This window comes from Bacteroides sp. 14(A), assembly GCF_000526555.1.
Lineage (GTDB): Bacteria > Bacteroidota > Bacteroidia > Bacteroidales > Bacteroidaceae > Bacteroides > Bacteroides cellulosilyticus.
The window spans coordinates 2,595,216-2,825,901 of record NZ_JAGH01000002.1 but is presented as its reverse complement, the minus strand read 5'-3'; the positions used below and the strand labels follow the sequence as shown (position 1 = coordinate 2,825,901).

The 230,686-nt window shown below is 41.7% G+C and carries 167 protein-coding genes, 2 tRNA genes and 1 pseudogene (2 of these 170 only partly in view); 101 read left to right on the top strand and 69 right to left on the bottom strand.

Features of this window, described 5'->3' with window-relative positions:
* The 3 genes in view from K429_RS0118245 to K429_RS0118235 are tightly spaced (at most 56 nt apart) and all read right to left on the bottom strand, a layout consistent with a single transcriptional unit that may run on beyond the window.
* Positions 1-901 carry the 5' end (the start) of a carbohydrate-binding protein gene (locus K429_RS0118245; protein WP_026367834.1) on the bottom strand. It extends 1,946 nt beyond the left edge of the window, so the window shows 901 of its 2,847 coding nt (coding positions 1-901); the start codon lies at positions 899-901; the stop codon falls past the left edge of the window.
* Positions 902-957: 56 nt separating this feature from the next.
* Positions 958-3,606 carry a TIM-barrel domain-containing protein gene (locus tag K429_RS0118240; RefSeq protein ID WP_007215422.1) on the bottom strand — a complete coding sequence of 883 codons (2,649 nt, stop codon included), beginning with the start codon at positions 3,604-3,606 and terminating at the stop codon, positions 958-960.
* Between the two features lie 22 nt (positions 3,607-3,628).
* Positions 3,629-5,014 (bottom strand): glycoside hydrolase family 28 protein, encoded by a 1,386-nt coding sequence (locus K429_RS0118235; RefSeq protein ID WP_007215421.1) that lies wholly within the window; start codon positions 5,012-5,014, stop codon positions 3,629-3,631.
* A 173-nt stretch (positions 5,015-5,187) separates the two neighbouring features.
* Here K429_RS0118235 and K429_RS0118230 point away from each other — a divergent pair, with 173 nt between their 5' ends.
* Positions 5,188-9,468, top strand: coding sequence for a hybrid sensor histidine kinase/response regulator transcription factor (locus K429_RS0118230; protein ID WP_026367833.1), 4,281 nt, complete (start codon positions 5,188-5,190; stop codon positions 9,466-9,468).
* Positions 9,469-10,056: 588 nt separating this feature from the next.
* Here K429_RS0118230 and K429_RS0118220 read toward each other — a convergent pair.
* The 4 genes from K429_RS0118220 to K429_RS0118205 all read right to left on the bottom strand — a co-directional run bounded on the left by K429_RS0118220 (position 10,057) and on the right by K429_RS0118205 (position 19,730).
* Positions 10,057-11,667: a DUF5123 domain-containing protein gene (locus K429_RS0118220; protein ID WP_026367832.1), complete on the bottom strand. Its 1,611-nt coding sequence runs from the start codon at positions 11,665-11,667 to the stop codon at positions 10,057-10,059.
* Between the two features lie 15 nt (positions 11,668-11,682).
* Entirely contained in the window at positions 11,683-13,734 is a 2,052-nt protein-coding gene (locus K429_RS0118215) for a RagB/SusD family nutrient uptake outer membrane protein (protein WP_026367831.1), read from the bottom strand.
* 17 nt (positions 13,735-13,751) lie between these two features.
* Positions 13,752-16,982 (bottom strand): TonB-dependent receptor, encoded by a 3,231-nt coding sequence (locus tag K429_RS0118210; RefSeq protein WP_026367830.1) that lies wholly within the window; start codon positions 16,980-16,982, stop codon positions 13,752-13,754.
* A gap of 261 nt (positions 16,983-17,243) precedes the next feature.
* Positions 17,244-19,730 carry a glycoside hydrolase N-terminal domain-containing protein gene (locus K429_RS0118205; protein WP_044096735.1) on the bottom strand — a complete coding sequence of 829 codons (2,487 nt, stop codon included), beginning with the start codon at positions 19,728-19,730 and terminating at the stop codon, positions 17,244-17,246.
* A 342-nt stretch (positions 19,731-20,072) separates the two neighbouring features.
* Between K429_RS0118205 and K429_RS0118200 the strand changes: the two genes are divergently transcribed.
* Entirely contained in the window at positions 20,073-22,433 is a 2,361-nt protein-coding gene (locus K429_RS0118200; RefSeq protein ID WP_007212672.1) for a glycoside hydrolase family 3 N-terminal domain-containing protein, read from the top strand.
* Between the two features lie 128 nt (positions 22,434-22,561).
* Here the strand turns inward: K429_RS0118200 and K429_RS0118195 are convergent, their stop codons facing one another.
* The 4 genes from K429_RS0118195 to mscL form a co-directional block, all read right to left on the bottom strand.
* A complete protein-coding gene (locus K429_RS0118195) occupies positions 22,562-24,586 on the bottom strand; it encodes a RagB/SusD family nutrient uptake outer membrane protein (protein WP_026367828.1) in 2,025 nt (674 codons plus the stop codon).
* Positions 24,587-24,610: 24 nt separating this feature from the next.
* Entirely contained in the window at positions 24,611-27,949 is a 3,339-nt protein-coding gene (locus K429_RS0118190; protein ID WP_026367827.1) for a TonB-dependent receptor, read from the bottom strand.
* Positions 27,950-28,249: 300 nt separating this feature from the next.
* Complete coding sequence (gene guaA / locus K429_RS0118185; protein WP_007212669.1) at positions 28,250-29,803, bottom strand: glutamine-hydrolyzing GMP synthase; 1,554 nt, start codon at positions 29,801-29,803, stop codon at positions 28,250-28,252.
* 394 nt (positions 29,804-30,197) lie between these two features.
* Positions 30,198-30,635 carry a large-conductance mechanosensitive channel protein MscL gene (mscL, locus tag K429_RS0118180; protein ID WP_007215416.1) on the bottom strand — a complete coding sequence of 146 codons (438 nt, stop codon included), beginning with the start codon at positions 30,633-30,635 and terminating at the stop codon, positions 30,198-30,200.
* A 139-nt stretch (positions 30,636-30,774) separates the two neighbouring features.
* Between mscL and gap the strand changes: the two genes are divergently transcribed.
* The 7 genes from gap (at position 30,775) to K429_RS0118145 (ending at position 38,075) form a co-directional block, all read left to right on the top strand.
* A complete protein-coding gene (gap, locus tag K429_RS0118175) occupies positions 30,775-31,785 on the top strand; it encodes a type I glyceraldehyde-3-phosphate dehydrogenase (protein ID WP_007215415.1) in 1,011 nt (336 codons plus the stop codon).
* 184 nt (positions 31,786-31,969) lie between these two features.
* On the top strand, positions 31,970-34,027 hold the full coding sequence (locus tag K429_RS0118170) for a M3 family metallopeptidase (protein WP_026367826.1): 2,058 nt from the start codon (positions 31,970-31,972) through the stop codon (positions 34,025-34,027).
* Entirely contained in the window at positions 34,024-34,545 is a 522-nt protein-coding gene (locus K429_RS0118165) for a DUF4847 family protein (RefSeq protein ID WP_007212663.1), read from the top strand. The genes K429_RS0118170 and K429_RS0118165 overlap by 4 nt, the downstream gene beginning before the upstream one ends.
* 4 nt (positions 34,546-34,549) lie before the next feature.
* Entirely contained in the window at positions 34,550-35,011 is a 462-nt protein-coding gene (locus K429_RS0118160) for a dCMP deaminase family protein (protein ID WP_007212662.1), read from the top strand.
* Positions 35,012-35,096: 85 nt separating this feature from the next.
* The gene (locus tag K429_RS0118155) at positions 35,097-36,839 is read left to right on the top strand and encodes a S41 family peptidase (protein WP_007215412.1); all 1,743 of its coding nucleotides are present in this window, start codon (positions 35,097-35,099) and stop codon (positions 36,837-36,839) included.
* A complete protein-coding gene (locus tag K429_RS0118150) occupies positions 36,781-37,287 on the top strand; it encodes a 5-formyltetrahydrofolate cyclo-ligase (protein ID WP_007212660.1) in 507 nt (168 codons plus the stop codon). Before K429_RS0118155 ends, K429_RS0118150 begins: the two co-directional genes overlap by 59 nt.
* Positions 37,284-38,075 (top strand): histidinol-phosphatase, encoded by a 792-nt coding sequence (locus K429_RS0118145; protein WP_026367824.1) that lies wholly within the window; start codon positions 37,284-37,286, stop codon positions 38,073-38,075. Before K429_RS0118150 ends, K429_RS0118145 begins: the two co-directional genes overlap by 4 nt.
* Positions 38,076-38,078: 3 nt before the next feature.
* Here the strand turns inward: K429_RS0118145 and K429_RS0118140 are convergent, their stop codons facing one another.
* Both K429_RS0118140 and K429_RS0118135 read right to left on the bottom strand, forming a co-directional pair.
* The gene (locus K429_RS0118140) at positions 38,079-38,369 is read right to left on the bottom strand and encodes a DciA family protein (RefSeq protein ID WP_007212658.1); all 291 of its coding nucleotides are present in this window, start codon (positions 38,367-38,369) and stop codon (positions 38,079-38,081) included.
* Positions 38,366-39,478, bottom strand: coding sequence for a DNA replication/repair protein RecF (locus tag K429_RS0118135; RefSeq protein WP_026367823.1), 1,113 nt, complete (start codon positions 39,476-39,478; stop codon positions 38,366-38,368). Before K429_RS0118135 ends, K429_RS0118140 begins: the two co-directional genes overlap by 4 nt.
* A 299-nt stretch (positions 39,479-39,777) precedes the next feature.
* Between K429_RS0118135 and K429_RS0118130 the strand changes: the two genes are divergently transcribed.
* The 8 genes from K429_RS0118130 to K429_RS0118095 all read left to right on the top strand — a co-directional run bounded on the left by K429_RS0118130 (position 39,778) and on the right by K429_RS0118095 (position 45,803).
* Positions 39,778-40,461, top strand: coding sequence for a tetratricopeptide repeat protein (locus K429_RS0118130; protein ID WP_007212655.1), 684 nt, complete (start codon positions 39,778-39,780; stop codon positions 40,459-40,461).
* 136 nt (positions 40,462-40,597) lie between these two features.
* On the top strand, positions 40,598-41,092 hold the full coding sequence (gene ribH / locus K429_RS0118125; RefSeq protein ID WP_007212654.1) for a 6,7-dimethyl-8-ribityllumazine synthase: 495 nt from the start codon (positions 40,598-40,600) through the stop codon (positions 41,090-41,092).
* Positions 41,093-41,165: 73 nt separating this feature from the next.
* Positions 41,166-41,248 (top strand) — tRNA-Tyr (locus K429_RS0118120).
* Between the two features lie 8 nt (positions 41,249-41,256).
* A tRNA-Gly gene (locus K429_RS0118115) sits at positions 41,257-41,329 on the top strand.
* 128 nt (positions 41,330-41,457) lie between these two features.
* Complete coding sequence (locus tag K429_RS0118110) at positions 41,458-42,675, top strand: site-specific integrase (RefSeq protein WP_026367822.1); 1,218 nt, start codon at positions 41,458-41,460, stop codon at positions 42,673-42,675.
* A gap of 65 nt (positions 42,676-42,740) precedes the next feature.
* Positions 42,741-43,739 (top strand): hypothetical protein, encoded by a 999-nt coding sequence (locus K429_RS28920; protein ID WP_044096733.1) that lies wholly within the window; start codon positions 42,741-42,743, stop codon positions 43,737-43,739.
* A gap of 260 nt (positions 43,740-43,999) precedes the next feature.
* A complete protein-coding gene (locus K429_RS0118100; RefSeq protein ID WP_026367821.1) occupies positions 44,000-45,091 on the top strand; it encodes a hypothetical protein in 1,092 nt (363 codons plus the stop codon).
* A gap of 82 nt (positions 45,092-45,173) precedes the next feature.
* Positions 45,174-45,803, top strand: a complete 630-nt coding sequence (locus tag K429_RS0118095) for a hypothetical protein (RefSeq protein ID WP_026367820.1) — start codon at positions 45,174-45,176, stop codon at positions 45,801-45,803.
* 490 nt (positions 45,804-46,293) lie between these two features.
* On the opposite strand, the gene K429_RS0118090 is transcribed toward K429_RS0118095, so the two are convergent.
* A complete protein-coding gene (locus K429_RS0118090; protein ID WP_025725822.1) occupies positions 46,294-46,518 on the bottom strand; it encodes a hypothetical protein in 225 nt (74 codons plus the stop codon).
* A gap of 787 nt (positions 46,519-47,305) precedes the next feature.
* Between K429_RS0118090 and K429_RS0118085 the strand changes: the two genes are divergently transcribed.
* The 6 genes from K429_RS0118085 (at position 47,306) to K429_RS0118050 (ending at position 54,935) form a co-directional block, all read left to right on the top strand.
* A complete protein-coding gene (locus K429_RS0118085) occupies positions 47,306-48,328 on the top strand; it encodes a DUF3871 family protein (RefSeq protein WP_026367819.1) in 1,023 nt (340 codons plus the stop codon).
* 339 nt (positions 48,329-48,667) lie between these two features.
* Positions 48,668-49,306, top strand: coding sequence for a recombinase family protein (locus K429_RS0118075; protein ID WP_026367818.1), 639 nt, complete (start codon positions 48,668-48,670; stop codon positions 49,304-49,306).
* Positions 49,307-49,805: 499 nt separating this feature from the next.
* A complete protein-coding gene (locus K429_RS0118070; RefSeq protein ID WP_026367817.1) occupies positions 49,806-50,273 on the top strand; it encodes a lipocalin family protein in 468 nt (155 codons plus the stop codon).
* 228 nt (positions 50,274-50,501) lie between these two features.
* Positions 50,502-50,711, top strand: coding sequence for a hypothetical protein (locus K429_RS0118065; protein ID WP_026367816.1), 210 nt, complete (start codon positions 50,502-50,504; stop codon positions 50,709-50,711).
* A complete protein-coding gene (locus K429_RS29490; protein WP_026367815.1) occupies positions 50,711-52,756 on the top strand; it encodes a leucine-rich repeat protein in 2,046 nt (681 codons plus the stop codon). Before K429_RS0118065 ends, K429_RS29490 begins: the two co-directional genes overlap by 1 nt.
* A 964-nt stretch (positions 52,757-53,720) precedes the next feature.
* On the top strand, positions 53,721-54,935 hold the full coding sequence (locus K429_RS0118050; protein ID WP_026367813.1) for an IS256 family transposase: 1,215 nt from the start codon (positions 53,721-53,723) through the stop codon (positions 54,933-54,935).
* Positions 54,936-55,287: 352 nt separating this feature from the next.
* Here K429_RS0118050 and K429_RS28905 read toward each other — a convergent pair whose 3' ends face one another.
* The 3 genes from K429_RS28905 to K429_RS0118035 form a co-directional block, all read right to left on the bottom strand.
* Entirely contained in the window at positions 55,288-55,899 is a 612-nt protein-coding gene (locus K429_RS28905; RefSeq protein WP_231501876.1) for a hypothetical protein, read from the bottom strand.
* A 2-nt stretch (positions 55,900-55,901) separates the two neighbouring features.
* A complete protein-coding gene (locus K429_RS0118040; protein WP_026367812.1) occupies positions 55,902-56,282 on the bottom strand; it encodes a hypothetical protein in 381 nt (126 codons plus the stop codon).
* 756 nt (positions 56,283-57,038) lie between these two features.
* Entirely contained in the window at positions 57,039-58,010 is a 972-nt protein-coding gene (locus tag K429_RS0118035; RefSeq protein WP_026367811.1) for an AraC family transcriptional regulator, read from the bottom strand.
* Positions 58,011-58,080: 70 nt separating this feature from the next.
* Between K429_RS0118035 and uxuA the strand changes: the two genes are divergently transcribed.
* The 7 genes from uxuA (at position 58,081) to K429_RS0118000 (ending at position 65,872) form a co-directional block, all read left to right on the top strand.
* Positions 58,081-59,253, top strand: a complete 1,173-nt coding sequence (gene uxuA / locus K429_RS0118030; protein ID WP_026367810.1) for a mannonate dehydratase — start codon at positions 58,081-58,083, stop codon at positions 59,251-59,253.
* 25 nt (positions 59,254-59,278) lie between these two features.
* Positions 59,279-60,094 (top strand): SDR family oxidoreductase, encoded by an 816-nt coding sequence (locus K429_RS0118025; protein ID WP_007215389.1) that lies wholly within the window; start codon positions 59,279-59,281, stop codon positions 60,092-60,094.
* A 123-nt stretch (positions 60,095-60,217) separates the two neighbouring features.
* Complete coding sequence (locus K429_RS0118020) at positions 60,218-61,486, top strand: Gfo/Idh/MocA family protein (RefSeq protein WP_026367809.1); 1,269 nt, start codon at positions 60,218-60,220, stop codon at positions 61,484-61,486.
* 519 nt (positions 61,487-62,005) lie between these two features.
* The gene (locus tag K429_RS0118015) at positions 62,006-63,403 is read left to right on the top strand and encodes an RtcB family protein (RefSeq protein ID WP_026367808.1); all 1,398 of its coding nucleotides are present in this window, start codon (positions 62,006-62,008) and stop codon (positions 63,401-63,403) included.
* Positions 63,404-63,409: 6 nt separating this feature from the next.
* Complete coding sequence (prfH, locus tag K429_RS0118010; protein ID WP_026367807.1) at positions 63,410-64,027, top strand: peptide chain release factor H; 618 nt, start codon at positions 63,410-63,412, stop codon at positions 64,025-64,027.
* 35 nt (positions 64,028-64,062) lie between these two features.
* Complete coding sequence (locus K429_RS0118005) at positions 64,063-64,764, top strand: RNA ligase family protein (protein WP_026367806.1); 702 nt, start codon at positions 64,063-64,065, stop codon at positions 64,762-64,764.
* Between the two features lies 1 nt (position 64,765).
* Positions 64,766-65,872 carry an AAA family ATPase gene (locus K429_RS0118000; protein ID WP_026367805.1) on the top strand — a complete coding sequence of 369 codons (1,107 nt, stop codon included), beginning with the start codon at positions 64,766-64,768 and terminating at the stop codon, positions 65,870-65,872.
* A gap of 16 nt (positions 65,873-65,888) precedes the next feature.
* Here K429_RS0118000 and K429_RS0117995 read toward each other — a convergent pair whose 3' ends face one another.
* The 3 genes from K429_RS0117995 to K429_RS0117985 form a co-directional block, all read right to left on the bottom strand.
* Entirely contained in the window at positions 65,889-66,296 is a 408-nt protein-coding gene (locus K429_RS0117995; RefSeq protein WP_026367804.1) for a HEPN domain-containing protein, read from the bottom strand.
* A complete protein-coding gene (locus K429_RS0117990) occupies positions 66,293-66,601 on the bottom strand; it encodes a nucleotidyltransferase domain-containing protein (protein WP_007666625.1) in 309 nt (102 codons plus the stop codon). Before K429_RS0117990 ends, K429_RS0117995 begins: the two co-directional genes overlap by 4 nt.
* A gap of 61 nt (positions 66,602-66,662) precedes the next feature.
* Positions 66,663-67,568: a DUF6268 family outer membrane beta-barrel protein gene (locus K429_RS0117985; RefSeq protein WP_026367803.1), complete on the bottom strand. Its 906-nt coding sequence runs from the start codon at positions 67,566-67,568 to the stop codon at positions 66,663-66,665.
* Between the two features lie 92 nt (positions 67,569-67,660).
* Between K429_RS0117985 and K429_RS0117980 the strand changes: the two genes are divergently transcribed.
* The 3 genes from K429_RS0117980 (at position 67,661) to K429_RS0117970 (ending at position 70,512) form a co-directional block, all read left to right on the top strand.
* A complete protein-coding gene (locus K429_RS0117980) occupies positions 67,661-68,731 on the top strand; it encodes a sensor histidine kinase (protein WP_052340663.1) in 1,071 nt (356 codons plus the stop codon).
* A gap of 3 nt (positions 68,732-68,734) precedes the next feature.
* Positions 68,735-69,478: a LytTR family DNA-binding domain-containing protein gene (locus tag K429_RS0117975; RefSeq protein ID WP_022209232.1), complete on the top strand. Its 744-nt coding sequence runs from the start codon at positions 68,735-68,737 to the stop codon at positions 69,476-69,478.
* A gap of 143 nt (positions 69,479-69,621) precedes the next feature.
* On the top strand, positions 69,622-70,512 hold the full coding sequence (locus K429_RS0117970) for a YitT family protein (protein ID WP_026367800.1): 891 nt from the start codon (positions 69,622-69,624) through the stop codon (positions 70,510-70,512).
* 56 nt (positions 70,513-70,568) lie between these two features.
* Here K429_RS0117970 and K429_RS0117965 read toward each other — a convergent pair whose 3' ends face one another.
* The 4 genes from K429_RS0117965 to truA form a co-directional block, all read right to left on the bottom strand.
* Positions 70,569-71,225: a DUF3256 family protein gene (locus tag K429_RS0117965; RefSeq protein ID WP_026367799.1), complete on the bottom strand. Its 657-nt coding sequence runs from the start codon at positions 71,223-71,225 to the stop codon at positions 70,569-70,571.
* A 50-nt stretch (positions 71,226-71,275) separates the two neighbouring features.
* Entirely contained in the window at positions 71,276-71,746 is a 471-nt protein-coding gene (locus tag K429_RS0117960; protein WP_026367798.1) for a GAF domain-containing protein, read from the bottom strand.
* Positions 71,747-71,763: 17 nt separating this feature from the next.
* Positions 71,764-72,660 carry a DMT family transporter gene (locus K429_RS0117955; RefSeq protein ID WP_026367797.1) on the bottom strand — a complete coding sequence of 299 codons (897 nt, stop codon included), beginning with the start codon at positions 72,658-72,660 and terminating at the stop codon, positions 71,764-71,766.
* Positions 72,661-72,740: 80 nt separating this feature from the next.
* A complete protein-coding gene (truA, locus tag K429_RS0117950; protein ID WP_026367796.1) occupies positions 72,741-73,496 on the bottom strand; it encodes a tRNA pseudouridine(38-40) synthase TruA in 756 nt (251 codons plus the stop codon).
* Between the two features lie 154 nt (positions 73,497-73,650).
* On the opposite strand from truA, the gene K429_RS0117945 reads away from it, so the two are divergent.
* Both K429_RS0117945 and K429_RS0117940 read left to right on the top strand, forming a co-directional pair.
* A complete protein-coding gene (locus tag K429_RS0117945) occupies positions 73,651-74,493 on the top strand; it encodes a hypothetical protein (protein ID WP_026367795.1) in 843 nt (280 codons plus the stop codon).
* 97 nt (positions 74,494-74,590) lie between these two features.
* Positions 74,591-75,274, top strand: a complete 684-nt coding sequence (locus K429_RS0117940) for a DUF5715 family protein (protein ID WP_007212609.1) — start codon at positions 74,591-74,593, stop codon at positions 75,272-75,274.
* Between the two features lie 83 nt (positions 75,275-75,357).
* Here the strand turns inward: K429_RS0117940 and K429_RS0117935 are convergent, their stop codons facing one another.
* The 4 genes from K429_RS0117935 to K429_RS0117915 form a co-directional block, all read right to left on the bottom strand.
* On the bottom strand, positions 75,358-76,869 hold the full coding sequence (locus K429_RS0117935; RefSeq protein ID WP_026367794.1) for an NAD(P)H-hydrate dehydratase: 1,512 nt from the start codon (positions 76,867-76,869) through the stop codon (positions 75,358-75,360).
* Positions 76,870-77,297: 428 nt separating this feature from the next.
* Positions 77,298-78,248 carry a helix-turn-helix domain-containing GNAT family N-acetyltransferase gene (locus K429_RS0117925; protein WP_044096910.1) on the bottom strand — a complete coding sequence of 317 codons (951 nt, stop codon included), beginning with the start codon at positions 78,246-78,248 and terminating at the stop codon, positions 77,298-77,300.
* Positions 78,249-78,368: 120 nt separating this feature from the next.
* A complete protein-coding gene (locus tag K429_RS0117920; protein ID WP_026367791.1) occupies positions 78,369-78,884 on the bottom strand; it encodes an HXXEE domain-containing protein in 516 nt (171 codons plus the stop codon).
* A gap of 31 nt (positions 78,885-78,915) precedes the next feature.
* Positions 78,916-79,401: an HU family DNA-binding protein gene (locus K429_RS0117915; RefSeq protein ID WP_007215371.1), complete on the bottom strand. Its 486-nt coding sequence runs from the start codon at positions 79,399-79,401 to the stop codon at positions 78,916-78,918.
* A 361-nt stretch (positions 79,402-79,762) separates the two neighbouring features.
* On the opposite strand from K429_RS0117915, the gene K429_RS0117910 reads away from it, so the two are divergent.
* The 3 genes from K429_RS0117910 to K429_RS0117900 all read left to right on the top strand — a co-directional run bounded on the left by K429_RS0117910 (position 79,763) and on the right by K429_RS0117900 (position 81,716).
* The gene (locus K429_RS0117910) at positions 79,763-80,341 is read left to right on the top strand and encodes a Crp/Fnr family transcriptional regulator (RefSeq protein ID WP_007215370.1); all 579 of its coding nucleotides are present in this window, start codon (positions 79,763-79,765) and stop codon (positions 80,339-80,341) included.
* Between the two features lie 167 nt (positions 80,342-80,508).
* Positions 80,509-81,258, top strand: a complete 750-nt coding sequence (locus K429_RS0117905) for a hypothetical protein (protein WP_026367790.1) — start codon at positions 80,509-80,511, stop codon at positions 81,256-81,258.
* Positions 81,255-81,716 (top strand): hypothetical protein, encoded by a 462-nt coding sequence (locus K429_RS0117900; RefSeq protein WP_044096728.1) that lies wholly within the window; start codon positions 81,255-81,257, stop codon positions 81,714-81,716. Before K429_RS0117905 ends, K429_RS0117900 begins: the two co-directional genes overlap by 4 nt.
* A gap of 102 nt (positions 81,717-81,818) precedes the next feature.
* On the opposite strand, the gene K429_RS29485 is transcribed toward K429_RS0117900, so the two are convergent.
* Positions 81,819-82,697: an AraC family transcriptional regulator gene (locus K429_RS29485; protein WP_157133914.1), complete on the bottom strand. Its 879-nt coding sequence runs from the start codon at positions 82,695-82,697 to the stop codon at positions 81,819-81,821.
* A 386-nt stretch (positions 82,698-83,083) separates the two neighbouring features.
* On the opposite strand from K429_RS29485, the gene K429_RS0117890 reads away from it, so the two are divergent.
* Genes K429_RS0117890 through K429_RS0117880 form a run of 3 tightly spaced genes read left to right on the top strand, consistent with a single transcriptional unit; the run spans position 83,084 to position 88,721 of the window.
* Positions 83,084-84,187: an efflux RND transporter periplasmic adaptor subunit gene (locus K429_RS0117890; protein WP_026367788.1), complete on the top strand. Its 1,104-nt coding sequence runs from the start codon at positions 83,084-83,086 to the stop codon at positions 84,185-84,187.
* 11 nt (positions 84,188-84,198) lie between these two features.
* Positions 84,199-87,348, top strand: coding sequence for an efflux RND transporter permease subunit (locus K429_RS0117885; protein WP_026367787.1), 3,150 nt, complete (start codon positions 84,199-84,201; stop codon positions 87,346-87,348).
* A 2-nt stretch (positions 87,349-87,350) separates the two neighbouring features.
* Positions 87,351-88,721, top strand: coding sequence for an efflux transporter outer membrane subunit (locus tag K429_RS0117880; RefSeq protein ID WP_044096726.1), 1,371 nt, complete (start codon positions 87,351-87,353; stop codon positions 88,719-88,721).
* A gap of 95 nt (positions 88,722-88,816) precedes the next feature.
* On the opposite strand, the gene K429_RS0117875 is transcribed toward K429_RS0117880, so the two are convergent.
* Complete coding sequence (locus K429_RS0117875) at positions 88,817-89,587, bottom strand: AraC family transcriptional regulator (protein ID WP_026367785.1); 771 nt, start codon at positions 89,585-89,587, stop codon at positions 88,817-88,819.
* A gap of 166 nt (positions 89,588-89,753) precedes the next feature.
* On the opposite strand from K429_RS0117875, the gene def reads away from it, so the two are divergent.
* From def to K429_RS0117855, 4 genes are read left to right on the top strand one after another with little or no spacing between them, the layout of a single operon-like run.
* Positions 89,754-90,326: a peptide deformylase gene (gene def, locus K429_RS0117870; RefSeq protein ID WP_026367784.1), complete on the top strand. Its 573-nt coding sequence runs from the start codon at positions 89,754-89,756 to the stop codon at positions 90,324-90,326.
* 17 nt (positions 90,327-90,343) lie between these two features.
* The gene (gene rhuM, locus K429_RS0117865) at positions 90,344-91,732 is read left to right on the top strand and encodes a RhuM family protein (protein WP_026367783.1); all 1,389 of its coding nucleotides are present in this window, start codon (positions 90,344-90,346) and stop codon (positions 91,730-91,732) included.
* Positions 91,733-91,771: 39 nt separating this feature from the next.
* On the top strand, positions 91,772-92,578 hold the full coding sequence (locus K429_RS0117860; protein ID WP_026367782.1) for an MBL fold metallo-hydrolase: 807 nt from the start codon (positions 91,772-91,774) through the stop codon (positions 92,576-92,578).
* A gap of 19 nt (positions 92,579-92,597) precedes the next feature.
* On the top strand, positions 92,598-93,452 hold the full coding sequence (locus K429_RS0117855; RefSeq protein ID WP_026367781.1) for a hypothetical protein: 855 nt from the start codon (positions 92,598-92,600) through the stop codon (positions 93,450-93,452).
* On the opposite strand, the gene K429_RS0117850 is transcribed toward K429_RS0117855, so the two are convergent.
* A complete protein-coding gene (locus K429_RS0117850) occupies positions 93,449-94,570 on the bottom strand; it encodes a retron St85 family RNA-directed DNA polymerase (protein WP_026367780.1) in 1,122 nt (373 codons plus the stop codon). The two genes, K429_RS0117855 and K429_RS0117850, sit on opposite strands and share 4 nt — an antisense overlap.
* Before the next feature lie 271 nt (positions 94,571-94,841).
* On the opposite strand from K429_RS0117850, the gene K429_RS0117845 reads away from it, so the two are divergent.
* The 3 genes from K429_RS0117845 to K429_RS0117835 all read left to right on the top strand — a co-directional run bounded on the left by K429_RS0117845 (position 94,842) and on the right by K429_RS0117835 (position 97,778).
* Entirely contained in the window at positions 94,842-96,380 is a 1,539-nt protein-coding gene (locus tag K429_RS0117845) for a peptide MFS transporter (protein WP_026367779.1), read from the top strand.
* Positions 96,381-96,419: 39 nt separating this feature from the next.
* Complete coding sequence (gene hpt, locus K429_RS0117840; protein ID WP_022209252.1) at positions 96,420-96,956, top strand: hypoxanthine phosphoribosyltransferase; 537 nt, start codon at positions 96,420-96,422, stop codon at positions 96,954-96,956.
* Positions 96,957-97,205: 249 nt separating this feature from the next.
* On the top strand, positions 97,206-97,778 hold the full coding sequence (locus K429_RS0117835) for an adenylate kinase (protein WP_026367778.1): 573 nt from the start codon (positions 97,206-97,208) through the stop codon (positions 97,776-97,778).
* Positions 97,779-97,873: 95 nt separating this feature from the next.
* Here the strand turns inward: K429_RS0117835 and K429_RS0117830 are convergent, their stop codons facing one another.
* Complete coding sequence (locus tag K429_RS0117830; protein WP_007212588.1) at positions 97,874-98,350, bottom strand: AraC family transcriptional regulator; 477 nt, start codon at positions 98,348-98,350, stop codon at positions 97,874-97,876.
* A 74-nt stretch (positions 98,351-98,424) separates the two neighbouring features.
* Between K429_RS0117830 and K429_RS0117825 the strand changes: the two genes are divergently transcribed.
* From K429_RS0117825 to K429_RS0117765, 13 genes are all read left to right on the top strand, one after another.
* Positions 98,425-99,759 (top strand): DUF1593 domain-containing protein, encoded by a 1,335-nt coding sequence (locus tag K429_RS0117825; RefSeq protein WP_026367777.1) that lies wholly within the window; start codon positions 98,425-98,427, stop codon positions 99,757-99,759.
* A gap of 124 nt (positions 99,760-99,883) precedes the next feature.
* Positions 99,884-101,056, top strand: coding sequence for a GTPase ObgE (gene obgE / locus K429_RS0117820; RefSeq protein WP_022209255.1), 1,173 nt, complete (start codon positions 99,884-99,886; stop codon positions 101,054-101,056).
* A complete protein-coding gene (pgeF, locus tag K429_RS0117815) occupies positions 101,053-101,874 on the top strand; it encodes a peptidoglycan editing factor PgeF (RefSeq protein WP_026367776.1) in 822 nt (273 codons plus the stop codon). The genes obgE and pgeF overlap by 4 nt, the downstream gene beginning before the upstream one ends.
* A gap of 10 nt (positions 101,875-101,884) precedes the next feature.
* Positions 101,885-102,553: a lipoprotein signal peptidase gene (locus K429_RS0117810; RefSeq protein ID WP_026367775.1), complete on the top strand. Its 669-nt coding sequence runs from the start codon at positions 101,885-101,887 to the stop codon at positions 102,551-102,553.
* A gap of 15 nt (positions 102,554-102,568) precedes the next feature.
* Positions 102,569-103,234, top strand: coding sequence for a B3/4 domain-containing protein (locus tag K429_RS0117805; protein ID WP_026367774.1), 666 nt, complete (start codon positions 102,569-102,571; stop codon positions 103,232-103,234).
* An 18-nt stretch (positions 103,235-103,252) separates the two neighbouring features.
* On the top strand, positions 103,253-103,879 hold the full coding sequence (locus K429_RS0117800; protein WP_044096723.1) for a M23 family metallopeptidase: 627 nt from the start codon (positions 103,253-103,255) through the stop codon (positions 103,877-103,879).
* A gap of 69 nt (positions 103,880-103,948) precedes the next feature.
* Positions 103,949-104,926, top strand: a complete 978-nt coding sequence (locus tag K429_RS0117795) for a PhoH family protein (RefSeq protein ID WP_026367772.1) — start codon at positions 103,949-103,951, stop codon at positions 104,924-104,926.
* A 96-nt stretch (positions 104,927-105,022) separates the two neighbouring features.
* Complete coding sequence (locus K429_RS0117790) at positions 105,023-105,967, top strand: phosphoribosylaminoimidazolesuccinocarboxamide synthase (protein ID WP_007215353.1); 945 nt, start codon at positions 105,023-105,025, stop codon at positions 105,965-105,967.
* A 70-nt stretch (positions 105,968-106,037) separates the two neighbouring features.
* Positions 106,038-106,775 (top strand): bifunctional demethylmenaquinone methyltransferase/2-methoxy-6-polyprenyl-1,4-benzoquinol methylase UbiE, encoded by a 738-nt coding sequence (gene ubiE, locus K429_RS0117785; RefSeq protein WP_026367771.1) that lies wholly within the window; start codon positions 106,038-106,040, stop codon positions 106,773-106,775.
* 58 nt (positions 106,776-106,833) lie between these two features.
* Positions 106,834-107,580, top strand: a complete 747-nt coding sequence (locus tag K429_RS0117780; protein WP_007212567.1) for a shikimate dehydrogenase — start codon at positions 106,834-106,836, stop codon at positions 107,578-107,580.
* Between the two features lie 17 nt (positions 107,581-107,597).
* On the top strand, positions 107,598-108,548 hold the full coding sequence (locus K429_RS0117775; protein ID WP_026367770.1) for an alpha/beta hydrolase: 951 nt from the start codon (positions 107,598-107,600) through the stop codon (positions 108,546-108,548).
* A 38-nt stretch (positions 108,549-108,586) separates the two neighbouring features.
* Positions 108,587-109,492 (top strand): YgcG family protein, encoded by a 906-nt coding sequence (locus K429_RS0117770; RefSeq protein ID WP_026367769.1) that lies wholly within the window; start codon positions 108,587-108,589, stop codon positions 109,490-109,492.
* A gap of 49 nt (positions 109,493-109,541) precedes the next feature.
* On the top strand, positions 109,542-110,123 hold the full coding sequence (locus K429_RS0117765) for a LemA family protein (RefSeq protein ID WP_007215350.1): 582 nt from the start codon (positions 109,542-109,544) through the stop codon (positions 110,121-110,123).
* Between the two features lie 121 nt (positions 110,124-110,244).
* Here K429_RS0117765 and K429_RS0117760 read toward each other — a convergent pair whose 3' ends face one another.
* Both K429_RS0117760 and K429_RS0117755 read right to left on the bottom strand, forming a co-directional pair.
* Positions 110,245-110,805 (bottom strand): hypothetical protein, encoded by a 561-nt coding sequence (locus tag K429_RS0117760; RefSeq protein WP_026367768.1) that lies wholly within the window; start codon positions 110,803-110,805, stop codon positions 110,245-110,247.
* 13 nt (positions 110,806-110,818) lie between these two features.
* Entirely contained in the window at positions 110,819-111,307 is a 489-nt protein-coding gene (locus tag K429_RS0117755) for an RNA polymerase sigma factor (RefSeq protein ID WP_007215348.1), read from the bottom strand.
* 699 nt (positions 111,308-112,006) lie between these two features.
* Between K429_RS0117755 and K429_RS0117745 the strand changes: the two genes are divergently transcribed.
* The 11 genes from K429_RS0117745 to miaA all read left to right on the top strand — a co-directional run bounded on the left by K429_RS0117745 (position 112,007) and on the right by miaA (position 123,839).
* The gene (locus K429_RS0117745; RefSeq protein WP_007215346.1) at positions 112,007-112,246 is read left to right on the top strand and encodes a hypothetical protein; all 240 of its coding nucleotides are present in this window, start codon (positions 112,007-112,009) and stop codon (positions 112,244-112,246) included.
* A 427-nt stretch (positions 112,247-112,673) separates the two neighbouring features.
* Complete coding sequence (locus K429_RS0117740; RefSeq protein ID WP_007215345.1) at positions 112,674-113,843, top strand: AIR synthase-related protein; 1,170 nt, start codon at positions 112,674-112,676, stop codon at positions 113,841-113,843.
* Between the two features lie 4 nt (positions 113,844-113,847).
* Positions 113,848-114,960: a peptide chain release factor 1 gene (gene prfA / locus K429_RS0117735; RefSeq protein ID WP_026367767.1), complete on the top strand. Its 1,113-nt coding sequence runs from the start codon at positions 113,848-113,850 to the stop codon at positions 114,958-114,960.
* Between the two features lie 25 nt (positions 114,961-114,985).
* A complete protein-coding gene (locus K429_RS0117730; protein WP_026367766.1) occupies positions 114,986-116,737 on the top strand; it encodes a DUF4153 domain-containing protein in 1,752 nt (583 codons plus the stop codon).
* Positions 116,738-116,773: 36 nt separating this feature from the next.
* Positions 116,774-117,604, top strand: a complete 831-nt coding sequence (pyrF, locus tag K429_RS0117725) for an orotidine-5'-phosphate decarboxylase (RefSeq protein ID WP_026367765.1) — start codon at positions 116,774-116,776, stop codon at positions 117,602-117,604.
* A gap of 32 nt (positions 117,605-117,636) precedes the next feature.
* On the top strand, positions 117,637-118,863 hold the full coding sequence (locus K429_RS0117720) for an HD domain-containing protein (RefSeq protein WP_026367764.1): 1,227 nt from the start codon (positions 117,637-117,639) through the stop codon (positions 118,861-118,863).
* Between the two features lie 85 nt (positions 118,864-118,948).
* Complete coding sequence (gene lpxD, locus K429_RS0117715; RefSeq protein ID WP_026367763.1) at positions 118,949-119,989, top strand: UDP-3-O-(3-hydroxymyristoyl)glucosamine N-acyltransferase; 1,041 nt, start codon at positions 118,949-118,951, stop codon at positions 119,987-119,989.
* Between the two features lie 3 nt (positions 119,990-119,992).
* Entirely contained in the window at positions 119,993-121,378 is a 1,386-nt protein-coding gene (locus tag K429_RS0117710) for a bifunctional UDP-3-O-[3-hydroxymyristoyl] N-acetylglucosamine deacetylase/3-hydroxyacyl-ACP dehydratase (protein WP_007212552.1), read from the top strand.
* A gap of 84 nt (positions 121,379-121,462) precedes the next feature.
* Positions 121,463-122,230 (top strand): acyl-ACP--UDP-N-acetylglucosamine O-acyltransferase, encoded by a 768-nt coding sequence (gene lpxA / locus K429_RS0117705; protein WP_007215340.1) that lies wholly within the window; start codon positions 121,463-121,465, stop codon positions 122,228-122,230.
* Positions 122,231-122,253: 23 nt separating this feature from the next.
* On the top strand, positions 122,254-122,814 hold the full coding sequence (locus tag K429_RS0117700) for a hypothetical protein (RefSeq protein ID WP_007212550.1): 561 nt from the start codon (positions 122,254-122,256) through the stop codon (positions 122,812-122,814).
* A gap of 128 nt (positions 122,815-122,942) precedes the next feature.
* On the top strand, positions 122,943-123,839 hold the full coding sequence (gene miaA / locus K429_RS0117695; protein ID WP_007212549.1) for a tRNA (adenosine(37)-N6)-dimethylallyltransferase MiaA: 897 nt from the start codon (positions 122,943-122,945) through the stop codon (positions 123,837-123,839).
* A 3-nt stretch (positions 123,840-123,842) separates the two neighbouring features.
* Here the strand turns inward: miaA and K429_RS0117690 are convergent, their stop codons facing one another.
* The 6 genes from K429_RS0117690 to K429_RS0117665 all read right to left on the bottom strand — a co-directional run bounded on the left by K429_RS0117690 (position 123,843) and on the right by K429_RS0117665 (position 131,129).
* Positions 123,843-125,090 (bottom strand): carcinine hydrolase/isopenicillin-N N-acyltransferase family protein, encoded by a 1,248-nt coding sequence (locus tag K429_RS0117690; RefSeq protein WP_026367762.1) that lies wholly within the window; start codon positions 125,088-125,090, stop codon positions 123,843-123,845.
* Positions 125,091-125,149: 59 nt separating this feature from the next.
* Positions 125,150-125,755 carry a TonB-dependent receptor plug domain-containing protein gene (locus K429_RS0117685; RefSeq protein WP_007212547.1) on the bottom strand — a complete coding sequence of 202 codons (606 nt, stop codon included), beginning with the start codon at positions 125,753-125,755 and terminating at the stop codon, positions 125,150-125,152.
* A gap of 93 nt (positions 125,756-125,848) precedes the next feature.
* Positions 125,849-126,616 carry a TlpA disulfide reductase family protein gene (locus K429_RS0117680; RefSeq protein WP_026367761.1) on the bottom strand — a complete coding sequence of 256 codons (768 nt, stop codon included), beginning with the start codon at positions 126,614-126,616 and terminating at the stop codon, positions 125,849-125,851.
* Positions 126,617-126,631: 15 nt separating this feature from the next.
* Positions 126,632-128,863: a M56 family metallopeptidase gene (locus K429_RS0117675; RefSeq protein ID WP_026367760.1), complete on the bottom strand. Its 2,232-nt coding sequence runs from the start codon at positions 128,861-128,863 to the stop codon at positions 126,632-126,634.
* A gap of 30 nt (positions 128,864-128,893) precedes the next feature.
* Positions 128,894-130,744 carry a TlpA disulfide reductase family protein gene (locus tag K429_RS0117670; protein ID WP_026367759.1) on the bottom strand — a complete coding sequence of 617 codons (1,851 nt, stop codon included), beginning with the start codon at positions 130,742-130,744 and terminating at the stop codon, positions 128,894-128,896.
* Positions 130,745-130,766: 22 nt separating this feature from the next.
* Positions 130,767-131,129 carry a BlaI/MecI/CopY family transcriptional regulator gene (locus K429_RS0117665; protein ID WP_007212543.1) on the bottom strand — a complete coding sequence of 121 codons (363 nt, stop codon included), beginning with the start codon at positions 131,127-131,129 and terminating at the stop codon, positions 130,767-130,769.
* 166 nt (positions 131,130-131,295) lie between these two features.
* Here K429_RS0117665 and K429_RS0117660 point away from each other — a divergent pair, with 166 nt between their 5' ends.
* Together K429_RS0117660 and K429_RS0117655 are read left to right on the top strand one after the other, a co-directional pair.
* Positions 131,296-132,000 carry a hemerythrin domain-containing protein gene (locus tag K429_RS0117660; RefSeq protein ID WP_007212542.1) on the top strand — a complete coding sequence of 235 codons (705 nt, stop codon included), beginning with the start codon at positions 131,296-131,298 and terminating at the stop codon, positions 131,998-132,000.
* Positions 131,990-132,604: a response regulator transcription factor gene (locus K429_RS0117655; RefSeq protein ID WP_007212541.1), complete on the top strand. Its 615-nt coding sequence runs from the start codon at positions 131,990-131,992 to the stop codon at positions 132,602-132,604. The genes K429_RS0117660 and K429_RS0117655 overlap by 11 nt, the downstream gene beginning before the upstream one ends.
* A gap of 456 nt (positions 132,605-133,060) precedes the next feature.
* On the opposite strand, the gene K429_RS0117650 is transcribed toward K429_RS0117655, so the two are convergent.
* The 4 genes from K429_RS0117650 to K429_RS0117635 form a co-directional block, all read right to left on the bottom strand.
* Entirely contained in the window at positions 133,061-133,543 is a 483-nt protein-coding gene (locus K429_RS0117650) for a hypothetical protein (RefSeq protein ID WP_007212540.1), read from the bottom strand.
* A 62-nt stretch (positions 133,544-133,605) separates the two neighbouring features.
* The gene (locus K429_RS0117645; RefSeq protein ID WP_007215334.1) at positions 133,606-133,806 is read right to left on the bottom strand and encodes a hypothetical protein; all 201 of its coding nucleotides are present in this window, start codon (positions 133,804-133,806) and stop codon (positions 133,606-133,608) included.
* 40 nt (positions 133,807-133,846) lie between these two features.
* Positions 133,847-135,187 (bottom strand): alpha/beta fold hydrolase, encoded by a 1,341-nt coding sequence (locus K429_RS0117640; RefSeq protein ID WP_007212538.1) that lies wholly within the window; start codon positions 135,185-135,187, stop codon positions 133,847-133,849.
* A 10-nt stretch (positions 135,188-135,197) separates the two neighbouring features.
* Positions 135,198-136,154 carry an SPFH domain-containing protein gene (locus K429_RS0117635; RefSeq protein WP_007212537.1) on the bottom strand — a complete coding sequence of 319 codons (957 nt, stop codon included), beginning with the start codon at positions 136,152-136,154 and terminating at the stop codon, positions 135,198-135,200.
* A gap of 150 nt (positions 136,155-136,304) precedes the next feature.
* Here K429_RS0117635 and K429_RS28895 point away from each other — a divergent pair.
* Positions 136,305-140,683: pseudogene (locus K429_RS28895) on the top strand (two-component regulator propeller domain-containing protein).
* A 118-nt stretch (positions 140,684-140,801) separates the two neighbouring features.
* Here K429_RS28895 and K429_RS0117625 read toward each other — a convergent pair.
* The 4 genes from K429_RS0117625 to K429_RS0117610 all read right to left on the bottom strand — a co-directional run bounded on the left by K429_RS0117625 (position 140,802) and on the right by K429_RS0117610 (position 149,071).
* The gene (locus K429_RS0117625; RefSeq protein ID WP_007212535.1) at positions 140,802-143,006 is read right to left on the bottom strand and encodes a hypothetical protein; all 2,205 of its coding nucleotides are present in this window, start codon (positions 143,004-143,006) and stop codon (positions 140,802-140,804) included.
* A 21-nt stretch (positions 143,007-143,027) separates the two neighbouring features.
* Positions 143,028-145,037 carry a RagB/SusD family nutrient uptake outer membrane protein gene (locus K429_RS0117620; protein WP_007212534.1) on the bottom strand — a complete coding sequence of 670 codons (2,010 nt, stop codon included), beginning with the start codon at positions 145,035-145,037 and terminating at the stop codon, positions 143,028-143,030.
* 20 nt (positions 145,038-145,057) lie between these two features.
* Positions 145,058-148,300 carry a TonB-dependent receptor gene (locus K429_RS0117615; protein ID WP_229097817.1) on the bottom strand — a complete coding sequence of 1,081 codons (3,243 nt, stop codon included), beginning with the start codon at positions 148,298-148,300 and terminating at the stop codon, positions 145,058-145,060.
* Positions 148,301-148,363: 63 nt separating this feature from the next.
* Entirely contained in the window at positions 148,364-149,071 is a 708-nt protein-coding gene (locus K429_RS0117610) for a hypothetical protein (protein WP_007212532.1), read from the bottom strand.
* Positions 149,072-149,491: 420 nt separating this feature from the next.
* On the opposite strand from K429_RS0117610, the gene K429_RS0117605 reads away from it, so the two are divergent.
* On the top strand, positions 149,492-153,907 hold the full coding sequence (locus tag K429_RS0117605; RefSeq protein ID WP_026367757.1) for a two-component regulator propeller domain-containing protein: 4,416 nt from the start codon (positions 149,492-149,494) through the stop codon (positions 153,905-153,907).
* A 28-nt stretch (positions 153,908-153,935) separates the two neighbouring features.
* Here the strand turns inward: K429_RS0117605 and xyl3A are convergent, their stop codons facing one another.
* From xyl3A to K429_RS0117550, 11 genes are all read right to left on the bottom strand, one after another.
* Complete coding sequence (gene xyl3A / locus K429_RS0117600; protein WP_026367756.1) at positions 153,936-156,530, bottom strand: xylan 1,4-beta-xylosidase; 2,595 nt, start codon at positions 156,528-156,530, stop codon at positions 153,936-153,938.
* A gap of 205 nt (positions 156,531-156,735) precedes the next feature.
* Positions 156,736-158,382 carry a DUF5123 domain-containing protein gene (locus tag K429_RS0117595; RefSeq protein ID WP_007212528.1) on the bottom strand — a complete coding sequence of 549 codons (1,647 nt, stop codon included), beginning with the start codon at positions 158,380-158,382 and terminating at the stop codon, positions 156,736-156,738.
* A 27-nt stretch (positions 158,383-158,409) separates the two neighbouring features.
* A complete protein-coding gene (locus K429_RS0117590) occupies positions 158,410-160,485 on the bottom strand; it encodes a RagB/SusD family nutrient uptake outer membrane protein (protein WP_007212527.1) in 2,076 nt (691 codons plus the stop codon).
* Between the two features lie 12 nt (positions 160,486-160,497).
* Positions 160,498-163,752 (bottom strand): TonB-dependent receptor, encoded by a 3,255-nt coding sequence (locus K429_RS0117585; RefSeq protein ID WP_026367755.1) that lies wholly within the window; start codon positions 163,750-163,752, stop codon positions 160,498-160,500.
* A gap of 261 nt (positions 163,753-164,013) precedes the next feature.
* Positions 164,014-165,315: a pectinesterase family protein gene (locus K429_RS0117580; protein WP_007212525.1), complete on the bottom strand. Its 1,302-nt coding sequence runs from the start codon at positions 165,313-165,315 to the stop codon at positions 164,014-164,016.
* A gap of 29 nt (positions 165,316-165,344) precedes the next feature.
* Positions 165,345-166,895 (bottom strand): hypothetical protein, encoded by a 1,551-nt coding sequence (locus tag K429_RS0117575; protein WP_026367754.1) that lies wholly within the window; start codon positions 166,893-166,895, stop codon positions 165,345-165,347.
* Between the two features lie 216 nt (positions 166,896-167,111).
* The gene (locus K429_RS0117570) at positions 167,112-169,517 is read right to left on the bottom strand and encodes a TonB-dependent receptor domain-containing protein (RefSeq protein WP_026367753.1); all 2,406 of its coding nucleotides are present in this window, start codon (positions 169,515-169,517) and stop codon (positions 167,112-167,114) included.
* 388 nt (positions 169,518-169,905) lie between these two features.
* Entirely contained in the window at positions 169,906-171,567 is a 1,662-nt protein-coding gene (locus K429_RS0117565) for a hypothetical protein (RefSeq protein WP_007215318.1), read from the bottom strand.
* 48 nt (positions 171,568-171,615) lie between these two features.
* Complete coding sequence (locus K429_RS0117560) at positions 171,616-172,782, bottom strand: MalY/PatB family protein (RefSeq protein WP_007215317.1); 1,167 nt, start codon at positions 172,780-172,782, stop codon at positions 171,616-171,618.
* A gap of 113 nt (positions 172,783-172,895) precedes the next feature.
* Positions 172,896-173,513: a CPBP family intramembrane glutamic endopeptidase gene (locus K429_RS0117555; protein ID WP_026367752.1), complete on the bottom strand. Its 618-nt coding sequence runs from the start codon at positions 173,511-173,513 to the stop codon at positions 172,896-172,898.
* 1 nt (position 173,514) lies between these two features.
* Positions 173,515-174,393: a prenyltransferase gene (locus K429_RS0117550; RefSeq protein WP_026367751.1), complete on the bottom strand. Its 879-nt coding sequence runs from the start codon at positions 174,391-174,393 to the stop codon at positions 173,515-173,517.
* Positions 174,394-174,531: 138 nt separating this feature from the next.
* Here K429_RS0117550 and K429_RS0117545 point away from each other — a divergent pair, with 138 nt between their 5' ends.
* From K429_RS0117545 to K429_RS0117530, 4 genes are all read left to right on the top strand, one after another.
* Positions 174,532-175,317: a Cof-type HAD-IIB family hydrolase gene (locus K429_RS0117545; RefSeq protein ID WP_007212517.1), complete on the top strand. Its 786-nt coding sequence runs from the start codon at positions 174,532-174,534 to the stop codon at positions 175,315-175,317.
* Positions 175,318-175,360: 43 nt separating this feature from the next.
* Positions 175,361-177,370, top strand: coding sequence for a tetratricopeptide repeat protein (locus K429_RS0117540; RefSeq protein ID WP_026367750.1), 2,010 nt, complete (start codon positions 175,361-175,363; stop codon positions 177,368-177,370).
* 73 nt (positions 177,371-177,443) lie between these two features.
* The gene (locus tag K429_RS0117535; protein ID WP_007212515.1) at positions 177,444-178,058 is read left to right on the top strand and encodes an L-threonylcarbamoyladenylate synthase; all 615 of its coding nucleotides are present in this window, start codon (positions 177,444-177,446) and stop codon (positions 178,056-178,058) included.
* 51 nt (positions 178,059-178,109) lie between these two features.
* Positions 178,110-179,120 carry an AI-2E family transporter gene (locus K429_RS0117530; RefSeq protein ID WP_026367749.1) on the top strand — a complete coding sequence of 337 codons (1,011 nt, stop codon included), beginning with the start codon at positions 178,110-178,112 and terminating at the stop codon, positions 179,118-179,120.
* Between the two features lie 16 nt (positions 179,121-179,136).
* On the opposite strand, the gene K429_RS0117525 is transcribed toward K429_RS0117530, so the two are convergent.
* The 7 genes from K429_RS0117525 to K429_RS0117495 form a co-directional block, all read right to left on the bottom strand.
* A complete protein-coding gene (locus K429_RS0117525) occupies positions 179,137-180,474 on the bottom strand; it encodes a carboxypeptidase-like regulatory domain-containing protein (protein WP_044096900.1) in 1,338 nt (445 codons plus the stop codon).
* A gap of 386 nt (positions 180,475-180,860) precedes the next feature.
* Positions 180,861-182,540, bottom strand: coding sequence for a lipopolysaccharide assembly protein LapB (locus K429_RS0117520; RefSeq protein ID WP_026367747.1), 1,680 nt, complete (start codon positions 182,538-182,540; stop codon positions 180,861-180,863).
* A gap of 64 nt (positions 182,541-182,604) precedes the next feature.
* Positions 182,605-184,236 (bottom strand): sialidase family protein, encoded by a 1,632-nt coding sequence (locus K429_RS0117515; RefSeq protein WP_026367746.1) that lies wholly within the window; start codon positions 184,234-184,236, stop codon positions 182,605-182,607.
* Positions 184,237-184,269: 33 nt separating this feature from the next.
* Positions 184,270-184,908, bottom strand: a complete 639-nt coding sequence (locus K429_RS0117510) for a hypothetical protein (RefSeq protein WP_007215314.1) — start codon at positions 184,906-184,908, stop codon at positions 184,270-184,272.
* A gap of 158 nt (positions 184,909-185,066) precedes the next feature.
* Positions 185,067-185,879, bottom strand: a complete 813-nt coding sequence (gene nagB / locus K429_RS0117505) for a glucosamine-6-phosphate deaminase (RefSeq protein ID WP_007212512.1) — start codon at positions 185,877-185,879, stop codon at positions 185,067-185,069.
* A 52-nt stretch (positions 185,880-185,931) separates the two neighbouring features.
* Positions 185,932-187,131, bottom strand: coding sequence for an FprA family A-type flavoprotein (locus K429_RS0117500; protein ID WP_007212511.1), 1,200 nt, complete (start codon positions 187,129-187,131; stop codon positions 185,932-185,934).
* A 60-nt stretch (positions 187,132-187,191) separates the two neighbouring features.
* Positions 187,192-188,121 (bottom strand): TIGR01212 family radical SAM protein, encoded by a 930-nt coding sequence (locus K429_RS0117495; RefSeq protein ID WP_026367745.1) that lies wholly within the window; start codon positions 188,119-188,121, stop codon positions 187,192-187,194.
* A 273-nt stretch (positions 188,122-188,394) separates the two neighbouring features.
* On the opposite strand from K429_RS0117495, the gene K429_RS0117490 reads away from it, so the two are divergent.
* The 10 genes from K429_RS0117490 to K429_RS0117440 all read left to right on the top strand — a co-directional run bounded on the left by K429_RS0117490 (position 188,395) and on the right by K429_RS0117440 (position 203,617).
* Positions 188,395-190,539 (top strand): hypothetical protein, encoded by a 2,145-nt coding sequence (locus tag K429_RS0117490; RefSeq protein WP_026367744.1) that lies wholly within the window; start codon positions 188,395-188,397, stop codon positions 190,537-190,539.
* Between the two features lie 23 nt (positions 190,540-190,562).
* On the top strand, positions 190,563-192,047 hold the full coding sequence (locus K429_RS0117485; RefSeq protein ID WP_081679812.1) for an O-antigen ligase family protein: 1,485 nt from the start codon (positions 190,563-190,565) through the stop codon (positions 192,045-192,047).
* A 186-nt stretch (positions 192,048-192,233) separates the two neighbouring features.
* Positions 192,234-194,177 (top strand): hypothetical protein, encoded by a 1,944-nt coding sequence (locus K429_RS30340; RefSeq protein ID WP_144430754.1) that lies wholly within the window; start codon positions 192,234-192,236, stop codon positions 194,175-194,177.
* A gap of 7 nt (positions 194,178-194,184) precedes the next feature.
* On the top strand, positions 194,185-194,751 hold the full coding sequence (locus tag K429_RS0117470) for a DUF6705 family protein (protein WP_007215308.1): 567 nt from the start codon (positions 194,185-194,187) through the stop codon (positions 194,749-194,751).
* Positions 194,752-196,159: 1,408 nt separating this feature from the next.
* Entirely contained in the window at positions 196,160-197,119 is a 960-nt protein-coding gene (locus tag K429_RS0117465; RefSeq protein WP_007212507.1) for an ROK family protein, read from the top strand.
* 33 nt (positions 197,120-197,152) lie between these two features.
* On the top strand, positions 197,153-198,298 hold the full coding sequence (locus K429_RS0117460; RefSeq protein ID WP_026367740.1) for a sugar MFS transporter: 1,146 nt from the start codon (positions 197,153-197,155) through the stop codon (positions 198,296-198,298).
* A 35-nt stretch (positions 198,299-198,333) separates the two neighbouring features.
* Positions 198,334-199,095, top strand: coding sequence for a sugar isomerase domain-containing protein (locus K429_RS0117455; protein WP_007212505.1), 762 nt, complete (start codon positions 198,334-198,336; stop codon positions 199,093-199,095).
* 159 nt (positions 199,096-199,254) lie between these two features.
* Positions 199,255-201,465 carry a S9 family peptidase gene (locus K429_RS0117450; RefSeq protein ID WP_026367739.1) on the top strand — a complete coding sequence of 737 codons (2,211 nt, stop codon included), beginning with the start codon at positions 199,255-199,257 and terminating at the stop codon, positions 201,463-201,465.
* 106 nt (positions 201,466-201,571) lie between these two features.
* The gene (gene lipA / locus K429_RS0117445; RefSeq protein WP_026367738.1) at positions 201,572-202,441 is read left to right on the top strand and encodes a lipoyl synthase; all 870 of its coding nucleotides are present in this window, start codon (positions 201,572-201,574) and stop codon (positions 202,439-202,441) included.
* 57 nt (positions 202,442-202,498) lie between these two features.
* Entirely contained in the window at positions 202,499-203,617 is a 1,119-nt protein-coding gene (locus tag K429_RS0117440) for a hypothetical protein (RefSeq protein ID WP_022208786.1), read from the top strand.
* On the opposite strand, the gene K429_RS0117435 is transcribed toward K429_RS0117440, so the two are convergent.
* Positions 203,583-204,287: an SAM-dependent methyltransferase gene (locus K429_RS0117435; protein WP_007212501.1), complete on the bottom strand. Its 705-nt coding sequence runs from the start codon at positions 204,285-204,287 to the stop codon at positions 203,583-203,585. The genes K429_RS0117440 and K429_RS0117435 overlap by 35 nt on opposite strands.
* Before the next feature lie 128 nt (positions 204,288-204,415).
* Positions 204,416-205,273, bottom strand: a complete 858-nt coding sequence (locus K429_RS0117430) for an enoyl-ACP reductase (protein WP_007212500.1) — start codon at positions 205,271-205,273, stop codon at positions 204,416-204,418.
* 526 nt (positions 205,274-205,799) lie between these two features.
* On the opposite strand from K429_RS0117430, the gene K429_RS0117425 reads away from it, so the two are divergent.
* The 11 genes from K429_RS0117425 to K429_RS0117375 all read left to right on the top strand — a co-directional run bounded on the left by K429_RS0117425 (position 205,800) and on the right by K429_RS0117375 (position 227,828).
* The gene (locus K429_RS0117425) at positions 205,800-207,404 is read left to right on the top strand and encodes a glycoside hydrolase family 28 protein (RefSeq protein ID WP_026367737.1); all 1,605 of its coding nucleotides are present in this window, start codon (positions 205,800-205,802) and stop codon (positions 207,402-207,404) included.
* 21 nt (positions 207,405-207,425) lie between these two features.
* Complete coding sequence (locus K429_RS0117420) at positions 207,426-211,295, top strand: family 78 glycoside hydrolase catalytic domain (protein WP_026367736.1); 3,870 nt, start codon at positions 207,426-207,428, stop codon at positions 211,293-211,295.
* A gap of 93 nt (positions 211,296-211,388) precedes the next feature.
* Complete coding sequence (locus K429_RS0117415; RefSeq protein WP_007212495.1) at positions 211,389-212,609, top strand: DUF4861 domain-containing protein; 1,221 nt, start codon at positions 211,389-211,391, stop codon at positions 212,607-212,609.
* Between the two features lie 66 nt (positions 212,610-212,675).
* Positions 212,676-214,358 (top strand): glycoside hydrolase 43 family protein, encoded by a 1,683-nt coding sequence (locus K429_RS0117410; protein ID WP_026367735.1) that lies wholly within the window; start codon positions 212,676-212,678, stop codon positions 214,356-214,358.
* Between the two features lie 293 nt (positions 214,359-214,651).
* Positions 214,652-215,308 (top strand): HAD family hydrolase, encoded by a 657-nt coding sequence (locus tag K429_RS0117405; RefSeq protein ID WP_026367734.1) that lies wholly within the window; start codon positions 214,652-214,654, stop codon positions 215,306-215,308.
* Positions 215,309-215,470: 162 nt separating this feature from the next.
* Complete coding sequence (locus K429_RS0117400; RefSeq protein ID WP_026367733.1) at positions 215,471-217,954, top strand: glycoside hydrolase N-terminal domain-containing protein; 2,484 nt, start codon at positions 215,471-215,473, stop codon at positions 217,952-217,954.
* Between the two features lie 282 nt (positions 217,955-218,236).
* Positions 218,237-221,461 carry a TonB-dependent receptor gene (locus K429_RS0117395; protein ID WP_026367732.1) on the top strand — a complete coding sequence of 1,075 codons (3,225 nt, stop codon included), beginning with the start codon at positions 218,237-218,239 and terminating at the stop codon, positions 221,459-221,461.
* Positions 221,462-221,482: 21 nt separating this feature from the next.
* Entirely contained in the window at positions 221,483-223,303 is a 1,821-nt protein-coding gene (locus K429_RS0117390) for a RagB/SusD family nutrient uptake outer membrane protein (protein ID WP_026367731.1), read from the top strand.
* A gap of 20 nt (positions 223,304-223,323) precedes the next feature.
* On the top strand, positions 223,324-224,895 hold the full coding sequence (locus K429_RS0117385; protein ID WP_026367730.1) for a fibronectin type III domain-containing protein: 1,572 nt from the start codon (positions 223,324-223,326) through the stop codon (positions 224,893-224,895).
* 224 nt (positions 224,896-225,119) lie between these two features.
* A complete protein-coding gene (locus tag K429_RS0117380; RefSeq protein WP_026367729.1) occupies positions 225,120-226,394 on the top strand; it encodes a nucleoside hydrolase-like domain-containing protein in 1,275 nt (424 codons plus the stop codon).
* A gap of 24 nt (positions 226,395-226,418) precedes the next feature.
* A complete protein-coding gene (locus K429_RS0117375; protein ID WP_007212487.1) occupies positions 226,419-227,828 on the top strand; it encodes a glycoside hydrolase family 140 protein in 1,410 nt (469 codons plus the stop codon).
* A 227-nt stretch (positions 227,829-228,055) separates the two neighbouring features.
* Here the strand turns inward: K429_RS0117375 and K429_RS0117370 are convergent, their stop codons facing one another.
* Positions 228,056-230,686: the 3' portion of a hybrid sensor histidine kinase/response regulator transcription factor gene (locus tag K429_RS0117370; RefSeq protein ID WP_026367728.1), read on the bottom strand. 1,842 nt of this gene lie beyond the right edge of the window; 2,631 of the gene's 4,473 nt are visible here — the last part of the coding sequence; its start codon lies off the right edge, out of view; the stop codon is at positions 228,056-228,058.

The following is a 230,686-nucleotide window of genomic DNA, read 5'->3' as shown; positions in this document are numbered from 1 at the left end:
TTACCAGCTTTTCTGCATTATATTTCAATTTAGAAAATACCTTTAAACCATGTTCAGCAATCGCTCTCGGAGTTTTGTACAAATTCTTATAATAACCAATTTCAGGGTCAGTACGATCATACCAAGCCACCACAAAATATATTTTCTGAGTTTCATGTGGCAACAGGTTCATTTTTACAGCAACCTTGCCTGTATGTGCCTGTTCTTGCGAGGAAGAACAAACACCGCTCCTCAAAAAACGGTTTTCCTTGTCATCGCCTACTGATACACCTGCCTTGGAATGACTAGTTTTCACCAAGATACTCCATTCATCACTATAGATTCCTTTTGCCGGTAAAGAGAAAAATGGAGCACTTTCACTATTCCATTTGAGAGCAAAAGCAGAAATAACTTCCGAACTTTCCATATTGGTAAGGCTAATCTCATATAAAGCATAAGGAAGATGCATATTCGTATAATCCTTATTATCTAAAGGTGAGATTCCTGTTAATTCGATTCTCACTCCATTAACAGAGCCGAAATCAACTTTATGCAAAGGCCAAATAGCATCATCATTTGGTCTTCCATGGGTAAGAATTGCTTTTAAAATATTCCTCGTCTCTATTTGCCCATTCCGGTTTGTAAAAAGTTGGAATTGTGCGTCTGCTACATTCTTGAAATCGTAGGCATCAGCTGGTGGAACAGTCATCGCTGAGAATGTTCCGGTATTCGCATCAAACTTAATAGCCCCGCACCCAAACCCTCCAAGCGGTGTTCCTGTAGTACCATTTACGATTTGTTCATCAAATGAAAAAAAAGAGTTATTATTGACATTAATACTATCACTAGCCAAAGCATTAATGGAATTAATTAAAAAGAGTTGTATTAGAAGTAATACCGAGTAATAACATTTTATATTCATATCATCGATCTATATTAAGTAATTAAAAATTTATAGCAAAACGATTCAGAGCCACCTTATTTTATCTTGAGCTTTGTAGCCTTGCCATTGTACGAGACAGTCACTCCAGAAGAAGAGGTAGAGATTCCAACTCCTGATTGTGGAGAAACCAGAACGATGTTAAAGGTTCTTTTTCCCTTCATGCCAGGAAATACTCCTTTTCTTTTGCCTATCTCCAATTCTTTTTTCGCATCATTCCAGTTTAATTCAATTGTACTGAATTGTCCCTTCTCATAATTATAGTTATTGCCTTCATCTTCATAAATCATAAATGAGGCATCCGCTCCGGGATAAATACGAATTTCTAATGATTCATTTTCTCCCTCCTCCTGAGAGGTATATTGCTTTACCGGACCAAATGGAATAATCGAGCCAGCCTTAACAAACAAAGGTATTTTTTCCATATCAACATCTATATCAACACTTTGTCCTCCTTGGTATTTCCCTCCACGCCAAAAATCAATCCAACCAGCAGCATAATCAGGAAGATATGTATTCCATTTACTTACATTTGCTTTAGTAACCGGAGCAACTAACAATGAAGGCCCAAACATAAACTGATGATTTTGTTCCAAAGCTTTCCTATCATTTGAAAAATCCATCACTAGCGGACGCATCAAAGTAGAACCCGAGAAAAAAATTTCTGCATTTTGAGAATAAATATACGGAAGCATACGGTATCTCAAATCCAAGTATTGAGCAACAATACCTTCTACCTTGTCCCCATAACGCCAAGGTTCCGTGTTGCTTTTATAGCCATGTACTCGCATCAATGGGAAGAAAGTTCCCGCTTGGACCCAACGAATAAACATCTCATGATATTCAGGACTGGTATACTGGTTACGAGGTCGGAAAAATCCACCGGCATCATAGGTCCACCAAGGTAATCCACTTGCCATTTGCCCCAATCCTCCAGTAATTTGACGGCGCAAAGTTTCCCAATCGTATCCAACATCACCCGACCAAGTAGCTGCAGCATAGCGCTGCATTCCTGAAAATCCACTTCGAGTAAAAATCATGGCTCTTCTTTTCGAATCATCCCGACGTAAGCCTTCATAGATAGTTTTACTAACATATAAAGGATAAACATTTCGGTAAACTTCCCCTGGAATCTGGCCTTTATTGACTCGACGATTCTTTAAATCATCGTTTTCCGGCTCCGTAGCATCTTGCCACCATGCGTCAATACGATAAGGTTTTAATAATTTTTCATTAAAATTCTTCCAATAAAATGCAGCTGCATTGGGATTAAAGAAATCAAGCCACTCGGTACCAGAAATATAATATCCCTTTTCCTCTATTTGCTTACCAAGTGTAGACTTTCTACTCACTTTTGACCATACAGAAAGCATTAATCGCATATTCATGTCATGAAGTTCTTTCACCATTGCAGCTGGATCAGGATATCGGTCCTCATCAAACTGCATAGCATTCCAACCATACTTTCCCCAATATTGCCAATCTTGTACAATCATATCAATTGGTAATTTCCGTTTACGAAACTCTCTGGCATTTTCCAAAAGATCTTCTTGGGTATTATATCTTTCCCGACAGTGGATATACCCTATTGCCCACAATGGCATTAAGGGTGCAGCTCCTGTCAATTCTCGATAACTGGCTATAACTTCATCCCCAACTCCTGCAAATACTGTATAATCTAATGTTTGAGCTACTGGAGAGCGAAATATTGTTTCATCCGTCACTTTACGCCAATATAATAAAGGTTTATCGTTTCGTTCACCTTGTACTTCAATTTCATGTTTTCCTTTCTCTAACTTCACAATCAACGATGTAGTGGGAGGCAGCCAAGTATTGTTAACGTCTATAAGATTTCGGCCGTCTATAGACAGAAAATATTTGCGTGCCATACGTTGCCCAACATCTAATAATAAAGAATAATTTCCCGTTTCCGGCACTGTTAATGAAGCTGTAAACAGGTTTATACGTCTCACTTCCTTTTTATTTCCACTAGTACTTGTAGCATCCACCGTGATTTCTTCCCCATTTTCTGTCCCAGGAATCAGTTTTACATAATCTTCTGCCGGATTAAAATCCGTCAATCCATAATTATTCCATAGCAAACCATATCCTTTACTTGACAAGATAAACGGAATCGAAATCTGGGTATTAACCTGTGTCATGCGCCGGGTCAATCCACGAATGTTAAGATATCCATCCTGAAACTGTCCCGTACCGTAAATATATTCATCCACAGGAGATATGAATTTCTGTTCAGCAACAAAAGTTGGTTCCCCTTGTACAGTTGAGTTAACCATTGACCTCCCCCCAGCTTTCTCCTGTAAAATAACCCGTCCATTTCGATCCTTAAAAGTTAATGCCTCAGTTTGCTTATCAAACATAACCGAAATTCCGTCAAGGGTGAATGATACCTGTTGATCATTTTCCTTTATCTGAGGCTTAGGAGCCTTAACGCTTTCAGTATAAATCAGTTCCTCCACCGGCTCAGAATCTGGTTGACTAAACTGTACACGAATGGAATTTTGATTCAAAGGAATAAGCGTTAACTTCCCTGTTTTCAGTTCCAATTCAATTTTACCAGAAGCAATACGCTTAGCATTTGAGATTATTGTTCCTCCCGCAAAAATATTCTCTACACCCAATATTAAAAGTGCAAAAACAATCAAAAAAACTTTTTCTTTACTCATATTTCCTATTTTTAGTTTATTTTCATTTGTACATTTTTCCATTCACTTTCACATTCTCAAAACGAATGTTATCGGCTCCAATTATTCTATTAATCGTTGATTCCCCAACACCATCAAACACACAATCTTTTATAAAAATGTCCTGTATCTGCGTTTTGTCTTCAAAACCATCCAAATGCAACACGTACTGACTTTTCTTACTTATAATATTTTCCAAATAAATATTATGGAAATAAGGGAGATAGGGGCCTTTCTCTACTCGCCAATATTTCATTTCGATCCCTAAAATAGACTCTTTACATTCACCAACAAAAATATTTCTGACAAATAAGTTCTCTACTTCACCACCTCGTATCGCATTCGATTTGATACGAATAATACGATCCAACTCCGGACTGTCCATCCGGCAATTCTCTACCCACACATTACGGCATCCTCCAGTCACCTCACTACCTATAGCTACTCCCGCATGCCCATCCTTCATACGGCAATTACGCACTATTATATTCTCACTTGGGATATTCCAAAAGCGCCCATCTTCATCGCGCCCTGATTTAATAGCAATACAATCATCACCTGTATCAAAATCACAATCTTCAATCAACACATTATTGCATGACTCCGGATCACAGCCATCATTATTATAACCATGACTTTGCATCTTCACCTTCCTTATTGTTACATTTTCTGACAACAAAGGATGGATCAGCCAAAATGGAGCACGATTAATCGTAAATCCTTCCAGAAGAATATTTTTGCACTTATAGAGATTGATAAATTGAGGTCGTATGCTACTCTTTCCACTAAACACACGTTTGTCAAAAGGAACAGAATCCTCTTTCATTTCATAAAGCAATGTCTTTTCGTTTGTATGCTTACCATCTTTCTGCACCACACCTCGAATTCTCTCATCACAGAACCAATTTGATCTATCAGCTTGCCCATCCATTATACCATTACCGGTAATTGCAATATTTACTTCCTCATAGGCATATATTAGTGGAGAAATATTATAACAGTCAATTCCCTCAAGACGTGTCCGTACCGTATCAAACAGATTATAATCCGTAGTAAACTTAAGCACCGCACTGTCAGCCAAATGTAAATTCACGTTTGATTTTAATCGGATGGGAGCTGTCGGATATATTCCTTTAGGAATAATGACTTTTCCCCCTCCTTGAACTGAGCACTCAGTAATAGCCTGATTTATCGCTTTCGTATATAACGAATCCTTTCCATCATAATAATCTGTAATCACATAATTTTTATCAGGAAACGTAGGAGGTACTATCTGCTCATAAACCTCGATCATTTTATCCCATGGATCCACCTTTTTATAGTAACAGGAAGATAAGGATACAGTAAATACTAATAAGGACACTGACATTTTAATTTTATCCAATCGCATAGCTTTATTTTTAGAATTTAGTGCAAATGTAGGCGGCTACCTCAAGACGTTCTTATACTATTTGTGCGATTGATTACACAAATTGACCATCAACCAATTTCTTGGTTAATTTATATTCAATTAGATTTTTAAATGTATAACTTTGTATCATATTCACCTTTGATTTAATCGATATGAGAGTAAAAATACACCTATTGGTAATATTGTTTTTTTGTATATGGAATACGAAGCTAGTGTCCGCTCAAGGTTTAATCAGTGTTAAACACTATTCTATTGAAGACGGTTTATCGCAAAGTAAGATTCAAAGCATTCTACAAGATAAAGAAGGGTATATCTGGCTGGGCACTTGGAACGGATTGGAGAAATTCGATGGGTATACTTTCAAAAACTATAAATCTTACCCCACAGATAAAGTTAGACTACAACATAATCGATTACAGGATGCTAAAATGGGACATAATAATACTATTTGGTGTGAAACTTATGACTATAAAATATATTTATTTGATATCGCAGCCGAAAGTTATATCGATGTTTTTTCATATCACCCAGATATAAAGCAATGCGAATCAATAAACAAAATGATCCCTCTAGAAAATGGTATACTCTGGGTGATAGGAAATGATGGTAGTCTTTGGCGCATTGACGAAAAAAGATACAAAGAGAAAGAAGGCCTAATATATATTCCTCCATTTTCTGTTCCAGAGCATGGAAATCAAATATATTCAATCGCCCTTGATCAGTATAACAACGAATGGGTATTAACCAATAGAGGACACTGGATTTATGGAAAGAATAAATTGTCTGGTAAAAGAAAATTCAAACATGCTGTCAGAACAGACAAACTTTTTTTTCTGGCGGAAGACACTGGAAAACTAGCTGTTTATAACTCCGATCATCAAATACAAGACATCGAAATTCCACATCCCATCCAATCTTTTTATGAATTATCTCTTTTGCAAGACAAGAAATTAGTACTCACAACCGAACGCGGTATTCTTATTTTTGATTATCTGACAAAATCCTTCCAGTATATAACTATTGATGAAAAAGCAGAACCTGTAAGACCTGAACAAGTATTTCAAGCACGCAATGGAACTTTATGGATGTTCAATGGTCGAGAAAAAGTAATGCAATGCAATATGAATGACGGCGTTATTCATTTTATTGATTATCCTACCACTACTCAACATATAAACAACAGTTTTATTCACGAAGACGACCATGGAACTATCTGGATATTACCTCCCCTTGGCGAACTCTCTTTTTACAATTCCCAAACTCAACGTTTCGAACAAGCTTACTCATACGACAAAGGAAATAAAATTTACTACCAAGCTGTAGGAATGAACTATATGATAAATTCTCATCACAACCTCTGGGCCCGGTGTGGATCAGGATTTGATAAAATATCCTTTTCGAACGGAAGTTCTCAATATATATCCAATACAGATGGTATAGAAGTACGAGGTTTATTCATTGATAGTAATGGGTACTTATGGGTAGCCTCTAAAAATCAAAAAGTAGAAATTTATGATGACAACCAAAACTATTTGGGTAATCTAAGTGCATCCGGAAATATAGCCAAAGACAAACAGCTTTCTCTAGGTGCAGATATCTATTGTTTCTTTGAAGATAAGCAACATAGAATATGGATGGGGAGCAGGAGAAATGGTTTATATGTAGCTACCCAAGGAATAAACGGATATAAATTAACTCAATTCACACATCAACCAAATGACTCAACCAGCATTAATTCCAATTCCATTTACTCCATCTGTGAAGACTTACAAGGGCGTATTTGGATTGGAACATACGGTGGCGGCGTCAATCTTGTTGAAGGAACTTTTCCAAATCTACATTTCATTCACAAAGGAAACAGGTTAAAACTCTACCCAGAAGTTCAATGTTCAAAAGTAAGAACAATGAGATGTACCTCTGATGGCATTATAATGGCAGGAACAATGGATGGTTTATTAACATTCTCTACAAATTTTGAAGAATTAGAGAAGATAATATTTTATCACAATAAAAGTGAAGAGTCACGTTCAGAGAGTTTAAGCAATAATGATGTATTCTATACACTCGAAACCAAATCGAAAGAAATATACGTCATTACATATAGTGGTGGACTTAGTAAAATGATCTCTGATAATTTATTATCAGAACAAATTCAATTCTTTCACTATAATAAAAAGAACGGATTACCTTCGGATATGACCTATTCTATAACAGAAGATAAAAAAGGATATTTATGGATTAGCTTTGAAAACTCTATTTGCAAATTTGATCCAAAGAAGCACCAGTTTGAAAACTATGACCGATTCAACCTTCACACATATTTACCTATTACCGAAGTGCCTTCTGTGTTAGACAATGATGATAAAATGTATATCGGAACCTATGAAGGAACTCTACAGTTAGATTTAAAAAAACTCCAAAAAAGTTCCTTTATTCCACCAATAGTCTTCACAAAAGCTGATATTCGCAAAAACGATAAACTCTCTATCTCATCATCTATTTTAGACAATACGTTAAAGTTAAAAGCCGACGAACGTAATGTATCTATCTCCTTTGCTGCCTTAGATTTTACCAATAAAGAAAAATTAGAATACGCCTATCGACTGAGAGGGGTTAGCGAAAAATGGACCTATATCAACCAAAACCATACAGCCAGTTTTGTCAACTTACCGGCTGGAAACTTTATCTTAGAAGTCAAATCAACCAATGGAGATGGAGTCTGGGTAGAGAATATAACCGCACTCGCCATACACGTAGAACCCACTTTCTGGGAAACTAAATGGGCATGGATGGTTTACGCTTTTCTTATACTGGTAACCATATTTATAGTGTCGGGAATTCTGGTATACACTCTAAATTTAAGAAGAAAAGTAGATTTTGAGCAACAACTTACTAATCTTAAATTACGCTTCTTCACCGATATCTCACATGAACTTCGTACACCGCTCACTCTGATAGCTAATCCTATCGAAGAGGTAATCAATAATGAATCTTTGAGCCAAGAGGGACATGAGAATATGATAACTGCTAAGCGGAATACTGACCGGATGTTAAAGCTTATCAATCAAATACTTGACTTCAGAAAAATACAAAATAACAAAATGAAGTTATATATCGAACAAGTAGATGTTTTACCACTGTTTAAGCAAACATTCGAAAATTTCTCCAGCATAGCACATCAAAAAGATATTCATTTTGAACTAAACTGTCCACAAGAATATCAAACCATTTATACAGATATTGATAAGCTTGAAAAGATACTATTTAATCTGCTATCCAATGCATTCAAATATACACCGAACGGAAAAAATATTCTCATAACAGTTACTTTCGATAAGAATGCCTTGAACTTTAGTATAAAAGATGAGGGGAAAGGATTCGATTTATATCAAATCGATACTCTTTTTAAACGATTTGAGACACTAGGCCAAAAAGATAATAATTTATCAAGTGGCATCGGACTTTCATTAGTGAAAGAATTGGTGCACCTACTACATGGATCTATAAAAGTAGATAGTACTTTAGGTAAAGGAAGTGTTTTCGAAGTATCCCTTCCTATAAACTACGATGCTTTTAAGTCTGATGAAAATATTGAATTTATCATGAATGATAGCCAGCAGACCACTACTTCTTATAAAATTCCAGAAAACACAAGTCCGACAGAAGGTGCAGATAAAAACATTGATATTCTGATAGTTGAAGATAATGAAGAATTAAGGCATTTCCTAGTGAATATGTTGCAAAAGGATTATCGGATACTAGAAGCCGCAGATGGTAAATCCGGACTTGACTTAACAGTTTCAGCGATGCCAGATCTCATTATCAGTGACATTATGATGCCTGTAATGGATGGAATCGAATTATTGGAAGCTGTGAAGAAAAACCATAATATCAGTCACATCCCTTTTATTCTTTTATCCGCTAAAGCATCATTAGATGACCGGATTCAAGGATTAGAATACGGTGCTGACGATTACATAACTAAACCTTTCAGCTCAAGTTATCTGAAAGCAAGAATCAGTTCGCTTTTGAAACAGCGGGATGCACTTAGGAGTCATTTTACAAGAAAATCCGGAGATATTTCTCCTTCAATACCTCAAATAACTCATTTTGATGAAACTTTTATCAACCAGATAGTACAAGCCGTAGAAGAAGGTTTGCAAAATCCTGATTTTAAGATTGAAGACCTTGCCGATAGTATGAATCTAAGTCGGACAGTGTTCTATCGGAAAATCAGGTCATTATTGGGGGTATCTCCCATCGACTTTGTTAGAGATATGAGAATAAAAAGAGCCGTTCAACTATTAGATTCTGAAGCATACACAATATCAGAAGTGGCTTATATGAGCGGATTCTCATCACCTCAATATTTTAATAGAGTATTTAAAAACATAATGAATTGTACCCCCACAGAATATAAGACGAACAAATAATACAAAGAATGAGGTTAAAAACATTATTTGGTCAAATAATACACGTTAGTAAACTAGAAGTGCAAAGTTCCTTTTATACTTTTCTGTAAATTTGCATTAAACATTTAGCGAGATAGTATGCTAAATTTAGTTTTACAACAATAAGTATTATGGAATAGGCTGCTTGTGATAAGTAGCCTATTTCTTTATAGATTTTTCTTTGTTTTCAAATATAAATAGGTTCATAATCAATCCCTAGTTATGAATTCACTATGTCTATTTCTTCTATAAATGGTTCATTTCAACAGTAACTATTTCTTTATTGGGAGTATTATACATATTCTTCATATTGACTGTAAACTCCTTCTTGTCCCTATAAACCATATATTTACAAAAGTCCCAGATTTGATACATTATTCATATTTGAGTAGAGGATTGGGAGAAAACGGAACAGATGGTATCTGTAAACTCCTTCAGGTTATTTACTTTATTACGTGCTGACACGATCTTTGGCTTTTGTAAAAAGCCAATAAAAAAAATACGGGACTCACAATGAGTCCCGTATTTCCTAATTTATACAATATTTTGTATAGAGTACAAATTTCAAAGCTACCACCATCTAGGATCACCAACTTCGCCTTTTCCGGCAAATTTCACATCGCTTTTGAAATGAAAATCATCTTGACGAGGATTAACAAACAACTCTTCAGAAGTCAAACCTACAATAACAGCATTCGTAAACTTATTTTTATTTACTTCAAAATCAGAAGTGAGATAGCATGAGGAGAAATTCAAATAACTTGAATAATCCCCATTACCAGAATTTACTTTATTGCCCTTATTGTCTCCAGTAAAGATTGAGTTCTTTACAGTAATAGCCTTAGGCTGCTTATTTAAAAGAAAAATCTTCGGAATACCAATAGTATAATTACAGAAAGTCATATTATTAATACTAATCTTATCAACATCTACCCGTATATCCATTAACTGATCACCAATATCTATCATTGTTGTGTTTGTGATAGATATTGTACTTATCGAGGAAGCTTTTCCTACATTTATAAGTCCATAGCCGTTAGCTCCAACATTCTTAATTATACAATTATTAATTTTGATATTACCTATTTTCGCATCTGCATCATCAATTCGAATAAGGCTCCGCGGAATATTTCGAATAATACAACCGTCAAATTCAACATCTCTGAAAGTTTTTCCACCATTTACATTGATTTGGAAATTCTCTTTCATGGTATTGTCTATTTCTATATTCTGACATAAAATTCCCCTGATAGAGCCAGACAAACTTATGCTATACAATTTTAATAAAGGTTGCGATCCTCCTCTACCACCTCCTATTAAATAAAGGCGATTAATATTTTTCGGTATTGTTATCTTACCAATCTCATATGTCTGCTCTTTATCAAAAATTAGAGATACGGTACTATCAGCACTAGATTTCAGCAAATTATCAATATCATCACCTGCATTCACTTTAATCATGCCACCTGTATTAGATCCCAATGTTCTCAAGTTTAAGCTTCCTCTGCGTACCAGTTCATTATAAATCACAAACACATAATTGGTACCAGGCTTTAAACCATCAACAGAGAGACTTCCTTCTTTTTTTTCAATATCTGTAATGATCCGTTTCGGTGCCCATATTGTGTCATTTTTTTCATTCTGGTATTTCAGTTCACCGTAAGATATATGTGTAACAGCTATATTCGGTTCCCAATACAGCATGATATTATCCAATCCTAAAATATTATTTGTAAATACCTGCTCACTAGGAGTTTTAAAATAAGCTTGTACATATTTTGATTCCTTACCATTATTTTGATTGACCGCCCTTAACCGAACTGAGTATTTACTTGTTCCATTCAACTCCTTAAATAGAGTACGGTAGGTAGTGGCAGACACTGTTGCCTCTTTGGTATATGGAGTCAATGTATCAGCCAATATCTCCACAGTACGAATAACATTGGTAAATAATAAACTGTCCCCTTCACTGAATTCAAATACATACTTGGTAGCCTCTTCTACACCTTTATATTCTATTAATACAGAAGTTGCTTTGCTTTCTTTAATCTCGAATTTAATTGGACGAAATAGTATATCATAGTTCGGATCATATTCCCAATCATTGGGCTGATCGCTACATCCAATCGCAATAAATGCTAAAAAGTATACTAGTATACAATATAGGTCTTTGTTTTTCATAAATGTACATTCTAATTATTTATAATCATATCCGTATGAATTTTCTAAATATCCTTTGGATTTATATATATCATCATAATAAATGGGATATAAATGACGATAGTTGCAAACTCCGTTTCCAGCTGTCATGGTAATAAACTTCTTTTTAATTAAATCACCATATTTCAATTTAGAAAATAATTCGTCATAGTTATATGAAGCTCGTAGTCCGGAAGCGTAGAGCAATATTTTCACTGAATTATTAACTAAATCATTCACTCGCCTTTCATCTTCCAGATTCCAATTATTAACAGGAAACCAATTCACTTCCGTATAAACATTCTGATCAGGATTAAACGCCAGCCTTTCATAGAAATTGACGGATTCCCAATCAATAAACTCATTATTCTTGTCATATTTAAAATATAACTTATCAGGGAAATCTGAAGGTTCATACACTCTATCAAAAATCTTAATCGTTTGAGTACCATCAAGCATTAATAGCATTGCCTCTTTCATCTCTTCTATCTTTTGATCTAATAATCCCCAACGAATCAAATCTAATTTACGAATGGCTTCACCTCCAAACTCCCAAGCTCTCTCATTGACAATAGCATTAAAGAAATCTGCATCATACTTCTTTATTTCAGGTGAACCTGTTCCAAATGCTCTTTCACGTACTTTCTCTAAAGCTTGGCGCGCACTTATACCGGCTTTCTCATTCACTGTATCTTCACCTTTACCCAATCCATAGCGCGCCTCTGCAAACATCAAAAAGATATCAGGATAACGCATTAGAATCCAGTTAATTCCAGTCGGTACACGCGAAGTTGCTGTCAAAAGCAAATTTCTATATGCATCGCATGTCCAGAAATACCCCCATTTTCCATAACTTACTCCCATAATGTTATTCCCCATAACTTCCCTAACATATGTATTATCCTTTTTATAAGTAGCCCAATAGCACGCATAATCACGACGTTTGTCTTGAGGGAGAAAAGAGTAAAAATAAAAGGCATTTGAGCATGCATATGAACCACCAAAATTTTCAGGCTTATTATCCATACGCCTCCCCATCAATGAACCAATATCACCACTATATCCCAGACCATTAGCAACTTCAAACATATTTTCATTATAAGGATTATAATCTAAATGGCATACAGTTTTCCAAATATTGCCATAATCAGGATCCAATTGATGAGGGTTTTGTGGATCCCCAATAATTTCAGCACACTGTTCCTCTGCTATTTCATAGTATTTCCTCCAATCCTTAGTACGCCCCACATAGTAGTTATTCATTTCTTTCATACCCGGATTGTTTTCCAAATTAGGATAATGCTCTACATTTGCATCAGAAAACTGATTACCATCACGAATAGACCAACCGCCTGCAAACAAAGCAATACGAGCTAATAAGCCTTTTGCAAACCCTTTAGTTACACGTTCGCAATTATAATCACCGACTTCACCCACCCATGGCAAACATTCAACAGCTTCTTGCATATCTCTGATAAGAAACGGATAAATACTATCTCGATTAATTTTTCCCATATATACATTTGACAAGTCAGAATTGGCAATACCATCTTTAAAAGGAACATCTCCCCAACGACGCACCAATTCAAGATAAGCCAATGAACGTAACGTTAGCGCTTCGCCTAGTAAATATTTCATTGTGATGGAACCTTCTTCATACAACTTTGAATTACGAATACCATCAACAGCAGTACTTGCCAATTCTGTTAATTTAAAGATATTTCCCCACTGAGTTGTCTTGTTGTACCAATCCGCCCAAAAATTCGCAGGCCCGCTATCTCCATTTTTATCACTACTGGGATTTTCCATAAAGCCATTGGACATATCCGTATCCGAATTCCCTTGCCAGTTAACAGACATTTTCTGACCATAAACATAAGTATCGCCTAAATATGAATAGACTCCCATAACAGCAGCTTTAGCCATTCCTTCATTTTCAAATATAGCTTGAGCAGATTGTTCTGAAGGAGATGCCGTATCCAAAAAATCGCTGCAAGCAGTGAACAGTAATTGCACTGTAACAACTGCATATAATAATTTATATTTCATGATATGTATTATAAATATTAAAAAGTTAGATTAGCACCAAATAGATAATTCTTATTCTTTGGATAAGAAGATTTATCAACTCCCGGAGTCATATTACTTGAACTGGTATTTACTTCAGGATCTTGACCGCTATATCCTGTCAAACAGAATAAATTAGAAGCTGTAGCATATAATCGCAATTTTTTCACTCCAAACTTCTTAGTTAAATTTTTCGGTAGTGTATAACCTAAAGTCAACGTTCCCAAACGTAAAAAAGAGCCATCTTCAACTACCCAGTCAGTAGTAATATTATTGTTTATAATCGGATGCCACATTGTTTTATTCTGATTAACTTCCCGCAATCGCTCAGGATCTGCATTACCACCATTATAAATATTAAGCCCCGTAACCGGATCAATAGTAGTGAAGCGGTTTTCCTTCTTCATGAGCGTACTCATATTCTGATATTTTCTACTACCAGCATAAGTTACATAATCTACTTTACTAAGATTCAAAATATCATTACCATATGACCAATTGAACATCGCCACCAAATCAAAACCTTTCCAGCCTGCATTAATATTAAAGCCACCAGTATGTTTTGGGAGTGCATGTCCTATAACTTTACGGTCATTATCCGGATCAATTTTTCCATCACCGTTCAAGTCCTTCAATTTCATGTGACCTGGTCCATAATAATTACCAGATAAACTAAGTACACCTGAGCAATCAACAACACCCTCGTTTAAATCCCATCTTTGAGTTTCTTTATTAAATGTAAAATCATCAAAATCATATAGCCCATCATATATATAGCCATACATCAATCCTACCTCCTGACCTACAAAAATACGATAATTGTCACTTCCGACACTAGTACCCCCGGCTGACAAAATCATTACATCCTGATTAGCACCATACAGAGCATCTACTTTATTTTTATTAAACGAGATATTAAAACCAAAATCTAAATAAGCGTCTTTTTTCTGTATCAAATTAGCATTTAACGATATTTCCAATCCTTGATTAGTAGTCTGTCCCAAATTTTGATACTGATCTCTGTATCCGGCATTGGATGGTAATTGTACTGACATGATCAGATTCTTCGTGATATCTTTATATAAATCAACATTAATTTTCAGACGATTCTTAAATAAACTCATATCCAATCCTATATTGGCAGAATATTTTGATTCCCAAGTTAAATCTTCATTACGCAGTGTGGTTGATGTCTGTAAAGAAGACATTCCCGTTTCATTCTGATAATATAAATATCTTGTGTCTGACACTGCTTTATACGTTTGACGCCATCTAGAACCTACTCGTGCATTTCCAGCCTTACCATAGCTTAAACGCAATTTCAAGTCGGAGAGCCAGTTTTTAGCCGTTTTCATAAACTTCTCATCAGAAATACGCCATGCTACCGATCCAGCTGGAAAAACTCCCCATTTATTACCAGGAGCAAAAACATTGGTACCATCAGCACGCAAAGTAAAATTTGCATAATAGCGATTGTTCAGATTATATCCCATACGTCCGAAATAAGACTGACTGCGATTAGGTTCATCAATAGTAGTGTAAGTGGGTTCCGCTTTACCATTGTTCCACATAGACAAAATATCATTTGCTGTATAATCTATAGGATAGTAGTCTGAATTGATGCGCATATTATCTTTTTCACTACTACTCAATTCTAATCCTGCCGTAATATCAAATCGGTGTTTTTTTATTTGTTTATTGTAACTCAACTGAGTTCTACCTGTCCAACGTTTACCATTCCAATAAGTCCGATAAGATACTGGTTGACCGGCTTTATTATTAGCTTCTCCCGTATTTTCCAGATAAATTTGATCTGTACGGTCAAAATCAAAGACATAAGTTCCTTCTGCACGAAAATTCAATCCTTTGATTATATCCCAAATCAATGCAGCGTTATAAGAGTTTGAGAATTTTTGCTGTTTTTTATATTCGTTCGCAATGTTATAAAAAGGATCATTCAGACCACTGATATTCTCCGGAATGTATTCGCTTCCCTGTAAATCCTCTGCCGTCAAATCTTTCAAAGTACCCACAGGTGGATATTTGACACAATCCCGCAGTTTCCCCCCAGAAGAAACACTTGTACCATCAATGACAGTACTGGTCATACGAGAATTAAAATCAATCTTCAGCTTATCATTAAACTTTTTACTAATTTTTACATTCAAATTATCGCGATTAAATTCAGAAGTTTTCATAATATATTCTTCATTATCACGCGTATAACTTAAACTATACACTAAATCTTTACTCCCACCATTGATATTCAAATTGTAGTTCTGTTTTACACCAGTCCGATCAAACAATTTAGCTTGCCAATTAGTCCCCTTTCTTCCTCTATATATCTCTAGATCATCCCATCTACCATAGCGTTCAAAAAAACCCGCATTAGTCGAAGGATCTAATTCTCTTTGTAAATATACATATTCATAAGGAGAAAGTACATCCGTTTCATTATACATATGATTAAAACCAACTGAAGCATTTAAGGAGACCTCCATTTTGCCTACACGTCCACTTTTCGTGGTAACAAGAACTACACCATTAGCACCTTTTGCTCCATAAATAGCTGTAGATGAAGCATCTTTCAATACATCAATACTTTCGATATCAGTAGGAGGAATATCTCCAATACCATTTACCTGAAAACCATCGACAATAAATAATGGATCATTACTTTGGGTGATAGATCCTCCTCCACGTACACGAATACTAACTTCAGCGTCAGGAGAACCTTGAGTAGTAACTACACTAACTCCAGCTATACGCCCCGTAATAGCACTTGCAGCGGAAGTGGTAGTAATATCTTTTAAAGTATTCTCGCCAACAGAAGATATTGCTCCTGTAAGATCTTTCCGTCGTGCATTACCGTAACCGATAGCCACAACCTCTACTTCGTCAAGCTGCTGCGCATCATCCTCAAGCACAATTTGAACCTTTTTTCCAGGAGTAACACTTACCTCTTCAGTACGCATACCTATAAAGGTCACAATGATTTTTTTCTCTGTCCCTGATAACGTCAAGGTAAAGTCTCCATCCAAATTGGTAATAGCACCATTCCCCTTTCGCCCTTTCTCCGTTACAGTAGCCCCGATAACAGGTTCACCTTCCGAATCGACCACAGTACCTTTCACTGTACCGTTTTGAGTAAACCCTGCTATCGGCACCAGCAATAGCAATACCATTAGCAGAGTTCCTACGTTCCACACATAATCAAATTTTTGTTTCATGATAGTATTATTTAATTAACAAAAAATAGTTCTTCATATATTGATCTTATAAGTATTGGCTGCCAATAATGGCAGCCAAATTTTCCTGAAAACATCTAACCAGTTCAATTACTTTCTTAAACGATAATCGCAAAACTAATAGCTTATCAAAAATATACTTTGTACTTTTTATCCTTTTGCGTGCACTTTTTGACACATATAAAAATCAACTGATTATCAACATTATAAAGGCTGGAATATTAAGATTAATTATAATCATAGTCAAAGATTAGTGAAGGTATAAGTATGATTAGCTTCCGTTGGAATGTCATACAGAAAATATTCTTTAAACTCTATTCCTTTCAATGGAGCTTTTTCACTGATTAAAGGGCGAGTGACATCTTGTTTAGCAAATAATAAATTAGGATTGAGACTATTTGTTTCAGCTAAGTTCTTATTATTTATGTTCAATCGATTGTGAACTCTCAAACGTAAGTTTCCCCCGATAGTAGATTTAATGGTTGCAGACTCTATTCTACCATTTTTCCATTTTAATGAAATAATTTCGAACCCTCCACGCGCGCGAAGTCCAGCTATCTCCCCATCTTTCCAAACGTCAGGTAAAGCCGGAAGCAAATGAACGGCTCCATCATGGCTTTGCATTAGCATTTCTGCAATACCTGCAACACAACCAAAGTTACCATCAATTTGGAAAGGTGGATGAGCATCAAACAAATTCGGATATGTACCACCTCCTTGTCCTTTTTGTATTTCAGGAGAAACCAAATTTAATTGATTGGTAATAAGTTTAAAGGCATGATTTCCATCTAAACATCTTGCCCAGAAACAAACTTTCCAGCCCATAGACCAACCAGTAGAAGGATCACCACGTTGTATCAACGTATTGCGAGCAGCTTCAAAAAGCACTGGTGAAGAGTAAGGAGATATCTGATAACCTGGAAAAAGTCCCCACAAATGGGAAATATGCCGATGATGATCTTTAGGATTATCCCAATCTTCAAACCATTCTTGTAGCTGTCCGTATTGCCCTACTTGCATAGGCGGCAATCGTTTCTTCAAAGAAAGAATTGTATCACAGAACTGTTTATCTCTGTTCAGAATTTGAGCCGCAGCATTAGTGTTTGAGAATAAATCAAATACTAGCTGATTATCCATCGTGACTCCCGCAAATAGATTCGACTTTCCTTTCCACAATTTAGGAGAATTTTCAGGAGAATTACTAGGCGTTACTACCATATAGCCAGTATTTGGATCCTTTACCAAAAAGTCTACAAAAAATTCGGAAGCACTTTTCATAATGGGATATATACTATTAAGATATTCTTTATCGCCAGAATAGAGATAACGATCCCACAAATGCTGACATAACCAAGCATTACAGGTAGGCCATGGACCACAATAAGGCCTGTCAACTGCACCGTTCATACGCCATAAGTCTGTATTATGATGCAGCATCCATCCACGACAGCCATACATTTCACGGGCGGCTTCCTGTCCATTTTCATAAAGTTCTCTAATCATTTGCAGGAAAGGTTCATGCATTTCACATAAATTCGTAACCTCAGCAGGCCAATAATTCATCTCTGCATTTATGTTAGTAGTATAACGACATCTCCATGCCGGATTTGTTTTATGATTCCAAATACCCTGTAGATTCGCAGGTTGCCCACCTGGTTGCGAACAAGAAATGAGTAAATAACGTCCATATTGAAAGTATAACGCTACTAAATGGGGATCATTAGAGGTTGCAAATTCTTTCACCCTAATGTCCGTCGGCTTATCTGCTTGAGGAGTATATCCCAAATCTAAGGCCACCCGTCGATAATATTTCTGATACATATTAACATGAGCCTGTAATGCCTTAGTATAAGGTTTTCTAGCATTTTTCAGATAAACTTTATTACGTTCAACAGGATTACCAGAAATATCCTTGTAATTAATAAAATTGGTTGCCATAGCAATATAAATAGTTGCACTAGTTGCATTTGTTATAGATAAAAGAGTATCATTAGCAACTGACTTTCCGCCTTGTAAATCCAATTCAACATCTGCACGGAAGCGTACAGCCCCCGGAGTAAATCCATCCCCTTTAGTAGTTCCTTCCATTATCAATCTATTCTTTCCTAAAGTACTTACATCTACCTTTTGCGGACAAGTCAATGCAGCTGAGAAAGTTAACTTTCCAGCCTGAGAGGCTGTCAGGCGAATTATAATGAGCTGATCGGTTAATGAAGCAAACACTTCACGTTTATATTTCACCCCATCTACAGAATAAGTGGTTGTAGTCACCGCTCTCTCCAAATCGAGTTCTCGACGAAAATTGGAATAGTTTTCTTGTCCCTGAAAATCCAAGCGTAAACTTCCAACAGTTTGATAAGGCATTCCAAATCCATTCTTTGAAAGAATTTTGGTTTCTGCCAAGGCCTGTGCTTCCGGATATTTACCGTCGAATATCAGTTGACGGATAGTCGATAATGCATTTTTAGCTTCTGGATTATAATTATTATAAGGAGAACCGGCAGAAACCGTTTCTTCATTCAACTGAATCTCTTCATGAACCGGATTTCCATAAACCATTGCCCCTAACCGTCCGTTACCGAGAGGTAAAGCTTCTTCCCAATATTGTGCAGGCTTATCATACCATAATATGGGATGTTTTTGAGCGTACACATTGACATTGCCCATTGACACTAATCCTAAAAGTAGTATTTTTACGAAATTCAAAAATCTTAGTTTTTCTATTTGCATAATATTCCGTTTTATTGTTCAATGCAAATGTAGACTGCTATCTTTAGACAGGTTTACACTATTCATGCGATTTACTGCACTTTTTGACCAAGGCTCAATCTTTTCTTTTGACTAACCATTACTAATAAGCTTCCAAATAAATGATAAAAAATCCAGTAATCACATCATTAGCTCTCTATACAATCTTATCATAATTCACTAATTATCAAACAAATAAATCCAAACAAGAATATTTACGCCCAATATAACTAGTCAAATAGTACACTCAAATGAAAAAAGAGTGCAAGACCTATTTCAGTATCTTTCGTATGTTTGTATCTGAAAAATTAGTAAAAAAGAACCATGAAGAAAAAGAAAAAATTACTCGTTGCAGGAATAGCATTGTCAGTGCTATTCAGTACAAATTTACAGGCGCAAACTGTAAATTATACGCCTTTTGAAACAAAGGAATCACAGAAGATTGTAAATGAGCTCTACAATCGTATGACCCTTGAAGAGAAAGTTGCTCAATTGCATGGGATAGTTCCCGGATCATTGGTAGATAAAAATGGAAAACTATCTGATGAAAAATGCCGTAAGAATATACCTAATGGCATAGGGCACGTTTGCCAATTCGCATGTGCACAGGAATTAGATCCTGACAAACTGCGAGATTTTGTAGCCGACCTTCAAGAATGGTTACGCAAAAACACACCTTCGGGTATTCCAGCAATTTGCCATGAAGAAGCTATCAGTGGATTTGCCGCAAAAGGAGCTACCGTATATCCTCAACAGTTAGGATTGGCTTGCACATGGAATCCCGATTTAATGATTGAAAAATCAAGGCAAACAGCCGAAGCTATGCGCAAAGTAGGTAGCACAATGGCATTGTCACCAATGGTAGATGTTGTACGTACTTCTACATTCAACCGCATCGAAGAAAGTTATGGAGAAGATAGTTATTTATCCGGTGCTATGGGAGTAGCTTTCGTTCAGGGTTTGCAAGGCAATGATTTAGCCAAAGGAGTTGCTGCCTGTAGTAAACACTTTCTTGGTTATGGTGGAGGTAGTGAGTCTCCGGAGAAAGAATTAACCGAAGAGATCCTTTTCCCTCATGAAGCTATCATTCGCTGTGCAGGCAGCAAATGCACAATGACGGGATATCATTCCTATAAAGGTAAACTGGTGGTAGCAAGTGCACCTTTGATTCAAGACTATCTCCGCGGGAGAACAGGTTTTGACGGTATAGTGGTTAGTGACTACGGTGCTATCGGCCGTCTATACAAAGGAGATGATATGTTGGCTAAGTGTGCAGCAGAAGCTATGAATGCAGGTAATGATCTTGAGTTCAGCAATGGTAAATGTTATCCTCATTTACCGGAAGCAATGGCATCGGGAATAGTGAGTGAAGCACGATTTGAAGAGGCGGTTAAACGTGCTTTAACCCTAAAAGTAAGATTAGGAATGTTAACTCCTAATGCTAAGTTATTTGAAAAAGGTCACTTAAACTTAGACACTCCGGATTATCGTCAAACAGCCTACGAACTGGCATGCCAGTCTGTAGTATTGCTAAAGAACAACGGTGTGTTACCGCTTAAACCGACAGCCAAGATAGCATTAGTTGGTCCTAATGCAAACTCTTTTTGGAGCTTGATTGGTGATTATGCTTATCCTTCCATGCTTGCTTTCTGGAGAAGAAAAAAACCGGATGGACAAAATCCTTACTTGATCCCATTGTATGATGGCTTAAAAAACAAAAAACCAGCCTCTATGATAGTAGGCTACGAACGTGGCTGCGAATGGAGTCTACCGGGAGAAGCCACTATTAAATCATCAGGCGATGTAGATCCTCGTACCAGTCAATTAACCGCAATGATGGTAGAATCAGCCGATCATACAGACTGGAATGCAGCAATCAAATTGGCTAAAGAGAGTGATATTATAGTAGCAGCCGTAGGAGAAAATCCAGCTCTTTGTGGAGAGGCTCGTGTAAGAAAAGGCATCGATTTACCCGGTGACCAGGAGAAATTCGTAAAAGAGTTAATAGCAACAGGAAAGCCTGTCGTATTGGTGATAATGGGAGGACGCCCACAAGTTATCGATGAAATAGAAAAAGGCTGTGCTGCTATCATGCATGCATGGTATCCCGGCGAAGAGGGTGGTAACGCTGTAGCTGATATATTATTAGGCAATGTCAACCCCTCGGGAAAATTATGTGTCAGTTACCCCAAAACAGAATCAGAAGAGAATATATGTTATAACAACCAACCGGAGTTACTTAGTAAAGTTGCCTACCCCTTTGGATATGGTCTGTCGTATACAACATATACTTATAGCAATTTGAAAATACAGAAATCAACAGTCTGCACCACAGATAAAAGTATCAAGTTCTCTTTTGATATAACCAATAGTGGAAAGATGGAGGGTACCGAAATCATTCAACTATACCTATCACCAGTTGATGGACAACCTCTAAAGCCAATTCAGCTAAAAGGCTTTAAACGAATCTCACTGAAACCCGGAGAAACCCAGAAAGTAAAAGCTGAATTAATGTTAGACCAATTGGCATATTATTTTGAAAAGCAATGGCACATAATGCCTGGAAAATATGAAATAAAAATAGGAGCTTCTTCCATTGACATTCGCTTAAACAGCTTTTTTTCTGTAACGGGCAATGCCAAGAGCATGAAACAGCGTGAATTCCTTTTCTCTGAAATTCATTAAATCATAAAATACTATTTACCCTGTATTATTCAAAACACCTTTACTGATGAGTATGAATAATACAGGGTAAAAAAACTATTCTGAAATTTTCTGACACCTATTGACGATTATTATAATAGTCCTTTTCTTTATTGTTGCGGTAATCCATAACCATTCGTTACTTTTCCTTTAGATTGACTAATCGTTTCGTACGGAATAGCCCAATAATAACAAGGAACACTTTCTTTGGATGTGATTCCCGGAAGAATATTACTCAAATAAATATCAATATTCTCTGCAAGAGTACTACCCCAGGCGGTCTTCACATACCCTTCCTGTTCCAATTGAGCAGCAATTGTACCATTAGGATCAATATATTCAAATAAGCCCTTAATTGCTGTGTTATGGGTCGTTCCATTAACAGTTAATCCCAATTTTGCAAAATCCAACACACCGCGCCATCCCGGAAATTGTACAGGATCTGTTTTATCCGTACAATCATAAGTCAAAGTAGCACCCTCAACCTGTTTTGTCCATATATAGGCTGGTAATACATTACCATTTCCAAATTCATAATAGCCTTTAGTCTTCAAATCAATAGCAAGAGCCTCCATCTCATTACGTACCTCCAACGCTTCCTCAGAGAATTTGGCACTTCTAACCATATCGTAGCGAGTATGTCCTTCACCAAAAAGTTCTAATTTCCTTTCCATAAGAACTGCATCTTTCAACGCATCTCCGGATAAACCTGCAATATTATGGTCGGTATTACCAAAAGCCCTTTCCCGAATCTGATTGACTAAATTTATGGCTTCAGCATTTGCACCCAGTTCGGCTTTCACTTCTGCCAACATAAGAATCGCATCCGCAACACGCATAATCGGTGCACTAAAGCCCGCGCTACCCTGTCCACCTACAAAGTAAGGATTCTGACGGCAAATATCCCACTTATTCAAGCAAATACCTCCATCTGTCTTAGCACCGGCCTTAAAAGTAAAAACTATTTCATTTCCTTTGCCATCCAATCCGGTGACCACTGCACTGACATCTCTACGCTTGTCGGCATTGTCATAACCGCCATAATAAAAAGTAGGTACCATTCGTACTGCCGCAAAGACCTTATTAGGAGCCGTATTGTTACCTCCATTACAGCCACGACCAATATCATAACTATAAAATCGACCGCCCACTCTATTTTGTACACTGCCCAATTCAAAAATAGTTTCAGGACTCTGCTCTAAATCCATACAAAATTGGAAATGGCGTTGGAAAGGATTGTCGGTATAAGTGCGTTCATCCGTAGTAACTAATTTAGTTGTTCCGGCATTCGTTGAAATAGCCATCTCCAAGTATTGTTGAGCTATCATATAATAGTTTTTGTAATCTGCACGACGAGCGTAAGCACACTTACGTTTTGCATCAGTTCTAAGGACTTCAAACTGTACTTCTCCATAAAGTTCAGGCATATCCGTACGGATAGTTTGATAGCCACCGGCATAAAGAGCCATCTTACCAATGAGTGCATTTGCAAATGTTCTGGAGATACGTTGACCATTAATACCTCCTTCCCCGACTTTATACATATAAGGTTCGACTGCTTTTACAGCTTCTATCAGTTTATCGTAGATTGCAAAACGAGAAGTAATTTCGTAATCATCCACATAGCTATTCTCATAGCCATACGGAACATCGCCAAAGTGCTTGATCAAATCAAAATAGCACATAGCACGAAATGTTTCAGCTTCACCTTTGAGATGTGTCCAATCGGTAGTTCTACCGGCAGCAATATCCTCTTTATATTGAGTTTTTTCAGAGATCAGATTTATAGCTTTCGTTGTATAAGCAATAACACTGTATAAAGAATTAAAAGGATCTTTCATATAGTCACAAGGAATCTGTTCCGGAACTAATTTAGCATTGATATTGTTGGATGAATTATTTTCAGGAAAATATTCAATATCAGAACCAAAATGATCATTCCAATTATACGCGCCAAAACATGACTCACGATAAAGGGCATATCCTCTTGATAAAATCTTCAATGTTTCCGTAGGGCTGGAAGAAACAAATTCATCATCAATATTGGATGGAGAAGAGGTGTCTAAAAAATCACTACATTGTGTAAATGCCAAACAAGAGATAGCGGCAAATGCCATTTTTATTAACTTATTCATAAATTCTTCTTTTAAATAAAATGATTAGAAACTTATATTTACACCCAAGACGAATGAACGGGCACGCGGATATGTCCCCCAATCCAACCCCCATTTAGGATAATCACTTGTTGAAGTGTTGGTATTAACTTCTGCGTCAAGACCCGAATACCCCGTAATGGTAAAGACATTATAAATACTTCCGTAAACACGCAGGTTGCTGATACCAGCTTTCTTGATAAATTGTTTAGGCAATGTATAACCCAATGTCAATGTATTCAGGCGCAAATAAGAACCATCTTCAATACCTAACGTAGAAACATAACCATTCTCGCTATAAGCCAATGGCAATTTAGCATTGACATTAGCAGCATCCAACTGTTCAGGAGTTGTTAAAGCTACCAGCTGGCCGCCAACTACATCATAAATTTTATAGCAATCCTTCACCAAAGAAAGTTTGTTTTCGTAAACACCACTTTCCTTGTATCCATAAAGTGCCCCCAATTTATTGGCATTGTATATTTCATTACCATAACTCCAGTTAAAATATAATCCCAAGTCAAAATTCTTATATGAAGTGTTTATATTGAAACCACCGGTATGTACCGGTGTCATATCACCAATAACCTCTACATCATCGTCATTGATAATCCCATTATTATCCCGATCTTTAAATTTGGGCATACCCGGATAAGCTGATTGTCCGGCAGGGCGCTCATTCATACCACTATGCAGGTGATAATTAGGGAACACTACAGAAGAAATATCCGGAATTCCCTCTTTCAGTGTGTATATGCCATTCGCATATGTAAAATCACTGGTTGTATAGAATCCGTCAGCAATCAGACCACGCACTAATCCCACCGGCTTTCCTTCCATCAGGATATAGTCAGAAGAAGGAAAAGTGGATCCACTAGCCCATTGAGTTCCATAAAGTCCGGTCACATTATCGGCCAGTTCATCTACATTACCACGGTTGAAGTTTATGTTGAAACCTGCGGTTACATTCCAATCCTTTGTCTGTACAAGCACCCCTTGAAGAGCTATTTCAATGCCTTTGTTGCTGGTCTGACCGACATTGGCATAAGTTGCAGTGAAACCTGTTATACCGGGAATAGTTGTTTTCATCAGCAAATCTTTGGTAGTATTCCAATATGCATCAATCGTACCTGTCAGACGATTGTTAAAAAAGCCAAAGTCAAAACCAATATTACGAGTTATTGTGGTTTCCCATTTCAAATCTTTATTCGCCAATTCTGTAGCCAGTGAATAAGAAGGCAGAAGCGTATTGTTTACTGCATCTTGTTGCCTCACGTCCGTTGTAGCTGACCAAGTCTGCGACCAAAGACTGGAACTTATACCGTCATTTCCAACCTGCCCATAAGAAACACGAAGTTTAAGATTATCCAGCCACTCTATATCCTTCAGGAATGACTCTTCTGACATACGCCAGCCCAAAGCTGCAGCAGGAAAATACCCCCAACGATTATTAGGAGAAAATTTAGAAGATCCATCAGCACGAAATGTTACCGTCAACAAATAACGGTCCAATAAATTATAGTTCAAACGGCTGAAAAAAGAAAGAATACGTCCCGGAATAGAAACACTTGAAGAAAACTGTCCCACCCCTTGTGTACCATCATACTGATTAATCATAGCAAATGCATTCTCCTTGGTAAAATTTGCAGGATAGTAAGTTCCTGAAGCTTTTAAACCATCACCACCCGAATCAGAAACTTCGTGACCGGCCAAAATGCTAAATCGATGCGCCTTGCCTAAACTAAAATCATAATTTAATGTATTGCTCCAACGAAGCCCCCATTTATTGCTTTTCTCCAGTTCCGCATTTCCGGCATAAAGGATTTCTCCTGTATTATCATCCATGTAACTGTTGACAATAGCTCCTGTCCACGTTTTATTTTGATTCCATGACTGATTGAGTGACAAGTCCGAATGATACGTCAATCCTTTCACTATCTCCCAATTCAATGATAGAATTCCGCGCAATGCCTGGTAATCTTTTGGTGAATAATTATCATTAATGCGATTTACCGGATTGTACCTGTCCCATTGACTTTGCTTTGCATAGTTTTCTATCATACCCTCATTCATAGCATTCAGATCGCCCAAAATATTTTCAGTTGCAATAGGACGAAAACGGTAGGAAGATGACAAAACGGAACCACTGCCATTTCTAACTCCTTCATCCCCCATTTTTTTAGTATTTGTATAGCGGGTATCCAGGCTAATATCTACATTCTTAGCTATTTTTTGATTTACCTTTAATGAAACATTGGCACGTTTGTAATAAGAAGCCAGTTTCATACCATCCTCATCTGTATAATTCACCGCAAACAAGACTTTTGTTTTCTCAGTACCGCCCGTTATAGAAAGATCATGATTGTGAGAGAACGAATCATCATATACTTTTTTCTGAATATTATCAGCTTTCATGTTACGGTAACTTTCTATTCCATTGGGATTAGTGGTTGTGTAACGACCAATGCCATACAATTTTTCAAAAGGCTCTGTGTAACTATTGCCTCCTACAGAAGCCCCGCTTGCCCACGTATAAGCCAGATAATCATAAGGATCCAGAGCATCCAGATATTTAGTTGGTGTATTGTACTTCATATAACCATTATAACTCACAACAACGCGCCCTTCTTTAGCTCCCTTGGTAGTGACAAGAATTACCCCATTGGCACCTCGGGCGCCATAAATGGCAGTTGATGAAGCATCTTTCAACACATCAATCGATTCTATTAAATCAGCTGAAATATCATTCAATGAACCGCTTACACCATCAATCAGAATCAGAGGGTCATTACTTTGGCTGATGGATCCACCTCCGCGAACACGAATTGAGACTGTGGCGTCAGGACGCCCATCTTGTGTCGTGACATTCACTCCCGATAACTTTCCTTGTAAGGCCTGTGCAGCATTTGCAACAGGCATTGCCGCAATCTGTTTTCCCGAAACAGATGCAACAGAACCGGTAAGATCCTTACGTTTTACTGTCTGATAACCGATAACAACGACCTCTTCCAGCGCACGGCTATCTTCTTCGAGTGTAATGATAAAATTTGTTTGATTTTTCACTGCAATCTCTTTAGAGACGTAACCTATGTAGGTTACTACTAATGTACCATTAGTGCTGACTCCAGAAATCGTGAACTTGCCATTCAAATCAGTAATCGCTCCGTTAGCCGTTCCTTTCACTAGTACGTTTGCACCGATAATCGTCTCACCCGATTTGTCCTGAACAACTCCACTCACAGTGGCTACCTGTGCATAGGTATTCCAAATACTCGTCATTAAGAATGAGAGTACAAGCAGGATAATTTTGTTTTTACTCATTGCTTTTAGTTTTCTTGTTTTCATTAATATTACGATTGGTTTACATTCTCTTCTTTATTGAAATTTAAGGCCTATCAATTCCATTCTAAAAAATGTCTGAAAGTAATTTCTCGCAAAATAAAAACCTTTAAAAGAATAAGCTTTGCACTATTTATCCACTTACATATACTTTTTGACCAAAATATCAAACTGCGATATTTGGTCAAATAATACATCTAAACCAACTAAAAGTGCAAAGTTTATTTGTTTCTTTGCCACCAATAAAAATAGCCCCAACTCTATACAAGTTGAGGCTATTCAAATATAGTATTAAAACGTACTACCCTATTCCCACTCTATCGTTGCAGGCGGTTTTGACGAAATATCATAGGTTACACGGTTCACTCCTTTCACCTTATTAATAATATCATTGGAAACCTTACCCAAGAATTCATAAGGCAAATGTGCCCAGTCTGCCGTCATAGCATCCGTAGAAGTCACAGCACGCAGCGCAATGGCACGTTCATACGTACGTTCATCTCCCATCACACCAACTGATTGCACGGGAAGCAAGATAACACCCGCCTGCCAAACCTGATGATAAAGAGAAGTTTCGCTACCATCAGCTTCTTTCACTTTCCAGTCACGCAAGCCCTGAATAAAGATATCATCCGCATTTTGCAGAATAGCCACTTTCTCCGGAGTAATATCACCCAAAATACGCACAGCCAGACCGGGTCCGGGGAAAGGATGACGAGTAATCAGATGTTCAGGCATACCCAATCCGCGACCTACACGGCGAACCTCATCTTTAAACAATAAGCGAAGCGGCTCACAAAGTTTCAGGTGCATCTTTTCAGGTAAACCACCTACATTATGATGACTCTTAATAACCGTACCGGTAATAGAAAGGGACTCGATACAGTCAGGATAAATCGTACCCTGTGCCAGCCATTTCACATCTTTAATCTTATGGGCCTCCTCATCAAATACTTCGATAAACCCCTTGCCTATAATCTTACGCTTTTCCTCAGGCTCCGTTACACCTGCCAGTTCTGCAAAGAACTTGGCACTGGCATCCACACCGATAACATTCAGACCGAGACATTCATAATCGTGTAGTACATTCTTGAACTCATTCTTACGGAGCATACCGTGATCTACGAAGATACAAGTCAGGTTCTTACCGATAGCACGATTCAACAATACAGCAGCTACGGAAGAATCCACACCACCGCTCAAACCAAGAACCACCTTATCATCACCCAACTGTTCCTTCAATTCGGCAACCGTCGTTTCAATAAAGGAAGCAGCACTCCAGTCCTGTTTGCAACCGCAAACATCCACCACGAAATTCTTCAGCATCTGCGTGCCATCTTCGCTGTGAAATACTTCCGGATGGAACTGTACTCCCCACACCTTTTCGTTCTCTATCTGATAAGCAGCAATCGCCACCTTATCCGTCGAAGCTATTTTTTTGAAATTGGAAGGGATAACCGTAATTGTGTCTCCGTGACTCATCCACACCTGTGTATTTTCCTTCACGTCCTTGAACAGCACATTATCCTTGTCAAAAGAGCTCAAGTGTGCACGTCCGTACTCACGACTTCCGGCAGGTTCCACCTTGCCGCCATTGGTATAAGCGATAAACTGCGCACCGTAGCAGATACCCAGAATAGGATACTTTCCACGAATTTCACTCAGATCAGCTTTAAATGCACTTTCATCGTATACAGAGAACGGGCTTCCCGAAAGAATAACCCCCTTTACACTCTCATCCCCCTCCGGGAACTTATTATAAGGTAAAATTTCGCAATACGTATTCAATTCACGGACACGACGGGCTATAAGCTGCGTAGTCTGCGAACCAAAATCAAGAATGACAATCTTTTCTTGCATATAATCTGTATGGATTTAATTAAAATGTTCCGCAAAAGTAGAAAAAAGTAAGAAAATAACGGGAATAATAGCCAGAAAATCTATATTTCATAACATAATTAATGAATTTGGTAGCCGGAAAGACACATAGAACACAGTAAAATCAGCTTTAAAAACATTACTGATAATCAAGATATTACAAGGAGTTAACTTCCTGTCAACAAAGAGTTAATTTCTTGTCGACAGGAAGTTAACTCCTTGCTGACAGGGAATGAATTGTCCCATTTTTCCTACCGCCTATTACCCGAACCGTATCAGATCCGTATTTGCTCCGTACCTAAGCGTTTGGACCGGATACGGACCAGGTACGGGCCAGACACGGACCGGGTACAGTGAGGATTATTTTTTGTTCTTTTTATCGTTTTTCTTTCAAGATATCCCTGATTTCCGTCAGTAAGACTTCTTCTTTACTAGGTGCAGGAGGAGCAGGAGGTGCTGCGGGAACTTCCGCCTCCTTCTTAGCCGTCAGCCTGGTCAGCAATTTGATGAACAGGAAAATAGAAAAAGCAATAATGAGAAAGTCAAACGTCACTTGCAGGAAATTTCCATAATTCAAGGTTACAGCGGCAATCTCTTTACCGTCCACAACTTCGGCAGGTTTCATCACCCACTTCAGGTCCGTAAAGTTCACACCTCCCACCAATAAACCGAGAGGCGGCATGATAATATCTGCCACCACAGAAGATACAATTTTACCAAACGCGCCACCGATGATTACACCGACAGCCATGTCTATCACATTGCCTTTCATGGCAAATGATTTAAAATCTTGTAAAAATGAACTTTTTCCCATCACTTCCATTATTTAATTATAAAATTAAGTGCGAATATAAAAACATTTTCTTACTTTTGCACCGCATTTCAGAAATAAATGCGCAAGAGAAGAGAGATATTTGAACAAATATTATAAAACCCTTAAAAGTTTAAACAAAATGATTAAAGTAGGTATTAATGGATTCGGACGTATTGGACGTTTCGTATTCCGCGCTGCAATGGAAAGAAACGATATTCAAATCGTTGGTATTAACGACCTTTGCCCGGTAGATTACTTGGCTTACATGCTGAAGTATGACACTATGCACGGTCAGTTTAACGGCTCTATCGAAGCAGATGTTGAAAACAGCAAGCTGATCGTTAACGGCCAAGCTATCCGCATCACTGCAGAAAGAAACCCGGCTGACTTGAAATGGGATGCTGTAGGTGCAGAATACGTAGTTGAATCTACTGGTTTGTTCCTGAGCAAAGACAAAGCTCAAGCTCACATCGAAGCTGGTGCAAAATATGTAGTAATGTCTGCTCCTTCTAAAGATGACACCCCGATGTTCGTTTGCGGTGTAAACGAAAAAACATACGTGAAAGGTACTCAATTCGTATCTAACGCTTCTTGTACTACTAACTGTTTGGCTCCTATCGCTAAAGTATTGAACGACAAGTTCGGTATCTTGGATGGTTTGATGACTACAGTTCACTCTACAACTGCTACTCAGAAGACAGTTGACGGTCCTTCTATGAAAGACTGGAGAGGTGGTCGTGCTGCTTCTGGCAACATCATCCCGTCTTCTACTGGTGCTGCTAAGGCTGTAGGTAAAGTAATCCCTGCTTTGAACGGCAAATTGACTGGTATGTCTATGCGTGTTCCGACTTTGGACGTATCTGTAGTTGACTTGACAGTTAACTTGGCAAAACCGGCTACTTACGCTGAAATCTGTGCTGCTATGAAAGAAGCTTCAGAAGGCGAATTGAAGGGTATTCTGGGTTACACTGAAGATGCAGTAGTTTCTTCTGACTTCTTGGGTGACGCTCGTACTTCTATCTTCGATGCAAAAGCTGGTATCGCTTTGACTGATACTTTCGTAAAAGTTGTATCTTGGTATGACAACGAAATCGGTTACTCTAACAAGGTTCTTGACCTGATCGCTCACATGGCTTCAGTTAACAACTAATAAGCAGAGTACAAAATAATATTTAAAACAGGCAATCTCGACGAGGTTGCCTGTTTTTTGTTAAAATACAACGGGTTATTCATTAAATCAGCTATTTTTTTTGCACTTTTGCGGTTAGATTATTTTTTACCGAACCTAAGTAAGTATGATAAAATTAAAACTAACGCTAACATTACTCTGCTTTATGAATATAATACAGGCTCAAAACCCTTTTTTTGAAAAGTATTCTACGCCTCACGGTACTATCCCGTTTGAAAAGATAAAGACCGAACATTATGAACCCGCCATTCGTGAAGGTATCAACCGTCACAATGCGGAGATTGATGCTATCACCAATAATCCGGAAGCGGCTACATTCGCCAACACGGTCGCTGCTTACGAGAAATCCGGCGAACTGTTGAACCAAGTCAGCACTGTATTCGGCAATCTGCTGAGTGCGGAAACCAACGATGACATGCAGGAACTGGCAAAATCCATCATGCCGTTGCTGAGCGAACATGGCAATAACATCACTCTGAATGAGAAGTTATTTGCACGCATTAAGGCAGTGTATGACCAGAAAGACCAGGCTTATCTTACTCCCGAGCAAAACAAGCTGCTGGAGAAAGTATACAATAGCTTTGTTCGCAGTGGAGCTAATCTCGAAGGAGAAGCCAAAGAGCAATACCGTGCTCTGAGCAAAGAGCTTAGCTTACTAACCCTGCAATTCGGAGAAAACAACCTGAAAGAAACCAACGACTATAAACTGGTACTGACAGACCCTGCACAACTTGCCGGCCTGCCACAAAGCGCCATTGATGCAGCCGCAGAAACTGCCAAAGAAAAAGGCGTGGAAGGATGGGTATTCACCTTGCAGGCCCCCAGTTATAGCCCGTTTATGACGTATGCCAGTAACCGCGATTTACGTTGCAAGCTTTATATGGCATATAATACCAAATGTACCCATGACAATGAAACCAACAATCTGGAGATTGTAAAGAAGCTTGTTAATACCCGCCTGGCTATTGCGCAACTTTTGGGATACAGCAGTTTTGCTGAATATAACCTGCAAGAGCGAATGGCAGAAAACAGCGGCAATGTATATAAACTGCTGGATCAGCTACTGGATGCTTACACTCCCACCGCCAAGCAAGAATATGCAGAGGTAGAGGCTTTGGCACGCCAACTGGAAGGCAGTGACTTCACAGTGATGCCTTGGGACTGGTCTTATTATTCCCATAAACTGAAAGACCAGAAATTCCAGATAGATGATGAAATGCTCCGTCCCTATTTTGAACTGAGCAAGGTAAAAGAAGGGGTATTCGGTCTGGCTACCCGCTTGTATGGCATTACTTTCAAGAAAAACAGTGATATCCCGGTATACCATAAGGATGTGGATGCATATGAGGTATTTGACAAAGACGGTAAATTCCTGTCCGTCCTCTATACAGACTTCCATCCCAGAGAGGGTAAACGTGCAGGTGCATGGATGACTTCTTATAAAGAACAATGGATTGACGAGGCAACCGGTGAAAACAGTCGTCCGCACATATCTATCGTGATGAACTTCACCAAGCCGACAAAAGACAAACCCGCCTTACTGACATTTGGTGAACTGGAGACATTCCTGCATGAATTTGGGCATAGCCTGCATGGTATGTTCGCGAATTCCACCTATGAAAACCTGAGCGGTACAAATGTATATTGGGACTTTGTGGAACTTCCCTCTCAATTCATGGAGAACTTCGCTATTGAAAAGGAGTTCCTCCACACATTTGCCAGACATTATCAGACCGGAGAACTCATCCCGGACGAACTGGTACAGCGCATTGTAGATTCGTCTAATTTCGATGCCGCTTATGCCTGCCTGCGTCAGGTTAGCTTTGGATTACTGGATATGGCATGGTACACCCGTACTACCCCATTTGATGGCGACGTGAAGGTTTATGAAAAAGAAGCATGGAAGAAAGCACAGATTCTTCCTATGGTAGAAGATGCCTGTATGAGTACACAGTTCTCGCATATCTTTGCCGGAGGTTATTCTGCCGGATATTACAGTTATAAATGGGCGGAAGTTCTGGATGCAGATGCTTTCTCACTGTTTAAACAAAAAGGAATCTTCAATCCGGAAGTAGCCACTTCCTTCCGGGAAAACATTCTTTCCAAAGGAGGAACAGAACATCCGATGACACTATACAAACGCTTTCGCGGACAAGAACCAACTATTGATGCATTATTAATCAGAAATGGAATAAAGAAATGAAAAAGATGAAGACCTATATACAGTTACTGTTAGTCACTCTCTTCTTACCCGCATTGAGCGCTTGTGATCAGGAAGACGATGTCATTGACATCTTCACCGGAAAAACCTGGTACATGACTTACATTGCAGTGGAAGGACAAAACAAAATGTACGACTTCTGGCAAAACGATCAAGATGCCAGAGAAAAAAGTTTTAAGACGATTACAGGAGATAATTACACTTTAGTGTTTGAAGGTGCTAACGTAAACGATGTAGCAATCGGGACTTTTAGCGGGAAAGCCACCAGTGCCTCTGTCAATGGTGACTGGAGTGCAAATGGGGATAATCGGGAATTAAAGATTACCATAAAAAACGGAGGAGGCACCGATGGAGATAAGTATTTAGGTAAGGCTTTTATGGATGGACTAAAGAGTGCATTCAAATATGGAGGAGATAATAAGAATTTATATATTTATTACAAAGAAGGACAGACTGTAAAGTTCATCTCTTTCGCTCCACAACGTAACTCAGGTAATTAAGACTATGGAAGGTTCTGCTAAAGAAAAACAAGAAGCGCTGGACAAGCGTTATATACGTATGGCAAGTATCTGGGCGGAAAATTCATATTGTAAACGCCGCCAGGTAGGTGCACTCATCGTCAAAGATAAAATGATTATTTCTGACGGGTATAACGGAACGCCTGCCGGTTTTGAAAATGTATGTGAAGACGATAATAACGTTACCAAACCTTACGTGTTGCATGCCGAGGCGAACGCAATCACGAAGATAGCACGCTCTAACAATAGCAGCGACGGTGCAACTATGTATGTCACCGCTTCGCCATGCATCGAATGTTCAAAACTGATTATCCAAGCAGGTATCAAACGAGTGGTATACTCCGAAAAATACCGTTTGGAAGACGGTATCGAACTTTTGAAGCGTGCAGGTATCGAGGTAGTATATGTAGCTACAAGTGACGAGCTACAGGCTACAAGCAAAGAATAAAGACCTTAAACAAACAATAAACTAAAATCTACGAACCACCAGCTACCGCTCGTAGCTTGTAGCTCGTAGCTAACAACTAAAAGATATGAGTACAAAAAACTCTTCCCGCTTTACCCCGCTCGTCATTGCAATCAGCGTGGTAATGGGAATTCTGATCGGAACATTTTATGCCAGGCATTTCGCCGGAAATACGCTGGGCATTATTAATGGCTCATCCAACAAGCTGAATGCTTTGTTGCGGGTTGTTGAAGACCAGTATGTAGACACCGTCAACATGACGGACCTTGTGGAAAAAGCAATGCCACAGATATTGGCTGAGTTAGACCCCCACTCTACTTACATTCCTGCCCAGAATCTGGAGGAAGTTAATTCAGAGTTGGAAGGCAGTTTCAGCGGTATCGGTATTCAATTCACCATTCAGGATGATACGATTCATGTGAATAGTGTCATTCAAGGTGGTCCGTCCGAGAAAGTAGGACTGATGGCAGGCGACCGCATCGTCATGGTAGACGACAGCTTGTTCGCCGGAATAAAACTGACCAATGAGAAAGCCATGCGCACTTTGAAAGGTCCGAAAGGAACCAAAGTGAAATTGGGTGTCAAACGTGCTACAGAAAAGAATTTGCTGGACTTTGTCATCACCCGCGGTGATATTCCACAGAATACAATTGATGCAGCTTATATGCTCAGCAATGATTATGGATACATTCAAATCAGTAAGTTTGGACGTACCACTCATGTAGAACTGCTGAATGCTATTGCTCAACTCAGTCATCAGAATTGTAAGGGAATTATTATTGACTTGCGCGACAACACCGGTGGTTACATGGAGGCTGCCGTGCGTATGGTGAATGAATTCCTGCCGGAAGGACAACTTATTGTCTATGCCCAGGGACGCAAATACCCCCGCATGGAAGATTATGCCAACGGAACAGGCAGCTGCCAGAAAATGCCTTTGGTTGTGCTGACCAATGAAAGTTCAGCATCCGCCAGTGAGATCTTTGCAGGAGCTATTCAGGATAATGACCGTGGTACAATCGTAGGACGCCGTTCCTTCGGAAAAGGATTAGTACAACAACCGATTGACTTCAGCGATGGCTCTGCTATTCGCCTGACAATTGCCCGCTACTATACTCCATCCGGTCGTTGCATACAACGTCCGTATAAGAATGGTAAGGACGCCAAGTACGAAATGGATTGGCTGACCCGCTACGAGCATGGTGAATTCTTCTCTAAGGATAGCATCAAGCTGGACGAGAATTTGCGCTACTCCACCCGTCTGGGACGTCCCGTTTACGGTGGTGGTGGTATTATGCCGGACGTATTCGTACCGCAGGATACCACAGGAACTTCTTCTTATCTGATTGAAGTGCTCAATAAAGGACTGACTTTACAGTTCAGCTTCCAGTATTCCGACCGCAACCGGGCTAAACTGAATGAGTTCGAAAATGAAGAAGACATGCTGAAATATCTTCGTCAACAAGGCATCGTAGAACAGTTTATCCGTTTTGCAGACAGCAAGGGAGTGAAGAGACGCAATATCCTTATTCACAAGTCCTACAAGCTGATGGAAAGAAACCTTTATGGAAACATTATCTATAATATATTAGGTAGGGAACCTTATATAAGGTATATCAACCAGGGCGATCCTACCGTACAAAAGGCATTGGAAATTCTGGAGAACGGTGAAGCATTTCCCAAAGCTCCGGAAGACGTTGTGAAAGAAGAAACGAAAGATGAAGGAAAGAAAAAAAGAACTGCGGAAGCGTATGGCATTGTTAAAGACCCGGCACGGGCTTACCACTACGCATCAATCCCAGTCTGCTGAAATACTTGCCGCTCTGGAAGCCCACCCGGCTTTCAGGGCGGCACATATCGTCCTGCTCTATTATTCACTGAAGGACGAAGTCGATACGCATGAATTTGTCCGGAAGTGGAGCCGTGAAAAGCGGATATTGCTTCCGGTTGTCGTAGGTGACGATTTGGAATTGCGTGTCTATACCGGTCCCGAAGACCTGGCAACAGGAAGTTATAGTATTGAAGAACCTACCGGAGAACTCTTCACCGACTATGCAGCTATCGACTTTGTTGCCGTTCCCGGCGTAGCTTTCGATAATGCAGGTAACCGTCTGGGCAGAGGCAAAGGTTATTATGACCGACTGCTCCCCCGCCTCACGGCTTTCAAAGCCGGCATCTGTTTTCCTTTTCAATTAGTGAAAGAAGTGCCTGCGGAGCCATTCGACATCCGCATGGATACGATTATAACAATTCAATGAAAACAAATTATCACACTCATACTACCCGTTGCATGCACGCTACGGGTAGCGACGAAGACTACGTGCTCAGCGCCATCAAAGGCGGCTATCAAGAACTGGGATTTTCAGACCACACTCCGTGGAAGTATCACACCGATTATGTGGCTGACATGCGTATGCTCCCCGAAGAATTACCCGGATACGTAGAAAGCCTACGCTCGCTCCGCGAGAAATACCGGGATCAGATCAGTATCAAAATCGGATTGGAATGCGAGTATTTTCCCGCTTATATTCATTGGCTGAAAGAAAAAATCAAAGAGTATCAACTGGATTATATCCTGTTCGGCAATCACCATTACCATACAGATGAGAAGTTCCCTTACTTCGGACATCATACCGAGAACCTCGATATGCTGGAACTCTATGAAGAAAGCGCCATCGAGGGAATGGAGAGTGGTTTGTTCTGCTGTCTGGCTCACCCGGATTTATTCATGCGCTCATATCCTCAGTTCGACCGTCATTGTAAGTTAATCAGCCGCCATATCTGCCGCACAGCCGCACGCCTCCATATTCCGCTGGAATATAATATCGGTTATGTAGCTTATAATGAGGCACACAATTTGCAGACTTATCCCTGCCCGGACTTCTGGCACATTGCCGCCAATGAAGGTTGTACTGCTATCATCGGGTTAGATGCACATAACAATAAAGACCTGGAAACGCCTGTATATTACAATCGTGCCATAGAAGAATTGAAAGCATTGAAGATACAGAGAGTGGATAGCTTATCACTAATCACTAACCACTAATCCCTATCTGAATATGATATTCGTGATTACCTGCGCACCTACGTGGCGATTCAGGTTGCGTACTAGCAAGTCACGTCCCATCATCAGTTCCTGACGCAGGGCGGCAGAGGTCAGATGGACATATAAAATCTGATTGCGGATATAGAGTTCGCGGGTATAAGAGGCAATAGTAGGGCCAAGGATTTCTGCCCATGAGTTAATGAGCCGCTGCTCATTGAGTGGCGACTCCAGACTCTCCTGCCGAAGGAAAGTACGTATCAGTTTACCTATTTGTTCGGCATCGTTACGCTTCATGCTTCATCCTCCTCCCGTTCTGTTATGACTCCTTGATCTACCTGGAACATTTTGTAATCGCTGCCTACCTTATGAAGAATGCGATCCAGATGTTCCCGGTTCGTATCTGTTATGAATATCTGCCCGAAGTTATCACCGGCTACCAACTTGATGATCTGCTCTACGCGAGAAGCATCCAGTTTATCGAAGATATCATCCAGCAGAAGCAAAGGTACTGTGGTGCCGGTCCTTTTCAGGAAATCAAATTGTGCCAATTTCAAGGCAACAAGATAGGTTTTGTTTTGCCCTTGCGAACCTTCCCGCTTGATAGGAAAATCACCCAGAAGCATATTCAGTTCATCTTTGTGAATGCCATGCAGAGAGTATCCCATAATCTGGTCACGTACACGACTTGCTTTTATTACATCCAACAGGGATGCATCACGGGCATGCGAATCATAAGTCAACCCGACCTGCTCCTTATCTTGTGAAATAAAAGAATAAAATGACTGGAAAATAGGAATGAATTCACTGATAAAAGCCTCCCGCTTACGGAAAACAATCTCGCCGGCCTGTGCCATCATCTCTTCCCAAATGAGAAACAGCTCTTCTTCTACCGGCACTTCACTTTTCAACAACGTATTTCGTTGAGCCAACGCTTTATTATAGCGTATCAGAGCTTCCAGATACTCTTTATCATACTGCGAAATTACGACATCCATAAAGCGCCGACGCTCGTCACTGCCTCCGGCAATCAATTCCGAATCGGCAGGAGAAACCATGACCAAAGGCAAGAATCCGATATGATCGGACAAGCGGGTATATTCCTTTTTATTCCGCTTGAATTGTTTCTTTTGCCTGCGCTTCATACCGCAATAAATCTCTTCCGGCGTACCGTCGGGAGCCTCATAAAAGCCTTGAATGACAAAGAATTCCTGATCATGGAGGATGTTTTGCGAGTCGATGGGATTGCCCGAACTCTTACAAAACGAAAGGAAATAAATGGCATCGAGCAAATTCGTTTTCCCCATGCCGTTCTGTCCGAAAAAACAGTTCAACTTGGGTGAGAACGAGAGCTCAACTTGTTCCAGATTCTTATAATTAAGTATAGATATACGTTTCAGTATCATATTACAGCAGTAAATTCAGTTACAAAGATAATGCAAAATCTCGATTTAGTGAGCGAAAAGAGAATTCATTCTTTTTTTCCGAATGTGAGAGATTTATCTAAACCGAATGCAGTACAAAATAAGCATGCTTATTTTTAATAGCGGAAGTGAAGCTTAGCTCATCAAAAAGTAGGAAGAATTTCGGGTTTTCAAGTGTAAAAGAAAAAAAGATGCCGCTAAATTTCGTTGATACCTATAAAAAAGTTACTTTTGCGGGTCGAAATGGCTAAATAAGAATAATAACAAAAAGAATATATAAAATGGCAGAACAAAAGAAAGCTAACGAAGCCCTGAATGTGGAAGAAGCATTGTCACAATCGGAGGCATTTCTCATTAAAAACAAAAAAGCAATTATCGGCGCTGTAGTAGCAGTAATCATCATCGTAGCCGGTATAGTAATGTACAAGAACCTTTATGCTGAACCGCGCGAAGAAAAAGCACAGGCTGCATTGTTCAAAGGACAGGAATACTTTGAGGCCGACCTTTACGAACAGGCCTTGAATGGCGACAGTATCGGATTCGCAGGTTTCGCTAAAATTGCTGATGAATACAGCGGAACCAAAGCTGCCAACCTGGCAAAAGCATATATGGGTATCTGCTACGCTCACCTGGGACAATACGAAGCCGCAGTGAAAGCACTGGATAGCTTCAGCGGAAAAGACCAGATGATAGCTCCTGCAATGAAAGGTGCAATGGGTAACTGCTATGCACAATTAGGTCAGCTGGACAAAGCTGCTTCTATGTTGCTGAGCGCTGCTGACGAAGCTGATAACAATTCACTCAGCCCTATCTACTTGCAACAAGCCGGAGAAATCCTCGTTAAGCAAGGCAAGTATGACGACGCTATCAAAGCATATACCAAGATTAAAGACAAATATTTCCGTTCTTACCAGTCAATGGATATCGATAAGTACATCGAACAAGCCAAACTGCTGAAGAAGTAATATACCTTATTATATAGTATATCAGACACGGGTTACACAGATTTTACACGGATAAAAAAGAAACAACCGTGAAATCCGTGTAATCCGTTTCTTTTTTTATCCCCTTTTATTTTTAATTATTAATTTTAGAATAACTATGGCAACAGCTTATCATAACCTTTCAGACTACGACTTCAACTCTGTTCCTGACGCTAAAGAAATGAAGTTCGGCATTGTTGTTTCTGAGTGGAACTTCAATATCACCGGAAAACTTTTAGAGGGCGCAATGAATACTTTAAAAAAACATGGTGCCAGAGACGAAAATATTTTGGTGAAAACTGTTCCGGGTAGCTTTGAATTAATTTTTGGAGCCAACCAATTCATTGAATATAGTAATGTGGATGCAGTTATTGCAATTGGTTGCGTAGTTAGAGGAGATACTCCACATTTTGACTATGTTTGTATGGGAAGTACCAACGGAATTGCTCAACTGAACGCAACTGGCAACGTACCAGTTATTTACGGATTAATTACTACCAATACAATGGAGCAAGCCGAGGACCGTGCCGGTGGCAAACTGGGTAACAAAGGTGACGAATGTGCAATTACTGCAATAAAAATGATCGATTTTGCTTGGAGTTTACAAAAATAGTTGTATCTTTGCACCGCAATTGAGAAACAAAGCTACTCAATGAGAGAATTGAGATAGATTTCAAAGTGCAAAAGGGCAAATACCAGAGTGGCCAAATGGGGCAGACTGTAAATCTGCTGTCTTTCGACTTCGGTGGTTCGAATCCATCTTTGCCCACAAAAATTGCGGAAGTAGCTCAGTTGATAGAGCATTAGCCTTCCAAGCTGAGGGTCGCGGGTTTGAGCCCCGTCTTCCGCTCTTAGAGAGAATCCTGATAGTCAAGCAATTAGCTATCAGGATTTCTCTTTTTTTATAGTCCATAAAACTACAAATTTAGGCGGTTTCAGAGGTTGCATGTAAACCAAGATGTAAACCAGAAAACGCGTATGAATGCCTCTGTATCAGTGGTTTGTTACAAATCAAAGACATTATCTAATGGTGAAAGTCCATTAATGCTTCAAGTTTCTAAAAGTGGAAAGCGTAAATATCAAAGTTTAGGCATATCTATTAAGCCTCGCTATTGGGACTTTACGAGAAATAAGCCAAAGCCTAATTGCCCCAATAAAGATTATATTCAGAAGATAATTCTCGATAAGCAGACTGAACTTCAACAACGAATGTTAGAATTGAACTCTGAGCAGAAGGAATACACTACTACTACCCTATTAAATGACGAGAACAAGAAGTTTGAACTTAAAACGGTCAGCGAATTCTACCAAGAATTAATAGAGGAATACAGAGTTAATAATAAGTGTGGAAATCGACTTATTTATAAAAGCTCTTATAACTCACTTAAAGTTTTCACGAATGATAAATTAGATATTCCATTCAGTGCAATAGATATTACATGGTTGAATAAATACGAGAGATGGCTACGTTCTAAAGGCAATGAGGAAACAACAATGAGTTTAATGTTCCGTACTCTACGCAGCACATATAATAAAGCTATCAAAGCGAAATGTGCTCGTAAATCTGAATATCCATTTGATGAATTCAAAATTAATAAATTTGATGTCAGCACACAAAAGAGAGCTATCGCCAAAACTGAAGTATTGAAATTCACTAAAGATGTACGTCCTATTGGTAAACGACAATATATTCAACTGAGTAAAGACATATTCATGTTCAGTTATCTATGTGGTGGAATCAACTTCACAGATATAGCTAATCTAACAAAAGCCAATATCATAGAAGGAAAGAGACTACATTACATCCGTCAGAAAACAGGCAAGTTAATAAAAATAGGGCTATCAGAAGAAGCAATGAAGATTATCGAACGATATGCAACGGAGAGCAAAGGATACCTGTTTCCTATCCTAAATGCTAATCTTCATAAAACACCCTTGCAGAAACAAAACAGAATTCATAAGATATTGGGTAAGGTCAATATCAATTTGAAGCTGATTGCAGCACAATTAGGTGTTGAAGGAAATCTTACCACTTATGTAGCCCGCCATTCATTTGCCAGCGTTCTAAAAAAATCAGGGGTAAACATAGCACTAATCAGTGAAGCATTGGGACATTCTGATATAGCGACAACTCAAATATACCTTGATAGTTTTGATAATGAACAGATAGATGCAGCTATGAAGAACCTTCTCTAAAAAAAATGCCACTTTATTTTTACGGTAAGGTGGCATTTCTTTATCTTTACACTCAAAAATAAAACATGGAATATCAGATAATACCTATCTCTTCATTAAAAAGAATAGAATCATGGCTGACTGACGAAACAGGTTTCAGCCTTTCAATGCTCCATAATGAATTGGATTACATTTCAGATGTATATCTTCTTGGCAAGCAATTCCCTGTAGAAGTGCAAGACCTGTATCTATCAATAAAAAAAGAAGAGCAGGACATCCCATATCCAAACAGGGGAACAGACGAAGACAAATATAAATTCAGTCTGACCGTTGGAAAGAATCTCGTTCTCGAAAGTGGCGATTTCGAAGCTGACTATATTTTGAATCTGTGGAACTTGTACGACACAAACGAAGACTCAGCTTGTGAAGAACAAGACCAAGACGTATTTAATGGCATCCTTCTTATTGTAGCCATCTATTATAAATATACGCAGACAAATGGCTATTTCGACTTTGGAGACTACGTTGCAGCCCCTGAACAGATACAATACACATACTCCGTCCGCCCTGATATGCTGAACTTATACAAGATGTTCCATGAGAAGAAAAAGACGAAGAATAACACGATTACGATTGAGTATAACAAACAGAAGATAGAGCTAACCAATGATGATAACTGGTTTCTCAATATGATAACTCCTTATCTTGATAAATATTTAGGCATACCTTCTTTGGAGGAAGCAGAAGCGGAGCTTAATAAGGATTACCCCACTACAGGTAAAAGAGGCAGGAAACGTGAAAATGCAATTCTTGATACAGTAACCCTGAGTATATATAATCTATTGCGTCATTCTTCCTTCGCAGCTAAAGGCAAAGGGCTTACAGATAATGAAGGGAAGTTCATACTATCACTTCTTGTGTACCTTCGACTGATTGACAAGAACAGTTCTAAAAATGACATACTGAATCTACGTGCCACAATCAGGAATCTACAGAAAAATGAAGTTCGCCCCAACTGGTGGAGAATTCCCATGTGTAAAACGTCTCCCAATAACCCAGTTGAACATCTGAAATCCTATTGGTAAAACACATAAAATAAAAAAAGAAAATAGCCTTGCATTAATTTGTGAGGCTATTTTTTGTATCTATATATAGCTAATAAACAAGGTATTATGTCTTTATTTCCCACATAAAGAATTAAACATAAAAAAAGGGAATTCTTTATGTTTTTTTCTTCTTTTCATAGGCTTATCCCTCCATATATCTTTGCACCGTAATCAAAAACGATAAGGCGCCCAGTTAATGATTACATCAACAAATTGTATAACATTAAAATTTAGAAATTATGAACTCAAATCAAAACTTTACAATGGTAGAAAACAAAGAAATGAAATCTAATAACTTAATCGTGGTAAATATGGAAGAATTAACAAAAAGACTCAAAAAGGAAGAAAAGGTATTGCAGCAGCTTGAAAAGAACAAGGCTGACGCATCAGTTATCACAGTACAAGAACAAATCGTCAGCCAGTTAAGAACACAGCATGAAGAAGCAACTGCAAAAGAGGTACAGGCAAAAGAGTATATCGGTGACAGCTTTATGACATTCTCCGTTGTGGATGATGAAACGGGAACACGCAGCGAAATACAGAAAAAAATTGCTTTCGTAAAGCATAACCGTCCTATTAATAACAAGAAAGTAGACGGCTTCATCTCAATCATCGCCAATAATAAATATGATACAGCCTATCCCATTATTGTTATTGAAGCTCAAAGGCTCTTTGCAAAAGGTTATGAGGTGACAAATCTTAAAGGTGAGAAGCTGACAGAAGAAGAAGCAAAAGAGTATTTCTGTATCTTGGACGGACAGCACAGGAGCAAGGCTTTCGCCAAACTAAATATCACAAGCGGAACTTCCTATACAATGCCCAATGTACATGTAAGAGAAGTGGAGAATATCGGTGAGTATTTGGTGAACATAAATAATATTGGTACAAGCTGGACTCAAAAAGATAGAGTTACAGTAGCTGCACTGACAACTAAAGACGAACTGTTTATAAACATGGCAGACCTGTTGAATGAGGGTTTCAACCAATCTACCGCAATGCTAATCTTTACTGGAAAGAAATTATCAAACGGTCAGATAAACCATGCCTTGAAAGGCGAAGAAATCAAACTTCCCAAAGATGCCAAAATAAATATTGAAAGAGGAAACAAGTTTGTCACCCTTTGTAAAGCTGCCAATATCAAAGTACAGTTCATCACCAAAAGATATTTTATAGACGGCTTCAATTCCTATGCGACCGCAACAAGTGAGGAGGATGCATTTGAAGCGTTGGCAAAACTGAAAAAACTGAAACTGACAGAAGAAATACTGAAAGAGATTAAGGGTAACGATGACTTTATCAATCTACTGAAAAAAACATTGCAAACGGCATAACACTAACAGAGCCTGTGTGACAGGCAGGCTCTTTCATTTTTCCCTTATTTAACAACCAATAATAATCAAATATTTACTTCTTATGAAAGTACCTTTATTATTAAATTACCAACAGACAGCAACGGTCAATTATTCCATACTTACAAAATTCAAATCTGCCAACATTTACAGATTTTTCTGCCTTTCGCTTTGCAGGGATGAATGGTACAATGTGAGAGTTACTTTGGACGATATTAAGAAGTTGACAGGTGACAAAAGCCTCAGTAAATTCAATAATGATTTCAGAGAGTATTTGGATATAAAACCTTATTATATTGAATGTGGTTTCATTCATAAATCAAAACGCAATATCTATCATATTCCTGCAATGGAAGAGAAGTGCATCACAATATCGAGAGACCTACTCAGCTATGAACAACCAGTGGCAGTAAAAGGCTTTTTTATCCAGCTCATTTTACTATCTCTGTTTAGTGATATAATCTTAGAGAAGAAGAGCATCATATCAGCTTTAAATATAGATAAGAAGACCTATGATAAATACCTATCCGCTTTAATAGTTGCAGGCTTAGTTACAGATGGTAAGGTATTGGTATTACATACTGATAGCATTTTATTAAAGAATAACTTTAGTATGCAGAAAATATTATCAAAAAGTAGACTACTCAAAAAGGATATGCTTAATGTTGATATAAAGTCTGAAAATGCCAAGTAATGGGGAAAATGTTCTCTTTATTATATATATAATATAACTAACTTTTTCCCCTGTACCTACTTTTTTATAAGTAAAGAGTGCAATAAAATTGTTTTATCCATTATAAAGTTTGGAGAAACAGCTATTAAAGAATCAGAGATATATCTTAACTTTATAAAGGCTTGGTAGTGGGGAAAATCTTATCTTTATTAATTATATAATATAGCATACATTTTCCCCTATCACTAAAGATTATACGCTTTAGATGCAAATAAAACTCATATCTTTGGGTGACAGGTTAACCATTTTCATTTTTAAAGATTAAGAGTTACTTATGGCAAACCTTCATTTGGGAAATACGGTAGTAAGAGATGCCCAATAAAATAAAATGAGACGACTGTAGAGACTTTAACAGGTGTGAAGTAGTACTTTATCAAGTGGATATAAATAAGCCGCCAGTGGACACATTTGTGTATGTACCCGCTTGCGGCTTTTTCTGTATAGGGATGAATCACTTCGATGTATGGTTGTATTTATACCTTTTTACAAGCCGTCTTTTGGGAGTAAGGTCAAGTTCTGAAGCGGCTTTTATCAATCGGGCAAGCAATTCAGGTGAAATCTTCAATGGTGCTTTATCTATCTGAATTGTTGTCTTATAACGGATGCAGTGCTCTTCTGTTTCATCCGTAAAGGTAGTAATGGCATTGGGTACGATTGGTATTCTGATAGTGGTCATTGTGTTTTTAAATAAAATGTCTTTCTAATATGATTAATCTGTCTTCTTTGTTTGCGATAACCCTGTGTCTGTATCCATACGCCAATATGGACTTTATTATCTCTGATGTTATTCTTCAAGGCTAATTCACGTAAATCCTGATAAGTGTATATTGTTGGCATAGATGGGATAAATATAAAAAATGAAAAGTGGCAAGCGACGGAGTAGACGCCGAATACCCCGTTTTTTTGCCACTATCCTACAAAATGAAAAAGTCGCTCTAAATACAATGCTTATAGAGGACTACCATTAAATCTATTTAGCTGAATTTTATCTATGGAAGATTGAAAGGTGAAAGATTATAATTCCTGAAAATGAGCATAATTAGGAGATATGAGCTATTCAGGAACATGTATATTTTTCTTTCTTGTGTACTACAAATTTACAAATAAGAAATCAGGTAAAAAAACGAACGGTGCATATTCTTGAAACATTGCCACTATGTTGATACCACTTTCTGTAGTGGTCGTGACTACTTCCACCCCTATGAAATTATACATTTATGCGTACGATAAAGTACGGGTACTTATATAAAGATACCCCTCCCCATCATTGCTAAAGCTGAAATATATATAGAGCTATTTCTCATAGGTTTATGAACTGAAAAGTTACAAGAAAGAGCGTGTAGAGTTAGTTATAAGCACAAATGTCGAGTACGCTCTAACACCGCCCTAGGGTATTTGAAGAAAAATGAAAATATTCATTGCTTCATCCTATCAATTTATAAACCATTTAAAATTAATTCATTATGAGAAATTTAGTTATTGGCAATTTGCCACAGAACAGAAGAAGTTTAAATTTAGGTGAGTATGCAGAAGACGCTACTTTAGTAATGGAAGAACAACCCACAAAGGAAAAGAGACCGTTATTCATAGAAGCCAATACTATGGAAGCTACTTTGGATCATCTAAAGAGTGACTGCATTATCCCTGTATTCGCAAAGGATAATGAGGCTACCTTATCACATGTGGCTTTCATTGAAACTGTGCAAGACGCTGCAAGGACATTCTTTCAAGGTGAACAAATAGAATTGCCTGACATTCGTGTCTCTCATGTTATTAAAGGCAGAATACCCGAAGCAATTCATAAGCCTGCCAATCAATTACTGGAAAGTGATAAGACTATCTATTACGAAAGGTGTGCTTTTGTGATTGAAATACCTACTATCTATGAGACAGTAAACGGTAACAGGTTGAATCTTACTATTGGTGGAGTTCGTGCGTATAACCACACGAACTTATACAGTAAGAAGACAGCAGAACGATTTAAAGTATTCATAGGCTTTACCTGTAAGGTGTGTACGAACTTGTGTATATCAACTGATGGGTATCTTTCATGTTTGGAAGTCACTAATACAAATGAATTATATCGTGCCATCTTGGAATTGTTCAATCGTTATGATCCAGCCAAGCACATACATTTGATGCAGACTTTAGGCAATACTTACTTAACGGAACATCAATTTTGCCAATTACTTGGAAGAATGAGACTTTATCAATCATTACCACAGAGCCTACAGAAAGCCATACCAAGAATGTTACTAACTGACAGTCAGATTAATAATGTGGCAAAGTCTTATATTCAAGATGAGAATTTTGGCAGCTTGGGAAGTGACTTATCAATGTGGAAATTCTACAATTTACTGACAGGTGCAAATAAAAACAGCTATATAGACAGTTTCTTGGATAGGGCTTATAATGCTACAGAGATGGCAATAGGCATAAATGCCGCTCTGCATGGAGACGATAAATATAGATGGTTTATTGATTGATTGAAACGGGGAATATTCTGAAATACGGGTATTCCCCTTTTTATTAACTACTTAAAATTGAGAATCATGTTTTATAAGAAACTATTCATTTGGCTATTTTGGCTGATAATCGCATTGTTCACTGGTTGCCTACCGCTTATTTTGATAATCCTATGTATTCCAAGCTTTATAAAGCAGGAAGCAGAAAAGCCACCTGTAAAGTGGATGAATAACAGTAGACCAGTGAAAAGGAGATATGAACGGTATGAGAATGAAATCAAAAAATGAATGTGTTCAAATAAGTCTGTACAGGTGGTTTGAACACGCTTCTTTCTGTTATCTATTTAATCTTTGAATAATATGAAAACAAAAGCAGTGATATATGCCCGTGTCAGTTCGTCAAATGACAGACAGGACACAACAAGGCAAATAGAGGATTTAAGGAAGTATGCCGTTTCTCAGAATATAGAAATCGTGAACGTATTCCAGGAACATATAAGCGGTGCAAAGAAGAATGAGGAAAGGCAAGTTCTTACAGATTGCTTGAATTATTGCACTACTCATTCAGTCAACTATCTGTTATTATCAGAGCTTTCGAGACTTGGAAGAAGTACATTGCAGGTTCTTCGCTCTTTAGAAGTGCTGCATGAGGCAAAGGTATCTGTTTATATACAGAACTTGGGACTTTACACATTACAAGCTGATGGTAAGGTCAATCCCATTGTTTCAGTATTGACTACTATGTTGGCAGAGATGGGAAACATAGAACGGTCAAACATACAATACCGCTTAAATAGTGGAAGGGCTAACTATGTCGCCAAAGGTGGAAAGCTGGGAAGAAAGAAAGGCAGTGTGAAGACAGAAGAAAAGAAATTGGAAGAATACAGAGATACCATAGCTTTACTAAAGAAAGGCTATTCAATCAGAAACATAGCCAAACTACAAGGTATTGGTATTTCTACAGTTCAGAGAATTAAGAATCAATTTATCAGAACATGAACTTTTAATAAACAATAGTTCTTGCCATTATAAACACTTTTCGTAACTTTGCAGCAATTTCAGAGGTCTAATGAGTTAGCACTGAAAGGACTTATTAGTTAACGAAGAGCGTTTGATATATTATCCTTGTTCAGAAAATCGCCAATTTAATGAACAACTCAAGGATAGTAGGCAAGGACGCTCACGTCAATGTTATATACTCATCTTTATGGATGAACTATATATCGTTTGGCGTGGGCATTGTTTATTATTTGAGTTGTGGGTGTTTGGCGATACCTCTGAACAGATAATATTCAATGTTCCCACGCTTCTTTTTTGTATAACAGTCAGTAGGGAACACTGACTATAATACATACAAGTCAAGAAACAGATATTCTATTCTCTAATGTAGCAAACTATTAAAACAGTGTGCAGCTATCGCTGTGTTCCTCACACTTATTCAGAACTTACTTATTAACAGCATCTATAGGGAACATGGAGGCATAAACTATTTATAAAGATGAAAACATTAAGATTTATTGGAATGGCAGTAATTGCCGTAATTATGAGTGTGAATTTTATGGCTTGCAGTGACGATGATGATGAAGAAGACAATAGACCTGACTCTGAAAAAATTGTGGGGCAATGGGTATTAACTTATGAAGAAGGTTATGAGAAAGAACCTTCTGAACCTGAATATGACAGAGAATGGAGTCATGCGCCAAAAGATGAATGTGAATACTTTGGTAATTTCTTATTCAGAGCAGACGGTACATTTGTTGAATCTGACTTGGATGACTCTGAGCTTCAACGTGGTAAATGGGCATTAAGCAATAATCTGTTAACATTAAGAGAGGAAGGATACGAATATTATGCAGATGATTTAAAAGTAGTAGAACTTTCTTCAAACAAGTTAGTGCTTGAATACTACTATGAAGAAGAAGATGGTGGAGTAGAATACGCTAAAATGACTTATAAGAGAAAGTAATTATGACTAAAGTAACAGGATAGTATTTGAATCATCTATCTATACTCTTTTAATAATAGGCATTACGGTAACTTTTTGGTTCTGTGGTGCCTATTACTTTATTTAACAACAATAGGGACTTTTCTTTATATAGAGTGAATCTTATCTAAATATTGCAAGCTAAAAAATTATTTTCTTTATGCTGAATTATTATATCTGAATGAAAAGTATTAATCAAATATTATAAACATGATACAGAAAGAAAAGTATTTAGCTCCCCAGATTGAGATTATTAAGATGGAGAATGAAGGTGTTATTGCAACAAGTGGTAATTTGCCAAGTGTTGGTAATGGTGGAAATGCATACAGTAGTCGTGCTCGTTCCACAAGAGGTTATAATGGCGCTAGCAGTAGTGATCTGGAAGACATGATTAATGACATTCTAACTATCGAGCAATAATGAAGACATGGAAATGGGTAAACACGCTTTTAATGTGTACGCTGGCAAGTACAATTATAAGTTGTTCTGGTAATGAAGAATTGACAGATGAAATAACCAATACTGGTAAAGATGAACTGATAACGATAACGGTAGGAACAGGAGCAAATACGAATACTCGTGTATCTTACGATGATGACAAGGTAGGTTCGTCAAATGAGGATGCTTTGAAATGGGAAGAAGGAGATAAACTACTTGTTGCTGGTTATGTTAATGGGACATTAAAAGGTAAGGAGATCTACGTTATTAGTGAAGGAGTGGGTAAGGCCAAAGCTTCATTTACTGGCACTGCCATTGAGGGAGCTACTACTTATAATGTGTACTATCCCAGTAGTATAACAGTTGACGAGCCCACAGGTGGAGCTACCTTCTCTCCAAGTGCCCAAACACAGAATGGTAACAATAACACTGTTCATCTTAGAGATAATATCTTTTTGCAAGCAACCAATGTAACAGATTTGAATAATATTACATTGGAGATGAAAAGCAGCATTATGAAATTTGAACTCAGCAATATTCCTACTGACATAGGTTCACTTAAATCTTTAATTTGGATAGTGGAAACAGATAATGGCAGTAAGAACATGGTACTGAACTTGTCAAGTATAGCAGACAATCAAGCACTCACCGCTTATTTGAGTTTTATTTCAGAAGAGATGTCTGTAAAAACTAATGGTAAATTTACTGTAATTCTGCAAGGAGATAAGCTTTATAAGGCTGAAAGAGAAATCATAAGCGGAAAGAAATATGAGGCTGGCAATAGATATACAGCTGAAATAGATAATAGTTCTGAGACTATGCAATGGGAAGAGTTAGCCAATATGAGTTTTACAGTAAAGGTAGATGAGAATTTAGGCTTCAACATTCCTTTTCCAACGAGTGGTGAAACTCCTGCAAATATTATGGTGGATTGGGGAGATGGTAGTGCACTCACAATAGTTAATAAAGGTACTACGTTAAGCGATGGTGATGGTTTTAATTATGAATATGCAGAAACAGGAGAATATGCTATAGCTATATATTCAGACCAAGTTGATGAAACAGAGCTACAAATTCCAAAGATAAAATTCTGGAACAACAGAGATAACAACAGTAATTCAAGTAAATTACGGCTAATAGGTACTCCCCTTTTAAATACCGGAACAGAGGATTTTAGCTATTGCTTCTATCAGTGTTCTAACTTGACAAGTATTCCAAAGGGATTGTTTGATAAGAATACAAACGTGACAAGCTTTAAATCTTGCTTTGAGGATTGCTCCAAATTGGAAAGTATTCCTACTGGATTATTTGATAAGAATACAAACGTGACAAGTTTTTGGGGTTGCTTTCAGGGTTGCTCTACACTGGAAAGTATTCCAGGGGGATTGTTTGATAAGAATATAGAAGTGACAAGTTTTGGCTATTGCTTTCAAGGCTGCAAAAAATTATCAAACATTCCTATTGGATTATTTGAAAGGAACACAAAAGTGACAGACTTTGAATATTGCTTTGAAGTTTGTTCTAACTTAACAAGTATTCCTACTAGATTATTTGATAAAAATATAAACGTGACAAGTTTTTTTGGTTGCTTTCAAAACTGCTCTACATTGGAAAGTATTCCAAAGGAATTGTTTGATAAGAATATAGAAGTGGAAGTTTTTAGAGGTTGCTTCAGTAACTGCACAAATTTGAAAGAAGTTCCAGAAGGATTGTTTAATAACAACAAAAAAGCAACAAACTTTATGTCCTGCTTCAGCTTTTGTTCTAATGTTACACTGAATAAGAATATATTTAGCAATGAAGGCAATACAGATCGTTTTTCTGGCATGAACATGCTTTTTAATTACTGTTTCCAGAATGCAGGTGAACAGAATGAAAACCCAGGTGAAGCTCCTGAATTATGGAAGTATAAAAGAGGTAGTTCAACTTGGAATACAACAGGCTGTTTCTATAATGCTAAAGCAACGAATTTAACATCAAATAATGAATATAACACGGAATGGGGTACTCCTTTAAATTGGAATTAATCTCCTTTTATTATAGTAAACAGAAGTGCTGATTTTCATCTAAATTATAGCATCTCTGTTTCACGATGAAGCTACTATAAAAAGTGTATGATAGCCTTGGATTTGATTAAAAATCTGGGGCTATCTTTATTTCACAGAATGAATAAGTTTGAGAGATACAATATTTGCAGCAATTTATTTGCTGTTTTTTTATATACAGCAATAGTGTTGTCTAAAACAAATAAATTCACTATTTTTGCAATACAGTATTATACTGTAAAAGAGATTATTAACTTATTGAATAATTTATCTTGTTTTACCTGATTGATGTAAACCAATATGTAAACCAAGCCTAAAAAGCGAATAAAGAGGATTTTCTTTAAGAGTAGCTAAGCGGCTGTAGCTCAGTTGGTAGCTGACGAAAGCGAAGCTTTTGGCAGCCGCAGAAGAGCATTAGCCTTCCAAGCTGAGGGTCGCGGGTTTGAGCCCCGTCTTCCGCTCTTCTGAAAATCAGATAGTTATCGTAAGATTTCTATCTGATTTTTGCTTTTAGAGGGTGCTGAATTTAGCGTGGTTTAACCGAGTGAGTTAAACCAAAATCTTATGAACACAACAATCAACGTAGCGTGCTACAAATGGAAAACTCTAGCAAAAGAAAATGATTACCTACATCTGAAACTCATAATCATAAGGTTTATGGAATATATTAATGAATTTCACAAGTAATAGATAGAGTTCACTCATCAATCAATACCCTCATTGGGCAAGCTACCGCATCGTTAGAAGAGAAAAGGAAGCAGCAGGAACGTTTGAACGAACAGAGACTTATAAGAGAAGACAGACAGAAGGACTGATAAGATTTGCCAATTCCAATAACCTATGAATTTCTCTCCGAGCTAAATAGATTGAAATTAAGAGGCTGTAATTTAAACTGTGTCAGCAAAGCAAACAAAAAAAGTATTAACTTTGCTAACACAGTTTTTTTATGAGTGAAGAATTTGATTTTGAAAGGATCAAGAACAAGGCAATCGAGCAGCTCAAGGCTGGCAAGCCCTTGTTGGGTAAGGACGGAGCTTTTGCCCCGTTATTGGAGAGCATTTTAAATGCAGCCTTAGAAGGTGAGATGGATGCCCATCTTTCCGAGGATGAACGCATGAGTGGCAACCGTCGTAATGGCAAGATGCAGAAGCAGGTGCAAACTTCTATGGGTGAGGTGACCGTTTCTACACCCCGTGATCGTAATTCCAGCTTCGATCCTCAGTTTATAAAGAAGCGGGAGACCATTCTTGCGGAAAGTGTTGCTGACCGCATAATCGGCCTTTATGCCCTTGGTAATAGTACACGTGAAATAAGCGACTGGATGGAAGAGAATCTTGGTAACCGTGTGTCTGCCGAAACAATCAGTTCCATCACTGACCGGGTACTTCCGGAAATAAAAGCGTGGCGTTCGCGTAGCCTGGACTATATTTATCCGATAGTTTGGATGGATGCCATTCATTATAAAGTCATGGATGAGAGAGGCTGTGCCATTACCCGTGCAATCTACAACGTATTGGCTATAGATAAGGACGGTCGTAAAGATTTGCTTGGGATGTACATCTCTAAGAATGAGGGGGCAAACTTCTGGTTGAATGTGCTGACCGATTTACAGAACCGTGGTGTACACGACATTCTCATAGCTTGTGTCGATGGTCTGAAGGGCTTCCCGGATGCCATCCAAAGCGTATTCCCTGATACCATAGTGCAACTTTGTATCGTCCATCAGATACGTAACTCCATCAAATATATCGGCAGTAAACACCAGAAGGAGTTTCTTAAAGATCTGAAACGGGTTTACGGTGCAGTCAGCAAGGATGCCGCTGAAACGGAGCTTCTTGATTTAGATCAGAAATGGGGAGAGAAATATCCTATCGTCATCAAGTCGTGGCAGGACAACTGGGAAAAGCTCACTGAATACTTCCAGTTCACATCCGATATACGTCGTATGATTTATACGACGAATACCGTTGAAGGCTACCACCGGCAAATACGGAAAGTTACAAAAAACAAGGGCGTGTTCCCTAATGACACCGCCCTTGAGAAGCTTGTCTACCTCGCTTATCGCAACATACGCAAGAAATGGACTATGCCACTGGCTAATTGGGGCACCATTGCCCAACAACTGGCGATAAAGTTTGGAGATAGATTTAAGTTGTTGTAATTTTACGCTCGTCGGGAGTGCTGGTGCACCCCCCTTGGCGCTGGCCGATCCCCGACCGATGAGCTTGAAAGAAAAACAGCGCATGACACAGTTTACTTTACGCCACCGAAATTAATAATTCAAGCTCTCTTTTACAACAATTCAAGTATCTGCTTCTTATAATTAAGTATAAAGGAATGGCCTTGTAAGAATTCGATATTTAAGAGCCCAATATTGCCATCACCTATTATAAAATCCAACGTATACTCATCCTTTCCTATCTTGAATGTTACATTTCTACATAATTCAGCCGTCTTAATTGATAATTTATTTACGATATTAGCTGTTTCCTTTTGGATTAGCTCAGGTTTTCCTACATATAAACCACATTGAAGCTTATTGCTTCTACATCCCGTATCAAAAGCAAATCGTGTTTTTTTCCATTGACTTTACTATCTAAAATGATATAATCTATTGCCACATCAGGATAGTCTTCATGGTTTTTCCATTTATAAATAATTCCTTTCGCTTTATTATTAGAATCGTAGGGTTCAACAATATTCTTTTCCATATCAAATTTCCAAGCTCCTGATCTAAGGATATTAGCCCCGACGATAAATTTTGGTGCATATTTTTGATAATGCCCAGTAAGATCTGCAACTAAGCAATACACTTTATGATATGTCTTTCCACAAAAAAAGATAGAATCTATAAAAGCACTTGAAATCTTATCTTTAGTTTGGTTAACAGGAATTGTTTGTAATTCATCTTCTTTTATTCCGCATGAATCAATAGCAAAAATAGAATCAATTATACATAACGAACAACCCGTATCAATAAGAGAGGGTATTGAGTGCCTTTTTGTCTCATTGAACACCTGTACATCCGTATACATAAACTTATCTTTAAAAATAAGCTTTGATTGTGCTTTAGCAGCAAAACTGACAGCAAGCATTATACATAAGGATAAAAAATATAACTTCATAATTATTCAAAAAATATATCTCTTAAAACATCTCCTATCCACGGTTCTCTCATTTTTTCTCGAAAATAATCATCCTTAAATTTAAAGGCATCTTTATTGTATATTCTTTTAAGATTGTGATTCACACTGTCTCGGTAGTGTAAGATTAGACGATAATACAATGCAGAATCATTAATTTCATCTTGTTTTGCAGTTATTGAATCTTTAACAGCAGGTATAGTAGCAAGGGTATCTTGAATTGTACTCGTTACCAACGTGTCTTTTACAAATTTTAGATCTAACGTATCTCTATTTAAATTGAGAGATCTATTCGTCTGTGCAAATAAAGCCCCGTTGCTAAGTGCAAGAATTAGTAAGATTGATATTTTAAGTACATCTTTCATACACCGTTTTTTGCAAAGATACAACATTCTAAAAATAGATGTTCCTTTTACCAGAAAAATAAAGGTATATCTGTAAGTTCCAAGTTTTGAGATTTCAATAGAAGCATATCTAAGTCCAACTGTCCTAACAAAGAGTAGATGTTATATGCAATGGTAGGAGAAGAATGCAAGAAGCTAAAAAAACAAATATGCCAACCGGAAATAATTAGCGAAACACTTGACATCGCCTTCTCAATATCGTATCTTTGTATCATCCTTTTATAGATAATCTTTATTCAACTTTACATTAAACTACATTTCACGGCATATAGGAACGGAGAAGCAACTGCTTCCCCGTTTTTTATTCCCTCAACACAGCAGGTTCCGATAGCTCACGGTTATATAAGCGTGGGCTTACACTTATATAAGCGTGAGCCCACACTTGTACAACCGTAATGCCACACTCCGTCGTCTCCAATGCCACACATCAACAGTTTAAACATGTGGCATTCAGCGGACTAAGATGTGACATAGAGGAGAATAAAGTGTGGCATTTGCCTCGCTAACCACAGGCAAAAGATATCAGAAATTCACAATCACAAGACATTCGAGTCATGACACTCATCTTGGCAGTATTCCCGTTAATAATACATAAATCTGCTATTGACAGAAGGCAACGATTATCTGCCGGAATCAGTAAACATTATTTTTAATTTGAAGCAAATCACAATAAAGAATGTTTCATTGCGAGCAGAATAATTTCAAAAATATTCCCTCTTATTTCATAATATTACTCCTATACTGCGTCGGCGTCAGATTAACCAACTGCTTAAACGTGCGATTGAAATGAGTGATCGAATCGAAGCCGCATTCCACAGCTATCTGCGAAATATCCATTTCTCCCAATGCTAACAACTTACAAGCATATCCCACACGCATTTCCATCACATACTGCAAAAGCGTCTTCCCTGTATTCTCCTTAAAGTAACGACAGAAGGCGCTGGAGTTCATGCTCGCCATTCCGGCAATTTCATTCAATTTGAGGTTACGGGTGTAGTTATTGTTTATAAAAGAAATGATTTTATCAATCCGCTTGTTTCCCAGCGTAGGAAACTTTTCGTAATAATGCAGACTTGCCAGTGTCTTCCTTTGCGGACTGACTGCCAGCTCCTGCAACAAATCCAGCAACCCGCTTATCTGGTGAAAACCACTTAATGAAAGAAAGCCGGAAAGCAACTCCCCTACCCGGGTTGCATCCTGTTTCGGAAAGATGATACCTCTCTTCGATTCCTCCAACAGCATTTTTATTTGCAGAAACTGAGGATAATAATCAAAGGAATATTGCATAAAATTCTGCTCAAACTGAATAATAGTCCCTTGCACACGTGAAGTGACGTTCTCCGAACCATAAATATCATTACTCCGCATGTAATGGGGCAGATTAGTACCGAACAGAATCACATCACCCGCAGAGAACTTCTCAATGCAATCGCCTACAAAGCACAGACCATGACTCTCCTTTACGTAAATGATTTCATACTGACTGTGGAAATGCCACGGATAAGTGAAACGATCATAATCGTAATTCCGAGCCTTGATCGGATTCGACTCCGATATAGGCAACTTTTCATTTATAATCGGTCGGCGCATATATTCTGCAAAGTTTAATTCACACACAAAGATAAGGAAAGACAATAGAAATGCCACCGCATATATGCAAAAATCCGCATATATTCTGCAAAAATCCATTTATCGCAGCATTATTTTTGCACGTATATTTGCAGTCAATAATCAGTTAAACTATTAATATATAAATGTTATGGAAAAAACCTGGAGATGGTTTGGCAAGCAAGACAAGATCACGCTCGACATGCTGCGGCAAATCGGCGTGGAAGGAATTGTGACTGCCTTGCACGATGTACCCAATGGTGAAATATGGACCGAAGAGGCTATCAACGATCTGAAAACCTATATCGAGTCGTACGGCTTACGCTGGTCTGTAGTAGAAAGCCTACCTGTTTGCGAGGCGATCAAGTATGCCGGACCGGAACGTGAACAGTTAATAGAAAACTATAAAGTCAGTCTGGCAAACCTGGGCAAGTGCGGTGTGAAAACCGTATGCTATAACTTTATGCCCGTTATCGACTGGATACGCACGGATTTGCAACATCCTTGGGCAGACGGCACTTCGTCACTCTACTTCGACCGTGTTCGCTTCGCTTACTTCGACCTTCGAATCCTCGGACGCGAAGGAGCCGAAAAGGACTACTCCGCCGAAGAACTGGCAAAGGTTGCAGAACTGGACAAGACCATTACCGAAGCAGAAAAGGATGATCTCATCGACACAATCATCGTAAAAACGCAAGGCTTCGTCAACGGAAATATCAAAGAAGGAGATAAGAATCCGGTGAACATCTTCAAGAAGCTGTTGGCACTCTATAAAGGTATCGACCGTGATATGCTACGCGAAAACATGCGTTATTTCCTTTCCGCCATCATGCCTGTCTGCGAAGAATATGGTGTAAATATGTGTGTGCATCCCGATGATCCTCCGTTCCAGGTATTAGGTTTACCGCGTATTGTCACCAACGAAGCAGACATCGCCTGGTTCCTGAATGCAGTGGATAACCCGCATAACGGACTGACCTTCTGCGCCGGTTCCCTCAGTGCAGGCGAGCATAACGATACCCGTGAATTGGCAAAGAAATTCGCTAAACGTACTCACTTTGTCCACCTGCGCAGCACGGCTGCCATGCCCGGAGGCAATTTTATAGAAAGCTCGCACCTGACCGGACGCGGACATCTGATTGACCTCATCCGCATCTTTGAGAAAGAAAATCCGGGACTGCCTATGCGTGTAGACCACGGACGAATGATGCTGGGTGACGAAGACAAAGGATATAACCCCGGATATTCATTCCATGGCCGTATGCTGGCATTGGCACAGGTAGAAGGAATGATGGCAGTGGTGCAAGACGAAATAAACAATTAAAAACTAATAATTAAATAAGGAGATTATGAACGAACAATTCAGTATTGCAGGTAAAGTAGCCGTTATCACCGGTGCAGGTGGTGTATTGGGTGGCAGCATTGCCAAATGTTTCATGGAGCAAGGCGCCAAGGTAGTAGCCGTTGACATCCGTCAGGAACAACTGGACAAACGTGTAGAAGAACTGAAAGCTTATGGTGAAGATGTGATCGGCATCGTAGGTAATGTATTAGACATCGCCAGCCTTGAAAAATTGGCTGATGACATCGTTGCCAAATGGGGACGTATCGACATCCTGCTCAACATTGCCGGTGGCAATATGCCGGGTGCTACGCTGGCTCCCGACCAGAACTTCTTCGACATGGACGTTACCTGCTGGGAGAAAGTGACTAACCTGAATATGAACGGAACCGTTTATCCTTCTATGGTATTCAGCAAAGTGATGGCTAAGCAAGGTAAAGGTTGTATCGTAAACGTATCTTCCATGGCTGCTTACAGCGCTATCACCCGCGTTCCGGGTTACTCGGCAGCTAAGACAGCCGTTGCTAACTTCACTCAATGGCTGGCAAGCGAACTCGCACTGAAGTACGGAGACGGCATCCGTGTAAATGCTATCGCTCCAGGTTTCTTCATCGGCGACCAGAACCGTGCCGTGCTTATCAATCCTGACGGTTCGCTGACAGACCGCAGCAAGAAAGTTTTAGCCAAAACTCCAATGAAACGTTTTGGAGATATCAACGAACTGAACGGCGCCGTACAATTCCTGTGCAGCGATGCGGCAAGTTTCGTGACGGGTGCATTGCTGCCGATAGATGGCGGATTTAGTGCATTCAGCGGAGTATAATTATCCTTGCTATTCAAAAAGCATTTTCAATTTTATTCTAAAAAGCTGCTTCTAAGAGGCAGCTTTTTTTATTGAGAATAAATATCTTTGTAGCAATTTCAATTTAACCTATACACTATTTCAATGAAAAACGAACCTCCTACTCATGTCCTGGGCCTGGCTCATCCTCCTATTCCCGTTGTACGCATCGGATTCATAGGCTTAGGTAATCGCGGATTACTCACATTGGAGCGTTATATGCTCATAGAACACGTAGAGATCAAAGCTTTGTGTGAGATACGCCCCGGAAACCTGGCAAAAGGACAGGCCCTACTGACAAAAGGCGGACATCCCGCTGCAATCGGTTATGCCGGAGAAAACGGCTGGCAACAAATGTGTTGCAACCCTGATATCGACCTCATCATTATATGTACGGACTGGCTGACGCATACCCCTATGGCCACCTACGCCATGGAGCAAGGCAAGCATGTTGCCATCGAAGTGCCCGCCGCCATGACCGTAGCCGAATGCTGGCAACTGGTAGATACCGCCGAACGTACCCGCCGCCACTGCATCATGCTGGAAAACTGTTGCTATGATGCCTTTGCCCTGACCACGCTGAACATGGCAAGACAAGGCCTGTTCGGTGAAATCATGCATGTGGAAGGTGCTTATATACACGACCTGCGCTCCATGTACTTCAGCGATGAAAACCAAGGCGGTTTCCATAACCACTGGAACAAGGCTTACTGCATGGAACACACCGGAAACCCCTATCCCACTCACGGTTTAGGCCCCGTATGCCAGATCCTAAACATTCACCGAGGCGACCGTTTGAATTACCTTGTATCCATGTCCACCCACCAGGCGGGAATGACGGAATATGCCCGCCGCACTTTCGGCAAAGAATCTCCCGAAGCACAACAGGCTTACCTGTTGGGAGACATGAACACCACCCTCATCCATACCGTCAAGGGAAAGACCATCCAACTGCAATACTGCACCGTTCATCCACGCCCTTACAGCCGTTCGCACACCATCTGCGGCACGCGAGGGTTTGCACAGAAATATCCGGTAGCCACAATCAGTCTGGAAGATGTGTGTAGCGGAGAGGCAGACAGTGTAACTACCGAAGAGCTCTTACAACGCTATCAACATCCTTTTACAGCTACCATCGGCAAAGAAGGAGCCCGCAAAGGTGTTCCGAACGAGATGAACTATATCATGGATTACCGTCTCATCTACTGTCTGCACCACGGGCTTCCCTTGGATATGGACGTCTACGATGCCGCCGAATGGTCGTGCATCACCGAGCTTAGTGAACAATCGGTATTGAATGGTAGTCGCCCGATAGAAATACCCGACTTCACGCGGGGTGCATGGGAGATTTTTCCCTGTGTTGCAAAAAACTAATCTTGTGATACAGGGATCAGTCTAATAATGATACAAAGAAATACCCGCTACTCCCATATCCGACGAATGCCGGGAATGGTGGGATAAAGACGATTGACCTGTTCAGTCCGGACGACCTCACATGGACTTCAAGAATTGATATTGTAAAAAGCCCTAAACTGTTTACATCTGCAAAAAAACGTTCTTTTTCCTTGCGTACTTTAAAAAGATACATTACTTTTGCTACCGTTAAACACAGTATTCACCCCTTTAAAACTGAAAGAAAGGGACTAATTTATGTTGGAACTATAATATCTCAGCCAGGACTAAGTTGACTCATCGGGATGATGGGGCTTTGCAATTTTCTTGATTAGTCCTACAATCACATTTATAATTTTATTATTATTCACTTCAATGCAGTGGACGGATAGCGTTGTATCTATCATCATCCCTCATGCATTGGATACAAAACGCATATTGCACTGACTCGTCGCGAAGCGGGCAGCCCATGCCGTATGCGTACACATGAAAAAAGAAAATATGGGAATACGATTAAAAGATTTAAGTAAGCTGGGATATAGAGACAATGTAGCACGCAGTCTGGCAGTAGCCATCGTCGGTAAACATTGCAAGCACCAAAGCAAAGAACAGATTATCAAGACACTGAGCGACGTACTGGAAAATCCCGATACTTATAAAGAGAATGAGACATGGGGCAAACTGGCCGAACACCTGTCCCCCACCCTCATCGAAAAGAAGTTCACAGCATACGACTTGCTCGACGAGACGTTGCCCTATAAAACCTATGGCGGCAAGTTCATAGAAACCCTCGCCAAACAGCAGATGAACCTGGCCATGAGACTCCCCGTCAGCGTAGCCGGAGCACTGATGCCCGATGCACATGCCGGATACGGTCTGCCCATCGGCGGTGTACTCGCCACGGACAATGCCGTCATCCCCTATGCCGTAGGGGTGGATATCGGTTGCCGGATGAGCCTGACGGTGTTCGATGCCAAAGCGGATTATCTGAAAAGATACTCGCATCAGATCAAAGAGGCACTGAAAGACTATACCCACTTCGGCATGGAGGGTGGCCTGACCTTTGCACAGGAGCATGAAGTGACAGAACGGGAAGAATTCCGGTTGACACCTCTTCTGAGGGACTTACGCGGAAAGGCCATTCGTCAATTGGGCAGTTCCGGCGGTAGAAATCATTTCGTGGAGTTCGGAGAGCTTCTTCTGCAAGAAGAAAATGTGCTGGGACTGCCCGAAGGCAATTATATGGCATTGCTGTCACATTCCGGTTCGCGCGGACTTGGAGCAGCTATTGCCATGCATTACAGCCGGATAGCCCGTGAAGTCTGCAAACTGCCACGTGAAGCGCAACATTTTGCCTGGCTCGACTTGAACTCGGAAGAAGGACAGGAATACTGGATGAGCATGAACCTGGCAGGCGACTATGCCCGTGCCTGTCACGAACAAATCCACCTGAACCTCTCGAAAGCTCTGGGGCTGAAGCCAATGGCGAACGTGAACAATCATCACAACTTCGCCTGGAAAGAGGAGATTGCACCCGGACGTACCGCCATCGTGCATCGCAAAGGGGCTACTCCTGCACAGGCTGGACAACCGGGACTTATCCCCGGAAGTATGGCAACTCCCGGTTATCTGGTAGCAGGTCGGGGTGTGGAAGAGTCATTATGTTCCGCTTCGCACGGTGCCGGACGAGCCATGTCACGCCAGAAGGCAAAGGAGAGTTTCACCCAGTCGGCCATGAAGAAATTTCTCTCGCAGGCTGGGGTCACACTGATTGGGGGTAGCATCGAAGAGATGCCATTAGCCTACAAGAACATCGATCGGGTGATGCAACCCCAAGAGACATTGGTAGAAGTGCAAGGCAAATTCATGTCGCGCATTGTAAGGATGAATAAAGAGTAAGAGGCTATGGAGAAAGTATATATGCAAATAACCTCCGGGCGCGGCCCTGCCGAATGTTGCCGCGTAGTGGCGCTGGTGCTGGAAAAGATTCTGAAACAAGCCGCTGCCAAAGGAGTGAAAACAGAAATCGTGGAACGCGAAACGGGACCTCTCAACCGTACCCTGCTCTCAGCCGTCATCTCCCTGCAAGGCGGAGATTATCATGCGCTGATTGAGGATTGGGAAGGCAGCGTGCAGTGGATTGCCAAAAGTCCGTACCGCATTTATCATAAACGGAAGAACTGGTTTGTCGGTGTGCAGACCTTCACGCTCTCCGAAAGCCAGGAGGCTACGGAAGCGGAAATCCGTTATGAGACCTTGCGGGCATCCGGACCGGGCGGTCAGCACGTGAACAAGACGGAGTCTGCCGTCCGTGCCGTCCATATTCCTACCGGAATGAGCGTGGCAGCTTCCGACCAACGCTCGCAATGGCAAAACAAGAAGCTGGCCACCGAACGCCTGCTGCTGAAACTGGCATCATGGAGCATAGAGCAAGCCATGATTCAGGCACAGGCCAACTGGAGTAATCACAACTGCCTGCAACGTGGCAATCCGGTGAAAGTGATCCAGGAGCCGCTGATTTAAAGTAGATGAATGATTTAAAAAGAAAGGAGCAACTTATGTTATCAGAAAAATATGGTCGCACGTATCATTATCCGTTTTCTCCCGGAACGACCAGTGACGACCGCATCAACCATACGTATTGGGAAGACATTCAACAGATAGAAACCCTGATACACACCGAAAAACTGGATGGAGAAAATAATTGTCTGAGCCGCCACGGTGTATTTGCCCGCTCGCATGCAGCGCCCACCACCTCACCGTGGACCAGGGAACTGCGCGAGCGTTGGGAACTGATGAAAAATGATTTGGGGGACATCGAGATATTCGGTGAAAACCTGTATGCCATACATTCGATAGAGTATCGCAAACTGGAAACGCACTTCTATGTGTTTGCCGTGCGCTGTCTGGATCAGTGGCTATCGTGGGAGGAAGTGAAATTCTATGCCGCTCTGTTCGACTTGCCTACGGTACCCGAATTGCGAGTGGAAACGGTAGAAGAATTGACGCGGGAAGCATTGCAGCAACAGGTCGTTAGTCTGGCACAAGAGCCGGGTGTGTTCGGAACACGCGATCCGCAAACAGGCGCAGATTGTACCCGTGAAGGGGTAGTCACCCGTAATATAGGTGAATATCCTGTAAGTGAATTTGCCCGCAACGTATTCAAGTACGTACGCAAGGGGCATGTGAAGACCGATGAGCACTGGACACGCAACTGGAAGCGTGCCCGCCTCATCTGGGAAATAGGAAAGGAGGAATAAAATGAATTGGAAACTGACAGATAATAAGAATTGGGACTCACTGGAACAACAGTTCCGGTGGGTACAAGATATGAACTTCGTGATGCAGCACCATTTGCATCACGAAGAAGGTAGTGTGGCCGTACATACCCGCATGGTACTGGAGGCATTGCAGCAACAGCCGGAATATCGGGCTTTGCCTGCACAGGAACAGGAAATATTGTGGGCAGCCGCTTTACTGCATGATGTGGAGAAGCGCTCTACTTCGGTAGATGAAGGAGGTGGCATTATCACTTCCAAGGGACATGCCAGGCGTGGGGAATATACGGCACGCACGATCCTTTACAGGGATATTCCTACTCCATTTCATATCCGGGAGACCATTGCTGCGCTGGTGCGTTATCATGGTTTGCCGGTTTGGATTATGGAGCGGAAGAATCCTGTGAAGAAGCTGTGCGAAGCATCTCTCAGAGTGGATACACGTTTACTGAAAATGCTTGCTGTGGCGGATATTCAGGGACGTATCTGCAAAGATAAGCCTGCACTGATGGAGGCTGCCGAGTTGTTCGAAATGCTTTGCCATGAACAGGATTGCTGGGGAAAGGTACGAAGCTTTGCAACGGATCATGCCCGCTTTCAGTACTTTCATGCTGAGGATGGGTATATAGATTACATTCCACATGATAATTTCCGGTGTGAAGTTATCTTATTATCCGGTTTGCCGGGGATGGGGAAAGATCATTATATCCGTACATTGCCGCAGGATATTCCTGTGATAAGCCTCGATGCTATCCGGCGAAAGTACAAAGTTAGCCCTACGGATAAGGCTGCCAATGGCAGGGTGGTACAGGAAGCCAAGGAAGAAGCTCGCAGCTATTTGCGTAAAGAGCAAGGTTTTGTATGGAATGCAACCAATACCTCAAAGCAAATGCGCTCGCAACTGATTGATTTATTCCTCACTTACGGGGCTAAAGTGAAGATTGTTTATATCGAAAAGCCGTATGAGGTATGGAGGAAACAAAATCGTGAACGGGAATTTATGGTTCCGGAAGCGGTACTGGATACAATGCTCGGGAAGCTGGAAGTTCCGCAACTGGGGGAGGCACATGAGGTGGTGTATTCTGTCTGACAGTAGGCAAGATACATCACTCTTTGTTTATCAATTGTTCCATTGCATTAATAAAGGCTTCAGCCCGTGGACGAAGTGTATTAACCAAAGCAAGATCACAATATGCAAAGTCACTATAATCACTTGCCTGACGTTTTTCAAATAGAAGGCTAAAGGTTGCGCCATGATCTAAGCTCAAATGCCCAGCGCGAACAAAATGCATAGAAAGTTGTGTCTTTACACCATTATGTGTATTGGCTTCTATCTCACAATTTAACAGCAGTGCAGAAGCAGCATAATAGCAAGCATAATAAAGACGGTTAACAGCTGCATTATAATAACCGCCTGCAGTGTTATAATCAGCTTCTTTCAGGGTTTCATAAACACGTTCCAAACGATAATTCACAATGGCGGCACGACTTTCGGAATCAAGCTTTTCTTTCATAACACGATCCCTTCCTTCATTACATTGATGCTGAATGGGGTCGTGATTCTTTCCCATACACGACGCAACACTACCATCGGACTGATAATCACCCCGGTCTCCACTTCCACTTCATACAAATGACGGGTAATCTCCAATTCACGTTCAGGTGCCAAATGATCACCATCCAGCAATATGAGTAAGTCTATATCCGAATCTACCTGTGCATCTCCCCGAGCTTCGGACCCATAGAGAATGGTCTTCGCATCAGGAGCAATGCGATGCACTACTTCTGCAATCCGGCGAACAATATCAGGTCGTTTCATAACTTAATCTCCTATTCTCTAAATTACACGACAAAGATAATAATGTTTTCGGAAATACAACTTACTGCAATACAATACTTACCGAGAAATACGGCGCTATCTGGAAACAAGGATCATATTCCCTCCCCATCGCCTTAAAGAATGCCGACAAGCTTCTGCCATCATAATAAGCATTGCGTACCGCATTTATCCCCACCGTAACAGGCAAAGAAATATGCTTGGAAACCTTGAATTCAGGACGGAAACCTACTACAATGTACTGGTGCGTAAAAATCTTATCATCACCATTCAACTCAGTCAAAGCCATCTGCCCACCCATTTCCGTAATGAAACTGATGCTGAACGTTTTGTTCACATTATACCCAACCGCAAGGTTAGCTCCATCCAAAGCCGAAAAGCTGCAAGTCAGTTTATGCCCATAATTCCAGTTTACGTATAATGCAGGAAACGCCATAGGATAACCAAAAGCATTGTTCAATGCCAAACCCGCACCCAGTTCCAGATTAGGGAGTATACGCCTGACAAAGACCAACCCCGCACTTCCCAATACATTCCGAAAACGTAAATGCGAAAACCGTGTATCATCCGTATACACGCCGACACCGACGCTTGCCATCATCGACCATTTCTCACTCAAAGGCCGCACATGGAAAAGCGACATCTGCAAATTCAGAATCTCGGACAACACAAGAGGCTCTGCAATATTCTTATTATTCAGAGACGCATAATCGCCCGAAAGCCCGATACCCCATATCGTAGGCTGATTGCTTTCGTTCTTTTTCATCGACAAAGGCAGATTGGCACTTCCATGATAGACCATGGCGGAACCTTTACTGTTACCCACTTTCTGATTGTGTTCATCCCGATAAGCCGATGTACCGAAATACTCTGTTTTAATAGTGATCTGTGCTGTGCTTTCCACAGAAACCAATAGTAATAAGACTGTTGCAATAGATATCCACTTCATTTTTGTTTCTTCTTTTAATGATTTGTATGCCACAAAGATTGTTAATATCAATGCGAACGAGGAAATCTTTTTGACCAAACCCCGGTCTGCTTATGACGAAACAGATAAGCAGCAACCACTTTATCCCTTATCTTTGCAACATGAAGAAACATCTGACTTTCAAATCGCGGCAGCTCTCTACTATCTTCTGGCTACTCATTGCCGGCACTTTCTGGATACAATTCCTCAATATGTCGACCAGTATATGCGAAGCAACGCTTCTCACCATCTGCATAAGCGGCAGTTATATGCTGGTGAACCAATATCTATGCAACCATCTGCTGAAAAAAGCGATACGCACCAAGCAGATGAAGCCTTTCTGGATATTGTTTATAGTACTTTGCATCCCCACAAGTACACTGGTAGCCTCCTACTTCGTCCTCTTCCAGTATCTTGAACAAACAGGTATATTCCCTGTATCCAACATCTTCATAGAGGGAGAAGAGAACCTTCTTTTCAACTCTATCCTCTTGCTACCGGGTACATTGGTTATCAATCTCGCCTTCTGTGGTCTGTGCTTCTATTCAGAAAACCTGCAATTAGAAAAAGAGAAATCTCAATTCCTCTTCCAGACATTACGGCAGCAAATCACCCCTCACTTCATGTTCAATGTGTTGAATCACATCAACATCCTGATGCAGGATAATGTGCCTTTAGCTTCTTCCCTTTTAGAGAAATATTCCGATATCCTGCGCTACCAATTGTATAACGGTCAGAAAGAACTTATCAGCCTGGAACAGGAGATAGAATTCCTGCAAAACTACATAGCGATAGAAAACATTCGCTGGGAAGACAAACTGGCCGTAAGCACCGAATGGGAAGTAGAAGACGGCAACATCGGATTCCCGCCTTTGTTATTACTGACATTCATAGAAAATGCCTTTAAACATGCATCGCACACACCCACGGAGAAAGGACAAGTACAGATACGGCTCAAACAGAATACCCATCATATCCTTCTTGAAGTCGGCAACACCAGTTCCCCGCATCTGCAACGACCAGGCACCGGACTGGGACTGGGCAATGCAGTCAAACGACTGGACATTCTGTTTCACAAGAAGTACCAGTTGTCCGTCAACCAAACAGATACCTATTATCAAACCTCACTTAGCATTGAAATATAAAAGATGAAAGACTCCCCTGAACAACAACCCCTGAAATGCCTCATCGTAGACGACGAACAAATCGCCATCAAAGGTATTGCCAACCACATCAGCAAACTGGACTTTCTCACAGTCAACGCTACCTGTTCTTCTGCACTCGAAGCAAGAGGAATATTAGAAAACCAGCCTATCGACCTCATGTTTCTGGATATCAATATGCCCTATCTTTCCGGCATCGATTTCCTGAAATCATTGGATGAAGCACCGTTGACCATACTAACTACCGCCTACTCCGAATATGCCCTGGAAGGCTATCAACTTAATGTTGTTGACTACTTACTGAAACCAATTTCTTTTCAGCGTTTCTTTCAGGCAGTGACCAAGGCCGCCCATACTTTCAGAACCCAACTCTTACTGCAAAATAATGGAATAGAAGAAACCACCCGGGAAATGTATATCAGACAGGGGGATGCATTTACCCAGATATCCTGGAAAGATATACTGTATGTAGAAGGTATGCAAAACTACCTGAAACTGCACTTCAAGTCCAAAACTCTCATCATCCATCAGACCATGACTTCACTGGAAGAAATTCTGCCTCAAAGTGCCTTCTTCAGAATACACAAGTCTTTCCTTGTAAACCTCTCGCACATTGATTCCATCGCCAAAGGAAGAGTCTTCATCAACGGGAAAGAACTTCCTGTTTCAGCCCTGCGACGGGAGGAATTACTGCAAACAGTAGTCTATAAGAATTTAATCAGCAAATAAAAATTGGGCACATCCCTTCATGAACCATGACGGATTAGACAAGATTTCCGAATATTACATCTATCTTTGCAGGCGTAAACAGACAACGCACATTTTATAGAGAAAGTTTCTAAAACTCATTACCAAACTTACGCATAAAACAGATGAAAACAATCGTAAACGTCCCTACTAAGCAAAGCCTGATTCGGGAAACAAGAGATTATTTAATGATCGCCCTCGGATTAATTCTTTATGGTATAGGCTGGACAGTATTTCTGTTGCCCAATGACATCACCACCGGAGGAGTGCCGGGTATAGCCTCCATAGTCTATTTCGCCACCGGCTTCCCTGTGCAGTACACTTATTTCAGTATCAACCTCATCTTGTTACTACTCTCCATCCGCATTCTGGGCTGGAAGTTCAGTATCAAAACAGTGTTTGCCGTATTTACGCTAACGCTCTTCCTGTCCATCATCCAGAAACTGGCAAGTGGTGTAGTATTACTGCACGATCAGCCTTTCATGGCGTGCGTCATCGGTGCATCCCTCTGCGGAGGCGGCATAGGCATCGCTTTTTCTTCCAATGGTAGCACAGGCGGAACGGATATCATTGCCGCCATCATCAATAAATACCGGGATATCACGCTGGGGCGTGTAATGCTGATCTGTGACCTGATTATCATTTCTTCCAGTTACTTTGTGTTGAAAGATTGGGAGAAGGTGGTTTACGGTTATGTTACCCTGTACATTTGCAGTTTTGTTCTGGATCAGGTAGTGAACAGTGCCCGGCAATCCGTACAGTTCTTTATCATCAGTGAGAAATATGATGAAATAGCCCGGCACATCAATGTATATCCGCACCGGGGCGCCACCGTCATCAATGCTTCCGGATTTTATAGCGGCAAGGAACAGAAGATGTTGTTCGTACTTGCCAAGAAGCGCGAATCAACAATTATATTCCGATTGATAAAGGATATAGATCCAAACGCATTTGTATCACAAAGTGCGGTAATCGGAGTATATGGAGAAGGGTTCGACAGAATAAAGGTGAAATAGCTACGAGTGATGAGCTACGAGCTACAAGTACCTTTCGGAAGAGTAGCAGTGCGCAGCTACTCGTTACTTGTAGCTTGTAGCTCGTAGTTACCTTCTTTCCAAACATACACTATAGGGCGGCGGAGATACGGTTTCAGTTTCTCTGCCGCTTCTTTATCCATATAGTCGGTAGTTGTAAAAGTAAAGGTCAGTGTATTATCCTTTGCAGAAAGATCGGCTTTCATCAGCAGCATATCTGCCTGTTCGCCGGCATCTCTCACTTCATAATCCATCACCGTATCGGGTAATGACAGGAAATCTTTCATTACAGGAGGCGTGAGGAAAGAAGAAGCAGGCAATTCTTCCCAACCGGTGGTATAGAAATGGACATCACTATCACAAGCAGGGGCACAAGCTGTAGATACGGTACAGATTACTTTCGTACTGTCGCTCGTAGCCAGCAGTTTCATCTGCCAAGAGCTTTGCGGTGTCATCTGAATACGGATGTAGTCGAGAGCAAGCTCCGTCATTTCCGATTTGCCGCCGAAACGGTTGGTTACTTCCGCTTTCATCTTACTTTCAAGGAAGTCGATACAGTCGGCACGGTTCACGGCAGTAAGCAGTGGACTGAGGCTATCGGGCATATTTTTGAAAAAGGTTTTAGCTTCCTGAGCTTGCAGAGAACACATCCAGGCACAAGCCAAACACAAAAACATAGTCAATTTCTTCATCATATTATTTTTCTGTTATTCCTATTTTGTATTTTATTACTTCAACGCAATCTTCAGAGCCAAGAGCATATCTCTCCAAGAAAACGTGCATCTGTTTCGTCAAAGGTATTCAGGTTTTCACTATCTATATCGAGCACGCCCCACACCTCGCCATTCTCACGAATCAACGGAACAACGATCTCCGAGCGCGACAACGAACTGCAAGCTATATGTCCGGGGAATGCATCTACATCGGGCACCACCAACGTCTCTGCCTTAGCCCATGCCGTACTGCAAACACCCCGTCCTTTCCGGATACGTGTGCAGGCTATCGGTCCCTGAAAAGGTCCTAATACCAGTTCTTCCCCTTTCACCAGATAGAATCCCACCCAAAAGAAACCGAAAGTCTCTTTCAGTGCAGCCGAAACATTAGCCAGATTGGCTATAAGGTCATTTTCGCCTTCAATCAGGCTCTTTATCTGGGGAAGCAAAGTCTGATACTTTTCGGCCTTGCTGCCGTTGCTGATACATAAATCTTCTGCCATATATTCTGTCTTGAGATTTATTTACTTCCCAAATATAAGAAGAACATTCCAATCAATACCAAAATGAGATCGACAGCCTTACTTTTTAAATTCTTTTCACGGAAGAAGAGAGCTCCGAAAAGGAAGGAGACAACCACACTGCCCCGACGTACCATGGAGACAATGGAAATCATGGAGTCTTCATAGCTCAGGGCATAGAAGTAGGCAAAGTCAGCTGCACTAAGGAAGACGGATATCAGGATGATAGTCCAATCCCAACGGAAAGGGGTACTTTCTTTTCGCTTGGGATACCACAGCAAAAGGATGATGGGACACATGATAAATACCTGATAGACATTATACCACGACTGCACCACCATAGGATTGAATTGCTTCATCAGATACTTGTCATAAAGTCCGCTGATAGCTCCGGTGATGGCAGCCAGCACGATGAAGTAAATCCATTTGTTATGTTTAAAATCAATGCCTTCCTTCTTACCGGAACGGCTCAGCATAAAAAAAGAAAGTATGGCAAGCATGACTCCGATCCATTGGTATAGGTTCAGACGTTCACCGAATATCAGCATGGCACCCACCAGCACCATTACAGGACGGGTAGCATTAATCGGGCCGACAATCGTCAACGGCAAATGCTTCATGCCAAAGTAACCGAATATCCAGGAAGATAGAACGATAAATGACTTGACAATGATAAACTTATGTACCTCCCAACCTACAACAGGTACTTCGAACATTGTTCCGTTCAAAGCAGGAGTAAAAGCGGAAATCAGTATGAAAGGAAGAAATATCAGGCTGGAGAATGCCGTATTCAAAAACAGAACGGGAAGCACAGCATTATCGCGCAATGATTTCTTCTTAAATGCATCATAAAAACCCAGCAAGGCAGCTGAGAGAAAGGCGAGTAATAACCACATGTGAATTAAAAATTGAAAATTAAAAATTAAAAGGCAGTTCAGGGATAAAGTTATCCGACTTAAGAAACTGTTTCGACTGCTTAACTGCTTATAAACAGTTCTTCCGGATATGTGACATCTACCAGAAACAGGGCATTGCCCGGAACGGAAGTACCAGCCTTGCAACGGTCTTTCTGCTCGATAACACGCCGGAAGCCATCAACGGTGAGCTTGCCACGGCCTACTTCGAGCAAAGTGCCGACAACTGCACGAACCATATTGCGCAGGAAGCGATCCGCCTGAATGGTGAATACCCAGGTTACATCGTCTATCTGAGTCCAGGCGGCATGCATGATGCGGCAGTTGTTTGTTTTTACGTCCGTATGCAGTTTGCTGAAACTGGTGAAGTCTGTATAATCAAACAAACTACGGGCCGCTTCGTTCATTCGTTCGAAATCGGGTGTCTGGAAAAGACGACAACGGTATTGACGATTGAAGGGAGACTTTGCCGTAGTCACGTAATATTTATACATGCGTGCCGTTGCATCAAAACGAGCATGCGCATCGGGCTTCACTGCACGGAGGCGGTAAACAGAAATATCGGGCGGCAAAAGGCGGTTTAGTTTGTCGGTAAAGAAAACTGTATCAAGCGGTTCGTCACTATCAAAGTGGGCAACCATCAGAGAAGCATGCACCCCGGCATCGGTACGTCCGGCACCAATAACCTCTACTTCACGGCGCATCAGTGTGGCAAGTGCACGCATCAGACACTCTTGTACACTGTCTCCGTTGGGTTGTATCTGCCAGCCGTGGTAGGCGGTTCCGTCATAAGCTAAATAAATAAAATACCGTTGCATACTCTTTTGCTTTCATTTTTCGGGCGCAAAGATAACGCAAACCCTAAAAGAAATGAAAGAATACGTCAACAAATCTTGCTTCCATTATTTTATATATGTACCTTCGTCACTAATTTACTATCATATAATAAAGTAAATCTTGAATAATACAAACATGGAACGTGAAACTGCAAGATTATTAAAAAATACTGCCATTTGGATAATCCTTGTTCTCATAACAGGAGGCAGTATCGGTTTAACAGAAAGATTCTTTGGTAAACCAGCCTCTCTCATTGTAGGCGCATCAATTCTCTCTGGATTCATGTATTGGGATTTTCTAAAAAGAAAATCAGCAGAAGATACCACCAGGCAAATCTTTGAACTTTTAAAGGCCAATCGCGATAATAGTTCAATAAACTCATCACTCAAAAATAAATCTACCAATTTCAAGCTTCAAACTTCAGCAGCCAACTACCAGTTTTCAATATCGCCAAATAAATGCCACAGCCTATTCCGGATAAATTTCATATTAAAAAGTGATGCAAATAAAGAGGTGCAGCACAAAATCTCGAAAGAGATACAATCATTCATCACTGAGCATCCGGAGCATAAAGACGTTATACGGTTCCGCAAAAAATCTTTATTCAATGACATTTGGGATTGTTCTATATGCTGCGAAGCTGACAAACTCAGATCTAGACCCCAGCTCTTGCTTATAGGAAATTTGCTGAGAAGTATAGAAGATAAATATCTTCATTCCGTAGAGACTTATCTTAGTTTCTATGATCATCACAAAGATATGATCTTCTATGTACATTATATGAATGGCACAGCTATAGAGTCATATATAAAAGATGAAGAAAATGATATCTGGGGAATACAAGATGTATTAGACGATGAATATTTCACATTAGCAAAATTACACAAACAATCAAAATCCGGAATGATAAACATAACCCCATCTTCTTTAGAAGAGTTCACCTTAATGAAAGAGAACGCTATTTGTGAAATAGATTGAGCCGTCACTTTTTTCTTTAAAAAACGATAGTATATAGACAAGAACTCTCTTTTCTTTTTCCTACTTTTGTGCCCACATAAAAACATTTTCAAGCCATATGCAACAAAGATACAACAAACTTCCGCTTTTATTTTTAGCAATACTTATGGCCGGCACTTCCCTTGCCGGATGCAAAAAGAAAGATATGTCCCTCAAACTGAATGAACCGCGAAACATTAAAGGAGTAATCAGTTACAGACGAACCTTCGGCGACTTGAATGAAGCGCATCTGAATGTCGCACAAGCCATAGGCATTACGCCAATTGCCTCCCGCAAAGAGGCCGAACACATGAAGGAAAAACTTCAGCACATCGAAACGAACGATTTATATGTGGTAGACTCGCTGACACACTCCATCCCATATCTCATTAAAGGTGCAGCACAACTACTGGATACCATCGGTACCAATTTCCTTGACTCACTGACCGCCAAAGGACTAAACCCCAATAAAATAATCGTAACCTCCGTACTCCGCACCGAAGACGACGTAAAACGCCTGCGTCGCCGCAATGGCAATGCCTCGGCAAACTCTGCGCACTTCTACGGAACTACATTCGATGTCAGTTGGAAGCGCTTCAAGAAAGTAGAAGATGAAGATGGACGCCCGCTACAGGATGTCAGTTCAGATACATTGAAACTCGTACTCTCCGAAGTATTGCGCGACTTGCGAAAAGCGGATAAATGCTATATAAAGTATGAGTTGAAGCAAGGATGCTTCCATATTACGACGAGAGGAAAATAATAAATTAGGTATTAAATTTTAAGTATTGCAGTATTAAGACTGCGCCATAACACTGCATACTTAAAACTTGATATCTTGTCTTTTCATTCTTCCATCATCCTCCACGCCAACGGCAGACACGTCACGATATCCCCAGCTGTCATTCCTATCGCCCCATACTTCTTGCAAGCGATATCTCCGGCAAGCCCGTGAACATACATCGCCAGGCAGGCTGCATCTTCCGAAGCATACCCTTGTGCCAACAAAGCCAGCACTACACCCGTCAAAACATCTCCACTGCCGCCTGTTGCCATACCCGGATTACCTGTAGTATTAAAATAGCACTTCCCTTGCGGAGTAATAACCACAGAGTAAGCACCTTTCAAGATGATATATGTTCCTGATGTTCGCGCCAACTCACGTGCTTTCGTTAAGCGTTCATAAGAATCCTGACACTTTCCTATCAATCGTTCCAACTCTTTCGGATGCGGTGTCAGAATACTCCCTTTCGGTAAGCGTCCGATATAACTGCGATGCCCTGCCAGTACATTCAAAGCATCAGCATCCACTACCATAGGAGATAAACAGCTATCTATCTGTTCCAATACCGCACCCTCTGTCTCTTCCGCCTTTCCCAGACCCGGACCGATGCCCACTGCCTGATAATCATCCGTATCCGTAGGACAAGCAAAACAGGTATCACTGGGGTCCAGTTCCGTCATAGCCTCTGGCACGGAAGTCTGCACAATCATATTGTTACAATAAGGCACATGCATCGTCAGCAACCCTACTCCAGAACGCAGGCAAGCTTTTGCGGCAAGCACCGATGCTCCCGCCATTCCTTGCGAACCGGCAATAAGCAGGGCGCGTCCGAAGTCCCCTTTATGGGCAAACTTATTTCTCGGTTTCAACAGATCCTGCATATCCTCAGCTTCCAACAGACTATAATCAGTCGCCATCTCCTCTATCGCATCTTCACTCAGACCGATATCCAGCAATTCCCATTCACCCACGAACTCCTGATTCTCTGCAAAGAGAAAAGCCAGCTTCGGCAATTGCAGACTCAGCGTCACATCCGCACGGACAATATTAGCTTTGATATTAAAGGTATTCTCCTCCCCCATCAATCCCGAAGGAACATCAATAGCCACGATCTGTGCCGATGAAGCATTGATATACTTCACCACGGCAGCAAAGCCACCACTCAGCGGCTTGTTCAATCCACTACCGAACAGTCCGTCGATAATCACATGGTCAACCGTCAGCACGGGCGGGACGAATTGTGATGTCACTTCATGGAAATCCACATTCTTCACATCCACCAGTCGTTCCTTGTTCGCCTCGCAATCGGGAGAAAGTTCTCCTTTGGTATTAAACAGATAAACCGATACCTGGTAACCCTTTTCCGCCAGCAATCGGGAGACTGCCAATGCATCTCCACCATTATTACCCGGTCCGGCAAATACCGTAATCGGTGTTTCAGCCTCCCAGCGTTTCGTAATCGCTGTTGTCAATGCCTGCGAGGCACGCTCCATCAGGTCGATGGAAGCAATCGGTTCATTTTCTATTGTGTAAGCATCCAACTCTTTGATGCTTTGAGTAGGAAATATCTTCATATTTATCTTTCTCTATTATTGTTCAAATTCTATCAATACATTAATCCAAATATCCAAAGCTGCATTCTATAAGTTGATATGAAGTAGTAAATAATTGTTTCATCCGTATCAATGCTAAATTGATTTCTCACAAAGATAGATTGTATTTCATAGAACACAAAATATTATCAGTTTTGTTTTTTATAAAATACAATCCATCATTTGTCCATAAACAATTTATAGACATGATAAGCATGAATAATTACAGCAATTGTACAACCTATTATGAAAGGCATCGCATGTAAGAACAATCCATAAATTATATATATAGAATTAGCACCTATAGCAAGAATTCGCAAATGAAGAACTTTCTTCATTGTCATTGAAAACAAATTAAGTGTCAAAGCTGAATAACCGATAATATCGACCATATTTCCTGAAATTTACAATTATGCTTCACTCAATAACTCTTTCACCATATGAAAAGGGGCATCTTGATATAAGCCTGATTGATCCAATGCATTACCTATATGTTCATATCCGTATTTTTCATACATAGCAACAGCATTTCCAAATTGATGATAAGAGACAATATACATATGTGTATATCCGGCTTTCATTGCTCGCCGTTCTATTAGTTGAAGCAGACGTTTCCCAAGTCCTCTCCCTCTTAGTTCCGGTCTAAAATGGAATTTTGATAATTCAGCATAACCATTTGGTAAACCTTTGGTTGGATAAAAGCCACCTCCACCCAATATTGTACCATTACATTCCACCACCCAATACTCCGCATCTTCGATATTAAAAGTCTGAAACATCATATCCGTATGCGGGTCGTCATAAAAAGTGCCAACCTTAGGAGCATCATGTTCTTCAACCGAAGCACGAAGTACACAGGCTATTGAAGTATTATCTTCTTCCTCTATGGAGCGTATGACAATTGGCTCAACCTCCTTAACCGCAAGATTTATTTCCATATCATTTACTATATTGCAGATAGAATCCATACTATTTATTAGTTTTTGCAACTGATAATCATTTAAATGCGCAAAGATATCTTCCACTGATTGATTAGCAGCAGCATTTAAGTGATGATAAATTTCACATCCTCTTTCTGTTAGGTTTATCAAGCACATGCGGCTATCTTTTTCTGTTCCTTTTCTGTGTATATATCCTTTCTGTTCCAGCTGTTTTAATAAACGAGACAGCAAACCTTTATCCATGTTCAATTCATTGGATATATCCTTAGAACTCCTGTCAGGGTGTAAATAAACATCCTGAATAATACGAATCTCAGGAAGTCCAAATTCACTTCCTAAATAAGACTTGTTAAGCACGCCCAATATTTTTGTATAATACCTGTTGAAGGCTCTTATACTATTTATATATTCTTGTTTCATGGCGCAAAGATAGGAGATATAGTTGATTAAGTCAACTAAAGAAAGAGAATATGTGATACCAAGCACAAGAATTACTCCTTGCACTTGAATTTAAGTATTCACGAATCAAACAGGCTGATTTTAAATGAGAGCATCCAGCCTGCGCCCCAACGCATGAGCCAATTTCAGATTCAACATCATAATAAGGACACCCAATATTCCCCCCAATAGAAAATCCATTGCAGTAAACAAGCCCGTAGAATAAAAGAAATAACAGACATAAACCGCATAAGGCAGACAAAGCAATGAGGTTACTATAGCCGGAATATACTTCCTTAGCAGTACGAATTGCCCCACATGCACGAGCAAATGTATGCCAAATGCAAGGAACAAAGCCATCCACAAAAAATAATGCCGGGAAAGAACTGCATAGACAGATACGCCACTGATAATAATAAATTCCTCGGCAACCGATATTGCAAAACCAGTCGTGCTCAACTCCCGTAATTGCATGATTTGCTTTCTCAACACCGGGAAGCGGCGGGACAATTCATCTGCATTCCGTTCCATCCACCTCTGTTGCATAATAATCTCTTCGAAATCATGCAACATGAAGACGACGGGAAACAGACATATCAGTAACACAATATGATCCATAACGATGATTTATAAAGTAACATGATGCACGCTAATAAGCATCCATTTCATCCTCTTCCCGTTCCGCCTGCTTATCGGCCAGTTCCATCTTCTTCGTCAACAGCTCCTCCGGAAAATAATACTTAAACGGAATCCGATGGCATCCCGCACGCTTCACGGCCAGTGTCAGCATACGGTCCGCTTTGAAGTACACGCGTGAGAGTCTGACGGAATGTGGCAACACATCTTCCGGATGTTCGAAACCCTTGCTCGTGACTGCCGTCTGAAACGACCCGATGCCGCGTAACGTCACAGAGCGTCCGTCGCTCAACTCCTCTTCAATGATTTCACCCGTTGCAGCCAGGACAGCTTCTACCACTCCCGGATGAAAACCAGTCCGTTGAGCTACCCGATGTGCTACGTCCCGCTCCGTCCTGCCGCTCTTTTTCTGCATTTTCTTGCCGACGGCATACCACAATTGCGGTTTTTCTTTTTTCGTTGCATCCACCTTGCGGCAGACTATGTAAGGGATTGCCATATATCAAATGTATTAACAGTTAACGCTTTATTATTAAACAGTCCGTCTTTCTTTAAAGAATACAGATACCTACATGCACATGTTAGGACTACTGACATGCACATGTAAGTAGCATCAACATGCACATCTCAATATCACTAACATGCACATGTAAACACCACTGTTTATTAAACAAAGGTAGACTATTTAATAGAGATAAGCAAGGAATATTAGCATTAACGTCAATAGACAGACAATTACCTGAAAAAATAAATAAACCATAAAATTAAAGCCTTCTGCCTAAATAATCTTTTTTATTATTCCGATAATATACTTTCTTTTGTATTTTTGCTATCAATAAGACAAAAACTAATCTACACACATGAAAGGCTTTAATAACTATACGGAGCGTGAAGAATTCTCCATATTCAAAAAATTCTTTTTGGATCATGGACGATGCAAGGAAATGAAGAAAAAAGAATATTTTGCGGAGCAAGGCATTGTCACGACACATGCCGCCTATGTCGAGAAAGGTATGTTCCGCTATGTCTGTACGGATGAAAACGGATGTGAACACATTGTAGGCTACGCTTTTGCAGGAGAATATGTCGGTGATTACCCACAATGCATAAAGAAGGATAAAGCAATGGTAAGCATTCAGGCAACAACCGATTCTCTGATATATTATGCATCTGCCCAAGAAATAATCAACTTCTTTTCCACCGACAAATCTACTCAGGAATTGGAAAAAATTTTAGCGGAAGAGCTCTTTGTCCAGACTTATAAGCGCTTGCTGGATATTTACTGCAAAACACCTACTGAACTCTATGTGGATTTAGTAAGACGCTACCCGGATTTTCTCAATTATATCACACTCAGGGAGATAGCTTCTTTTCTCCGTGTCACTCCTGAAACAATCAGCCATATACGAAAGAATACCAAGGGAATAGAGTTTTGTTAAAAAATCATAGGATTATCACTTTATTTTGAAGGCCTTGAATTCGTTCAAGGCTTTTCTTTTTTTTATGCACTTAATTTGTAGCGAGTTAAACATTAAAGACTAATGATACCATACAAAAGTAGAATTAAACGTTCGATAAAGAAGAATCACGATCAAAATACATAATTATGAAACGTATACATATTCTGTTAATGGCATTAGTGGCTCTGTCCATTCAAGGTTGCCAAGATGATTTTGACGTTCCGTCCGAACAAGCAAGCAGAAGCTATGAGCAGGACGCAGAGGTACTGAACAGATTCGTCGACATAAACAAGACGACGCATGAGTATTATATCAATCCCAATAAGCGGACTACTGCTTTGTCTTATATCACCAATGCCGATGCGGAAGAGTTGGCTGTCGTCAATTCGTTGAATCTTGATGTATTTCAGCAGAGCATCGACCGCGTAGGCAAACTGTCGGGACAATTTGCGTCCAACCACGGAGTGGATTATGTGGTGATGATGACCGGTAACGAAGTCTATGTGAGCCGTACCAAAAGCGATTCCCCCATAGTGCTGGAAAGGATGAATGAGAATGAAGCTACCCGCAGTTACTATCCCAGGACTGCTTCCTTAAAAGTAACCGATAGTGAAAAGGAATACACCGTTTATGGAAGCGGGGATATTGAAACATCCATTGAACTCTTTCCACAAGCCTACAAGAATGCAGGTTGGGCATTCCTCGTTTCTTGTGAAATGAAAGAAAACGGCAACAGACAAATGGTGAACGTGCTGTTTTGCGGTGTAGGATATCGAATGATTGCTCCCCGCTTTGCATGGCATGCGGCCCAGTCGGATACAGAATGGAACTTCAGAGTAGCAAGCAGTTGCGACAGCAACACCACCATCGCAAGACTTAATATTTCACATCCATGATAAAAAGGTCATATATCTATTTGTCGTTTATCATTCTCTCCCTGCTGACGGGCTGCGTCGAGAAATCGGGCTACTACGACGACGGGCAACAAAAGATTATCGACAACTTGACCAAGAACGAGGGATGGGAACGATCCTACCACATGACGTCGTATGATGGCAGAGAGTGCGATGTATACGAATTGTGGGTTTTCAAAAGTGATGCCACCGGTTCCCGTAAATTCGTATGGAACTATGATGATGGAGAAGTCTCCGAAAATATGGGTTATTTCCGCTGGTCGTTCACAATACCTAATTTTAAGATTATCTATATGGATAGCGGGTTATATTGGGAAATAAAACAGCTGACCACCGACAAATTGCACATATACGAAACTTATGACGATCCGATAACTGTTCCCGGACAAGATTACAGAGAATACAGGGAGTATGAATCACTACCGCTCTCTACAAAATAACGGAACAATCTAAACTAGACTTTTCAAGAGAAATCCTGCTTCACGATTCTGTGAGGCAGGATTTCATATAAGATCACTTATAGAGATAAGCAAGTAATACCACTATTCTATTCCATTTCTGTATTGTAAAGGAGACACCCCTTTAATCCTCCTGAAGAATTTGGTCAATACGGCCTGATCCGAAAAATGCAATTCATCTGCTATTGCCTGCATAGTCTTATCCGTATTTATCAACAGATTCACAATCTCCCTCACCAGTTCCTCGCAAATCCATGTATAGGCATTTTTTCCTGAACAGACTTTCACTACACGCCTCAGATATTGAGGGGTGACATTCAAACGGGATGCGTAAAAATTCACGGTATGTTCTTCCTTTACATATTCGGAAAGAAGTTTCATAAACTGTGCGAACAGCGTCCTTTTTCTATCCGATTCCCTGCTTTTCCTTTTTTCTTTTTGCGTTTTGTGCAATAATATTTCCGACATCTGTAGAAGCAGTACGGATATCTTACATTTCAGCATTGAGTCCTGAAAATGATACAATGGGTTAGCCATGGTTTGTTCTATATCATCCAGACATTTGATGATGGAGACAATAAAGCTATTTTCAATCATATACACCGGATTCTGCATGATATCCATTGCATAGGACAATGGCAAAGGCGGCCTGTTCTTGAAAAGTTCCAGGAGATACTCGTCTGTAAGCAGCAAGAAATAAGCCTGAATATCCGGAGAGGCGGAAAGCAGTTTAACGGATTGTTTGTCCCCCAACACATCCACAAAGTAACCTCTGGTCAGCGACTGTATCTTACCCTGCACACTTATCTCCATGCTGCCACCAACAACAAACAATATCGCATGTGAATCTATTCCGGGAATATTCTCCTCTTCACGAATTTCCGAATTTATCTTCCAGATAGCTATGCCCTTTTCCGATACATAAGGTATATGGTAATAAGAAATCAAGTCTACAAATTTCATAGGCATTCCATTTTGTACAATTGCAAATGTAAGGGCTACCGTCACATTTTTAATTCAAGAATCGATAAAGAAATACATTTCACCGACTATTGGTTCAAAATCATCTATCAGTCTCTACAGGCTCAGATAACAGTTTACAATTTTCAACATAACTTATTGATATTCAACACATAGTTCGTAATAAACAAATAAACTTTCCAAATAGTCAAATTCACTCAAAGTGTTTCCATATAGACAAAAAAAGTGCTCCTTAAAACAAATTGGCTCCCGAAGTATATTGGCAATTTTGCGGCAGAAATCAAGGAAAAGTAATTGCTCACGAATGATTGGAATAGTTATCTGCAAATATATGATTAATGAGTAGAATATAAAAAAACAGAAGTAAAATGAAGAAAGTGTTTCTATGTACAAGCCTGTGGATGCTGTCCCTGCTGCTTGTAACCTCATGCAAAAATGCGCCGCAATCCATGGGAAGTGCGGATTATAAAACAATGGAAGTAGAATATGGAAATTGCACATTGAGCCAAAGCTATACGGCCGTCATCAACGGAAGGCAAAGTGTGGAAATACGCCCACAGGTTAGTGGCATCATCACCAAAGTCTGCATAGCCGAAGGTGCTAAAGTACATCAGGATCAAGTCCTGTTTATTATCGATCAGGTTCCTTATAAGGCAGCCCTGCAAACCGCCATTGCCAACGTGAAAAGTGCGGAAGCTGCTGTTGCCACCGCACGCATGACAGCAGAGAGCAAGGAGGAACTGTGCAAGGAAAAAGTAGTTTCGGACTTTGACCTGCAGACCGCCCGCAACTCTCTGCTCGAAGCGGAAGCAGCCCTTGCACAGGCACAGGCCGAGGAAGTGAACGCCCGCAACAATCTTTCTTACACGGAAGTGAAAAGTCCGGTGGACGGTGTGGCAAGCATGTTGCCCTACCGCGTCGGAGCATTGGTTAGTTCATCCATCACAACTCCCCTGACCACCGTTTCCGACGACCGGGAAGTATATGCTTATTTCTCCATGACCGAAAACCAGATACTTTCACTCGTCAGCCAGAGCGGAACGCTGGAAAAAGCCCTGGAAGAGATGCCCGAAGTTGACTTGCAGTTAAGTAACGGGCAGGCGTATGCGCACAAGGGAAAAATTGATGCCATCAGCGGGACGATTGAAGCCGGAACTGGAGTCATCTCCGTACGCGCAACTTTTCCTAATCCCGAACAGATGCTTCGGAATGGCAGTAGCGGGGAGGTCATTTTCCCCTATAACAAGGAAAACGTGATTATCATTCCGCAGGAAGCCACCTTTGAAGTACAGGACAAAGTCTTTGCCTATAAGGTAGTGGACGGAAAAGCCACTTCAACCCAATTGCAGGTATATCCCATAGACAATGGCAAAGAATACGTGGTAGAAAAAGGTCTGGAAAAAGGCGACATCATCATTGCAGAAGGTGCGGGTCTGATTCAAGAAGGGACTGTTGTTAAAACCGCTAAATAAAGGAGGTTCCTATGAAACTAAGAACATTTATAGACCGCCCCATCCTGTCATGCGTCATCTCGGTGCTGATTCTGTTGGTGGGAATCATCAGCCTTGTGAACCTGCCGATGGAACAATATCCTGACATTGCCCCTCCTACCATCAGTGTATCCGCCAGTTATACAGGAGCCAATGCCGAAACGGTACAAAAGAGTGTGGTTGTTCCGCTGGAAGAAGCCATCAACGGTGTGGAAAACATGCTCTACATGACCTCTACTTCCACCAATACCGGTTCCGGTTCCATTATGGTTTATTTCAACCAGGGAACCGACCCGGACATGGCCACCGTAAACGTAAAGAACCGCGTGGCAGAAGCAGAAGGGCTGCTTCCTGCTGAGGTCACCAAAGTGGGAGTCACTGTACAGAAACGGCAAAATAGTATGCTGAAAATCCTCGCTTTATATAGTCCGGATGACAGCTACGACCGTAACTTCATCAATAACTATTTCAGCATCAACATCGAACCCCGCCTTTCCCGTATCAAGGGAGTGGGAAACGTCATGATTATGGGAGACGAATACGCTATGCGTATCTGGATGAACCCGGCTAAAATGGCGCAATACAAACTTGTACCCGATGATGTGATAAACATTTTAGCGGATCAGAACGTGGAGGCTGCCACCGGTACGCTGGGCGAAGATTCCGAAAACACATTCCAATATACACTGAAATACCGTGGACGCTACCAGACTCCTGAAGAGTTTGAGAATCTGGTTGTCAAGTCTCTTTCGTCCGGTGAAGTGTTGCGCCTGAAGGATATTGCAGAAGTGGAACTCGGGGCACAAAGCTATGGTTATACAAGTGCCGTTGGCAAGCATCCCGGAAGTACCTGTATGATTTCGCAAACCTCCGGCTCCAATGCCAATGAAATTATTAAGGAGATAGACCAACTGACGGCTGAAATAGCGAAGGAACTGCCGAAAGGATTGGTACTGGAAGACTTGATGAGTACGAAAGACTTTCTCGATGCTTCCATTCACGAAGTAGTGAAAACGCTGATTGAAGCCATCCTGTTGGTTATACTGGTGGTGTATGTGTTTCTGCAAAGTGTGCGCTCCACCATTATTCCAAGTATTTCGATCATTGTCTCGCTGGTGGGAACATTTGCTTTCATCTATTTGATGGGGTTCAGCCTGAATCTTATCACTTTGTTCGCCCTGGTGCTGGTCATCGGTACGGTGGTGGATGATGCCATAGTGGTGGTAGAAGCCGTACAGGCTAAGTTTGATGAAGGTTACCGTTCGCCCTACAAGGCTACGACAACTGCGATGGACGGCATCTCGGCGGCTATTGTGACTACCTCGTTAGTGTTTATGGCTGTATTTATCCCGACCTCCTTCATGGGTGGAACCAGTGGTACATTCTATACACAGTTCGGACTGACCATGGCTGTCGCTGTAGGTATCTCCGCCGTGAATGCATTGACATTAAGTCCCGCCTTGTGTACCTTGCTGATGACTCCCCATATCGATACGTCCAACGGACAGAAGCTGAGCTTCTCTTCCCGCTTCCATAAAGCCTTTGAGACATCCTTCAACCGTATTCTCTTCAAATATAAAGGAGGTGTAAAGTTCTTCTTCAAGCGTAAATGGATGGCATGGAGCGGACTGGCGATTGCCGTTGTCCTGTTGGTGTTCTTTATGAATACAACTAAAACGGGGCTTATTCCGGATGAAGACATGGGAACTATTTTTGTAAACGTGACGACACCTCCGGGTAGCAGTTTGGCACAAACCAAGAAAACGATGGACAAGATAGCCGAGAGTATAGAAGATATTCCGCAACTCAAGCAATTTTCCAACGTTACGGGCTACAGCATGCTGGGCGGTCAGGCTCCTTCGGGCGGTATGCTCATCATCAAATTGAAAAACTGGAAGGAACGTCCGGAAAAGAGTGACGAGATAAGTGCAGTCATCAATCAGATTTATGCCCGAACCTCGCATATCAAGTCAGGCAAGATATATGCCTTCGCCCAGCCCACCATTATGGGATACGGTATGGGTAGCGGCTTCGAACTTTACGTGCAGGATCGTGCGGGCGGAGACATTGCCACCTTACAGGAACACGCCAACAAGTTTATTGCCGGTCTGAACCAGCGTCCTGAGATTTCGATGGCATATACTTCCTTCGACACTAAGTTTCCCCAATACATGGTCGAAGTGGATGCAGTCAAATGCCAGCGTGCCAATGTTTCCGCATCGGATGTGCTGAGCGTCCTTTCCGGATTTATCGGAGGTAACTACTCGTCCAATTTCAACCGTTTCTCCAAACTTTACCGCGTCATGGTACAGGCAAAGGCGGATTACCGGCTGGACAAGGATGCATTGAATAATATGTTTGTACGCACAGGAGACGGTGAGATGGCTCCCGTCGGACAGTTTATCACATTGACAAAGGTTTATGGCGCCGAAACACTGAACCGTTTCAACCTTTACAGTTCCATCGCAGTAAATGGTATGCCCGCCGACGGCTATAGCACAGGCGATGCCATCAATGCCATTGCCGAGGTAGCTAAACAGACTTTGCCCGTGGGCTACGGATACGAGTTTGCAGGAATGACGCGTGAAGAAGCAGAGACAAACAATACGGTTATAGTTTTCGCTATCTGTATCATATTCGTTTACCTGATACTGTGCGCGCTTTACGAAAGTCTGTTTATTCCGTTGGCAGTCATGCTGTCCGTACCTTTCGGACTAATGGGTAGTTTCCTTTTCGCCAAACTCTTCGGACTGGAAAATAACATTTATATGCAGGTGGGACTGATTATGCTGATCGGTTTACTGGCAAAGACGGCCATCCTACTTACCGAGTATGCATCCACCCGCCGCAAACAAGGAATGAGTATCGCTGCCGCTGCCATGTCCGCCGCCGGAGTCCGTTTGCGTCCCATCCTGATGACCGTCCTTACCATGGTATTCGGCATGTTGCCATTGGTATTCGCATCCGGTGCCGGAGCCAATGGAAATATTTCGTTGGGATTAGGAGTTGTAGGAGGAATAACTATCGGTACACTGGCATTGCTCTTTGTGGTGCCTGTATTCTTTATCGTATTCCAGACCATACAGGAGCGTGTGATGCCCAACCATAAACAATCAGAATCAGAACAAGAACAGGAGGTTTAAAGATGAAAGAGATAACAAAAATCGTGTCCGGAGTCGTACTGACTGCCCTAGTGAGCAGTTGCGGCATCTACACCCAATATAAAAGGCCGGAAGTAAATACTGAAAATCTGTACCGTGTAGAAGAAACGCAGTCGGACAGTGTAAGCATAGCCGATTTATCATGGGATGAACTTTTCACGGATACGGACCTTCAAAGTTTGATACAGGAGGGATTGCAATCTAATACGGACCTGAATATTGCCCGACTGAAAGTAAAAGAAGCCCAGGCTACCCTTATGTCTTCCAAATTGTCTTATCTGCCTTCCCTACAATTATCTCCGGAAGGTACGCTAAGCAGCTTTGACGGGGCAAAGCCTTCAAAGACCTACAATCTGGGAACTTCTGCAAGCTGGGAAATAGACGTCTTTGGCAAACTGACCAATGCCAAACGCAAATCCCGTGCCGCCTTGGAGGAAAGTGACGCTTATCGGCTGGCAGTGCAAACACAAGTGGTAGCCACGGTTGCCGCCAACTATTATTCACTTCTGATGCTCGATGAACAGGTAGATATAACCAAAGCCACCATAAAAAGCTGGGAGGAATATGTCCATAGCCTCCGGGTGCTGATGAAAGCAGGGCAAGCGGACCGTTCAACAATCAGTCAGGCAGAAGCCAGCCGACTGAGTGCGGAATCTACATTGCAAGACCTGTTACAACAAGTCAATGAACTGGAAAATACTCTTTCCACTTTCTTGGGGCGCGTACCAGGACCTATCAAAAGAGGGAAACTGAACGGGCAGACTTTCCCGCAAGAACTTTCCGCAGGTGTTTCTCTTGACCTGGTATCACACCGTCCGGATGTACGTGAAGCTGAGGCTTCCTTAAAGCAAGCGTTCTATTCAACCAATCAGGCACGTTCCGCTTTTTATCCAAGCATAACGTTGAGTGGTTCAGCAGGATGGACAAACAGTGGCGGGGCAGCTATTACCAATCCCGGTTCATGGCTTTTGCAGGCGGTAGGTTCGTTGGTTCAACCTTTATTTAACCGGGGAACCAACATTGCCAACCTGAAAATAGCCAAGGCTCAGCAGCAGGAGGCTGTATTCACCTTCCGTCAAGCCTTGCTGGATGCAGGGAGCGAAGTCAACAACGCTTTGACTCAATGGCAAACGGCACGCAACAAAATAGAGTTGGCAACCAAACAGATACAACATCTGGAGACTACGGAACATGACACACAGCTCTTGATGAAGTATGGCACTACCAATTATCTGGAGGTACTGGTGGCCCGGCAGTCTCTATTGTCAGCCCGGCTGAACCTAGTAGCAGACCGATATTCTGAAATAGAGGGTGTTATCAATTTGTATCATGCCTTGGGAGGAGGAACCGAATAAAATAAAAAGCATTCTACGATCAAACGATATTACTGTCATACTCTACTCTTATCTTCTTTGAAATCGCGTAGTCGTAGAATGCTTAAAACTTCCATTTATAAAGTATCATTGCATGCACGCAAATACTGCATGGGAGTTTGTCCGGTATACTTTTTAAAGTCCTTAATGAAATGATTCGTGTCGCTATAACCACTATCCGCAGTAATGCGAACCAAATCTTTCTGTACTCGAAAAGCGGTATAAGCATGGATGAACCGCTGCAAAGAAGAGTAACACTTGGGCGTCATGCCGACTGCTTCGGAACAGTTTCGTTCCAGCCATTTATAGTTAACACCTAAATGAGACTTTAATTCATCGATGGATAATGTTCCTTTATGCAGTCTGATATAGCGAATGGCCTCATCCAGCAGCTTATTAGATTTTTCATTTACGGATAGGATATTGCGGATACAGTTTTCTAAAAGCCCTATCTTCTCTCCTACTTCCACACATTGCTGCATTTCTTCCAGCAAAGCCTCCGATTCATGAAATACGGATTGTAGATTCCAAAATGGACGGGTATTGAGTTTTTTGGCATCCAATCCAAACAGACGGTAAAAAGATGCAGGTTTAAACCGTACTATCAGTAGATAAGTGCCCTTTCCAGAGAAACGAACAGCCATCTTTTCAAAAGACCTTGTACTGAACCAACCTGATTTGAATCTGGAAGTTGCCTCATTATACTCCAGCTCTACTTCATCTTCCGCCTCGGACAGGAATGCTAACATAGGTGTTCCGTCATTATACACCAGACTATCGGATAAATCGCAGCAAGGAAAGATAAAGAAACTATCGACATACTCTTGCAAATCTTTTGCAGGAGTCATTGCTCTTATCCCGCCAAGAGAAGCGAAAGGATGTGATATGATATGTTCAAATAGGCTTACCGGCATGTGTGCAAAAGTACACAAATATAAGATAGTACAGAACGATATGTCTAAAATTTACCATAAGGGTTGATGGCTATGGACTACTTTTGCCTAAAAAAGTAATATGATTAAGCCAATAACGATTTACGGGAATCCCGTACTGAGAAAAGAATGTGTGAGTATAGAGAAAACTTATCCGGGTATCCAAGAAGTCATAGAGACGATGTGGCAGACACTGAGAAATGCAGACGGTTGCGGTCTGGCTGCTCCACAGATCAATCTTCCTATCAAACTATTCGTAGTGAACAGCCGGGATAGCTATGCATATATGTCTGCCAGAGAGAGGGAACGTTTCTTTTCAAAAGATGATTGCGGGATAGAAGAAACATTCATAAATGCGGAAATAACAGGATACAGTGACGAGGTATGGACTACGGGAGAAGGCTGTCTGAGTATTCCCGATCTGTATGAGGAAGTGACACGACCCTGGTCCATAACAATAAAGTATCAGGATAAGGAATTTAATGAGCAAGTCAAGGTTTACCACGGATATACGGCACGAATCATCCAACATGAGTTTGAGCATACGGAAGGGAAACTGTATATAGATCATTTGTCGCCTTTCAGGAAACAATTAATAAAAAACAAGTTAGTACGAATTGCAAAAAGAAAGAAACACTATCTTTGTGAATCATAGTATAAAGTATAAATAAGATGGAAAATAACCCAGACAACATATCGCAAATTCCGGAAATGCAATCTCCGTTTGATGAAATCAAGCAGAGCGATGACAAAGGAATAGCGTTTTGGAACTCTCGCCAATTAGCCAATGTTATGGGATACAGTGATTACCGGAATTTCGAAAGAGTTATTAATAAGTCTATCACTATGTGCGAGCAAAAAGGAAACCATTCCGGTGAGCATTTCATCACCTTCACCGAAATGGTACAGTTAGGTTCCGGTGCATACCGCCAAGTTAACACCTATCGATTATCTTCTCTTGCTTGTCTGATAATCTCTCAAAACGCAGACAAGAAAAAGCCTTTTGTGAGATTGGCACAAACATACTTTTCAGAGAACACTACAGCAGAAGACATAGTAAGTTCCTTAGAATCAAACATATTCTTATATCAATCAAACAAAGGAAAAATCTCCGTATCTGTGATTTTCAATAATGAAACTTTTTGGCTTTCACAGAGACGTATGGCGGAACTTTTCGGAGTAGATACCCGTACCATCAATTATCATTTGCAGCAGATATATTCCACTAAAGAATTGATAGAAGAAGCAACTATCCGAAAAATTGAGATAGTTCAACAAGAAGGTAACAGATCGGTCACCAGACCTGTCGCCGTGTACAATTTAGATGCTGTAATTGCTGTAGGATATCGAGTTAACAGTTACGAAGCCACTCAGTTCAGAATGTGGTGCGCATCTGTACTCAAAGAATTCCTGCTCAAAGGATTTGTATTAGATGACGAACGACTGAAGAATACAAATGTTTTCGGGAAAGATTATTTTGATGAATTACTGATACGCATTCGGGAAATACGTACTTCAGAGCGTCGTTATTATCAAAAGATAACGGACATTTACGCCGAATGTAGCGCTGATTATGATCCTAAGTCTACAGATACAAAAAACTTCTACAGAATCGTACAAAACACAATGCACTGGGCCATAGCCCATAAGACAGCTGCAGAAATCATTTACGAACGCGCTGACGCAGAAAAGCCGAATATGGGATTAATGACCTGGAAACATGCTCCCCATGGGCGTATCATTAGAAATGATGTCACGATAGCCAAGAATTATTTATCTGAACCTGAAGTAGATGCACTCAATCATTTATCCAATGCATTTCTTGATTTTGCAGAGAACATGGCTCATCGACACATTCTGATGACCATGAAAGACTGGAAGAAAAAGCTGGATTCTTTCTTGCAAATCAGTGATTATGAGATATTAAAAGATGCAGGAAAGATTTCACATGAAATTGCCCAGGAAAAAGCACTGGACGAATATGAAAAATTCAGATTAATACAAGACCGGGATTTTCTTTCTGATTTTGATAAGGAAATAAAAGGGCTTTTTGACAAGTGAGACAGATTGTTTTTGTACTATCAATATAGATAATATAATATGAAGCTAACCGTATTAATAGATAACAACACCTACATCGATGAATATTATATAGGTGAACCTGCCCTGAGCTATTATATAGAAGATGAAAATGAACGCCTTCTGTTTGATACCGGATACTCTGACGCATTCATCAGAAATGCGCAGGCGATGAATATAGATTTATCTGCAATATCCACCCTCATACTTTCGCACGGTCATAATGACCATACAGGTGGGATAAAATATCTGATGAACCAATATCCAGATTGCAAATGCAAGATTGTGGCTCATCCGGACGTATTTAAAAAGAGAATCTACAATGAACTTCACATTGGTTCTCCACTAGCAGAAAAGGATGTAAAAAAGGTGATGAATTTACATTTGACCAAGCAACCCGTCAAAGTAAGTAAGAACATAACTTTTCTTGGGGAAATACCGATGATGAATGACTTTGAGCGCCGGCATGCCATAGGGGTTATCGAAGAAGGTGAACGGTCTGAAGATTATGTAATGGATGATTCTGCCATTGTGTACCAGGGAAAAGACGGTTTATTCATTATCACAGGCTGTTCCCATAGCGGGATATGCAATATCATTGAATACGCCAAAGAGGTATGTAATGAACAGAAGATTGTCGGAGTTATAGGTGGTTTTCATCTATTTAAACTGTCGGAAAGGCTTACGAGAACGATAGATTATTTTCAAAAGAATGGTATCGAAGAACTGTATCCATGTCATTGCGTCTCTTTCAAAGCGAAAGCGGAAATACATAAGTCAATACCCGTACACGAAGTGGGTGTCGGACTAAAAATAGAGATCGAATAGTAACCTAAATAATGAAGTTATGAAAGCATTCAGTTTATTAGTAGCACTTATGGCTTTAAGTTCATTGGGAGGAAACGGCAACGTTTCTATGAACCTTCATGAAAAAGCCATTGACACAGATCGCCCCAATGGCTGGTATTATGTAACCAGCGGAAAACAAGACAGCCTTTCAGCAGAACCGATAGTATCTACCAAGGAATTTGCTGCCGTTGAGCTCGATTCTTTCCAGAATGAGCAGAATAAGGAAATGGTATATCTGATTGTAGGTAGAGTAAAGGATTCTTCTGTCAAAACATGGGCAGATGCCACAGAACAGTCGATAGGTAAGCACATCGGGTTTGTCTACAGGAATAAAATAATCTGTTATCCCCGGGTGAACGCCCGCATCGAAAGCGGTAATTTTTCTATTTCAAGTACCGAAGCTGCTGAAATGAAAGCATTATACAAAGAAATTCAGGAGGAAATACTAAATGCAGAAATCAACCGGGAACACGATCAAGCCTGGGAAGATGCCCGCAAGGTACGTGAATCCATTACTGACTCTACTTTTCTTAAAACTAAACGTCCTATGTCCGATGATGCCATAGGTCCCTACAACTATCAGACAGGTTTTCTTGAAGACCGCGCCTACAACCGGACTGTTTACGTAATAGCTATAGACAGAGCCAAGAAGCATCTTTCCGTCAAGAATAACCAACTGGTATTGAACCTGAAATCAGGAGCAGAAATTAATATTGCAGAAGACATGTACCAATATATCATCAGGTTGTTTGTCGACTGGAATAAATGGGTGAAAGAAGGAAAATTCAAAATCATAAAAACAGAAGAAGGGTATTATGATATTGAACCTACTCCTCAGAAGAAGAAAAATTAAGATCCTTTCTCCAAATCTTTCAAAGCAGCAATAGAATCGGAAACATAAGCATTATCCGGTTCTATGGACCGCCAGTAGCAAAGAGTTCCGATCAGACGCTTCAAGTAAGCAGGATCATGAGAACCTATCCGGCGTTGATGCTCTGCAAGTCCTTTCGTCAGAATGAAATGGACATTCTTGCGTATCTCCCTTTTCTTTGCTTTGGGAATGGTCAGCTTCACACCGGAGCTGATGGAAACGCCTGTGATAATCTTTCTCTTATGCTCACTCAGGAAACGGGTTTTCTTATGATTGATTTCAAACTTTTCCTCTCGAATGATCTGTTTAATCAGAGGCAATATCTGTTGAGCCGGAAAGACATCTCCCGAAAAGGTGAGATCATCCGCGTAGCGGGTATAAACCAGATTATATTCAGTAGCTAGTGCCGCCAGCTTTTTGTCCATCTCATAAGAGATGATATTACTCAGTGCCGGACTGGTAGATGCTCCCTGAGGCAGACATCTGCGTACACAGCATAAAGCCGCAAGCACTCTTGCAATCTTCGGCGGATATCCCATATTCTCAAACATTTTCCGTACCCGCAGACTACGTATAGAGCCAAAGAAATCATGAATATCAGTTTTCAGCACATAGGGCTTGCCCAGGTGCGGCCGGACATTATCGGAAATGGACATCTTGCACCGGAAACCGGTAGCTGCGGGATGTAGATTCACAAATGATAAAACGCGATGATTGATAGTATCCTGAATGGCCTTCAGATCTTTGTCCGGTGCTGAAATCATACGGTAGCCTCCCTTTCTTTTACCAATCCAGAATTCCCGGTAATGTCCGGGAATATCTTTCAGTATCTCTTTCAGGGCCGCTTCTTCCACTCCTAACAGATTGGCACACTTCACCACTGCCTCCTCGTCGAACCATGGAATGGTGATCGGAGCAGAAGTACCAAAGTACCGGCTAAACCATCCTTTACGGGTAGTTTCTGTATCGGTAGTATCTTCCGTATTACTGCGGTTTCCGGCTTTCCACCTTTTGTATCCTTCCTGTTTCCGGCTCGAAGAGATAATTTTGTAAATCAACAAGCCGGTGACAATCAGTACCGCTATTAGAATTCCATTCATCTTACATAGCTAAAAAAGGAAGAGGATGAGTATTTACTAATGTAAATCGTGGTATTTATACCAGAGTATTTACATTTCTAAGAAAGCTCCTGAGCTTACGAGGCGACTGCACCTCTTTCCTGCTAAATCTTTTTCTCATCCTCTTCGTACGCAAAAATATATCTTTTTTCACTTATAGCGCCAAAGAGAGACAATTTATTTTAATGTAGTAATGTCTTTTTTAATCAGATTCTATAACTTTGCCTCCCATAAAGAAAATATCTATACTATAATGAGTACATCCAAACACCCGAAAGGTCTTTACCTCGTCTTTGCTACCAGCACGGCAGAACGTTTCAGCTACTACGGTATGCGTGCTATCTTCATCCTGTTTCTAACCCAGGCACTCTTGTTCGATAAGGAACATGCCGCCTCTATTTATGGCAGCTATACCGGACTGGTTTATCTCACTCCGCTCATCGGCGGATATATTGCTGATAAATACTGGGGCATCCGGCGTTCCGTTTTCTGGGGAGCCATGATGATGGCGATAGGGCAGTTCCTGATGTTCTTCAGTGCGTCGGTGCTGGATACTAAAGAGCTTTCCCACTGGTTGATGTATGGGGGACTCACCTTCTTAATTTTAGGAAACGGATGCTTTAAGCCTACAGTTTCGTCATTGGTCGGACAACTTTATGAACCGGGAGACAGACGTCTGGACTCTGCTTATACTATATTCTATATGGGGGTAAATGTGGGTTCTTTCTTTGCCCCGCTGGTTTGCGGTTACTTCGGTGAGACGGGTGATCCTAATGATTTCAAATGGGGATTCCTGATTGCAGCAATCGTTACAGTCTTCACGGTAATTCTGTTCGAAACGCAAAAGAGCAAGTACCTGATCGGTCCTGACGGAAAGCCACTCGGTATTATTCCGGACGCTAAACGGGAGCAACCGAAAGAACATAAAACAGTTCAGCAAACAGCCATAGATAAAGATAAGAAGATGCGCAACAATTTGCTTCTCGGAGCACTGACCATTGCCCTTGCCTTATTCTTCTACTGGTGTTTCGGCAACGATTGGGTCAGTATAGGCATTTTCACAGCCTGTATCGTCTTCCCCGTCAGCATTCTGCTGGACGGCTCTCTGACAAAGATAGAGCGTGACCGTATCTTTGTTATTTACATTATCGCTTTCTTCGTTATATTCTTCTGGGCAGCCTACGAACAAGCAGGTGCTTCACTCACCCTCTTTGCTGCCGAGCAAACCGACCGTACAATCCTCGGTTGGGAAATGCCTGCCTCCTGGATACAATCTTTCAATCCGTTCTTCGTAGTTATACTGGCAGCCATCATGCCCAGTGTATGGGGTGCGCTGAACAAACGAGGCATGGAACCGGCTTCTCCCACCAAACAAGCTATTGGTTTGTTGCTGCTCTCATTGGGATATTTAGTCATTTGTTTCGGTGTGAAAGATGTACAGCCTGGTGTAAAAGTCAGCCTTATCTGGCTAACCGGACTTTATTTCATCCATACTATGGGAGAAATAGCCCTCTCCCCTATCGGTTTATCCATGGTAAACAAACTCACCCCTGTCCGTTTTGCCTCTCTTATGATGGGAATCTGGTATCTTTCCACCTCTACAGCCAATAAATTTGCAGGTACTTTAGGCGGCCTTTATCCCGAAGACGGAAAAGTGAAAACCCTGCTCGGATTCCGTATTGAAACCATGTTCGACTTCTTTATGGTATTCGTTATCATGTCCGGCGTAGCCTCTCTTATCCTCTTCCTGCTCTCAAAGAAATTACAGAAGATGATGCATGGAGTAGAATAAAAATCGTATTTTTGTGCCAATTTTAAAAATCTATCCCTTATGGACACCATACAAATAAAAGACAAAAAGTTCACTGTTTCCATCAAGGAACAGGACATTCTGAAAGAAGTAACCCGCGTTGCAAATGAAATCAATCGCGATCTGGCTGGTAAAAATCCTCTGTTTCTCAGCGTCCTGAACGGCTCGTTTATGTTTACTGCTGATCTGATGAAAAACATTACTATTCCCTGCGAGATTTCTTTCGTGAAGCTGGCTTCTTATCAGGGGGTGTCCTCTACCGGAGTTATCAAAGAAGTGATCGGTATTACCGAAGATCTGACAGACCGCACGGTAGTGATTGTGGAAGATATTGTAGATACTGGCTTGACTATGCAACGTCTGCTGGACACGCTGGGCACACGTAACCCGAAAGAAATCCACATCGCTTCGTTACTGGTGAAACCTGATAAGTTGAAAGTAGATTTGAATATAGAATACGTAGCCATGGAAATTCCTAATGACTTCATTGTAGGTTATGGATTGGATTATGACGGCTTCGGGCGCAATTATGCGGACATTTATACAGTGGTAGATTAAAGAAATCGAATACTACGTATAGAGCTATAGGCCATACCTGAACCGGGTCAAGTCCGTACCAAGTCCGTACCTGCTCCGTAAAAAGGTACCTTTGCACGGAGAAGATACGGACTTGGTACGGACTTGACCCGGACTTGATACGGAGCAGACCTTGCTCAAGGCTATCAGGATAAGGCTAAATTATGGTGCGTACAAGAGAATTTTGAATTAGGTATAATTAATAAGTAACAGTTAAATTGTAAATCACAAATGTTGAACATTGTAATTTTCGGTGCTCCCGGTTCAGGAAAGGGAACACAAAGTGAGAAAATCGTAGAAAAGTACGGTATTAACCACATCTCAACCGGTGACGTGTTGCGTGCAGAAATCAAGAACGGCACAGAACTGGGCAAAACAGCTAAAAGTTATATCGATCAAGGCCAGTTGATCCCTGACGAACTGATGATTGATATTCTTGCAAGTGTATTCGACAGCTTTGAAGACAGCAAAGGTGTAATCTTCGACGGTTTTCCTCGTACGATTGCACAGGCAGAAGCTCTGAAGAAAATGCTTGCTGAAAGAAATCAGGGAGTAAGCGTTATGCTTGACCTGGATGTACCTGAAGACGAACTGATGGTCCGCCTCATCAAACGTGGCAAGGATTCCGGTCGTGCCGATGACAACGAAGAGACTATCAAGAAACGTCTTCATGTTTATCATTCACAGACTTCTCCGCTGATTGACTGGTACAAGCAGGAAGGACAATACCAACACATCAAAGGACAAGGTGCATTGGAAAAAATCTTTGCTGATGTTTGCGCTGCAATCGACGCTGCAAAATAAAGTAACACAATCATAATTTAGAAGCGCGGTAATACCCATGAAAATGATATTACCGCGCTTTGTTATTCTCCCGTCTGCCCTAAAATAACAAGTAACTATTTCACGATCTTCTTTTTATATTCACGCGGGGTACATTGGATTTTCTTAAAGAATGTAGCATTAAACCGAGCTATAGAATTGAATCCACATTCGTATGCAATGTCGGTAATGCTCATGTCTGTAGTCAGTAATTTACGTTGTGCATGAGCTATTCTTAACTCAGCAATATAGTCACTTATTGTAGTACCAAATGCCTTCTTAAATATATGATTGGCATAATCAGGATGCAGACCTACTGCATCACCAATATCATTGGCTTTAATATCATTACAATAATTCTTAGTAAGATATATCGTTATTTTTTCGTTGTGTCGCAAGTAAGTGATATTCCCTTGGGGCAGGTAATTTATCTCTATTTCATTATGCCTATCGTATCTGGGCATAACACGGGGTATCCATGTCTCACATGTAAGTCCATAAGGTTTAAACTCCTCACGAAACTTATCAAAACTGTAACATTTCTCGGAATTCATTATATTCGTATATAAAAATAGAGAGTGTTATTCACATTTTGGTGGTAAATTTGCAAAAATAATCTTTAAATGCCATGAAAAAAGTACTTTTCTTCTTTTTCTTTCTTACAGCATGGAGCCTTTATTCAGAGGCGCAAGTGGCTAATGAGGACAAACATCGGCTGATTGTAACCACTGATTTAGGGGGAACTGATCCGGATGATATCCAGTCAATGATACACTTGTTATTATGCTCAAATGTAATCGACATTGAGGGGTTAATCAGTTCACAAGTCTGGATGGATGACCCAGATAAAACAGCTAAAATTTCAGAGGTAGTAGAACAATTTGGAGAAGTTCTGCCTCGCTTGAATAAACATGCAGAAGGGTATCCCAGTTTGAATCAACTGCAGGCAATTATTAAACAAGGGCAACCTTCCTCTAACATGACCGGAGTAGGTCAAGGTAAAGATTCTCCGGGATCAGAACTGATAATCTCGGTAGTTGATAAGAAAAAGGATCAACGCCCCGTATGGCTTGCAGCTTGGGGTGGAATGAATACGATAGCGCAAGCTTTATGGAAAGTGAAGCATACACGCAGCGAGAAAGACCTTAAAAAGTTTACTGCAAAAATCCGCATATATGATGTTCTAGGGCAAGATGATGCCGGAGCCTGGATAGCCAAGAACTTCCCGGAAATAGTATATATCAGAAATAAAGAAGTATATGGTTGGGGACCTTCCGATAAATGGCTTAAACAGAATATTCAAAGTCATCAGCCATTAGGCAAGCATTATCCTGACCGGAAGTGGGCAACGGAAGGTGACTCTCCTGCTTTCTTTTATGTATATGCCAATGGCCTGAACGTACCCGATTCACTTGAATATGGAGGATGGGGCGGTCGTTTCTCCAATCAAAAGACGAGTGGTATACGAGGTATGGATTTTATAGTGCGCAGCGGGAAAGATGAAACACAATATGACCCTTATTATATGCATGGAAGCTGCAAAGAGGGCTGTGCCGCCATCAACAAATGGCAGCAGCACATCTGGAATAATTTTGCAGCACGTATGTTGTGGACTACAACCGATGATTATAAAGCGGTGAATCACCATCCGCATGCAGTGCTTGATGGAGACCGTTCGCTAAAATGTATCTTTAAGAAGGTAAAAGCCGGAAATTCCATGGTTTTAGATGCCAGCGGTTCAACTGATCCTGATGGTAACAAGCTGATATACAAGTGGAGTGTTTATACTGAACCAAGCAGTTACAAAGGTGAAGTAAAAATAGAAGGGGATAATGCGGAAAAATGCAAAGTGCATATTCCTGCTGATGCTGCGGGCCAAAACATACATATCATTTTAGAATTGACGGATGAAGCAACTCCGGCACTTACCGTTTATAGACGAGTAGTGCTAAAAATAAGTTAGAAATGCCCTCCGCTACGGATTAATAAATAAAAAGGAATAAAAAAGTTTGAGGTAGTCTTGGAGAATCGTTACTTTTGCATCGAAAAAGAAAATAAGTATTTTAAAATCAATCGTAAGGAAAGAAATGGCTGAATCGAACTTTGTTGACTACGTAAAGATATATTGCCGCTCCGGAAAGGGCGGACGAGGCTCTACGCACATGAGGCGTGAGAAATACATACCCAATGGCGGCCCCGACGGAGGTGACGGAGGACGAGGAGGTCACATTATCCTACGTGGTAACCGTAACTACTGGACGCTGTTGCATTTGCGCTACGACCGCCATGCATTGGCCGGACATGGAGAATCCGGTTCCAAGAACCGCAGTTTTGGTAAGGATGGAGAAGATAAGATTATTGAAGTTCCCTGTGGCACAGTGGTATACAATGCCGAAACAGGTGAATATATCTGTGACGTCACCGAGCATGGACAAGAAGTAGTTTTGCTGAAAGGCGGACGCGGCGGACTGGGTAACTGGCACTTCAAGACAGCCACCCGTCAGGCACCCCGCTTTGCACAACCGGGCGAACCGATGCAGGAAATGACAGTAATCATGGAGCTGAAACTCTTGGCAGACGTAGGTCTGGTAGGCTTCCCGAATGCCGGAAAATCAACCTTGCTTGCTTCTGTATCTGCCGCCAAGCCCAAGATAGCCAACTATCCATTCACCACATTGGAACCCAACCTGGGTATTGTTTCTTACCGTGACAGCAAGTCGTTTGTCATGGCGGACATTCCCGGTATCATTGAAGGAGCCAGTGCAGGAAAAGGTTTGGGATTGCGCTTTCTGCGCCATATCGAGCGTAATTCTCTGTTGCTCTTCATGGTGCCTGCCGACAGCGATGATATCCGGAAAGAATATGAAATCCTGTTGAATGAGCTGAGCACTTTCAATCCTGAAATGCTGGACAAACAACGGGTACTTGCCATCACCAAGAGCGATATGCTCGATCAGGAATTGATGGACGAAATAGAGCCTACACTCCCTGCAAACGTTCCGCATGTATTCATTTCTTCCATTACCGGTATGGGACTTTCCGTGCTGAAAGATATTCTTTGGGAAGAGTTGAATAAGGATAGCAACAAAATAGAAGCTATCGTTCACCGTCCGAAGGATGTAAGCAAACTCCAGCAAGAGTTGAAAGACATGGGTGAGGATGAGGACCTCAGCTATGAATATGTGGAAGATGACGAGGACGTGGAAGACCTGGAAGACTTTGAGTATGAGGAAGAGGACTGGGAGGATGACAAGCAATGATTGCTCTGACAGAAGATAAACGAATGTTGGGATACGGGGTTATGACACCGTACTCCAACATTTTTTGTTTCGCAACTACCCGTCGGGGAGGTTTCAGCAAGGGAGATTATGCCTCTTTCAACTGTACGCCTTACACGGGGGATGATGCAGAATCTGTCCGTCGCAATCAAGAACTACTCTGCAACTCCATGCCTCAACAGCCTAAAGAATTAGTCATTCCGTTCCAGACACATGGTACAAAGGTGGAGGTGATTGATGAAAAGTATCTCAATGCCACATCTGACGAGCGAACTGCCATGCTGCAAGGAGTGGATGCACTAATCACCAAGGAACCGGGTTGCTGCATTTGCATTTCTACGGCTGACTGTATTCCTATTCTGTTGTATGATCGCAAGAACCAAGTGGTAGCCGCCGCCCATGCAGGTTGGCGGGGAACGGTGAATTACATAGCCGGACATACTCTCGACAAGATGCGGGCACTCTACGGAACCGATGGAAAAGACGTAATCGCTTGTATCGGGCCCGGCATATCCTTGCCTTCTTTTGAAGTAGGCGAAGAAGTGTACGAAGCTTTCCGCACGAACGGCTTTGCAATGGATTATATATCAGAATGGAAACCGGAAACACATAAGCATCATATCGACCTGTGGGCTGCAAACCGGATGCAGTTGCTCGACTTCGGCGTACCCGGCGAGCAAATAGAAACATCAGGTATTTGTACCTATATGAGGCATGAAGAATTTTTCTCGGCAAGGCGGCTGGGGATTAAATCAGGACGTATACTATCGGGAATTATGATAGTAGACACAAAACCATAACTTTTTTAATATGAAGAATATTTTATCCAAAGGGCAACTATCAATTCTCATTGTATTGGGAATTTTGATTCTTGACCAAGTCATAAAGATTGAAGTTAAAACGAATATGTTTTATAATGAAAGCATTCATATCACGGATTGGTTTTATCTTCGTTTTATAGAAAATCCCGGTATGGCTTTCGGTATGCAGATAGTGCCTAAAGCCATTCAGACTATTGCCCGCACAATATTTGCCATCGCAATTGTATGGTATATCGTCATACTTATTAAGGCTAAATATAAGCGTGGTTATATTGCATGTGTTTCATTGATACTGGCAGGAGCTATCGGGAACATCATCGACAGCATATTTTATGGCGTTATTTTCAGCAAGAGTACACCCGCCGAGATTTCTACTTTCGTACCTATAGGGGAAGGATATACCGGTTGGCTGCATGGAAAAGTGGTCGATATGTTCTACTTCCCTCTTTTTGAATTTAACTGGCCAAGCTGGATGCCATTTATAGGAGGGGACAATTTTGTATTCTTCAGTCCGGTATTCAATTTAGCGGATGCTGCCATCAGTTGCGGAGTGATTATCTTATTTTTGTTTTACATGAAAAGTTTAAATAGTAGTTTCAGGCTGGTTAAAGAAAAGTATCAGGCTCATACAAACAAACCATCTTCTTCCACTCATTAAAAGTAGCTATAATCTATGTATAATATCACCGTATCAGAAGAAATAAAGAATGCCTGCCCCATCTTCAAAGGTGCAGCCGTCTATGCAGAAGTTACCAATACAGCCTTTTGCGAAGGGCTTTGGGAAGAAATCAATACTTTCACCCGGGAACTGACTTCCACCACCCAGCCAGAGGACATCAAACAGCAACCCGCCATTGCAGCTACCCGGGAAGCTTATAAACGTTGCGGCAAAGACCCCAGCCGTTACCGTCCTTCTGCCGAAGCTTTGCGCCGCCGTCTGATGCGCGGAATTGCCCTTTACCAAATAGATACACTGGTTGACCTGATTAATCTGGTATCCCTGCGCACCGGTTATTCCATCGGTGGTTTCGATGCGGACAAGATACAGGGTACTGACCTCAAACTGGGGGTTGGACGCACCGAAGAACCATTCGAAGGTATCGGACGGGGCGTGCTGAACATCGAAGGACTTCCGGTCTATCGCGATGCCGTAGGCGGTATCGGTACTCCTACCAGCGACAACGAACGTACTAAAATGGATTTAGGCACCCAGCATATCCTTGCCATCGTCAATGGTTACAGCGGACAGGAAGGTCTGCGGGAAGCTGCCGAGATGATACAGGAGTTACTGAAAAAATACACTTCTTCGAATGGAGGAGAAATTATCTATTTTGAATAACAAGAAGGACCTTTAATCATGAACATATTCTTTCTGCTGCTGTCATTCGCACTGGCTTATACTCCGCCTGAAGAGAAACCTAGTTTCTCGCAAATGGAAATCAATCATATCCGGGTTACTACACCGGGGCTTTTCGATAACGAAAAATTGTTAGAATTGCATCTGGAGCAAATACCTGACACCGCCTATTGCTTTCCGCTTCCCGGAGGAAAAGTGATTTCTCCTTACGGACGCGGTAGCGGCCGTCACTCAGGTATTGATATCAAGACTTGCGCCAAAGACACGATACGCAGTGCTTTCGATGGCATTGTACGTATGTCGAAGCCTTACAGTGCTTACGGCAACGTAATCGTTGTGCGCCATTCTTCGGGATTGGAAACGATATACAGCCATAATTTTAAGAATCTTGTTCAGAGCGGTGACGTCGTTAAAGCCGGACAACCCATTGCACTGACCGGACGTACCGGACGGGCCAGTACAGAACATCTTCATTTTGAAACCCGCATCAACGGGCAGCATTTCAACCCCAATCTCATTTTCGATTTCAAAGAAAGGACACTCCGCAAAGAGTGTATTCACTGCACCAAGAATGGAAAAGGCGTCATCGTGAAGCCTGCAACAAAAAAAACAGCCGGAACCAGCTAAGTATCCAAACGTTTCACTAAATTTGCAACTGTTTTACCTATAAAACGACATGAACTTATAAACAATTCAATGATAGAAAAACTGATTGTTCTTGAGGATATCGACCCGGTTATCTTTTACGGTGTGAATAACGCCAATATGCAGTTGATAAAAGCTTTGTACCCCAAACTGCGCATTGTTGCACGCGGCAATGTCATCAAAGTGTTGGGAGATGAAGAAGAGATGTGCGCATTCGAAGAAAACATTACCAAGCTGGAAAAATACTGCGCCGAATACAACTCATTGAAAGAAGAGGTCATCATCGATATCATCAAAGGAAATGCACCGCAAGCAGAAAAGTCGGGTAACGTCATCGTATTCAGCGTGACAGGCAAACCGATCATCCCCCGCAGTGAAAATCAGCTTAAACTGGTAGAAGGTTTCGCCAAGAACGACATGGTATTTGCCATAGGTCCTGCCGGTTCGGGAAAGACGTATACTGCCATTGCCCTTGCCGTACGTGCCCTCAAAAATAAAGAGATCAAGAAAATCATCCTCAGTCGCCCCGCCGTGGAAGCCGGTGAGAAGCTTGGATTCCTGCCCGGTGACATGAAGGATAAGATAGACCCGTATCTGCAACCGTTGTATGATGCCTTGCAGGATATGATTCCGGCTGCCAAGCTGAAAGAATACATGGAGCTGAACGTCATTCAGATCGCTCCCCTCGCCTTTATGCGCGGAAGGACGTTGAATGATGCAGTCGTAATTCTGGATGAAGCGCAGAACACCACTACCCAGCAGATTAAGATGTTCCTCACCCGTATGGGTATGAACACCAAGATGATTGTAACGGGAGATATGACACAGATCGACCTGCCCTCTTCCCAAACTTCGGGACTGGTACAGGCACTCCGCATCCTGAAAGGTGTGAAAGGCATCAGCTTTGTGGAACTGAACAAGAAAGATATTGTGCGTCACCAATTGGTAACTCGCATTGTAGATGCTTACGAGAAATTTGATAAGGAAACCAAAGCCGAACGGGAAAAAAGAAAACTCACCACAGGGTAACACAGAGTCTCACAGAGCAGAAAAGAACTCTGTGAGACTCTGTGTCACTCTGTGGTGAAAACCATAGAAAATATCCAAATCATAAATATAACAATGATGAAAGCATTAACAAAAACTGATTTCAATTTTCCGGGACAGAAAAGTGTGTACCACGGAAAAGTACGCGATGTTTATAACATCAATGGTGAAAAGCTGGTTATGGTAGCAACCGACCGTATCTCTGCATTCGACGTTGTTTTGCCGAAAGGTATTCCTTTCAAAGGACAAATGCTGAATCAGATTGCAGCCAAATTCCTGGATGCTACTACTGACATTTGCCCTAACTGGAAGACAGCTACACCCGACCCGATGGTAACGGTAGGTGTGATGTGCGAAGGTTTCCCCATCGAAATGATTGTACGCGGTTATCTTTGTGGTAGCGCATGGCGTACTTACAAAAGCGGTGTACGCGAAATCTGTGGTGTGAAGTTGCCCGAAGGAATGAAGGAAAACCAGAAGTTCCCCGAACCCATCATCACACCGACTACGAAAGCTGAAATCGGTGAACACGACGCAGACATTTCAAAAGAAGAAATCCTTGCTAAAGGTCTGGCTACTCCCGAAGAATATGCCATATTGGAAAAATACACCATGGCACTCTTCAACAGAGGAACTGAGATCGCAGCAGAACGTGGTCTGATTCTGGTAGATACGAAGTATGAATTCGGTAAGCACAACGGTACTATTTACCTGATGGATGAAATCCATACACCGGACTCCAGCCGCTACTTCTACTCTGAAGGTTATCAGGAACGCTTTGAAAAAGGCGAAGCACAGAAACAGCTTTCTAAAGAATTCGTTCGCGAATGGTTGATGGACAATGGTTTCCAGGGCAAGGAAGGACAACAAGTTCCGGAAATGACAGACGAAATCGTAGCATCCATCAGTGAGCGTTACATTGAACTGTACGAGCATATCACCGGAGAGCAATTCGTGAAAGAAGATACCAGCAACATTGCTTCACGTATCGAGAAGAACGTAACGGAATACTTAAATAAGTGATAAACGGTTTAGTGATAAGTGATTAGTAGATTTATTAATCACTTATCACTAACCACTAAACACTATCAACATGGATTATCCCCAGGAACATATCAAACCTTACGGTGAGGACGGAAAGAAGAGTGAACAGGTAGAAGAAATGTTCGACAACATTGCTCCTGCTTATGATAAGCTGAACCATACACTTTCATTAGGCATCGACCGCAGTTGGCGCCGGAAAGCGATCAATTGGTTAAAACCTTTCCAACCGAAGCACATCATGGACGTAGCCACCGGTACAGGTGACTTTGCCATTCTTGCCTGCCGCGAGTTGCAGCCTGACGAACTGATAGGCACCGACATCTCAGAGGGAATGATGGACGTGGGACGTAATAAAGTAAAACAGGCGCACCTCTCGGACAAAATATCCTTTGCCCGGGAGGACTGCACCTCTCTCTCATTTGCCGATGACACGTTCGATGCTGTAACCGTAGCGTTCGGCATCCGCAACTTCGAAGGGTTGGACAAAGGGTTGGCGGAAATGTGCCGAGTGCTGAAAACCGGAGGACATCTCGTCATTCTGGAACTCTCCACACCGGACCGTTTTCCGATGAAACAGCTTTTCACCATCTATTCCAAAGTAGTCATCCCCCTGCTCGGCAAATGCCTGTCAAAAGACAATAGTGCTTACACCTACCTGCCCCAAAGCATCCGTGCTTTCCCGCAAGGCGAAGTGATGCAGGAAGTTATTCGCAAAGCAGGTTTCAGTCAGGTTAATTTCCGCAGACTGACATTCGGTATATGCACTCTTTATACTGCGACTAAATAGAGTGATAAGTGATATCACCCCACCTTATATATATTAACGTTAGCACACTAAGAGAATTATGCAGAAATACGGTTTAATAGGCTATCCGCTGAGACATTCGTTTTCCATCGGATATTTCAATGAAAAGTTCAAATCGGAGAATATCGACGCCGAATATGTAAACTTTGAGATACCCAACATCAATGACTTTATGGAAGTCATAGAGGAAAATCCCAACCTCTGCGGACTTAATGTGACCATCCCGTACAAGGAGCAGGTCATTCCCTTTCTTGACGAACTGGACAAAGATACCGCAAAGATCGGCGCAGTGAACGTCATCAAAATCATCCGTCAGCCAAAAGGAAAAGTAAAACTTGTCGGCTACAACTCGGATATCATAGGATTTACACAGTCCATTGAGCCTTTACTGCAACCCCATCACAAGAAGGCGCTGATTCTGGGTACAGGCGGTGCATCCAAAGCCGTCTATCGCGGACTGGCTAATCTGGGCATCGAAAGCGTATTCGTATCGCGTACGAAAAAGGAATCGTCTTACCTCACTTATGACGAACTCACACCGGAGATCATGCAGGAATATACTATTATCGTAAACTGTACACCCGTAGGCATGTATCCTAAGGTGGATTTCTGTCCGGATATTCCTTATGATCAATTAACTCCCAACCATTTACTCTACGATTTGTTATATAATCCCAATGAAACCCTTTTCATGAAAAAGGGAGAGGCTCACGGCGCCGTTACTAAAAACGGACTGGAAATGCTGTTATTGCAAGCATTTGCCGCATGGGAAATATGGAACAAATAGAGTGAAAGGAAGGAAAGATGAAGAAAGGTATCAAGTACAGTCTGCTCGGACTGTTAGCAGTTATCATTATTGCCCTCACAGGTGCGAGTTTCTACATGCTCGGCTACTCGCTGAGACCGGAGCACAACAAAGGGAAAGATATTCCCGGCTCCTACGAGTATATGCTCAGCGAGTACCCGCAAATCAAGCCTTGGATAGATAGTTTGCAAACTGTCGGTGCTTTACGGGATACCTTTATTATCAACCCTGAAGGGGTGCAACTGCATGCCATTTACGCAGCCGCTCCCGAACCTACCCACAAAACAGCCGTCATCGTGCATGGCTATACGGACGATTGCATCCGTATGCTAATGATAGGTTACCTTTACAACAAAGATTTAAAGTATAACATTCTGCTGCCCGACCTGCAAAATCAGGGACTAAGCGGAGGCCCTGCCATTCAAATGGGTTGGAAAGACCGGTTGGACGTTTTGCACTGGATGGACATTGCCAACGGTATTTACGGCGGAAATACCCAGATGGTAGTACATGGCATCTCTATGGGTGCCGCCACCACTATGATGGTATCCGGTGAGCCTCAACAACCTTTTGTGAAATGTTTTGTGGAAGATTGCGGTTATACCAGCGTATGGGACGAATTCTCCTACGAGTTGAAAGGGCAGTTCGGGCTGCCTCCTTTCCCGTTGATGTACACTACCAGCTGGCTGTGCAACGCGAAATACGGCTGGAACTTCAAGGAAGCTTCTTCGCTGAATCAGGTCAGGAAATGCAAACTGCCGATGTTCTTCATTCATGGCGATGCAGATACATACGTACCCACCTGGATGGTATATCCCCTCTACGAGGCAAAATCGGAACCTAAAGAATTGTGGCTTGCCCCCGGTGCCACACACGCCATGTCCTACAAGGATCACCCGGAGGAATACACCGAACGTGTGAAGAATTTCGTAGGAAAATACATCTATTGATGTGATTTTTCCTATATTCGCCACACAAATACATTAGTATGAAAAGATTAATCTCCATAAGTTTATTCCTATGCCTGCTGCTATCCATGCAGGCACAGAAGGTCTATACTACAGACAATATCCCCAAAGTACATCTTCAGAACAAAATGCGCTATGTCTGCAATCCGGACGGCATCCTCTCTCAGGCTGCCTGCGACAGCATCGACCGTATGCTGTATGCATTGGAACAACAGACCGGCATTGAGACAGTAGTTGCCGTAGTTCCGTCCATCGGCAATGATGATTGCTTTGACTTTGCACACCGCCTGCTCAATGAATGGGGTGTGGGAAAGAAAGGAAAGAATAATGGTCTGGTCATTCTTCTGGTGACCGACCAGCGCTGCATCCAGTTCTACACAGGTTATGGACTGGAAGGAGATCTGCCCGATGCCATCTGTAAACGTATCCAGACGCGTGACATGATTCCTTATCTGAAAGATGGTAACTGGGATGCGGGTATGGTTGCCGGTGTGCGTGCCGTATGCGGCAGACTGGACGGCAGCATGGTGAATGATACAGATGATGAAGAAGACATTTCCTTTTTCGGTATTCTGGCAGCAGTTATCGGATTCTTTGTTGTTGCCGGAGGAATCGGTTGGATGGCGGCACGTGCCGCAAGCAAATGCCCCAACTGCGGGCAGCACAAATTGCAACGTACCAGCAGCAAAGTGGTTTCACGGATCAACGGAGTAAAAACAGAAGATGTTACCTACACTTGCCGCAACTGCGGACACAAGGTAGTACGCCGCAAACAGTCGTATGATGAAAACTATCGCGGAGGTGGCGGAGGAGGTCCGGTCATCTTCGGTGGTGGCGGAGGCTTCGGCGGCGGAGGCGGTGGCTTCAGCGGAGGCAGCTTCGGTGGAGGTATGGGAGGTGGCGGAGGTGCCGGTTCCCGATTCTGATGCACCGCAGAAATATATAAATTGTATAATCATTTAATAAAAGAAAAGTATGAAGAAATCAACTATTATCATTCTTGTTGTTTTAGCTCTCCTCGTCATTTGGGGTGTCACTGGTTATAACGGACTGGTAACTATGGATGAAAACGTAAGCGGACAATGGTCAAACGTTGAAACACAATATCAACGCCGTGCCGACTTGATTCCGAATCTGGTTAGTACGGTAAAAGGATACGCTTCTCATGAAAAAGAAACTCTGGAAGGTGTGGTAGAGGCTCGCAGCCAGGCTACTCAAATTAAAGTAGATGCTAATGATCTGACTCCGGAAAAGTTGGCTGAATACCAGAAAGCTCAAGGTGCGGTAACTTCTGCATTGGGTAAGTTGCTTGCCATTACCGAGAACTACCCCGACTTGAAAGCAAACCAGAATTTCCTGGAACTGCAAGCTCAATTGGAAGGTACTGAAAACCGTATCAACGTGGCACGTACCAACTTCAACAATGCAGCAAAGGATTTCAATACCGCTATTCGCCGCTTCCCGAGAAACATTCTTGCAAGTCTGTTCGGTTTCGAAAAACGTGCTTACTTTGAAGCTTCCGAAGGAGCTGAAACAGCACCGCAGGTACAGTTCTAAATAAGCATATTCCTACCGTAACAAACGGTTCTATAAAAAACAAGTACCCCTTCCACCCATCGGAAACTCCGATCTATTCGAGTTTCCAGAGTGGAAGGGGTACTTTCATTTTTTAAGATGACTACTGCAAATCCGTTATTGCCTCTTTCAATTCTTTTATCCCGCTCCATGCTTTGAGGAACAAACGAATTCCTATCAGCGTTCCTACGACAAGACCAGTCCAGGCACCTATCAATATATAACGATCACCCATCTGGGACATATCCCATATCATACTTGCCAGTAAAGGTACGGCACACAACACACTCACAGCTATCCCCACTTTGAAAGACATCCGGAAACGGCTCTCCGCCAGACACACTTCACGCACAGTCATCTTCAGGCAATCAATCTTCCTTAACAGCAACATCCATGTGAATTGCCGGACTATTATCACAGCTACAAACAGAAACAACAGCACCCACGTTGACATGCTAAAATCACACATCTGATTATGAACAATATACCAGCAAAAGAAAGGTAAACAGATCACTACAATCGTAAATCGACGCAACACACGATCCTGGACCTTCTTTACTTTACTGACCACCTTATTATTTAGTTGCTGGCGCTGGTCCATTTCCAGGCGTCCGAGCCTTTCTTCCATGATATTCCAATTTTGTTTTAATTCTTCCAGTTCCATAATCTGTTTTATTTTAGCTATTCGCTTGTTTTGTAAGTTTATCCTTAATTCGTTTCAATTTTGAAGCCACGGTATTGCGCGGCACGCCGACAATTTCCGCAATCTCTTCGTAAGAATTCTCATCCAGCCACAGCAAGATGACGGCACGTTCAAACTTATCCAGTCCCGCAATGAGACGATACATCTCTTTCAAGCGTTTGGTCGTTTCACTATCTTCTGCTTCCAAGCCGTAGAGGGAATCCAAGGAAGTATGTTCGCCCCGGCGTTGCTGCTGGCGATAGAAGGAGATACAGGTATTCAATCCCACGCGGTAAATCCACGAAGAAGGTTTACCCTTTCCTTCATAACCCTCGAAGCCTTTCCAAAGGTTTATTACTACATCCTGGTAGAGATCTTTAAAATTATCCCCATCCGTAGCATACATGTAGCAGATTTTATAGATCACTCGCTTGTATTCCTCAATGAGGGAAGTGAACTGTTTTTCCTTATCATTCTGTTCCATCTTAAGATAGTCTTTTATACATAAGACGCCCGGTTGGGGAATTAGTTGCAGAGGAAAGAAAAAAAAGAAAATTGAGGGATATACTACGGACGGGGTATGAATAAAGTGATAATCCTGTATGACAAACGTCTGTACATAAACGATAAATATCAACAATATAAGATATTTGTGAGATCAGTCGTATACTTAGGGTACCTCAGTATAATACTTAGGGTACCTCAGTCGTATACTGAGATACCATCATTATAACACTTCTGATAATCAGCTATTTACAAAACCCCTTTCAATATTAATAAATTGAGACAAATGAGCTGTTTAAAATGATAAATTATACTCTTTCTATTCCGTAATTAATACATTTTCGTCCTCATTATATACATCCATATTAAAAATTCCTGTATCTTTGTTACATATTTCTTCAATAATGAAGAGATATGCTTTGCGATTTGGAGATATCATTTTATTATTCGTAGTACTAAAAGTCTGGTAAATTTTTAAAAGTACGAATAATAAGTGGAAGTCTCCACGTCTGGATTGCATATAACTCTGTTATATAAGCTCCGGGCGTGGGGCTATTGCTTATTATTTTCTTTGCGGGTTTACCAGAGCCTTAGTACGGAATAATATATCAATAGTTCCCACGCTCTTTTTTACGATCAAGGAACTTGGGACAAACTACAATTTTAAATTTATAACACGATGAATGTAGACTTTACCTGCTCTTGCCAAATGAAAACCGACTTAGAAAACTCAGCCGATGTATTTTCTTTTTTTGAAGAAAACTATTCTCTGCCTGCTATCGCAGATAATCTGGATACGCTTTCCCCTAAAGAATTGCGCTGTGCCTGTTGCCTGATGGGCGTTGCCTTAGTAGCATTATCCCAGAAGAAAACCATTTGGGAACGACTGAAGAATATGGGATTGGGAAGCAAAGAATAAAGCCTTAGCCCTGCTTCATTACTACCGCCCTCACACAACTCCCTGAGCCATCATGCAAAAGATGGCATCTTTTATTGTAAAAGGTGGCATCTTTAACATCAAAAGATGGCATCTTTCGTAGCAAAAGATGCCACCTTTTGCATCACTTGTATAAGAGAAAGAGATGAAAGGTAAGTGTTATCAACATGAAAGGATTAAGTGAAGATGCCCCAAACTCCAATTTCTTATGCAAAGGCAAGGCTATAAGCAAAATAATCGCTACTTTTGCTACGTGAAGATAGGCTGCACCTCAGCAAAATGCAAATGCCGGGGCATTCAGTTTAAATAAATCTCTCACATTCGAAAAAGAGAATGAATTCTCTTTTTACTCATAAAATCGAGATTTTGCACTATCTTTGCGCATTCAATTGAAAAAACATATCAACTCATGAGTAACCAAAGATACATGATGCGCGGTGTCAGCGCTTCTAAAGAAGATGTGCACAATGCCATCAAGAACATCGACAAAGGTATTTTTCCGCAGGCTTTCTGCAAAATTATCCCTGACATTTTGGGCGGTGACCCGGAGTATTGCAACATCATGCACGCTGACGGTGCAGGTACGAAGTCCTCATTGGCTTATATGTACTGGAAAGAAACAGGTGATCTTTCTGTTTGGAAAGGCATTGCACAGGATGCACTGATTATGAATATCGACGACCTGCTCTGCGTAGGTGCAGTAGATAATATCCTGGTTTCTTCTACCATCGGACGCAACAAACTCCTCATTCCGGGAGAAGTAATCTCCGCCATCATCAACGGAACGGACGAATTGCTCGCCGAGCTCCGCGAAATGGGTGTAGGCGTATATGCTACTGGCGGTGAAACTGCCGATGTAGGCGATTTGGTGCGTACCATCATCGTAGACAGCACCGTAACTTGCCGCATGAAGCGCAGCGATGTGATTGATAATGCCAATATCCGTCCGGGCGATGTAATTGTAGGCTTGGCTTCTTACGGACAGGCTACTTACGAAAAGGAATATAACGGTGGCATGGGCAGCAACGGACTGACCAGCGCCCGTCATGATGTATTCTCCAAATATCTGGCAGAAAAATATCCCGAAAGTTATGACAAGGCAGTGCCCGAAGAACTGGTTTACTCCGGTGGTCTGAAACTGACGGATGCCGTAGAAGACAGCCCGCTGGATGCAGGCAAATTGGTACTCTCCCCTACCCGCACGTATGCGCCGGTAGTGAAGAAGTTACTGGATGCACTTCGCCCTGAAATTCACGGTATGGTACACTGCTCGGGTGGTGCACAGACGAAAGTGTTGCACTTTATAGGTGACAATTGCCGCGTGATTAAGGATAATCTGTTCCCTGTTCCTCCTTTGTTCAAAACAATTAAAGAGCAGAGCAATACGGACTGGGCAGAGATGTACAAGGTATTCAATATGGGACACCGTCTTGAAGTATATCTGTCGCCCGAACATGCCGAGGAAGTAATTGCCATTAGCAAGAGCTTCGGCATCGATGCACAGATTGTTGGACGTATTGAAGAAAGCAACCAGAAAGAACTGATTATCAATAGTGAGTTCGGAGAATTCAAATACTAATTCAATGGCAGACAACAATACCATATTAGAGAAACTCGAAGGGCTTGTTGCCCGCTTCGAAGAAGTATCGACGCTGATTACAGACCCGGCAGTGATTGCCGACCAGAAGCGTTACGTAAAACTCACCAAAGAGTATAAAGAACTGGGCGACCTGATGGAGGCCCGTAAAGAATATATCCAGGTGCTGAACGGCATCGAGGAAGCCAAAGAGATCATCTCCAATGAAGCAGACCCGGAGATGCGGGAAATGGCACGCGAAGAATTGGATGCCTGTCAGGCACGCCAGCCGGAACTGGAAGAGCATATCAAACTCCTCCTCGTACCTGCCGACCCGCAGGACAGCAAGAACGCCATCCTCGAAATTCGTGGAGGTACAGGTGGTGACGAAGCCGCAATCTTTGCCGGAGACCTTTTCCGCATGTACACCAAATATTGCGAAACAAAAGGTTGGAGGATGGAAATATCCAGCGTCAACGAAGGCGCAGCAGGCGGATTCAAGGAAATCATTTGCAGCGTTACGGGCGACAATGTATACGGAACATTGAAATACGAATCGGGTGTACACCGCGTACAGCGTGTTCCGGCTACTGAAACTCAGGGGCGTGTGCATACTTCCGCCGCATCCGTAGCCGTGCTGCCCGAAGCAGAAGAGTTCGATGTAGTGATTAATGAAGGCGAAATCAAATGGGATACTTTCCGAAGTGGCGGTGCCGGCGGACAGAATGTAAATAAAGTTGAGTCCGGTGTACGTCTGCGCTATGTATGGAGAAATCCAAACACCGGTGCTTCCGAAGAAATCCTGATTGAGTGTACCGAAACACGCGACCAACCGAAGAATAAAGAGCGTGCCCTCTCACGTCTGCGTACCTTTATTTACGACAAGGAACATCAGAAATATCTGGACGATATTGCCTCCAAGCGAAAGACAATGGTATCTACCGGAGACCGCTCCGCTAAAATCCGTACCTACAACTATCCACAAGGACGCATCACCGACCATCGTATCAACTATACCATCTATAACCTCTCCGCCTTTATGGACGGTGACATTCAGGACTGTATCGACCACCTGATTGTAGCGGAAAATGCAGAACGTCTGAAAGAAAGCGAACTGTAAACCAACAGGTTAAGAAGCAGAGCGAATGAAAGGACAGCTACTACATAAAGTATTTCATACCCTGACGGAAGCGTTTCAAAATTGCCTGAGGCGCTTTCCTTCTACAGTATGTTTTGTCCTTGCACTTACTGTCTATTTAGTCTATCTGGTAGCTACCGACATGGATGATGACAGGAAGCTGGTGATGGTTCTGGGTTACTATTTTTCTATCGGTACGTTGCTCTCACTCACTCTCCACCTGTGGAGCGAAGAGATAAAGAACAAGATAAAAGGAGTGATCGTACATATAGTAATGCACGTATTGCTGATTGCCGATGCGGTGTACCTCTACAGCCTTTCACCGGAACAGTCGCTTACTGAAATAGGCATAGCCCACGGAGCCGCCATCCTGGCACTGTGGCTTTCGGCTTTCTTCCTTTCATTCATCAAAGAAAAGAATGACATTCCAAGCTGGAACTTCGCTTCATACACGGTTGGCGCTTTTGTCACGGCCAATGTGGTGGGGCTTATCATGAGCGGTGGAATCAGTCTGCTGGTTTTCTCGCTTCGCCAACTCTTCAACGTGGATGTAAGTTGGAATTGCTATCTATATATCCTTATTATATGTAGTGTATTGCTTCCGATGTTGCTCTTCCTTGGCATGTTGCCCAAAGATGAACAAAAACATAACCGGGAGCCGCAACCATCGGAGTTCCTGAACGGTACGATACATTTTCTCTTTCTCCCGCTCATGGCAGGATACCTCCTCGTGCTTTATGTCTATGCAGCCCGCATATTTATCAGTTGGGAACTGCCCACAGGCTGGGTATCCTGGCTCGTGGTAGCACTGATGGCAGGATGTATCGCCATTGAATTCGGGTTGTATCCCGTGCGTATTCAGGAGAAGAAACCTATAAACGAATGGATTGCGCGTTGGTTACCCGCTTTGGTATTGCCGATGCTGGTACTGATGACAATCGGCATTATACGCCGCTTCAACGATTACGGCGTCACCATCAATCGCCTTTACCTTATAACTCTCAACATCTGGTGCTACATTGTTTGTATTGGACTCGTCTTCACTAAAGCCCGGCGCATCAGTTGGATACCGATTTCGTTCTCCATCCTCTTTCTGCTAACTTCGGCACTGCCAGTCAATTATGCAAGTATCACCCGGAATATCATGCGCAGCAGCGTAGAGAAAGAGCTGAAACGCACTAATTTAAAACTACCACTCACCCGTGAACAATACGATGACTGGATGGAATCGCTCCCGACGGAAACGGCAGTGCAAGTAAACGACAAGTTCAGATATCTGCGCAACTGGTTCGGACGGAAAAGTATAGCCGACCTTGTGGACAAGGATGCCTCATTCTATTCTTCTAAAAATTACGGTACTACCGATACAACAGACGATTCCGATTCCTTTGTATCATACAGCGGCAAGAGTTCCCATCAAGTCAGCATCCAGATACCGGACGGGTACCATCAGTTCATAGTCGTACCGGATGAAGATATAAAGGACAGATACTTCCACATACCATACGACTATCTGGAAACAGGGATACTACCTGTTCCCCTTACCACTCAGACTAATAATAAGAACGATACGATCTTCATTGACCTGAAAACAATGGAGGCACTTGATAATCACAAATATAATCAAATGCCCCCTACCCGATTTAAATGTAATTCCGACAGATGCCTTTTCATGCTAACAAGTTTCTCTCTGGATTACAATAAGAAAAGGAAAGATGCTCTCAGGTTACGCATAGAAGGCTACTTATTCAAGAAATAACCAAACGAATTATAAACAGATTAAATAGATTCAGTAATGGATAAACAACAACTTTTTGAAAATATCAAGCGTAAGAAATCATTCCTCTGCGTAGGTCTGGATACAGACATCAAGAAAATCCCGGAACACTTGTTGAAAGAAGAAGATCCGATCTTCGCTTTCAATAAAGCCATCATCGACGCAACGGCTGACCTTTGCATTGCCTACAAACCGAACCTCGCTTTCTATGAAAGTATGGGCGTGAAAGGCTGGATTGCTTTTGAAAAGACTGTGAAATATATCAAGGAAAACTATCCCGACCAATTCATCATTGCCGATGCAAAGCGTGGTGACATTGGAAATACCTCTGCCATGTATGCCCGCACATTCTTCGACGAACTGGACATCGACTCTGTAACCGTAGCCCCTTACATGGGTGAGGACAGTGTTACTCCGTTCCTGACTTATGAAGGCAAATGGGTAATCCTCCTGGCACTGACAAGCAACAAAGGTTCCCACGACTTCCAGTTGACGGAAGATCCCAACGGCGAACGCCTTTTCGAAAAAGTACTGCGTAAGTCTCAAGAATGGGCCAACGACGGACAGATAATGTACGTGGTAGGTGCCACACAAGGCCGTGCTTTCGAAGATATCCGCAAGATTGTTCCCAACCACTTCCTGCTTGTGCCGGGTGTAGGTGCACAGGGTGGCTCACTGGAAGAAGTTTGTAAGTATGGCATGAACTCCACTTGCGGACTGATTGTAAACTCCAGCCGTGGCATCATCTATGTGGATAAGACTGAAAAATTTGCAGAAGCTGCACGCAATGCCGCAAAGGAAGTGCAACAGCAGATGGCGGAACAGTTGAAGGGAGTGATTAACGCCTAATCACTTATCACTTACCCTTAATCACTAACAACGTGTTCGAACGAAAGATCATTAACGACCCGGTGTTCGGGTTCATCAATATCCCGAAGGGGTTGCTGTACGACATCGTGCGGCATCCCCTTTTGCAGCGTTTAAACCGCATCAAGCAACTGGGTTTGTCGTCTGTGGTTTATCCCGGTGCACAGCACACGCGCTTTCAACATTCGTTGGGGGCTTTCCATTTGACGAGTGAAGCTGTCCAGCAGCTCACCAGCAAAGGAAACTTCATTTTCGACAGTGAAGCCGAGGCAGTCCAGGCAGCCATTCTGATGCATGACATCGGACACGGTCCTTTCTCTCATGTACTGGAAGACACCATCGTACAGGGCGTATCCCACGAGGATATCTCCCTCATGCTGATGGAACGCATCAACAAAGAAATGAACGGGCAACTCACCCTTGCCATCCAGATATTCAAGGACGAGTACCCCAAGAAGTTCCTGCACCAACTGGTCAGCGGACAACTCGACATGGACCGTATGGACTACCTTCGCCGCGACAGTTTCTATACTGGCGTAACGGAAGGTAACATCGGCTCGGCACGCATCATCAAGATGCTCGATGTGAAAGAAGACCATCTCGTGGTAGAATCCAAAGGTATCTATTCCATTGAGAACTTCCTCACTGCCCGCCGCTTGATGTACTGGCAGGTATATCTGCACAAAACGTCCGTGGCATACGAGAAAATGCTCATCAGTGCCCTGCTCCGTGCCAAAGAATTAGCAAGTAAAGGTGTAGAATTATTTGCTTCACCGGCATTGCGTTTTTTCCTTTACAATGACATCAACAAGGAAACTTTCTATAACAATCCGGAGTGCCTGGAGAACTTTATCCAACTGGACGACAATGATATATGGACCGCATTAAAAGTCTGGAGCACCCACAGTGACAAGGTTTTATCCACGCTGAGCCTCGGTATGATCAACCGTAATATCTTTAAAGTGGAAATTTCTACCGAACCAATATGTGAAGAAAGGAAAAAAGAGTTAACTTTGCAAATCAGTCAGCAACTGGACATACCCCTCTCTGAAGCGAGCTATTTCGTCTCTACCCCCAGCATCGAGAAGAATATGTACGACCCGGCAGACGATAGTATTGATATCCTTTATAAAGACGGAAGTATTAAGAATATTGCTGAAGCATCGGACATGCTCAATATTTCCCTATTGTCCAAGAAGGTAAAAAAATACTATCTTTGCTACCAACGTTTGCATAGGTAAGTATAAAATATTCACCCAAGGACAAGGAAATATAAAAAAAAAGTCCGTTATTTGTGATTTGAAACCATCTAACAAGAATAAGACAATGGAGTTCTCTGCTAAACAAATTGCAACATTTATCCAAGGAGAAATCGTTGGAGACGAGAATGCAACTGTACATACTTTTGCCAAGATAGAAGAAGGCATCCCCGGTGCTATATCGTTTCTGTCCAACCCCAAATATACATCTTATATCTACGATACCAAAGCCAGTATTGTACTGGTAAACAAAGACTTCGTTCCTGAACAAGAAATAAAAGCTACTTTAATTAAGGTGGATAATGCCTACGAAAGTTTAGCTAAATTGCTCAACCTTTACGAACAAAGTAAGCCTAAACGTGTTGGTATTGATCCGTTAGCTTTCGTTGCAGAAACTGCTAAAATCGGAAAGGATGTTTACATTGCGCCCTTCGCTTGCATTGGTGAATACGCAGAAGTAGGAGACAATACAATGATACATCCGCATGCGACTATCGGTAGCGGTGCCCAAATAGGCAGTGATTGTATCTTATATGCCAATACAACCATTTATCATGACTGCCGGATAGGCAATCATTGCATCCTGCATTCCGGTTGTGTGATCGGTGCGGATGGTTTTGGTTTCGCCCCAACTCCCGAAGGTTACGAAAAAATACCTCAAATCGGTATCGTAATACTGGAAGACAATGTAGAGATAGGTGCAAACACTTGTGTAGACCGTGCTACAATGGGGGCAACCATCGTACACAAAGGTGTGAAACTGGACAACCTGATACAAGTAGCCCACAATGACGAAATCGGTGCAAATACCGTTATGGCGGCGCAAGTGGGTATTGCAGGATCTACCAAAGTAGGCGAATGGTGTATGTTTGGCGGTCAGGTAGGCATTGCAGGACATATCCATATTGGAAACAAAGTGAACCTCGGAGCACAGTCTGGTGTTCCCAGCAATATTAAGGATGGCAGCCAGTTAATCGGTACTCCTCCCATGGAGCTGAAGCAATACTTCAAAGCCTCCGTTGCCCAACGGAACCTACCGGATATGCTAACAGAACTCCGCCAGCTCCGTAAAGAACTGAATGAATTAAAACAACAAATAAATAAGTAACAAATGTTGAAACAAAAGACTCTGAAAGACAGTTTTTCCCTCAGTGGTAAAGGCCTTCACACGGGACTTGACCTGACCGTTACTTTCAATCCTGCTCCGGACAACCACGGATATAAAATCCAGCGCATCGACGTGGAGGGACAACCTACCATTGATGCGGTTGCGGACAATGTGACTGAAACCACTCGCGGCACCGTCCTTTCCAAGAATGGTGTGAAGGTTAGCACTGTAGAGCACGGCATGGCAGCCCTTTACGCCTTAGGCATAGACAACTGCCTGATACAAGTCAACGGTCCTGAGTTTCCCATTCTGGACGGTAGCGCCCAATATTATGCACAAGAAATAGAGCGCGTAGGTACAGAAGAACAAAATGCCGTTAAAGATTTCTATATCATCAAGTCAAAAATCGAGTTTCGCGATGAAAAGACCGGTTCTTCCATTATCGTGTTGCCCGACGAGAACTTCAGTCTGAATGTACTGGTATCTTACGACTCGACCATCATTCCCAATCAGTTTGCAACGCTGGAGGATATGTCGAAATTCCGAGATGAAGTAGCCGGCAGCCGTACATTCGTATTCGTACGCGAGATTGAACCACTGTTGCAGGCTGGTCTCATCAAAGGCGGTGATTTGGACAATGCCATCGTTATCTACGAACGAGAAATGTCTCAGGAAGACTTCGATAAGTTGGCCGATGTGATGGGAGTTCCCCACATGGATGCCAAGCAACTGGGTTATATCAACCACAAACCGCTGGTATGGGCCAATGAATGTGCCCGTCATAAACTGCTCGACGTAATCGGTGACTTGGCTTTGATAGGCAAACCTATCAAGGGACGTATCATCGCTACCCGTCCGGGACATACCATTAATAACAAGTTCGCCCGCCAGATGCGTAAGGAAATCCGCCTGCATGATATACAGGCTCCGACTTATGACTGTAACCGCGAACCCGTCATGGACGTAAACCGTATCCGCGAACTGTTGCCACACCGTTACCCATTCCAATTGGTAGACAAGGTGATTGAAATAGGTGCCAATTATATTGTAGGCGTGAAGAATATCACTGCCAACGAGCCTTTCTTCCAGGGGCACTTCCCACAGGAACCGGTAATGCCGGGTGTGTTGCAGGTTGAAGCTATGGCACAGGTAGGCGGTCTGCTTGTATTGAACTCCGTAGACGAACCCGAACGCTACTCTACCTACTTCATGAAGATAGATGGTGTGAAGTTCCGTCAAAAGGTAGTGCCGGGTGACACCCTTATCTTCCGCGTAGAACTGCTTGCACCTATCCGCCGTGGCATTTCCACGATGAAAGGTTATGCGTTCGTAGGCGAGAAAGTGGTTTGCGAGGCAGAGTTTATGGCACAAATAGTTAAGAACAAGTAAAAGGATTTATGATTTAAGATTTATTCGTGGCTAATAATAAGCGCGAATATCTCATAAATTATAAATCATAAATCATAAATCAGCATGATAAGTCCCTTAGCGTATATTCATCCCGAGGCAAAAATCGGGGAAAACGTAGAGATTGCTCCTTTTGTATTCATCGACAAGAATGTGGTAATCGGCGATAACAACAAGATTATGGCAAATGCCAACATTCTGTACGGTTCACGTATCGGCAATGGAAATACTATTTTTCCGGGAGCTGTTATCGGTGCCATCCCTCAGGACCTGAAATTTCAGGGAGAAGAGAGTACCGCTGAAATTGGTAACAACAATACCATTCGTGAAAATGTTACCATCAATCGCGGTACAGCTGCCAAAGGCAGAACCATTATCGGTAACAACAACCTGTTGATGGAAGGTGTGCACGTAGCTCATGATGCCCTTGTCGGTAATTACTGTATCATTGGTAACTCTACTAAAATGGCAGGTGAGATTGTAATAGACGATTTCTCCATTATCAGTGCCAATGTATTGATGCATCAGTTCTGCCGTGTAGGTGGATACGGAATGATACAAGGAGGTTGCCGTTTCAGTAAGGATATTCCGCCGTACATCATTGCAGGCCGGGAACCGATTGCTTACAGCGGTATCAACATTATCGGGTTGCGTCGTCGCGGATTCTCCAATGAAACCATTGAGAATATACACAATGCATACCGTATCATTTATCAGAGTGGATTGAACACTTCAGACGCATTAAAGAAAATAGAAGAAGAAATTCCGACGAGCCCGGAAATCGAATACATTGTCAGCTTCATCCGTGACTCCGAACGTGGTATTATTAGATGATAAAACGATAAAGTAATTAGAATATGATATACAGATTTACACTTATCTCCGATGAAGTGGACGACTTCGTAAGAGAAATACAAATTGACCCGGAAGCTACATTCTACGACTTCCATGAGGCTATAGTGAAGTCAGTAGGTTATACTAACGACCAGATGACTTCTTTCTTCATCTGTGATGATGATTGGGAAAAAGAAAAGGAAATTACACTGGAAGAGATGGATGACAATCCGGAGATGGACAGTTGGGTAATGAAAGACACCACTATCAGCGAACTGATAGAAGATGAAAAGCAGAAGTTACTCTATGTGTTCGACTACATGACAGAACGCTGTTTCTTCATTGAACTCTCCGAGATCATTACCGGAAAAGAAATGAAAGGTGCCAAGTGTACCAAGAAGGAAGGTGATGCTCCGAAACAGACAATTGACTTCGAAGAAATGGCAGCCAACAGCGGATCACTTGATCTGGATGAAAACTTCTATGGAGATCAGGACTTTGATCTGGAAGAATTCGACCAGGAAGGTTTCGATATGGGCGGAGGCGAAGGTAGCGCAGCACCGTTCGAGGAAGAAAAGTTCTAATATTATTTTAAATTTTTCATCCGCAGATAACGCGGATAACACAGATTTGAAAGACTTAAGCCTAGAAGAGATCTGCGTTATCCGCGTTATCTGCAGATGGGAAATGATTCTCTAAATACCATTTCCTTATGAAAACCCTGATAGTGCTTATTGGACCGACCGGAGTAGGAAAGACCGAACTCAGCCTGCGGCTGGCAGAGCATTACCAAACTTGCATCGTTTCCGCAGACTCCCGGCAACTCTATGCCGATTTGAAAATAGGGACGGCAGCCCCTACCCCCGAGCAACTGCAACGCGTGAAACATTACCTTGTAGGAACCTTGCAACTCACCGATTATTACAGTGCCGCCCAATATGAAGCGGAAGTACTGAAACTTCTGGAAACCTTATTTACCGAACAGGATACAGTATTGCTTACCGGTGGCTCTATGATGTATGTGGATGCCGTTTGCAAAGGCATTGACGATATTCCGACCGTAGATGCTGAAACACGCCAGGTGATGCTACATAAGTATGAAACGGAAGGTCTGGAAAGATTGTGCGCAGAGCTAAAGTTACTCGATCCTGAATACTACAAAATAGTAGACCTGAAGAATCCTAAACGCGTAATCCATGCACTGGAGATATGCTATATGACAGGGAAGACCTACACCTCATTCCGTACACAACAGAAAAAAGAACGCCCCTTCCGCATCATCAAAATAGGATTGACGCGCGACCGGGAAGAACTTTACGACCGCATTAACCGACGGGTAGAAATTATGATAGAGGATGGCTTGGAAGAAGAAGCCAGAAAGGTATATCCTTATCGGGCACTTAATTCATTGAATACGGTAGGTTATAAAGAGATGTTCAAATATCTCGACGGAGAATGGACCTTGCCTTTTGCCATAGAGAAAATCCAACAGAACTCCCGCATCTATTCACGCAAGCAGATGACATGGTTCAAGAGAGATGAAGAAATCCGTTGGTTCCATCCGGAACAAGAAACGGAGATACTGGCGTACCTCCATTCGGTAATGTAAGTTCTATTCTGATTCCAGTAAACTCTGATAGATCATTCTGATGGATGATTCCAGTTCATCGTACAGCTTCGGTATTGCTTGGGTATCGAGGCTTCCTTTTTTATACCATTCTTCCAGCAATGGCTTCGTCGTACGGAAGACTTCATCTTCTACCGCAGTAATCGCTGTCATATAACCGTCACCTTTCTCAGGACTATACAATCTTTCCCAATTCAGATAACGTCCGGTACCCATTCCCTGCTTATAGCTGAAAACTCTGTCTGCCAAACGAAGTGACCAATCACTGAGCGGAGCTGCCTCATGTTCTTTACCGAAACGTACCATTCCGGGAAGAAGTTTACCGGCATCTTTCACCCACAACGGAATAGCTATACCAGTAGGAGGATAACCTAACAGTGTCCACATGGTAGTCAGTTCGGCCTTTTCACCCGGTTTCACACCTTGTACCACTACCGAACACGATGTACTGCTACGCGGAATGAAATCCTGATCTACAAACCAACCCGACGCCTGAGGACGATTATATGCCCCGCTACGCAAATCAATATCCAGCATACGGTTACGGAACGAACGCGATAAATCATTGAAAATAAACTGTGGGGTAATACTACCCGTAGCCGAAGCTTTCATCAGCACCTGGTCTGCTTCCATATAGCGCACATAACCGGCACCCTCGTTCACCTTACCAGCAAAAGAAAAGTTGGTACGGGCAATATAACCATAAGGAGCGTCCTTCGGGTTATTGGCGTCATACATTACATATTTATGATAATCTACCTCAAACATAGCTGCCCCGCCTTGTGCATCAATCACACCAAAATTAGCTTCGATATCGCTGGGCTTGGAAATGGTATCCAGAAAATGACAGAAATCCTCTACCGTTGCACAAACTTCGAGTGCACGATAAATAACACGCCCATTGGCTGCCCCCCGCTCTTCATCGCCCTTTACATCCACCAGATTATACGATTGTGTATTCATCAAAGCAAATCCTGAGGAATTAGTTCCCATCCATGCCTCTTTCAGATATGCATTGGCGCTATTCACTACAGCAATAAAATTATACTTCTCGCCTTTCACATAATCAATATGGTTTTGCATAAAGTCCGTATCACGGTTTTTCCAAAGCAGGGGGCGACCGTCGGGTGTTACTTTACCCGATACAACAGCAGAAGTACAGGCTTGCACAGGAGTAGCGAACCAAACAATTGCTGCCGCACACAGGATTAATAAGGATATTTGTTTCAACATTAGTTATCAGGTATTTCCTATTCCATAATCTTTAATCATTCCGCTCTTGACAATCACTTTTATTCATATTCTCCCCTTAGGAAAATCATTGGTTTAATATAAATTTCCAGTATTCCGTCTGCACCGGTCTTCACTTCCATTTGCTCAATACTCGTTTGATACGCAGTACTGGCCGGAACCTCTTTACCGCTAATATAGTAACGCGCATTCCTCCTGTTCACTCCCTTTGGCTTGAGAAAATCATCTATTTTCTTAATGTTTTTTTCCTCCTTTACCTGTTGTGGAGTTTTCAACTTCAGAATAATGACCCCATTTATTCCACGTGTGCCATAAATGGCAGTAGCTGAAGCATCTTTCAAAACTTCAAGACTTTCAATATGCGCGGGGTTCAATGCTGCAAAAATCTCATAGGGAAGTTCCATTCCATTTACAATAAATAAAGGCTCATCAGATGGAATAGGAATGCGATCTCTAATAACGAATGTGCCATTTTTCTTCGGAGACTGCGGCACAATGGTATCATTCTTCAAAGTATCTTTGAAAAGTACAAGCTCCTTTGTAGAAGGGGCTTCAGCATGAATAGATATAGCGGCAGACATCACTAATAATAGAAATACTCCCCAAAAGAAGCTATATCCCTGGTGAATTTGTTTTCCTTGTCTCATAGCATTATCTTTTAAGTGATAGAATACTAAACCGTCTCAAACAAAAATACTTAAAAGTAATGATTTAAACAAAGAAATAAGAAACAAAGTTGATTATTCGGCTGATAATTCCTTTAGTCTATCAAGCAAATAGGCCCGTTTACCCTCGCTTGTACCTTCTTCCCAATAGCGGATAATACCTTTCTTATCTACCAACAATGTAGTCGGCGTGACCTGTACTTTAAACAAATTGAAGAAAAATAATTCATCGGCAATATGCGTAAAAAGGAAAGGACGGTTTTCCACTATCTTCTTTATCTGTTCCGCTGTATTCCAGGTAGTAGAGAAATAAGTCACATCCGGACAGATTTTCATCCATTCATTCAGTTCCGGCATCTCCTTGATACACGGTCTGCAACCCGTGTGCCAATAGTTCAGAACGAAAGGCTTTCCAATGATATCCGCCTTTGTCCATACCCGTCCCGTCGTATCCTTTACCTTAAAGTCCGGGAATGGTTTTCCTACCCATTTATCAAGAGTTACTGTATTAGTCGCTGCAATCGCCATCGGCTTTTGCGCTCCTGAACGGGAAATCCGCAATAATTCCTCTCCTCCGGGTACTTTTTCTACGGAAACCCGGTATTTCATTGCATAGTCCGGTAAAGTTTTGCCTTTATTCAGACGTATTTCCAATGCAGTATGTCCTTCCTCATCTGTCAGCATAATCATCTGGGCACCTTCATCAGTCCGAATTCCCGGAGGCATACCATTGAAAAAACATCCGTCAATGAGAACATACTTATCACTACTAGTTTGGGCGGAGCAAAGCCCCACCCAAACGAACATCATAGAGAGAAACAAAAAGAGAGAATTCCTTTTCATATAAAATATCTTTGATTATTCATCTTTCAAAGTAACTGTCACCTTCGGCTCCGCCTTTACTTTAGCAGTTTTCATGCCAATATAAGAAACAACCAGTTTATCGCCTTTTGAAGCAGATAGGACAAAGCGACCATCCACATCGGTTATACTGCCGCTTTTTGTTCCTTCTATCAGTATGGCAGCACCTACGACAGGTTCTCCGTCTTTATCCTGCACAATACCTTCCACTTTCATATCACCTTTGGCAGAAGTCTTCTCAACTCCTCTTTTGTCTTTGGTAGTGATATAAATCTGGCCTTTGCCGTCTGTTCCTTTCTCAACACTCATGCTTTCAATTCTTTCAGCCGGTACTACCTCACCTATGTCCGCAACGCTGGAATCAATTTTCACACCATCTACAAAAAAGGTCACATCTCCCCGATTTGCCTTCTTACTATTTATATAGATACCTTGCACTCCATTGACAGTAGTAAATTTTCCTGTACCTTTCACTCCCAAAACCACGGGATCATTAGTATTCTTTAGTGTATAGGTTTCTGATGGATGGTATTCTTCTTTATCTTCTTTCAAAGTAATCAATATAACCCCATTCTTGCCTCTCTCTCCATATATTGCAGTAGAAGCCGCATCCTTCAAGACGCTAAAACTCATTATCCTGTCGACATTTATTGCATTCAATATAGACTGGGTAACTTCCTTGCCATCCACTATAACCAAAGCACTATCCAATAAACTTCCAGGGCGTCTACTCATCTCTACAGTACGAGAACTTTTCATCTCTCCCCCTTCCAGTCTGAACATTACCGGCAGTGTATACTTCACTGCTACCGCTTGTCCTTTCTGCATACCTGGTTTCCACTTCGGCATCGTTCCTACCAACCGGATAGCCTCAGCATCCAGATCTTTATCTACGGCACGGATCACCTTCGGTTCCGTCACATTCCCTTCCTTATCGACAATAAATTGCACCGTAACGCGTCCCTGTGTACCATTCTTCTTTGCAGTTTCAGGATAACGCATATTCTTCTGAATATACTCCATCGCAGCAGCCATACCACCCGGATACTCCGGCATTTGCTCCACCACCTCGAAGAAGGGAGTACCCTGTAGCTTCTCAGTCACTTCTACAGGAATATACTTCACCTCCACGGGTTTAGCTGTATCTTTCAGTACTGGAGCTACCTGTACTGGTTCTTCCGTAGTTTTTACGGCTTTTGCTTCCACAATTGCTGTCAAATCATTAACTTTGGCGGCAGAAATGTCATGCAAACGAGAGAAGAGCAAGCTTGCTTGTTCCATTCCGAGTGCATCCGACATTCTTGAAATCTCTTCTGCGGTTTCCGAGATTTCAGGACGGGCAAAAGCAGTTACTGCAATGGCAGCTACCGGAAGTATATATAAATACTTCAATCTTGCCCACGGATTCGATTTTTCTTTTAACATCATAGTGATACGTTTTTTAAGTTTACTGTGATTAAAGCTGTTGGCCATAGAGTAGAGCCTTGTGCCGACAGCTTTTTTAATTAATAATAATTGATATTGTTTCACGTCAACGCCTTTTTCAATCACCGTTTCATCCGCCTCATACTCATGGATATTCTGTAATTCCTGTTTCAGCAGCCACGAAGCCGGATTAAACCACTGGAAAAAGATGCAGATATCTGCTACCAGCAAATCCCACGAATGTCGGTTCTGTATATGAGCCAACTCATGAATAAGTATTTCCCGCCCATTCTCATCCAAGTCTTTCTGTGAAATAACGATGTATTTCATCCAACTGAACGGAGCTATATCGTGGTCGTGCACTATCAAAGTCACTTTCTCACCACCGTCAGTATATTTACTCAAGTCTTCTTTTCTGCCTGATCTCAATAAATTGCCCAACTTCAGCAACGAATACCCATTACGAAAAGCAAAAAGTAAAATACCAGCCAGGTACACCAATAATGCAACCTGTATCCAAGTTACCGTCACTTCCTCTATCTGCAATTCCGCCACATTTGTAGTATTCATCATATCCGCCAGCATCAGCCACTGTTCCAGTGTCATCATGGTTTGATGAACCTCTGTCTGCTTCTCCACAGTAACTTCCACCAGTGGCAAAAGACAAGATAGCAACAATATGCTCAACAACGCTACCCGGTTAAAACGATGAAACGTCTCACGGCTCAGCAACAAACGGTAAAACAGGTAGAATACCGCCAAACAAACCGACGACTTCAGTATATAGACAAAGAAAATTCCCATATTGACGTACTATTTAATAATTTACAGCTACTATTTCCCAGCCTTCAGTAGTTCTTCTTTCATCACCTCCGCACCGGGAAATCCGGTAACTTTATATGAAAGTTTCCCTTCCCGGTCTATCACAAAATAAGTGGGTATTCCCGGATACTCATATAATTTACCTAATGCAGAACTCTGCTCATTCGTGATCCGATAGTGTATTCCATGAATATCAGGTATGGTGATTTTCCACTTCCCTTCAGGTGAACTTTCATCCGCTATATAAACATACACTACATCTTTCAATTCTTCTTTCACCGGCTTCAGGCTATTCATAGCCCGCATACAAGGGCCACACCAGGTATTCCACATATCTATCAGAACCACCTTACCACGATAAGGACGGGTGACAACTGCCAATAGACCATCTGCGGTAACTGCCGTATCCAGCTGGCAAACTGTATAACCGGTCTTATTTGCACTTTCAGCAAGCAAGTCCATCACTTCTTTATTTTTGACAGTCAAAGCTTTCTTTATTTCCGGTTCGGATATACTGTCCAATGTCAGCATCTGTTTTTCCGACAGCGGTTTCAAACGAGCAAGAGTGGAACCTAGAGGTTTCGCCCGTAAAATATCCTCCCATACAGGCTGCGGTTCAAACTTTCCTTTAAAATCTTCAGTTGCAGCACGTACAAAATCAGGATAACTGCCATAACGTATATAAGGTGAATGAATAAAATCCAGTTCCAGAATATCATCATAATAACTTTCATCTACCGTCATGTCCGCACGCTTCACTCCTTTCTTTCCGCTAATCATCGGAGCATAACTAATATTCCCTTTATACCCCCTGATAGCAAAGAAATACGACATTTCCAGCTTGTTTATCATGTATGTGCGAGCAGCATCACTCAACGATTTATTCTTCAGTATTTCACCACGATTTTTTTCATAAATCTTCGTCACATACTTTTTATATTGGGCCGGAGTAACACCACAAATATTTTCATAAAAATTATCCGCACTATAAATGTTCATCAGTCCGGCATGCTTTACCAGTTCGGTATTCAGAGCGGCATACGTACCCTCAAACCAAATCAACTTCCCGCTCTCTTTCTTTCCAAACAGGTGACTTTCCGACCAGAAAATCTCCGGCAAATTAATAGTTACCTCAAGTTTACCGCCCGGCATCAGAAACAATTCAAATCTCTTCCGTCCTACCCGTAATGTCGCTTCACCGGGCAGCATCATATTTGTTTCGTAGCGAAAACTTCCATCCTCGGCCACCGGAACGGATTGACCGAATACATCAAAGAATAGCCAGTCAGTACAATTGAATTTCAAAGCAATACCATGAGTCGGATCATAACCCAATATACGCCCATATATCACCGTCTTCCCATTCTTCAAATCAGGATCCGGCAGAGGCTGGGAATAATCCAATTGCTGATTCAACAATTTCTCCGGTATTCCTATTTCCGGCTTTTTTCCGTCCAGACGCACTCCATAAATATTCCATCCTTCGTCTTTCTTCTCAGACATTTCGAAAAAGTCAAAACTTTCCGTATCCATAGGAATCGGCTCAAACTTCAATGTCACAGCCAGTTCACCAGAAGCCGGTGTCTTCGTCCATAGTTCTTTTGAAAAACCATTACCACCTAGGTAGGCATACGTTTTTCCTCCTATCTGCAATACAGCAGTCGAGTCTATCCTTACATCTTCACCCGGAATAGAATATATTTTAGCATCTATCCATGTCGTATCCTTTCCCAATGTCACTTTTTCGAATTCGATCTGGCTAGTATTCGTTGCCATGAAATAAGGAGCTTTCACAACCTTTTTCGCCTGCAAACCTACGCAAACAGCTATCAATACAAAACAAGTTATAGCTATGTTTTTCATAATTCTTGGCATTTTAAAGTTTCTATTTCGTTCCTCTCTCCACTTCTGCAATCAACTGTTTCAGGTCCTCCAACGAAATATCCTCTTCTTTTACCAACGATGATACTGCGCTGAGATACGAATTATTGAAGTACTTACTGATTACTTTCTTCAGCGTTCCCTTACTGAAGTCTTCCTTATTCACTACAGCATAATACTGGTACGTGTTACCGTAAGTCTTATGTGCCAGGAAACCTTTATCCTCCAATCCCCTCACAATCGTAGACAGCGTATTGAAATGCGGCTTCGGTTCTTCATAGAAAGCTAGCATCTCCTTCACAAACAACGGACCTTTCTCCCAGAAAAATCCCATGATTTCCTCTTCTTTCGCAGTCAATCCTTTCATAACTCTTCATTTGTTTTTTGCAAAGAACTAAAATATTTAGTTTATAAACTAATTTTTCTCGTTAAATAAGACTAAACACAAAATACCTACATATAGCGATTGCAATTCCCGGAGAAAATCCGTTACTTTGCGCACGAATAAATAAAGAAAGAAAGGATAATCTGCAATGAATGAACCGCATAAGTATCGTGCCACAGACAAAATGAGCGACCTTATCTGTGATAACTACTCCTTATTAATGGTTATGAGCCGTTTCGGCCTTTCCTTAGGATTCGGAGACAAGAGTGTAAAGGACGTTTGCGAGGCACAAGGCGTAGACTACCGTACCTTTCTCGCAGTAGCCAATTTCATCAGTGAAGAACAATATACTTATAGTGGAGAGGAAAACGTATTTTCCATCTCAGCCCTTATGGATTATCTGAAACGGGCGCACACTTACTTTCTCGATTTTAAATTACCTGTTATCCGTCGTAAGCTCATCGAATCTATCGATTGCTCGGGCTCGGATAATATAGCCTATCTCATTCTGAAATTCTTCGATGAATATGCCAAAGAGGTACGCCGCCACATGGAATATGAAAACGAGGCTGTGTTCACCTATGTCGAAAAACTACTTGAAGGCAAACTTGCAGAGAACTATGATATAGCAACCTTTGCCAGTAAGCATAATCAGATTGAATCCAAGCTGACAGAACTGAAAAATATTATCATTAAGTATTATCCGGAAAAAGAGAACAACAACAAGCTCAATGCTGTTCTTTTCGATATCTTCAACTGTGAGCATGACCTTGCTTCACACTGCCAAGTAGAAGACTATATGTTTGTTCCCGCCGTGGCACAACTGGAAAGGAGAATGAAAAATGAACAATAATGTTTCTGTAAAGATTGCAGTCGCTGAAACTTCTGTCATTATCCGAAGCGGACTCACGACAGTGCTGAAGCGCCTGCCCAATCTGAATGTAGTACCTATAGAGGTTTCCTCTCCGGAATCTTTGCAAAGCTATATTCACCTGCATACACCGGATGTATTGATTGTTAACCCGACCTTTGGCGGCTGGTTCAATCTCCCAGCATTCAAGGCAGAAAATGGGAAAGTGGAAACCAAATATCTGGCACTGGTATGTTCCGTCATTGACAGTAACTCACTGAAAGAATATGATGATCATCTTTCTATTTGTGATGATCCGGAAACAATTGCCACCAAAATAAACCAACTGCTTTGCACTGACGAAGAAGAGGAGAAAGAAAATGAGCAGGAGACGCTCAGTCAGCGTGAAAAGGAAATTATCACCTGCGTTGTGAAAGGTATGACCAACAAAGCCATCGCCGACCAGCTCTATCTTTCCATCCACACAGTTATCACCCACCGCCGGAATATTGCCCGTAAACTGCAAATACATTCTCCGGCCGGCCTGACCATTTACGCTATCGTAAACAAACTGGTGGAACTGCAGGATATTAAAGATAACCTATAAGAGAGAGAGCATCGTCTCACACTGTCTTTCATTTCCAACTATGGATATCCCGCATAATACAATAAAAATACAATCTTTCTCCTTTTACTTTTAACTTCAACTCCGTTCCTATTTGCTTGTATTCACCAACAAGGCAAATCAAGAGTATCACTGATTATCAAATAATTACAAGGAGTTAACTTCCTGTCTGCAAGGAGTTAACTTCTTGTTGACAAACTCTTAACTTCTTGTAGACAGGGTATTAAATGAAAAAATCCCCGCTCTTTCACGATATCACATCGGGGAAGACGGGAACCTTTTTTCCTTAATAAAAGTGGTTACGTAATTATGACTAACTAATTCATTAAATCTGATGTTGCAAAAGTAGGGCATTTGCGAAGATGTCACAATCCCTAAAACAAGGTATAATGAAAGGGAGTAATAGCCATAACTAGGTATTAATGCTTGTAAACACCTCTATTTATACTTAAACGCCAATATATAATAGACTATAAGCGCCAATATCATCAAACCAACGACCGCACTCGTAATCATATTACATAGATCTTGCGGAATACCATATCCCATCTCTACTTTATTAAAAACAAGAGTTAGGAAAAGTAAAGTAAGAAACACATTCAATATACGAGCAATACGGGCTGCCATAAAATACTGTACCGCGACATTGCGTTCTGTGATACGTACAGGAAAACGTATCCAACGAATAGGAAGATAGGCAGAAATACCAACTAAAAGGAGACATAAAGTACCTAATCCCGCAGCCATAAAGGAAAAATTAGCTGTAATCTTGTCCTCTATATGGATATACACCCATATTGCACACACCCAGGCAGCAATTGCCAACAATACGGCAACACCTTCTAATATACGATCTATTATAGTGGGATATACCCGGATATTAGGAAACTCTTTAGTTGAATATGGACCAAGATTTAACATAAACAATATATGAATTATAATTCAAACTACTAATCACTTATCACTAACAACTTATCGCTAAACTACGACTCAGGTTCTTTAGGCGGAGGAGTATTCTTTGTTTTCTTCATCCGCCCGCTTTTCCGCAATGCCTCAGCGATAATCCACTGAAGCTGTCCGTTAGTGCTACGAAACTCATCGGCTGCCCACTTTTCAATGGCATCCATAGTTGCAGCATCTACACGCAGAACAAAGCTTTTGGTTGAAGTTTCTTTTTTAGCCACGATTCTATTTACTATTTAACAATTTACAATTGAATTTGTATTATAACAGGTTTCCGTTATGAATAAACGATGCAATATCATCCATGACATATCCGACTACAGGCGACGCCTGGTTATACTCAAACGGAGTAGCTTTACCACTACCTTCCTGTAACATATGATTAAGTTTAGGGTAAGATTTTAAGAAAGCATTTTTATTACGCATCAGCCCGAAGCGCCATAAACCGAAATCCTGCATAGTCACCTGATAATCACGCTCGCCCTGCAATATAAGTATGGGAAGAGCCAGTTTAGATGCTACTTCTACCGGTTTATAGGCGTTAGCAAATTCCCAGTAAGAACGAGGAAGATTCAGCAACAAAGGAATCTTATCATCATATTCCGGTGTACCCAGTTTCTTTATATTATCAGCTTGTTTTTTTATTTCTGTAATCTGCTTTTTGGCATTAGCGGAAGAGTCAGTCAGAGAAGATATATAAGTCATTTGTTCAACAATAGCATCTTCAAATGGACGAGCTAAAGCGGCAACAAGGATAATTCCTGTCAACCCATCTGCTTGCTCTGCAATGCGAGGAGCAAGTGTAGCCCCTAAACTATGTCCCAGCACATAAACACTGTCCGCATCAACCTCAGGCAATTCCTTCGCCCAAGCAATAATAGCCACAGCATCATCTACACTTTCTGTATCATAATCGATATTCCGACCTTCCGGCACACACGCTGCACCATATACCTTCGTACGTTTATCATAACGAACCGTTGCGATGCCACGTTCCGCCAATCCCCAAGCCAAATCACGGAAAGGTTTATTCGGACCAACAGTTTCATCACGATCCTGCGGACCGGAACCATGCACAAGGATTACGACAGGAGCCTTTTTCTTTCCTACAGGCAGCGTCAGCGTTCCGGGCAATTTAAAGTCATCTGCTCCCACCGTTATATCTCGTTCCTGCATTTTCTCTTTATTATAAGCTACCGGTTTTGCTGTAGAAGCAGCAGGTACAGGCATCAAACGAATGGTATTCATGCTTCCATCAGCATCGAAAGACAACAAAAAACGGAGACTGTAACGCTCAAACTTCAGATCGCGATAATAAAGTGTTATACCTTCAGCACTCTCTTGCTTCCACTCTCCTTTTGCTTGAAGTTTTCCGAACTGCTTTTCCGATTGCTTAAACATGTCCTTAAAAATTTCCGGTGATAATTTTTCCTGCAGATTTTTATTCAAGAGAGCATGAATACTGTCCCCCTGATCTGCCACAAACAATTCGTACACATGCTTCGCACGGTCCATATTTGCATCCTGAGCAAAAACCGTCACTACATGTCCCAGCAATAAGCCAAGCACCAATGCCCACTTATATAAAAAAGAAAAGCTCATATTATCTTGATTAATGATTTAACGTACCCGCATTAACAATTGGCTGTGCTGCCTCATCGGCACAAAGTACTACCAGCAAATTGCTGACCATAGCCGCCTTTTTTTCTTCGTCCAGTTCAACAATTTGTTCTTCTGAAAGTTTGTGCAACGCCATTTTTACCATAGAAACAGCTCCCTCAACAATCTTTTCACGGGCAGTAATGATAGCCGAAGCCTGTTGACGACGGAGCATTACCGCAGCAATTTCAGGAGCATAAGCCAGATAGTTAATGCGTGCTTCCACTACCTCCATACCTGCCATGGCAAGACGTTCATTCAACTTCTGTTCCAACTGTTCATTGATTTCTTCACCACCGGAGCGAAGTGTCAGTTCTTCAGTATCCGCTTCGTTATCATCATAAGCATATTGTCCAGCCACCTGGCGTAAAGCGGCATCACTTTGTATTTTCACAAAATTCTCAAAAGCGTTCATACGGCTGGCAACCGCATTACCTATATTAATTTGGTTAGCATTTCCCCCCGTATGAGCAGATGAAGCCATTGTCTGCGAATCAATCTCAAACATAGCTTTGTAGGTATCTTTAAGTTTCCATACCAACACCAAACCTATCAGAATAGGATTACCGATCTTATCATTTACCTTGATAGGTTCCACATCCAAATTACGTGCACGAAGAGAAAGTTTCTTCTTATCCAGAAAAGGATTCACCCAAAAGAAACCAGTTTCCTTGAATGTACCTTTGTACTTACCAAAAAACACCATAGCCCGGGCCTCATTCGGTTCCAATTGCATATAACCGGCAAACATTATCAGCCAGACAATGCAGAGAATACCAGACACAATTGCAGTTGGCACACACGTAATAAAGCCAAAGAAAATTAGTGCAGGTAACACAATGAGATGAACAAACAATCCTAAAAAGCCATTCATCTTAAACCCTTTGAAATTCAATTCTTTTGTTTCCATAACTGATAGATTAAGTTGATATCATTTTGATATCACAAATATATTACTTCATTTTATAAAAAAGAACTTTTAGAACATCTATTTTAAAGAAGATTAAGCAATTCACTTTTTTTTTATATCTTTGCATGTCGCAATATTAATTAATAGCACATGAGAAAGTATAACACAACAAATTCCCACTTATTAATCTGCTTGGTACTACTAATCCCAACCATGCTCCTCGCACAACCAAGCTGTCAGATCCGACACTTCTCTATATATAACGGATTGGCACAAAGAACCGTTTCAGATATTGTACAAGACTCCAAGGGATTTATCTGGTTTTCTACTTGGAATGGTTTAAACAGATATGACGGTTATACCTTCAAGAATTATAAGGCATATCCCGGAGATGGATGTACACTAACAAGTAACCGTATATTAAGAATTGTACCCGACCAACAAAATAACATCTGGTGTCAGACTTATGATGCCAGAGTTTATCTATTCGACAGTCATCAGGAAAAATTCATCGATATTCTCCAACCTTTTGAGCAAAAAAGTGGGGAAACTTATATAGTACGTAAAATCTATGCCTTACCTAAAGGAGTCAGTTGGATTGCATGCGATCACGGAGCTTTTCGGGTAGACGAACGAAAATTAGAAAATGAAGACGAAGATGCCATAACACATTACACTCTAGAAATCGGCAATCTACCCGGTAGGACGGTTTCAAGAGTTGAGCAAGATGCTGCAGGAGATGAATGGATTTTCACTAATAAAAGTGTCTGTATAGTTGGACAAAAAACAATATCCGATAAAACTCATTTCACAAATTTCTGTGAAAACAATGAGAAAATGTACCTGATATCAAGCAAACGTTTAGCAATCTATAATCAGCAAAATGGACAAATTCAATATAAAGAAATACCTTTTAATTATTCGCGACTCAACTGTATACTAAGCTTGGGAAAAGATACTATTGGAATAGGTACCAGCAATGGCATCATACTCTTCTTCGCACAAAACAACCAATTCAGGAATGTAGAAATGCATTTTAACGTCATGAGAATATTTGAGGACAGCCATAATGAATTATGGCTATTCTCAAAAGAACAGCGTGGAATTGTACGGTACGATCCCTTGACTAACGAGCAACAGCACTATGAAACCCCTACACAAAATATGCCCAAGGCTGAACTTAGAAGCCGTGACGTTATATTCGAAGATAATCAAGGAACTTTATGGGTTGTGCCTCACCTGGGGTGTCTAAGCTATTATGACCGAGAAGATAAAGAACTAAAGCCCTATTACACCGATTACAGTAAACCGGAATCTAAATTCACTCCTGTTATCCTAAACTTCTATGTGGATAATCAAAAAACTTTTGGTATGCCAACAATTTCTGGATGGATAAAATTTCATTCTTTCCCAATGCCAATCAATTGACTACTTTTGACTCCGGACATGAAACCCGCGCAATCATGGTCGATAAGCAACAAAATCTATGGGTTGCAAATAAAAAAGGAGTCATCCGGATTTTTAATCCGGACAAAACTCTTAAAGGCTACCTGACACCGGAAGGAACTATCAGTACAAAAGCCATTTCATTCTCCAAAAACATTTATTGTTTCACAGAAGACGAACAGGGAAACATATGGATGGGTAGTAAATGGGATGGTATCATCCGATTAAGTCCTAAAAAAGACGGAAGCTTCCAAATAAGAAACTATGTACATAAGGAAGAAGACCCCTATAGTTTAAGTAATAATAGTGTTTATTGCATATATCAAGATTCTAAAAAACGGATGTGGATAGCCACTCATGGCGGAGGTATTAACCTACTTCAAGAAACGGCAGATGGAGAAATCCGCTTCCTGCATAACGGTAATTTACTAAAAGATTATTCAAAAGATAAATTTAATAAAGTACGTGTCATCAAGGAAGTGAATAATACCCTTTTAGTCGGCACAACCGAAGGGCTGATTACTTTCTCCTGCAATTTTGAACGTCCGGAAGAGATTAAGTTTTATACCAATGTGCGCATACCGGATTTAGCATCCAGTCTTAGTAGCAATGACGTGATTTATATTTATACAGACAGCCGTCAAAATTCGTATGTACTCACATTCACCGGAGGCATCAATCAGATTATTTCAAATAATTTGTTAACCGATCAGATTCAATTCAAGACCTACACCAAACGAAATGGTTTAGTGTCGGATCTGGTTTTATCCATGATTGAAGATCAACAGAAAAATCTATGGGTCATATCAGAAAATACATTAGCCAAATTTGATCCAGAGAACGGAACTTTCGAACATTATAATGAAAAGCATTTGCAGAAAGAAATATATTTCAGTGAAGCCTCACCCGCTATAATACGGAATCAGTTGATTTTAGGTACAGATGCAGGAATTTTAAAGATTAATCCAGCAGCTTTCAGCAAAAGTTCCTATACTCCTCCTATTGTATTCACTAGTTTAAAAATACAAGGAGTTCAGCAGCAACTGGATCTTGACGACCTGGAAGAATTAAAATTAAAACCTGACGAGCGAAACGTATCTTTCCAGTTTGCAGCATTAGACTATATTAATCCGTCTTCCATCAGCTACGCCTATCGGTTGAAAGGACTAGAAGAAAAATGGAATGAAGTAGAAAATAGCCGCACGGCCAGTTATATCAATCTTCCTCCGGGAAATTATGAACTACAGATACGCTCCACTAATAGTGACGGTGTATGGACAGATAATGTGCGAAAGCTTTCTGTCATCGTAATCCCCACATTCTGGGAAACATACTGGGCTGTATTAGTTTATATTATCTTATTCATCTTATTTACAGCTACTATAGTCTATATCATATTGTATATCTATAAACTACGTCATCAGATTTATATGGAGCAACAACTGGCAAATATAAAGTTGAGGTTCTTCACGGATATCTCTCATGAATTACGCACACCTTTAACTCTGATTACCAGCCCTGTAGGTGAAGTTCTTGAACATGAACCTCTCACTCCCAGTGCCCGTAAACTTCTGACAGTAGTTCACAATAATACAGAGCGCATGTTGAGACTGGTCAACCAGATACTCGATTTCCGCAAAATAGAAAACAAAAAGATGAAGCTATTGCTGGAGAAAACAGATATTGTAGAACTATTGCAGAAAGTGATGGATAATTTCCGTCTCATAGCCGAAGAAAAAAGTATTAATTTCCGCCTGCAAACAGATAAAGAGTCAATACATTGCTGGATAGATCAGGATAAAGTTGAAAAGATTATCTTTAATTTATTGTCTAATGCATTCAAATACACACCTGTCAATAAATCAATTACAGTATATGCCCATACGACAAAAGATAAAGTCATGATTTCCGTTACCGACGAAGGTATCGGCATTGACTCAAAGAAGCAACAGTCTCTATTCCAACGTTTTGAGACATTGGTAAATAACAATATTCTGCAACCATCTTCCGGAATCGGGCTATCCTTAGTAAAAGAACTGATCGAATTACATCAAGGTAATATTCAAGTGAATACTGAAGTCGGAATAGGTAGTGAGTTCATTGTTACATTGCCGCTTGACCAGAAGGTTTATGAAGGAAAAGAAAATACAGAGTTTATCCTGAATGATATTCCGTCTGCTCATAACCCAAAACACGATAAGCATAAAATCATTTCCAAAACATCAGAGAAAAATAATATTCTGCAGGAGAAGACAAAAGACACCGACAATAATACGGATCAGTATCCTATCTCTGTGTTAGTCGTAGAAGATAATACTGAATTGAGAAACTTCCTGAACGATATCCTTTCCGGAACCTATAAAGTCTTTGAGGCAACGAATGGGCAAGAAGGACTGGAGCAGGCTCTACAATATGTACCGGATTTTATCATCAGTGACGTAATGATGCCTGTTATGGATGGTCTAGATATGGTGAAAGCTATCAAAGCTCATCGAGATGTTTGTCATATTCCCATTATACTTCTTTCTGCTAAATCCTCTTTAGACGACCGTATTTCTGGATTGGAACAAGGAATTGACGATTACATCACCAAACCATTCAGTTCTACCTATCTGAAAACACGCATTAAATCACTGTTACATCAACGCAAACAGTTACAGGAACTTTATCTTGAACAATGGTTGGATCAGAAAAAAGAAGCTCCTACCCCTACTCTCCTTGTTGAGGTAGAACCGGAAAAACCACAAATTGTTCCGTTTGATGAATTATTCATGAAACGAGTAATGGAAATAATGCATAATCAAATGGATAATTCGAAACTAACGATTGATGAATTTGCCCAAGAACTGGGTATGGGTCGTACAGTGTTCTACCAGAAACTGAAAAGTATTGTCGGGCTTTCACCTATTGATTTCGTCCGTGAGATGCGTATAAAACGTGCCAAACAATTAATGGAAACAGGAGAATACAACGTCTCTACAATAGCCTATATGACAGGCTTTAATGATCCCAAATACTTTAGCAAGTGTTTCAAGAAAAAATACGGAGTAAGCCCCTCTGAGTTTACGCCTAAAGAGAAATAAGAGAATACCAACTTCATTAGTTGCTATATGCATAAAGGGCGTTCCTCCGAATGGAACGCCCTTCCTGCAAAGAATGTCTAACAAAACCTCACGGTCTCATTAACGACACGTTATAATTTCATTGTCTCCAACGTGGATCGCCAATACCCAACTTATAGATTTCATGATTACGAACCTGATCAGTATTCTTGAATCTCAAACCATTCATTAATTTCTCCGTAGTTGTTTCATGCATATCCTTGTCACCATTCTTATAAGGTGGATTCGGATCAACCATCAAATCAGTTGGAGCAAGCGGAGTAGACCCAACTTTCACTGTCAACTGTTCGGCACCATTGATGACACCTGGTAAATAGTCTAGGAATGCACCAGCACTATTCTTTTTGGCACTGAATGCACCACCTGTAAAAATACCGTCATCCTTCCGCTTGCTTTCTTCACAAGTTACAGCATAATTGTCTGCAATATCAAATGTGATTTCTTTCGGGCCTGTACCTTCAAGCGAACGGATATCCATACCATTAAAGTTAAGATTACGATCATCATCTACAGCTTTAGTCTGGATAAAGAGATTCTTCTTCACAACAATTTGGCTACCACCTGGCAAATAACGTAAACTAAAGATATAACGTCCAGAAGAACGTGTACTAAAGTTCACAAAGGTATTGTTCTCCAAAGTTATCTTATACTGAACACTTGGAGGCCATGCCAAAGTTTTATTATTGTCTGAGAACAAAGCCGTACGTGGCGAATCATAAAACGTATTACCACGGAAAATCATATCTTTAAAAATGTTACTCTTGGGGTCTTTACCATCACCAGCAATCCAAGCATAACCAGCACCATTATTATCATAATAACCGTTATTGTAGAATAAGCAATCTTCCACTAATATTTTTTCAAAGACCTTGCGCTTAGTACCTTGTACACGAATAAAACCACGAACCATGTGTTGGAATGTACACCTTCTGACCTCAAAAGAATTGAATGTTACTGCCATACCATTGGAATACATATTAGCAAAATAATTGCCAGTAGCTTTTCCGTCACCATAATTAGTAGCTTCCGGACTATCAAAATCAATATCTTCAAAAATTACAGATTTTACATTAATAGGCGCATCACTCTCACCCGATTGCGGTTGACGACCAAACATAAAATTGCAAGAGACACCAGAACCATCCGGATTCTTAGACATACCATTCAAATATATCTTAGCGTTACCTTTACCAGCATCCAAATCACTCTGACGCGTACGCATTGTCATACCCTTACAAAGACTCGGATTGTTAGCAAAATAATAAATTTTTCCACCCTCTAACTCAAAAATTGTACCTTCTGTTAAAGTATTATCCGCAGTATAATCTTCCAAAATCTTATCCAGACACATAGCCTGATACTTTACAGCACCCGGGATTGTATCATCTGGATTTACCGAATGTTCAAGGAAAATAGGTTCACCGGGCTCACCATCTGTACGCACCGTACATGTATTATACACAGCATCTACGTGAATAGGGATGTTCTTATTCTCAGCATTTACAACATATACACTGTTCATATCCAATCCATCAATGTCAATATAGCCTTTGGCCTTATCTTCTGCAGTAACTTCGTATTTTTTCCATTTATCAGGAACCTGAGCACTTGGATTGGTGGGCGAAGGTAGTACAGAAATAATATGTACCACAAAATTTCCATCCTCATCTACTTCAAAATGTTGTTTATAATCACCTGGATCACCAGAAGTAGCATACGAAAGATCCAAATTCAAACGAAAAGAAGTCTTTGTAATATTACCAATCACCACTAAATCAGGAGTATTATAACGCAAATCTGTATCCAACCCAAACCAATCAGCCCAATGGCGACCATCTCCATACCCATACCATTTGGAATGATAGCCTTCACCTTTCGGAGAAAGTGTACGAATAGCAAACCGATAACTTGTACTGTATTCCAAATCTTTAACCAGCAAATCCAGTACATCTGGTCCTACAATGGTATCCATCAGCAAATGAGCCGGATTATCCCAGTCTTCAGCCAAACCAGAAGACACGTTGGCCTGCAATGCCATTCTGATCTGATAGCCAGCGCAGTCTTTCACGCCATACCAATAAAGTTGAATATCATTTAAATCTACCACCTTACATGCATAAGGTTCGTCATCCCCCTTACCCGTATTATGGTCTTTGCGGAACATAGTCATAAACTCTCTGTCAGGAATAGTACCATCTTCATTGGTTATCACCTCATCGTCCTTACAAGAATATAAAAAAATGGGCAGAAGAGCTAATAAAGTATATAAAAATTTATTCTTCATAATTCAATCTAAGATTAATTATTAATAGCCATAATAATTTTTGTAAATACCCGCACTACGCTGGATAGCAGAATTCGGAAACGGAATAATGTAACGTACGGGAGGCAGATTCTTCACTGACGGAGTTTCAGTAACTCCATCACGAATCACATAAATATTGCCACGAGCGTCTCCACGAACATAACCATAGAATGAATAGAGCATTCTATCCTCAGGCATACCTTCTTCTCCATTCCACCAACCGAACAAGTCACCTTTCGTCCAACCCTCTTCACCAGTATTGTTCGGATTATCTTTTTTATCATAAAGGGTGTTCTTATAAAATTCAAGTACATTCATACCTGTATTAGGGTACAAATTAATATCATTAGGATTGGTCACACCACCCTTATCATCCTTGTAAAAAATGCTATAAGGTATATTTTCCCAAAATTCAGCATCCTTACCGTCATGTAAAGCAATATCCGCCATATCCATCGTTGATTCAGCATTCGTAGCTACACCATAATAACGCATGAAAGAATAATAGACTTCTTCAGCATACATATTATTACGTACCAAATCTTTCCAACGCATGTTTTCACCAGCAAATTCGAACTTACGCTCATCCAACACTGCTTTCAAGAAAGTATTCTTGTCAGCAGACACCTTATTCAGATAGCTTTCAACCTTACCAGCGTCCGTGAACGCACGGCTACGCACTTGACGTAAAGCCTCTATTGCCTTCGCCCCATTTATACCAGTCACACCATTCTCTATTTCATTCACAGCCTCAGCATACATTAACAGCACGTCTGCATAACGCATATAGGGATAATTAATACCAGTATTTCCCTGACTATTGGTACCCAAACTGGTAGTGGACCATAATTTAGACCACTTATTATTATGCACCGTACGGTCGTTACGTAACACAGGTTTACCATCATATTGATAATACCACATACCATTCACATAGTCTCTGCGCAGGTCATCTTCATCAAAAAGGAAACGATAAAGGGCATTGAGACGAGCATTCCCCTTACATTCTCCCCAAAGATTGGTACCACTTGTATTACCTTCATACAAATCGCTCGATGGTCCTTGAATATAACCAATACTACCTGTGGAATTTTTACCAAATGGTATTTCAAAGATGGGATCATCACTGTTGTTCACCTTGTAATTACACTCATCAATAAAGACCTGACGATAAGAAAGATTTAAAATATGTTTACCCGAAGATATCACAGAGTCACAATACTGACGAACGATTTCATAATAATCCTTATAATCAGTCGGACGTTCCATTTTACCATAACTCTTTGCATTAGCCATGTCTGGACGCAATGAGTAACCACCACGCGTCAATGCCATACGGGAAATCATTGACCAACAGAACTCCTTTGAAACACGTTCTATACCTTCGCTCAATTCATTAGCAAACTTCATTTTAGGAGCGATTGATTTCAAATCTTCAATCAAGGCCTCATGTACTTCATCACGATCGGTGACAGGAAGCAACAAAGTACTACTGTCATCAGTCCCAGAAACTGGTGCCAAAGAGAAAGGTATATCACCGAACATCACAACTAGGTCATGATAGAACATGGCGCGAATTACTTTAGCCTCACCCATCATCTGATACAGTTCCTCATCACCGCTGCCATACAATTCACTGTTTTCCAATTGATAGATAAAATTATTGGCATACTCCACTCCTTTATAAGCAGCATTCCAAATTTTTTCAATATCACCTCCCATAGGTGTACAGTCAAAACGACGATAACTATTAGTGGTAGCAACATCACTGGTATACACAGCCATATCCACATCACTATTCAGACAGAAAGTACTCAGGTAAGCACTACCATACATGTCACCGCTCAACAATTGAGCATATACACCATTCAATGCACGGTTTATCTCGGTCTTGTCATTGAAGACATACTCATTATCGTATTTCGAAGGAGCTTCCACTTCAAGGAAATCATTACATGAAGAAAGTCCCATGACAAGTAGGCCAGTCATCAGAATATATTTATATTTCATATTTCTATCCTTTTTATTAATTAGAAAGTTATATTAGTCCCCAATACAAAACTACGGCTACGAGGATACCGATTGTAGTCCATGCCACAAGTCAAGCCGGTCTGCACATCCACTTCAGGGTCATAGCCGGAATAACCGGTAATGATGAACAAGTTAGAAGCACTCGCATAAAAACGGACTTTGGACATACCCCACTTTTTAGTAAGTTGAGAAGGCAATGTGTAGCCGATAGTAATATCCTGACAACGCAAGAATGAACCATCTTCTATAAAATAGGAATGTGTCACCTTATTTGTTACATCAGTCGGGTTCCATAAAGTCACATTGGCATTAGCAGCCCTATAAACATCTACAGTGTTATCCACCCAATAGTTTTTATAGTAGTTGTCACCATCAACCGGATTGAAGTAATGCCAACTGTCTTTGAACTTGGACAGTACATTATAGAACTTTTTATTATTACCTTCCGCTGATGACAGCTGATAAGCAGTTGCATTGTTCACATCAAAGTCATACATATAGTTGAAGTTAATAGTGAAGTCCAGATTCTTCCACTGCCCGTTAAATCCGAAACCACCTTGAAATTTTGGATTGGTGTTACCTATCACAGTACGGTCGTTTTCATCAATCACACCATCGTTATTCAAATCTTTAAACTTAATTTTACCAGGCAACGTGGGTTCACCGGAAGTACTATTGCTGAATACCGTATTGATTACAGTACCCTCTTTAGGTATTGCCAAGAAATTCTGATTCGGATCAAAGTTAAATTCATCTATGCTGTAAATCCCGTCATAAACGAAACCATAAATCAGCCCCAACTGATCGCCTACCCGTAGACAATAATCATTATAGCTGGATTTCCAACGATCGTTCTGATCCCAAATCACATCATCCGTGTCATTCAATTTATCAACCACCATCTTATTCAAACCAAATGTGAAGTTTCCGCTCAACACATAATCTTTTCCACGAAGGATATCACCGCTAATACTCAATTCCAAACCTTTATTTGTCACCTGACCAATGTTACGCATCTGCTTGGTATAACCTGATACAGTAGGAACGTCCGAAGTATACAACAGATCCTTCGTCGTATTCCAATAAAATTCGGGTGTAATAGTCAATCGGTCATTGAACAAACCAAGATCGAAAGCAACATTACGCGTCAATGTAGTTTCCCATTTAATTTTTGTATTAGGATAAGTTTTTCCATCGCCTATACCATACCACTGTTCACCATTCTCTGTAGCTTCACCGAAAGCAGGACCAGAAGTTGAATTCACAGTATAAAGGTAACGCCACATGTCATCATCAATACGATTATTGCCTGCCAAACCGATAGCTGCACGAAGTTTCAGATTGCTGATAATCTCATTATTTTCCAAAAAGCCTTCACGAGACAATACCCACGCCCCAGAAACAGCAGGGAAATAGCCCCATTGCTCACCAGGAGCAAACTTCGTAGAGCCATCAGCACGCATTGTAACAGACACCAAATATTTATGATCGTAGTTATAATTGGCCTGACCAAAGAAAGAAGCAGTACGCTCTGGAGTGGAAAGTGAAGTAGTATTTTCCCAAGGCCTTCCAAGATTCATGTTATTCAAAGCTTTATCCGCTGTAATGTAACGTGGGAAATAACGATTCTTCATAAAAGTTTCTTTCGTTTGTTTAGTTTGAATTTCCTGCCCCAACAAGAACGAAAAGTTATGCAATTTACTAATATCAAATCCATAAGAAGCTGTGTTCGTCCATGTATATTTTTCAGTACGTTTGTCCTTAATAGAAGCAATCGGAAGTTTGTTCTGCTTCTGTCCATCATCTGTCATAGCACCATAAAAACGATTTTCATCAGTGAAGGACATAGCATGTACAGCTTCTGTACGTAATACCAACCCATCAATAGGTTTCCATTCCAAGGCCAACTGATTAGTATAGGAATAAGAATGCTTCTTCAATGTATTCTCCTTAATATCATTCTTCGGGTTAGTATATTCAAAGATTGCTTCATCATCCGGGTCCACAGTAGCAGGATCCCAAAAAGCAAATTCACGTAACCCATTTGTTGGACGATAACGCAACACATCTATAATACCGCCACTACCAATTTTATCACCACCGGCACCAGTATCACGGCGATAAGAAACTTTTGGATTCAATTGCAATGACAATTTTTTAGTCAACTGAGTATACAACTTAACATTTAAATTAGTACGACGCACACCCGACCCCATGATAATACCTTTATCCTCCGACTGTGTCAACGAAATATTGAAACGATATTTATCCGAACCTCCTCCAATGTTTACATTGGTAGAATAATTCAACGGAGTTTCCCCCATCACTTCATCCTGCCAGTCATGTGTAGTAGCACGGCGATAAATATCAAGATCTTGCGGATTACCAAAATTGGCACGGAAGAATTTAGCTTCCGTACTGCGATTACCACCTGCAGATGCAAAGTCATACTGATAATCCACAAAGTCATAAGAGTTCATCAAATCCAATTTCTTAGCCAACTTACTCACAGACATTTGCGCATTCAGACTTACCTGTACCTTACCTTCCTTAGCCGACTTTGTAGTTACGATAACCACACCATTACCACCCTTCGCCCCATAAATGGCAGTTAGAGAGGCATCCTTCAAAACATCGATTGAAGCAATATCCGAAGGCGGAATATCATTAATATTATCCGTTTGGAAACCATCGACGATGTAAAGCGGATCGTTACTTTGAGTTACTGATGTACCTCCTCTGACGCGGATGTTAATATCTGCCCCCGGGGCACCATCTACCGTAGTAACCTGTACACCAGCAATCTTACCCTGTAAAGCAACAGCGGCCGAGGTAACAGGAACAGCAGCCAGTTTAGCACCCGAAATAGAACCAACAGAACCTGTTAAATCCTTTCTTGCCTTACTGCCACCGTAACCGATAACAACCACTTCCTCAAGTGCCTGTGAATCATCTTTCAATACAATTTTCAGATCTTTTCCGACAACGGCATCCACTTCCTGGGTTTCCATACCAACATAAGAAACCACTAATTTCTTTCCTTTAGGAAGGGTCAATGTAAACTGACCATCCAAATTAGTAGTAACGCCATTGGAACTATTACCTTTTTCCACTACCGTGGCACCGATAACCGTTTCACCCGTTCCATCGAGTACAGTACCTTTCACAGTAACAGATTGAGCAAACGCTCCAATCGGCACGAACGAAAGTAGTGCCAGCAAAAGGATTAATTTGCTTTTCATACTCCTAAAATTTAGTTTCATAATAGAATATTTGGTTAAACAATAAAATTATTTTTCTTTTTTTCAATAATCTAAATACATAGGTCCCCAATTTCCATAGCTGTCTGAAATTCGAACATCCCCTATACTTATATGCCCATAGATATCACTAGAGTTAAATGGTACAGCAAGACAGGCCTTGTAATGTTGTGGATCGTCCTCACTGTTTTCTAACATTAGATATCTATAATTATAATCCTTATGTGTAAAATAATACCTAATCCAAATGCGCTCTTTATTTCCGCTCCAAGAATAAGGGCAGTTTGCCGCTATATTCAGATATAAATAAGTATCAGAGCCATCAATTGGCACATATATTTTATCATCTATATATAACTGATCCTCCACTATAGACTCAATAGGAACACACCAGTCATATATATTAGTACCGGTAAAATTGTAATCATAATAGTCTTTCCATTCCTTATTAACCAGTAATCCTCTTAAGTTTACAGTAGGATAGCTTATTTTAATTTCCAAATGCGATGTAGTAGTAGCATAGACACATCCAACAGTAGTTTCAAAGCTCAAATAATCGTAAACTTCATATTGTACACCTCCAATAGTAACAATATCCAATACTTCTGTACGAGTATTAGCTCTCTCTATAGTAGTATCTACCTCATTCTGAAGAAGTTCATTAGAACATCCCCAAAATATAAAACAAGCCAAAGATAGAACATAACAACATACTTGTTTTACCCCCAAAAAGTTTAAAATTTTGTTTTTCATAAGAATATTAATTTATAATAGTTAATAATAGGCATATTCTCTTTTTATATAATAGTAAAAATCTTCCCCAGCATTAACCGATGTATTTTTCATATCCATAGTATAGCTTTTATTTTCAAATAAAAATATCACTTAGATTTTCTGATACAAAAGTCCGAAAAGGTATTTAATTAAGGGGGGAAAAATTATCGCAATAGGTGGAAACGAATGTTCACAATGTTTAAAAACAGCTTTCTGGGTAGTCACAAGCCCGATAATACACCTAAGGAAACAAATATTCCACATGGCTATATAATAATTACACATCCATGCTTCCTTTACCGAAGTGCTGAAAAATCCACCTACATTTACTATCAGAATACATAGTAGTAAAACAGATAATTTATATCTTTGCAAAGCAGTTACAAATTAGTCAATACTATGAAAAAGTGCATTATACTACAAATCAATTATTTAATATTGATTTGTCTTTTTATCCCCTGTGTAGCCATTGCACAACCGATTTGCCAAATTCAACGTTTCTCCGCTTACAACGGATTGGCACAAAGGTCTGTCACCAATATCCTGCAAGATTCAAAAGGGTTTATCTGGTTTTCCACTTGGAATGGCTTAAATAAATTCGATGGATACACTTTCAAAAACTATAAAGCATTTCCGGGAGACGGATGTACTTTAACCAATAATCGTTTAGCCAAAATCACACAGACACAAACCTGTGACATCTGGTGTCAGACTTATGACTTACGAATCTATCTATTCGACAGCCGCCGGGAAAAATTCATAGATATCTTACGCCCTTATGAAAACGAAAAACAGCAGACCTACGCTGTACAGAACGTCTATACATTACCCAAAGGCGTCAGTTGGATCGTATGTGATCGTGGAGCATTCCGTATTGACGAACAAGCGTACAAGGCTCAGGAAGGAGAAGGAATAACCTTATATAATATCGAAGAGAAGAACCTGAAAGGGGATCAAATAATCACTATTTTTCAAGATAGCGATGGGGACGAATGGATATTAACCAACAAAGGAATTTCAATCATTGGCAAAAAGAAAATAGAATCTGATATTCCATTCAAGAATATCAAAGAAGATAATGGCAATATATATCTAGTATCTGCCAACAACCAGTTAGTGATATATCTACCCCAGACACAGCAACTTCAGTTTCATGAAATGCCCTTTTCAACCTCCAATGCTATCAATTCTATCAGTAGACTGGGAAAAGATAGCATAGGACTGTGCACAAATAATGGACTCTATATTTACTTTGCGGAAAATCAAAGATACAGATTAATAGATCCCCGCACTCCTACCAATCCCTCTACCGAAGTTTTATCCGTATTCAGAGACAGTTTCGGCGAATTATGGTTATACTCCGAAATGCCCGGAGTAGTGCGTTATAACTTAGAGACAGAAGAGAAACAACATTATATTACTCCCAAAGAGGATCTGCCAAAAGCCGAACGATTAAGTCGCGACCTGATATTCGAAGATAAGCAAGGAACATTGTGGATGGTTCCACATAGAGGTGGCTTCTCCTATTATGATCGAAAGAACAAACAACTGAAGCCCTATTATACTGATTATAATAATCCTGATACAAAATTCAATCCCGTCATTCTGAATTCTTTTTTAGATCAGCAGGGAAATCTCTGGATATGTAATCACTGGGACGTTACAAAAATCTCATTTTCTACCTACGCATGTTCACTACAAGCCATAGATGCCAGCTTTGAAACGCGCGCTTTCTTGATAGATGAAAAAGATGAGCTTTGGACAGCCAGCAAAAAAGGATATGTACGAATTTATCAGCCGGATGGAAGTTTAAAAGGATATCTGACTCCCGCAGGAACCATCAGTTCACAACCTATTTCTTTCCAAAAAAACATCTACTGCTTTATGGAAGATGAAAATGGAGTTATTTGGATGGGAAGTAAGTTGGATGGGCTTTTCCAATTAGAAAGAACCGGTAATGATCATTTTCAAATACGTCAATTTACTCATCAGGAAGACAACCCGTATAGCCTGAGCCATAATAGTATCTATAGCATCTATCAGGATCATCAAAAACGTATCTGGATAGGTTGTCATGGTGGAGGACTGAATTTACTGGAAAAGACACCTGAAGGGGAAATCCGCTTCATACATAGCGATAACCAACTGAAAGGATATCCCAAAGAACATTTCTCCAAAGTCCGCTATATCACCGAGGTCAATCAGGCGATTCTTGTCTGTACCACAGAAGGGTTACTAACCTTCTCCAATGAATTTAAACAACCGGAAGAAATCAATTTCTACCGTAATCTCCGCAGTCCCAATACAGTTTCCAGTCTTAGCAGTAATAATGTGACCTATGTTTACACAGATAGCAGAAATACAACTTACATCCTTACATTTACCGGAGGAATCAATAAAGTCCTTTCTGAAAATCTTTTAAGTGAACACATCGAATTTAAACCTTATACGACAAAAGATGGCTTACCATCCGACCTCGTCCAGTCTATGATAGAAGATAAAGAAGGAAGTTTATGGGTAATTTCGGAAAATGCACTTACCCGTTTCAATCCGGAAAAGGAAACATTTGAATATTATGATAAAAAGTACATGCAACAAGAGCTTTACTTTACAGAAGCGGCTCCTGTGCTGGAAAATAATCAATTGCTATTAGGAACAGATATCGGAATACTCAAAATTAGTCCTGAACATCTTCAGAAAAGTAATTATGCCCCTCCCATTGTATTCACCGGATTTAAAATACAAGGAACCTCCCAGGATTTAGATATCAATGATCTGGAAGAACTAAGGCTGAAACCATCCGAACGCAATGTTACTTTCCAATTTGCAGCTTTGGATTATGTAGCGCCTGAATCAATCAGCTATGCTTACCGTCTGAAAGGATTGGAAGAAAAATGGAATGAAGTGGATAACAGCCGTTCAGCCAGCTATATCAACCTTCCTCCGGGAGAATATGAATTGCAAATACGTTCTACCAACAGCGACGGAGTATGGATGGAAAAAGCACGTATCCTGCCTATAACTGTACTTCCAACCTTTTGGGAGACATACTGGGCATGGATTCTGTATGTCGTATTATTCGTGTTATCCACAGCAACTATCGTCTATATCATTCTCTACATATACCGGTTACGTCATCAGATAAATATTGAACAACAACTGGCAAATATCAAATTGCGCTTTTTCACCGATATTTCGCATGAATTACGTACTCCGTTAACACTCATAGCCAGTCCGGTTAGCGAAATTCTGGAACACGAAACTCTCACAACCAATGCCCGTAAACATTTAACCCTGGTGCACAAGAATACGGAGCGTATGTTGCACTTAGTAAACCAGATATTGGATTTCCGGAAAATAGAGAATAAAAAAATGAAAGTGCTGCTGGAAAAGACAGATGTCCTCAGCCTATTACAAAAAGTAATGGATAACTTCCGCCTTATTGCTGAAGAAAAGAATATCAATTACCAATTGGAAACAAACCAGGAAGCTATAGAAACCTGGATCGATCAGGATAAGTTTGAAAAAATCATTTTTAATTTGCTATCCAATGCATTCAAATACACTCCGGCCAATAAGTCTATTACCGTCATTGCCAATGTGGAAAGTAGCAGATTAATTGTTTCCATAAAAGACGAAGGCATTGGTATCGATCTTCAAAAACAGCAAACACTTTTCCAACGCTTTGAAACATTGGTAAAATTCAACATATTGCAGCCCTCGTCAGGCATAGGACTATCACTTGTCAAAGAACTGATAGAACTACATTGTGGCAACATTGAAGTAAAAAGTCAACCCGGTGTAGGCAGCGAGTTTACCGTTATATTACCAATGAATCAAAAAGTTTATGAGGGAAGAGAAAATACAGAGTTTATACTGAATGACGGAAATTCAGTCCCCGCTGAAAAGAAAAATGAAATAAGACCCATGGTTGAAATAGCTTCAATGGCCGACATTACTCCTTCAGAGACAGCCAAAGAACCAAATCAGATATCGAATGAAGAAGACCCTGTATCCATCTTAATTGTCGAAGATAACGTAGAGCTAAGAAACTTCTTATCAGATATCTTGTCAGAAAGTTATCGGGTACTCACCGCCACCAATGGACAAGAAGGATTGGACCAAGCCCGGGAATATATTCCCGATCTGATTATCAGTGACATTATGATGCCTGCTATGGATGGCCTTGATATGGTAAAGAATATTAAGGAAAACAGAGAAATATGTCACATACCTATCATTCTGCTTTCTGCCAAATCATCGCTGGATGATCGCATATCAGGACTGGAACAAGGGATAGACGATTATATCACCAAGCCCTTCAGTGCAACGTATCTAAAAATCCGTATCAAGTCTTTGCTTCACCAGCGTAAAGAATTGCAGGAAATCTACTGGAAAGCATGGTCGGAAAAATTAAACAATACCCAGGAAACCACTCTGGAAGAGAAACTGACCCCCTCGCAACCTCAGATCATTTCATACGATGAGCAGTTCATGCAGCAAGTGATGCAAGTAATGGAAGAGCAAATGGAAAACTCGGAACTTACAGTCGACGAATTTGCCCAGTTACTGAATTTAGGACGTTCTGTCTTCTATCAGAAACTAAAATCCATCATCGGTCTGTCTCCCGTGGACTTCATACGCGAAATTAGGATTAAACGTGCCGTACAATTAATAGACAGCGGAGAATATAACTTTTCACAAGTGGCTTACATGACAGGCTTCAACGATCCTAAATATTTCGGAAAGTGTTTCAAAAGACAAATGGGAATGACGCCTTCGGAATACAAAGAAAATAAAAGAGATGATAGTTGAATATTTCAGCTATCATCTCCTCATAATTTTACCGAATGGTAAATGCCCGTGATAATAAACTCTTCTCACAGGAAGTACCTCCTATCATAACAGTATAATTTCCCGGGCAAACTCTCATTGTATTGCTCTGTTCATCCCACCATTCCAACTGGGTATCATCCAAAGAAAATTTAACCTCAACCGTCTTTCCTGCCGGAATACGCACACGCTTAAAAGCACGCAACGTTTTAACCGGTCCCTCTGTATCATCCATTTTTTTGAGATAAACCTGTACCACTTCATCTCCATCCCGACTCCCTGTATTAGTTACAGGAATCACCAGGTTCAGATTTTGACCGGCAGCAATTTTATCATCATTCATTTTTAACTTTCCATATTTGAATGTAGTATAACTAAGTCCATGACCAAATGGGAACAAAGGAGTCTCTTTCATGTACCTGTAGGTCCTTCCGGTCATATTATAATCCTCAAAATCCGGAATTTGAGCCAGATTACGATAGAATGTCAATGGTAATTTTCCAGCCGGATTGTAATCGCCGAACAAAACTTCGGCAACAGCCTGGCCACCAGCTTGCCCAGGATACCATGCTTGCAGGATAGCCTCACAATTCTGACTTTCCGGCTCCAAAGCTATAGCTGCACCGGAGAAATTAACAAACACAATCCGTTTTCCTGCAGTTTTCAAAGCCTCAACAACACGTCGCTGTACAGCCGGCAACTCGATTTCGGTGCGATCTCCTCCCCTGAAACCAGCTGCATCAACAGGCATTTCTTCTCCTTCCAGTGCCGGAGAGATACCACCCGCAAAGATAACTACATCTACATCTTTGATACGCTCCAACAATCCTTTCACATCTATCTGAGCATTTACTCCCATATCAAAGCTAAGATTTGCCGTTTTGTCAAAATGACGATACTTTAATAAAATATCATAAGACTTTCCCGATTCTGCCTTCAACGTATAAATGGAAGTCATTTGCTTCACAGCTCCTTCGTCTTCCTTAACCAGTTTACCATTAATATAAAGTTCATAGGCGCCTCGCATCTGAATACGAAAAACAACGTCTTCTGTTTTTTCCGGATGAAATACAGAACGATATTCAGCAGAAAATCCTCTTAAAATAACTCCCGGTGCAAAAGGAGCAGCCCCATTAGTATTAAATAAGAATGGGGTGGATTGCTGAACTTCCGTAACAGCCTCCCCTGTAAAGGTATTATTATTCCAATATGTTGAATGAAAACCGTTTCCTTCCGAAGTAGAACATTTGTTGAATAAGCTAATGAACAAAGTACTATCCGTGTGTCCGCAAACCGGCTCATAAATAAGATTAGAAGTTGGCAGATAACGCTGCATACCTTCAAGCAAAGTAATGGTATGCGAAGGTAGCCCATTATAATTCCCCCATTGCATAACCGAATCATTTGCATTAGGACCTATTAATGCTATTTTTGCCTGTTTACTCAATGGAAGTATATTATTATTATTTTGCAACAATGTCATGGTTTCACGCGCCATCTGCAATGCCAACTGACGATGTTTGGGTGAGTCCACAACATCCGAAGAAATCCCTGTCCAGACATTCTCGTCCATTTCTCCCAACTCAAAACGAGCTTTCAACAAACGTTTCACTGAAATATCTATCTGATTTTCAGTAATAAGTCCAGCCTTTACTGCATCCGGTAAGGATTTATAGCTATTTCCACACTCAACATCCGTGCCATTTAAAACAGCATCTGCCGAAGCACTGGCAGCATCAGGATGCGTCTCATGCTTTCTTTTTTGCCAGAAATCCGATACTGCCCCACAATCTGAAACAACGACTCCGTCGAAGCCCCATTCATCACGCAAAATCTGAGTCAGCAAACGATTACTTCCACAACATGGTTCACCTTCAAAACGGTTATAAGCACACATCACTTCTTTCACTTTAGCTTCCTGAACTAAGGTTTTAAAGGCGGGAAGATAAGTTTCCCATAAATCTCGTGGAGAAATATTCTCAGCATTAAAACTATGCCGATTCCACTCCGGTCCCGAGTGTACAGCATAATGTTTTGCACAAGCGTGAAGTTTATTGTATCGTGCTGTATCGGGTCCCTGCAAACCATTGACTACTGCAACTCCCAAACGGCTGGTCAAATAGGGATCTTCTCCATACGTCTCCTGTCCACGCCCCCAACGCGGATCACGGAAAATATTCACATTAGGAGTCCACACTGTAAGTGCCTGATAACGTGTAAGATTTCCTTTACTATCCAATCTCCGGCTCTTTGCTCTTGCTTCATCAGATACTGCCGTAAAGACTTCATACAACAAACTATCATCAAATGATGCTCCCATACCGATAGCCTGTGGAAACACTGTAGCCAATCCTGTACGCGCGAGACCGTGAAGTGCTTCATTCCACCAACCATACGCTTTGATCGATAATCGGGGAATAGCCGGAGAACCGTTCATCATCAATGAAGCCTTTTCCTCCAAAGTCAATCTTTTGAGCAAATCATCCGCCCGTTCTTCTGCAGTTAAACTTGTATCCTGGTAAGGAAACTTTTCGGGCAATTTGTTTTGTGCCTGTATAGTCATACCGGAAGCTACAACCATACCAATCAAAATCCATCGTTTCATAGTCTGTTACTTTTATAGAGTTATTGTTAATCATTTTATGCAAATATACCCGGGAAAATTAGGTATTATGGGGGAAATTCAGGTATTATAAGTGCACTATCTCAAAATTCGAAAAGTTTCTCAGAGCAGATTAAACACAAAAGGAGGTTGTTCATATGAACAACCTCCCTCCATCATTAACAATCTTTCCTATATGGAATCTTACCTATTGTATCCACCATCTCGGGTCACCGGCTTTGCCCTCACCCTCAAATTTCAATTCCGGTTTGTAATGGAAATCCCCATTCATCGGATCTACGAACAATTCCAGAGATGTCATAGACAAAGACTTGGCATTCGTGAACGGCCTAGAGTCCACTTGGAAGTCAGAGGTCAAGTAGCAACCGGAGAAATCCAGATAGCCAGAATAATCTCCATTTCCGGAATTAATCTTGCTGCCACCATTCGTTCCGGTAAAGACAGTACTTGTCACAGCAATAGACTTCGGTTGCTTATCCAAACGGAATACCTTCGGCATACCAATTGTATAATTACAGAAGATACATTTATTCATTTTTATTTCATCAATAACAAAACGAACATCCATCAACTGATCACCAATCTCACAAAGCGTAGAGTTTTCAATAACGAGTTTCTTCAGGGATTTAGCTTTACCGAAATTGAACAGGCCATAGCCGCTCAATGCTACATTCTTCACAATACAATTACTGATTGTAATACCACTTATTTCTACATCACCATTGTTCAAACGCACAAGGCTACGTGGAATTTCACTGATATGACATCCCTCAAAGGCTATAGTACTGAAGCAATTCGTATTACCTATTTCAATGAAGAATTGAGATTGTCCGTCACTTATCAAATCGATATTCTGCCATTTCACAGTTCCCAGCGGAGCAGTAAATGTCATTTTGGTAGCCGTCAATTGAGGCAGCTGACCGTTAATCACATTACCTGCCAAATAAAGAGCCTTCACATTTGTCGGCACAGTGATCTCACCAAACGTATAGCTTTCTCCACCTTTGAAAGCCAGAGTTACCGGTCCTACCGGGGCAGAAGCTAACAAAGCATTAATATCATCTCCTGATTGTACGTCTATTGTTTCTCCTACAGAAGAGCCCAGTGTCAAAAATCTATATTTACCTCTAAGCACATCGCCATTCAGGATATATGCCAGATAATTAGTTCCTGCCTTCAAGTCTTTAATGGAATAAGTTCCTGCCTGTTTTTCAGTTGCAGTTAATTCGTGAGCGGGTTCTACCCATACTGTATCAATCAAAACAGTCTGTTCTTCCCCTTCTCCTTCCACCGTAAACTTCAATTCGGCATGGCGAATATGAGTAGCGGTCTTATCGGCTTTCCACTTCAAGACAGCACCGGAAGTAGAAGGAACAACCTCCGTAAATATCTGCTCATCCGGAGTTTCAAAGAAAAGTCCCACATAACCGGACTCTTTACCTGTTTTTCCATCTACCGCTTTTACACGTACCGAATAACGGCTGGTTCCATCCAAGTCTGTGAACAATGTACGATATTCCGTTTTAACCGCAGTAGTTTCCTGACGATACGGTGTCAAGGTGTCTGCCAGAATTTCCACAGTCTTCACAATATTTGTAAATTCCAGACTATCTCCTTTACTAAATTCAAAGATATACTTTGAAGCATCCGTTATACCTCTGTAACTTAACATTATAGAAGTAGGAGATGTATTATCAGCCACTTTAAATTCAGTAGTACGGAATAACCGGTCATGCCCTGGTTCTATCCCCCAGTCATTGGCATCCTCCTGGCAAGCAACGGCAGAAAATGCCAGAACTCCCAATAAGATATAATATATATTTCTAAGTTTCATATATTCATTCTTTAATAAGTTAACTTTTTATTTTTGCTTATCATATCCATAAGAGTTCTTCAAATACCCTTTTGACTTATAGATATCATCATAATAGATAGAATGGAAATGACGATAATTACAGATCTCATTACCTATATCTATCAGATTCAACTTAGCCTGAATCAACTCGCCATACTTCAAAGTACCCAGCAATTCCGTATAATCATAAGATTTACGCAAACCAGTGGCACAAGACAATATCTTTACTGAATTATCAACTAAAGAACTTTCTTTACCTTCGGCCAAATTCCAATAAGAACGGGGGAACCAATTCGCTTCTGAATAAACTTCCGTATCGGGATTATCGGCCAGGTTACGATAGAAATTGGCTGAAGACAAATCTATGAATTCACCTTCCTTATCATATCTATAGTACACTTTCACCGGGAAATCAGTTGGTTCATACGTTTTATCGAAGATTTGTATGGTATGAGTACCGTCCAGCAAATAAAGCATCGCCTTTTTCATATCCTCTATTTTAGAATCTAGTAATCCCCAACGGACTAAATCCAATTTACGGATACCTTCACCACCCAGTTCCCAGGCACGTTCGTTAACAATGGCCTCAAAGAAATCAGCATCATATTTATTCACTTCTTCAGAACCGGCACCGAAAGCTCTCGTACGAACTTGTTCCAATGCGTTGCGGGCACTGATATTAGCTATTTCACTATTTGAATCAATTCCTTTACCCAACATATAACGAGCTTCAGCAAACATCAGTAAGACGTCTGAATAACGCATCACAATCCAGTTAATACCGGTCGGAGTACGAGCCGTAGCTGTTTGTGCTATAGAACGATATGCATTAGAAGTCCAGAAGAAGCCCCATTTACCCAATTTCACGTTCATTATATCAGTCTGCATCACCTCACGATTTCTCTTCGCATCTGAATCTTTCTTATACTGAGGCCAGTAACAAGCATAATCACGACGAGTATCAGTCGGAGAAAATGAATAGAAATAATAAGCATTTGAACATACATAAGAACCACCGAAACCACGGCTGCCATACCCGATTCCACCGTCCATTGCACGTCCCATCAATGTACCGATGTCACCACTATACCCTACTCCATTAGCTACTTCAAAAAGATTCTCATTATATTCGTTATAATTCAAGCCACAAACTGTTTTCCAGATATGTCCATAATCAGGATCCAATTGATGAGGATTCTCCGGAGCACCAATAATTTCAGCACATTGCTGCTCGGCTATTTCATAATAATCACGCCAATTCTTAGGTCTACCAACATAATAACCTCCTACTTCCTCCATACCGGGATTTCCTTCAACATTAGGATAGTGTTCTACATTAGAATCATCAGGAAACTGATTACCGTCACGAACAGACCATCCTCCTGCAAAAAGAGCAATACGAGCCAATAATCCCTTGGCAAATCCTTTATTCACGCGTTCGCAATTATAATCAGAATTTTCTCCTACCCAAGGCAAATAGTTAACTGCCTCCTGCATGTCACGAACAATACTTGAATAAATACTATCACGATTAATCTTTCCCATATATACATTGGAAAGATCCGAGTTAGACATACCTTCCTTAAAAGGAATATCTCCCCAACGCCTAACCAATTCAAAATAAGACAATGAACGCAATGTTAAAGCCTCACCCAAATAACGCTTCATCGCCGCATTACCACTTTTATAAAGCGCTGAAGCACGAATGCCATCCACAGCGGTACTGGCCAATTCTGCCATTTTAAAAATGTATCCCCATTGCAGGGTCTTGTTGTACCAGTCACAATAATAATTGGCCGCCCCTGTATCACTTGTCAGGTCTTTAGATGGGTCAGTAGCATAACCACTAGCCAATTCAATATCAGAAACACCTTGCCAGTTAACCGACATTTTCTGTCCATAAACATACGTACCTGCTAATTCGGAGTAAACTCCCATAATAGCCGAACGCGTCATACCTTCATTCTCAAAAGTAACAGTACTACTTTGTACCGAGGGAGATTCCGTATCAAGAAAATCGCTGCAAGAGGTTAACAGCGCACCTCCCACCGTCAATACATATACTATATTCTGTAATTTCATAAGTTTATTAGTTTAGAATGTAACATTTAATCCAAAAATATAGGATCTGGACTTCGGATAAGCCGAACGGTCATAACCAGGAGTCATATTGCTGGAACTTGTATTTACTTCCGGATCCTGACCACTATATCCTGTCAGACAGAATAAATTATTTCCAGTAGCATAGACACGCAGGCTCTTCACACCGAACTTTTGAGTCCAATATTTCGGAAGAGTATATCCCAGCGTCAGAACGCCTAAGCGTAAAAACGAACCGTCTTCTACCAACCAGTCTGTGGTAATCGTATTGTTCATTAACGGATGCCAGATGGAAGCATTGGAATTAATTTCCTGCAAACGTTCAGGGTTGGCATATTCACCATAATAGATATTAAGTCCTGTTACAGGATCTATCGTTGTAAAACGATTTGCCAATCTCATATCATTACTCAGATTCTGATAACGTTTAGAACCTGTATAAGAAGTGTAGTCCACTTTATTGATATTCAGAATATCATTACCATAAGACCAGTTGAACATCGCTGTAACATCGAAACCTTTCCAACCGGCATTAAAACTAAAACCACCAGTGTGTTTCGGCAACGCATGACCGATCACTTTACGGTCATTATCAGCATCAATAACTCCATCACCATTCAAGTCCTTCAATTTCATGTGACCAGGTCCGAAATAACCTCCAGCACGAGAAAGTACACCCGAACAATCTGTAACGATTGGTACACCATTTTCATCTTTAGTCGTCACAATATCCCACTTTTTAGTGGTAGGATTGAAAGTGAAATCATCAAAAGAATACATACCATCAGACACATAACCGTACATCAAACCAACTTCCTGGCCTACAAAAACACGATAGTTATCGCTACCGGTCTCTGTGCCACCACCAGAAAGAATCATTTCGTCACCATTGGCACCATACAATGCATCTACCTTATTCTTATTGAAAGCAATATTAAAATTAAAGTCAAGATAGAAATCTTTCGTCTGAACGAGATTTGCATTCAACGACAACTCTACACCGCGATTAGTGGTCTGACCAAGATTTTGGTATTGGCTACTATAACCTGCATTAGAGGGCAGCTGCACTTCCATAATCAAGTCCTTAGTAACATCATTATAATAATCAAATGTCAGATTTATACGATTACTGAAGAAACCTAAGTCAAAACCTACGTTCGTTGAGAACTTAGACTCCCAGGTCAGATTTTCATTACGCAGACGTTTGGCAGGTTGCAAGCTACTCTGTCCAATCTCATTCTGATAATAGAGATTCTTAGTAGAAGTTACCGGACTATAAGTCTGGCGCCAATAGGAACCGACACGGGCATTACCGGACTTACCATAACTGGCACGCATCTTCAAAGTGGACAACCAGTCTTTAGACCATTCCATGAAACTTTCATCCGAAATACGCCATGCAGCAGATGCAGCGGGGAAAATACCCCACTTATTTCCAGGTGCAAATACATTAGTACCGTCTGCACGCAACGTAAAAGTCAGATAGTAACGATCATTCAGAATGTAATTGGCACGACCGAAATAGGACATGCTGCGGTCGGGTTCATTAATCGTTGTATAAGTGGGTTCTGCAGTACCATTGTTCCACATAGCCAGAATGTCATTAGCCAAATAATCACCCGGATAATAGTCTGAATTGACTTTCATATCATCCTTTTCAGAGTTATTAGCTTCTATACCGCCCATAACGTCAAAATGATGCTTTTTCAACTTGAATTTATAAGTCAGCAAAGTACGAAATGTCCATTTTGAACCATTCCAATATTGGCGATAGGCAACAGGTTGTCCGGCCTTACCATTCGCTTCACCTGTATTCTTCAGATAAATATTATCAGTACGATCAAAAGTAAAGCCATAAGTACCTTCTGCACGCCACTGTAATCCTTTAATAACGTCCCATATTAAAGCAACATTATAGGTATTATTGAACTTGGACTGCTTCTTATACTCGTTGGTAATATTGTAGAAGGGGTCGTTCAAGTTACTGATGTTTTCAGGGATCAATTCATTATCACCAGCCAGGTCGTCTTCCGTTAGGTCAGTAAGCGTACCAATAGGAGGATACTTCACGCAGTCACGTAGTTTGGAACCACTGGATACACTGGGGCCGTCAATAACATTATTACTCATTTTAGCATTAAGATCCAATCTCAACTTTTTATTAAAATTCTTGCTTAACTTCAAGTTCAGATTATCACGACGATATTTGGATGTTTGCATAATATAAGTTTCATCATCACGTGTGTAACTTATACTATAAATCAAAGACTCACTACCACCATTAATGTTTACGTTGTAGCTCTGCTTCAATCCGGTACGATCAAACAATTTACGTTGCCAGTTGAGTCCTTCTTTACCTTTATAAATATCGACATCTTCCCACTGTCCATAGCGATCAAAAAAGCCTGCATTCTTAGCCGGATCCAATTCACGCTGATAGTAAACATATTCATAGGGAGAAAGAACCTCAGTTTCATTATAGAAACGGTTCAAACCCAATGATGCATTGAATGTCACTTCTGTCTTACCGGCACGACCACCTTTTGTAGTAACCAAAATTACACCATTAGCTCCCTTAGCACCATAAATGGCAGTAGAAGAAGCATCCTTCAACACATCAATGCTTTCAATATCCGTCGGAGGAATATCATTAATATTACTCACCTGGAATCCATCTACAATGAACAGCGGCTCATTGCTCTGCGTGATAGAACCACCACCACGTACGCGAATATTAACGGCTGCATCCGGTGAACCTTCAGTTGTAACAACGCTTACACCCGCCAGACGTCCCGTAATGGCGCTTGAAGCTGAAGTAGTTGGGATGTTTTTCAATGTTTTCTCACCTACGGAAGAAATAGCTCCAGTTAAATCTTTCTTGCGTGCGTTACCATAACCTACGGCAACTACTACTACTTCGTCCAGTGTTTGCGAATCATCCTTTAAGACAACCTTCAAAGTCTTTCCGGTTACTGCATCCACTTCTTCCGTTTTCATACCTATATAGGTAATAACGATCTTTTTTCCTTTACCTGACACATTCAGAGTAAAATTACCATCTAAGTCAGTGATGACACCATTCTGGCTTTTGCCTTTTTCCATAACAGTGGCACCAATAATCGGTTCTCCTTCCGAATCAGTCACATTACCTTTTACCGTAATGTTTTGAGCAAACACTCCAATAGGCACCATTAAAATGAATGCCAGCAGAAGCAACCTGCTCTTCATCTTTTCGATTTCTTGTTTCATGATAGTATTATTTAGTTAAACAATAAGTACAGTGTTTTTCGTAAAGCTTTTCATTTCTTAACTTAACCTGTGTTATTAATTCTTTTGCAAAATTCAGAATTAGAAGAGTATTTAAAGAGTAAAATCATCCAGAAAGGGAGTAATAATTCAGTTTAAGGCTATAACTGAGTAGTTTTAACAAAAAAATCCCAGACTTTCACAAGCCCGGGATTCCATATGCAAAAAATGTCAATATGTTATAGCGCCATTACAATTCATTAACTAAAGAACACTCTCTGTTCCTAATGAACCATAACGATTGACAGCACATACTTTTAAATTTCCTTTTACTTCAGATGGCAAAGTATAGATCGGCTCTTTGGCAAAGCCTATGACACGATCATTATTGAAAATAACATATCCGGCAGCAGCTGGTACTGCTTTCCAGCTAACTTTATCCCCCTTTTTTTTCAACTTTGCGGGAGATGGCAATTTTTCCATCATCGCACGGGGATTCCATCCGTCATCTCCCGGAATTATACGTTCGTATACATAGCCATCCGCTTCTTCCTTGGTGATTGTTGCACGACAGGAACCTTTCGGCGGATTATCCGGGCCACGTCCGTCATATTCAGTCTTACGTTGGCTAAGGTCGAGTACATTACCCTCGGCATCGCGGCTGTCATACTCTGCAAATAACCCCGGAATAGCCCCCATGTTTGTCCACCCCTCGGGAGCAAGAGGAATGCGCATAGTGGTATGTATATAGACAGCACGAGGAGAGTTATGCCACGGACGTCCTAACTTTTGTTTACCATCGGCAGCAGCGGCATTACCATCCACTATACAGTTGCGAAATACATATCCGAACCTCACATTTTTATGGGAAGGAGCAACTATTACCGAACCACTGCGCAAATTATATAACGTACAATTTTCAAGCAAAGCATCTCCACTGCCATAAAAGTAATCTACCGCTCCCTCAATCCAGCAATCCTTCGCATAAAGACGGTGAGAGTCAGTTCTGGAAGTCATCCAGGTATCCTGAAAAGATCGAAAAATGCAATTATTGTATGCAGCACAATCAGCCTGGCTACTCATAGCCAAAGCTTGAGGACCATTTTGGCTATCTACCCCCCAGTCATTAAGATAAGAGATATTCTCCGTATAAAAATGATCTCCCTTTATATAAACAACACTACCTTCCAATTTATGAACTTCAGAAGAAGGGTTATGAACAGAATGTTTCCAGTAAGCTGTTTTAGCAGGTTCAGTTCCCTCTTCCGGTTTTCCACCGACATTCAGACAGTGATGGATAATCGTCTTATTTTTATCCTGTCCGATAAGATGAATATAAGTTTTAGTAGCGGGAATAATTACTTGCTCCCGATAAGACCCGTTTTTCAGAAAAATCAGCCAAGGCTCCTGCCGATTGTCCGGTGCAGCATTAACAGCATCCTGAATACTCGTGTAGTCGCCGCTACCATCCAAAGCTACTACGGCCTGATACGGCGATGAACTATCTTGAGCATATCCTCCCGATAGAATGCCCATAAATAGTACTGTAAAAATTATCTTCTTCATACTTAATATATTAATAATTGGTTCAACTTCTACTTTACCAGACCGTTCATATAGACTTCCAAATTGGTATAACCTTCCTTACTCAATGTAGTAGTAACACCATCAGAAGCATCCTTCGGGTTCAGCCCATGAGCCGTTTCCCATGTATCCGGAATACCATCGCCATCAGTATCTCTTAGCTCATCATCTGTAACACCGCCATTCGATAATTCCGGCCAAGCACCGGTGGATCCCTCCGGTTTCACATCTGCCGGTAAGTCGATCAATCCGGGAGCATTTTCAGCGCCTTTTGTCACGCTGCCAATATAAGTAGCCGTACCGTTTTGAGTTTCCTCTATAATACGTATATCTATAATATCACGTTGTTTGGAACAACCGGCGTGAGCCAATACAAGATCATACGCCTGTTCAGCAGTATGTGTAGTGACAATACCTGCATCCAAAGGTTTGGCCAGGCGCATCTCTTTCTTCACTTGTTTAGTGAAAGTATTATCGCAGGATGAATTCTTGATTTGTTCGTAAATACCCTTTGTCCAGTTATCCTTGGTTACTTCCTTATTACCTTCGATTACATTACCGTCCACATAGAATTTCCCCCATACATGTTCCATAGGTTTCCAAACATTGGGCTTACCATCTGCTTTGGTACAATATTTCGTAGTACGCACTCCAAGAGCGGCAATACGATAGCGTACAGGACTGTTTTTGGGAGTAGCCGGACCCGGTTTGTAATAATTGTTCACGATGTTTACATGCATTCCCTCTCCACCGTAACAGCCATTTCCCGCCCAATTATAAAAAACATTATTACGCATATCCACATGTTCGCGTTCCTGAGTGAAAGGACGGGGACCAAGACGTGGGACACGACTTTCATGATGTGCTAGCAGATTATGATGAAAAGAAGCTTTCGCTCCTCCCCAGATGGCTCCATATCCGTGTTTTCCTTTGGCATGACCGGCCGTCCGAAGGCTTTCGGAAACAAGACACCACTGGACAGTCAGGTTTTCACCACCGTACACCGAACAACACTCGTCTACCGACCAACTGATAGAACAATGGTCTACAATAACATTCTTGCAATCGGTACTTCCAAGTCCGTCGGGTTCTCCACCGCCTTCATTGCCGACACGAAACCGTACATAACGAACAATAACATTGTTGGCGTTAATAGTTACCGGACGTCTGGCAATACAAAGACCTTGCCCCGGCGCCGTTTGTCCGGCAATAGTCAAATCTCCGTTAGTGATTCTTAAAGGTCTGTTCAGGAAGATAGTCCCGGCTACATCAAAAACCACCGTACGTGCACCTGTTTGCGCAAGCGCATAACGTAACGTTCCTGCTTGCATTCCATCTTCCAATGTAGTGACGTGATAAACTTTACCACCGCGACCACCGGTAGTATTCCGGCCAAAACCTTCAGCGCCGGGAAAAGCGATTAATTCTTCCGTACCGGATGCTAATTCATCATCAGAAATAGTAGTCGCTCCTGCCGGTATTCCACCTAATAAGAACAAGAAGAGCCATAAAAGGCATAAGTCCTTCATCTCTATTACTCGGTTTTTCATTTTGTTTTTCATATACTTCCTCTTATAGATTTGTTTGTTGGTATGCAAAAGTGAGCAATCATGAAGAAAGTAAGGGGTAAAAACTGGTAGAAAAGGAGGAATGATTCATATACTTTATGGAAACAAAGTGAACGGCCTGTCCGGTGAAACCACTGTTTCACTCTGACAAGCCGTTCGTCTCCCACCACGGGAGTGCTTTCAGCTAGGTAAAAACGATGAAAGCAATTTTTATAATCTGTTCTGAATATCTGAGTTACTATTACGTTGTCCCTTGCTGCGGATATCCCCACCAAACGTGTAGGAAACACCGATGCGGAAACCGGTAAAGGCAAACTGATTGTCCGTCGTCATCCGGACTCCATTGGAAACAGTTTCAAGCTTCGAATGGCTGATTAGAATATTATTGACGTTCAGGCTAAGACTGAGCTTATTATCCAGCATACGATAGAGCAAACCCGCACTGACACCATAAGTAGGTTTTATCAGATATACTCCACTATACTGACGTGAAGTAAACCAACCTGAAAGCGTTCCGATAAATGTCTTCTTCGGATTAAGGAAGAATGTATTGCGCAAACTGGCATTATAAGCCCATCCTTTCTCTTCGGCTGATGTGGAAGCGGCACTGGAAGTTGTGCGGCTATAGTTTACACCATGCTGAACATAAGCCTGCATCCATTTTGTACGGAATGTATAGGAGTTATTCAACCCGAAAGAGTGTGTCTCCATAAAGTTATCCCACAAGAAAGAACTGATATTCGTTTCCGGATCTAAAGCTACAACCTGAAAGAATACATCGTCCGAATAAGAATAAAATGCAGAGATATTGAGATTATTCTTGAATGTATATCCCAATTCGGCATTATACGTATAACTCGGCTTCAGGTCTTCCTTTCCACGAGCATAGGTATACTTGTTCTGATAGAACGGGAAAGGGTTCACCATATTCTGTGAAGGGCGGGAAATGCGATTGGACAAACTAAGGTTCAATGCATTCTGCTCATTGGGTGAATATAGGAAATAGAGTGTAGGGAACAGACGGGTATAATCGTGCTTGTCCGTCGTATTCTCCGACTCAGAAATACCGGTAGTACGGGTGTGTTCCATACGCAAGCCCAGCTGCATAGAGAACTGCTTGCCAAACGCGCGGTTATAGTCAGCGTAAAGAGCATAGATTTGTTCTTTATAGTGGAAATAATCGTCCTGCACCAGTGTCGGGTCCGAAGTATCATAATTGATACGGTTACGGGTATTTGTGAAAGAAACCTTGGCACCTGCGGTCACCTTATACTTCTCGAAGGGAAGTGTAAAGTCAAGTGCAGAAGAGAATACATCTACTTTGCGGTTTTGCAAATAACTGTAATCAAAATTGGTTCCGGGTATAGTTACACCGTCAGGAGTCTGAGTGTCAGACAGGAACCCCATGTGACTATCTCTTTTATCATACAGGTAATCCACATCCCAGGTCATCTTTTTACCCTTATCACCCCAGGATTTGTCAGTATGGAAATTCAAGTTAACGCGGTCGGCTTTAGTTCCTTCCTCACTGTCAGAGAATAAAAGAGAGTCCAGACGGGCAGTAGCCACGTCATAAACTTCCGTAATAGAAACTGCTTTGGAATCTTTTGGGTTATTGTGGTTGTAAACAGCTTGCAAACCTAACGTCCAGTTGCGTTCCAGCGCAAAGTCCACACCTGCCTGACCATAATAACTCTGCATATATTTCTTATAATCCGTACGCCCATCCCAAGTATTCTGAGCAAAATAGCGACGATTCGCCTCACGGTTCTCATAGTTGCCTTGCGTAGTACCTGCATTGATGAAAGAAGATACGCGACCTTTGCTGATGTTCAGGTTTACACCACCATAACCGTAATTCTCCTTTTCACCTGCATTATAAGAAGCAGATACCGTACCTCCCAGATAATCTTTAGGACGTGACTTCAGACGTATATTGATAATACCTGCATTACCAGCCGCATCATATTTGGATGGCGGAGTAGTAATTACTTCCACTTTCTGTATCTGAGAAGCGTCATAAGAACGGAGATAGTCAATCAACTCGTCACCGGAAAGTTTCGTTTCACGATCATTGATATATATCTTCACGCCTCCTTTACCTATAATATCAATACTGTTCTGACCAACGCGCAGACCGGGCACTTCACGCAAAAGGTCAAGTGCATTTCCTCCGGCAGTAGCGATGGCATTATGTGTATCAAAAACAACTCTGTCTACCAGACGCTTGATTACCGGACGAGCTGCCGTAACGGTTACTTCATTCAAAAAGGTAGAAGAGGATTTCAGGGTGAGCATACCTACATTCTTATTTCCCTGTAAGGAGACGGGCAAATAGATATCTTCACAACCTATCAGAGTAATATGTAACAGATATTCCCCTTTAGGTTGAGTAAAGGTAAAACACCCTTGTGCATCCGTCAGCATACCCGTAAGATAAGTACTGTCTTTAGCCTGTTTCAACAGAATGTTTGCTACTTCCACCGGCTGATTGTTTTCGTCCTGTACGCAACCGGAGAGTTGATAACTTTGAGCAGAAATAGAAACTGCCACACACATGATAAGGATTAAGAATGTTAGTCTTTTCCCGATAGTCTTCATTGAATTTGCTTTCATCGTTTGATTGATTTAAATGTTTCACTTTTCGTTTTTACCTGATGCAAAGTTAGGGGTGAAACATGTCTCAAACACTCTATATCGGGATATAAAAGTTCTATATTAGAAGTACATATAACACTAATTATCAATACATTATATTTTCCATTCTCTATATTTATCTTTTGAGAGTCTATATACTATTTATATGTATGAATAGGCGCATGCATTTCTGAAAAGAAAGGAAGGAAACCAGTTGACAAGGGGACGAGTTGACCAGGGGACAAGGGGCTGCGCAATGCTTCTATGCCGCATGGAACCTTGTCCCCTTGTCAACTGGTTAACTCGTCAACTTTCCCTCATAACCGAAAAAACACGAATACACATACGAATATGTGAAAAGCAGGTATTATTTCTCCAGAATAAAACTGACGATGTCCTCTTTCTCCCCCATTCCCAATTTCTTCCGGATATTCGTCTTCCGCTGATAAATAGTCGGAATGCTTTGCTGCGTCACCACACTGATCTCTTTTGTAGAGAACTCTGCGCAAAGCAGACAACAGAGCTGCTGTTCTTTATCTATTAGTACAGACCCAAAACGTCTGTTCATTTGAGTATAAAAGCCATCGTATATACGATCGATCACGGGATACAAATCCTCCCATACCAAAAGACTTTCTACGGGCAACTCCCGGTTCGTAATGCCGGATATGCGGCGAAGTAAATCTTGATTTTGTGATGTAGGCTGCGTAGCGACCAAACGAATAATGCCCAACTGTTGCAAAAGTATTTTTCGGAAAAACTGTCCGTCTTCCACTTCCTGATTAACATTTCCGGTAGTCCCTGGTTCACTGTCTCCCTTCGTAGCATCTGCCAGCAAACGGTTCAGTGTTTCGATTCGCTCTTCCGCTTCAATCAGACGATGACGACGAGCCCGGATATAGAAAAAGGCGCCACCACCCGTAACAACCAGTAACAGCAGACAAGCTAACAGCGTCAGTTGCGCTTCCTGTCGCTCTACCGTCAGCTGCAAATTAGCATTCGAAAGTGATTCCTTACTTTCATCCTTCCGCTGAATGGTACTTTGTAAGGCATAAAGGGCATTGTGAACAGAATCATTATAACGCATCACCTTCAAGAAATCAAATGTACGATGACGTGTATAATCTATCAATCCCTGATAATAAGTCATCATATTTTCTGTACTCAGAAGCTTCTCCCGGCGGGCAAGTAATGCTCTGCCCTGATCAAGATAGTATTGGGCGGAATCCAACTCTCCCATTTTCAGAAAACATTCTGTCAGCACCAAGTCGGTCATGGCAACCTGCCCCCCATCGGGTGCTAAACTCCGCAGCCGTTTCGACACTTCCGCCGCCTTTTTATAATCACTGCTTATATAAGACAATAGCTGCGCGTAGTTTCGCAGATAATGCACCAAGCGCGTCGTATCTTTCTTTTTCTCCACCAGTTCAATGCTTCGGTCCATATAGTAAGAAGCCGAATCATTTCCCTGTAATCCCATGGCAATACCCAAAGAATAGCACAAGCCTTCATCTTCACGAATGGCAATCGCTCTGAGATGTGCTTCTATAGCCTTTTTATAATCCTTCTCAACGTACACATACCTGTTTGCTTTCTCAGAAAGCATATTGACCATCAGATAAGTATCTCTACATGCCGTAGCCGCCGCAATACCGCTATCCAATACAGCCATAGCCTCTTTATGCTTTTTCTGCCAATACAAATATTTGGATTTCAGCACGAATGAATTCAGCATCTTTACCGTGTCCGGACCGGCGACAAAATAATGAAATGCCGGTAAAATCAAAGAATCTTCCGCCATGGAGGCTCCCCGTACATTATGCGCAAATGTACGCAGCCAGCCATACAACATTTTTTCCTCGAACGGCAACCGCTCCGGATTCTTGATTAACGACAGGAGCTTCATTGCACTATCCGCATTGCCATAAACCACCGCATCCGCCTGGCGGAGCAAAGCAGTACTATCGGTATGCCTGCAAGCACACAGCAGAATACCACTTACAATAAAAAGATATAAGAGTTTCTTCATATAGTATAGACCTGTACGGCCAACAAAAATAGATTCTTCTTTTTGATATTACTGCACAACAGCCTCACGTAATTGCTGCAAAGCCTGCTTCAGCACTGAACGGGGACAACCGATATTCAACCGCATAAAGCCCTCTCCCGGTTGACCAAACATAGTTCCGTCATTCAGAGCCAGATGTGCTTTCTCTGCAAAAAGTCGGGTTAATTCTTTCTGTGTCAGCCCCAAAGCTCGACAATCCAGAAAAACGAGATAAGAAGCTTGCGGACGTATCATACCAATGCCCGGAATATGTTCTTTCAGATATTCTTCTGTAAAATCTATATTCTCTTTTATATAATCAAGCATTTGCTCCAACCATTCTGCACCATGCATGTAAGCAGCTGCCGCACCGATATAGGCAAGCAAATGTCCTTCAGAAAACTCACCCGCCTCCATAAAGGTCTGAAAACGTTCACGAATATCCTTATCAACAGTAATCGCATACGAACTTCCCAATCCGGGCATATTAAATGCTTTACTGGGAGCCATGAAGACAAGTGAGTTCGATGCTGCTGCTTCGGAAACCGTAGCAAACGGATAGTGCTTATAAGGAGGCAAAGTCAGATCGGCATGAATCTCATCAGAAATCACAAATGTGCCATTATTGTAACAGATAGCCGCTATTTCTTTCAACTCTTCTGCTGTCCATACACGTCCGCCCGGATTATGAGGATTACAGAGAATCAGAACTTTACAACCTTGCAAATCTTTACGGAAACGCTCAAAATTGATATGATATTGTCCATCCTGTAATTCCAAGGGTGAATATACCACTTCACGCCCCATACGTTCAGTCACCAAGAAGAAAGGATGGTAAACAGGAGTCATCACCATTACCTTATCCCCCGGATTAGTGAAACATTGCAGGGCAAAAGCCTGCCCGCGAACGATTCCCGGAACAAATGTCAGCATCTCTCGGGATATATCCCACTGATGACGGTCGTGCAGCCATGTACAAATAGAATTATACCACTCTTCACAAGCAAAAGTATATCCCAACACCTCATGCTCCAAGCGTTTTCTTAAAGCATCCATCACGAAAGGCGGAGTACGGAAATCCATATCGGCCACCCACATAGGAAGCAAATCATCACGCCCCCAGATATTCTTTACGCCGTCCCACTTCACAGAGTTAGTGCCACGACGTTCAATGATTTCATCAAAATTGTATTTCATAATAGCTTTATTTTGTTTTACCACAGATTACACGGATTTACACAGATATAAAGCAGGAAAATCAAAAATATATTTTTTCATCTGTGTAAATCCGTGTAATCTGTGGTGAGTCATTAAATCGGAAACACAACAAATACCGCCACATCCCACACTGCATGCGACACAATCAATGCTCCCAATTTCTGAGGATACAATCTGTAAGCCAATCCCCAGATAGCACCAACCACCAACGCCGCCATCACCAGCATAAAGTTGAACGACCAGATATGTACCAATGCATAAACTAATGTTGTCACAATAAAACCGACATTCGGGCTCCAGCGCTTCGAAAGTGCATTCTGCACATATCCCCGCCAGAAGATTTCTTCGGCAGGACCTATCAATATGAGTAGTAATATGGAGAGCAACCAAGGATTTTCACCGGTTTTCATTCCGTAAATCAGTTCCACCTGCGGACGGGCAAAGTCGAAAAGCCAGGCGGAAGCCTTATCTCCCAGCCAGAATACTCCCCACAAAACAACAGCCAATCCCACCCCTCCGGCAATATTCTTCCAATCGAACTTCACATCTTCTATCCACCACTGTGGACGAAGCGCAAAAGCCATATTCATCAACACAATAGCCGAAAAACTCATGGCCGTCCAGAAGTTGAATATTCCGCTTGTCCAGGGAGAAAACATAAAGAACCACAAGAAAGCAGCTATCAATAAAGGAATAATAATTCGTTTCATACTATATCAGGAATGTAACAGTAAACAATAAACTGAACAAGAGTTGCAGTTTCGCTGTCTTTTCATCCAGATTGGATATAACACCAATTCCTTCTTTCGGCAACCGCAACATAGTCCGTGCATTGGCTATTGCAGGCAGAATTCCTACTATCGTCAGTAAAGACCACCACGGAAAATACCCCAACGCTACACAAGCCGCGATCCACAGAAACGGGAAAAGCACCTCGAACATATATAGGAAAACATCCGTCTTCACCCCAAGCCTCATGGCGAGAGTACTAATCCGGGCCCTTACATCCGTACCTATATCACGCGTATTATTAGCGTGCAGGATGGCTACTGTAATCAATCCCACCGGAACGATTATCAACCATACATCAGGCAGGAATTTCCCCATAGTAATATAGGATATACCCAAAGTAGGAAGTATGGCATAAGCTACAAAAATAACGAAATCTCCGAAAGCCCGGTATTTCAGCCACGGATAGAGCAACGAACACAAAGCTCCACAAACACCTATCCACAACAAAGGAAGCCCCGTACGGACTACCAGCCAAAGACCGACCATCACCGCCGGCACCATCAGGCCTATGGCCAGGTTGCGTATCTCCAATGGCATGAATTGTCCGCTTGTCAGGGTCTTCACACCAAATGTATCCACCCTGTCCACTCCCCGTTCAAAGTCAAAATAATCACTCCACGCATTTCCCGAAGCGTGGAAAATAACAATACCGGCCAACGCTAACAGTCCGTTCGCCCATTCTATTACCCCGTATGCCCAATACAAATATGCCAGCGTGACAATCACCGGCATTGCTGATGCCGGAAACGACCAGGGGCGTACAGCTATCAGCCAATCTTTTAAGGAATGCTTCTTCATTTGCGATTTAACTGCGTTCTAAAACAGCTTTTATTATTTTATTAATGTATAATGACTATTTACGATTTCTTTAGGAGACAAAAGTACAAAATATCCTCACTTTTGAGTACTTTTGCAACCAAGTAAAATAGAAATTATATGATTAAAGCCCTGTTTTTTGACATCGACGGCACTTTAGTGAGTTTTAATACCCATGCTATTCCCCCAACCACCATCGAAGCCATCGCCGCTGCCAAAGCCAAAGGCATTCGGATTTTTATCGCTACGGGACGCCCCGCAGTTATCATCAACAACCTTTCTGCCTTGCAGGACCGTGGATTAATAGACGGTTATATAACCATGAACGGCGGATATTGTTTCGTAGGTGAAGAAGTGATTTACAAGAGCGCGATTCCTGCTGCTGACGTACAGACATTGGCACGCATCTCCTCCGAACAGAATTTCCCCTGTATCTTTGTAGGCGAACATGATATCTGCGTCTGCCAGCCGGACGATATGGTGAAAAAGATATTCAACGATTATCTGAAAGTAGATGTGCTTCCCGTAAAGACACCTGAAGAAGCGATTCGCCGGGAAATCTTCCAGATGACACCGTTCATTACACTGGAGCAAGAAAAAGAGATTCTTCCCCAATTGCCGGACTGCGAATCCGGGCGTTGGTTTCCTGCCTTTGCCGATATCACCGCCAAAGGAAATACCAAACAAAAGGGTATCGACGAAATCATCAATCACTTCGGTATTCGCCTGGAAGAAACAATGGCATTTGGCGACGGAGGAAACGATGTAAGTATGCTGCGCCATGCCGCCATCGGAGTAGCAATGGGAAATGCTGTGGACGAAGTGAAGGAACATGCCAATTACATTACAACTTCGGTTGATGAAGATGGAGTAGCCAATGCACTTAAACATTTCTCCATTATATAATCCTCCTTTTAATTACTAATTACCAATTATTAATTACTAAATCTTGTCCCAAACCGTAGATACCAGCAACAAAGAGTTCCAGGATGCTCTGAGTCTCATACAATATACCCGCCAGTCCGTGTTTCTGACCGGAAAGGCGGGTACGGGTAAATCTACCTTTCTGAGATATATTTGCGAGAATATAAAAAAGAAACATGTGGTATTGGCACCTACCGGTATCGCCGCCATCAATGCCGGTGGCAGCACCCTGCATAGTTTCTTCAAACTACCGTTTCATCCTTTGCTTCCCGATGATCCGAATCTGAGTTTGCAACGCGGACGCATTCACGAATTCTTCAGATACACCAAACCCCAACGAAAACTATTGGAAGAACTGGAACTCATTATTATCGATGAGATTTCCATGGTACGGGCAGATATCATTGACGCCGTAGACCGTATCCTGCGTGTCTACTCACGCAACCTGCGCGAACCTTTCGGTGGGAAACAACTCTTGTTAGTAGGCGATGTTTTCCAGCTCGAACCTGTAGTGAAAGGCGATGAGCGGGAAATCCTGAACCGCTTCTATCCTACTCCTTACTTTTTCTCTGCAAGGGTTTTCAACCAGATAGACCTTGTTTCCATTGAACTTGAAAAGGTCTATCGCCAAACAGACAAAGTCTTTGTCAGCGTTCTGGACCATATTCGCAGCAATACTGCCGGTGCTGCTGACCTGCAACTACTCAACACCCGCTACGGAACCGACATCGAAGAGAATGAGGAAGATATGTATATCACCCTCGCTACGCGCCGCGATAACGTAGATTATATCAATGACCGGAAACTGGCAGAACTGCCCGGAGACGCTGTTACCTTCCGGGGAGAAGTCACCGGCGACTTTCCCGAAAGCAGTCTGCCCACTTCGCGTGAGCTTGTGCTGAAACCGGGTGCACAGGTCATATTTATCAAGAATGATTTCGACCGCCGCTGGGTAAACGGCACTATCGGTGTAGTCAGTGGGTTCGATGAGATAGAAGAAACGCTCTATGTCATCACTGATGATGGGAAAGAATGTGACGTCAAGCCGGAGCACTGGAAAAACATTCGCTATAAATACAACGAAAAGAAAAAAGAAATTGAAGAAGAAGTGTTGGGCACCTTCTCCCAGTTTCCCGTACGATTGGCATGGGCTATCACCGTCCATAAAAGTCAGGGGCTGACCTTTAGTCGTGTAGTCATCGATTTCACCGGTGGTGTATTTGCCGGTGGACAAGCATACGTCGCCCTCAGCCGCTGCACCTCACTGGAAGGTATTCAACTAAAGAAACCTGTGAATCGGGCTGATATCTTCGTACGCCCGGAAATAGTGAATTTTGCCGAACGCTTCAATAACCGGCAAGCCATAGACCGCGCCCTGAAACAGGCGCAAGCCGACGTAGAATATGCTGCTGCAACCAAAGCATTCGATAAAGGAGATTTCGAAGTCTTCCTCAACCATTTCTTTAAAGCTATACACTCCCGATACGACATAGAAAAGCCTGTTATTCAACGCCTCATCCGTCGCAAGTTAGGGGTTATCAACAAGCTACGAGACAACAACGATCAACTAAAATCCCAAATGGCAGAGCTACAGAAACGGTTGCAAGCCTACGCACGTGAGTATTATCTGATGGGCAATGAGTCCATTACTCTTGCCCATGACTCTCGTGCCGCCATCGCCAACTACGACAAAGCGCTGGAACTTTATCCGGAATATACGGATGCATGGATACGTAAAGGCATCACCCTCTTCAATGACGGCAGATATCTTGAAGCGGAAGAATGCCTGACACGTGCCGTCAAACTACGTCCGGCTGAATTTAAAGCTGTTTACAATCGGGGAAAATTACGTCTGAAACAGCAAGAAACCGAAGGCGCCATAGCCGATCTGGACAAAGCTACCACCCTGAAACCAGAACATGCCGGAGCGCATGAGCTCTTCGGGGACGCCTTGATGCAGGCAGGAAAAGAAGTAGAGGCAGCATTGCAATGGCGACTGGCAGAAGAACTTCGAAAAAAATCATCCAAGAAATAAGCCACACTTATTTGAGAATAAGAAACTTATTCCCTACTTTTGTGTTATTATATATAGACTAATTATCAGCCCTATGCTTCTGAAACTTTACGAAAAGAACAATAATCCACAAGACCTGCAACAGGTAGTGGATATTTTGAATGACGGTGGCCTCATCATCTATCCCACCGATACCATGTATGCCATTGGTTGCCATGGGCTGAAAGAACGTGCCATCGAACGTATCTGCCGTATCAAAGAGATAGATCCGCGCAAGAATAACCTTTCCATTATTTGCTATGATTTAAGTAGCATCAGCGAATATGCAAAGGTAGATAACAATACGTTCAAACTGATGAAACGCAACCTGCCCGGTGCTTTCACTTTCATCCTGAACGGCACTACCCGCCTGCCAAAGATTTTCCGTAATCGAAAAGAAGTAGGTATCCGTATGCCCGACAATGCTATCATCCAGGAAATAGCCCGTATTCTGGACGCTCCCATCATGACTACCACTCTCCCGCACGAAGCGCACGAAGATATAGAATACTGCACCGATCCGGAATTGATCGATGAAAAATTCGGTGATCTTGTCGATCTGGTCATTGACGGTGGTATCGGCGGTACAGAATTTTCTACCATTGTAGACTGCACAAGCGGAGAAATTGAAGTTATTCGCCAGGGAAAGGGCTGGTTGAATGAAGGATAACCAACCAAATGCTCACTTTGTTTGTTTCTTAAGAAAACAGCAAAAAAGAATATGAGTACAAAAGAACAATACTGGAAATATTCACTAATCACTATAATCATCGGGCTGGGTATAATCCTGTTCCTACAGATTACTCCCTTTCTGGGCGGTTTATTGGGTGCACTGACCATCTATATCCTGGTCAGAAGGCAGATGATACATCTGACCGACAAACGGAAAATGAAACGAAGTGTGGCTGCAACTCTTATTACTACCGAAGCTATCCTCTTCTTTCTGGTTCCTTTAGCGCTGGCAGTCTGGCTATTGGTCAGTAAATTGCAGGATATCAACCTCGACCCGCAAAGTATTATTGCCCCGATTGAAAGTGCAGCAAATATCATCAAGGAAAAAACCGGTTACGATGTACTGGGCAAGGATACCACTTCCTTTATTATCTCCGCACTTCCTGCCATAGGGCAATTCGTCATGGGCAGCATCAGTAGCTTTGCAGTCAACCTTTTCGTTTTGGTATTCGTACTTTACTTTATGCTGATAGGCGGACAGCGGATGGAGAAATACATCAGCGAAATACTTCCTTTCAGCGAAGCCAATACAGAGCATGTAGTGCACGACATCAAGATGATTGTACACTCCAATGCCGTCGGTATTCCTTTGCTGGCAATCATACAAGGTGGAGTAGCCATGATCGGTTACTGGTTCTTTGATGTACCGGACATTCTGCTTACAGGATTCCTTACCTGCCTTGCGACGGTCATCCCCATGGTAGGTACAGCATTGGTATGGTTCCCGATTGCCGTTTATATGGCATTATCCGGCGACCTTTTCAATGGTATCGGACTGGCTATATTCGGAACACTGATCATCTCTCAGCTCGATAATCTGATCCGCTTTATCCTGCAAAAGAAAATGGCCGATATACATCCTCTGATCACTATATTCGGAGTCGTTATCGGCCTGTCACTATTCGGATTCATGGGAGTGATCTTCGGACCACTATTACTGTCACTATTCTTCCTGTTTGTAGATATGTTCAAGAGGGAATATTTGGATGGAAAGAAATAATCAATCATCTCAGATATTAATCTTTATTGATTTGCTTCACATCAATAGAGTATACTCCGCTATTAGGAGACACCCAGATACCGTCACGAGCACATCCTCCCACAACATATAGTTTATCTTCAAAGTAGAACAGGGAAGAGTCTTCCAGTCCAATATTAAAAGTAGGACCTTCCGATTCAGAATTGGAAGCAGAATCGTCCACAGCCATATTAAGGTTATAGACTTGTAAGGAGTTATTAGATACATTATAAACCTGCAAGGATCTATTCTCATAAATATAAATCAAGTGTCCGTCAGTCGCCAATCCCGGATAGGCAACTCCTTCCTTCAAGTCACACAACTGTTTCCATTCTCCGGTCAATAAGTCATAGCTTTCTATTTTCCACATAGGACTTCTACGGCGTCCACCAAAAAAGTAAACAGTATGTCCCACTAAAATACCATTCATTTCCCGGCGGCTCCCTTCGGGAATAGTCCCCATATCATACCAGACTCCGGTTTTCAAATCAAGAGCATGAATCTTATCTGAAAAAACCAACTTCTTTACCGAACCACCGATTACGTACAGACAATCATCATAAATGAATGAAGTGAAATTTATTGCCTGATGAGGATTAACCGGGTCAATATATAAGGTATCTTTAGCCAAATCATAAACCTCCATAGTAGCATCCGTATATTCAAGTTTACGGTTAGTAGAATACCTTTTACCACCTATCACAAATATTTTATCTTGATATAAATGAGTCATATGATAAGCGCGAGGTGCAAATTTTCGCTCACCCATTGTCCACGAGTCATGGGCTATATCATATACATACATATTTGAAGAATGATATTCCCAGGCCTCTACCCCCGCTTTAGTTCCTTTCATGACTGCAGATGCACTTTTTACCCGTGTCTCATCTCCCGCTATCACATAAATCTTTCCTTCCGACAGAAAAGATCCGAAAGAATAAAGCGGTTTAGGTAATGGAGCCACTGGAATATAATCTAAAAAATAAGGGCCTCTCTCCCCCATGACTGTCACTTCATTCAATTTTTGAGATAGTTCATGCATAGATACACGGTAGTCATTTTGCTTCAGTTCTTCAAAGGTACATGTATACTGTTGATATCCTACATAAGAAAAAATAATAATATTATCCGCACCCAGCCTGTTCAGACGAAGTGTTTCAAAATGTCCATCTTTATCAGTAATGCCAATACCTACAGAATCTCTTTGGAGATAAATATTAACTCCCACCAACGGTTGATTTGTTTTCCCGTCATAAACACTACCCTTTTCCTGGGCAAGCATTCCGGTACATACCCCTAAGAATAACATACATATTAGCATTTTTAGTGTCTCCATATCTTGATATATTAAGAATATGACAAATATACTAAAATTAAAGAACAAAGGCGGAAAGCTCCTCATCATCTGAGTTACTTCCGCCTTAGAGTCTGGAGAGCTAATACTCCAGTACCCCTAACCAGTAATCATTTATAATGGTAATATAGTAACAGTGTCTGTGATAATAGTCTTATAAATTCATGATCCTATAATATTATATCTTCTTTAATCTTCAATCACAAATGGATTTTATTAGTTTATCATTCTATTGTTCGTCAAAGGTAGAACTCTCAAACGACATAACCTAACAATGAGTGTGGACAAAAAAAACCGAGATATAACTTTATTAATCAAGGTTATACACTAACACAGGCCCATAAAATGTGGACAAAAATGAGCTGTAATTAAAAGAACAAAATGAACTCTTCCAAGGATTTTTCCTTATCTATACAGAGATGTTCTTTCAATCTTAGCTTCATTCGATAAACAGAATTCCGCTCACAGTCGAAAATAAACATCAGTTGCTTGGTAGTAAATCCGACCTTCAGTAATGACGACAAAATCAAGTCTGTTTTTGTCATTGTATAATTCGCATTCAAGCGGGAAATGAAATTTGCAGAAATCAAATCCATGAAATCAAAAAGGCTTTGTTTTTCTTCCAAAGTCATTCGTTGAACAATCAGGTCGCCTTTGTTCAGCTGTTCCAATATACAAGAAGCTTTTATACACGTATTCTCACGTAATTCCTTATTTTCAGCAGCCAACAATAATATCTTTGCGTTCAGATCAGCAATCTTTTTCTTTTTTGCCAATTGCTCCTGCTCACTCTTGCGATTATACTCATCTATACGAAATGCATATTTCTTTATTTCTTCCTGATTTTTTCTTATTATATCCATATTTCGCTGGAAGCTCCTCCTATATTTAGTCCGGATAGCCACGACAGAAATCACCATCAGAACGGCAACCAACAGGATTAAGTAGAATTGGCTTCTTTTTTCCAACTTAATCTGTTCATTCTCCATCCTTAACTTCTCATTTTCATATTTCTTTTGTAAAGTCAGTAACTGTTGCTGCAAGTTTTCATTATGCACTATATTCAATAAGGAGTCAGACAGCTCTTTATAAAAGATAGCCCTCTCATAGTTCCCTCTTACTTTTTCCAGTTCAAATAAGTAGTTATATGCTCCTGCCTGCGTGTAACTCTTACCACCTTTTATTGCGTTTTTGAAATCTTGTTCAGCTTCATCCAAACGCCCCATTATCAGGTATACCTTAACTAAAGATATATAATAATTATACTGGCTAAGGGTATTAGGATCGTTTAGAAGCGCTTTTTTTAAAAAGTCAATGGCTGTCTCATAATCCTTGCTTTTTTCAGCAATCATTCCAAGTATCTGAAAAAGAGAAGATCGTACTCTGTGTTTGATATCCGGCAATAGTTTCAACCCTTCATTGGCATACCAACGGGCAGAGTCATTACTTTCTGTCATCATATATCCCCGCGCCAAATTACGGTAAGCATATACAATCCCCAGAGTATCCTCTGCCAGTTTATAGCAATCAACTGTCTTTTTGAAATTCAGAATAGAAGCATCATACATTCTCTGACCATAATTCAGCATTCCGATATCTTCCGCCAGTAATCCTTGCAGCTTATACTCCGAAGATTCTGCCAATAACGCCTGAGCACTTAAATAAGCCGCCATAGCTTCTGTATATTTATCCCGGTTCGAAAGCACTCTTCCATAATAAAAAAAGGCTTTTCCTGCCTTCACCTTGTCATCTCCATCCTGATAATAATCTACCGCAATCCTGATCAGCGAATCAGACTGCAAGCTATCCATATAATTCTTATCCTGTGCCTGCGTCAACAGCAAGGCATAGTCAGCCTGTTGGGATCCATGCAATCTATCGGGATGAGGTATTTGTTTCAAAAGGCGTAAAGCACTATCCGGATGTATCTCCATACATTCTTCAGCGTGTACAAGGAGAACATCCACTTTATCGGCAGACGGGGAACAAGCAAAGAACAATCCCAACATCCATGCCAGTACAGATATCAGGTATAGTTGTTTTCTCATGCTTTTTTTAAGTTTTAGGTTCAATATGCTGTCCCAAAGATAATGTTTTTAGCTTTTTTACAGATCAGTAGCGGATAATATCTTTCAACTTTATTGCCTGGAACGTAATATGAGCTACACTACTCTCATAAAGAATACCAATAGTCTCTTTATCAATCATGCTGAGACAAGTATATCCCCAGTTACTGCCCTCATCCAACAAAAGTTGATGTTCCGGAAGCCAGGTTATACCTCCGTCCAGACTCATTTTAATAGTAATATCATGCCGCCCCTTCGTCGTATTGGGATTGGAGAACAGGAGTAAGTCCCGATTCAATACATTATCTTTTGCTTTTACACTTATCAGACTCGCCATACAAACCGGTTCTTGTAATGCTTTACGTGAAGATTCATGTTCAGTCCATGACTTACCTAAATCTTTCGTAATTGCTACGGCACGGCTACCGCCCCGGTTATCACGCATATTCAACATCAGCACCCCCGGTTCTACCTCGACAACCTGCGCCTCCGTTGTATTCGTACGGGCATAATTATGCATTTTCCAGGTTTTACCTCTATCCTTACTATACATAACACCTGCATTCGGCACACGTGTGGAGTCTATGAACTGCGTGGGAAAAACTAAAGTACCATCTTCCATCGTTATTCCCCGTCCGGGGCCTTGCAACAGAAAATACCAGGAAGGATCTTTCACTTGCTCTGTTATATTTATAGGCGCTGACCAGGTTTTACCATCATCTGTGCTCTTCGACAGAACAAGCTGCGCAGTATGATTTATATCCATCCCCGGATGCGAACTCCACCAAGCACGTTGATTCCCCATGCCATGTGTCCATGCGGCAACTATCCATACATGGTTGGTCTTTGTATCCACCAATATAGAAGGATCACCTACCCCATTCTGAGCAGAAGGCAGCCCACCCGTTTCACCAAAAGCCAAAGGCAAACGCATTTCTTCCCATGTCTTTCCACCGTCTGTACTGCGACTCAATCCTATATCAACACGTTCCTGTAAATCGACACTGCTGTTATAACGCACATCATATACAGCCAATAAAGTCCCGTTATTGGTAGTCACTAACCCCGGGATGCGATATGCAGCCGAATTATCATCACCGGCATGGCGTACACCCACCCCCATACGGTGCTCAATACCTTGTTGCGAAACAATATTCAAAGGTGCCTTCATTCCATCCAACGTAACAGAAGTAACAGACGATGTTATTTTAGTATCCAACAGAGCTTCCGGTTTCATCTGTAAACTAATCCAGAAGAAGTTAATTCCTGGAAACAGTTTTTGATCTGCCTTCAAAACAACACGACCTTTTAATCCGGTTATTTCTGCCTTTTTAATGGAATAGGATGGATTTGCCGCCAAAGTCTTTCCGGGAGTATGGCTTGAAATATATTCTACGGGAGCAAAACGCTCCTTATTTTTATCTTGCAACGCTTCCGTACCACCATAGTACAGTTTTATCGACTGAATTTCAGAGAGATCAACCTCTTTCCCAAAATCAAGTGTGACTTCATTCAATACTTTATTCTCTTTTGCATCCAGACGCAAATAGTACAGTACATTATCCATTCTTTCTATCAGAACAGGAACCTGAGTCTCCCGTACAAAAATGGTATCCGCAGCCCGAAGCATCGAAATTGTATACAACAAACAGAAAAGTAATATTATCAGCTTCTTCATAGTATAGATAAAGTTAATTGTAAAGGATAACATTCAATAATAAAAATCCCATATTTGCCGCCGCAAAGCGTTCTTTCCATCTGCTTCTTCTCCCAACATTCCTTTTTCCTGAAGATAATAAAGCCTTTCTAGCAGGATTACGACTTGTTTTTCACAGATATGTACATCGCAAACTTCTTTAACCCAATCTACAGTTTCCTCAAGAACAGCAACAGAAGAGAGACTGAGTACTTTTTGTTTTTCCGGTTTCCGAAGCATATCAGCCATAAATGACAGAATTTTGGAAACCATTTTTTTACTACGACCATGCAGACGGGATTTGGGGTTCTTTAAACGCAACAGAAAGTATTCTCCAATCCATAAGGAAGCAATAAATGTTTCCGGAGAAGGCTGCTTCAAACCTTTCCAAAATTTAATCAGAAAGGCATCTACCTCTTCCAGTATTACATCCGTATCATCGTTTATATAAAATCTGTGGGCAAGACATTCTATTACACATCCCAATTTAGCCACACAAACTCCATTTCTGGTATCACTGACTACTTTTTCCGCCTCCCTTAAAAAAACAAAAGCATTATCCTCTTCTATACGATCGTCATACAACCGAAACTGACGGAACAATGAAAGAGAGCGGCATAGCAAATCGTCGTAAGAGCAATCTATATCATTCATAAACAAACGATTTTATTCATTCAAGGTCATAAAGGTAAGAACGATAAAGATAATATCAAACAAGAGAGGGTGGACAAAATAAAAGAAAATCGCGCAATCCGCTTCGCACCTATTAGCGGAAACGAACTGCGCAAATTACCTTTATATCAGTTGTATGTTTACTTCAGCAAAGAGGCCGGATCCAAGTGGTCAGCTTCTATATCTTTAAAATAGCGGTATGTGCCTACTTTCAGTTCAAAAGTGGCTGCATCATCAGCTACTATGATACCCTTCTCATGCATCTGCAAAGCACTGATGGTCCACATCTGATTGATAGAACCTTCTACTGCATGATAGAGCGCGCGAGCTTTATTATGTCCGTTCACAATAATCATCACTTCTTTGGCGGAAAGCACTGTACCTACACCAACAGTCAATGCCGTTTTGGGCACTTTGTTTACATCATTGTCGAAGAAACGGGAATTGGCGATGATTGTATCAGTCGTCAAAGTCTTCTGACGTGTGCGGGAAGACAGAGAAGAACCCGGTTCATTGAAGGCAATGTGTCCGTCAGGACCAATACCACCCATAAACAGGTCGATACCACCGTAAGACTTGATTTTTTCTTCGTAACGGGCACATTCAGCATCCAGGTCAGCAGCATTCCCGTTCAGGATATTGGTATTCTCCGGTTTGATGTCGATATGGCTGAAGAAGTTATTCCACATGAAAGAGTAGTAGCTTTCCGGATGTTCTTTGGGCAGACCCACATACTCATCCATATTAAAAGTAACCACGTTCTGGAAGGAAATAATTCCTTTCTTATTCAGGTCTATTAACTCCTTGTACATGCCGAGCGGTGACGAACCGGTAGGGCAACCCAGTACAAACGGTTTTTCAGGCGTCGGATTAGCGGCCTTAATTTTAGCGGCTACGTAATGAGCAGCCCACTTAGATACGGATTGATAATCCGGTTGAATGATTAATCTCATTGTGATTGTTTTTTATCAGGTTAATAAATTAGGGGTATCTTATCAAAAATTACTATTCCCTGTCCTTCTTCAGGCGTTCAGCCATAGAACGTGCCAGGTGTTCGCATTGTTCGTAAGTGATGTCCTTCATCGCTTGCTTCATCTCTACAGGGTCGGCTATAATTTCAAATTTGCTCTTCTCGGCAAACTCAGCCATACGCTTTACCGCAGCGCCTGCCCAAGTGAACGATCCGAAGTAACCCAGATAGCGGCCTTTAACTTCGCGTATCAGTATTTTGGAAAGCAGGGACTCGATATCCGGATAAATCTGATTGCTATAAGTGGGACTACCAATAATCAGACCACGGTATTTGAAGATATCTGCAATGATATAGGAAGGATTGCTTTTGCTGACGTTGTGCATCACGATATTCTTGATGCCCTGTGCAGATAGTTCCGCTGCGATGGCTTCCGCCATTTGCTCTGTATGGCCATACATGGAACCGTAAGCTATCACCACTCCTTCATCGGCAGCATAGCGACTTAGTTTATCGTAAATGCCTATTACTTTACTTATATACTCTGTCCAAACAGGTCCATGGGTAGAGCAGATGGTCGTAATGTGCAATCCTCCCAATTTCTGCAAAGCCTTCTGTACCGGAGAACCGTATTTACCAACGATATTGGAGTAATAGCGCACCATTTCATCCCAATAACGATCCGTATTGATACGGGTATCAAGGAAACCACCATCCAACGTACCGAAACATCCGAAACCATCGCCGGAGAATAGTACGCCTTCTGTTTCGTCAAAAGTCATCATAGTTTCAGGCCAGTGAACCATCGGTGTCAGGTAGAAACGCAGTTTGTGATGTCCCAATGCCAGGAAATCGTCATCTTTCACAACATATTGTTCGCCTGTCACACCATAGTAACCTTCGATCATACCGAAGGTTTGCTTATTACCAACAATGACAATATCGGGATAATGTTGTTTAATGAGGCGGATCGAACCGGAATGGTCGGGCTCCATGTGGTTAATGATGAGATACTGGATAGGACGTTCGCCAATAATACTTTTTATTTTACGAAGATATACTTCGAAATAACAAGCATCTACCGTATCAATCAAAGCCACTGTTTCGTCGTCTATCAGGTAAGAGTTATAAGACACTCCATAAGGTAATGGCCACAAGCCTTCAAACAGGTGCTTGTTACGATCATTGACTCCTACATAGTGTATTTTTCCTTTTATCATAGTCTTCTGGTTCATAAAACTTCTTTATTTAGATTGATTCTACATTCAAACAGCCGCAAAAATAAGTTTTTTTTCTCACATATCATATTTCTTTCCCTGATAAGCTCCGAGCTGACGCATTTTTTTTTGTATTCGATGATTAAATTCATAATTTTTCAGTCCCCAGTCGGGTGCTATTAACAATTCTTTAGGAGACTGTGAGACAAAGCGTTCTAAAACTAAATCAGGGCGCAGATGCTCTATGTAGTCTATTACCAAATCAATATATTCTTCTACCCCGAAAAGGTGGAAGTCTTCGGGATGTTGTTCATATTCATGTGCCATACGGGTACCGCGTATCAACTGCAATTGATGCATTTTGAGAGTTGTAATCGGAAGACGCGACAGCGTAGCGGCCTGTGCAACCAAATCCTCATGCGTTTCACCGGGAAGTCCCAATATAATATGCCCACCGGTAAGAATACCGCAGGCAACAGTCCTTTCCACAGCATCTACCGTATCCTGAAAAGTGTGTCCGCGATTGATTCGGCGGAGTGTGGCATCGTGGGTACTTTCAATACCATATTCGACCAACAGGAAAGTGTTTTTATTCACTTCTTCCAGATAATGCAGCAAAGTATCCGGCATGCAATCCGGACGCGTACCGATGACCAGACCGACCACATCGGGAACAGACAGTGCTTCCTCATATTTCCGCTTCAATGCTTCCAATTCACCGTAAGTATTGGTGTATGCCTGAAAATAGGCAAGGTATTTCATTTCAGGATACTTATGGGCGAAAAAGACTTTACCCTCTTCCAACTGCTGGGTTACGGATTTTTCCGTACGACAGTATTCGGGATTGAAAGTCTGATTATTGCAATAGGTACAACCACCATACCCTTTCACGCCATCCCGATTCGGGCAGGTGAAACCGGCATTCAGTGATATTTTCTGTACCTTATACGGAAAATAACGTTTCAGGAAAAGCGGAAACTCATTGTATAATATAGGTGCTACATCCATAAAGCTGTTATTTGTTACAAAAATAAGGCTTTTCTTTGAGATAGAGCTTCGGTAAAGATACAATATATATAATTTTTATATGAATGAAAAGTGAAGCAAAAAAAAGAATCAGAGTCTTTTTCGTTATAAAAGTAGTATTATTCATTTTCACAAATTTAATAACAGTCTATCTATAAATACTTTAAGCACAACAAACGTCTATATACGCCAAACATGAAGCTTTAGTTCTTATAAAAATAGTTATATTTTTGCAATAATAAAACTCTATTAGTAATGAAATCTAATACCATAAAGTTTATTTGTCAATGGGGAATGATACTATTCATTTTGATATCTTGCGATAGTTACCCTCAAGAAGTCAAAGAGGCATTAGTGTTGGCCGGAAACAATAGTACACAACTGGAGGCTGTATTAAAACATTACAAAAGGAAAGATCGCCAAAAATATAAAGCAGCTTGTTTTTTGATTAGCAATATGCCCTACCACAAAAGTCTAAGTGAAATAATTTTAGATTCTGTCCATCACACTTTTTTTGCTCAAATGGATTCCTTATACCAAAAGAAGGCTTTAAGAGGAGTGAGAAATAAATGGCCCGAATATGATTCGATAGTCAAGCAACTGGTTATGAACTTTAATGAATACCCAGCCCCTTCTAAACACACAGGTACATGCGACATCAAAAACATGAATGCGGATTTTTTGATTGACAATATAGAGTCAGCTTTTAATGAATGGAGAAACAATCCTTTACTTGTGAATTTGAGTTTTGATGATTTCAAAGAAGCCATACTCCCTTATCGTACCGGAAATGAGCATTTGCCTTTCACGAAAACCGCATTAAAAAACAAATATCATCATATACTGTCGCAAAAGGGAATGGAATCCATCCGTACAGTAATAGGAGAGTATATTCAATATATAACAGATTTGCGTATCCTGTATAGAGGCGCTACTCCACAAGGGCATTTAGGTGTTTATGACCTGTATATGAATGAGTTTAAGATGAATTGTTTCAATATTACCACATGGAGTTGCAATATTCTTAGGGCTTCCGGAATACCCGTTTATTTTGAGTTTACCCCACAATACAGAGACCGCGATAATCCGCATTATTGGTGTGCATCCCCTGACTCTACAAACATTCCCCTGCCTTATACCGTACCAAATAATAATTTAATGGATGATTGGGAGAGCGAATTACAGTATTCGAGCAAGGTATATAGACGGACGTATGGAGCCAATAGGAAAACGCCCTATTTTACTGCACGTCCGGACGAAAGTATTCCGGCTGAGCTGGCTATTCCTACATTACTTGATGTTACATGGAGATATCATCCTACTATTACTTTAAGGGTACCTTTAGACCTATTCATAGATAATAATAATGTCTATTTGTGTACTTTCAATACAAAGACGGAGCTTACAGCTGTGGCCTGGGGTAAGGTTGATTATAAAAAAAGGGAAGCTATTTTTGAACAAGTGCCTATTAATCATCTGTTTTTTCCGGCTTATTATGTCGATGAAGAGTATATATCCTTTTCTACTCCATTCATTTTAACGGCTGATTCTTTAGCTGAAATACCCGAACCTTTTTCGGATAGTAAACCATATAAACCTTTAGATTTAAGGCTGAAAGACGGAAAACTTATAAGCACCTCTTTTTGGAGACAAACGAATAAGCACATTCATCATAAACCAATAAAACCAGATATGCAAAAACAAGATATTCTTGTAACAAGAAAATATCCGATTAAAAGGCATTTAAGTAAGATATACGAAACCATTCGTGGAGGTATTTTAATCGGGTATAATGAAAAGAAGGAAAGTGACACTTTGTATAAATTACCGGTAGTACCCCAACCTTATTTGCAAGAGTTTGAATTTTGTAATAAAAAGAAATATCGCAATTATTCATTTATTGTTCCCGGACATGCCGTCAATATTGCAGAAATGGAGTTTTTAGGGAAAGATATTCCTAAAGAAATATCCATCTCTCCTACTCCCCTTCCCATATTCTCACCATGCGCTTTTAAGAAAGACACGCTGAAAAAGGCTATAGGCACACCTATGCAAACAGGACGTGAACCCTATAGCCCTTTTGATGGAAATCTAGAGACTTATGCAGGGGGAAGCTCTATAGGAATGAATTTCCCGAAACCGATATGCGTAACGCATATCAGGATGGCTCCGCGAAATGCGAACAATATGATTGTAAAAGGGAATCGTTATGAACTTATGTATTATGATTGCAGCTGGAAAAGCGCCGGGAAGCAAGTTGCAAAAGATAATTATCTGATATTTCAGGATGTTCCTTCCAATACGCTATATTGGTTAAAAAACCTAGATCACGGTAAAGAAGAATTGCCTTTCTTTTACAGTGAAGGCGTACAATACTTCATAGACAAAAGTTTCTTATAAATTAACTATAACAGAATAAATAGATGCGCCAATATAGAATAAAATACGTCTGTACCTTATATGACATTCTTGTCCTATGCTTCATACTGTGGTGGATCAGTTCGTCGTTTATATTCAACAGTAGAGTTATATCAAATGAGCAATTAATATATAGTTATACATTATCTGTAGTTTACGTGGCTACCCGTATTTTCCGTTCATCCATATCCGTTCAACGCAGGCTATATATATGTATTGCATTTTTGGGAAGCATCGAGGCCATTATAGGCTGGGGACAATATTGGAACATCATAGAATCCAATCATCCTCTTTTCTCAATTACGGGAACCTTTACCAACCCCGGACCTTACGGTGCTTTTCTTGGAATCGCCTTATTGATACAGATTCATTTTGCATGGCATAAGTATATCGCCAAGCAATATATGAGTCTTTTCATGCTACTGATTGTAGGATTATTAACCGGTAGCATGTTTATTGCCAGCTTTTCAAGAGCCGCTTGGGTGGCATTATTGATAGCGGTATCTTTTTTCTTCTTCCTTTTTCAGAAGAAGCGATATAGATATGCAGGGCTGTTGCTGCTCATCCTATTTTTATTCAGTTCTCCCTTTTTGTATCAATTAAAGAAGCAATCGGCTGATGGCAGATTATTCATTTGGCGTGTGTGTACTGAGTTAATTCAATCCAAGCCTTATACAGGCGGAGGGGCTTCATCATTTGCGGCGCGCTACATGTATGCGCAGGCTGATTTTTTAGAAAAACATCCTAATCATGAATATGCAGCTAAAGCGACCAACAATATATATGCATTTAATGAATACCTGAGAATAGCATGTGAGTATGGGTTGCCAGGCATACTTTTATATGTGACAATATGGTTGCATGGGATATATTGCAAGGCTACGTATTGTGACCGCCTGCGTAAACTGCTTCTGATTTACCTTGCCGTATTCTCACTTTTCTCCTATACATTCCAGGTTCTGCCTCTTGCCGTCTTGTGTATTGTTCTGGGAGCTTTTCAAAACAACAACTCTAAATTCACTTTTTATGCTTTCCCCATGAGGTATTTAGTCATAATGCTATTGCTTATGACAATTATAGCGTGGAGTGGTACCCGATCCTCACAATATGAAAAGAAAGAGATATTGTTTACAGCCAAGCAACTGTATACACAGCAAAATTATGCAGATGCCAAAGAATACTTAGAGAAAGCGGCTTACCTCTCCCCTACTTCCGAAATATTGATGGATTTGGGAAACTCCTATTTCCATCTGCAAAACAATGCAAAGGCGGAGCACTGTTTTCGCATAGCCTGCAACATGGTTCCCGGTCGGATTTTACCTCAATACTATTTATTCCGCTTTTATGCGATAACAATGAGAAATCAGGAAGCTATCACATTGGGCCAGTCTATATTGTTTGGTGATTATCAGTTGGAAGGCAGCATTGCCATGCAAGCCAAAACCCATATAAAAAGATATTTAAGCGACATCCGGATGCAAACTAAATAATTTATCAATCTTAAAAACAAAAAGAAAATGCAAAAAAAACTACCATCTCATTAGGTGCCATTCTCAATATTATTTAGAGAAAGCCCAAAAGGTATTCGAAAATTATTGCTCTTCTACCTCTTTACCTGATTTTATAAAGGAAGGAATGTGCAAACAAATGTAATTAAACAGTATAAAAACATCAAAATGAAAAAGAAAAAACTAATATTTATTTTAGCGCTATTCGCCGCCTTATGGTATTCTTGCTACGACGATCTGCCCGGTTCATGGAAACACAAGCAAGAGGATACCCAGAAAACGGGCGACAATACAATGCGCCTTGATGCGGCGAAGAGGTATTATTCACACATCTCCCAACTAGTTTTGCCACAGACACAGGACAAAATGCATGGACACGAGGCAAATGACAGCACGGATGTGACGAAGGACAGCACTCATATACACACGGACACGTGTCGACATGAGCATACGACGCGAAGCTTGCCGGATGTTCAGGGAAGCAACATCATCCCCCTGTGGAATGAGTATAGAGAATGGTCGGATTCAACATCCAATTATGTAGAAATACCCTTAAATGTCAGTGGAGGAAAATTATGCGCGCATAAAACGATGAAACGAAAGGGGGAAAAAACTATCTTTGAACGCATTAAACCGGAGTGCATGCTTGTGTTCGAACAAAAAATCGGACAAAAGAGCGTAGATTGCTACATGGTTACGCTGATAGGAGAAAAAAGCTATATAAAGAAGCACAAGAAGAAGATGAAGACAATGCGACACCTTCCCGATGACAACGCTTTTACCGGAGTATGGTATAAGTCTTATCTTAGCGGACGTATCAAGTCCGCCTATTATTACACCGATGGAAAGAGAACCCACAAGATTTTCAGAACTACACACCAGCAACAATCCAAGTATTCTAAAGATAATGACTTTCTTTCTGTAAACTTGGTGGATCGGTCCTTATCCACTTATTCCATAGATTGGGAAAATGATGTGTATTATTGCGCATTCTGTGGCATGTACCACACGTATGACGGAGGTGGATGCGAGGTATTAATTGAGTATTGTACGAACTGCGGGCAAAACGTTAATGATTGTTCCTGCTGTTATTATTGTGGAAATAATCCATGTACCTGCAATGTTTGTTTCATATGTGGAAACGATCCATGTATTTGCGATATATGTCCCACTTGTGGATACAATCCATGCATTTGCTGTTTCAATTGTGGCAATTATCCTTGCACTTGTTGTCCCGTTTGCGGCTATTCTTCATGCGTTTGTTGTCCCGTTTGTGGCGATTTTCCTTGCACATGCTATGACGGGAATACAGATCCAGACAATCCGGACGATTGCAACGGTCCTAAATGCTCAGAATGTGGAGGACTGATTATGGATGGCATAGCTACAAGGGCGAGTGCTTCTTGTCCGATATGTCCAGGACATCCATGCGCTGTTTGTGGTAGCAGGCATTGCAACGAAGTGCATATAAACGACCCTTGTAGCAAATCGCAGCTATTATCGGGAGATGCGGCTTTTAGAAATAAGGTGGACTTATTCTTCGACAATAACCAGACCAGCCAGATTGAAGACGGGTGGTTAAAGACTAATACGGGTGAATATATCAGCCCGAGCAATAGAACAGGAACATCCCTCAGCTATGATTATAGCGGGCAGGTTGCAGGCAAACTTATAACGGAACACTACCACTGTCATCCCGCCATAACTGGTCAAAGCTGTATAACATCACTGAGTGATTTACAAAAAATGGCCTTTTATTATCAAAGGGGAAACATTGATGTAGACAACTATAGTTTTGGGGTGATTTCCGGTATTGGATGTCTGAGCATTATTATTACTTCGGAAGAATTATTTGCAGTATTTGCTGATAGAGTTTTTGATGAAAACAGGAATGCGGATGAAGGTATCAAGGATGCTTGGAAAGATAAAGTAACAGATGTAAAATTCGGTACTGCGGAAGAAAGCATAGGAAAATTAATTCGATTTCTCGACAGTACCGAGGCGGGAGTATCTGTAATGTTTCGACCAATGTCACCCACTAATAAGAGCGACAACTGGACCACTAAAATAGTCGATAAGAATGATCAATATACTAATAATAATTGTAATTAGAAATAACATGAAAAGAATCAATTTAATCTTGTGCTTCATTCTAATGAATGTTGCCATTTGGGCTCAAAAGGTAGATGGAGCCGGAAATAACATAGACCCCTATGTAGGAACATGGGTTTACCAATCGAATGATACGATTTTCAAGATCGTTTTTCAGAAAGGTAGAAAAATTTCACGATACGCTGAAACCCATGGTCTTTACGGCGGATATTATCTTTCCGTAAAAGGAGAAGTGCTTGAAGACTACATGGGACCTTTACCTACATGTTGGAATCTGAAAATTTCCACTACCCGTCCGGACAATATGTATATTTGGGCACCTAATAGTAATGCTTATGACAAGTCAAAGGTTCCTACTATGGGAATATCTTTTTATGATAAGCGTAAGAAGCATTTCAATGGTAGAGGGATCTCCGGAGGATACATTAAATTGTTATCTCCGGAAAAGCTTCTTTGGCATTTAGATGAGAAAGAAGGAATTTGGTGGGAAGTAGAAGGCAGAGATGATATCGAAGAAGTACTGCCTATCGGATTTTCCGTACCGGAGCACGCAATATTAACAAAAGAAAAGTAGCGACACACATTATGGTAATTGATGGATATGATTTTATTCATCAATTACCTTTTTGAACTGCTTATCTAAGTAATGCTAAAAAAATAAGTTGGTACGAAATATGTCACAAATAAAAGTAACTTGGCCCCCCTCCGGCTCTCCTATTATCGGGGGAGACAATTCCCGGGAGGAAAAGGATTGAGATAGTATTATTCATCATTTAGCTCATATCTTTTCACTTCATACGGGATGACAACTCTTCTAATTCCCGAAAAAAGATATTCATGATCGGAAAAAGTATTAGAATCCGTCTCTATTTTTGTAAAGTCAATGGAAAAACCTTATATTCTCTGCTTACAGGAAGTCAAGAGTTTGTAAACAGGAAGTTAACTTCTTGTCGACAAGCTCTTAACTTCTTGCCGACAGAAAATGCGCTTCTTGTAATTCTCTAATAATCAATGATTAAGAATTGGCCTAAAAGAGTTGTTTTGTAATTATAGTTGTCCTGTATTTTATGTGCCCCTTCTGCTTTTCATGTCCCTTCTGCTTTGCATCCCTTTCTGCTTTGCATCCACTCTTGCTTTACGCTTCCCTCTGCTTTGCATCCCCTCTTACTTGCTCTTACATAACGCTTTCTTTACCTTCAGATGCTTTAATTCTGTGTGCCTACATCTGTGGTTTACGTGCTTCACAATTGTAGGCATGCTGCTTCACCTATGTGAAGCACTTGAACCACATACGTGGACATGCTAAAACATCGCTTGTCAGCGGAAGAAACATGGAGTGTAAGCAGAAGGAACATGGGTGGTTAGTGAAAGAAATACAGGCCGGATGAAGCAAGATTATGACGTGTACTGAACGGACGAAGGCGTATATCAAGCAAAAAGCGGCATACCTTCCATGCTTTTCTTCATAAAAAGGCATAAAAATAGCAGGTAACCAAACTGCCATTTTGAACATCTCACATGACGTATCCAACAGATTATGAGTGACATATATACATATATCACTTGGTGTAGGCAAATTTGCCTACACTTCTTTTTATTTGCTGCCACCACCGCTCTAACCCCGATGAATAAGGCGATGCAAGATATGAGTGCAAGCGTGCATGTAAAAGTATGTGTAAACTTATAGGTAGGCACTTTAAACTCCATTGCTATAACTCACATATCCGCCTAACTATTCCGAGCAAAACGTTAACGAACATAAAATCATTTATTTTACACTGCATTAAAAAAAGTTTCATCTATTGATATTAAGCAAGATAGAATACAAACATCGCATATCAAGACGAATCTATTAAATATATTTTAGTGATCAGCAACATGTTTTACACACATTTCCTTCAATAAATAAGCATGGAAAACGAAATTAATTCATAGCTTTGCCTAAAACCTTGATAGATCAACCTATAAATACTATAAATACCATGGCTACCATCGCTCTCGACATAGGCGGCACCAAAATAGCAAGCGCTATATTCCTCCCTGACGGAAGTATGTTGTTCAACCGAAAGCGTCTGCTGAAAGGAAGAACGGGACACGAAGTAGGCAAACTTGCCGCAGAAATCCTCGCTAAACTCCTGACTGTTGCCCGCAGAAGCCGTATCCAGATTGACGGTGTCGGTATATGTGTCCCCGGCATTGTCTATTCGCAGACGGGACGTGTATGGGCCCCGAACATCCCCGGCTGGGAAAACTACCCGCTACAAGAAGTACTCCGTACCGTAACGGCACCGGATATAGAAATCTACATCGACAGCGACCGTACTTGCTATATGTATGGAGAAATGTGGCAGGGAGCAGCCAAAGATTGCCATAGTGCAGTATTCATTGCCGTAGGAACCGGTATAGGTGCAGGAATCATTATCGACGGACACGTGTTGCACGGTGCAAGCGACATCATCGGTGCTACCGGCTGGATGGCACTGCAACCTCCCTATAAAGAAGAATACGATGCCTGCGGTTGTTTCGAATATTATGCCTCGGGAAATGGTATCGGAGCCAGAGTGCGGGATGCAGTCCGTGCAAATAAAGCTTATAAGGGACGCTTACGTCAAAAACCTATCTGCCGCATTTCCGCTTATGATGTATTCAGCGCATACAATGAGGAAGATCCGATTGCAGTTTCCGTACTGCACAAAGCCATAGAAATGTGGGGAATGGCCTCTGCCAACTTTGTCAGCCTGCTGAATCCGCAAAAGATAATCTGGGGTGGAGGTGTATTCGGCCCTGCCGGTATCTTCATAGATGATATCTACAAAGAAGCCTGTAAATGGGCGCAACCGCTCAGTATCAAGCAGGTGGAATTTGTAGCCTCTCAATTGTCCGGTAATGCCGGACTGATAGGAGCTGCTTTTCTCGCTATTAAAAAGCACCTGTACGAGTAATCTGACCACCTTATCATTTTTATTAATAAGAATATGAGTAGTTACAACAAGAATCTGGTTTTCACGGCTGCGTGCATCGGTATGTGCTTCTTTGGCATTTCGATGATCACCCTGGGCTCGGTACTACCGTCCCTCACCACCAAACTGGGTTTGGACAATCTCCAAGCCACCGCACTGGTGACGTTCCTGCCTCTCGGTTTATTGGGAGGCTCCCTGTTGTTCGGCCCTATTGTAGATCGCTTCGGACACAAAGCGTTACTGCTGCTCAGTTGTCTGGTCGTGTTGCTCGGACTGGAAGGAATTGCTTTCTTTACAAGTATCCCATTGTTGCAACTTTCCATTATCGGAATCGGCCTGGGAGGAGGGATTCTGAACGGTGAAACAAATGCTTTAGTAGCTGATATTTCCGACGAAGCGGAGAAAGGTTCACGCCTTAGTCTGTTGGGTGCATTCTATGGTATCGGTGCGCTGGGGATTCCTGTATTACTCAGTTTCCTGTCCGGATATTATTCTTTTGAAATTATACTGCAAGGCACGGGTGTTGTAATGTTGGCAGGTATCCTGTTCTGTCTCGGTGTACGCTTCCCCGCACCCAAACAGCCGCAAGGATTCCCAATCAAAGAAGGGCTGGGGTTATTAAAAGAAAGTAGCTTATTATTACTCAGTTTTATCCTCTTTTTCCAAAGCGGTATCGAAGGTGTATGCAACAACTGGACCACACTCTACCTGGGACAAACCACCAACATCCCCGAAAACCGGGCGCTCATGGCACTGACTTGCATGGTGGCCGGACTGACTGTTGCCCGTCTGTTGCTGGTAGTTCTCTTCAAAAAGATAAAACAGGAAACTGTTCTTTGCGCCAGCCTGATTACGGCCGCAATAGGTTTTGCACTGCTGACTTTTTCACCGGACTTTGCACGTGCTGCCATAGGTATGGTGCTTGTCGGTGCAGGACTGGCATCTACTTTCCCCGTCATACTCAGCATTGTCGGCAGCCGGTACGCTTCTCTGTCGGGAACGGCATTCAGTGTGGCCCTTGTTATAGCTCTGATCGGACAGACATTACTGAACAGCCTCACGGGAATTATCTCGCAAGGATACAGTATCGTTGTGTATCCTTATATGATGATTGCCTCCCTGCTCATCATGCTTCTATTGTTTAAACGCTCACTCAAATAAAAGAAATTATTTACCCCCTAAAAATCAAAAAAATTATGTTAGCACTTGAATGGTTAAAAAACGCGCATGGCATCATGGAAAAACTGGAAGCCACGCAATTGGAGAATATCAAAAAGGCAGCCACTGCTATGGCAGATTCCATCGAAGCCGGCCGTTGGGTACACACGTTCGGATGTGGTCACGCAACAATTCCCGTTGAAGAGATGTATCCTCGTATCGGTAGTTTTGTAGGTTTTCACCCACTGTGCGAACTTCCGCTGACATTCTTTACACAAATCATCGGCCAAATGGGTATCCATCAATTCCTGTTTCTGGAAAGAACAGAGGGTTACGGACAGGCAATCATGAAGAATTATGATTTCGATTCCAAAGATTGCATCTGGATTTTCTCTCACACAGGGATCAATGCAGTAAACATCGACATGGCACTGGAAGCTAAGAAGCGCGGTATGAAAGTAATCGTTTACGGCTCAGCCGGAGAAACTGGCGACAAAGCAAGCCGTCATTCCAGCGGTAAGAACCTGTTCCAACTTGCCGATATCATAGTGGACTCCTGCGTGCCTTTGGTAGATGCTTCCGTACCTTTGAAGAATCACTTCGACAAGGTGGGACCATTGTCAACCCTGAGTTTCGTTACTATGGTATGGATGACCATCACTACCGTTGCCGAAATTCTGGCAGATCGCGGCGTACATCTGTATATCCATCCGTCACATAACGTACCGGGCGACACAACTGCTCACGAACGCCTGGATGCAGCTATTGCCGAATATCAAAAGAAAGTAAAAATCCTCTAACCAAAAGAAGCCCCAATCATCATTTATGAGTGACGGTAGCCCGCCTTAGCTTTGCCCCCACAAAGCTGGACGGGCTTTTTACAATTAGGAAACATAATTTATCTACACTTTTTCAGTTTTTATCCCTATATTTGCCCTCTAAAGAAATCAAACAGGATTATGAAACAGATAAGTATTGCAATTCTTCTTTGCCTCTGCACATTGGCAGGCTTTGCACAAGGCGGTCAGCCTCTTGATTTAAAAGATATTGTATCAGGTAAATTCCGCGCTGAAAATATTTACGGAGTCATTCCCATTCCCGGAGACGGGGAACACTATTCGCAAATGAATGCGGAAGGAACGCAGATCATCAAATACTCTTTCAAGACAGGAAAACAGGTAGAAGTATTGTTCGATGCTGCTACTGCACGCGAATGTCCGTTTAAGACGTTTGACAGCTACAGTTTTTCACCTGACGGCAGCAAATTGCTTATTGCTACAGAACAGACTCCGATTTATCGCCGCTCTTATACAGCTATACATTATATATATAGTCTGAAGCGAAATGTCAACGGAGAAATCAATAACATAGTAGAAAAGCTTTCAGATGGCGGCCCGCAGCAAGCACCTGTATTTTCACCGGACGGAACAATGGTTGCATTTGTACGGGATAATAATATCTATCTTGTGAAGTTTCTCTACGGAAACAGCGAAAGCCAGGTTACAGAAGACGGCAAACGTAATGCCGTTTTGAACGGTATTCCCGACTGGGTATATGAAGAAGAATTCTCTTTCAACCGTGCTCTGGAGTTCAGTGCCGACAGCAAGATGCTGGCTTATATCCGCTTTGACGAGACGGAAGTACCCTCTTACAGCTTCCCCGTTTTTGCAGGAAGCAATCCCCATATCACAGCTTTTGAGAAGTATCCGGGAGATTATACCTATAAATATCCCAAAACAGGAGAAGCAAATTCAAAGGTCAGTGTACATACCTTCGATATCAAATCGAAAGTAACCCGCAAGATGCAGGTGCCCTTGGATGCTGACGGGTACATCCCACGTATCCGTTTCACACAAGATCCTAACAAACTGGCCATTATCACCTTAAACCGCCATCAGAATCGTCTTGACATGTATTTCGGTGATCCGCGTTCTACTGTTTGCAAACAGGTTCTGCGTGACGAAAGTGATGCTTATATCAAAGAAGGCGTATTCGATAATATCATTTTCTATCCGGAAAACTTCAGCTTCGTGAGCGAAAAGAGTGGTTACAATCATCTGTACTGGTACAGCATGGGTGGAAATCTGATTAAACAGGTTACCAGCGGAAACTATGAAGTAAAAGAATTCCTGGGCTGGGACGCTGAAGATAACAGTTTCTATTATATCAGTAATGAGGAAAGCCCGCTGCGCCAGGCCGTATACCAAATTGACCGCAAGGGAAAGAAAACCAAACTTTCTTCTCAACCGGGTCTCAACAGTGCACAGTTCAGTACGAACATGAAATACTACATGAATCGTTATTCAAACCTGAATACTCCCACTGTCATTACTCTAAATGATAATACAGGTAAAGTATTGAGTACGCTTGTTACGAATGATAATCTGAAACAGACTTTGTCCAAATACAGTGTACCCCAGAAAGAGTTCTTCACTTTCAAGACCGGAGATGGTGTAAGTCTGAACGGTTGGATGATGAAGCCTGTGAATTTCTCCGCATCCAAGAAATACCCTGTACTTCTGTATCAATACAGCGGACCCGGTTCACAACAGGTACTGGACACATGGAGCATCAGTTGGGAAACCTATATGGCCAGTCGTGGTTTTATCGTGGTCTGTGTAGACGGACGTGGAACCGGCGGACGTGGTGCAGACTTCGAAAAATGCACTTACCTGAATCTTGGCGTGAAAGAGGCGAAAGACCAGGTTGCAACAGCCCAATATATGGGTAGCCAGCCGTATGTAGACAAAAACCGTATCGGTATCTGGGGCTGGAGTTATGGCGGATACATGACCATCATGAGTATGAGTGAGGGAACGCCCGTATTCAAGGCCGGAGTTGCAGTAGCAGCCGTCACTGACTGGAATTACTACGACACAATTTATGGCGAACGCTTCATGCGCACTCCCAAAGAGAATGCTGAAGGATATAAAGGCTCTTCCGCTTTCACCCGGGCAGACAAATTGCATGGCAATTTATTGCTGGTACATGGAATGGCGGATGACAATGTTCATTTCCAAAACTGTGCAGAATATGCAGAACATCTGGTACAGTTGAACAAGCAATTCGATATGCAACTCTATACAAACCGCAACCACGGTATCTATGGCGGAAACACCCGTTATCACCTGTATACGAAGCTAACGAATTTCTTTGAAAAAAATCTTTAAGATCATAAAGTTCACCACAGATTACACAGATTAACACAGATAAAAAAGAGAAATAAAGAAATCTGTGTTAATCTGTGTAATCTGTGGTGAACAATAAATCAATATCATGAAAGACAGAATACGCAAACCCGAATGGCTCAAAATAAGTATTGGAGCCAATGAACGGTATACCGAAACCAAACGTATAGTTGAATCTCACTGCCTGCATACCATTTGCAGTAGCGGACGTTGCCCTAATATGGGAGAATGTTGGGGTAAAGGTACTGCCACCTTCATGATAGGCGGTGACATCTGTACCCGTTGCTGCAAATTCTGTAATACACAGACAGGCAAGCCGCTTCCATTAGATATGGAAGAGCCTACCCATGTAGCGGAATCCATAGCCTTGATGAAACTATCCCATGCTGTCATCACCTCCGTAGACCGGGATGATCTACCGGATCTCGGCGCTGCACATTGGGCATGCACCATACGCGAAATCAAACGCCTCAATCCGGAAACTACCATCGAGGTTCTGATCCCCGACTTTCAAGGAAGAAAAGAATTAGTATCCCAAGTTATTGAAGCACAACCGGAAATTATCTCCCACAATATGGAAACGGTGAAACGCATCACTCCACTGGTACGTAGTGCAGCCCGCTACGAAACAAGTCTGGAAGTAATACGCCAGATAGCCGACAGCGGAATCACAGCAAAATCAGGAATCATGGTAGGATTAGGCGAAACTCCGGAAGAAGTGGAAGAACTGATGGATGACTTGCACCGTGCAGGATGTCAAATCCTGACCATCGGACAGTACTTGCAACCTTCACATAAACATTACCCTGTGGCAGAATACGTTACTCCCGCACAATTCGCTTCTTACAAAGAAACCGGTCTGACAAAAGGATTCGATCAGGTAGAAAGTGCACCTTTGGTGCGTTCTTCTTATCATGCCGAAAAACAGGTACAGTTTTACAAAAAAGAAACGAAGTAAAAACCAATTGCTCTACTTATTTGTTATCTATGAGATAACGACAGAATAAAGTTTGCAATGTCAAAAAGAGGAGTTCTATCATCTAAGTTTAATATGTCTTTGGGATTTATCCCGGTTATCGTATCTATTATATTGTGCGAATTTATAACCCAAGACATTTCCATCTACATTGGTGCAGGTGTAGGGGCCCTTTATAGTTTATATACCTTATGGGGAAAAGGAGCAAGAATCCCCAACTTCCTACTTTATTGCACTACCGGAATGCTCTTGCTTTTGAGTCTGACCACTTTAATCTTCGGTGATTGCAGTTCCCGCGAAATGTTTCCACTGACATTGGAGATCAGTACACTCATACCCGTAGTCATTATCTTCCTGAACAGGAAAAGATTTCTCGCTCACCAGATTTCCCAGTCACAGAAATGTTGCAAACAACTTTTTGCGCAAGGGGCAGAGTCTGCCATTGTAACAACACGGGTAGTTGTCATCATCGCTTTTCTTCATTTCCTGGGAGTCTTCATCACAATTCTGTTACCCGGTCCCTTAAGTGAAACTTCCAGGGATGTTTTATTCCGGTATTGTCCGCCAGCTGTATTTATTCTGAGTATATTATTCAATCAGTTCGGAATCCTCTATTTCAATCAAGTGATGGAGCACACAGCTTTCGTGCCCATTGTTAATACCAAAGGGGATGTGATCGGCAGAAGCCTGGCAGTGGATGCTATCAACAAGAAAAATGAATATATCAATCCGGTAGTCCGTATCGCTGTATCTCACAACGGTATGTTGTATCTTCGTCCACGCCCCCAACGCTGTATTCTCGACCGGGGGAAGACTGATATACCCATGGAATGTTACCTTTTATATGGAGAAACTCTGGAACAAGGCATCGTCCGGCTTGTGAGACAAGCTTTTCCACAAGCACCGATACAAGATTTACAGTTCAATATCATGTATCACTTTGAGAATAAAGTGACGAACCGGCTGATCTATCTTTTCATTCTTGATGTAGAAGACGACAATCTTCTACGGGACAAGCAGGTAAAAGACGGAAAGCTTTGGACTTTCCAGCAAATAGAGCATAATTTAGGCAAGAACTTTTTCAGCTGCTGCTTTGAAAACGAATATGAGCACCTGAAAGATGTTATTTGTACAAGAGAAAAATACAAGGAATTTTAGAAAGATCGGGCACTTTTCCCTGCCACTCCTTCACTGTCTTGGTTTTGATATATTCTCCCTCACACGTAATGTTCGCAGCAATACAGAGTTTGGTTTGCGGACGACAATTTTGCAAGATGTCTTCCACCATTTTATTATTACGGTAAGGTGTTTCAATGAATAGTTGAGTCTGGTGTTCGGCATAAACCCGCTGCTCCAGAGTCCTTATTTTTTTGGCACGCTCGCCCGGCTCAATAGGAAGGTAACCGTGGAAAGCAAAACTTTGCCCGTTGAAGCCTGAACCCATGACAGAAAGAATAATTGAAGAAGGTCCCACCAAGGGCACTACTTTCAGATTCTTCCGTTGAGCAATCGCCACTACATCCGCTCCCGGGTCAGCGACTGCCGGACAGCCGGCTTCGGAAATCACTCCCATAGACAATCCCGCCATCAACGGTTTCAGATATCCCGAAATATCTTCAGGTGATGTATGCTTGTTCAGCGGGTAAAAAGTCAGTGTATCAATATCTATTTCCCGGTCCACCTTCTTCAGAAAGCGGCGTGCAGAACGCACATCCTCTACTATGAAGTGACTAATCCCAAGTATGATCTCCTTATTATAAGAAGGCAACACCGTTTCAATCGGTGTATCACCCAAAGTGACGGGCAAAAGATAAAGAGCTGTTTCCACGTTGATAAGTGATAAGTTATTAGTGATAAGTGATAAATGAAAAAAGTTAGTGATGAGCGGTTCATTTTGCTATGCCATTATACTGCATAGCCACTAATCACTCATCACTAACCGTTAATCACTATATATTACCCATAGATAATGTTTCCATTCTCATCCATATATTCATCCAGTCCTTTTTCGTAAGTAGCCATGGCACGCAAGCTCATACCCACGCTGGAGAAACCACCGTCATGGAATAAGTTCTGCATGGTTACCTTACGGGTCAGGTCGGAGAACATTACGATGCAATAATCAGCACATTCGTCAGCTGAAGCATTGCCCAGCGGAGACATGCGGTTGGCAAAATCGAACAGCTTATCCATCCCCTTCACACCGGAACCGGCAGTAGTCATAGTCGGAGACTGTGAAATGGTATTGACACGTACATTATGTTCGCGGCCATAGATATAACCGAAGCTACGTGCAATGGATTCCAGCAAAGCTTTTGCATCTGCCATATCATTGTATCCATAGAATGTACGTTGTGCAGCCACATAACTCAATGCAAGGATTGAACCGTAATCGGCAATTGCATTCAGCTTTTTGGCAGCCTGTATCATCTTATGGAAAGACACTGCGGAAATATCGAGCGTCTTGCCCAGCATATCATAATCCAAATCATCATATGTACGTTTCTTGCGAACATTCGGAGACATACCAATGGAGTGAAGCACAAAGTCAATCGGTCCGCCCAAAACTTCCATGGAGCGTTTGAATACATTTTCCAAATCTTCTACGCTGGTTGCGTCAGCGGGGATAACTTCACATTTCAATTTATCTGCCAGTGCGGAAACTTCGCCCATGCGAACTGCTACCGGAGTGTTTGATAAGGTGATCGTTGCACCTTCTTCTACTGCTTTTTCAGCTACTTTCCAGGCAATGGACTGCTCATTCAGAGCACCGAAAATAATGCCTCTTTTTCCTTTCAACAAATTGTAACTCATACCTATAATATTAAAGTTGACGGGTATCTAATAAACAAATCAACAAGGGAATTGCTCTTATTGTTCGCCTCCTCATCAACTTGCATCTTATCACCACGTTTACTATTTTGAGGCTGCAAAGATAGCGCAAATTGAACGCATAGCAAAATAAGCTTGCTTATTTTTGCTTTGCTGAAATGCCGCCTATCTTATTTAAAGATATGAACTTTCTGCATAAAAAGCCCGTAAGTGTGCAAAGAAAAGGACAAAACCACAAAAAATCCACCTAAACCAACAAATTGTGCACATGGTTTTAGCTAAAGCCCGATACATTTGCAACCGGTAATTAAGAGGTTTTTTCATAATATTTATTTAAGGTTAGAATTAGGTTAACATGAATCATTTATTATTTCTTTCGCAGGCCACTCGGGAGAGCCGCTTGCGGGAGGATAATAAAAAAGGAAAGAAAATGAGAAGTTGAAGAAGCCTGTTAGTTAACAACGAATAACTGATAACTAATAACTTATAACTAAATATAGTATCACGGATGAACACATTTATCAAAAAACTATGGGTGCTTGTTGCACTGGCCCTTCCGTTGTTACCTGCACAAAGTACGGTAAATGCCCAAAACGGAAATTATATAGATGAAAGTATCTATGAGAATTTACCCTTCAATATGCCGAAAGTGGAACAACCCGCTTTTCCGGATTATACAGTCAATATTGTAGATTTTGGCGCTAAAGGAGATGGTATCGTACTGAATACCAAAGCTATCAACGACGCTATAAAGGCAGTAAATACCAAAGGCGGCGGTAAAGTAATTATTCCCGAAGGCTTGTGGCTGACCGGCCCTATCGAGTTGCTGAGCAACGTCAATCTATATACTGAAATGAACGCCCTGGTATTGTTCACAGATGATTTCGAGGCTTATCCTATTATTAAAACATCTTTTGAGGGTTTGGATACGCGCCGTTGCCAATCTCCTATTTCAGCATGGAATGCTGAGAATATAGCGATTACGGGACATGGTGTATTCGATGGTTCAGGTGATAGCTGGCGTCCGGTAAAAAAAGGCAAACTGACTGCGGGCCAATGGAGTAGCCTGGTAAGTTCAGGAGGTGTAGTCGATGCATCCGGTAGCATCTGGTATCCCACTGCCGGTGCACTGAAAGGCGCTATGGCTACTAAAGATTTCAATAACCCGGAAGGCATTAATACGGACGAGGAATGGAATGAAATCCGCCCGTGGTTGCGTCCCGTATTGCTGAATATCGTTAAGAGTAAAAAAGTATTATTGGAAGGTGTAACTTTCAAGAACTCTCCCAGCTGGTGCCTGCACCCGTTGTCATGCGAGCATATCACGATTCACAATGTGAAAGTTTTCAACCCTTGGTACTCCCAGAATGGTGATGCACTGGACTTGGAATCTTGCAAGAACGCGTTGATTGTCAACAACATATTCGATGCCGGTGACGATGCTATCTGTATCAAATCGGGAAAAGATGAAGACGGTCGCAGACGCGGCGAACCTTGCCAGAATGTGATTGTAAAAAATAACACCGTATTGCACGGCCACGGTGGTTTCGTAGTAGGTAGCGAAATGTCGGGTGGCGTAAAGAACGTCTATGTAACCGACTGTACTTTCCTGGGTACGGATGTAGGTTTACGCTTCAAGAGTACCCGCGGACGTGGCGGTGTAGTAGAAGGTATCTATATTCACAACATCAATATGATTGATATCCCGCACGAAGCCTTGCTGTTCGACTTGTTCTATGGCGGTAAAGGTGCCGGTGAAGAAACGGAAGATGACTTGGAAGGCAGAATGAAATCATCCGTTCCTCCTGTAACGGAAAAAACTCCCGCTTTCCGTGATATCCACATCACAAATGTGACTTGCAGAAGCGTAGGACGTGCCATGTTCTTCAATGGACTGCCTGAAATGCCTATCCGTAATGTACACGTAAAGGATGTAGTTATTACGGACGCCAAGCAAGGTATCGTTATCAGCCAGGCTGAAAATGTTTCTATAGAGAACGTGAAAATAGATACCAAAGGCACAGCATTGCAGGTGAAGCAAGCCAAAGACCTGAAAGTAAACGGGAAAACTTATAATAATTCGGCAACCAAAGCTTTGAATATCGATTTATAAGGTATATAATACCGCTGGTGTATGAAGAAAAAAGTAATCATACTGATCGCTCTGTGTTGTCTGTTTATCCAAGCAGCACAGAGCGATACTCTTTCCATAACAGACCTTCGCACGGAACAACTGACTAATCCTTTAGGTCTGGATACCCCTCAACCGCGTTTCAGCTGGCGGCTCCAAAGCGGGCAACGCAATGTGATGCAGACAACTTACCGCCTGTTCGTTGCGTCCTCCCCGGAACTTCTAAGCAAGAATCGGGCAGACGTGTGGGATTCAGGCGAGGTACGCTCTGATGCGTCCATTTGGATAAGCTACCAAGGTCCCTCTTTACAACCCAACAAGCGCTATTATTGGAAAGTACAGGTAACAACCGGTACAGGTGAGAGCGCCTGGAGCGAACCTGCTTTCTGGGGAATGGGACTGATGGGAGAAACACGTTGGAAAGGACGTTGGATTGGTATGGACAGACCTATGCCCTGGGATAGTGAAACCATGTTTTCACGTCTGTCCGCCCGGTATGTACGCAAAGAATTCAAACTCAGCAAAGCAATAAAAGAGGCAACCCTGCACATCAGCGGACTCGGAGTTTACGAATGCCTCATCAACGGCGAACGGGTCGGTGACCTTGTACTGGCTCCCGCTCCTACCGACTACCGGAAAACCGTACTTTACAACAGCTATGATGTAACAAGTCTGCTTCGCTCACAGGCGGATAATGCCATAGGTATTACGCTCGGAAACGGACGATACCACTTCATGCGCCAGAACTACCGTACTTATAAAATCCATAACTTCGGCTATCCAAAAGTCCGGATGAACCTGATCGTAGAGTATACGGACGGCAGCCGGGAAACGATTGCCACAGATACGAACTGGAAACTGACAGCCGACGGTCCCATCCGCAGTAACAATGAGTTTGACGGTGAGGAATACGATGCCCGGAAAGAATTAGGAAGTTGGTCGGAAACCGGCTATGACGACAGTAGCTGGTTGCAGGCGGAACGCGTTTCCATACCTTCGGGATATCTGCGCGGACAAACCATACCGGGTATCAAGGTAGTGGAGAAGATCAATCCCCGAACCATCCGTAAATCGGCCAATGGCTATATCCTCGACATGGGACAGAACATGGTAGGCTGGCTGCGCATCCGGGTAAAAGGAAATGCGGGCGACTCAGTACGCCTGCGCTTTGCAGAAACCCTGCAACCGGATGGAGAACTATACACCGCCAACTTACGGTCAGCCAAAGTAACCGACCTTTATATCCTGAAAGGAGAGGGCATTGAAGAGTGGGCTCCCCGCTTTGTATATCATGGCTTCCGCTATGTAGAAGTCAGCGAATTTCCAGGTACTCCTACCCTTACCAACTTTACAGGCGAAGTTGTAAATGACGACATGCCTCTCACCGGAACATTTGAATGTGATAATCCTATCCTGAACCAATTAGTGAAAAATGCCTTCTGGGGAATTCGTGGTAATTATAAAGGAATACCGCTCGACTGTCCCCAGCGTGATGAACGCCAGCCTTGGCTGGGCGATCATACCAACGGCGCACTAGGTGAAAGTTTCTTGATGGAAAACGGTCCGCTTTATGCTAAGTGGATGGACGATATCCGCGATGCGCAACGGGAAGACGGATGCATACCCGATGTAGTGCCGGCCTATTATTACTACTATACAGACAACGTGACCTGGCCGTCAACCTTCATTTTCATCAGTAATATGCTGTATGAACAATATGGAAATCCGGGAACCATCTGCAAGCATTATCCCGCCATGAAGCAATGGATGGAGCACATCCGCACAGAGTTCATGAACCAATCGCATATCATCACCCGCGACCGTTACGGCGATTGGTGTCTTCCGCCCGAATCTCCCGAATTAATACATTCGAAAGACCCGGCCCGCATTACCGATGGTAAACTGATAGCAACCGCCTATTACTACAAGCTGCTGCAATATATGATAAAGTTTGCACAGCTTCAGTTAGATATGCCCCACACTCCGGATATTGCCGGACAGCTGCACCACCAGCAGTTAGCTGAGGATATTCAGGAATATCAGGAACTGGCAGAACACGTAAAAGAAGGTTTCAACAAAACCTTCTGGAATCAGGAAAAACAATATTACAGCAATAATACCGTTACAGCCAACCTTCTCCCACTGGCATTCGACATGGTACCGGATACGGAAAAAGAAACCGTTGCCCGGCAAATCATTCATAAAACGGTAGACTATTACAATGCCACCATTCAATGCGGAGTTATTGGCGTACAATGGCTGATGCGCGAGCTTGTAAGAATGGGACGCACAGATGTAGCATACGTTCTGGCTACCCATACCAAATATCCCGGATGGGGATACATGGCAGCCAACGGAGCTACCACCATCTGGGAGTTATGGAACGGGAACACAGCTGATCCGGCCATGAACAGCGGTAACCACGTCATGTTACTGGGTGATTTCCTCCCCTATTGCTATCAACATCTGGCAGGTATCCGGAATGCAGCTCCCGGTTTCAAGGAAATCCAGATGAAACCTGCTTTCGAACTGGAAGAAGTAGGATTTATTCGTGCTTCTCACATTACACCTTATGGCAAAGTAACAAGTAACTGGTCACAAACAGCTACCGGGTATTCCTGGGAAATCAGTGTACCTGCCAATAGTACGGCTACTATATGGCTGCCCAATGCGGATACCTCCGCCCTCACCGAAAACGGAAAGCCATTGAAGCAATCCGAAGGTTTACAAATACTCCGCCAGGAAGACGGATACACAGTTTGTAAGATAGGTTCGGGGAAGTATAACTTCCATATTAAAAAGAACATATCATACGGAAAAGGAAGAAAAGGCCTGCTGGAGGATGACTTTATCTGTCGGAAGCCTTCCTTCCCGGAGAGCCATGCGGCTACTATTGTAGAAGGACGTCGCGGAATAGTGGCAGCCTGGTTCGGGGGAACCAAAGAGAAGAATCCCGATTGTTGCATTTGGGTTAGCCGCAAGACAAAAACAGGCTGGACAGAACCACAAATGGTTGCGGACGGTGTATTGGACGGAACCAAATACGCCTGCTGGAATCCCGTACTGACCGAAACACCGAAAGGAGAACTACAGCTTTATTATAAAATAGGTGTGAACGTAGCCGGATGGAGTGGTCATGTCGTTACTTCAAAAGACGGTGGAAAAACATGGAGCAAATCCCGGGCACTTCCCGAAGGCTTCCTTGGTCCCATCAAAAACAAGCCTGTATGGATCGGCAAGCGAATGATCTGCCCCAGCAGTACGGAAGATGAGAACGGTTGGCGGATTCATTTCGAAATCAGCGATGATGAAGGAAAGACCTGGCGAAAGATTGGTCCTATAACTGCTTCCGAAATTGTGGAAACAGATCAGGTGAAGTTCAGTAATCAGAAGCATAAAACCATACAAGTGATACAGCCCACCATCCTGACACATAAAGACGGAAAGTTACAAGCTTTATGCCGTACCCAGAACAACGGCTCCGTTGCTACCACCTGGAGTGAAGACAACGGAGAAAGCTGGAGTCCGGTAACATTCATTGACTTGCCCAACAACAATTCCGGCATTGATGGAATCACGCTGAAAGACGGGCGGCACTTGCTGGTATACAACCACTATCGCTACATCAAAGGAAAACGGAAAGAACGTACTCCCATCAATGTAGCAATCAGTGACGACGGTATGCATTGGAAAGCGGCCGTGGTATTAGAAGATTCGCCGATCAACCAATATTCATACCCCTCAGTCATTCAGGGCAAAGACGGAAAGGTACACATTGTTTATACCTGGAGGAGACAGCGCATCAAGTATGCCTGCCTCGATCCCCAACAGGTAAAAGTCACCTCTTTTGAGGAAGCCGGTTGGAAGGAATAACTCACAAAGGCGACAGTATTTATATCAAAATGGAAAAGGAATTACGGTAGGTTTGCACTACTTTTGTAGCAAATTAGTTATATATTTAAAACCATGAAGAAGAATATCTTTACAGTATTGCTATTATTGTGCGGTCTTTCTGTCACAGCAGAAGCACAAGAAACCCAAAAGAGTTTCAAGGTGGAAGTAAGTAACACCTGGAACAAGGCAAAAGCAGACGAACCGGTAGTAATCAAACTCAGTGAAATCAATCCACAGTTCCGGGTACGTTCGGCAGTAGTCATGAACGGAAGCGAAGAAATACCTTCGCAACTGGATGATCTGAATGGCGACCTCCGTCCGGATGAACTTGCATTTGTCATCGACCTGCCTGCCAAGAGCAAGAAAACAGTGACCGTCACTCTGTCTTCCGCCAAAAGCGACAAGACTTATCCTGCCCGTGTATATGCCGAGATGCTGGTAAGCGACAAGCGAGGCAAGCATGTCCCCGTACATTCGGTAACCATTCCGGGAACCAGTAACATCTACAATCAGATGCATCACCACGGTCCGGCTTTCGAATCTGAACTGGTGGCTTATCGCCTGTACTTTGACAAGAAGCAAACAGTCGACATCTATGGCAAATTCAATAAAGGCTTTGAAATCAAAGAATCACAGTTCTATCCCACCGACGAACAACTGGCACGTGGCTTCGGAGACGATGTCCTGTTAGTAGGCGGCAGCTGCGGTTTAGGTGCGCTGAAAGGCTGGGACGGCAAGAAATCCACTCATATCGAACCTGTATCCACGCTTACCGAGCGCATCATTGCCTACGGTCCGGTACGCACCATCGCCGAAATAGAAGTGACAGACTGGCAATATCAAGGTTCGGAACTACGCATGACGAACCGCTACACCCTCTACGGCGGACACCGCGATGTGTTTGTAGAAACCTTCTTTGAAGAACCGTTGAAAGACGAAATCTTCTGTACCGGTGTAATAGACATCAAAGGCTCTGTATCTTACTCCGACCACAAAGGCCTGATAGGTTGCTGGGGAACGGACTGGCCCGTAAACGACACCGTGAAGTACGCTAAAGAAACCGTAGGACTGGGCACATACATTCCGCAAAAGTACGTAAAGGCCGAAGTGAAAGACAAGGCTAATTACCTGTACACCATCGGTGCCAAAGGCAGCAAATATTTCACCCACAATATCACATTCACTTCCATGAAAGAAACCTTCGGCTATAAAACTCCCGAAGCATGGTTCGCCTATATCCGCGAATGGAAAGAAGAACTGGAACATCCGGCAGTGGTGAAAGTGATGAAGTGATAGGGTGATAAAGTGACATTCGTAACCAATCACTAATAACTAATCACTAATAACTAAAAACGTATCATGAAAGCAAGAAAGACCTTGATGAGTCTATGCCTGTTGCTCGCCCTTCCGCTGGCAGCACAGCAGAAAAATTATGTTTCCGAGGTATGGGTAGCCGACCAGGGAAACGGTAAGTACAAGAACCCGGTACTCTATGCAGACTATTCCGACCCGGATGCCTGCCGTGTAGGAGATGATTACTACATGACATCTTCCAGTTTCAACTGTTTGCCCGGATTGCAGATACTCCACTCCAAAGATTTGGTGAACTGGACTATCATTGGCGCTGCCGTACCTTACGCTCTGTCCCCAATAGAAACTCCCGAACGTCCTGAACATGGTAACCGCGTATGGGCACCTGCCATCCGCCATCACAACGGTGAGTTTTACATCTTCTGGGGAGATCCCGATCAAGGTGCTTTCATGGTAAAAGCCAAAGATCCGAAAGGACCGTGGACTGAGCCTGTACTGGTGAAACCGGGTAAAGGCATCATCGACACTTGTCCGCTTTGGGACGAGGACGGCAAAGTGTATATGGTACATGCCTACGCAGGTAGCCGTGCCGAGCTGAAGAGCGTAATCACCATTTGCGAACTGAATGCTGAAGCTACCAAGGCCATCACTCCGTCACGTATCGTATTTGACGGACATGAGGCGCACCAGACCTGTGAAGGACCAAAATTCTACAAACGTAACGGATATTACTACATCTTCCATCCGGCAGGTGGTGTACCTACAGGTTGGCAGGTAGTGCTCCGTTCGAAGAATGTATACGGACCGTACGAATGGAAAACCGTGCTTGCACAAGGTAATAGCCCTGTGAATGGCCCTCACCAAGGTGCATGGGTAGATACCCCAACCGGAGAAGACTGGTTCTTCCACTTCCAGGATGTAGGCGCTTATGGCCGACTGGTACATCTGCAACCCATGAAATGGGTGAATGACTGGCCCGTAATCGGTATCGACAAAGACGGTGACGGTTGTGGTGAACCTGTAATGACTTACAAGAAACCGAACGTAGGTAAGACCTATCCCATCTGCACTCCGCAGGAAAGTGACGAGTTCGACGGTTATACTTTGTCTCCTCAATGGCAGTGGCATGCCAATATCAACGAGAAGTGGGCATACTACGCAGGAGACCAAAGCATCGTACGCCTGTATTCTTACCCGGTAGTGAAAGAATACAAGAATCTGTTCGATGTTGCCAATCTGCTGTTACAGAAGGCTCCGGCCCCCAACTTCACTGCTACCATGAAACTGACTTTCAAGCCGGTAGATAAATATAAAGGCGAACGTACCGGATTGGTAGTGATGGGTATGGACTATGCCGGACTGATCCTGGAGAATACAGACAAAGGGCTGGTTCTCTCGCAAGTATCCTGTCTGAAGGCAGACAAAGGCACACCGGAACAAGTAAACGGTACGGTAGACCTGACAGACAACACCATCTATCTGAAAGTAAAATTCAGCAGCGATGCCAACAAAAAGATTTCAAAGAGTGAAGGCGGACATGATCTGCTGGTTATGTGTGACTTCAGTTATAGTCTTGATGGAAAGAAATACCAGCCTCTTGGCAAGTCATTCCAGGCTAAAGAAGGAAAATGGATCGGTGTCAAGGTAGGTACTTTCTGTACCCGTCCTGCAATTACTACCAATGACGGTGGTTGGGCAGATGTAGACTGGTTCCGCATTACGAAGAAATAAGATATTTCTAAGCGTGCAAGTTACGCTATAATACAGAGCCTCCGGATGTATAAGTGTATGACATCCGGGGGCTTTTTTTGCTCATAACGGTATAGAAAGGAATAAGACTCACCACAGATTACACAGATTGACACAGATTTTATTTTACTGATGATTAGATTAATAAATCTGTGTGAATCTGTGTAATCTGTGGTGAATTAATTCATAACCGGAAAGAAATGAATCAACTCATTACAGATTGTTTGAACGAAATGCCTTATATTTGCGTTCATAAAGAAAAGAAAGTAAGAAAAATGAAGAAACTCGTAATTTTTGATTTAGACGGTACCCTCCTAAACACCATTGCCGATCTGGCACAAAGTACCAATCATGCATTAGCCGCCTTAGGATATCCCACACATGAAGAACAAGAGTACAACTTCATGGTTGGAAATGGTATCAACAAACTTTTTGAGCGTGCTCTGCCCGAAGGAGAAAAGACGGAAAAAAATGTCCTGCGCATACGAAAAGAATTTGTACCCTATTATGACCAACATAATGCAGACAAAAGCCGCCCCTACCCCGGCATCACGGAACTTCTAACCGAACTACAGACCAAGGGAGTCCAACTTGCAGTCGCTTCCAACAAATATCAAGCAGCTACAGAGAAACTAATTGCCCACTATTTTCCTACAATTCGTTTCATCGCTGTCTTTGGCCAACGTGAAGGGGTAAACGTAAAACCCGATCCCACCGTCGTATACGATATCCTGAAAATAGCAAAGACAGCCAAAGAAGATGTTCTCTATGTAGGAGACTCCGGCGTAGACATGCAGACAGCTATCCATGCAAATATAACCTCCTGCGGAGTGACCTGGGGATTCCGCCCACGTGCTGAACTGGAAACCTTCCATCCTGACTACATTGTGGATAAAGCTGAGGAGATTATCGAGAGCGTCTTGAAAGACTAAATTCAGCCTCTACTGCCTGAATATTGCCACCGTATCAGCAAGGTCTTGCCAATAAATAGGCAAACGGTATGCATCATTTTTACTCCTTTTTAAATAGATATTACCCCTGAAAGTGCCGAAAACTGCCTAACCTTGCAACTGAAATACAAAAAATGAAAAACAATGATGAAGAAATGGTTATCGACATGCTTTGCCGCAATCTGCATAAGCAGTAGCTTGCAGGCACAGCTGGAAAATGAAACTCTCAAATTATGGTACGATGGACCCGCCACACAATGGGTAGAAGCTTTGCCACTGGGTAACGGACGTATAGGCGCCATGGTCTTTGGCGACCCTGTACACGAACAATTCCAATTGAATGAAGAAACCGTATGGGGAGGTTCTCCTTACAACAACACCAATCCCAAAGCCAAAGACGCTTTGCCACGGATCCGCCAACTCATCTTTGAGGGCAAGAATAAAGAGGCACAAGAGCTTTGCGGCCCCACCATCTGTTCGCCATCCGCCAACGGGATGCCTTATCAGACTGTAGGTTCCCTGCATCTTGACTTTGATGGAATCAGCAATTACAACGATTATTATCGTGATCTGGACATTGCAAAGGCAATAGCTACCACTCGCTTCACCACCAATGGAGTAACCTATACCCGTGAAGCCTATACTTCTTTCCCCGATCAGGTCCTGGTAATCCGCTTGACAGCTTCACAAAAGAAGAGCATCTCATTCACTGCAAAATATACCACGCCTTATAAAAGTAATGTGGTACGCAGTATCTCCTCCCGCAAAGAATTACAGTTGAGCGGAAAAGCTAACGACCACGAAGGTATCGAAGGCAAAGTGGAATTCACCGCCCTCACCCGCATAGAGAACAGTGGTGGCAGTCTGGAAGCAACATCAGACAGCACCCTGCAAGTCAAAAATGCCAATAGCGTTACATTATACGTATCCATCGGCACCAACTTCGTAAACTATAAGGATGTATCGGGCAATGCACTCAGCACTGCACAGAAATACCTGAAACAGGTCAACAAGAACTATGCGAAGAATAAAGCCGCCCATATCAATGCATATCAGAAGTACTTCAACCGAGTATCTCTGGACCTGGGGCGCAATGCTCAAGCCGACAAGCCGACAGATGTACGCGTCAAAGAGTTCAGTACAAGCTTCGATCCGCAAATGGCTGCTTTATACTTCCAATTCGGACGCTACCTGCTGATATGCAGTTCACAGCCCGGCGGGCAAGCCGCCAATCTGCAAGGTATCTGGAACTACCAGCTACGTGCTCCTTGGGATGGCAAATATACTACTGATATCAATGTAGAAATGAACTACTGGCCTGCCGAAAGTACCTCCCTGCCCGAAATGCACGAACCTTTCCTGCAATTAGTAAAAGAAGCAGCCATACAAGGGCGCGAAAGTGCCGCCATGTACGGTTGTCGCGGTTGGACATTGCATCACAATACGGATATCTGGCGTAGCACCGGTGCCGTAGACGGACCAAGCTACGGAGTATGGCCCACTTGTAACGCTTGGTTCTGCCAGCATCTGTGGGATCGTTACCTCTTCTCCGGCGACAAAAACTATCTAGCCGAAGTATACCCCCTGATGCGTGGTGCCTGCGAATTCTACCTCGATTTTTTGGTACGTGAACCCGAGAATAACTGGCTGGTAGTAGCCCCCTCCTATTCTCCTGAAAACAGTCCCGTAGTAAATGGCAAACGTACATTTGTTGTAGTTGCCGGAACCACGATGGACAATCAGATGGTTTACGATTTATTCTACAATACGATTGCCGCTGCCGGTTTAATGAACGAAAACACCGCTTTCACCGACAGTTTACAGACTGTAGTTAACAATTTAGCCCCTATGCAGGTAGGCCGTTGGGGACAGTTACAGGAGTGGATGCACGACTGGGATAATCCCAAAGATCGTCATCGCCATGTTTCTCATCTCTGGGGTTTGTATCCGGGACGCCAAATCAGTGCCTACAACTCTCCCATCCTGTTTGAAGCTGCCAAGAAGTCTTTAACAGGTCGTGGCGATCACTCTACCGGTTGGTCAATGGGTTGGAAAGTGTGCCTGTGGGCACGTCTGCTCGATGGTAACCATGCCTATAAACTGATAACCGAACAGTTGCACCCCACTACCGATGAAAAGGGACAAAACGGTGGTACTTATCCGAACCTGTTTGATGCACACCCGCCTTTCCAGATTGACGGTAACTTTGGCTGTTCTGCCGGTATTGCCGAAATGTTCGTTCAGAGCCATGACGGAGCTATCCATCTTCTTCCGGCATTGCCCGACGTATGGAAACAGGGAACATTGAAAGGTATCCGTTGCCGTGGCGGCTTTACAGTGAAAGAGATGAAGTGGGAAAACGGAGAATTACAAACAGCCGTTATCACTTCCAATATTGGCGGTACACTCCGCATACGGACCCAGATTCCTTTGTATCTGAATGGGGAAAAATTGACTCCAAGTGTCCAAGAGGTATCTGACAACCCACTATTACAATCACAGAGCATCCGCAAACCACTGATTGCTGCCAATGCACCGGTTTGCATACCGGAATATGCACAGACTTATGTGTATGATATCGAAACAAATGCAGGAAACGAATACATTCTGACCGCAAGAAATCAATAAGAATAAATAGTAACCAAAACTATAGGGATACCGGCAAAAGTCAGTCGTCACTATGTTAAAACGTCAAGAGGGGAGCAATAAACTCCCCTCTTTTCTGTTATATAACATCATTTAGATAACTCACAAAAACATTATAGACAGTAAATAACAAAAAATACCACCCTAAAAACAGATATTACACATATATATTTTCACATCCCTATACATTTGCAGCAACGAATTAACAGTGTGCCCGAACACACATAACGAAAAAAATCATACTTAATTAATAACATGCAAAGAATGTCTAACAAAATGAAAAACATGCGCGCCGCGCTACTATTCTGTTTAGTAGCCGTGATATCGCTTAGCGTATCAGCGCAAAATGTAACCGTAACAGGTACTGTGACAGACAAGACGGGAGAAACCGTTATCGGTGCTTCCGTAGTACAGAAAGGGAATACCAGCAACGGTACTATTACCGATATTGATGGTAATTTCTCCCTTAGTGTTCCCGCCAATTCCACATTGGTATTCTCTTATGTGGGTATGACTTCTCAGGAAATACCCCTGAAAGGCAAAACAAAAGTTGAAGTAGTTATGGAAGACGATGCACAGGCTTTGGAAGAGGTTGTGGTTATCGGTTACGGTACAGCAAAGCGTAAAGACCTGACCGGCTCCGTTGCCACCGTAAGCTCTGAGACACTAGCTGCTGTTCCTGTTGCTTCTGCTACCGAAGCATTGCAAGGTAAAATGGCCGGTGTACAAATTACCACCACGGAAGGTTCACCCGACGCAACAATGTCTATCCGTGTGCGCGGTGGTGGCTCTATCACACAGAGCAACGAACCACTGTTTATTGTTGACGGTTTCCCGGTAGAAAGTATCTCCGACATACCTCCCACTGACATTGAAGACATCACAGTTCTGAAAGATGCCTCCTCCACAGCCATTTACGGTTCACGTGGTGCCAACGGTGTAATCATTGTGACCACCAAGAGCGGAAAAGAAGGTAAAATGAGTGTCAGCTATAATGCTTACTATAGCTGGAAGAAAGTAGCTAATAAACTGGACGTGCTCTCAGCCAGAGATTATGCCAATTGGCAATATGAATTGGGGCTGCTAACGGATAAGGCAGACAAATATTCCCAGTATTTTGGCAACTATCAGGACTTGGATATGTATGATGATGTAGCCACTAACGACTGGCAAGATCTGACATTTGGCCGCACCGGACATACTTTCAATCATAACATCAGCCTGAATGGTGGTAGTGATAAGATGAAATATGCTTTCAGTTATTCGCACATGGATGATAAAGCCATCATGCAGATGTCCGACTTCAAACGCGACAATGCGAATCTGAAATTAAGCCACAAGCCCATTAAGAACATAACCATTGACCTCAGTGCACGTTTCTCACGTACTAAGATTAATGGTGGTGGTGCCAACGACGCCAACAGTTCGCTGAATACTGACAAGCGACTGAAATATGCCGTACAATACACCCCATTCCCGGTTCCCGGCTTGTCCGATGAACTCAACTCCGACAACGAAGAGCCCAGTTCCTTGCTGATTAATCCATTGACTTCATTAATTGATAACGATACCCGCAAAGAACGCACTACTTATAATCTTGGTGCAGGCTTTACTTGGGAAATCATCAAGAACCTACGTTTCAAATCTGAATTCGGTTACGATGACTATCGCTACAATACTGATAGATATTATGGTCCCAGTACCTATTACGTACGTAACACTCCCTCCTCTACCAATCAGGGAAAACCGGCTGTAACACTGACTCGTCAAAGTCGCAGTACTATTCGTAATACGAATACCGTGAACTACGACTTTAAAAAGCTGATTAAAGACGAAAAGCATCACTTAAATGCCTTGATTGGCCAAGAATATGTGATAGCCAAAAATAACAAAATCACCAATACTTCACATGGCTTCCCCAGCACCTTTACTGCGGACGACTGCATTAACCTGATGACCCAGGGAACTCCTTTTGAAATCACCAATTATTCGGATCCGAATGACGTATTGCTTTCTTATTTCGGCCGTTTGAATTATGACTATGACAGTAAATATTTGTTCAGCGGAACGTTCCGCGCCGACGGCTCTTCCAAGTTTGCCCGCGGCAACCGTTGGGGATATTTCCCGTCAGCCGCCTTGGCTTGGCGTGTATCTTCCGAACCATTTATGGAAAGCACCCACAATTGGTTGGACGACTTGAAGCTTCGTTTCAGCTATGGTACTGCAGGCAATAATAATATCCCGTCCGGACAATTAAATCAGGAATACGAAGCCAAGGCTACTACCTGGATCAACGGCTATCCCTCTTACTGGGCTCCTTCCAAAACAATGTCTAACCCGGACTTAACTTGGGAAACCACCATTACCCGAAACCTTGGTTTGGACTACACCCTGCTGGGAGGCAAACTAAGCGGTACCTTGGAAGCTTACTGGAACACTACGAAAGATTTGTTGATTCTGTTCCCTACCTCGGGTACAGGTTATGACAACCAATACCGCAACATGGGTGAAACAGAAAACAAAGGTTTCGAAGCTTCCGTTAACTGGATAGCCATCGACAAAAAGAACTTCGGCTTGAGCTTCGGAGCAAACATCAGTTTCAACAAGAACAAAATCAAATCATTGGGTTCACTGAAAACCATGTCCAACGACTTGACACAATCCTACTGGGCTTCCTCCGAAATCGGTCAGGACTATTGGATAGAAGTAGGAGGCAGTGTAGGCAAAATGTATGGCTATGTAAGCGATGGCCGTTACGAAGTATCCGATTTCGAAAGATATGACGAAGTGACCGAAACCTGGATTTTGAGAGACGGAGTAAGTTCTTCTTCTGCTGTAGGAACAGCCCGTCCGGGTATGATGAAGCTGAAAGACTTGGATAACAGCGGTGATGCGAACGGTTCTGATGACAAAAGAGTGATTGGTGATGCGAACCCTCTGCATACCGGCGGTTTCAATATCAATGCACGCCTCTATGGATTCGACCTGACTGCCAACTTCAACTGGAGTTATGGAAACGACATCTACAATGCCAATAAGATAGAGTACACCAGCACTTCGAAGTATCTATACCGTAACCTGACTTCCGACATGGCAGGAGGGAAACGCTGGAACAATGTAGATGCGGCAGGTAATTTGGTAACGAATATGGCTCAACTGGCCGAAATGAACCAAAACACCACCATGTGGTCTCCGTATACCGACAAGTACATCTTCTCCGACTGGGCTGTTGAAGACGGTTCATTCCTCCGCCTGAATACACTTACCTTAGGCTACACAATGCCTACAACGTTAGTGAAGAAAGTCGGGATCAACAACCTGCGTTTCTACGTAACAGCCTACAACGTATTCTGTCTGACAAGTTATAGTGGTTATGATCCGGAAGTATCTACCAGCCGCCGTAACGGAAGTAATCTGACCCCGGGTGTCGATTACTCGGCCTATCCAAAGAGCCGCCAATTCGTAGTTGGCTTAAATCTTAATTTCTAACTCTACAAATAATAGAAAGTAATGAAAAAATTAATATATATATCACTCCTGGCATCAGCCAGTCTATTCGCCTCTTGCGAAGACCTACTGGATGCCCCAAGCAAGTCATCCATGGATGAAACCATCATCTTCAATACTGAAGCCTTGGCCGATGCAGCTGTCATGGGCATTCACCAGTCATTTGGCGAAACTAATTCTTACCGAGGACGCTACCTCGCTTATTTCGGTGTAAATACAGATTGCGAGATATTCAATAACTCCGGAATGAACAATGTAGAAACAGATAAGGAAGGTTCTTTGGTGACCTATTCTGCCAAGCCAGACAATACGTATATGAATACAGACAACAATGCATGGGCAAAATTGTACGAAGCCATCGAACGTGCCAACAAAGGCATTAAAGCTATGCGTGAAAACAGTGATTTGACCAATACTAATATGGCCCAACTATATGGTGAATTGTTGACCTTACGTGCATTTATTTATTTCGATTTGATAAAAGCCTGGGGAGACGTGCCCGCACGTTTCGAACCTATCACTTCCGAAACTATCTATGTTGAAAAGTCCGACCGTATGGTTGTTATCAATCAAATCCTTGCCGACTTACTGGAAGCCGAAAGCTATCTGGGATGGCCGAATGAAAACAAATATACCCAATCCACAGAGCGTGTCAGCAAAACATTTGCCAAAGGACTGCGTGCACGCATCGCCTTATTTGCAGCCGGATATTCGCAACATCCTGACGGCATCCGCTACAACTTGGAAGATGCTGCGCAAAGGCAAGCCATGTATCAGATTGCTAAAGACGAATGTGTGAGTATCATCACTCAGGGATATAACAAACTGGGAACTTTTGAAGAGAATTTCCGTCAATTGTGCCAGGAAACGGGTACTGCCGGTTTGGAATCAATCTGGGAAATACCGTTCTCTGATGGTCGCGGGCGCGTAATCTACACTTGGGGTGTAAAGCACGAGAATGCCAACCAGTGGACAGCACTGAATAAAGGTGGATACAATGGCCCTACCCCGAACTTGTTCTATGACTACGATGTGGACGATGTACGCCGTGATATCACCTGCATACCTTATAAATGGACAGGTACTGGCACAGCCATCAAGGAGCCCAACAAATGTTTTGGCGGATGGAGCTTTGGTAAACTCCGTTTCGAATGGTTGAACCGTATCGTTACTTCTACAAATGATGACGGAATGAACTGGCAGGTTATGCGTTATGCCGACATCTACCTGATGGCTGCCGAAGCTATCAACGAACTGGATAATCCGACCAGTGCAGCCCCTTATCTGAAGCCGATTCTGGATCGCTCTTATCCTGCCGCCAAAGCAACAGCTATTCTGACAGCAGCCAGTGCTAGTAAGACAGCTTTCTTCAACGAAATCGTGGATCAGCGCAAATTTGAATTCGCAGGAGAAGCTCTCCGCAAAGTCGACTTAATCCGCTGGAATATGTTAGGATCAAAACTGAAAGAGACAAAAGAGAAGATGACCCGACTGACCAACCGTGAAGGAGAATACGCTGACCTTCCCGCCAAGATTTATTATAATGAAGGACTGGATGCCGCCAGCAACGATGCCGATACTTACGTCATCTATGGCTTGAACCACGGTGAAACCGATGAAGAAGGCAAAGCAATGGTAGATGCAGGAAAGTTCTCCACCAGCAAATCATGGATTTACTCATCGGAGGAGTCAAGCATTGCTACAACAACAAAGTTCATCTCCCAGCTTTACGTCAACGACCCCGATACGAAGCAGTTCTGGCCCATCTGGCAAGTGTTCCTCGATGCAAGTAACGGCACATTAACCAATGATTATAATTATTAATCTTATCACTCTGAACAAATATGAAAAATAAATTCAAAAATATAGCCCTGATATGTGGAGTCGGCTTAATGGCATTTGCTGCAAGCTGCTCTGATCTTGACGACGAAATCAAAAGCTCAAGCTACGACCGCCTATTCTCTCCAACTGCCGTGGAGGCCCGGGTACAAAACAAAACGAATGTACGCCTCGGTTGGACCAAAGTATTGGGAGCCGATTCTTATGTCATTGAACTCTTCGCCAATGACAGTCTACAGTTTGAAGGCTCTCCTGTAACCACTTACAATGAGGTTACCGACAACCCATACACCATTACAGGATTGGATGGCGAAACTAAATATTCGGCTCGTATCAAGGCCGTTGGAGAAAAGATATCCGAATCTAAATGGACAGGAGTTTTCTTCAAAACCGATGCAGAGCAAATTCTTGAAGCTGTTACGGACGACGATATCACTTCTAGCACCGTTACTTTGAGATGGCCCGCAGGAACAGCTGTTACAGCCATCGCAATTAGTGGAGGATTGGAAGAAACCCGTACCTTGTCTGCCGAAGAAATAGCAGCGGGCACTGCAACTATCACAGGTTTAACTTATGAGACGAAATACACTTTCAACATCATGAATGGTACAAAATCTCGTGGTAAAGTAACCGTTACTACCATGCCCGATTATATTCCGGCATATCCAGGTGACGACCTCCAAGCCAAAATTGATGCAGCGGAAGAAGGGGCAACCATTATGCTTCTTCCATCTAAAGACGGTTCCACCAATCAGTTTATCTACCTAGATAATGAAACGGGAGATGCTTCGACTAAAGAGTTGACAATCAGCAAGAACATTGCAATCAAATGCCTCGGTACGAAGCCGGTGGAAGCACAGATTAAATTTGTATTAGAAGGTACAGACGGATTTACAACGGAAAACATCAAATTCATCGGTGTATCGGCAGACATTCTGATCAAAACAAGTAACTGTTCCGGAACAATCATAGTCAATAATATAGAAGCAAGCGGATTCGGCAACTTTGTTGTTGACCCGGGAACAAACACTTGTAAAGTAGATGAATTTACCGTGACCAATAGTTATTTCCACGATATGTGTTCCAGCAAACGTTTTGTTGATTCACAGAAGAAAAAATGTGCCATCATGCTCTTCAACATGAAAAATTGTACTGTAGCTAATTCCTGTTCAGGTTCTGACTTTTTACGTTTTGACTACAATGCCAACGCAGCAGGTATGATTATCAACTTCGAGAACAATACACTCTACAAGATTGAAGCTACTTCAAAAGGTCTGTTCTATATTCGTTCAAACAGTAATGGCGATAAAGCATTTACTGCAAATATCAAGAATAATGTCTTTGCGGAAATGGGAGAAAAAGTATTCTTCAGTCAGGATGCTAAGACGGACAACCTTATATTCAACAACAACAACTATTTCAACACTCCATCTCTGGTAGTCAACCCTGATGGTGGTTCAGGCAAGGTATTTGATACCACGGGCTTATCATTGAACCCAGAATTCAAGGATGCTGCCAACAATGATTTCACTATCACAAATGAGACATTAATTGACAAAAATATCGGAAATATCTGATAGGTAGACAAAGTTATAAATATCATAGAATAAGAGGCTGAATTCAAAAATTCAGCCTCTTATCTTTTCTTGCTATTTTAATCATTTCTTTATGTGATATTATCATCATTTACTCCAAAAGGAACAATATTTCCTCCTCTTTATAGCTATAAACTTCTATTTTTGCATACACATAAGTACAAACCACTATTGACGGAACATTTAAAATTAAAAGAATCTATATCATGAAGAAACTCTTTTTAGTCTTCTCTATTTTAACTGCCTCTATAACTGTTATGGGGCAACAGCCTATTCCGGTTAAGCCTCGCATTCTTATCAGTACGGACATAGGTGGCACAAATCCGGACGACAATCAATCAATGGCACACTTCCTTATGTACAGTGAGATGTTCGAAACAGAAGGATTAGTATCTTCTCCCTCCTATGGACACGGAAGTAAACAGAATCTTCTGGACATGATAGACCTATACGAAAAAGATCTGCCCAAGTTGAAAAAATACATAAAGGGCTTCCCGTCACCGGATGCCTTACGAGCCATCTGCAAACAAGGAAGACAAGGAGCAGCCCCATTCAAAGGTTATACTACTGCCACAGAGGGTTCTGATTGGATCATTAAATGTGCCAGAAAAGAAAGTACCCGGCCCTTATGGATACTCGTATGGGGCGGACTCGATGACTTAGCACAAGCTCTACATGATGCTCCGGACATTCAAAATAAAATAAGAGTATACTGGATTGGCGGACCGAATAAAAAATGGAGTACCAATAGTTATGTATACATTGTCGAGAATTTCCCCAACCTTTGGTTCATCGAGGCCAATGCTTCCTATCGTGGATTCATAACCAATGACAAACAACCTGGTAAATTCAACAAAGACTATTACGATGAATGTATCCGTGGAGCCGGATATCTGGGAAAAGACTATATAAAATATTACGATGGAAAAGTCAAGATGGGAGATACCCCATCACTACTTTACATGATGGATGGTGATCCGAATAATCCTCAGAAAGAAAGCTGGGGAGGGAGTTTCGAGAAATTCACTCATAGCCCAAGAGTCATTTTCAACCGGAGTACTACCCTGAAAGATACGGTTCCGGTATATGCCATCATTGAATTCCGCATAAAGGGACCGGAAATGAATATCCCCGCTGACTCAACCTGTTTCACCATGACAACAGATGGTCAGGACTGGGACGGTTTCTATCTGGGTAATGGTGAATATGCCGTCAGATATGCTCCTAAATCTACCGCAGTCCTAACCTACAAGATTACCTCTGATATTCCGGGATTTCCGGAACAAACCGGAGAGTTCGTCGTAAATAACACATGGCCCGGAAAGATTGATGCCGATGACTATAAATTAGGAGATTATTGGTATACAGACCGAAATGACGCAAACCTGTTTGAAGGAAAATGGCAGGGAAGTAAAACGGTATCCAAATGGAGAAAAGATGTTCTGCAAGACTGGGCCAAGCGTTGGGAATTGCTTAAATAAATACATATTCTAAAAAATAATAGCATGAAGAGAATACTATTCTATCTATGTTTTACCTGCTTTTTTTATCAGGTGTTTTCACAATCACACAACCTCCCTTGGAAAAATGGAGCCTTGCAAATATCCAGCAACTCCCGTTACCTTCAGCATACGAATGGCTCTCCCTTCTTCTGGCTCGGAGATACCGGTTGGCTGCTTCCTGAAAGGTTGAACCGGGATGAAGCGGAATACTATCTTGAACAATGTAAACAAGCAGGCTTCAACGTAGTACAGGTACAAACCATCAACGGAGTACCTGCCATGAACTTTTATGGACAATCGTCTATGCCGGATGGATTTGATTTCTCCAATATCAACCGACCGGGTATATATGGATATTGGGATCATATGGATTTTATCATCGATGCCGCCGCCCGCAGAGGGATTTATATCGGCATGGTCTGCATCTGGGGCGGGCTGGTAAAAAGTGGAAAAATGAATGTGGAAGAAGCCAAGGCTTATGGTACTTTTCTCGCCAACCGTTACAAAGATCGCCCCAACATCATCTGGATGATTGGCGGAGATATCTATGGAAACATCAAAACCGAAGTCTGGAACATGCTTGCCAACACCATTAAATCCATTGATAAGAACCATCTCATGACTTTCCATCCCTTCGGAAGGACACTCTCGGCAGAATGGTTCAACGATGCCCCCTGGCTGGATTTCAATATGTTCCAAAGTGGACACCGCCGCTACGGACAAAGCAAAGATGACAAAAAGACACTGTTACCACAAGGCACAGAAGAAGACAACTGGCGATATGTGGAACATAGTCTTGCTCAAAAGCCACTACGTCCGGTTATTGATGGAGAGCCGTCTTATGAAGCCATTCCCCAAGGACTTCACGACCCTAAGGAAGGTTTCTGGAAAGACAACGATGTACGCAGATATGCTTACTGGTCGGTTTTTGCCGGTTCATTCGGTCATACGTACGGTCATAGCTCTATCATGCAATTCCTAAAGCCGGGAGTTAATCCAGCCTACGGTGCTACCAAATTATGGTATGAAGCCCTGAAAGATCCCGGATTCAACCAGATGCAATATTTGAAAAAACTGATACTTGCTTTTCCCTTCTTTGAAAGAGTAGCCGACCAAAGTTGCATAGCCGACAATAACGGTACAAAGTATGAACGTCTCATTGCAACACGTGGCAACGACTATATGTTAGTGTACAACTATACCGGACGCCCCATGAAAATAGACCTCAGCAAGATTCATGGAAAGACTAAAAAGGCTTGGTGGTATTCACCACGCAATGCAGAGCTATCTTATATCGGTGAGTTTAGTTCAAAAGTAGAAACGTTCCAGCCTGAAGGTGGTCATTCAAACGGCAATGACTGGGTACTCATCCTAACAGACGGAACCCGGAAGTATATAGAAGCATTGCAATAGATAGTTTTAATAAAAACAAGAGGATGTCCCTGAAGACATCCTCTTAACCCTAACCAGTCATAATTTCTTGAATTCAAGTAATTATCATCTTCTTACCTTTACGACACGGGCAAAAGTATATAGAAAATACAAAATGTAACTCCATAAATCAGTATTTTCTGCATTATTTAGCAATCAATTGTTTATCAGCCTTATACAAGACTACAAAGATGTCCGTTTTGATGAATTCATGTATTTTTTGACGAATTGATCTTATTCATTCCCTTATCCCGATACTCCGTCGGAGTCATTCCCATCTTCTGTTTGAAGCATTTGCTGAAATAACGGGGATCATTAATACCCACCATATAAGAGATCTGAGTCATGGAATATTCTCCGGTTTCAATGAATTGCACAGCACGCTTGATACGCATTTCCTTAATAAACTCAATAGGTGCCAAACCAGTCAGTGTCTTCAGTTTCTTAAAGAAGACTGAACGGCTGACTGCCAGTTCCTGCACCAAATCGTCTACTACCAATTCTCCATTATCCATATTCTTCTCCATCAGTTCCACCAGTTTGTCCATAAACTTACGATCGTTCGGGGACATTTCCGGTCCTTGCTCTTCTACGGTTTCTTCCGTTAAGTCAACCGTTGCATTTCCCGTCATCAGGTTATCCCGATAGATACCCTGTAACTTTCGGCGCTGTGTGAGCAGATTCTTTACGCGTGCTTTCAGATAAGTGGCACTGAACGGCTTAGTGATGTAATCGTCCGCTCCATACTCCAACCCCTCCAATTTGCTTTCAATGGAAGTCTTAGCCGTCAACAATACAATGGGAATATGACTGGTGGTCATATCGGCACGCAGTTCACGCGTCATGGTGATGCCATCTTTTCCGGGCATCATTACATCACTAATAATGATATCCGGAAGGAATTTCAAAGCTTTACTCCAACCTTGCATACCATCCACTGCTTCCACGATTCTGTACTCAGAAGCAAAGATGCTGCGCAGGAACAAACGGAGTTCCGAATTATCTTCCACAAGCAACATAGTCCCTTTGGCGTCCATACTCTCTTCCGATTCCTCCTCTATATTCTCTTCTCCAGAAGATTCCGGTATTTCACTAAGAATATCGGTCACTTGTTCTATAACTCCCATACCCACCGTAGCATCATCTTGCAAGAATTCCACCGATTCATCATAGTGTTCTTTACCTTTCAGGAAGTCCACCTTAAAGCAGCTTCCCTCTCCTAACTTACTATCAACGGTAATGGTCGCCTTATGCATTTCTACCAATTCCTTCACCAATGACAAACCGATACCGGTGCTGGACTGATTGAACAGATTGCGGTCTACCAGATTCTCAAAACGGACAAACAGCGACTTTTTCTTATTATCTGCAATACCTATTCCCTGGTCTTCCACACTTACGGAAACTGATTTCTCATCTTCGCGCACAAGCACCGTGATCATCTTTCCATTCGGAGTGTATTTAAAAGCATTGGAAAGCAGATTGAACACAATCTTCTCAAATTTATCCGCATCTACCCAAAGATACAATTCTTCCTTCTCCGTTTCAAACAGGAAGTCTATCTGATGTTCTTCGGCAACAGACTCGAAGTTCGCCATGATCTTGCGAGTAAAAGCCACTACATCCATACGTTGAACCTGCATCTTCATTTTCCGGTTCTGTATCTTCCGGAAGTCCAGTATCTGGTTGATAAGCCTCAACATGCGGTTCGTATTCCGTTCTACCACCTGTAACTGTTCACGGGCATCATCCGGAAGTTTGGTATTCCCCAGTATATATTCCACAGGCCCTGAAATCAAAGTCAGCGGAGTGCGCAGTTCATGAGAGATATCAGTAAAGAAACGCAGTTTCATATCCGTCATTTGTTGCTCGACGGACACCTCATGCTTCAAACGATAAATAGTGAACAAGATATACACCGCCGCTACAATAATCATGATGAAGAAAAGCACATACAGGAAATAAGCAAACGGAGTTTCCCAGAAGGAAGGTAGTATCTCAATGTCCAATGTACGCGTGTTTTCAGTCCATATACCGTCACTGTTGGTAGAACGGACTTTAAAGACATAATGCCCTTTTGGTAAGTTGGTATAAGTAGCTACACGCTGTTTACCTACATAGTTCCAGGCCTTTTCAAAACCTTCCAGGATATAAGCATACTGTATTTCGGAAGGTGCGGAATAGTCGAGTGCAGCAAACTGTATGGTGAAAATATTCTCCCGATGCGACAGTACCAATTCTTTGGTATCATCCAATCCCTGTTTCAGTACGGAACCCTGTCCCGGCACCACGTCCACATTCGCCACCAACAATTTGGAAAAAACCATCGGCGGCACATAATTACTCTTCCCGATGGAATCGGGATTGAAATAGAAAATACCTGTACTTGCCCCGAAAAGTATATTACCCGAAGCAGTATATTCCGAAGCCGCTTCACTGAAACGTACCCGGAAAAATATCTCCTTATCGGCATAATTCTCAAATTTCTCTTTGGAAGGAATAAACTTACTGATACCGTTTTCCGAACTGAGCCATAAATTACCGGCTTTATCCTCCTGTATGGAAAGCAACACATCCGAAGGCAAACCGTCCTGTACCGTATAAGACTTAAAACAGGCATTACCGCTCTCATCCAGCGATACTAACTTATTCAGTCCTCCGCCAAATGTTGCAATAAAGAGTTCCTTATTCCGGGTAGATACAATCCAATGCACATCATTATTGCTTAGGCTATGCTCATTGTCCGGAACACGCAGGAAATGACGGAACTTCACATCTTCGGGATTCTTGAAGTCTGCATCCATCATCAAGGCGCCCACGGTAGTTCCTATCCAGATATG

Coding starts and splice junctions, on each gene's coding strand:
- K429_RS0118240 (WP_007215422.1), bottom strand. CDS start 3,606: ATGAGTAAAGAAAAAGTTTTTTTGATTGTTTTTGCACTTTTAATATTG.
- K429_RS0118235 (WP_007215421.1), bottom strand. CDS start 5,014: ATGCGATTGGATAAAATTAAAATGTCAGTGTCCTTATTAGTATTTACT.
- K429_RS0118230 (WP_026367833.1), top strand. CDS start 5,188: ATGAGAGTAAAAATACACCTATTGGTAATATTGTTTTTTTGTATATGG.
- K429_RS0118220 (WP_026367832.1), bottom strand. CDS start 11,667: ATGAAAAACAAAGACCTATATTGTATACTAGTATACTTTTTAGCATTT.
- K429_RS0118215 (WP_026367831.1), bottom strand. CDS start 13,734: ATGAAATATAAATTATTATATGCAGTTGTTACAGTGCAATTACTGTTC.
- K429_RS0118210 (WP_026367830.1), bottom strand. CDS start 16,982: ATGAAACAAAAATTTGATTATGTGTGGAACGTAGGAACTCTGCTAATG.
- K429_RS0118205 (WP_044096735.1), bottom strand. CDS start 19,730: ATGCAAATAGAAAAACTAAGATTTTTGAATTTCGTAAAAATACTACTT.
- K429_RS0118200 (WP_007212672.1), top strand. CDS start 20,073: ATGAAGAAAAAGAAAAAATTACTCGTTGCAGGAATAGCATTGTCAGTG.
- K429_RS0118195 (WP_026367828.1), bottom strand. CDS start 24,586: ATGAATAAGTTAATAAAAATGGCATTTGCCGCTATCTCTTGTTTGGCA.
- K429_RS0118190 (WP_026367827.1), bottom strand. CDS start 27,949: ATGAAAACAAGAAAACTAAAAGCAATGAGTAAAAACAAAATTATCCTG.
- guaA (WP_007212669.1), bottom strand. CDS start 29,803: ATGCAAGAAAAGATTGTCATTCTTGATTTTGGTTCGCAGACTACGCAG.
- mscL (WP_007215416.1), bottom strand. CDS start 30,635: ATGGGAAAAAGTTCATTTTTACAAGATTTTAAATCATTTGCCATGAAA.
- gap (WP_007215415.1), top strand. CDS start 30,775: ATGATTAAAGTAGGTATTAATGGATTCGGACGTATTGGACGTTTCGTA.
- K429_RS0118170 (WP_026367826.1), top strand. CDS start 31,970: ATGAATATAATACAGGCTCAAAACCCTTTTTTTGAAAAGTATTCTACG.
- K429_RS0118165 (WP_007212663.1), top strand. CDS start 34,024: ATGAAAAAGATGAAGACCTATATACAGTTACTGTTAGTCACTCTCTTC.
- K429_RS0118160 (WP_007212662.1), top strand. CDS start 34,550: ATGGAAGGTTCTGCTAAAGAAAAACAAGAAGCGCTGGACAAGCGTTAT.
- K429_RS0118155 (WP_007215412.1), top strand. CDS start 35,097: ATGAGTACAAAAAACTCTTCCCGCTTTACCCCGCTCGTCATTGCAATC.
- K429_RS0118150 (WP_007212660.1), top strand. CDS start 36,781: ATGGCATTGTTAAAGACCCGGCACGGGCTTACCACTACGCATCAATCC.
- K429_RS0118145 (WP_026367824.1), top strand. CDS start 37,284: ATGAAAACAAATTATCACACTCATACTACCCGTTGCATGCACGCTACG.
- K429_RS0118140 (WP_007212658.1), bottom strand. CDS start 38,369: ATGAAGCGTAACGATGCCGAACAAATAGGTAAACTGATACGTACTTTC.
- K429_RS0118135 (WP_026367823.1), bottom strand. CDS start 39,478: ATGATACTGAAACGTATATCTATACTTAATTATAAGAATCTGGAACAA.
- K429_RS0118130 (WP_007212655.1), top strand. CDS start 39,778: ATGGCAGAACAAAAGAAAGCTAACGAAGCCCTGAATGTGGAAGAAGCA.
- ribH (WP_007212654.1), top strand. CDS start 40,598: ATGGCAACAGCTTATCATAACCTTTCAGACTACGACTTCAACTCTGTT.
- K429_RS0118110 (WP_026367822.1), top strand. CDS start 41,458: ATGAATGCCTCTGTATCAGTGGTTTGTTACAAATCAAAGACATTATCT.
- K429_RS28920 (WP_044096733.1), top strand. CDS start 42,741: ATGGAATATCAGATAATACCTATCTCTTCATTAAAAAGAATAGAATCA.
- K429_RS0118100 (WP_026367821.1), top strand. CDS start 44,000: ATGAACTCAAATCAAAACTTTACAATGGTAGAAAACAAAGAAATGAAA.
- K429_RS0118095 (WP_026367820.1), top strand. CDS start 45,174: ATGAAAGTACCTTTATTATTAAATTACCAACAGACAGCAACGGTCAAT.
- K429_RS0118090 (WP_025725822.1), bottom strand. CDS start 46,518: ATGACCACTATCAGAATACCAATCGTACCCAATGCCATTACTACCTTT.
- K429_RS0118085 (WP_026367819.1), top strand. CDS start 47,306: ATGAGAAATTTAGTTATTGGCAATTTGCCACAGAACAGAAGAAGTTTA.
- K429_RS0118075 (WP_026367818.1), top strand. CDS start 48,668: ATGAAAACAAAAGCAGTGATATATGCCCGTGTCAGTTCGTCAAATGAC.
- K429_RS0118070 (WP_026367817.1), top strand. CDS start 49,806: ATGAAAACATTAAGATTTATTGGAATGGCAGTAATTGCCGTAATTATG.
- K429_RS0118065 (WP_026367816.1), top strand. CDS start 50,502: ATGATACAGAAAGAAAAGTATTTAGCTCCCCAGATTGAGATTATTAAG.
- K429_RS29490 (WP_026367815.1), top strand. CDS start 50,711: ATGAAGACATGGAAATGGGTAAACACGCTTTTAATGTGTACGCTGGCA.
- K429_RS0118050 (WP_026367813.1), top strand. CDS start 53,721: ATGAGTGAAGAATTTGATTTTGAAAGGATCAAGAACAAGGCAATCGAG.
- K429_RS28905 (WP_231501876.1), bottom strand. CDS start 55,899: ATGAAGTTATATTTTTTATCCTTATGTATAATGCTTGCTGTCAGTTTT.
- K429_RS0118040 (WP_026367812.1), bottom strand. CDS start 56,282: ATGAAAGATGTACTTAAAATATCAATCTTACTAATTCTTGCACTTAGC.
- K429_RS0118035 (WP_026367811.1), bottom strand. CDS start 58,010: ATGGATTTTTGCAGAATATATGCGGATTTTTGCATATATGCGGTGGCA.
- uxuA (WP_026367810.1), top strand. CDS start 58,081: ATGGAAAAAACCTGGAGATGGTTTGGCAAGCAAGACAAGATCACGCTC.
- K429_RS0118025 (WP_007215389.1), top strand. CDS start 59,279: ATGAACGAACAATTCAGTATTGCAGGTAAAGTAGCCGTTATCACCGGT.
- K429_RS0118020 (WP_026367809.1), top strand. CDS start 60,218: ATGAAAAACGAACCTCCTACTCATGTCCTGGGCCTGGCTCATCCTCCT.
- K429_RS0118015 (WP_026367808.1), top strand. CDS start 62,006: ATGGGAATACGATTAAAAGATTTAAGTAAGCTGGGATATAGAGACAAT.
- prfH (WP_026367807.1), top strand. CDS start 63,410: ATGGAGAAAGTATATATGCAAATAACCTCCGGGCGCGGCCCTGCCGAA.
- K429_RS0118005 (WP_026367806.1), top strand. CDS start 64,063: ATGTTATCAGAAAAATATGGTCGCACGTATCATTATCCGTTTTCTCCC.
- K429_RS0118000 (WP_026367805.1), top strand. CDS start 64,766: ATGAATTGGAAACTGACAGATAATAAGAATTGGGACTCACTGGAACAA.
- K429_RS0117995 (WP_026367804.1), bottom strand. CDS start 66,296: ATGAAAGAAAAGCTTGATTCCGAAAGTCGTGCCGCCATTGTGAATTAT.
- K429_RS0117990 (WP_007666625.1), bottom strand. CDS start 66,601: ATGAAACGACCTGATATTGTTCGCCGGATTGCAGAAGTAGTGCATCGC.
- K429_RS0117985 (WP_026367803.1), bottom strand. CDS start 67,568: ATGAAGTGGATATCTATTGCAACAGTCTTATTACTATTGGTTTCTGTG.
- K429_RS0117980 (WP_052340663.1), top strand. CDS start 67,661: ATGACGAAACAGATAAGCAGCAACCACTTTATCCCTTATCTTTGCAAC.
- K429_RS0117975 (WP_022209232.1), top strand. CDS start 68,735: ATGAAAGACTCCCCTGAACAACAACCCCTGAAATGCCTCATCGTAGAC.
- K429_RS0117970 (WP_026367800.1), top strand. CDS start 69,622: ATGAAAACAATCGTAAACGTCCCTACTAAGCAAAGCCTGATTCGGGAA.
- K429_RS0117965 (WP_026367799.1), bottom strand. CDS start 71,225: ATGATGAAGAAATTGACTATGTTTTTGTGTTTGGCTTGTGCCTGGATG.
- K429_RS0117960 (WP_026367798.1), bottom strand. CDS start 71,746: ATGGCAGAAGATTTATGTATCAGCAACGGCAGCAAGGCCGAAAAGTAT.
- K429_RS0117955 (WP_026367797.1), bottom strand. CDS start 72,660: ATGTGGTTATTACTCGCCTTTCTCTCAGCTGCCTTGCTGGGTTTTTAT.
- truA (WP_026367796.1), bottom strand. CDS start 73,496: ATGCAACGGTATTTTATTTATTTAGCTTATGACGGAACCGCCTACCAC.
- K429_RS0117945 (WP_026367795.1), top strand. CDS start 73,651: ATGGAACGTGAAACTGCAAGATTATTAAAAAATACTGCCATTTGGATA.
- K429_RS0117940 (WP_007212609.1), top strand. CDS start 74,591: ATGCAACAAAGATACAACAAACTTCCGCTTTTATTTTTAGCAATACTT.
- K429_RS0117935 (WP_026367794.1), bottom strand. CDS start 76,869: ATGAAGATATTTCCTACTCAAAGCATCAAAGAGTTGGATGCTTACACA.
- K429_RS0117925 (WP_044096910.1), bottom strand. CDS start 78,248: ATGAAACAAGAATATATAAATAGTATAAGAGCCTTCAACAGGTATTAT.
- K429_RS0117920 (WP_026367791.1), bottom strand. CDS start 78,884: ATGGATCATATTGTGTTACTGATATGTCTGTTTCCCGTCGTCTTCATG.
- K429_RS0117915 (WP_007215371.1), bottom strand. CDS start 79,401: ATGGCAATCCCTTACATAGTCTGCCGCAAGGTGGATGCAACGAAAAAA.
- K429_RS0117910 (WP_007215370.1), top strand. CDS start 79,763: ATGAAAGGCTTTAATAACTATACGGAGCGTGAAGAATTCTCCATATTC.
- K429_RS0117905 (WP_026367790.1), top strand. CDS start 80,509: ATGAAACGTATACATATTCTGTTAATGGCATTAGTGGCTCTGTCCATT.
- K429_RS0117900 (WP_044096728.1), top strand. CDS start 81,255: ATGATAAAAAGGTCATATATCTATTTGTCGTTTATCATTCTCTCCCTG.
- K429_RS29485 (WP_157133914.1), bottom strand. CDS start 82,697: ATGAAATTTGTAGACTTGATTTCTTATTACCATATACCTTATGTATCG.
- K429_RS0117890 (WP_026367788.1), top strand. CDS start 83,084: ATGAAGAAAGTGTTTCTATGTACAAGCCTGTGGATGCTGTCCCTGCTG.
- K429_RS0117885 (WP_026367787.1), top strand. CDS start 84,199: ATGAAACTAAGAACATTTATAGACCGCCCCATCCTGTCATGCGTCATC.
- K429_RS0117880 (WP_044096726.1), top strand. CDS start 87,351: ATGAAAGAGATAACAAAAATCGTGTCCGGAGTCGTACTGACTGCCCTA.
- K429_RS0117875 (WP_026367785.1), bottom strand. CDS start 89,587: ATGACTCCTGCAAAAGATTTGCAAGAGTATGTCGATAGTTTCTTTATC.
- def (WP_026367784.1), top strand. CDS start 89,754: ATGATTAAGCCAATAACGATTTACGGGAATCCCGTACTGAGAAAAGAA.
- rhuM (WP_026367783.1), top strand. CDS start 90,344: ATGGAAAATAACCCAGACAACATATCGCAAATTCCGGAAATGCAATCT.
- K429_RS0117860 (WP_026367782.1), top strand. CDS start 91,772: ATGAAGCTAACCGTATTAATAGATAACAACACCTACATCGATGAATAT.
- K429_RS0117855 (WP_026367781.1), top strand. CDS start 92,598: ATGAAAGCATTCAGTTTATTAGTAGCACTTATGGCTTTAAGTTCATTG.
- K429_RS0117850 (WP_026367780.1), bottom strand. CDS start 94,570: ATGAATGGAATTCTAATAGCGGTACTGATTGTCACCGGCTTGTTGATT.
- K429_RS0117845 (WP_026367779.1), top strand. CDS start 94,842: ATGAGTACATCCAAACACCCGAAAGGTCTTTACCTCGTCTTTGCTACC.
- hpt (WP_022209252.1), top strand. CDS start 96,420: ATGGACACCATACAAATAAAAGACAAAAAGTTCACTGTTTCCATCAAG.
- K429_RS0117835 (WP_026367778.1), top strand. CDS start 97,206: ATGTTGAACATTGTAATTTTCGGTGCTCCCGGTTCAGGAAAGGGAACA.
- K429_RS0117830 (WP_007212588.1), bottom strand. CDS start 98,350: ATGAATTCCGAGAAATGTTACAGTTTTGATAAGTTTCGTGAGGAGTTT.
- K429_RS0117825 (WP_026367777.1), top strand. CDS start 98,425: ATGAAAAAAGTACTTTTCTTCTTTTTCTTTCTTACAGCATGGAGCCTT.
- obgE (WP_022209255.1), top strand. CDS start 99,884: ATGGCTGAATCGAACTTTGTTGACTACGTAAAGATATATTGCCGCTCC.
- pgeF (WP_026367776.1), top strand. CDS start 101,053: ATGATTGCTCTGACAGAAGATAAACGAATGTTGGGATACGGGGTTATG.
- K429_RS0117810 (WP_026367775.1), top strand. CDS start 101,885: ATGAAGAATATTTTATCCAAAGGGCAACTATCAATTCTCATTGTATTG.
- K429_RS0117805 (WP_026367774.1), top strand. CDS start 102,569: ATGTATAATATCACCGTATCAGAAGAAATAAAGAATGCCTGCCCCATC.
- K429_RS0117800 (WP_044096723.1), top strand. CDS start 103,253: ATGAACATATTCTTTCTGCTGCTGTCATTCGCACTGGCTTATACTCCG.
- K429_RS0117795 (WP_026367772.1), top strand. CDS start 103,949: ATGATAGAAAAACTGATTGTTCTTGAGGATATCGACCCGGTTATCTTT.
- K429_RS0117790 (WP_007215353.1), top strand. CDS start 105,023: ATGAAAGCATTAACAAAAACTGATTTCAATTTTCCGGGACAGAAAAGT.
- ubiE (WP_026367771.1), top strand. CDS start 106,038: ATGGATTATCCCCAGGAACATATCAAACCTTACGGTGAGGACGGAAAG.
- K429_RS0117780 (WP_007212567.1), top strand. CDS start 106,834: ATGCAGAAATACGGTTTAATAGGCTATCCGCTGAGACATTCGTTTTCC.
- K429_RS0117775 (WP_026367770.1), top strand. CDS start 107,598: ATGAAGAAAGGTATCAAGTACAGTCTGCTCGGACTGTTAGCAGTTATC.
- K429_RS0117770 (WP_026367769.1), top strand. CDS start 108,587: ATGAAAAGATTAATCTCCATAAGTTTATTCCTATGCCTGCTGCTATCC.
- K429_RS0117765 (WP_007215350.1), top strand. CDS start 109,542: ATGAAGAAATCAACTATTATCATTCTTGTTGTTTTAGCTCTCCTCGTC.
- K429_RS0117760 (WP_026367768.1), bottom strand. CDS start 110,805: ATGGAACTGGAAGAATTAAAACAAAATTGGAATATCATGGAAGAAAGG.
- K429_RS0117755 (WP_007215348.1), bottom strand. CDS start 111,307: ATGGAACAGAATGATAAGGAAAAACAGTTCACTTCCCTCATTGAGGAA.
- K429_RS0117745 (WP_007215346.1), top strand. CDS start 112,007: ATGAATGTAGACTTTACCTGCTCTTGCCAAATGAAAACCGACTTAGAA.
- K429_RS0117740 (WP_007215345.1), top strand. CDS start 112,674: ATGAGTAACCAAAGATACATGATGCGCGGTGTCAGCGCTTCTAAAGAA.
- prfA (WP_026367767.1), top strand. CDS start 113,848: ATGGCAGACAACAATACCATATTAGAGAAACTCGAAGGGCTTGTTGCC.
- K429_RS0117730 (WP_026367766.1), top strand. CDS start 114,986: ATGAAAGGACAGCTACTACATAAAGTATTTCATACCCTGACGGAAGCG.
- pyrF (WP_026367765.1), top strand. CDS start 116,774: ATGGATAAACAACAACTTTTTGAAAATATCAAGCGTAAGAAATCATTC.
- lpxD (WP_026367763.1), top strand. CDS start 118,949: ATGGAGTTCTCTGCTAAACAAATTGCAACATTTATCCAAGGAGAAATC.
- K429_RS0117710 (WP_007212552.1), top strand. CDS start 119,993: ATGTTGAAACAAAAGACTCTGAAAGACAGTTTTTCCCTCAGTGGTAAA.
- lpxA (WP_007215340.1), top strand. CDS start 121,463: ATGATAAGTCCCTTAGCGTATATTCATCCCGAGGCAAAAATCGGGGAA.
- K429_RS0117700 (WP_007212550.1), top strand. CDS start 122,254: ATGATATACAGATTTACACTTATCTCCGATGAAGTGGACGACTTCGTA.
- miaA (WP_007212549.1), top strand. CDS start 122,943: ATGAAAACCCTGATAGTGCTTATTGGACCGACCGGAGTAGGAAAGACC.
- K429_RS0117690 (WP_026367762.1), bottom strand. CDS start 125,090: ATGTTGAAACAAATATCCTTATTAATCCTGTGTGCGGCAGCAATTGTT.
- K429_RS0117685 (WP_007212547.1), bottom strand. CDS start 125,755: ATGAGACAAGGAAAACAAATTCACCAGGGATATAGCTTCTTTTGGGGA.
- K429_RS0117680 (WP_026367761.1), bottom strand. CDS start 126,616: ATGAAAAGGAATTCTCTCTTTTTGTTTCTCTCTATGATGTTCGTTTGG.
- K429_RS0117675 (WP_026367760.1), bottom strand. CDS start 128,863: ATGGGAATTTTCTTTGTCTATATACTGAAGTCGTCGGTTTGTTTGGCG.
- K429_RS0117670 (WP_026367759.1), bottom strand. CDS start 130,744: ATGAAAAACATAGCTATAACTTGTTTTGTATTGATAGCTGTTTGCGTA.
- K429_RS0117665 (WP_007212543.1), bottom strand. CDS start 131,129: ATGAAAGGATTGACTGCGAAAGAAGAGGAAATCATGGGATTTTTCTGG.
- K429_RS0117660 (WP_007212542.1), top strand. CDS start 131,296: ATGAATGAACCGCATAAGTATCGTGCCACAGACAAAATGAGCGACCTT.
- K429_RS0117655 (WP_007212541.1), top strand. CDS start 131,990: ATGAACAATAATGTTTCTGTAAAGATTGCAGTCGCTGAAACTTCTGTC.
- K429_RS0117650 (WP_007212540.1), bottom strand. CDS start 133,543: ATGTTAAATCTTGGTCCATATTCAACTAAAGAGTTTCCTAATATCCGG.
- K429_RS0117640 (WP_007212538.1), bottom strand. CDS start 135,187: ATGAGCTTTTCTTTTTTATATAAGTGGGCATTGGTGCTTGGCTTATTG.
- K429_RS0117635 (WP_007212537.1), bottom strand. CDS start 136,154: ATGGAAACAAAAGAATTGAATTTCAAAGGGTTTAAGATGAATGGCTTT.
- K429_RS0117625 (WP_007212535.1), bottom strand. CDS start 143,006: ATGAAGAATAAATTTTTATATACTTTATTAGCTCTTCTGCCCATTTTT.
- K429_RS0117620 (WP_007212534.1), bottom strand. CDS start 145,037: ATGAAATATAAATATATTCTGATGACTGGCCTACTTGTCATGGGACTT.
- K429_RS0117615 (WP_229097817.1), bottom strand. CDS start 148,300: ATGAAAAGCAAATTAATCCTTTTGCTGGCACTACTTTCGTTCGTGCCG.
- K429_RS0117610 (WP_007212532.1), bottom strand. CDS start 149,071: ATGAAAAACAAAATTTTAAACTTTTTGGGGGTAAAACAAGTATGTTGT.
- K429_RS0117605 (WP_026367757.1), top strand. CDS start 149,492: ATGAAAAAGTGCATTATACTACAAATCAATTATTTAATATTGATTTGT.
- xyl3A (WP_026367756.1), bottom strand. CDS start 156,530: ATGAAACGATGGATTTTGATTGGTATGGTTGTAGCTTCCGGTATGACT.
- K429_RS0117595 (WP_007212528.1), bottom strand. CDS start 158,382: ATGAAACTTAGAAATATATATTATATCTTATTGGGAGTTCTGGCATTT.
- K429_RS0117590 (WP_007212527.1), bottom strand. CDS start 160,485: ATGAAATTACAGAATATAGTATATGTATTGACGGTGGGAGGTGCGCTG.
- K429_RS0117585 (WP_026367755.1), bottom strand. CDS start 163,752: ATGAAACAAGAAATCGAAAAGATGAAGAGCAGGTTGCTTCTGCTGGCA.
- K429_RS0117580 (WP_007212525.1), bottom strand. CDS start 165,315: ATGAAGAAGATAATTTTTACAGTACTATTTATGGGCATTCTATCGGGA.
- K429_RS0117575 (WP_026367754.1), bottom strand. CDS start 166,895: ATGAAAAACAAAATGAAAAACCGAGTAATAGAGATGAAGGACTTATGC.
- K429_RS0117570 (WP_026367753.1), bottom strand. CDS start 169,517: ATGAAAGCAAATTCAATGAAGACTATCGGGAAAAGACTAACATTCTTA.
- K429_RS0117565 (WP_007215318.1), bottom strand. CDS start 171,567: ATGAAGAAACTCTTATATCTTTTTATTGTAAGTGGTATTCTGCTGTGT.
- K429_RS0117560 (WP_007215317.1), bottom strand. CDS start 172,782: ATGAAATACAATTTTGATGAAATCATTGAACGTCGTGGCACTAACTCT.
- K429_RS0117555 (WP_026367752.1), bottom strand. CDS start 173,513: ATGAAACGAATTATTATTCCTTTATTGATAGCTGCTTTCTTGTGGTTC.
- K429_RS0117550 (WP_026367751.1), bottom strand. CDS start 174,393: ATGAAGAAGCATTCCTTAAAAGATTGGCTGATAGCTGTACGCCCCTGG.
- K429_RS0117545 (WP_007212517.1), top strand. CDS start 174,532: ATGATTAAAGCCCTGTTTTTTGACATCGACGGCACTTTAGTGAGTTTT.
- K429_RS0117535 (WP_007212515.1), top strand. CDS start 177,444: ATGCTTCTGAAACTTTACGAAAAGAACAATAATCCACAAGACCTGCAA.
- K429_RS0117530 (WP_026367749.1), top strand. CDS start 178,110: ATGAGTACAAAAGAACAATACTGGAAATATTCACTAATCACTATAATC.
- K429_RS0117525 (WP_044096900.1), bottom strand. CDS start 180,474: ATGGAGACACTAAAAATGCTAATATGTATGTTATTCTTAGGGGTATGT.
- K429_RS0117520 (WP_026367747.1), bottom strand. CDS start 182,540: ATGAGAAAACAACTATACCTGATATCTGTACTGGCATGGATGTTGGGA.
- K429_RS0117515 (WP_026367746.1), bottom strand. CDS start 184,236: ATGAAGAAGCTGATAATATTACTTTTCTGTTTGTTGTATACAATTTCG.
- K429_RS0117510 (WP_007215314.1), bottom strand. CDS start 184,908: ATGAATGATATAGATTGCTCTTACGACGATTTGCTATGCCGCTCTCTT.
- nagB (WP_007212512.1), bottom strand. CDS start 185,879: ATGAGATTAATCATTCAACCGGATTATCAATCCGTATCTAAGTGGGCT.
- K429_RS0117500 (WP_007212511.1), bottom strand. CDS start 187,131: ATGAACCAGAAGACTATGATAAAAGGAAAAATACACTATGTAGGAGTC.
- K429_RS0117495 (WP_026367745.1), bottom strand. CDS start 188,121: ATGGATGTAGCACCTATATTATACAATGAGTTTCCGCTTTTCCTGAAA.
- K429_RS0117490 (WP_026367744.1), top strand. CDS start 188,395: ATGAAATCTAATACCATAAAGTTTATTTGTCAATGGGGAATGATACTA.
- K429_RS0117485 (WP_081679812.1), top strand. CDS start 190,563: ATGCGCCAATATAGAATAAAATACGTCTGTACCTTATATGACATTCTT.
- K429_RS30340 (WP_144430754.1), top strand. CDS start 192,234: ATGAAAAAGAAAAAACTAATATTTATTTTAGCGCTATTCGCCGCCTTA.
- K429_RS0117470 (WP_007215308.1), top strand. CDS start 194,185: ATGAAAAGAATCAATTTAATCTTGTGCTTCATTCTAATGAATGTTGCC.
- K429_RS0117465 (WP_007212507.1), top strand. CDS start 196,160: ATGGCTACCATCGCTCTCGACATAGGCGGCACCAAAATAGCAAGCGCT.
- K429_RS0117460 (WP_026367740.1), top strand. CDS start 197,153: ATGAGTAGTTACAACAAGAATCTGGTTTTCACGGCTGCGTGCATCGGT.
- K429_RS0117455 (WP_007212505.1), top strand. CDS start 198,334: ATGTTAGCACTTGAATGGTTAAAAAACGCGCATGGCATCATGGAAAAA.
- K429_RS0117450 (WP_026367739.1), top strand. CDS start 199,255: ATGAAACAGATAAGTATTGCAATTCTTCTTTGCCTCTGCACATTGGCA.
- lipA (WP_026367738.1), top strand. CDS start 201,572: ATGAAAGACAGAATACGCAAACCCGAATGGCTCAAAATAAGTATTGGA.
- K429_RS0117440 (WP_022208786.1), top strand. CDS start 202,499: ATGTCAAAAAGAGGAGTTCTATCATCTAAGTTTAATATGTCTTTGGGA.
- K429_RS0117430 (WP_007212500.1), bottom strand. CDS start 205,273: ATGAGTTACAATTTGTTGAAAGGAAAAAGAGGCATTATTTTCGGTGCT.
- K429_RS0117425 (WP_026367737.1), top strand. CDS start 205,800: ATGAACACATTTATCAAAAAACTATGGGTGCTTGTTGCACTGGCCCTT.
- K429_RS0117420 (WP_026367736.1), top strand. CDS start 207,426: ATGAAGAAAAAAGTAATCATACTGATCGCTCTGTGTTGTCTGTTTATC.
- K429_RS0117415 (WP_007212495.1), top strand. CDS start 211,389: ATGAAGAAGAATATCTTTACAGTATTGCTATTATTGTGCGGTCTTTCT.
- K429_RS0117410 (WP_026367735.1), top strand. CDS start 212,676: ATGAAAGCAAGAAAGACCTTGATGAGTCTATGCCTGTTGCTCGCCCTT.
- K429_RS0117405 (WP_026367734.1), top strand. CDS start 214,652: ATGAAGAAACTCGTAATTTTTGATTTAGACGGTACCCTCCTAAACACC.
- K429_RS0117400 (WP_026367733.1), top strand. CDS start 215,471: ATGATGAAGAAATGGTTATCGACATGCTTTGCCGCAATCTGCATAAGC.
- K429_RS0117395 (WP_026367732.1), top strand. CDS start 218,237: ATGTCTAACAAAATGAAAAACATGCGCGCCGCGCTACTATTCTGTTTA.
- K429_RS0117390 (WP_026367731.1), top strand. CDS start 221,483: ATGAAAAAATTAATATATATATCACTCCTGGCATCAGCCAGTCTATTC.
- K429_RS0117385 (WP_026367730.1), top strand. CDS start 223,324: ATGAAAAATAAATTCAAAAATATAGCCCTGATATGTGGAGTCGGCTTA.
- K429_RS0117380 (WP_026367729.1), top strand. CDS start 225,120: ATGAAGAAACTCTTTTTAGTCTTCTCTATTTTAACTGCCTCTATAACT.
- K429_RS0117375 (WP_007212487.1), top strand. CDS start 226,419: ATGAAGAGAATACTATTCTATCTATGTTTTACCTGCTTTTTTTATCAG.